Annotated in this window: 223 protein-coding genes and 7 tRNA genes (1 of these 230 only partly in view); 117 read left to right on the forward strand and 113 right to left on the reverse strand. The window is 56.3% G+C overall.

Annotated features, from left to right (window positions below; genetic code table 11):
• Positions 1 to 65 carry the 5' portion of a 5-aminolevulinate synthase gene (gene hemA, locus J9777_RS03555; RefSeq protein ID WP_209348594.1) on the reverse strand. The gene continues 1,156 nt to the left of window position 1, outside the view, so the window shows 65 of its 1,221 coding nt (coding positions 1–65); it begins with the start codon at positions 63 to 65; its stop codon lies off the left edge, out of view.
• A 103-nt stretch (positions 66 to 168) separates the two neighbouring features.
• The gene (gene murI / locus J9777_RS03560; RefSeq protein ID WP_209347392.1) at positions 169 to 963 is read right to left on the reverse strand and encodes a glutamate racemase; all 795 of its coding nucleotides are present in this window, start codon (positions 961 to 963) and stop codon (positions 169 to 171) included.
• Positions 964 to 1,101: 138 nt separating this feature from the next.
• Between murI and plsY the strand changes: the two genes are divergently transcribed.
• From plsY to J9777_RS03590, 6 genes are all read left to right on the forward strand, one after another.
• On the forward strand, positions 1,102 to 1,683 hold the full coding sequence (plsY, locus tag J9777_RS03565; protein WP_209347393.1) for a glycerol-3-phosphate 1-O-acyltransferase PlsY: 582 nt from the start codon (positions 1,102 to 1,104) through the stop codon (positions 1,681 to 1,683).
• A 10-nt stretch (positions 1,684 to 1,693) separates the two neighbouring features.
• Positions 1,694 to 2,794, forward strand: coding sequence for a DNA-processing protein DprA (gene dprA / locus J9777_RS03570; RefSeq protein WP_348631928.1), 1,101 nt, complete (start codon positions 1,694 to 1,696; stop codon positions 2,792 to 2,794).
• On the forward strand, positions 2,791 to 3,513 hold the full coding sequence (locus J9777_RS03575; protein ID WP_209347395.1) for a hypothetical protein: 723 nt from the start codon (positions 2,791 to 2,793) through the stop codon (positions 3,511 to 3,513). The genes dprA and J9777_RS03575 overlap by 4 nt, the downstream gene beginning before the upstream one ends.
• 74 nt (positions 3,514 to 3,587) lie before the next feature.
• Positions 3,588 to 6,131, forward strand: a complete 2,544-nt coding sequence (gene topA / locus J9777_RS03580; RefSeq protein ID WP_209347396.1) for a type I DNA topoisomerase — start codon at positions 3,588 to 3,590, stop codon at positions 6,129 to 6,131.
• Between the two features lie 106 nt (positions 6,132 to 6,237).
• A complete protein-coding gene (locus tag J9777_RS03585) occupies positions 6,238 to 6,420 on the forward strand; it encodes a hypothetical protein (RefSeq protein ID WP_209347397.1) in 183 nt (60 codons plus the stop codon).
• A 167-nt stretch (positions 6,421 to 6,587) separates the two neighbouring features.
• Positions 6,588 to 7,010: a hypothetical protein gene (locus J9777_RS03590; protein WP_209347398.1), complete on the forward strand. Its 423-nt coding sequence runs from the start codon at positions 6,588 to 6,590 to the stop codon at positions 7,008 to 7,010.
• Between the two features lie 8 nt (positions 7,011 to 7,018).
• Here the strand turns inward: J9777_RS03590 and era are convergent, their stop codons facing one another.
• Genes era through lepB form a run of 3 tightly spaced genes read right to left on the reverse strand, consistent with a single transcriptional unit; the run spans position 7,019 to position 9,497 of the window.
• The gene (era, locus tag J9777_RS03595) at positions 7,019 to 7,930 is read right to left on the reverse strand and encodes a GTPase Era (protein WP_209347399.1); all 912 of its coding nucleotides are present in this window, start codon (positions 7,928 to 7,930) and stop codon (positions 7,019 to 7,021) included.
• Positions 7,927 to 8,613, reverse strand: a complete 687-nt coding sequence (gene rnc / locus J9777_RS03600) for a ribonuclease III (protein WP_209347400.1) — start codon at positions 8,611 to 8,613, stop codon at positions 7,927 to 7,929. The genes era and rnc overlap by 4 nt, the downstream gene beginning before the upstream one ends.
• Positions 8,610 to 9,497, reverse strand: a complete 888-nt coding sequence (lepB, locus tag J9777_RS03605; RefSeq protein WP_209347401.1) for a signal peptidase I — start codon at positions 9,495 to 9,497, stop codon at positions 8,610 to 8,612. Before lepB ends, rnc begins: the two co-directional genes overlap by 4 nt.
• Before the next feature lie 125 nt (positions 9,498 to 9,622).
• Between lepB and pgi the strand changes: the two genes are divergently transcribed.
• The 20 genes from pgi (at position 9,623) to J9777_RS03705 (ending at position 28,016) form a co-directional block, all read left to right on the forward strand.
• A complete protein-coding gene (gene pgi / locus J9777_RS03610) occupies positions 9,623 to 11,173 on the forward strand; it encodes a glucose-6-phosphate isomerase (RefSeq protein WP_209347402.1) in 1,551 nt (516 codons plus the stop codon).
• Positions 11,174 to 11,176: 3 nt separating this feature from the next.
• A complete protein-coding gene (locus J9777_RS03615) occupies positions 11,177 to 11,533 on the forward strand; it encodes a hypothetical protein (RefSeq protein WP_209347403.1) in 357 nt (118 codons plus the stop codon).
• Between the two features lie 86 nt (positions 11,534 to 11,619).
• Positions 11,620 to 12,351 carry a CDP-alcohol phosphatidyltransferase family protein gene (locus J9777_RS03620; protein WP_245228500.1) on the forward strand — a complete coding sequence of 244 codons (732 nt, stop codon included), beginning with the start codon at positions 11,620 to 11,622 and terminating at the stop codon, positions 12,349 to 12,351.
• 131 nt (positions 12,352 to 12,482) lie between these two features.
• On the forward strand, positions 12,483 to 13,832 hold the full coding sequence (gene gorA / locus J9777_RS03625) for a glutathione-disulfide reductase (RefSeq protein WP_209347404.1): 1,350 nt from the start codon (positions 12,483 to 12,485) through the stop codon (positions 13,830 to 13,832).
• Between the two features lie 64 nt (positions 13,833 to 13,896).
• Positions 13,897 to 14,919, forward strand: coding sequence for an NAD-dependent epimerase/dehydratase family protein (locus tag J9777_RS03630; RefSeq protein ID WP_209347405.1), 1,023 nt, complete (start codon positions 13,897 to 13,899; stop codon positions 14,917 to 14,919).
• Positions 14,919 to 15,641 (forward strand): SDR family NAD(P)-dependent oxidoreductase, encoded by a 723-nt coding sequence (locus J9777_RS03635; protein ID WP_209347406.1) that lies wholly within the window; start codon positions 14,919 to 14,921, stop codon positions 15,639 to 15,641. Before J9777_RS03630 ends, J9777_RS03635 begins: the two co-directional genes overlap by 1 nt.
• Positions 15,642 to 15,731: 90 nt before the next feature.
• Positions 15,732 to 16,358 carry a DUF2975 domain-containing protein gene (locus tag J9777_RS03640; protein WP_209347407.1) on the forward strand — a complete coding sequence of 209 codons (627 nt, stop codon included), beginning with the start codon at positions 15,732 to 15,734 and terminating at the stop codon, positions 16,356 to 16,358.
• Positions 16,358 to 16,567 (forward strand): helix-turn-helix transcriptional regulator, encoded by a 210-nt coding sequence (locus J9777_RS03645; RefSeq protein WP_209347408.1) that lies wholly within the window; start codon positions 16,358 to 16,360, stop codon positions 16,565 to 16,567. The genes J9777_RS03640 and J9777_RS03645 overlap by 1 nt, the downstream gene beginning before the upstream one ends.
• Before the next feature lie 80 nt (positions 16,568 to 16,647).
• Complete coding sequence (locus tag J9777_RS03650; protein WP_209347409.1) at positions 16,648 to 18,180, forward strand: acyl-CoA carboxylase subunit beta; 1,533 nt, start codon at positions 16,648 to 16,650, stop codon at positions 18,178 to 18,180.
• Positions 18,180 to 18,686 (forward strand): hypothetical protein, encoded by a 507-nt coding sequence (locus J9777_RS03655; protein WP_209347410.1) that lies wholly within the window; start codon positions 18,180 to 18,182, stop codon positions 18,684 to 18,686. Before J9777_RS03650 ends, J9777_RS03655 begins: the two co-directional genes overlap by 1 nt.
• Positions 18,687 to 18,699: 13 nt before the next feature.
• Positions 18,700 to 19,140, forward strand: a complete 441-nt coding sequence (gene mce / locus J9777_RS03660; RefSeq protein WP_209347411.1) for a methylmalonyl-CoA epimerase — start codon at positions 18,700 to 18,702, stop codon at positions 19,138 to 19,140.
• A gap of 216 nt (positions 19,141 to 19,356) precedes the next feature.
• Complete coding sequence (locus J9777_RS03665) at positions 19,357 to 20,130, forward strand: enoyl-CoA hydratase-related protein (RefSeq protein ID WP_209347412.1); 774 nt, start codon at positions 19,357 to 19,359, stop codon at positions 20,128 to 20,130.
• A gap of 122 nt (positions 20,131 to 20,252) precedes the next feature.
• A complete protein-coding gene (scpA, locus tag J9777_RS03670) occupies positions 20,253 to 22,412 on the forward strand; it encodes a methylmalonyl-CoA mutase (RefSeq protein ID WP_209347413.1) in 2,160 nt (719 codons plus the stop codon).
• Positions 22,409 to 22,819 carry a hypothetical protein gene (locus tag J9777_RS03675; protein WP_209347414.1) on the forward strand — a complete coding sequence of 137 codons (411 nt, stop codon included), beginning with the start codon at positions 22,409 to 22,411 and terminating at the stop codon, positions 22,817 to 22,819. The genes scpA and J9777_RS03675 overlap by 4 nt, the downstream gene beginning before the upstream one ends.
• Positions 22,812 to 23,849: a biotin synthase BioB gene (gene bioB / locus J9777_RS03680; RefSeq protein ID WP_209347415.1), complete on the forward strand. Its 1,038-nt coding sequence runs from the start codon at positions 22,812 to 22,814 to the stop codon at positions 23,847 to 23,849. Before J9777_RS03675 ends, bioB begins: the two co-directional genes overlap by 8 nt.
• Positions 23,850 to 23,970: 121 nt before the next feature.
• Positions 23,971 to 24,765 (forward strand): DUF3445 domain-containing protein, encoded by a 795-nt coding sequence (locus tag J9777_RS03685; protein WP_209347416.1) that lies wholly within the window; start codon positions 23,971 to 23,973, stop codon positions 24,763 to 24,765.
• A gap of 2 nt (positions 24,766 to 24,767) precedes the next feature.
• Positions 24,768 to 25,175 carry a lysozyme inhibitor LprI family protein gene (locus J9777_RS03690; RefSeq protein ID WP_209347417.1) on the forward strand — a complete coding sequence of 136 codons (408 nt, stop codon included), beginning with the start codon at positions 24,768 to 24,770 and terminating at the stop codon, positions 25,173 to 25,175.
• A 7-nt stretch (positions 25,176 to 25,182) separates the two neighbouring features.
• Positions 25,183 to 27,204 carry an acetyl/propionyl/methylcrotonyl-CoA carboxylase subunit alpha gene (locus J9777_RS03695; RefSeq protein ID WP_209347418.1) on the forward strand — a complete coding sequence of 674 codons (2,022 nt, stop codon included), beginning with the start codon at positions 25,183 to 25,185 and terminating at the stop codon, positions 27,202 to 27,204.
• Between the two features lie 143 nt (positions 27,205 to 27,347).
• Positions 27,348 to 27,644, forward strand: coding sequence for a hypothetical protein (locus J9777_RS03700; protein ID WP_209347419.1), 297 nt, complete (start codon positions 27,348 to 27,350; stop codon positions 27,642 to 27,644).
• Complete coding sequence (locus J9777_RS03705; protein ID WP_209347420.1) at positions 27,645 to 28,016, forward strand: tRNA-binding protein; 372 nt, start codon at positions 27,645 to 27,647, stop codon at positions 28,014 to 28,016.
• Here the strand turns inward: J9777_RS03705 and J9777_RS03710 are convergent, their stop codons facing one another.
• The 4 genes from J9777_RS03710 to J9777_RS03725 are packed head-to-tail and all read right to left on the reverse strand — an operon-like array spanning position 28,017 to position 31,202.
• Positions 28,017 to 28,703 (reverse strand): FRG domain-containing protein, encoded by a 687-nt coding sequence (locus tag J9777_RS03710; RefSeq protein ID WP_209347421.1) that lies wholly within the window; start codon positions 28,701 to 28,703, stop codon positions 28,017 to 28,019.
• The gene (locus tag J9777_RS03715; RefSeq protein WP_209347422.1) at positions 28,704 to 29,474 is read right to left on the reverse strand and encodes a cyclase family protein; all 771 of its coding nucleotides are present in this window, start codon (positions 29,472 to 29,474) and stop codon (positions 28,704 to 28,706) included.
• 43 nt (positions 29,475 to 29,517) lie between these two features.
• Positions 29,518 to 30,627, reverse strand: coding sequence for a 3-dehydroquinate synthase (gene aroB, locus J9777_RS03720; RefSeq protein ID WP_209347423.1), 1,110 nt, complete (start codon positions 30,625 to 30,627; stop codon positions 29,518 to 29,520).
• Positions 30,618 to 31,202, reverse strand: a complete 585-nt coding sequence (locus tag J9777_RS03725; RefSeq protein ID WP_209347424.1) for a shikimate kinase — start codon at positions 31,200 to 31,202, stop codon at positions 30,618 to 30,620. Before J9777_RS03725 ends, aroB begins: the two co-directional genes overlap by 10 nt.
• A 231-nt stretch (positions 31,203 to 31,433) precedes the next feature.
• Between J9777_RS03725 and J9777_RS03730 the strand changes: the two genes are divergently transcribed.
• The 4 genes from J9777_RS03730 to J9777_RS03745 all read left to right on the forward strand — a co-directional run bounded on the left by J9777_RS03730 (position 31,434) and on the right by J9777_RS03745 (position 36,802).
• Positions 31,434 to 33,302, forward strand: a complete 1,869-nt coding sequence (locus tag J9777_RS03730; RefSeq protein WP_348631929.1) for a hypothetical protein — start codon at positions 31,434 to 31,436, stop codon at positions 33,300 to 33,302.
• A 30-nt stretch (positions 33,303 to 33,332) separates the two neighbouring features.
• On the forward strand, positions 33,333 to 34,205 hold the full coding sequence (locus J9777_RS03735) for a tyrosine recombinase (protein WP_209347425.1): 873 nt from the start codon (positions 33,333 to 33,335) through the stop codon (positions 34,203 to 34,205).
• Positions 34,206 to 34,267: 62 nt separating this feature from the next.
• The gene (locus J9777_RS03740; protein WP_209347426.1) at positions 34,268 to 35,215 is read left to right on the forward strand and encodes an acetyl-CoA carboxylase carboxyltransferase subunit alpha; all 948 of its coding nucleotides are present in this window, start codon (positions 34,268 to 34,270) and stop codon (positions 35,213 to 35,215) included.
• Positions 35,216 to 35,332: 117 nt separating this feature from the next.
• A complete protein-coding gene (locus J9777_RS03745) occupies positions 35,333 to 36,802 on the forward strand; it encodes a M48 family metalloprotease (RefSeq protein WP_209347427.1) in 1,470 nt (489 codons plus the stop codon).
• Positions 36,803 to 36,923: 121 nt separating this feature from the next.
• Here the strand turns inward: J9777_RS03745 and J9777_RS03750 are convergent, their stop codons facing one another.
• Both J9777_RS03750 and J9777_RS03755 read right to left on the reverse strand, forming a co-directional pair.
• Complete coding sequence (locus J9777_RS03750) at positions 36,924 to 37,088, reverse strand: Flp family type IVb pilin (protein ID WP_160613741.1); 165 nt, start codon at positions 37,086 to 37,088, stop codon at positions 36,924 to 36,926.
• A 108-nt stretch (positions 37,089 to 37,196) separates the two neighbouring features.
• Positions 37,197 to 37,400 carry a Flp family type IVb pilin gene (locus tag J9777_RS03755; RefSeq protein ID WP_348631930.1) on the reverse strand — a complete coding sequence of 68 codons (204 nt, stop codon included), beginning with the start codon at positions 37,398 to 37,400 and terminating at the stop codon, positions 37,197 to 37,199.
• A 64-nt stretch (positions 37,401 to 37,464) separates the two neighbouring features.
• Between J9777_RS03755 and J9777_RS03760 the strand changes: the two genes are divergently transcribed.
• The 4 genes from J9777_RS03760 to folE all read left to right on the forward strand — a co-directional run bounded on the left by J9777_RS03760 (position 37,465) and on the right by folE (position 39,537).
• Positions 37,465 to 37,887 carry a (deoxy)nucleoside triphosphate pyrophosphohydrolase gene (locus tag J9777_RS03760; RefSeq protein ID WP_348631931.1) on the forward strand — a complete coding sequence of 141 codons (423 nt, stop codon included), beginning with the start codon at positions 37,465 to 37,467 and terminating at the stop codon, positions 37,885 to 37,887.
• A 58-nt stretch (positions 37,888 to 37,945) separates the two neighbouring features.
• Positions 37,946 to 38,022: transfer RNA gene (locus tag J9777_RS03765), tRNA-Arg, on the forward strand.
• Positions 38,023 to 38,323: 301 nt separating this feature from the next.
• Positions 38,324 to 38,815: a hemerythrin domain-containing protein gene (locus tag J9777_RS03770; protein WP_209347429.1), complete on the forward strand. Its 492-nt coding sequence runs from the start codon at positions 38,324 to 38,326 to the stop codon at positions 38,813 to 38,815.
• A 113-nt stretch (positions 38,816 to 38,928) separates the two neighbouring features.
• Positions 38,929 to 39,537 (forward strand): GTP cyclohydrolase I FolE, encoded by a 609-nt coding sequence (folE, locus tag J9777_RS03775; protein ID WP_209347430.1) that lies wholly within the window; start codon positions 38,929 to 38,931, stop codon positions 39,535 to 39,537.
• A 4-nt stretch (positions 39,538 to 39,541) separates the two neighbouring features.
• Here the strand turns inward: folE and J9777_RS03780 are convergent, their stop codons facing one another.
• A complete protein-coding gene (locus J9777_RS03780) occupies positions 39,542 to 40,504 on the reverse strand; it encodes a phosphatase PAP2 family protein (RefSeq protein WP_209347431.1) in 963 nt (320 codons plus the stop codon).
• Between the two features lie 129 nt (positions 40,505 to 40,633).
• Positions 40,634 to 41,113 carry a peroxiredoxin gene (locus tag J9777_RS03785; protein ID WP_209347432.1) on the reverse strand — a complete coding sequence of 160 codons (480 nt, stop codon included), beginning with the start codon at positions 41,111 to 41,113 and terminating at the stop codon, positions 40,634 to 40,636.
• 180 nt (positions 41,114 to 41,293) lie between these two features.
• On the opposite strand from J9777_RS03785, the gene J9777_RS03790 reads away from it, so the two are divergent.
• From J9777_RS03790 to trxA, 9 genes are all read left to right on the forward strand, one after another.
• Positions 41,294 to 41,917: a hypothetical protein gene (locus tag J9777_RS03790; protein ID WP_209347433.1), complete on the forward strand. Its 624-nt coding sequence runs from the start codon at positions 41,294 to 41,296 to the stop codon at positions 41,915 to 41,917.
• 246 nt (positions 41,918 to 42,163) lie between these two features.
• A complete protein-coding gene (ahcY, locus tag J9777_RS03795; protein ID WP_209347434.1) occupies positions 42,164 to 43,576 on the forward strand; it encodes an adenosylhomocysteinase in 1,413 nt (470 codons plus the stop codon).
• 148 nt (positions 43,577 to 43,724) lie between these two features.
• Positions 43,725 to 46,061 (forward strand): PAS domain-containing sensor histidine kinase, encoded by a 2,337-nt coding sequence (locus J9777_RS03800; RefSeq protein WP_209347435.1) that lies wholly within the window; start codon positions 43,725 to 43,727, stop codon positions 46,059 to 46,061.
• Positions 46,058 to 46,501 (forward strand): tRNA (adenosine(37)-N6)-threonylcarbamoyltransferase complex ATPase subunit type 1 TsaE, encoded by a 444-nt coding sequence (gene tsaE, locus J9777_RS03805; protein WP_209347436.1) that lies wholly within the window; start codon positions 46,058 to 46,060, stop codon positions 46,499 to 46,501. Before J9777_RS03800 ends, tsaE begins: the two co-directional genes overlap by 4 nt.
• A complete protein-coding gene (locus tag J9777_RS03810) occupies positions 46,498 to 47,499 on the forward strand; it encodes a phosphotransferase (protein ID WP_209347437.1) in 1,002 nt (333 codons plus the stop codon). Before tsaE ends, J9777_RS03810 begins: the two co-directional genes overlap by 4 nt.
• Positions 47,496 to 48,227: a nucleotidyltransferase family protein gene (locus J9777_RS03815; RefSeq protein ID WP_209347438.1), complete on the forward strand. Its 732-nt coding sequence runs from the start codon at positions 47,496 to 47,498 to the stop codon at positions 48,225 to 48,227. The genes J9777_RS03810 and J9777_RS03815 overlap by 4 nt, the downstream gene beginning before the upstream one ends.
• The gene (addB, locus tag J9777_RS03820) at positions 48,220 to 51,180 is read left to right on the forward strand and encodes a double-strand break repair protein AddB (RefSeq protein WP_209347439.1); all 2,961 of its coding nucleotides are present in this window, start codon (positions 48,220 to 48,222) and stop codon (positions 51,178 to 51,180) included. Before J9777_RS03815 ends, addB begins: the two co-directional genes overlap by 8 nt.
• Positions 51,177 to 54,650, forward strand: coding sequence for a double-strand break repair helicase AddA (gene addA, locus J9777_RS03825; RefSeq protein WP_209347440.1), 3,474 nt, complete (start codon positions 51,177 to 51,179; stop codon positions 54,648 to 54,650). The genes addB and addA overlap by 4 nt, the downstream gene beginning before the upstream one ends.
• Before the next feature lie 56 nt (positions 54,651 to 54,706).
• Positions 54,707 to 55,027: a thioredoxin gene (trxA, locus tag J9777_RS03830; protein WP_209347441.1), complete on the forward strand. Its 321-nt coding sequence runs from the start codon at positions 54,707 to 54,709 to the stop codon at positions 55,025 to 55,027.
• A 7-nt stretch (positions 55,028 to 55,034) separates the two neighbouring features.
• Here the strand turns inward: trxA and J9777_RS03835 are convergent, their stop codons facing one another.
• A complete protein-coding gene (locus J9777_RS03835; protein WP_209347442.1) occupies positions 55,035 to 55,838 on the reverse strand; it encodes an inositol monophosphatase family protein in 804 nt (267 codons plus the stop codon).
• Positions 55,835 to 57,061, reverse strand: a complete 1,227-nt coding sequence (gene argJ, locus J9777_RS03840) for a bifunctional glutamate N-acetyltransferase/amino-acid acetyltransferase ArgJ (RefSeq protein ID WP_209347443.1) — start codon at positions 57,059 to 57,061, stop codon at positions 55,835 to 55,837. Before argJ ends, J9777_RS03835 begins: the two co-directional genes overlap by 4 nt.
• Positions 57,062 to 57,154: 93 nt before the next feature.
• Between argJ and J9777_RS03845 the strand changes: the two genes are divergently transcribed.
• The 4 genes from J9777_RS03845 (at position 57,155) to J9777_RS03860 (ending at position 61,901) form a co-directional block, all read left to right on the forward strand.
• Positions 57,155 to 58,309, forward strand: a complete 1,155-nt coding sequence (locus J9777_RS03845; RefSeq protein WP_209347444.1) for a TonB family protein — start codon at positions 57,155 to 57,157, stop codon at positions 58,307 to 58,309.
• A 63-nt stretch (positions 58,310 to 58,372) separates the two neighbouring features.
• Positions 58,373 to 58,639, forward strand: a complete 267-nt coding sequence (locus J9777_RS03850; protein ID WP_209347445.1) for a hypothetical protein — start codon at positions 58,373 to 58,375, stop codon at positions 58,637 to 58,639.
• A gap of 103 nt (positions 58,640 to 58,742) precedes the next feature.
• Positions 58,743 to 61,490 (forward strand): preprotein translocase subunit SecA, encoded by a 2,748-nt coding sequence (gene secA / locus J9777_RS03855; RefSeq protein WP_209347446.1) that lies wholly within the window; start codon positions 58,743 to 58,745, stop codon positions 61,488 to 61,490.
• Between the two features lie 84 nt (positions 61,491 to 61,574).
• Positions 61,575 to 61,901, forward strand: coding sequence for a PilZ domain-containing protein (locus tag J9777_RS03860; RefSeq protein WP_209347447.1), 327 nt, complete (start codon positions 61,575 to 61,577; stop codon positions 61,899 to 61,901).
• A gap of 25 nt (positions 61,902 to 61,926) precedes the next feature.
• On the opposite strand, the gene J9777_RS03865 is transcribed toward J9777_RS03860, so the two are convergent.
• Positions 61,927 to 62,001, reverse strand: a tRNA-Asn gene (locus J9777_RS03865).
• Positions 62,002 to 62,084: 83 nt separating this feature from the next.
• Positions 62,085 to 62,873: an NAD kinase gene (locus J9777_RS03870; protein ID WP_209347448.1), complete on the reverse strand. Its 789-nt coding sequence runs from the start codon at positions 62,871 to 62,873 to the stop codon at positions 62,085 to 62,087.
• A 115-nt stretch (positions 62,874 to 62,988) separates the two neighbouring features.
• On the opposite strand from J9777_RS03870, the gene J9777_RS03875 reads away from it, so the two are divergent.
• Positions 62,989 to 64,308, forward strand: coding sequence for a bifunctional diguanylate cyclase/phosphodiesterase (locus J9777_RS03875; protein WP_209347449.1), 1,320 nt, complete (start codon positions 62,989 to 62,991; stop codon positions 64,306 to 64,308).
• Here the strand turns inward: J9777_RS03875 and mfd are convergent.
• Positions 64,305 to 67,787, reverse strand: coding sequence for a transcription-repair coupling factor (gene mfd, locus J9777_RS03880; RefSeq protein ID WP_209347450.1), 3,483 nt, complete (start codon positions 67,785 to 67,787; stop codon positions 64,305 to 64,307). The genes J9777_RS03875 and mfd overlap by 4 nt on opposite strands.
• A 40-nt stretch (positions 67,788 to 67,827) precedes the next feature.
• Complete coding sequence (locus J9777_RS03885) at positions 67,828 to 68,106, reverse strand: succinate dehydrogenase assembly factor 2 (protein WP_209347451.1); 279 nt, start codon at positions 68,104 to 68,106, stop codon at positions 67,828 to 67,830.
• Positions 68,107 to 68,160: 54 nt separating this feature from the next.
• Here J9777_RS03885 and recG point away from each other — a divergent pair, with 54 nt between their 5' ends.
• The gene (gene recG / locus J9777_RS03890) at positions 68,161 to 70,218 is read left to right on the forward strand and encodes an ATP-dependent DNA helicase RecG (RefSeq protein WP_209347452.1); all 2,058 of its coding nucleotides are present in this window, start codon (positions 68,161 to 68,163) and stop codon (positions 70,216 to 70,218) included.
• Between the two features lie 2 nt (positions 70,219 to 70,220).
• On the opposite strand, the gene J9777_RS03895 is transcribed toward recG, so the two are convergent.
• Positions 70,221 to 70,691 (reverse strand): low molecular weight protein-tyrosine-phosphatase, encoded by a 471-nt coding sequence (locus J9777_RS03895; RefSeq protein WP_209347453.1) that lies wholly within the window; start codon positions 70,689 to 70,691, stop codon positions 70,221 to 70,223.
• Between the two features lie 66 nt (positions 70,692 to 70,757).
• Between J9777_RS03895 and J9777_RS03900 the strand changes: the two genes are divergently transcribed.
• Positions 70,758 to 72,515 (forward strand): DUF885 domain-containing protein, encoded by a 1,758-nt coding sequence (locus J9777_RS03900; protein WP_209347454.1) that lies wholly within the window; start codon positions 70,758 to 70,760, stop codon positions 72,513 to 72,515.
• Here J9777_RS03900 and J9777_RS03905 read toward each other — a convergent pair.
• Both J9777_RS03905 and J9777_RS03910 read right to left on the reverse strand, forming a co-directional pair.
• Positions 72,478 to 73,872 carry an AarF/ABC1/UbiB kinase family protein gene (locus J9777_RS03905; RefSeq protein ID WP_209347455.1) on the reverse strand — a complete coding sequence of 465 codons (1,395 nt, stop codon included), beginning with the start codon at positions 73,870 to 73,872 and terminating at the stop codon, positions 72,478 to 72,480. The genes J9777_RS03900 and J9777_RS03905 overlap by 38 nt on opposite strands.
• A 75-nt stretch (positions 73,873 to 73,947) precedes the next feature.
• Entirely contained in the window at positions 73,948 to 74,889 is a 942-nt protein-coding gene (locus tag J9777_RS03910; protein WP_209347456.1) for a hypothetical protein, read from the reverse strand.
• 184 nt (positions 74,890 to 75,073) lie between these two features.
• On the opposite strand from J9777_RS03910, the gene J9777_RS03915 reads away from it, so the two are divergent.
• The 5 genes from J9777_RS03915 to J9777_RS03935 all read left to right on the forward strand — a co-directional run bounded on the left by J9777_RS03915 (position 75,074) and on the right by J9777_RS03935 (position 82,731).
• Positions 75,074 to 77,959: a VIT domain-containing protein gene (locus J9777_RS03915; RefSeq protein ID WP_209347457.1), complete on the forward strand. Its 2,886-nt coding sequence runs from the start codon at positions 75,074 to 75,076 to the stop codon at positions 77,957 to 77,959.
• 70 nt (positions 77,960 to 78,029) lie between these two features.
• The gene (gene thyA, locus J9777_RS03920; RefSeq protein ID WP_209347458.1) at positions 78,030 to 78,983 is read left to right on the forward strand and encodes a thymidylate synthase; all 954 of its coding nucleotides are present in this window, start codon (positions 78,030 to 78,032) and stop codon (positions 78,981 to 78,983) included.
• Between the two features lie 105 nt (positions 78,984 to 79,088).
• Entirely contained in the window at positions 79,089 to 80,393 is a 1,305-nt protein-coding gene (locus tag J9777_RS03925; protein ID WP_209347459.1) for a 3-methyl-2-oxobutanoate dehydrogenase (2-methylpropanoyl-transferring) subunit alpha, read from the forward strand.
• Positions 80,390 to 81,451, forward strand: a complete 1,062-nt coding sequence (locus tag J9777_RS03930; RefSeq protein ID WP_209347460.1) for an alpha-ketoacid dehydrogenase subunit beta — start codon at positions 80,390 to 80,392, stop codon at positions 81,449 to 81,451. The genes J9777_RS03925 and J9777_RS03930 overlap by 4 nt, the downstream gene beginning before the upstream one ends.
• A gap of 2 nt (positions 81,452 to 81,453) precedes the next feature.
• Positions 81,454 to 82,731 (forward strand): dihydrolipoamide acetyltransferase family protein, encoded by a 1,278-nt coding sequence (locus tag J9777_RS03935; RefSeq protein ID WP_209347461.1) that lies wholly within the window; start codon positions 81,454 to 81,456, stop codon positions 82,729 to 82,731.
• A 2-nt stretch (positions 82,732 to 82,733) separates the two neighbouring features.
• Here J9777_RS03935 and J9777_RS03940 read toward each other — a convergent pair whose 3' ends face one another.
• Positions 82,734 to 83,192: a hypothetical protein gene (locus J9777_RS03940; RefSeq protein ID WP_209347462.1), complete on the reverse strand. Its 459-nt coding sequence runs from the start codon at positions 83,190 to 83,192 to the stop codon at positions 82,734 to 82,736.
• Between the two features lie 207 nt (positions 83,193 to 83,399).
• Here J9777_RS03940 and J9777_RS03945 point away from each other — a divergent pair.
• Positions 83,400 to 83,476 (forward strand) — tRNA-Asp (locus tag J9777_RS03945).
• Positions 83,477 to 83,568: 92 nt separating this feature from the next.
• Here the strand turns inward: J9777_RS03945 and J9777_RS03950 are convergent.
• The 6 genes from J9777_RS03950 to J9777_RS03975 all read right to left on the reverse strand — a co-directional run bounded on the left by J9777_RS03950 (position 83,569) and on the right by J9777_RS03975 (position 87,805).
• On the reverse strand, positions 83,569 to 84,429 hold the full coding sequence (locus J9777_RS03950) for a ThuA domain-containing protein (protein WP_209347463.1): 861 nt from the start codon (positions 84,427 to 84,429) through the stop codon (positions 83,569 to 83,571).
• 80 nt (positions 84,430 to 84,509) lie between these two features.
• Positions 84,510 to 85,766 carry a PAN domain-containing protein gene (locus tag J9777_RS03955; RefSeq protein WP_209347464.1) on the reverse strand — a complete coding sequence of 419 codons (1,257 nt, stop codon included), beginning with the start codon at positions 85,764 to 85,766 and terminating at the stop codon, positions 84,510 to 84,512.
• 120 nt (positions 85,767 to 85,886) lie between these two features.
• Positions 85,887 to 86,114 carry a DUF2842 domain-containing protein gene (locus J9777_RS03960; protein WP_209347465.1) on the reverse strand — a complete coding sequence of 76 codons (228 nt, stop codon included), beginning with the start codon at positions 86,112 to 86,114 and terminating at the stop codon, positions 85,887 to 85,889.
• Entirely contained in the window at positions 86,114 to 86,686 is a 573-nt protein-coding gene (locus tag J9777_RS03965) for a 5-formyltetrahydrofolate cyclo-ligase (RefSeq protein ID WP_209347466.1), read from the reverse strand. The genes J9777_RS03960 and J9777_RS03965 overlap by 1 nt, the downstream gene beginning before the upstream one ends.
• 211 nt (positions 86,687 to 86,897) lie before the next feature.
• Positions 86,898 to 87,488, reverse strand: a complete 591-nt coding sequence (locus J9777_RS03970; RefSeq protein ID WP_209347467.1) for a cell division protein ZapA — start codon at positions 87,486 to 87,488, stop codon at positions 86,898 to 86,900.
• Entirely contained in the window at positions 87,485 to 87,805 is a 321-nt protein-coding gene (locus tag J9777_RS03975; RefSeq protein WP_209347468.1) for a hypothetical protein, read from the reverse strand. The genes J9777_RS03970 and J9777_RS03975 overlap by 4 nt, the downstream gene beginning before the upstream one ends.
• A gap of 116 nt (positions 87,806 to 87,921) precedes the next feature.
• Here J9777_RS03975 and tkt point away from each other — a divergent pair, with 116 nt between their 5' ends.
• From tkt to thiE, 7 genes are all read left to right on the forward strand, one after another.
• Positions 87,922 to 89,919 (forward strand): transketolase, encoded by a 1,998-nt coding sequence (tkt, locus tag J9777_RS03980; protein ID WP_209347469.1) that lies wholly within the window; start codon positions 87,922 to 87,924, stop codon positions 89,917 to 89,919.
• A gap of 15 nt (positions 89,920 to 89,934) precedes the next feature.
• Positions 89,935 to 90,939 (forward strand): type I glyceraldehyde-3-phosphate dehydrogenase, encoded by a 1,005-nt coding sequence (gene gap, locus J9777_RS03985; protein WP_209347470.1) that lies wholly within the window; start codon positions 89,935 to 89,937, stop codon positions 90,937 to 90,939.
• Between the two features lie 10 nt (positions 90,940 to 90,949).
• Entirely contained in the window at positions 90,950 to 92,149 is a 1,200-nt protein-coding gene (locus J9777_RS03990) for a phosphoglycerate kinase (RefSeq protein WP_209347471.1), read from the forward strand.
• Positions 92,150 to 92,178: 29 nt separating this feature from the next.
• Complete coding sequence (locus J9777_RS03995) at positions 92,179 to 93,219, forward strand: serine hydrolase domain-containing protein (RefSeq protein ID WP_209347472.1); 1,041 nt, start codon at positions 92,179 to 92,181, stop codon at positions 93,217 to 93,219.
• Entirely contained in the window at positions 93,219 to 93,860 is a 642-nt protein-coding gene (locus tag J9777_RS04000; protein ID WP_209347473.1) for a 2OG-Fe(II) oxygenase family protein, read from the forward strand. The genes J9777_RS03995 and J9777_RS04000 overlap by 1 nt, the downstream gene beginning before the upstream one ends.
• A 93-nt stretch (positions 93,861 to 93,953) precedes the next feature.
• Complete coding sequence (locus tag J9777_RS04005) at positions 93,954 to 94,847, forward strand: fructose bisphosphate aldolase (protein ID WP_209347474.1); 894 nt, start codon at positions 93,954 to 93,956, stop codon at positions 94,845 to 94,847.
• A 43-nt stretch (positions 94,848 to 94,890) separates the two neighbouring features.
• A complete protein-coding gene (thiE, locus tag J9777_RS04010) occupies positions 94,891 to 95,526 on the forward strand; it encodes a thiamine phosphate synthase (protein ID WP_209347475.1) in 636 nt (211 codons plus the stop codon).
• Here the strand turns inward: thiE and J9777_RS04015 are convergent.
• On the reverse strand, positions 95,523 to 95,903 hold the full coding sequence (locus J9777_RS04015) for a hypothetical protein (RefSeq protein WP_245228502.1): 381 nt from the start codon (positions 95,901 to 95,903) through the stop codon (positions 95,523 to 95,525). The two genes, thiE and J9777_RS04015, sit on opposite strands and share 4 nt — an antisense overlap.
• 130 nt (positions 95,904 to 96,033) lie before the next feature.
• On the opposite strand from J9777_RS04015, the gene efp reads away from it, so the two are divergent.
• The 6 genes from efp to J9777_RS04045 all read left to right on the forward strand — a co-directional run bounded on the left by efp (position 96,034) and on the right by J9777_RS04045 (position 101,292).
• The gene (gene efp / locus J9777_RS04020) at positions 96,034 to 96,597 is read left to right on the forward strand and encodes an elongation factor P (RefSeq protein WP_209347476.1); all 564 of its coding nucleotides are present in this window, start codon (positions 96,034 to 96,036) and stop codon (positions 96,595 to 96,597) included.
• A gap of 26 nt (positions 96,598 to 96,623) precedes the next feature.
• Positions 96,624 to 96,974: a hypothetical protein gene (locus J9777_RS04025; RefSeq protein ID WP_209347477.1), complete on the forward strand. Its 351-nt coding sequence runs from the start codon at positions 96,624 to 96,626 to the stop codon at positions 96,972 to 96,974.
• Positions 96,975 to 96,996: 22 nt separating this feature from the next.
• Complete coding sequence (locus J9777_RS04030) at positions 96,997 to 97,818, forward strand: inositol monophosphatase family protein (RefSeq protein WP_209347478.1); 822 nt, start codon at positions 96,997 to 96,999, stop codon at positions 97,816 to 97,818.
• Positions 97,819 to 97,907: 89 nt separating this feature from the next.
• Positions 97,908 to 97,992, forward strand: a tRNA-Leu gene (locus tag J9777_RS04035).
• Positions 97,993 to 98,089: 97 nt separating this feature from the next.
• Positions 98,090 to 99,925: an SLC13 family permease gene (locus tag J9777_RS04040; RefSeq protein ID WP_209347479.1), complete on the forward strand. Its 1,836-nt coding sequence runs from the start codon at positions 98,090 to 98,092 to the stop codon at positions 99,923 to 99,925.
• Positions 99,926 to 99,963: 38 nt separating this feature from the next.
• Entirely contained in the window at positions 99,964 to 101,292 is a 1,329-nt protein-coding gene (locus J9777_RS04045) for an amidohydrolase (protein ID WP_209347480.1), read from the forward strand.
• Between the two features lie 9 nt (positions 101,293 to 101,301).
• On the opposite strand, the gene J9777_RS04050 is transcribed toward J9777_RS04045, so the two are convergent.
• The 3 genes from J9777_RS04050 to J9777_RS04060 form a co-directional block, all read right to left on the reverse strand.
• The gene (locus tag J9777_RS04050) at positions 101,302 to 101,826 is read right to left on the reverse strand and encodes a hypothetical protein (protein ID WP_209347481.1); all 525 of its coding nucleotides are present in this window, start codon (positions 101,824 to 101,826) and stop codon (positions 101,302 to 101,304) included.
• 150 nt (positions 101,827 to 101,976) lie between these two features.
• Positions 101,977 to 102,150: a hypothetical protein gene (locus J9777_RS04055; protein WP_209347482.1), complete on the reverse strand. Its 174-nt coding sequence runs from the start codon at positions 102,148 to 102,150 to the stop codon at positions 101,977 to 101,979.
• 64 nt (positions 102,151 to 102,214) lie between these two features.
• Positions 102,215 to 103,813 (reverse strand): isocitrate lyase, encoded by a 1,599-nt coding sequence (locus J9777_RS04060; protein ID WP_209347483.1) that lies wholly within the window; start codon positions 103,811 to 103,813, stop codon positions 102,215 to 102,217.
• Between the two features lie 146 nt (positions 103,814 to 103,959).
• On the opposite strand from J9777_RS04060, the gene J9777_RS04065 reads away from it, so the two are divergent.
• The 7 genes from J9777_RS04065 to J9777_RS04095 all read left to right on the forward strand — a co-directional run bounded on the left by J9777_RS04065 (position 103,960) and on the right by J9777_RS04095 (position 113,471).
• Positions 103,960 to 105,342 carry a helix-turn-helix transcriptional regulator gene (locus J9777_RS04065; protein ID WP_209347484.1) on the forward strand — a complete coding sequence of 461 codons (1,383 nt, stop codon included), beginning with the start codon at positions 103,960 to 103,962 and terminating at the stop codon, positions 105,340 to 105,342.
• Positions 105,343 to 105,408: 66 nt separating this feature from the next.
• On the forward strand, positions 105,409 to 105,693 hold the full coding sequence (locus tag J9777_RS04070) for a hypothetical protein (protein WP_209347485.1): 285 nt from the start codon (positions 105,409 to 105,411) through the stop codon (positions 105,691 to 105,693).
• A 121-nt stretch (positions 105,694 to 105,814) separates the two neighbouring features.
• Positions 105,815 to 107,200, forward strand: a complete 1,386-nt coding sequence (locus J9777_RS04075; protein ID WP_209347486.1) for a TIGR03013 family XrtA/PEP-CTERM system glycosyltransferase — start codon at positions 105,815 to 105,817, stop codon at positions 107,198 to 107,200.
• A complete protein-coding gene (prsK, locus tag J9777_RS04080) occupies positions 107,200 to 109,320 on the forward strand; it encodes an XrtA/PEP-CTERM system histidine kinase PrsK (RefSeq protein ID WP_209347487.1) in 2,121 nt (706 codons plus the stop codon). The genes J9777_RS04075 and prsK overlap by 1 nt, the downstream gene beginning before the upstream one ends.
• Entirely contained in the window at positions 109,320 to 110,696 is a 1,377-nt protein-coding gene (prsR, locus tag J9777_RS04085; protein ID WP_209347488.1) for a PEP-CTERM-box response regulator transcription factor, read from the forward strand. The genes prsK and prsR overlap by 1 nt, the downstream gene beginning before the upstream one ends.
• Positions 110,680 to 112,458, forward strand: coding sequence for a tetratricopeptide repeat protein (locus J9777_RS04090; protein ID WP_209347489.1), 1,779 nt, complete (start codon positions 110,680 to 110,682; stop codon positions 112,456 to 112,458). The genes prsR and J9777_RS04090 overlap by 17 nt, the downstream gene beginning before the upstream one ends.
• Before the next feature lie 50 nt (positions 112,459 to 112,508).
• The gene (locus tag J9777_RS04095; protein ID WP_209347490.1) at positions 112,509 to 113,471 is read left to right on the forward strand and encodes a bile acid:sodium symporter family protein; all 963 of its coding nucleotides are present in this window, start codon (positions 112,509 to 112,511) and stop codon (positions 113,469 to 113,471) included.
• Here the strand turns inward: J9777_RS04095 and J9777_RS04100 are convergent.
• Positions 113,443 to 114,516, reverse strand: coding sequence for a DUF475 domain-containing protein (locus J9777_RS04100; RefSeq protein ID WP_209347491.1), 1,074 nt, complete (start codon positions 114,514 to 114,516; stop codon positions 113,443 to 113,445). The genes J9777_RS04095 and J9777_RS04100 overlap by 29 nt on opposite strands.
• Positions 114,517 to 114,580: 64 nt before the next feature.
• Positions 114,581 to 115,453 (reverse strand): 3-methyl-2-oxobutanoate hydroxymethyltransferase, encoded by an 873-nt coding sequence (panB, locus tag J9777_RS04105; protein ID WP_209347492.1) that lies wholly within the window; start codon positions 115,451 to 115,453, stop codon positions 114,581 to 114,583.
• A 119-nt stretch (positions 115,454 to 115,572) separates the two neighbouring features.
• Here panB and J9777_RS04110 point away from each other — a divergent pair, with 119 nt between their 5' ends.
• Positions 115,573 to 116,991: a sodium-dependent transporter gene (locus tag J9777_RS04110; RefSeq protein WP_209347493.1), complete on the forward strand. Its 1,419-nt coding sequence runs from the start codon at positions 115,573 to 115,575 to the stop codon at positions 116,989 to 116,991.
• A 79-nt stretch (positions 116,992 to 117,070) separates the two neighbouring features.
• Here the strand turns inward: J9777_RS04110 and phoB are convergent, their stop codons facing one another.
• The 9 genes from phoB to recJ form a co-directional block, all read right to left on the reverse strand.
• Positions 117,071 to 117,757: a phosphate regulon transcriptional regulator PhoB gene (phoB, locus tag J9777_RS04115; protein WP_209347494.1), complete on the reverse strand. Its 687-nt coding sequence runs from the start codon at positions 117,755 to 117,757 to the stop codon at positions 117,071 to 117,073.
• A gap of 102 nt (positions 117,758 to 117,859) precedes the next feature.
• On the reverse strand, positions 117,860 to 118,528 hold the full coding sequence (gene phoU / locus J9777_RS04120) for a phosphate signaling complex protein PhoU (protein ID WP_209347495.1): 669 nt from the start codon (positions 118,526 to 118,528) through the stop codon (positions 117,860 to 117,862).
• Entirely contained in the window at positions 118,528 to 119,319 is a 792-nt protein-coding gene (gene pstB / locus J9777_RS04125; RefSeq protein WP_209347496.1) for a phosphate ABC transporter ATP-binding protein PstB, read from the reverse strand. The genes phoU and pstB overlap by 1 nt, the downstream gene beginning before the upstream one ends.
• Positions 119,313 to 120,584: a phosphate ABC transporter permease PstA gene (gene pstA / locus J9777_RS04130; protein ID WP_209347497.1), complete on the reverse strand. Its 1,272-nt coding sequence runs from the start codon at positions 120,582 to 120,584 to the stop codon at positions 119,313 to 119,315. The genes pstB and pstA overlap by 7 nt, the downstream gene beginning before the upstream one ends.
• Positions 120,577 to 121,962: a phosphate ABC transporter permease subunit PstC gene (gene pstC / locus J9777_RS04135; protein WP_209347498.1), complete on the reverse strand. Its 1,386-nt coding sequence runs from the start codon at positions 121,960 to 121,962 to the stop codon at positions 120,577 to 120,579. Before pstC ends, pstA begins: the two co-directional genes overlap by 8 nt.
• Positions 121,963 to 122,116: 154 nt before the next feature.
• Positions 122,117 to 123,295 carry an ATP-binding protein gene (locus tag J9777_RS04140; protein ID WP_209347499.1) on the reverse strand — a complete coding sequence of 393 codons (1,179 nt, stop codon included), beginning with the start codon at positions 123,293 to 123,295 and terminating at the stop codon, positions 122,117 to 122,119.
• Between the two features lie 73 nt (positions 123,296 to 123,368).
• Positions 123,369 to 123,443 (reverse strand) — tRNA-Glu (locus J9777_RS04145).
• Between the two features lie 55 nt (positions 123,444 to 123,498).
• Positions 123,499 to 123,573, reverse strand: a tRNA-Glu gene (locus tag J9777_RS04150).
• Between the two features lie 104 nt (positions 123,574 to 123,677).
• Complete coding sequence (recJ, locus tag J9777_RS04155; protein WP_209347500.1) at positions 123,678 to 125,465, reverse strand: single-stranded-DNA-specific exonuclease RecJ; 1,788 nt, start codon at positions 125,463 to 125,465, stop codon at positions 123,678 to 123,680.
• Between the two features lie 79 nt (positions 125,466 to 125,544).
• Here recJ and J9777_RS04160 point away from each other — a divergent pair, with 79 nt between their 5' ends.
• Both J9777_RS04160 and J9777_RS04165 read left to right on the forward strand, forming a co-directional pair.
• The gene (locus J9777_RS04160) at positions 125,545 to 126,036 is read left to right on the forward strand and encodes a flavodoxin family protein (RefSeq protein WP_209348599.1); all 492 of its coding nucleotides are present in this window, start codon (positions 125,545 to 125,547) and stop codon (positions 126,034 to 126,036) included.
• A 149-nt stretch (positions 126,037 to 126,185) separates the two neighbouring features.
• The gene (locus J9777_RS04165; RefSeq protein ID WP_209347501.1) at positions 126,186 to 126,902 is read left to right on the forward strand and encodes a hypothetical protein; all 717 of its coding nucleotides are present in this window, start codon (positions 126,186 to 126,188) and stop codon (positions 126,900 to 126,902) included.
• A 15-nt stretch (positions 126,903 to 126,917) separates the two neighbouring features.
• Here the strand turns inward: J9777_RS04165 and J9777_RS04170 are convergent, their stop codons facing one another.
• Entirely contained in the window at positions 126,918 to 127,889 is a 972-nt protein-coding gene (locus J9777_RS04170; RefSeq protein ID WP_209347502.1) for a nitronate monooxygenase family protein, read from the reverse strand.
• Positions 127,890 to 127,996: 107 nt separating this feature from the next.
• Positions 127,997 to 129,052, reverse strand: a complete 1,056-nt coding sequence (locus J9777_RS04175) for an amidohydrolase family protein (protein ID WP_209347503.1) — start codon at positions 129,050 to 129,052, stop codon at positions 127,997 to 127,999.
• Between the two features lie 462 nt (positions 129,053 to 129,514).
• Between J9777_RS04175 and J9777_RS04180 the strand changes: the two genes are divergently transcribed.
• Entirely contained in the window at positions 129,515 to 130,591 is a 1,077-nt protein-coding gene (locus J9777_RS04180; protein ID WP_209347504.1) for a hypothetical protein, read from the forward strand.
• A gap of 15 nt (positions 130,592 to 130,606) precedes the next feature.
• On the opposite strand, the gene leuA is transcribed toward J9777_RS04180, so the two are convergent.
• Complete coding sequence (gene leuA / locus J9777_RS04185; protein WP_209347505.1) at positions 130,607 to 132,283, reverse strand: 2-isopropylmalate synthase; 1,677 nt, start codon at positions 132,281 to 132,283, stop codon at positions 130,607 to 130,609.
• 275 nt (positions 132,284 to 132,558) lie between these two features.
• Here leuA and J9777_RS04190 point away from each other — a divergent pair, with 275 nt between their 5' ends.
• Together J9777_RS04190 and J9777_RS04195 are read left to right on the forward strand one after the other, a co-directional pair.
• Complete coding sequence (locus J9777_RS04190) at positions 132,559 to 132,870, forward strand: hypothetical protein (protein WP_209347506.1); 312 nt, start codon at positions 132,559 to 132,561, stop codon at positions 132,868 to 132,870.
• 90 nt (positions 132,871 to 132,960) lie between these two features.
• Positions 132,961 to 133,590 (forward strand): hypothetical protein, encoded by a 630-nt coding sequence (locus J9777_RS04195; RefSeq protein ID WP_209347507.1) that lies wholly within the window; start codon positions 132,961 to 132,963, stop codon positions 133,588 to 133,590.
• A gap of 54 nt (positions 133,591 to 133,644) precedes the next feature.
• Here the strand turns inward: J9777_RS04195 and J9777_RS04200 are convergent, their stop codons facing one another.
• The 5 genes from J9777_RS04200 to miaA all read right to left on the reverse strand — a co-directional run bounded on the left by J9777_RS04200 (position 133,645) and on the right by miaA (position 138,750).
• A complete protein-coding gene (locus J9777_RS04200; RefSeq protein WP_209347508.1) occupies positions 133,645 to 134,247 on the reverse strand; it encodes a DUF4329 domain-containing protein in 603 nt (200 codons plus the stop codon).
• Between the two features lie 32 nt (positions 134,248 to 134,279).
• On the reverse strand, positions 134,280 to 135,314 hold the full coding sequence (gene ilvC / locus J9777_RS04205) for a ketol-acid reductoisomerase (protein ID WP_209347509.1): 1,035 nt from the start codon (positions 135,312 to 135,314) through the stop codon (positions 134,280 to 134,282).
• An 80-nt stretch (positions 135,315 to 135,394) separates the two neighbouring features.
• Entirely contained in the window at positions 135,395 to 135,907 is a 513-nt protein-coding gene (ilvN, locus tag J9777_RS04210) for an acetolactate synthase small subunit (protein ID WP_209347510.1), read from the reverse strand.
• A gap of 11 nt (positions 135,908 to 135,918) precedes the next feature.
• The gene (gene ilvB, locus J9777_RS04215; protein ID WP_209347511.1) at positions 135,919 to 137,670 is read right to left on the reverse strand and encodes a biosynthetic-type acetolactate synthase large subunit; all 1,752 of its coding nucleotides are present in this window, start codon (positions 137,668 to 137,670) and stop codon (positions 135,919 to 135,921) included.
• 108 nt (positions 137,671 to 137,778) lie between these two features.
• Positions 137,779 to 138,750 (reverse strand): tRNA (adenosine(37)-N6)-dimethylallyltransferase MiaA, encoded by a 972-nt coding sequence (gene miaA / locus J9777_RS04220; protein ID WP_209347512.1) that lies wholly within the window; start codon positions 138,748 to 138,750, stop codon positions 137,779 to 137,781.
• Here miaA and serB point away from each other — a divergent pair.
• Positions 138,743 to 139,630, forward strand: coding sequence for a phosphoserine phosphatase SerB (serB, locus tag J9777_RS04225; protein WP_348631932.1), 888 nt, complete (start codon positions 138,743 to 138,745; stop codon positions 139,628 to 139,630). The genes miaA and serB overlap by 8 nt on opposite strands.
• On the opposite strand, the gene J9777_RS04230 is transcribed toward serB, so the two are convergent.
• Positions 139,631 to 140,317: a nitroreductase family protein gene (locus tag J9777_RS04230; RefSeq protein WP_209347514.1), complete on the reverse strand. Its 687-nt coding sequence runs from the start codon at positions 140,315 to 140,317 to the stop codon at positions 139,631 to 139,633.
• A gap of 115 nt (positions 140,318 to 140,432) precedes the next feature.
• Here J9777_RS04230 and J9777_RS04235 point away from each other — a divergent pair, with 115 nt between their 5' ends.
• Complete coding sequence (locus tag J9777_RS04235; protein ID WP_209347515.1) at positions 140,433 to 141,239, forward strand: Coq4 family protein; 807 nt, start codon at positions 140,433 to 140,435, stop codon at positions 141,237 to 141,239.
• Here the strand turns inward: J9777_RS04235 and J9777_RS04240 are convergent.
• The 5 genes from J9777_RS04240 to J9777_RS04260 all read right to left on the reverse strand — a co-directional run bounded on the left by J9777_RS04240 (position 141,236) and on the right by J9777_RS04260 (position 145,692).
• Complete coding sequence (locus J9777_RS04240) at positions 141,236 to 141,769, reverse strand: hypothetical protein (protein ID WP_209347516.1); 534 nt, start codon at positions 141,767 to 141,769, stop codon at positions 141,236 to 141,238. The two genes, J9777_RS04235 and J9777_RS04240, sit on opposite strands and share 4 nt — an antisense overlap.
• 90 nt (positions 141,770 to 141,859) lie before the next feature.
• A complete protein-coding gene (locus J9777_RS04245; protein ID WP_209347517.1) occupies positions 141,860 to 142,267 on the reverse strand; it encodes a DUF3052 family protein in 408 nt (135 codons plus the stop codon).
• 3 nt (positions 142,268 to 142,270) lie between these two features.
• Positions 142,271 to 144,601 carry a phosphoribosylformylglycinamidine synthase subunit PurL gene (gene purL, locus J9777_RS04250; protein WP_209347518.1) on the reverse strand — a complete coding sequence of 777 codons (2,331 nt, stop codon included), beginning with the start codon at positions 144,599 to 144,601 and terminating at the stop codon, positions 142,271 to 142,273.
• A 9-nt stretch (positions 144,602 to 144,610) separates the two neighbouring features.
• Positions 144,611 to 145,261, reverse strand: a complete 651-nt coding sequence (locus tag J9777_RS04255) for a hypothetical protein (protein ID WP_348631933.1) — start codon at positions 145,259 to 145,261, stop codon at positions 144,611 to 144,613.
• 35 nt (positions 145,262 to 145,296) lie between these two features.
• Positions 145,297 to 145,692, reverse strand: coding sequence for a DUF2177 family protein (locus J9777_RS04260; protein ID WP_209347520.1), 396 nt, complete (start codon positions 145,690 to 145,692; stop codon positions 145,297 to 145,299).
• Positions 145,693 to 145,786: 94 nt separating this feature from the next.
• Here J9777_RS04260 and J9777_RS04265 point away from each other — a divergent pair, with 94 nt between their 5' ends.
• From J9777_RS04265 to tgt, 8 genes are all read left to right on the forward strand, one after another.
• Positions 145,787 to 146,038: an exodeoxyribonuclease VII small subunit gene (locus J9777_RS04265; RefSeq protein WP_209347521.1), complete on the forward strand. Its 252-nt coding sequence runs from the start codon at positions 145,787 to 145,789 to the stop codon at positions 146,036 to 146,038.
• Position 146,039: 1 nt separating this feature from the next.
• Positions 146,040 to 146,948 carry a farnesyl diphosphate synthase gene (locus J9777_RS04270; protein WP_209347522.1) on the forward strand — a complete coding sequence of 303 codons (909 nt, stop codon included), beginning with the start codon at positions 146,040 to 146,042 and terminating at the stop codon, positions 146,946 to 146,948.
• Positions 146,945 to 147,457, forward strand: coding sequence for a pantetheine-phosphate adenylyltransferase (coaD, locus tag J9777_RS04275; RefSeq protein ID WP_209347523.1), 513 nt, complete (start codon positions 146,945 to 146,947; stop codon positions 147,455 to 147,457). The genes J9777_RS04270 and coaD overlap by 4 nt, the downstream gene beginning before the upstream one ends.
• A 97-nt stretch (positions 147,458 to 147,554) precedes the next feature.
• A complete protein-coding gene (locus J9777_RS04280) occupies positions 147,555 to 148,283 on the forward strand; it encodes a peptidylprolyl isomerase (protein ID WP_209347524.1) in 729 nt (242 codons plus the stop codon).
• 51 nt (positions 148,284 to 148,334) lie between these two features.
• Positions 148,335 to 149,405, forward strand: a complete 1,071-nt coding sequence (gene queA, locus J9777_RS04285; RefSeq protein WP_209347525.1) for a tRNA preQ1(34) S-adenosylmethionine ribosyltransferase-isomerase QueA — start codon at positions 148,335 to 148,337, stop codon at positions 149,403 to 149,405.
• A gap of 45 nt (positions 149,406 to 149,450) precedes the next feature.
• On the forward strand, positions 149,451 to 150,395 hold the full coding sequence (locus J9777_RS04290) for an ABC transporter ATP-binding protein (protein WP_209347526.1): 945 nt from the start codon (positions 149,451 to 149,453) through the stop codon (positions 150,393 to 150,395).
• Complete coding sequence (locus J9777_RS04295; RefSeq protein ID WP_209347527.1) at positions 150,392 to 151,162, forward strand: ABC transporter permease; 771 nt, start codon at positions 150,392 to 150,394, stop codon at positions 151,160 to 151,162. The genes J9777_RS04290 and J9777_RS04295 overlap by 4 nt, the downstream gene beginning before the upstream one ends.
• Before the next feature lie 18 nt (positions 151,163 to 151,180).
• On the forward strand, positions 151,181 to 152,317 hold the full coding sequence (tgt, locus tag J9777_RS04300) for a tRNA guanosine(34) transglycosylase Tgt (protein WP_209347528.1): 1,137 nt from the start codon (positions 151,181 to 151,183) through the stop codon (positions 152,315 to 152,317).
• Between the two features lie 11 nt (positions 152,318 to 152,328).
• On the opposite strand, the gene J9777_RS04305 is transcribed toward tgt, so the two are convergent.
• Entirely contained in the window at positions 152,329 to 152,961 is a 633-nt protein-coding gene (locus J9777_RS04305) for an NAD(P)H-dependent oxidoreductase (RefSeq protein ID WP_209347529.1), read from the reverse strand.
• Between the two features lie 92 nt (positions 152,962 to 153,053).
• On the reverse strand, positions 153,054 to 153,668 hold the full coding sequence (rpsD, locus tag J9777_RS04310) for a 30S ribosomal protein S4 (protein ID WP_209347530.1): 615 nt from the start codon (positions 153,666 to 153,668) through the stop codon (positions 153,054 to 153,056).
• A 231-nt stretch (positions 153,669 to 153,899) separates the two neighbouring features.
• On the opposite strand from rpsD, the gene J9777_RS04315 reads away from it, so the two are divergent.
• Positions 153,900 to 154,211 carry a chorismate mutase gene (locus J9777_RS04315; protein ID WP_209347531.1) on the forward strand — a complete coding sequence of 104 codons (312 nt, stop codon included), beginning with the start codon at positions 153,900 to 153,902 and terminating at the stop codon, positions 154,209 to 154,211.
• A gap of 21 nt (positions 154,212 to 154,232) precedes the next feature.
• Here J9777_RS04315 and J9777_RS04320 read toward each other — a convergent pair whose 3' ends face one another.
• The 6 genes from J9777_RS04320 to rpiB all read right to left on the reverse strand — a co-directional run bounded on the left by J9777_RS04320 (position 154,233) and on the right by rpiB (position 157,722).
• Positions 154,233 to 154,454: a hypothetical protein gene (locus J9777_RS04320; protein WP_245228503.1), complete on the reverse strand. Its 222-nt coding sequence runs from the start codon at positions 154,452 to 154,454 to the stop codon at positions 154,233 to 154,235.
• 92 nt (positions 154,455 to 154,546) lie between these two features.
• Positions 154,547 to 155,263: an RNA methyltransferase gene (locus J9777_RS04325; protein ID WP_209347532.1), complete on the reverse strand. Its 717-nt coding sequence runs from the start codon at positions 155,261 to 155,263 to the stop codon at positions 154,547 to 154,549.
• Positions 155,256 to 155,747: a transcriptional regulator NrdR gene (gene nrdR / locus J9777_RS04330; protein ID WP_209347533.1), complete on the reverse strand. Its 492-nt coding sequence runs from the start codon at positions 155,745 to 155,747 to the stop codon at positions 155,256 to 155,258. The genes J9777_RS04325 and nrdR overlap by 8 nt, the downstream gene beginning before the upstream one ends.
• Positions 155,748 to 155,957 (reverse strand): hypothetical protein, encoded by a 210-nt coding sequence (locus J9777_RS04335; RefSeq protein WP_209347534.1) that lies wholly within the window; start codon positions 155,955 to 155,957, stop codon positions 155,748 to 155,750.
• A gap of 12 nt (positions 155,958 to 155,969) precedes the next feature.
• On the reverse strand, positions 155,970 to 157,274 hold the full coding sequence (gene glyA / locus J9777_RS04340; RefSeq protein WP_209347535.1) for a serine hydroxymethyltransferase: 1,305 nt from the start codon (positions 157,272 to 157,274) through the stop codon (positions 155,970 to 155,972).
• Between the two features lie 10 nt (positions 157,275 to 157,284).
• Positions 157,285 to 157,722, reverse strand: coding sequence for a ribose 5-phosphate isomerase B (rpiB, locus tag J9777_RS04345; RefSeq protein WP_209347536.1), 438 nt, complete (start codon positions 157,720 to 157,722; stop codon positions 157,285 to 157,287).
• Positions 157,723 to 157,888: 166 nt separating this feature from the next.
• On the opposite strand from rpiB, the gene J9777_RS04350 reads away from it, so the two are divergent.
• Positions 157,889 to 159,565, forward strand: a complete 1,677-nt coding sequence (locus J9777_RS04350) for a M20/M25/M40 family metallo-hydrolase (protein ID WP_209347537.1) — start codon at positions 157,889 to 157,891, stop codon at positions 159,563 to 159,565.
• Position 159,566: 1 nt separating this feature from the next.
• On the opposite strand, the gene J9777_RS04355 is transcribed toward J9777_RS04350, so the two are convergent.
• The 5 genes from J9777_RS04355 to J9777_RS04375 form a co-directional block, all read right to left on the reverse strand.
• Complete coding sequence (locus J9777_RS04355) at positions 159,567 to 160,067, reverse strand: DUF2059 domain-containing protein (RefSeq protein WP_209347538.1); 501 nt, start codon at positions 160,065 to 160,067, stop codon at positions 159,567 to 159,569.
• A 143-nt stretch (positions 160,068 to 160,210) separates the two neighbouring features.
• Positions 160,211 to 162,223: an RNA polymerase sigma factor RpoD gene (gene rpoD, locus J9777_RS04360; protein WP_209347539.1), complete on the reverse strand. Its 2,013-nt coding sequence runs from the start codon at positions 162,221 to 162,223 to the stop codon at positions 160,211 to 160,213.
• A 9-nt stretch (positions 162,224 to 162,232) separates the two neighbouring features.
• Positions 162,233 to 164,128 carry a DNA primase gene (gene dnaG / locus J9777_RS04365; protein ID WP_209347540.1) on the reverse strand — a complete coding sequence of 632 codons (1,896 nt, stop codon included), beginning with the start codon at positions 164,126 to 164,128 and terminating at the stop codon, positions 162,233 to 162,235.
• A gap of 61 nt (positions 164,129 to 164,189) precedes the next feature.
• Positions 164,190 to 164,930: a hypothetical protein gene (locus tag J9777_RS04370; RefSeq protein WP_209347541.1), complete on the reverse strand. Its 741-nt coding sequence runs from the start codon at positions 164,928 to 164,930 to the stop codon at positions 164,190 to 164,192.
• Positions 164,927 to 165,379, reverse strand: coding sequence for a GatB/YqeY domain-containing protein (locus J9777_RS04375; protein ID WP_209347542.1), 453 nt, complete (start codon positions 165,377 to 165,379; stop codon positions 164,927 to 164,929). The genes J9777_RS04370 and J9777_RS04375 overlap by 4 nt, the downstream gene beginning before the upstream one ends.
• A gap of 163 nt (positions 165,380 to 165,542) precedes the next feature.
• Here J9777_RS04375 and carA point away from each other — a divergent pair, with 163 nt between their 5' ends.
• The 4 genes from carA to greA all read left to right on the forward strand — a co-directional run bounded on the left by carA (position 165,543) and on the right by greA (position 171,027).
• Complete coding sequence (carA, locus tag J9777_RS04380; protein WP_209347543.1) at positions 165,543 to 166,724, forward strand: glutamine-hydrolyzing carbamoyl-phosphate synthase small subunit; 1,182 nt, start codon at positions 165,543 to 165,545, stop codon at positions 166,722 to 166,724.
• A complete protein-coding gene (locus tag J9777_RS04385; RefSeq protein WP_209347544.1) occupies positions 166,721 to 167,125 on the forward strand; it encodes a hypothetical protein in 405 nt (134 codons plus the stop codon). Before carA ends, J9777_RS04385 begins: the two co-directional genes overlap by 4 nt.
• Positions 167,125 to 170,448 (forward strand): carbamoyl-phosphate synthase large subunit, encoded by a 3,324-nt coding sequence (gene carB, locus J9777_RS04390; RefSeq protein WP_209347545.1) that lies wholly within the window; start codon positions 167,125 to 167,127, stop codon positions 170,446 to 170,448. The genes J9777_RS04385 and carB overlap by 1 nt, the downstream gene beginning before the upstream one ends.
• Before the next feature lie 111 nt (positions 170,449 to 170,559).
• Positions 170,560 to 171,027 (forward strand): transcription elongation factor GreA, encoded by a 468-nt coding sequence (gene greA, locus J9777_RS04395; protein WP_209347546.1) that lies wholly within the window; start codon positions 170,560 to 170,562, stop codon positions 171,025 to 171,027.
• Between the two features lie 15 nt (positions 171,028 to 171,042).
• Here the strand turns inward: greA and J9777_RS04400 are convergent, their stop codons facing one another.
• The 6 genes from J9777_RS04400 to J9777_RS04425 form a co-directional block, all read right to left on the reverse strand.
• Entirely contained in the window at positions 171,043 to 171,531 is a 489-nt protein-coding gene (locus J9777_RS04400) for a GNAT family N-acetyltransferase (RefSeq protein ID WP_209347547.1), read from the reverse strand.
• Positions 171,532 to 171,537: 6 nt separating this feature from the next.
• Positions 171,538 to 171,771: a DUF4170 domain-containing protein gene (locus J9777_RS04405; protein ID WP_209347548.1), complete on the reverse strand. Its 234-nt coding sequence runs from the start codon at positions 171,769 to 171,771 to the stop codon at positions 171,538 to 171,540.
• Between the two features lie 102 nt (positions 171,772 to 171,873).
• A complete protein-coding gene (locus J9777_RS04410) occupies positions 171,874 to 172,368 on the reverse strand; it encodes a hypothetical protein (RefSeq protein WP_209347549.1) in 495 nt (164 codons plus the stop codon).
• A 12-nt stretch (positions 172,369 to 172,380) separates the two neighbouring features.
• Positions 172,381 to 172,713 (reverse strand): hypothetical protein, encoded by a 333-nt coding sequence (locus J9777_RS04415; protein WP_209347550.1) that lies wholly within the window; start codon positions 172,711 to 172,713, stop codon positions 172,381 to 172,383.
• Positions 172,710 to 173,126, reverse strand: a complete 417-nt coding sequence (locus tag J9777_RS04420) for a phage holin family protein (protein ID WP_209347551.1) — start codon at positions 173,124 to 173,126, stop codon at positions 172,710 to 172,712. Before J9777_RS04420 ends, J9777_RS04415 begins: the two co-directional genes overlap by 4 nt.
• Positions 173,127 to 173,152: 26 nt before the next feature.
• A complete protein-coding gene (locus J9777_RS04425) occupies positions 173,153 to 173,695 on the reverse strand; it encodes a hypothetical protein (protein WP_209347552.1) in 543 nt (180 codons plus the stop codon).
• A 187-nt stretch (positions 173,696 to 173,882) separates the two neighbouring features.
• Here J9777_RS04425 and eno point away from each other — a divergent pair, with 187 nt between their 5' ends.
• Positions 173,883 to 175,157, forward strand: a complete 1,275-nt coding sequence (gene eno / locus J9777_RS04430; RefSeq protein WP_209347553.1) for a phosphopyruvate hydratase — start codon at positions 173,883 to 173,885, stop codon at positions 175,155 to 175,157.
• 2 nt (positions 175,158 to 175,159) lie between these two features.
• On the opposite strand, the gene ribH is transcribed toward eno, so the two are convergent.
• From ribH to J9777_RS04470, 8 genes are all read right to left on the reverse strand, one after another.
• Positions 175,160 to 175,582 (reverse strand): 6,7-dimethyl-8-ribityllumazine synthase, encoded by a 423-nt coding sequence (ribH, locus tag J9777_RS04435; RefSeq protein ID WP_209347554.1) that lies wholly within the window; start codon positions 175,580 to 175,582, stop codon positions 175,160 to 175,162.
• A gap of 66 nt (positions 175,583 to 175,648) precedes the next feature.
• Positions 175,649 to 175,724, reverse strand: a tRNA-Lys gene (locus J9777_RS04440).
• A 97-nt stretch (positions 175,725 to 175,821) separates the two neighbouring features.
• Entirely contained in the window at positions 175,822 to 176,157 is a 336-nt protein-coding gene (locus tag J9777_RS04445; protein WP_209347555.1) for a hypothetical protein, read from the reverse strand.
• A gap of 200 nt (positions 176,158 to 176,357) precedes the next feature.
• Positions 176,358 to 177,428: a rod shape-determining protein RodA gene (gene rodA / locus J9777_RS04450; RefSeq protein WP_209348601.1), complete on the reverse strand. Its 1,071-nt coding sequence runs from the start codon at positions 177,426 to 177,428 to the stop codon at positions 176,358 to 176,360.
• A gap of 41 nt (positions 177,429 to 177,469) precedes the next feature.
• Positions 177,470 to 179,548, reverse strand: a complete 2,079-nt coding sequence (mrdA, locus tag J9777_RS04455; RefSeq protein WP_209347556.1) for a penicillin-binding protein 2 — start codon at positions 179,546 to 179,548, stop codon at positions 177,470 to 177,472.
• On the reverse strand, positions 179,548 to 180,102 hold the full coding sequence (gene mreD / locus J9777_RS04460; RefSeq protein WP_209347557.1) for a rod shape-determining protein MreD: 555 nt from the start codon (positions 180,100 to 180,102) through the stop codon (positions 179,548 to 179,550). Before mreD ends, mrdA begins: the two co-directional genes overlap by 1 nt.
• Positions 180,102 to 181,001: a rod shape-determining protein MreC gene (gene mreC / locus J9777_RS04465; protein WP_209347558.1), complete on the reverse strand. Its 900-nt coding sequence runs from the start codon at positions 180,999 to 181,001 to the stop codon at positions 180,102 to 180,104. Before mreC ends, mreD begins: the two co-directional genes overlap by 1 nt.
• 20 nt (positions 181,002 to 181,021) lie before the next feature.
• Positions 181,022 to 182,065, reverse strand: coding sequence for a rod shape-determining protein (locus J9777_RS04470; protein WP_209347559.1), 1,044 nt, complete (start codon positions 182,063 to 182,065; stop codon positions 181,022 to 181,024).
• A 200-nt stretch (positions 182,066 to 182,265) separates the two neighbouring features.
• Between J9777_RS04470 and mutL the strand changes: the two genes are divergently transcribed.
• Genes mutL through J9777_RS04485 form a run of 3 tightly spaced genes read left to right on the forward strand, consistent with a single transcriptional unit; the run spans position 182,266 to position 186,701 of the window.
• Positions 182,266 to 184,092, forward strand: coding sequence for a DNA mismatch repair endonuclease MutL (gene mutL, locus J9777_RS04475; protein ID WP_209347560.1), 1,827 nt, complete (start codon positions 182,266 to 182,268; stop codon positions 184,090 to 184,092).
• Between the two features lie 16 nt (positions 184,093 to 184,108).
• Positions 184,109 to 185,029: an MBL fold metallo-hydrolase gene (locus J9777_RS04480; RefSeq protein ID WP_209347561.1), complete on the forward strand. Its 921-nt coding sequence runs from the start codon at positions 184,109 to 184,111 to the stop codon at positions 185,027 to 185,029.
• A gap of 43 nt (positions 185,030 to 185,072) precedes the next feature.
• Entirely contained in the window at positions 185,073 to 186,701 is a 1,629-nt protein-coding gene (locus J9777_RS04485; RefSeq protein WP_209347562.1) for a M20/M25/M40 family metallo-hydrolase, read from the forward strand.
• Positions 186,702 to 186,704: 3 nt separating this feature from the next.
• Here the strand turns inward: J9777_RS04485 and J9777_RS04490 are convergent, their stop codons facing one another.
• The 12 genes from J9777_RS04490 to J9777_RS04545 form a co-directional block, all read right to left on the reverse strand.
• Positions 186,705 to 187,166, reverse strand: coding sequence for a MaoC family dehydratase (locus J9777_RS04490; protein WP_209347563.1), 462 nt, complete (start codon positions 187,164 to 187,166; stop codon positions 186,705 to 186,707).
• A gap of 37 nt (positions 187,167 to 187,203) precedes the next feature.
• Complete coding sequence (locus J9777_RS04495) at positions 187,204 to 188,421, reverse strand: ectonucleotide pyrophosphatase/phosphodiesterase (protein ID WP_209347564.1); 1,218 nt, start codon at positions 188,419 to 188,421, stop codon at positions 187,204 to 187,206.
• 50 nt (positions 188,422 to 188,471) lie between these two features.
• Complete coding sequence (gene ychF, locus J9777_RS04500; protein ID WP_209347565.1) at positions 188,472 to 189,572, reverse strand: redox-regulated ATPase YchF; 1,101 nt, start codon at positions 189,570 to 189,572, stop codon at positions 188,472 to 188,474.
• Positions 189,573 to 189,632: 60 nt separating this feature from the next.
• On the reverse strand, positions 189,633 to 190,628 hold the full coding sequence (locus tag J9777_RS04505; RefSeq protein ID WP_209347566.1) for an SDR family oxidoreductase: 996 nt from the start codon (positions 190,626 to 190,628) through the stop codon (positions 189,633 to 189,635).
• A 36-nt stretch (positions 190,629 to 190,664) separates the two neighbouring features.
• Complete coding sequence (gene pth, locus J9777_RS04510; protein ID WP_209347567.1) at positions 190,665 to 191,234, reverse strand: aminoacyl-tRNA hydrolase; 570 nt, start codon at positions 191,232 to 191,234, stop codon at positions 190,665 to 190,667.
• A 107-nt stretch (positions 191,235 to 191,341) separates the two neighbouring features.
• A complete protein-coding gene (locus J9777_RS04515) occupies positions 191,342 to 192,016 on the reverse strand; it encodes a 50S ribosomal protein L25/general stress protein Ctc (protein WP_209347568.1) in 675 nt (224 codons plus the stop codon).
• A 120-nt stretch (positions 192,017 to 192,136) separates the two neighbouring features.
• Positions 192,137 to 193,024 carry a TraB/GumN family protein gene (locus J9777_RS04520; RefSeq protein ID WP_209347569.1) on the reverse strand — a complete coding sequence of 296 codons (888 nt, stop codon included), beginning with the start codon at positions 193,022 to 193,024 and terminating at the stop codon, positions 192,137 to 192,139.
• Complete coding sequence (locus tag J9777_RS04525) at positions 193,021 to 193,953, reverse strand: TraB/GumN family protein (protein ID WP_209347570.1); 933 nt, start codon at positions 193,951 to 193,953, stop codon at positions 193,021 to 193,023. The genes J9777_RS04520 and J9777_RS04525 overlap by 4 nt, the downstream gene beginning before the upstream one ends.
• A 68-nt stretch (positions 193,954 to 194,021) precedes the next feature.
• On the reverse strand, positions 194,022 to 194,660 hold the full coding sequence (locus J9777_RS04530; protein WP_209347571.1) for a hypothetical protein: 639 nt from the start codon (positions 194,658 to 194,660) through the stop codon (positions 194,022 to 194,024).
• Positions 194,647 to 194,841: a helix-turn-helix transcriptional regulator gene (locus tag J9777_RS04535; RefSeq protein WP_209347572.1), complete on the reverse strand. Its 195-nt coding sequence runs from the start codon at positions 194,839 to 194,841 to the stop codon at positions 194,647 to 194,649. Before J9777_RS04535 ends, J9777_RS04530 begins: the two co-directional genes overlap by 14 nt.
• Positions 194,841 to 195,260 (reverse strand): hypothetical protein, encoded by a 420-nt coding sequence (locus J9777_RS04540; protein WP_209347573.1) that lies wholly within the window; start codon positions 195,258 to 195,260, stop codon positions 194,841 to 194,843. The genes J9777_RS04535 and J9777_RS04540 overlap by 1 nt, the downstream gene beginning before the upstream one ends.
• Before the next feature lie 290 nt (positions 195,261 to 195,550).
• On the reverse strand, positions 195,551 to 196,645 hold the full coding sequence (locus tag J9777_RS04545) for a TraB/GumN family protein (protein WP_209347574.1): 1,095 nt from the start codon (positions 196,643 to 196,645) through the stop codon (positions 195,551 to 195,553).
• Positions 196,646 to 196,814: 169 nt separating this feature from the next.
• Between J9777_RS04545 and J9777_RS04550 the strand changes: the two genes are divergently transcribed.
• The 3 genes from J9777_RS04550 to ppdK all read left to right on the forward strand — a co-directional run bounded on the left by J9777_RS04550 (position 196,815) and on the right by ppdK (position 202,890).
• On the forward strand, positions 196,815 to 197,738 hold the full coding sequence (locus tag J9777_RS04550; protein ID WP_245228504.1) for a glycine--tRNA ligase subunit alpha: 924 nt from the start codon (positions 196,815 to 196,817) through the stop codon (positions 197,736 to 197,738).
• A 121-nt stretch (positions 197,739 to 197,859) separates the two neighbouring features.
• The gene (gene glyS, locus J9777_RS04555; protein WP_209347575.1) at positions 197,860 to 200,166 is read left to right on the forward strand and encodes a glycine--tRNA ligase subunit beta; all 2,307 of its coding nucleotides are present in this window, start codon (positions 197,860 to 197,862) and stop codon (positions 200,164 to 200,166) included.
• A gap of 60 nt (positions 200,167 to 200,226) precedes the next feature.
• Positions 200,227 to 202,890 (forward strand): pyruvate, phosphate dikinase, encoded by a 2,664-nt coding sequence (gene ppdK, locus J9777_RS04560; RefSeq protein ID WP_209348603.1) that lies wholly within the window; start codon positions 200,227 to 200,229, stop codon positions 202,888 to 202,890.
• 1 nt (position 202,891) lies between these two features.
• On the opposite strand, the gene J9777_RS04565 is transcribed toward ppdK, so the two are convergent.
• The gene (locus tag J9777_RS04565) at positions 202,892 to 203,644 is read right to left on the reverse strand and encodes a methyltransferase (protein WP_209347576.1); all 753 of its coding nucleotides are present in this window, start codon (positions 203,642 to 203,644) and stop codon (positions 202,892 to 202,894) included.
• A 53-nt stretch (positions 203,645 to 203,697) separates the two neighbouring features.
• Here J9777_RS04565 and J9777_RS04570 point away from each other — a divergent pair, with 53 nt between their 5' ends.
• From J9777_RS04570 to J9777_RS04585, 4 genes are all read left to right on the forward strand, one after another.
• Positions 203,698 to 204,510 carry a ComF family protein gene (locus tag J9777_RS04570; RefSeq protein WP_209347577.1) on the forward strand — a complete coding sequence of 271 codons (813 nt, stop codon included), beginning with the start codon at positions 203,698 to 203,700 and terminating at the stop codon, positions 204,508 to 204,510.
• A 306-nt stretch (positions 204,511 to 204,816) separates the two neighbouring features.
• Positions 204,817 to 205,200, forward strand: a complete 384-nt coding sequence (hisI, locus tag J9777_RS04575) for a phosphoribosyl-AMP cyclohydrolase (protein WP_209347578.1) — start codon at positions 204,817 to 204,819, stop codon at positions 205,198 to 205,200.
• Between the two features lie 32 nt (positions 205,201 to 205,232).
• Positions 205,233 to 205,700: a MerR family DNA-binding transcriptional regulator gene (locus J9777_RS04580; RefSeq protein ID WP_209347579.1), complete on the forward strand. Its 468-nt coding sequence runs from the start codon at positions 205,233 to 205,235 to the stop codon at positions 205,698 to 205,700.
• A gap of 36 nt (positions 205,701 to 205,736) precedes the next feature.
• Entirely contained in the window at positions 205,737 to 207,542 is a 1,806-nt protein-coding gene (locus tag J9777_RS04585; RefSeq protein WP_209347580.1) for an acyl-CoA dehydrogenase C-terminal domain-containing protein, read from the forward strand.
• Positions 207,543 to 207,647: 105 nt separating this feature from the next.
• Here the strand turns inward: J9777_RS04585 and J9777_RS04590 are convergent, their stop codons facing one another.
• The 5 genes from J9777_RS04590 to tyrS form a co-directional block, all read right to left on the reverse strand.
• Entirely contained in the window at positions 207,648 to 208,331 is a 684-nt protein-coding gene (locus J9777_RS04590; RefSeq protein WP_209347581.1) for a hypothetical protein, read from the reverse strand.
• 69 nt (positions 208,332 to 208,400) lie between these two features.
• Positions 208,401 to 209,321 carry a cysteine synthase A gene (cysK, locus tag J9777_RS04595; RefSeq protein ID WP_209347582.1) on the reverse strand — a complete coding sequence of 307 codons (921 nt, stop codon included), beginning with the start codon at positions 209,319 to 209,321 and terminating at the stop codon, positions 208,401 to 208,403.
• Complete coding sequence (locus tag J9777_RS04600; protein ID WP_209347583.1) at positions 209,318 to 210,625, reverse strand: MFS transporter; 1,308 nt, start codon at positions 210,623 to 210,625, stop codon at positions 209,318 to 209,320. Before J9777_RS04600 ends, cysK begins: the two co-directional genes overlap by 4 nt.
• Positions 210,626 to 210,705: 80 nt before the next feature.
• The gene (locus J9777_RS04605) at positions 210,706 to 211,044 is read right to left on the reverse strand and encodes a PilZ domain-containing protein (RefSeq protein ID WP_209347584.1); all 339 of its coding nucleotides are present in this window, start codon (positions 211,042 to 211,044) and stop codon (positions 210,706 to 210,708) included.
• Positions 211,045 to 211,156: 112 nt separating this feature from the next.
• Positions 211,157 to 212,386 (reverse strand): tyrosine--tRNA ligase, encoded by a 1,230-nt coding sequence (gene tyrS / locus J9777_RS04610; protein WP_209347585.1) that lies wholly within the window; start codon positions 212,384 to 212,386, stop codon positions 211,157 to 211,159.
• A gap of 78 nt (positions 212,387 to 212,464) precedes the next feature.
• On the opposite strand from tyrS, the gene J9777_RS04615 reads away from it, so the two are divergent.
• On the forward strand, positions 212,465 to 212,977 hold the full coding sequence (locus tag J9777_RS04615) for a hypothetical protein (protein WP_209347586.1): 513 nt from the start codon (positions 212,465 to 212,467) through the stop codon (positions 212,975 to 212,977).
• Between the two features lie 9 nt (positions 212,978 to 212,986).
• Here the strand turns inward: J9777_RS04615 and J9777_RS04620 are convergent, their stop codons facing one another.
• The gene (locus J9777_RS04620; RefSeq protein ID WP_348631936.1) at positions 212,987 to 213,535 is read right to left on the reverse strand and encodes a TspO/MBR family protein; all 549 of its coding nucleotides are present in this window, start codon (positions 213,533 to 213,535) and stop codon (positions 212,987 to 212,989) included.
• A gap of 29 nt (positions 213,536 to 213,564) precedes the next feature.
• On the opposite strand from J9777_RS04620, the gene J9777_RS04625 reads away from it, so the two are divergent.
• Positions 213,565 to 214,767 (forward strand): DUF1343 domain-containing protein, encoded by a 1,203-nt coding sequence (locus J9777_RS04625; RefSeq protein WP_209347587.1) that lies wholly within the window; start codon positions 213,565 to 213,567, stop codon positions 214,765 to 214,767.
• Positions 214,768 to 215,026: 259 nt separating this feature from the next.
• Here J9777_RS04625 and J9777_RS04630 read toward each other — a convergent pair whose 3' ends face one another.
• Positions 215,027 to 215,656, reverse strand: a complete 630-nt coding sequence (locus J9777_RS04630; protein ID WP_209347588.1) for a hypothetical protein — start codon at positions 215,654 to 215,656, stop codon at positions 215,027 to 215,029.
• 92 nt (positions 215,657 to 215,748) lie between these two features.
• Positions 215,749 to 216,933, reverse strand: a complete 1,185-nt coding sequence (locus tag J9777_RS04635; protein ID WP_209347589.1) for a VWA domain-containing protein — start codon at positions 216,931 to 216,933, stop codon at positions 215,749 to 215,751.
• A 136-nt stretch (positions 216,934 to 217,069) separates the two neighbouring features.
• Here J9777_RS04635 and J9777_RS04640 point away from each other — a divergent pair, with 136 nt between their 5' ends.
• Both J9777_RS04640 and J9777_RS04645 read left to right on the forward strand, forming a co-directional pair.
• Positions 217,070 to 218,476: a methyl-accepting chemotaxis protein gene (locus J9777_RS04640; protein ID WP_209347590.1), complete on the forward strand. Its 1,407-nt coding sequence runs from the start codon at positions 217,070 to 217,072 to the stop codon at positions 218,474 to 218,476.
• A gap of 33 nt (positions 218,477 to 218,509) precedes the next feature.
• Positions 218,510 to 219,931 (forward strand): methyl-accepting chemotaxis protein, encoded by a 1,422-nt coding sequence (locus J9777_RS04645; protein WP_209347591.1) that lies wholly within the window; start codon positions 218,510 to 218,512, stop codon positions 219,929 to 219,931.
• Between the two features lie 3 nt (positions 219,932 to 219,934).
• Here J9777_RS04645 and J9777_RS04650 read toward each other — a convergent pair whose 3' ends face one another.
• The 4 genes from J9777_RS04650 to J9777_RS04665 form a co-directional block, all read right to left on the reverse strand.
• Positions 219,935 to 220,795 (reverse strand): MoxR family ATPase, encoded by an 861-nt coding sequence (locus tag J9777_RS04650; protein WP_209347592.1) that lies wholly within the window; start codon positions 220,793 to 220,795, stop codon positions 219,935 to 219,937.
• 84 nt (positions 220,796 to 220,879) lie between these two features.
• Positions 220,880 to 222,169: a serine hydrolase gene (locus J9777_RS04655; protein ID WP_209347593.1), complete on the reverse strand. Its 1,290-nt coding sequence runs from the start codon at positions 222,167 to 222,169 to the stop codon at positions 220,880 to 220,882.
• A 48-nt stretch (positions 222,170 to 222,217) separates the two neighbouring features.
• The gene (locus J9777_RS04660) at positions 222,218 to 222,799 is read right to left on the reverse strand and encodes a hypothetical protein (RefSeq protein ID WP_209347594.1); all 582 of its coding nucleotides are present in this window, start codon (positions 222,797 to 222,799) and stop codon (positions 222,218 to 222,220) included.
• On the reverse strand, positions 222,792 to 223,319 hold the full coding sequence (locus tag J9777_RS04665) for a sigma-70 family RNA polymerase sigma factor (protein WP_209347595.1): 528 nt from the start codon (positions 223,317 to 223,319) through the stop codon (positions 222,792 to 222,794). Before J9777_RS04665 ends, J9777_RS04660 begins: the two co-directional genes overlap by 8 nt.
• A gap of 104 nt (positions 223,320 to 223,423) precedes the next feature.
• Between J9777_RS04665 and J9777_RS14645 the strand changes: the two genes are divergently transcribed.
• Positions 223,424 to 223,684, forward strand: a complete 261-nt coding sequence (locus J9777_RS14645) for a hypothetical protein (protein WP_245228505.1) — start codon at positions 223,424 to 223,426, stop codon at positions 223,682 to 223,684.
• The gene (locus J9777_RS04670; protein WP_348631937.1) at positions 223,672 to 224,628 is read left to right on the forward strand and encodes a bifunctional alpha/beta hydrolase/OsmC family protein; all 957 of its coding nucleotides are present in this window, start codon (positions 223,672 to 223,674) and stop codon (positions 224,626 to 224,628) included. The genes J9777_RS14645 and J9777_RS04670 overlap by 13 nt, the downstream gene beginning before the upstream one ends.
• 5 nt (positions 224,629 to 224,633) lie before the next feature.
• On the opposite strand, the gene J9777_RS04675 is transcribed toward J9777_RS04670, so the two are convergent.
• The 3 genes from J9777_RS04675 to J9777_RS04685 form a co-directional block, all read right to left on the reverse strand.
• A complete protein-coding gene (locus J9777_RS04675) occupies positions 224,634 to 225,008 on the reverse strand; it encodes a hypothetical protein (RefSeq protein ID WP_209347596.1) in 375 nt (124 codons plus the stop codon).
• Entirely contained in the window at positions 225,001 to 226,992 is a 1,992-nt protein-coding gene (gene parE / locus J9777_RS04680; protein WP_209347597.1) for a DNA topoisomerase IV subunit B, read from the reverse strand. The genes J9777_RS04675 and parE overlap by 8 nt, the downstream gene beginning before the upstream one ends.
• Positions 226,993 to 227,067: 75 nt before the next feature.
• Complete coding sequence (locus J9777_RS04685; protein ID WP_209347598.1) at positions 227,068 to 228,246, reverse strand: penicillin-binding protein activator; 1,179 nt, start codon at positions 228,244 to 228,246, stop codon at positions 227,068 to 227,070.
• 37 nt (positions 228,247 to 228,283) lie between these two features.
• Here J9777_RS04685 and rsmI point away from each other — a divergent pair, with 37 nt between their 5' ends.
• Together rsmI and J9777_RS04695 are read left to right on the forward strand one after the other, a co-directional pair.
• Positions 228,284 to 229,156, forward strand: coding sequence for a 16S rRNA (cytidine(1402)-2'-O)-methyltransferase (gene rsmI, locus J9777_RS04690; RefSeq protein ID WP_348631938.1), 873 nt, complete (start codon positions 228,284 to 228,286; stop codon positions 229,154 to 229,156).
• Positions 229,153 to 229,503 carry a YraN family protein gene (locus tag J9777_RS04695; RefSeq protein ID WP_209347600.1) on the forward strand — a complete coding sequence of 117 codons (351 nt, stop codon included), beginning with the start codon at positions 229,153 to 229,155 and terminating at the stop codon, positions 229,501 to 229,503. Before rsmI ends, J9777_RS04695 begins: the two co-directional genes overlap by 4 nt.
• The last annotated feature ends 9 nt before the right edge of the window (positions 229,504 to 229,512 follow it).

A 229,512-nucleotide genomic window follows, 5' to 3' on the forward strand; every position in this document is an offset into this window, starting at 1 on the left:
ACGCGGTAGCGCCCTTCGGAATGCAGGCGATCAATCGCGGAATCGAAAATCTGGTCGTAATTCATCGCAAACCTGCGGTCATCGCCAGTCGAATCCGGCATCCATTGCTTGGCGATTTAGTCTGAGATTTCCGCAATTTCCAGCCTGATCTTTGCGAATCGTTCGCGATTAAAACTGGTCAAGCTGATCGATTTTATGATCGGCAAATAGCGGAGCGAGCGGCATAAATCGATCAAGCGGCCCGGTAGTGATCGCGAGGCTCGGTGCGTCGGTGGCGAAGGTCTGGCCATCACACAAGGACGTGATTCTGCGTGCGATACCCTCTGCACCATCGACAAACGTTACTTTGGAACCAAACGCTGAACCCAGCTCTTCCGCCAAGAGGGGGAAGTGCGTACAGGCAAGTACCACCGTGTCGATCTGGTCGCCGCCGGGCTGATCGCGGAGGCCGCTGACGGCATTGGCGATGGCTTCTGCATCGATCGTCTGACCGCGCAATTTGGCCTCTGCTGCTCGTACCAACCCGGGCGCACCGAAACGGAGCAGCGTTTTGTTTTGTGCGAATTTGGCTTCGAGCCGGTCGACATAGCCCTGCCGGATCGTCGCCTCGGTCCCGAGCAATCCGATGCTGCCGGTTTTGGTTAGAGCCGCCGCGGGTTTGATTGCGGGCACGGTGCCGACAATTGGAATCTCCAATACTTCGCGAACCATTTCCAGCGCGATTGTCGAGGCTGTATTGCATGCGATGCAGGCAAGGCGAGGGCGGTAACGCTCGCTCATCCGGCCCAGTAATCCGGCGACGCGAGCAGCGATCTCCGCCTCGGATTTTGCGCCATAGGGAAAGCCAGCCTGATCGGCTGCGAACACCACCGGTGCGGTCGGCAGAATTTTGCGCAACTCGGCCAATACAGTCAGCCCGCCGACACCGGAATCGAAGATCAGGATCGGTGCCTCGGCTCTCATAACTTACTCCAAAACCGTTCGAATTCGCGCAAAACCGCTTTTCCTGAGCTTGTCGGAGTATCGCCTTGCATCTACCAAAAGCTCATGGCGAAAAACCAACTCTTCGACAAGCTCGGCCTTTGCAGATAGGGATTGGGCATGAATTCTCTTTACGCAGCTTTACTGGGCTTTGCCCTTGGTTCGATCCCCTTCGGTCTGGTCCTGACGAAAATGGCCGGTCTAGGCGATGTACGCGACATTGGCTCGGGCAGTATTGGCGCGACCAATGTACTGCGCACCGGCAACAAAGGATTGGCTGCGGCGACTGTCTTGCTGGACGCCGCCAAGGGCGCAGTCCCGGTCTTGATCGCCGAAAACCTCCTTCCCGGGACGGGTGGCGTGGCTGCTGTTGCCGCGGTAGCCGGACATTGCTTCACACCTTGGCTGAAGTTCAAAGGTGGCAAGGGATTTGCCACTGCTGCTGGCGTTTTGCTGGCCATGGCATGGCCGGTGATGCTGGTCTGCGCAGCGATCTGGGCCGCGACATTGGCAATCAGTCGTATTTCGTCGGTTTCGTCGATGACAACGGTTGTTGCGGCGCCAATTGCAGCATGGGCAGTGGGCTATCCGCATGTGATCGTCCCGTTGGTCGCAGTGGCCGCTATCGTGCTGATCCAGCACCGCGCCAATATTGGGCGGCTGATGCGGGGCGAAGAACCCAAGGTTGGTAGCAAGTCTTGAGAGCAAGAGCGTGAGCCTCGATCAAGCAGAGGCTTTTGCGCGCATTCGCTTGTTGCGGTCACCGAACATAGGGCCAGTCACTTACGCGCAACTGCTGGACCGGTTTGGCAATGCTGTGGCTGCACTTGAAGCGCTGCCCGATCTCGGCAAGCGCGGCGGGCGTAGCTATCGCCCGGCGAAGCGAGAGCAGATCGAACGCGAAGTAGCCGCGACCAAACAGGCTGACGCGAAATATCTGTTTCACGACTCACCCGACTATCCGACGCTTCTGCGTGAGTTGGAAAGCGCACCGCCAATCCTGACTTGGCGCGGCGATCTGTCGCTTGCGGCTAAGCCTTGTGTGGCGATGGTTGGCGCGCGCAATGCCTCTGCTGCCGCCGTAAAGTTGTCGCGCGATTTCGCGATGGGGCTTGCGGATGCAGGCTACACGGTCGTTTCAGGCTTGGCGCGGGGTATCGATGGCGCAGCGCATCAAGGCGCCCTAAGCTCTGGGCCCAAGACGATCGGCGTGATCGCCAGCGGCATCGAGATCGCATACCCGCCGCAGCACGCCAAATTGCAGGAACAGATCGCTAGAGAGGGATTGCTGCTAGCGGAGCAGCCACCGGGCACAGAACCAAGAGGTAGCCATTTTCCAAGCCGCAACCGGATAATCGCCGGATTGGCTGCGGGGACGCTTGTGGTGGAGGCTGCGCAGAAGTCAGGTTCGCTCATCACCGCACGGCTTGCCGGAGAATCAGGTCGCGAAGTCATGGCAATCCCCGGAAGCCCGCTCGATGCGCGCTCTCAAGGCTGCAACCATTTGATCCGTGAAGGGGCGGTACTTGTACAGTCGGTGGACGACGTGGTCGAACTGCTCACCGGTTTTGACGGTCAGCCGCGTTCGACCTTCCGCGAAACCGCTGCCCAGCAGTTCGAGTATGGCGAGGAATTGGCCGTTACTGAGCCCGCAGATATCGCCAGTCTGTTGACGACAGCTCCCGTCGCAATCGACGAACTGATCCGCCAATCAGGCACCAGCGCGGCGGCGGTTCAACTTGCATTGATGGAGCTTGAGGTTACGGGGCAGTTGCAACGGCATGCGGCTGGGAAGGTAAGTTTATCTTCGTGAATGAAACCCGACTTTCAATCGGCCAACTGCTGGAAGGTGGGTTGGCTCAATTGCTTGCTTTCAGAAGCAAAGCAATCGCAGGAATCTTAGCGTTTTTTATCATCGAACTGATCTTAGCGTTCGACTATCGCGGTGATATCCCGTTACCACCAGTCTTGTCTCAGGCGATGTCAGAAGATGCTATTTGGTTCATGATAGCTGTGTTAGCAATTTACTATGTCGCCTATGCAGTTTTGAGCGCAATCCTAACGCGGTCCTTAATACCGACTAGTATCGACCGGCACGTCGTCGGGTCTTCAAATGCGTCTCTCATCGGCATGGCTTCGATAGCGTATTACCTCTCAGTTATCGGGATATCATTCGGCCTCGTTTTCTTGGTATTGCCTGGGATCTATCTAATCGCGCGCTGGTACTTAATCGTTCCACTGGTAGTGAGTGGGCGGTCTGGAATTATCGACGCGTTTACGCAGTCTTGGGATGCCACCCATGCAAGTGCCGGCGCACTTATGGGCATTAGTCTGGTTATTGTTATCCCGGCACTTATCTTGGGCGGCGTTGACTACATGTCGGATGATCCAGAGGCCACTTATACGGTTCCTCGCCTCGTTCTTGACTCCGCAGTTTTTGCGCTAAGTACGGTATTCGGAATAGCGGTATCGGTGTTCGCTTACCGCAAGCTCATCGATGATCGCGAGGAATATCGTACGGTTTTCGATTGACCGCTTGACGAACCGCAAACTACGGGGTCACCCTCGCGCGTACACGTACACACGTAAGGACTGCACAAACTTCCATGCAACTTGTCATCGTTGAATCGCCCGCGAAGGCGAAGACTATCGAAAACTATCTGGGCAAGGACTTCAAAGTTCTCGCCTCCTATGGTCACGTCCGCGATTTCCCGAAGAAGGATGACGCGGTTCGTCCCGATGATGACTTCGCGATGAGCTGGGAAGTCTATCAGGACAAACGCAATAAGGATCAGGTGAAGGCGATTGTCGACGCCTCTAAGAAATCCACACGCCTTGTTCTCGCGACCGACCCTGACCGTGAAGGTGAAGCAATCTCGTGGCACGTGCTGGAGCTGCTAAAGAAGCGCAAGGCTCTGCCCGAAGATGTCGACCGCGTGACATTCAACGCGATTACCAAGACCGCTGTCACCGAAGCGATGGGCAAGCCGCGCGGGATCGATATGGATCTGGTCGATGCCTATCTCGGTCGCCGCGCGCTGGACCGTCTGTTCGGCTTTACCCTCAGTCCCGTACTTTGGCGCAAGCTGCCCGGTGCTAAGAGTGCAGGGCGTGTGCAATCGGTTGCGCTGCGAATCATCGTTGACCGCGAGCGTGAGATCGAGGCGTTCAAGGCCGACGAATATTGGTCGATCCTCGCCAAGATGGAGCATGATGGCACCGCCTTCGATGCGCGTCTGGTAAAATATGACGGCAAGAAGCTCGACAAGCTGACGATTGGCAATGAGGGCAGCGCTCTCGAAGCCAAAGCTAAGATCGAGAACGCTCCGTTCAAAGTCGAGGAAGTCGAGACGAAGCCGCAGAAACGGCATCCGTCTCCGCCATTCACAACTTCGACCCTGCAGCAGGAAGCCGCTCGCAAGCTGGGTTACAATGCCAGCCACACGATGCGCTGCGCCCAGAAGCTCTACGAAGCGGGTCTGATCACCTATATGCGGACCGATGGTGTGCAGATGGATGGCAGCGCGATCTCGTCTTGCCGCAAAGCTATCTCGGACCGGTTTGACGGGCACTATTTGCCCGAGAAGCCGCGCCATTATTCGAGCAAAGCCAAGAACGCGCAAGAAGCGCACGAGGCGATCCGCCCTACCAGCTTCCTGAAAGCCAAGGCCAGCATGGGCGACGAAGCCAAGCTGTATGACCTGATCTTCAAACGCGCGATGGCGAGCCAGATGCAGTCTGCCAGCCTTGAGCGGACGACGGTTACCATGCGCGATCCGGCTGGGCTGCACGAGTTGCGCGCAACCGGACAAGTCGTGAAATTCCCCGGCTTTCTCGCTGTTTATGAAGAAAGCTTCGACGACAAGAAGGACGAGGATTCGGGCCTTCTTCCGGTAATGAACAAGGGCGATGCCCCGGCGAAGAAGGCCGTGGAGGCGAACCAGCACTTCACCCAGCCACCGCCGCGCTATTCCGAAGCCAGCCTTGTGAAACGGCTCGAAGAGCTCGGCATTGGCCGCCCGTCGACTTACGCCTCGACCATTCAGGTTCTGCGCGACCGCGATTATGTGCGGATGGAGAAAAACCGTTTCTTTGCAGAGGAATCGGGCAGGCTCCTGACATCGTTCCTCGAACGGTTCTTCGCGCAATACGTCGCCTATGATTACACCGCAGGACTCGAGGACGAGCTTGATGTCGTGTCGGACGGTAAGGCCGAATATAAGGCGCTGCTCGCGAAGTTCTGGAAAGACTTTAAGCCCAAGACCGACGAGGTGATGGAGAAGCAGCCTTCGGAAGTCACCGAAGTGCTTGACGAATATCTCTCAGACTTCCTGTTTCCTGAACGTGAAGACGGCAAAGATGCCCGCTTCTGCCCGTTATGCGACAAAGAAGGCCGCGAAGGTGGCCGCTTGGCACTGCGCGGTGGCCGTTTCGGTGCATTCGTCGCTTGTGCGAATTACCCCGAGTGCAAATTCACTCGTCGCTTCGCCCAACCGGGCGCAGATGGCGATGAAGGCACGCAGGATCAGGTGATGGGCAACCACCCCGAAACCGATCTGCCTATCGAACGCAAATCAGGCCGCTTCGGCCCTTACGTCCAGATGGGCGAGGGCAAAGACGCCAAACGCGCTAGCATTCCCAAAGACCTCGACGATTTCGATCTCGAATGGGCGGTGAAACTGCTCGATCTGCCGCGCATTGTCGGTGAGCATCCCGATACCGGTAAGGAAATTGAGGCTGGCTTGTGGCGTTATGGGCCTGCGGTTCGCTCGGATGGCAAATACGGAAAGCTCCAGAATACTGCGGAGATTTTCGAGATCGGCATGAACCGCGCGGTTGCTCTGATCGCTGAGGCTGCAAACCGCAAAGGCGGGACGCGGGCTAAGGCAGAGCCGATCCAGACGTTTAAGGAACACCCGACGAGCGGCGGCGAGATGAAAGTCCTGCCCGGCCGCTATGGCCCCTACGTCACCGATGGCACCAACAACGCGACCATCCCCAAGGATATCAAACCAGAGGATGTGACCGAGGAACAAGCGATCCAATTGCTCGACGAGCGGATCGCCAAAGGCCCGCCGAAGAAGCGTAAGAAGAAGCCGGCTGCGAAGAAGAAAGCGCCTGCAAAGAAAAAGGCCGCCGCGAAAAAATGACCCTATCCGTCATTCCCGCGAAAGCGGGAATTCAGTGTGGTGCAGCGCTTGGTTACCCTAGATTCCCGCTTTCGCGGGAATGACGAATGATTGGAAGGCGAACCCTATGCCCAAAGAAGTCTTCACCCGCCACAAACAGCCCTGGAATGCTGAGGAAGCAGGCAAGCTGCGCCTGCTGGCGGGCAAAGGGCAGGGCCTCAAACAAATCGCCAAAGCGCTAAACCGCAGCGAGGAATCGACCAAGAAATTCGCGAAACAGAACAAGATCGCGATTGCCAAGAAGCGTTAGTGCTCCCTCGCACCCGCCATGCTGAACTCGTTTCAGCATCTAGGATGACTCATGGCCGGAATCGTGCGGGCGGAGAAATAGACCCTTAAACAAGGCCAGGGTGACGAATTTACTCTTCTGCTGCCTAGAACCAAAGTCAGGGTAGTTGAGATAAAGGAAATGTCCGGATGGATGTCACGCGATTGTTGTTGATTTTCAGTCTCTCCGTATCGCTGGTTGCGTGCGGCAAGGGCGAACCCACGATTTTTGATAACAGCATACTGGATGGTTGTTACACGGCTCACGAATTGCCGGGCCAGACCGTTAGGATCGACGACAGCCAAATGTTCTTCAATGACGAGTTGATCTACACTGATTTCAAGTTCGGCATTTTTGGTCGAAATCCAGCGCCACATATATACGCTTCGCCGAGAGTCTTGCCGCATCTGATCGACGGAAAATTGGTGTTTCAGGACCGACCAACCAAGGAGGGTTCAATAACTCTTTTCGTTGAGCGTTCTGGCGACAATTACGACCTTTTAGTAACAGAGATGGAGCGCGGCAGAGTTTTTGAATTCAGAAAGCAGAGTTGTCGCTCTTCGGGGCTCTAGCTGCACCGTCAAAAATCCAGCCCCATCTCTTCGAAAATTTCTTTGTCTTCAGCCCAGTTTTCATCGACCTTCACGTGAAGGAACAGGTGCACTTTCTGGCCTAGGACTTCGGAGAGTTCTCTCCGCGCAGCCTCGCCGATCGACTTGATCATCGAGCCGCCTTTGCCGAGCACAATCGGCTTCTGGCTCTCGCGGCCGACTACGATTTGCTGGCGGACTTCTACGCTGCCATCTTTTTTCTGAGTGTAGCTTTCGGGGCGTACTGCGCTGTCATAGGGCAGTTCTTCGTGGAGCTGCTTGTAAAGCTGTTCGCGGGTGATTTCGGTCGCGAGCAGGCGTTCGCTGGCATCGCTCACTTGGTCTTCGGGATAATGCCACACGCCTTTGGGCATCAGGCCTGCGAGATGGTCTTTGAGTTCGTCCACGCCATCACCGGTGAGGGCTGATACGAAATACACTTCCTCAAACGGAAGCATATCGTTCAGTTCTTGCGCCAGCTCGAGCAGCGGTTCCTTCACCGCCTTGTCGACCTTGTTGAGCACCAGAATCTTGCGCTCGGGGCGTTTCATCAGCGCCTCGACCAGCGGGATCATTTCATGGCGGCGCTGCTTGATCGGATCGACCAGCAGGACAATCGCATCGGCATCTTCCGCGCCTTCCCAAGCAGATGTGACCATCGCGCGGTCCAGCTTACGGCGGGGTGCGAAAATGCCGGGCGTGTCGACCAGGATGATCTGCGTCTCCTCGTGCAGCGCAATGCCCATCAAACGCGCGCGCGTGGTTTGCGCCTTGGCACTGGTAATCGCGACCTTCTGGCCGACGAGTTGGTTCACTAGCGTCGATTTGCCTGCGTTCGGTGCGCCGATCACGGCCACTACACCGCATTTCGGGTTTTCGTGAGTGTTCTGCCCGTCGCTCATCCGAAGCGCTCCATAAAGTTCTGGGCGGCATTGGTTTCCGCCTCTTGTTTGCTTGATGCGGTGGCTTCTGCCTCACCGACATTGTGGACTTCAACGCGCACGGTGAAGCTTGCCTTGTGATCGGGGCCAGAGCGGTCGATCAAGCTGTAGCGGGGAGGGCGGCGCTGATTGCCGGCCGCCCATTCCTGTAGCGCGCTTTTGGGGTGTTTGCTCTTGCCAGCCGTGCCATCGACTTGCGGTGCCCATAGTTTGCGGATCAGCGCCTCAGTCACATCGAAACCGCTTTCGATGAAAGCTGCGCCGAGCAGCGATTCCATAATGTCACCAAGGACATTCTCGCTTTCCGCCGCACCATCATCTCGGGCCTGTTTGCCAAGGCGGATATGCTTCGAAGCGCTGATTTCGCGGGCAGCCGTTGCACACGCCGTCTTGCTGACCAAAGCATTGAGCCGCTGTGCCAACGCGCCTTCCTGACCGCGATTCTGCTCGAACAACCAATGCGCGATGGTCAGGCCAAGTACGCGGTCACCCAGAAACTCTAGCCGCTGGTAATCGCGATCTTCGCCGGTGCTACCATGCGTCAAAGCCTCTGCCCACAGCGCTTCGTCTTCAATGGCGAAGCCGTGTTTCTGGAGCCAGGACTTCGCGCCTTTCTCTAGCTTGCCGAGCGGTTTGCTACTCATAGCCCGGTACCGATGCGATCACCGCGTGCTGCGCTGAACCATGTCCACGGCTTGATCCATTCGGATGAGCCATCGGTCGACCACATAATCACGCTAGCGCGCGCGACCAGCAGGTCCTGCGGGACAATGCCCACTCCGCCGCCTGGCATGGCGGGGAAGCGGCTGTCTTGCGAATTGTCGCGATTGTCGCCCATCACGAACATGCTGCCTTCAGGCACCGTAAATTCGGGATAGTCGTCCATCGGCATCGGGCCGAAATCGAGCACATTGTAGCTTTCGCCCGATGGCAGCGTTTCGCGGAACTGCGCGTAGCTGCACACGATGGTGCCGTCCGGCTTGGTGACTTGCTCTGCCTGACCGTGGCATTTGGTGTTAGGCGTCACTTCGATCTCGAAATTCTCGATCCGCTCTTTCGGGATCGGGGTTCCGTTCAGGATCACCTGCCCATCGACCATCGCGACCGTATCGCCGGGAAGGGCAATTGCGCGCTTGATATAGTCGGTGCCGTCGACCGGATGTTTGAATATCACGATATCGCCGCGCTCTGGCTCACCTGCGAAAATCCGGCCCGGGATTAGCGGCACTTCGCCGGGCAGCGAGTATTTCGAATAGCCATAGGGCCATTTCGCCGCGAGCAGATAGTCGCCGTTTTGCAGATTTGGCAGCATACTCTCGCTTGGGATGTTGAACGGCGAGAAAATGAAACTGCGGAATACCAGCACAATCACCACCAGCTTGATCAGGAAGACAAAGAAATTGTCTTCCTTTTTCTCCGGCTTACCCTCAGTTTTGGCGGCATTGGTATCAGAGGTGATCGCGGTGTCTTCGGGTGTGTCGGTGGCTTCCGGTGACGTGGTATCCGCAGAGGTGGTCGGTTCAGTCATACAGTAGGCGTGCTTTCCAGCTTAAATCCCCGCGCGCGAAAATTCGTATCCGCGGCTTTTCCATGGGTTCCAAATCAATGCCGTAGCCCCTACTCGGTGGAGCGCCGCATAGGAAGGAATTTTGCATGAGCGACGCCGCAGCTGCGATCTGGACCGAATTGAAAGCAATGCCACAGCGCAGTTTGCTGGAGCTGTTTGACGATGGCGAACGGGTGAGCAAGCTGTCCGACCGGATCGAATGGAGCGGAGAAGATACGCTCGGCGAGGAAGGTGCTCAATGGACCGCCGGCATCCAGTTCGATTGGTCCAAAACCCATTTGGATGACGCGCTGCTGAGCGAATTTGAAAAGCTGGCCGAGGCGATGGATTTCAGCGGCAAGCGCGCGGCGATGTTCGGCGGCGAAGAAATCAACAACACCGAAGGTCGCGCGGCGACGCATACGGCGCAGCGAGGTGTTGGCACTGACGCGGCGGTTGAAGAGGCGATGGCGCTCCACGCCCGGATGAAAATGCTGGTTCAGGCGATCCATGATGGTGCGCTGGGCGATATCAAACACCTGATCCATGTCGGTATTGGCGGTTCTGCGCTTGGTCCTGCGCTGGCGATTGACGCGCTGACGCGAGATTTCGCGAAAGTCGACGTGCACGTGGTGTCGAACATTGATGGCACGGCACTGGAGCAGGCCTTTGCGGCGTGCGATCCGCAAACCACAATGATCGCGGTGGCCTCCAAAACGTTCACCACCATCGAAACCATGACCAACGCCACCAGCGCGCTCAAATGGCTGGAGGACAATGGCGTCGATGATCCATCAGGCCGCGTTGTCGCGCTGACGGCCAGCCCCGACAAAGCGGTCGAGTGGGGCGTCGATGAAACGCGCATTCTGCCATTCGAAGAGACTGTCGGCGGGCGTTACTCGCTCTGGTCCAGTATCGGTTTCCCGGTCGCGCTTGCGATTGGTTGGGACGAGTTCGAGGAATTTCTGGCGGGCGCACAAGCTGTCGATTTGCATTTCCAGAACGCCGATGGCCGAGCGAACCTTCCGCTGCGCGCAGCGTTTGCCGACCTTTATTATGCGCGGGTTCGCGGATGCCAGACACGCGCTGTGTTCGCCTATGACGAGCGACTCGATCTGCTGCCCGATTATCTCCAGCAATTGGAGATGGAGAGCAACGGCAAGAGTGTAACCGCTGGTGGCGATCCAGTAGAGGGCCCGACCGCGCCGATCACATGGGGCGGGGTAGGCACTGACGCGCAACATGCGGTGTTCCAGTTGCTGCATCAGGGCACGCATCTGATCCCGGTGGACTTCATCGCCAGCATCGCACCGGGCGATGATCTGGACCCGGCGCATCACCGTATCTTGCTGACCAATTGCTTCGCCCAAGGCGCTGCGTTGATGGCGGGCAAGGAAAGCGAAGACGGCGCGCGCAACTTCGAAGGCAATCGCCCAAGCGCAACGATGCTATGCGATGATCTGGACGCTGCAACCCTAGGCGCGCTGATCGCGTTCCACGAGCACCGCACCTTTGCCAGCGCTATGCTGATGGGCATCAACCCGTTCGATCAGTTCGGTGTGGAGCTCGGCAAGCAAATGGCGAATGCGATTGAAGGCGGCGGGCAGAGCTTTGATGCGAGTACCGAGGCGCTGTTGGGACAAGCTGGGCTAAGTTGATCCATGGATAACCTGTTAATCATGCGGATTTCAGGAGAGGTAAGAAGAGGCTGGAAAGCCTACGCGGTACTAGCTGCGCTGGTGATTGCAATTGTTGCGGCGTTCCAGTGGCGCGAGCAACAGCGCGCCGGGCATTGGATCGCCGTTGATGCGAAGATTATCGGATTTGGTACGGCTGCGCTTGCTCAAAGCTATCGGCCCAATCAGACGTTGATGTCTTTTGAGACCGCAAATGGCGTTGTTGGGGCAATACACGTTACAAATGACAGAGTTCGCGACTGTGAGGTTGGCGATAGTGTTTTGGTTGAGAAGCAAGGTATCACATTTCGGCTTGCGCAGGCCTCTTGCGGGAAGCGGTAACGATCACGGCCTTGTGAAATAGCTCGAACACGCTACGGCGCTGGCTTGCCGCTTTTATGCGAAATCCGGCAACACCGGAGTTCGTAATGCATAACCCCCTCGATACATCAGAAACCACCACGCCTCCGGTGATGGAGCCGGTCGACCGCATCCAAGAGAATTTCCTCGCCAAGAATGAGCGGCGCTTGCTCAATGTTATCTGCGCGCGGATGCCTGCTTGGGTGACGCCTGATATGCTAACCGGCGTCGGGATGGTTGGTGCGCTGATTATCCTGCTTGGGTACATCGGCAGCAATCAGAATCCGGCGTGGCTGTGGCTGTGTATCGCTGGGTATGTGCTGCATTGGTTTGGCGATTCCACCGATGGCAGTCTGGCGCGGTTCCGCAAGATTGAGCGGCCGCGCTACGGTTATTTCCTCGACCATAGCTGCGATGCTTTGGGCACTACGATGATTGTCGGCGGGATCGGCCTGACACCCTATGTCAGCCTTGATTTGGCGCTGTTTGCGCTGATCGGATATTTGCTGCTTTCGGTGCACGCTTTCTTGGCGGTGCGGGTGCTGGGCGAAATGAAGCTGTCCTACCTCAATGCCGGGCCGACCGAGCTGCGCTTTATGCTCATCGCGCTAACCTTGGCTATGCTCGGCTTCGGCGCCGGCCCGGGCTGGTTCGGTAAGACTTCCGGTTTCGATATTTTCACCGGCGTGATCGGCGCGATATTGCTGCTGTTGTTTATCATTCAGACGCTCAGCACTGTACGGCGGCTTGGCAAGCAGGAGCCTGCGCGCAATGATGATTGGCGCTCTCGTAACCAATAGCCTGCGCCGAGCGAACCATTGGTCAGAGGGGTGATTGCATTCGCTGTATATCACGCCATATCACAGCAATAGAATGAGCGGTCCGCGCGGCGCGATACGTCGTGCACTGAGCCGCAGAATGGGGAATTCCAATGTCCGACTATGATTTCGACCTGTTCACCATCGGTGCCGGTTCCGGTGGCGTTCGCGCCTCCCGCGTGGCTTCAGCGCATGGCGCAAAGGTTGCCGTGGCCGAAGAATACCGCGTTGGCGGCACCTGCGTTATTCGCGGCTGCGTGCCCAAGAAAATGCTCGTCTATGGCGCGCATTTTGCCGAGGATTTGGAGGATGCCAAGCAGTTCGGTTGGGATCTAGAGGGTGAGCCCTCATTTGACTGGATACGCCTACGCGATACAGTCTTGGGCGATGTCGACCGGCTCAATGGCCTCTACACCGAAACGCTAGAGAACCACGACGTCACGATCTTCCACGAGCGCGCGGAGATTACTGGCGAGCACGAAATCACGCTCGCCAGCGGCAAGGTCGTTACCGCGAAATACATTCTGATCGCGACCGGTGCTCAGCCTGCAGTGCTGGACTTCCCGGGTAGCGACCTCGCGATTACTTCTAACGAGGCGTTTCATCTGGACGAGCTGCCCAAGCGCGTCATGATCGCAGGCGGTGGCTATATTGCCAATGAGTTTGCGGGCATTTTCAACGAGTTCGGCAGCAAGGTTTGCATCGTCAATCGCGGCGACAAATTGCTACGGTCCTATGATGAAGGACTGAGCGATCGCTTGCTGAAAATCAGCTTGATGAAAGGCATCCAGTTCCACTTCAACACGACTTTCAAAAGCATCACGAAAAACGACGATGGTTCGCTCCATGTCGAAATGAACGGGTCGGAAGATATGGATGTCGACGTCGTGATGTTTGCGACAGGCCGTAACCCGAATGTCAGCGGCTTGGGCCTCGACACGGTGGGGGTAGAACAAGGCAAGATCGGCGAAATTCTGGTCGACGAATATTCGAAGACCAATGTCGATCACATCTATGCCGTGGGCGATGTGACCAACCGCGTCCAGCTGACGCCCGTTGCCATTCGCGAAGGGCAGGCTTTTGCTGACACCGTGTTTAATGATGACCCGAAAACGGTCAGCTATGATCACATTCCGAGCGCAGTATTCAGCCATCCGCCTATCTCCGCTGTTGGCATGACCGAAGGCGAAGCGCGCAACAAGCTGGGCAACATCAAAGTGTTCCAGTCAGACTTCCGCCCGATGAAAAATGTTGTCGCAGGCCGGAACGAGCGCGGCTTGTATAAAGTGATCGTCGATGCAGCGACGGACAAAGTTGTTGGCATTCATATGATCGGACCCGAGTCTGCGGAGATCATGCAAGGCTTCGCCGTGGCGGTGAAAGCTGGTCTGACCAAGGCTGACTTTGACGCGACCGTGGCGATCCATCCATCGATGGCGGAAGAGCTTGTTCTGCTGAAGTAGGCCCACTATCAGTTGCTGGAAGCAACCGTTCCCGCTAGCCTCTCTGTTCGCAAGGAGAGAGACGATGGCGGGAACGGTACTTGTCACTGGCGGCACGGGTTATATTGGCGGCGAGATTATCAAGCAGTTGCTTGCAAAAGGATGGACCGTCCACACCACTGTGCGCAACAAAGCCAAGAGCGAAGCGATGCTGCAAACGCGCTTTGGCCGGCCGGGTGATGCACTGAAAGTCTTTCAAGCCGATTTGATGAGTGATGATGGTTGGGCTGATGCCAACGCAGGCTGCACCCATGTTTGCCACGTTGCATCACCGATCGCCGCCAGTACACCCAAAGACGAGAACGAGATGATCGTTCCTGCGCGCGAAGGCACTTTGCGGGCGCTGCGTTTTGCCAAAGCGGCGGGTGTGAAGCGGTTCGTACAGACCAGTTCTATGGCCGCGGTCGCCTATGGCCGAAGTGAGAAAGACTACACGGTCGACGAGAGCGATTGGACCGACATCACGCATCCCGACGTCTATCCTTACGTCAAATCCAAAACCATAGCCGAGCGCGCCGCGCGCGACTGGGTGAAGGCTGAAGGCGGCGATATGGAGTTCGTTTCGGTCAATCCGTCTATGGTGCTAGGCCCTGTCGATAGCGGCGACTTCTCGGCCAGTGTGGAAGCGATCAAACAACTACTGGATGGATCAATGCCGATGGCGCCCGACCTCGGCTTTGCCGTGGTGGATACACGCGACGTGGCAGCGTTGCATGTGCAGTGTCTCGAGGAGCCGGGTCTTGCTGGCGAGCGCTTCCTCGCGGCGGGGAGATTTATGAAAATGATCGAAGTGGGCGCGGCATTGCGGGCGGGCTTGCCGCCCGGACATTCCAAGAAAGTGCCGACCAAGATTATGCCGAACTGGATGGTCAGCATCCTATCAATCTTCAACGCCGGTGTTCGCTCAATCAAATCGGAACTCGGCAAAAGCCGCCATGTTGATCGGTCGCACGCAGAAAAACGCCTTGGTTGGAAAACACGGCCTGAGGAAGAAAGTATCGTTGATTGCGGCAAGAGCCTGATCGAACATGGAGTGGTCAAAGTCTGATGGAACTTACTGAAAAAGTCGTCCTCCTGACCGGAGGCAGTGCTGGAATTGGCCGCGAAATGGCGTGGCAGCTAAAAGGCAAGGGCGCTGTGGTCGTTGTCACAGGACGCAATGAAGAGCGACTGGCGGCATTGCGGAAAGACGGCTTTGTTGCTGTTGCTGCCGATCTTTCAAACGCCGCTGGCGTCGATGCATTGCTTGATGCATGGGGTGACCGCGAACTCGACATCCTGATCAATAATGCGGGGCAGGGCGTCGATCACGATTTCCGCGAGCATAAGCCCGATCCCGATGCTGCGGACGATTGCATTTACGCCAATCTCAATGCGCCGATCCGCTTGATCACCGCATTGTTGCCGCGCCTGCACAAAAGACCCGAAGCAGCGATCATCAACGTCACTAGCGGACTAGCGATTGCACCCAATGCGGGCAGTCCCGTCTATTGCGCGACGAAGGCTGGCCTGCGCAGTTACACGCAGGCTCTGCGCGCTCAGGTGGGCGGTGCAAACTTCAATATCATCGAGGCTCTTCCGCCGGTCGTCGACACGCAGATGACTGCCAGCCTCAAGAACAAGAAGATGCCTGCCGACGAATGCGCGCGGCAGATAATTGCGGCGCTGGAGAACGACAAGGACGAGGTAAATATCGGCATGGTGAAGGTCCTGAAACGGATGCACTCGGTGTCACCAGCTGCCGCACGGAAGTTTATGATTCGCTTCTAAAACGACATTTAATTTACGTAAAACGTAAATTATCTATTGCGAATCGTTTTGAGTACGCGCATTAGACCCCCGGAAATTCTGGAGGAAATAATGACCGTTGTTTGGACGAAACGTTTTGTGAATGTGCTTTTGGTGTTGGTCGCGATCGCGGCGCTTGTTGCTGTGCTGCGGGCTGGCGGGGCGATCTCCGAAGGAAAGTTCCACATGGTGAGCTACCCGGCTTCGAGCGAGAATATCCGCATGGAACCGCTTGGCGGAATGGCAGCCTGGTGGCAGATGCAGGAAGGGACCGTGCGGGTCGATGATCACGCTTGGCTCAGGGCGGCCCGCCTTGTTGGTCAGCTCGTCGGATTGGCGCTTCTAGCGGGAATTTTTTGGCAGTTACGCGGACTATTCGTTTGCATTGGTGAAGGGGCGGTCTTCAATGATGCCAACATCTCTTCGTTGCGCCGGATCGGCAAGCTTCTTGTTGCCGCAAGCGTCTTGTCGATATCGATCACCTTCATGACTCAATATGCGATTTTGGAGGCAATTCCGGCGATGGACGACCGCGCCATCCATCCTTCGATCAGTTGGAACCAGAAAGGCGTCGAGAACATCTGGATGGAATATTCGCCGCCGATCATACCGATGCTGCTTGCGTTGATCACCTTTGTCACGGCCAGCGCTTTCCAATCCGGGAAACGGTTTCAGGACGATAGCGAGAGTGTTGTCTAATGCCGATTGTCACCAACCTGGATGTTATGATGGCCAAGCGGAAGGTCAGCTTGAAAGAGCTCGCCGACCGCATTGGCATTTCCAACACCAATCTCTCGCTGCTCAAGACCGGCAAGGTGCAGGGTGTGCGCTACCGAACGCTTGATGCGATTTGTAAGGAACTCGATTGCCAGCCGGGTGACATTCTGGAGTACCGTTCCGACGAATGATATGTTCTTGAACGGGTTTTCTTGACGCTCACGGCGCGCGGTCGCTAGGCGATTGGGATAGATTTTCAGGGGACTTCGATTTGTCAGCCAATATCGCCGAAATGGAAAAACGCCGCGAAGCCGCACGAATGGGTGGCGGTCAAAAGCGGATCGATGCGCAGCATGCCAAGGGCAAACTAACCGCGCGAGAGCGTTTGGATGTGCTGCTAGACGAAGGCAGCTTCGAAGAAGTCGATATGTATGTCGAGCATGACTGCGTCGATTTCGGCATGGCGGAACAGAAAATTCCAGGCGACGGCGTTGTCTGCGGCAGCGGCACCATCAACGGCCGCCTGGTCTATGTTTACTCACAGGACTTCACTGTGTTCGGCGGCTCGCTGTCTAAACGCCATGCGGAGAAAATCTGCAAAGTGATGGAAACCGCCATGAAAAATGGCGCGCCTGTGATCGGGTTGAACGATAGCGGCGGCGCGCGGATTCAGGAAGGCGTGGCCAGCCTTGGCGGCTATGCCGATGTGTTCCAGCGCAATGTGCTGGCGAGCGGTGTTGTGCCGCAGATCAGCCTGATTATGGGCCCGTGTGCGGGCGGGGCGGTGTATTCACCCGCAATGACCGACTTCATCTTTATGGTGAAGGACAGCTCCTACATGTTCGTCACTGGACCCGACGTGGTGAAGACCGTCACCAATGAAGTCGTGACGCAGGAGGAATTGGGCGGCGCGGTGACGCACACCACCAAGACTTCGGTTGCGGATCTGGCGTTTGAGAATGATATCGAAACGCTGCTCGCGACGCGCGATTTCTTTGACTATCTGCCGCTATCGAACCGCGAAGACGTGCCGGAGCGGCCCACTGCCGATCCGTTTGATCGCGAGGAACCCAGCCTCGACACGCTGATCCCCGACAACGCCAACCAGCCTTACGATATGCACGAAGTCATCCGTAAGACGCTGGATGAAGGCGATTTCTTTGAAGTGCAGCCGGCCCATGCGGGCAATATCCTGTGCGGTTTTGGCCGGATCGAGGGACGCACAGTGGGTGTGGTTGCGAACCAGCCAATGGTGCTCGCGGGTGTGCTTGATATCAACGCGTCAAAGAAAGCCGCGCGCTTTGTGCGGTTCTGCGATGCGTTTGAAATTCCGATCCTGACTTTTGTCGATGTCCCCGGCTTCCTGCCCGGCACTGCGCAAGAGCATAACGGCATCATCAAACACGGCGCGAAATTGCTATTCGCCTATGCCGAGGCGACCGTGCCCAAAATCACCGTGATCACTCGCAAAGCCTATGGCGGCGCCTATGATGTGATGGCGAGTAAGCACCTTCGCGGCGACCTCAACTATGCATGGCCCACCGCCGAAATCGCTGTGATGGGCGCAAAGGGCGCAGTGGAGATTATTTTCCGCAAAGACATCGGCGACCCAGACAAAATCGCCGAGCGAACCAAGGAATATGAAGACGCCTTCGCCAACCCGTTTGTAGCGGCGCAGCGCGGCTATATCGACAATGTCATCTACCCGCACTCCACGCGGCGGCGGATTGCTCTGGGGTTACGCAAGTTGCGGAATAAGCAGCTTGAGAACCCGTGGAAGAAGCATGACAATATTCCGTTGTGATGGATAAATATGAGAGTGCGGCTTGGGCATTGGCTGACGTGATCGAATTGGCTTGTAAGGAAGCTGAATCTGGTCGTGTTTACGAACACTGTTACGAAAACTCGCTAGATGCCGTTCCGGATATGATGGCACGTCTAGGAATTATGAAATCGTGTCCGATGGGACATGAATTCGCCGAGAAAGTTAGCGTGTCCGAACGAACTGGCATCAGAAGGCATCCGGGCGAGCCAACGTTCGATGACCTTGGTTTCGGCATCGATTTCTTTCTTGCTTGGTTTGGTGCCCCGAGACCTGTTTCGTCAACGGTCGGACCGCGACATAACCTGCTTAATCTGGCTGTCGAATTGAACAGAGGAATAGTGGTTGACGGAAACTACATTCCTTCGTCTGACATGGGCGTGGCAGCGATCAAAAGTTACTATGGGTCACGTGCAGCAACGATCAATGTTCTAGGGAATGAGGACAAGCTCTATCCGAGCATCGAATTTGCTCCGCTTGCTGAATGACGAAGGAAGAAAAATGAAACTAGGCCGCCTCAATCATATCGGTGTTGCAACGCCCTCCATCGCAGACTCCATCGCGCATTATCGTGAAACGATGGGTGCGACGGATATTGTTGCAGCCTTCGGTCTGCCCGAGCAGGGGGTGAAGGTTTGCTTCGTCAACACACCGACGCCGACAGGAATGGACGGCACGCAGATCGAGTTGATTGAGCCGTATGATGAAAGCTCACCAATCAATGGCTTCCTCGCCAAGAACCCGCTGGGCGGGCAACATCATGTTTGTTTCGAGGTTGAGGATATTGCGGCGGCTCGTGAATGGTTTGAGGGGCAGGGCAAGCGCATCCTCGGCCCCACACGCATCGGTGCGCACGGTACGCCAATCTTCTTCCTGCACCCTAAGGATATGCAGGGCATTCTGACTGAAATCATGGAAACGCCGAAGGGTGAGGGGCATTAGCGTCTCCCGTCATTCCCGCGAAAGCGGGGAGTCGAAGACGTGCGCAGCACAATCCAGAATGGCTTGGTCTGCACTGTTTGGCTCTGGATCCCCGCTTTCGCGGGAATGACGAGGAGTGTTGGACGCAGCGCGCCGTAGCGGACTTGCTAAGCGGCAGCGCGCACGGCAAAGTCAGTCGCAAATGAAAACGCGTAACCGGACGCATGGGAGAGCTTTGTGAGCTACGAAACTATCAAGGTAGAGCGGGACGGCCCGCTGATGATTATCACGCTGAGCCGGCCTGAGCGGCTCAATGCGATGGCCCCGGCAATGGCAGACGAGATTGGCAATGCCTTTTACGATCTCGATGATGCGCGCGCTGTGTTGATCACGGGCGAGGGCAAGGGCTTCTGTTCAGGCGCTGATCTGTCAGCACGGTCAAGCGATTCAAAAGGCGGCAGCCATCAGGCGCTGCAAAACCACTACAACCCTGCGATCAATCAAGTGCTGCGCGCGCCGGTCCCGGTGGTTTGCGCGGTCAATGGCCCGGCGGCGGGTGTGGGTTGCTCGCTTGCACTGGCGGCGGATTTCACCATCGCCAGCAAGTCGGCCTATTTCCTGCAGGCCTTCGTCAATATCGGGCTAGTGCCTGATGGCGGTTCCACATGGCTGCTGTCGCGCGCAATTGGCCGCGCTCGGGCGACCCGGATGATGATGCTGGGTGAAAAAATCGGCGGCGAGCAAGCCGAGGAATGGGGCTTGGTCTACAAAGCGGTGGAAGCCGATGATCTGATGGCAGAGGCGCGTGCGCTTGCGGAGAAACTGGCGAATGGCCCGACATTGGCGCTCCGCACGATGAAAGAGAACATCAACATCGCTCTCGACGGAACTTTGCCGGAAGTGTTCGTAAACGAAGCCGAGGGCCAACGTTTAGCCGGTGCCAGCGCGGATGCGATGGAAGGCGGCATGGCCTTCCTGCAAAAGCGCAGGGCCGAGTTTAAGGGTAAGTAGGCGGGCGCGCCACTTACATCCCCGCGTCACTCCCGCGAAAGCGGGAGCCTAGAGTGGCATTTTCCGAGATTTACTCTGGGTCCCCGCTTTCGCGGGGATGACGAAGTGTGTATCGGGTTCGCATGACCGACACCAATACAACCGGGCCGACCGTTTCTGACTGGCAAGACCTTGCCGACAGAGAGTCCAAGGGCCGCGATCTCACTAAGGAAATGCCAGAGGGTTTTACGGTAAAGCCGCTCTACACTGAAGAAGACTCCGCTGATCCCGGCCTGCCGGGCTTCGCGCCATTTACGCGCGGCGTGAAGGCGACCATGTATGCAGGGCGGCCATGGACGATCCGGCAATATGCGGGCTTCTCCACCGCTGAAGAATCCAACGCATTCTACCGCCGCAATCTGGCCGCGGGGCAAAAGGGTCTATCGGTCGCTTTCGATCTGGCCACCCATCGCGGATATGACAGCGATCACCCACGTGTTGTGGGCGATGTCGGCATGGCGGGCGTGGCGATTGATACGGTCGAGGATATGCAAATCCTGTTCGACCAGATCCCGCTCGAAACGATGTCGGTTTCGATGACGATGAACGGCGCGGTGATTCCGGTGCTGGCGTTTTACATCGTCGCGGGTGAGGAGCAGGGCGTTTCGACCGAGCAGCTCAGCGGCACGATCCAGAACGACATTCTCAAAGAATTTATGGTCCGCAACACTTATATCTATCCGCCTGCGCCGAGCATGCGGATCGTGTCGGATATCATCGGATACACCTCGGCCAATATGCCGAAATTCAACAGCATTTCGATTAGCGGCTATCACATGCACGAAGCCGGTGCGACTGCGGTGCAAGAGCTCGCTTTCACGATTGCTGACGGCAAGGAATATGTGAAAAGCGCGATGGCCACCGGGCTTGATATCGATGCCTTTGCCGGGCGTCTGTCGTTCTTCTTCGGCATCGGCATGAACTTCTTCATGGAGATCGCCAAACTGCGCGCTGCGCGGACGCTGTGGTACAAGGTTATGGACGATCTGGGTGCGCAGTCTGAACGGAGCAAAATGCTGCGGACGCATTGCCAGACATCGGGCGTGTCGTTGCAAGAGCAGGACCCATATAACAACGTTATCCGCACAACGGTTGAGGCTATGGCAGCGACGCTGGGCGGGACGCAGTCGCTGCACACCAATGCGCTCGATGAAGCCATCGCGCTGCCGACCGATTTTAGCGCCCGCATCGCGCGTAATACGCAGCTGGTTTTGCAGGAAGAAACCGGCATCACCAATGTCGTCGATCCGCTGGGCGGCAGTTATTATGTTGAGGCTCTGACCGCAAAGCTGGTCGAGGAAGCCGAAGTGCTGATGGCCGAAGTCGACAGCCTCGGCGGGATGACCAAAGCGGTCGATAGCGGAATGCCCAAGCAGCGGATCGAGCAAGCCGCCGCCGCGAAACAAACGCGCGTCGATAAGGGCGAGGATGTCATCATCGGCGTCAACAAATACCGGCTGTCCGAAGAAGAGCAGATTGAGACGCTGGAAGTCGACAATCACAAGGTTCGCGAGGGCCAGGTCGCACGGCTTAAGAAGAACCGTGAAGGCCGGGACGAGGCTGCGTGCCAGGCTGCGCTCACAGCATTGACCGAAGGCGCGAAGGCCGATGGGAATATGCTGGCGCTGGCAGTCGACGCAGCTCGTGCCCGGGCGACGCTCGGCGAAATCTCCAAAGCGATGGAGGAAGTGTTCGGGCGTTATGACACTACGCCGAAGCCGGTGAAGGGCGTGTACAAAACCGCCTACGAGTTCGACAAGCGCTGGGCGCAGGTTCTCGACGGCGTGCAATCGGTCGAAAACCGTCTTGGCCGCAAGCCCAAGATTATGGTCGCAAAAATGGGGCAGGATGGTCACGATCGCGGCGCAAATGTGATCGCCAGCGCTTTCACCGATATGGGGTTCGAGGTGGTCTCAGGACCGCTGTTCCAGACGCCCGAAGAGACGATGAGAATGGCCATCGAGAACGAAGTCGATGCCATTGGCGCAAGCTCGCTCGCAGCGGGGCATAAGACTTTGATCCCCGAACTAATTGACTTGCTCAAAGGTGTGGGGCGTGCGGATATCAAAGTCGTCGCAGGCGGTGTTATCCCGCCGCAGGACTACGACTTCCTCCGCGAAGCTGGCGTGCAAGGCATCTATGGCCCGGGTTCGAACGTGGTCGAATGCGGCGCCGATATGCTGCGCCTGCTCGGTCACAATATGCCGCCAGCGGGTGAAGAGTTGAGCAAGGCGGCGGAGTGATCGAGTTTTTGCTTCTTGCGCTAACAACGCCCGAACCGCCGAAAGAGGTCCCTATAGGCTGCGAGCAGGATGCACCAATACGCGACCCAAGAGTTTGCGAACCACTTTACGATGATGGTACTTTTACGATTTATAATATGGAAAGCGTAGCCGTTGGCTCGATTGCCGAAATGCGCCACGTTCGGCAACAAACCAGAGATTGCAAAGTTGCCAATCGGATCGATCACCTCGGCGGAGTAGATATTGGAATTTTCGACATCTTCAATGCCAACGAGGAGTCGAGAGCTTGTGTGATTGGCTGGATCAAAGAGAACGCACCCGAGTTGGGATTTTCTGAAGAGAGATTCGCAGAGCAATTTAGAGAAGCATCTCCGCTCGATAAGCAAAAGAGACAAGCTGATGACTAACGTCCGTACCGACTGGACCCGCGAAGAAATTGCGGGCCTCTTCAACCTTCCGTTCACCGAACTGCTCTTCCAAGCTGCCTCGGTCCACCGCCAGAACCATCCACCGGATCAGGTGCAGCTCTGTACTTTGCTCAGCATCAAAACCGGCGGTTGTCCTGAGGATTGCGGCTATTGCTCGCAGTCGGTGAAGGCGGACTCGGGCGTCGAGGCGACCAAGTTGATGGACGTGCAGGCGGTGTTGCAATCGGCGGCGCAGGCGAAGGACCATGGCAGTCAGCGCTTCTGCATGGGCGCGGCGTGGCGCAATCCGAAGGACCGCGACATGCCTGCGATTGTCGAGATAGTGAAGGGCGTGCGCGAAATGGGCATGGAAACCTGCATGACGCTGGGTATGCTGACTGAAAAGCAGGCAGATATGCTCGCCGAGGCGGGGCTCGATTATTACAATCACAATATCGATAGCAGCCCCGAATATTACGAGCGGGTGATCAGCACGCGCAAGTTCGAGGAGCGTATCGAAACGCTCGACCACGTGCGCAATTCGGGCATCAATGTGTGCAGCGGCGGTATCGTGGGCATGGGCGAAACGCGCGACGATCGCGTTGGCTTCGTACATACATTGGCTACCCTTGAGGCGCATCCGGAGAGTGTGCCGGTCAACGCTCTGGTGCCGGTGAAGGGCACAGTGCTCGGCGATATGCTGCACGATACGCCGCTCGCGAAAATCGATGATATCGAATTTGTCCGCACGGTCGCAGTAGCGCGGATCACGATGCCGATGAGCATGGTGCGTCTGTCCGCTGGCCGAGAGAGCATGAGCGATGCGACGCAGGCCCTGTGCTTCATGGCGGGCGCGAATTCGATCTTCACCGGAGACAAATTGCTGACCGCACCCAATGCGGGCGATGACAGCGACGCCGCGTTGTTCGAGCGGCTCGGTATGACCGCCCTGCAGGGTGAGGAACCGATGCGCGCGTGTGGTGGACAGGCTGCGAGTAAGCAGATGGCTGAGGGTGTGCCTGCGGAGTGAGGCAGTCTTGCTTGGAATCCCCTGTTTGTCATTCCCGCGGAAGCGGGAATCTAGAGTGGCTGGGTTTGTTCTGTTCTACTCTGGGTCCCCGCTTTCGCGGGGATGACGTGTAGAGGGAGAAGTGGCCTTAGGTTTTTCTGTCAACGAACTGCTTCCAAAAGCGCGGGGTGGCGAGCAGTTGCGGATGGGGCTGTGCGCTCTATCGGAAGAGGAGTGGTTGCAACCCGATCCTGACTTGGCGGCACGTGCGACTGCGTTTGCAGAGCATCCCGAGGGTGTGCAACGCACGCAGTACTCGGATGAACCCGGGCAAGAGCTAGCCGTGATGCTCGGTGTCGATGGTGGTTTGCTGGCAGCCGCGAAAGCGCATCACGAAGATATGTGCCTGCTCAAGAAATTCGCGGATGAGGATTTCTACCGGCTGATTGGCGCAGCGGTTGCCTATCCCACGGATTGGCACCCCAAGGATAAAATGGGTCTGCCACTTGCCGCTATGCACGCGCCTATCCAAGGCTATGCCGAGCAACTGGCTAGCGGTGTCGATCATTTTATGACGAAGCTCAAACCGGGCAAGATATTCGGACGCTGCAACTGGTTTATTGCACCGACTCCCGACCTGCGTTGGATCGCGGATGCACCGCCCGAGGTCGCATTCGGTAATGTCAACGCGACGAATGCAGGCGATACGCTGTTTGTACGCAGCGAACGCCAGACATTGCGCCGCTTGCCCGCGACGGGTGCGATCCTGTTTACGATTGGCGTATATGTTTCGCCGCTTGGCGCGCTGTCTCCACAGAACGTAACCATGCTAGCGCAATCGGTCAGTTCTTTGCTGGATGGGGAGGGTGAACGTCGTGCTGCACATCACTTTGCAGATGCGCTTATTGCCTATAGTGAGAACAAGGGAGAGATTTGAACATGATTGTTGAACTGCTACTTCTCGCGCGCGTCGTAACAGTGGCTCCACATCCAGATTGGAATTGCAACGACCCGTTGGCGCAACAGGAAATGAACTATTGCGCGCATCAAGATTATCTCGCCGCTGATGCTGAACTGAACGCACAATGGTCCAAAACCTCGGCCATTCTGAAAGAGCGTGATGCGCAATGGATGGACGGCCACGGAAACGTTGAGGATGACAAGCCTGGTTTCTTCCAGACTGCGCTTGATGCGCAGCGAGCTTGGATTATCTTTCGCGACGCGCATTGCCGTAGCGAGGGATACTATGCTCGAGGCGGTTCGCTGGAGCCGTTGTTGGTCTCGACATGTAAGACGAAATTGACCAAAGACCGGACCCAACAGCTTCAATTCCTGATCGAACAATAGGAACTCTATGTTCAAAAAAATCCTGATTGCGAACCGTGGCGAGATTGCGTGCCGGGTCATCAAGACTGCACGGCGCATGGGCATCGAAACGGTTGCGGTCTATTCGGACGCTGATGCGCGCGCGCCGTTTGTGCGGATGGCCGATGAGGCGGTGCATATCGGACCTGCGCCTGCAGCCGAGAGCTATCTGATCGCGGACAAGATTATCGCGGCGTGCAAGCAAACCGGCGCGGAGGCGGTGCATCCCGGTTACGGCTTTCTTTCGGAGCGGACCAGCTTCGCTGAGGCGCTTGCGAAGGAAGGTATCGAATTTATCGGCCCGCCAGTAAACGCCATCGCGGCGATGGGCGACAAGATCGAGTCCAAGAAACTCGCGATGGAAGCGGGCGTGAATGTCGTGCCCGGTTTTGTCGGTGAGATTGAAGATACCGAGCACGCCGTGCGGATTTCGGAAGAGATCGGTTATCCGGTGATGATGAAGGCCAGCGCAGGCGGCGGCGGCAAAGGTATGCGGCTCGCTTATTCTGAAAAGGATGTGCGTGAGGGCTTTGAAGCAACCAAGCGCGAAGGGCTGAACAGCTTCGGCGATGACCGGGTCTTTATCGAGAAATTCATCCTAAACCCGCGCCATATCGAAATCCAGATTCTCGGCGATAAACACGGCAATATTGTCTATTTGAACGAGCGCGAATGCAGCATTCAGCGCCGTCACCAAAAGGTAGTCGAAGAAGCGCCGTCGCCTTTCGTGACACCTAAAATGCGTAAAGCGATGGGTGAGCAATGCGTGGCTCTGTCGCAAGCGGTGAATTACCACAGCGCAGGTACGGTCGAGCTGATTGTAAGCGGTGCGGACCCGAGCGGCGAGAGTTTCTACTTCCTCGAAATGAACACCCGTCTGCAGGTTGAACACCCTGTGACCGAAGCGATTACGGGCGTTGATCTGGTCGAACAGATGATCCGCGTTGCCGCTGGCGAAAAGCTGGAAATGACGCAGGACGATGTGAAAATCGACGGCTGGTCAATCGAGAACCGTGTCTATGCCGAAGACCCATATCGCGGCTTCCTGCCATCCACCGGCCGCCTTGTGCATTACCAACCGCCTGTTGAGCCATGGGCCGATGATGGCGCGGAAAACGGCCGTCGCGGTGTTGAGGGCGTCCGTGTTGATGACGGCGTTTATGAGGGCGGCGAAGTATCGATGTTCTACGACCCGATGATCGCCAAGCTCATCACGTGGGGCGAAACGCGCGATGAAGCGGCTGACTTGCAAATTCAGGCACTCGATGCGTTCCGGATCGAAGGGCTTGGCCACAATATCGATTTTCTGAGTGCGATTATGCAGCATGAGCGGTTCCGCTCGGGCGAATTGACAACAGGCTTTATTGGCGAGGAATATCCCGACGGCTTTGAAGGCGCGGCGACTTCTGATGAGCTGAAGCGTGGGCTGGCAGCCATTGGCGGCGTGCTCGCGACGATTGATGCCGACCGTGCGCGGCGGATCGATCAGCAGCTTGATGGCCCAACCTATCCAACCGGTGATTGGAGCGTGCGGATCGGTGATACTGACTATGATGTTTCGCTCGGTGAGGAGGAAATCACTGTCGATGGCGAGGCAATCGCGATCGATATGGAGTACACCCCCGGCGACCCGATGATCCATCTCGAACTGGCAGGTAATGATCTAACCGTCCAACTCGCAAGAACGCGGACCGGTTATGACATCACTACCCGTGGCGCAACGCATTCACTGCGTATTCTGCCATCGCATATTGCTCCGCTCGCCGAGCATATGATTGAGAAAATTCCGCCCGATCTCAGCAAATTCCTGATCTGTCCGATGCCCGGACTGTTGGTCAAATTGCATGTGGGTGAGGGTGAGGAAGTTCAGCCCGGTCAACCGCTTGCAACGGTCGAGGCGATGAAGATGGAAAACATCCTACGCGCTGAAAAGGCAGGCACAATTGCCAAGATCAACGCTGAACAGGGTGAAAGTTTAGCAGTGGACGCCATTATACTTGAGCTAGAGTAGCTGCTCAAAAATTACAGAATTGGGAAACTTAGTTTCGCAGACGGCCCTTTTCCACGGATTTGCGCCGTGGATGGCGTGGCGTTTTGCGCCCGCGGTGTCAGTCTATTCCCGTTCGACCGATAATTCGGTCTCAGGAGACGACGATGGCACAAAGAGGCGTTGGCTATTTCGATAGCAAAGGGCATTTCTTTAAGAACCCTGCCGATGCAACAATCAGCGATCTTGCCGCAATGCTCGGACAAATCGGTGAGGGTGACAGCCTCGCTCCCGGTATCGCGCATATGCTCTTGGAAAAACGTGCCGAGGTAGAGGCCATCTTCGCCGAGCATGACTCGATGACCGAGGATATGCCGGAGGGCAAAGTTGCGGAGTTAGTGGGCCATGCAAATGTCGCAGTTCTGGCCGACCGCAAAAGCGCGGACATCGACAAGGCTGTCTAAGTGCATGTTACGCACAGTGCGGCCGCACCCGCATCAGATGAGATCAGCTTCGACGAGTTTTTGAAAGTCGATATCCGTGTGGGCACGATTGTCGCGGCAGAGGAATTCCCGCAAGCGCGCAACCCGGCCTACAAACTACAGATAGATTTTGGCGAAACTATCGGCGTGAAGAAAAGCTGCGCCCAGATTGTCACGAATTACCCGATTGATGAATTGCCAGGCAGACAAGTGGCGGCGGTGGTCAATTTCCCGCCGCGCCAGATCGGTCCGGCAATGTCCGAAGTGCTGACGCTCGGCTTTGCTGACAGCGAGGGCGAGGTTGTTATGTTTGCCCCCGATGTGAAAGTGCCGGATGGGGCGCGATTGTTTTAGTCAATTACGTCGAAAAATTGGGTGCTCCAGTAAGCGATCAACCAAGATGGTAATATCGGAATAGACACGCTCGCGATTGATTCCCAATGTGTTCATGGCAGCAAGGACTGCTTTCTTCTCGCTCGAACGAACTTCAAACAAGCTGCTTACGCGGCTATTGGGAAGCTCGCGTTCGTAGAAGGGAGTGTGGAGTGTCATCACGCTATCTTGAGCCAAAGCACGAGCGTTAATCGATGACGCGGCAACTAGGCCTGCTCGCTTTCGCGCGTCGCCAAAGACGTTTACCGACGAGAGGTATATCCAAGGGTTAAAAGCCGTTCGCCTGGCTGAAAGCACCATGCCATTCCTATGTGATTGATCTTCGGCAGCAAAGAAAAGAGCGATTAGAGGACTCACGGTCCAGTCCAGAAAACTAGTAGCAATCCCATAGTGTTGGGCCCAAACCAGCCATTCCACGTCGCTTTGCGGGCGTGGCTGCACAAACCGGTCTGCCGCTATTATCCATTCTCGTAGCTGCTCGCGATTGCGGATGCCGACTTTACCCTTGCGATAGACGGACGGAACCAAGGGCCAGCTCTTGTCGCCGTGACCACGGAAGATAAGGTCATGCTGCGGGAGTTCAGAAAGTTTGTCGAACATCTTAGAGATTACACGGAATCCAGTTCGCTGAAGTTCAGATGCTGACATTTAGTCTTCCACCATAGCAACGGCTCTGATCCAGCCGGCACTGGCCTTGTCGATCTTCACCGGGAAACAGCTCACACTGAAGCCGTGATCGGGCAGCGCGTCCAGATTCGTCAGTTTTTCGATCTGGTAGTAGGGATTGAGGCGGCCTGCTTTGTGGCCCTCCCAGATGATTTTCGGGTCGCGGGTTTCGGCCCAGCGTTTTGCGGTGTGGCTGAACGGAGCGTCCCAACTCCATGCGTCGGTCCCGACAACCTCGACACCGCGTTCGGTCAGATAGAGCGTGGCTTCTTCGCCTAGGCCGACGCCTTGGTCGGTGAAGTTTTCGGTACCGTAGATTGCGCCTGATTGCACAAGCACGATGTCGAGTGGTTGTAACTCGTAGCCAATCCGTTCGAGTTCCTCTTCGACTTCCGTAGCCGTAACGACATGGCCGTGTTCCATATGCGAGAAGTCGAGCCGCACGCCAGGCCGCAAGAACCGATCCAGCGGCGCCTCGTCGATACTGGGCGCTTTGCGTGCTCCGTTGTCCGTGGTTGAATGGTAATGCCACGGCGCATCCATATGGGTGCCGTTATGCGTGGAAAGCTGCAGCATCTCGACCGCCCATCCTTCACCATCGGGCAAGTCCTCTTTCTTCAGGCCCGGAAAAAACATTGCGATCTGTTCCCAGCTGGTTTCATGCGTCACATATTCGATCTGCGGGCGCATTACCGGTGGGTCGGAAATCACATCATTGGTGATCGGGATCGAGAGGTCGATATAGCGTGTCATGCCGCGCAGCATTCACTGGGCCAGCGCCCGCGTCAACGCCCCATCAACTGGCTTTCAGCTGTTCATCCATAAAGATCGCGACATCGTCTAGCGAGACTTCGTGATCCAAAAATGCTGCACCAATGCTGCGCAGCAAAATGAACGGCAAAGTGCCTGCATCCATCTTTTTATCATGCCGCATATGGTCAACGAGTTTCGCGCCATCGCAAGCAAGTTCGAGGTCGGCGACTTCGCTCGGCAGTCTTGATGCTGCAATTGCTTTGCAGATACGCTCGGCATCTTGGCCTGAAAGCAATCCGCGCCGTGCTGAATAACGGGCCGCCAATACCATGCCGAGGGCAACACCTTCGCCGTGGAGCAAGGTATCGGAATAACCAGTCTCGGCCTCCAGAGCATGTCCGAATGTGTGACCAAGATTGAGCAATGCTCGAACGCCTGTTGTCTCGCGCTCGTCCTCGGCCACGATGCGAGCCTTTGCAGCCACGCTGCGTGCAACCGCTTGCTCGACTGCCTCGGCACCATGTGCGACAACGTCGGTGCCGTTTGCTTCACACCATTCGAAGAACTCAAAGTCTCCGAGGATGCCGTATTTAATGACTTCGGCATAACCGGCGCGCATTTCGCGGGCGGACAGGGTTTTGAGCGTATCGGTATCGGCTAACACCAATGACGGTTGATGGAATGCGCCAATCAAATTCTTGCCCGCATCGGCATTGATCGCCGTTTTTCCGCCGACCGAGGAATCGACTTGTGACAGCAAAGTCGTCGGTAGCTGCACAAAGCCGCAGCCACGTTTCAGGATGGCGCAGGCGAATCCGGTGAGATCACCGACAACGCCGCCGCCCAACGCAAACACATGATCGCCTCGCTCAACGCCGTGTGCGAGTAGCCAGCCGGTCAGCTTCTGAAGTTCGTCCCAGCTCTTTGATCCTTCGCCCGATTCGACAAAGTACCATGTAGCCTGATGTCCTGCTGCCTTGAGCGACGCTTCCAACCGCGCGCCGTGATGCTGATATGCGTTGCGGTCTGCAACAATTGGCACAGCGGCCTTGCGCATAAAGCCTTTTGCCAGGGTGCCCGCTTGGTCGAGCAGGGTCGCGCCAACATGCACATCATAGGGCCGACCGGCCAGTTCGACAGGAATTACAGCCATCGGTCTATCGCCTCTATAATCGCCATTGCGGTTTCGTGATGTGGGCCGTCTTCGCTACCCACCCGGATGGGGGCCTGCGAATAGAACGGTTCGCGCTCTTTATGAAGCCGCGTCAGGATCTCATGCGGATCGCCATTGCGCAGCAGCGGCCGCGTGTTCTTGCGGCTTGTCCGTTCGACCAGAATGTCGATATCGCAATCAATCCAAACGGCGATGGCTTTGTCGAGGATCAACGCGCGGGTTTCATCATTGACGAACGCCCCGCCGCCGGTTGCGATCACACCGTTATGCTCTTCCATCAAACGCGCAATGACCCGCCGTTCACCGTCGCGGAAATACTCCTCACCATATTGCTCGAATATCTCGGCGACAGTTAGCTGAGCGGCGTCTTCGATGGCGTGGTCTGCGTCGACAAAATCCTTGCCCAGCATAGATGCCAGCTTGCGGCCGACTGTGGATTTGCCGGTGCCCATGAGCCCGATCAAAACGATGGGGCGCTTGATCCGGCGCGCAATCGCCTGCAACGCGGCGCTATCCAGGCCGATATCTTTGGGGGCAGGGGCATCATCACGCATTGCCGCATCGCCTATAGATGGGCTAGGCGGGGCGCAACATTGGTTCTTTAGAGGCGCGTAAAGTTTGCTTATGTCCGAAAAGCGGCCAATTGATAGAAAAAGGCTCGGGAAGCGAATTGGTTTGATGGTTGTTGCAGGTGTAATTGCAGTGCTGGGTATAGCGTGGTTCCACGGCGGTGAGGAGCCGCTGCGCCCGATCGTGCAGCCGATTGATATGCCGGAGAATGTCCAGTGACGGGCAGGGCGAAAACCTATCTGCTACTTGGCGGTGCTGCGCTGGCATTGTGCTCTACGTTGGTGACTGCGCAGGATGCGCCGGAGTCGCTTTTGCCACCAGGTTTTGATGATCCTGCGCCTACTCCGACACCCGCACCGCAAGCGACAACACGGCCTGCACCAAGGCCAACAGCTGCTCCTGCTGGCCCTTCACAGCCGACGCCAAGCGTCGGAAGTACGCCGGTAATTCAACCGCTTCCGGGCGTTGGGACCGTATCTGGCGCGCCGACTTCGCTTCCGGACGGCCTGCCCTCCATAGAGGAACTCGAGGAGCTTGATCCGGACGAGCTTGACGAACTGCTTGGCCTAAAGCCCAAATTCGATATTCCGGCGGCGGCTCGCCGTGCAATGTCGCAAGTCGGGGTGCTTTCGCCGGAAGAAGGCGGGCTGCCAATTGCCTCCTTGGAGAAGCAGCCTGCGTCGATTGTCCGCGCTTCTCTTGCTGGTATTCGTGGGCCGATGGTGTCGCGGTGGGGCCACATCATGTTGCGCCGCGCTTTGGCGAGCAGGTTGGCAGCGCCTTCCGGAATGAACCCCGCAGAATTTGCGGCGCTACGTGTGCAGGCTCTCAACCAATTGGGCGAATTTAAAACCGCGCGCGCTTTGGCTCAAGATGTCGATACCGGCAATTGGACCGACGGTTTGGTCGATGGCGCGGTGGAGGCATATGTCGGCACCGCGGATATTGTTGGTGCGTGTCCAGCGGTCCAGCTCAAAGGCGGTGAGCGTGAGGATGCGCAGTGGGAAATGCTGCGGTCGATCTGCTATGCTTTTGCCGGGCAGGGCGCGCGGTCACAATCCAATCTCAACCGAGCATTTCGTGACAAGATCGCGCCCGAAATCGATGTGCTGCTGGCTCAGCGTTACGCTGGTGCAGCAGGACGCGGTCGGCGTGCGATCAATCTCGAATGGGAGGGTGTCGAAGAGCTAACGCCATGGCGCTATTCTCTGGCGACCGCAGTAGGCGCTGAGATTCCAGAGGCACTGCTCAACGACGCCGGTCCCTATTATCGCAAGATTGCAGCAACAGCGCCAATGCTGCCTTTGTCACAACGAATGACCGGAGCGGTCGATGCCGCGCGGCAAGGCATATTGTCCTCTGGCGCAGCAGTTGATCTGTATAGTCAGGTATTTTCTCAAACCGCCGACCTTGGTGAACCTTCACTTACGGCGGCACGTTTGCGCGAAGCTTATGTGGCCAGTGATCCTGCTGCGCGGATGGCGGCGATCCGTGATGTGTGGGGCGGTGAAGATCGTGATTATGGCCGCATCGTGCTGACCGCCTATGCTGCTGCGCGGATGACGCCTAGCGAAGAACTGGCAGATGATGCTGCGGATCTGATCGCGTCAATGTTGTCCGCTGGCCTGGATGCAGATGCGCTCACTTGGGCGCAGTTCGCGCCGCAAGGCAGCGAGGCATGGGCACTGCTTGTTTTGGCGCAGCCAACCCGGCAAAATCCGGTATCGCAGGATCAGATGGACTTATTTGTCGGTTCTGATGAAAGCGCGGATCAGCGCAAATCACAATTCTTGCTTGCTGGACTCGCAGGCCTTCAGCGGATTGATTCGTCGTCGAGCGGTGACCTGGCCTCCGAGCTAGGCGTAGATCTTGGCAATGGTTCGAAGTGGTCGCAACTGATTGCGAAAGCTGCTTCGGTCCGAAATCAGGCACTTGTCGCGTATCTGGCCGGTTTGGGGATGCAAGGAAGCGATTGGGACAGAATGACGCCGCGTCATCTCTATCACATCGTGTCCGCATTAAACCGCGTTGGCCTCTCTGCCGAAGCACGGATGATTGCCGCCGAGGCAGTCGCACGCGGGTGACCGCCCACTTTCCCAAATGCGAGCGGCGCTATGTCCGGCGCGATTGACAATTTTCTGGCGATGCTGGCAGCGGAACGCGGCGCTGCTGCAAACACAATCGCTGCCTATCGTCGGGATTTGGAGGGCGCTTCGGAGATCATCGGTGATCTAGCAGCTGCAACGACGGTCCAGTTGAGCAAGTTGGGGGCGGCATGGTCAGACCTCGCGCCATCATCACTGGCTCGAAAATCGTCCACCCTGCGGCAATTCTATGGTTTCCTGATTGATGAGGGTGCGCGTGAGGACGATCCAAGTTCTGCGCTCCCACGACCTGCAACGCGCAGGCCGTTACCCAAAATTCTGACGCACGAACAAGTGGCTGCGTTGTTTGATCGTGCTGAGCTAGAAGCGCAAACGGGCAAACCTGCTGCCGTGCGCATGCTGACTCTGTTGGAATTGCTCTACGGTTCCGGTCTGCGTGCGACAGAGTTGGTATCACTGCCGCTATCTGCGGTACCACGTGATGCACCGTTTCTTACCGTCACTGGCAAAGGCGGTGTGGCGCGCATGGTTCCGGTTAGCCGGCGTGCGAAAGAGGCCATGTCTGAGTGGCTGACTGTCCGCCCAGATGCACCGAAGTTCCTGTTCCCCTCTCGCGGCAAACATTTAACCCGGATCAGACTGTATCAATTGCTCAAAGAGATTGCAGTCCGGGCCGATATCCCCGCGGATAAAGTCAGCCCACATGTTTTGCGTCATGCATTTGCGACACATCTTTTGGAGGGCGGAGCGGATCTGCGTGTATTGCAGACATTGCTCGGTCATGCGGACATTGCGACCACGCAAATCTACACCCATGTCGATAGCGCTCGGCTGGTGGCGTTGGTCAATGAGCGTCATCCTTTGGCCAAATCGCACCGGTAGTTGGTCAGTAATTGGCCACACAGACCCTTGCCCCAAGCGCAACATAGGACTAGCGCAGCGCAATGATTTCCTACCTCGAATTCGAGAAGCCGGTCGCCCAGCTCGAAGCCCGTATTGCGGAATTGCGCAGCGCGGCAGAGGGCGATGACGTTGATATCACCAAAGAACTGGAGCGGCTTGAGGTCAAAAGCGCTGACCTGCTCGCCAGCACCTATTCCTCGCTGACGCCGTGGCAGAAGACGCAAGTTGCTCGCCATCCGTCACGCCCGCATTTCCGCGATTTCGTCGAGCATATCTTCGATGATTTCATTCCGCTCGGCGGTGATCGGAACTACGGCGATGATGAAGCGATTTTGGGCGGCTTTGCGCGGCTAGATGGTCGCCGGGTTGTCTTGATCGGGCACGAGAAGGGTAATGATACCGAGAGCCGTATCCGCCACAATTTCGGCATGGGTAAGCCTGAGGGGTACCGCAAAGCCATCCGTCTGATGGAGCTGGCAGGGCGTTTTGGTCTGCCGGTTGTGACGCTGGTTGATACATCGGGTGCTTTCCCGGGCATTGAAGCCGAAGAACGCGGCCAAGCTGAAGCTATCGCCAGGTCTACCGAGGCATGCCTTGCGCTGCCAACGCCGATGGTCGCAACCATCGTGGGTGAGGGCGGTTCTGGCGGTGCAGTCGCACTTGCCAGTGCCGAGCGCGTTTTGATGTTTGAACATGCCGTTTATTCGGTGATTTCGCCCGAGGGTTGCGCGTCGATCTTGTGGCGCACGGCTGAAAAAGCTCCTGATGCGGCAGAAGCAATGCGGGTTACTGCGCAACATCTGAAGAAGCTCAAAGTCATCGACCGAATCGTGAAAGAGCCTGTTGGGGGTGCGCACCGCGATCCGGAAGCAGCGTCCAAAACGCTTGGCAAGGCGATTGGACAGGAACTCGACGCATTGGCAAAAATGTCTTCCGATGAAATTCGCCGGATGCGTGAGGAACGCTTCCTCCAGATCGGTACCAACTAAGCCCGCTGACCGGTGGCACATGCCGGATGCGTGGAACTTCTCTGCGCAGCAAAGGTTTGATAGACAACAGTTCAGACGTCCGCAAAGGGCGCGACTGATTATTGGAGGAGTCCGAATATGCCGACCATGAAGAAACTCGCACTGGCATCAACCGCCACGCTCAGCCTGGCTTTGACGGGGTGTATGGGCGGCTCAATTCCCGACTCTTCAGCACCGATTACCCAGCAAGAAGCATCGCAAGGCGCAAAGTTTCACCCACAATTGCTCGAAGAATTTGGCGGTACCTATCAGGGACCTCAAGCAGCCTATGTCGAATCGATCGGCAAGAACGTCGCAGTGCAATCTGGGCTAGGCAATGCGCGCAACTCCTTCACGGTTTCGCTGCTGAACAGCTCGGTCAACAACGCATTCGCGGTACCCGGCGGCTATATTTATTCGACTCGCCAATTGGTCGCTTTGATGAACAATGAAGCGGAACTGGCCGGCGTATTGGGGCATGAAGTCGGCCACGTTGCGGCGCGCCATTCGCAGCGTCGCCAATCGGCTGCACAGCAGAATCAGATTTTGGGCGTGCTTGGGGCTGTGCTGAGCGGCGCGGTGCTGGGCGATAGCCAAGTGGGTAACACGCTTTCTCGTGGTTTCCTGCAGGGTTCGCAGCTATTGACGCTGCGTTTCTCCCGCAAACAAGAATTGCAGGCGGATGACCTTGGCATCGAATATCTGACCAAGGCCGGGTATGATCCGCGTGCGATGAGCACAGTGCTCGCGAGCCTGGCAGCGCAGAACTCTCTCGATGCACGGCTGGCTGGCCGAAATAACGCCACGGTCCCTGAATGGGCCTCGACTCACCCTGATCCGGCAAGCCGTGTTCGCACGGCGGCGGCCAAAGCAGGTCAAGTAACGGGCACGACCAATCGCGACACTTTCCTGACCCGCATCGATGGCATGCTGTATGGCGATGATCCGAAACAAGGTGTCATCGAAGGAAGCCAGTTCATCCACCCGGAATTCCGCTTGGCATTCACCGCACCATCCGGATTCTACATGGTCAACGGATCGCGTGCCGTGTCGATCAATGGTCAAAGCGGCAAAGCGCAGATGAGCACTGGGCCATATAATGGTAATCTCGACACCTATGTCCGTGGTGTATTTACAGCACTTGGTGGAGAACAACAGAAACTCGCGCCCTCAAGTGTCCAACGGACACGAATCAACGGTTTACAGGCCGCCACCGGAAGCGCTCGCGTCAAAAGCGGGAATGGCGAAGTGGATGTGGTGGTTTACGCTTATGAATTCTCGAACAATCGTGCGTTTCACTTCGCCACGATTAGCCAGGCTGGCCGGTCCGGCACTTTCACGCCGATGTTCAATTCGATGCGCCGGATAAGCCAAAGCGAAGCGAATGCGATTGTCCCCCGCCGTATCGATGTGGTGACAGTACGCCGGGGCGATACGATCCAGTCATTGTCGAACCGGATGGCCTATACGAATGGCAAGGTTGAGCGGTTCCGCGTTCTCAATGCGCTTGGCGCGAATGATCAGTTGCGTGCGGGCCAAAAGGTCAAACTGGTGGTGAAAGCGCGCTAGGTCAATCGGCCTCGTCGAAGATCTGAGCCTGGTCCGGCAATCAATCTAGCCGGACACTAAATACAAAAAAGGCGGCAAGTTTGACCTTGCCGCCTTTCTTTTCAAAGAAAATTCTTTGACCTTAGTTCGCCATTTTGGTCGAAACTTCGGTGAAGGTGTTGCTCAGCTGTGTGCCAAGACCCTGCATTGCAGAGATTGCAGCAACAGCGATCAGAGCTGCGATAAGGCCATACTCAATTGCAGTCGCGCCTTGCTCGTCAGCGAGCAGATTTTTGAAAAATTTCATTTGTAGTCTCCTGGTTCAGTCTTCGGTACCCAAAGCCCGGTCTAAAAGGATCGGGCATTCTTGTATTAACCGTGACAGGTTTATAAATTGCTAAGCCTCGCGGCAGTGCTATTCAGTCCCCAACACAGTTCCAACCTCGCTCGAAACTCGACCCCAAAGCCCATTATTTTCATTGGCTACGGAATCGAATGCCCCAATTGAGGCGATTACGATCAAGGATACGATCAGACCGTATTCAACGGCGGTCGCACCAGAGTCGTCTTTTGCGATCCGCTTTAGGATAGGCATCAGTTTCATCTTGGCTTCCATCATTGCTAGTCCGATGAATGGCTTTTCGGTTTGAAAGTTTAACAATTAGTTGAGACGGGGCTTAGAAGTGGAAAATAATCCGACATGGATGCCCGTTGTAGCGGCCGCGATTGGTCCGAAAGACGGGCGCTGGCTGATGCATAAACGGCCAGCAGAAAAGCAGCATGGCGGGTTGTGGGAGTTTCCCGGCGGGAAGGTGGAAACGCACGAAACCCCTGAAATTGCGTTGATTCGTGAGATCGAAGAAGAGCTTGGTTTAATAATTTCTGCGGCAGCATTGAGCCCCGCTGGTTTCGCGCAATCGATTGCAAGCGATGGTCAGAAGCAGATTGTCATCCTGCTTTACAAATTAGAGCGATGGGAAGGGGAGCCGAGCGCTTTGGAAGGCGGTGAGATCGGCTGGTTCACCCCTGAAGTGATTGGCAAACTGGAAAAACCGCCTCTCGATGTCGACTTGGCTAGGCAGCTGTTTGCCGAAACTGGCGAATAAACTCGCCAATAGGGGATTGCCAAGCCAGCGCAGCCCCCTTATGTGCCGCCCTCCAAGCGCGCCCGTAGCTCAGCTGGATAGAGTACCTGACTACGAATCAGGGGGCCGGAGGTTCGAATCCTTCCGGGCGCGCCAACAAAAAGAGCATCCCGTTCGGGGTGCTCTTTTTGTTTGTGGGCCCATGCAGGTTCGAACTCTCGAATTCGGAGCAGCAACGCTGCGGAGAAGACCAGAGCGAAGGTGCGGCTAATCCTTCTCGCTGATCTTTCGTCTAGCCCTAAGACCGCATGCGTGTGATCGCCAGGCACGCCTGACATCACACTAAGCATTCGTCGAACATGGGGCGCAACTCACCGAAACTCTGCATTATTTCGGAACGCCTCAGGGGGTAAATCGTTGCTAAATCAGACACTAATCTGAAAGGAGATGCTTACCCATGGCTCAGGCCGAAGCAATTTTTACCAAACTCAAAAAAGACCATGACACACATCGCGACCTATTGGATCGTATCGCAGACACCAGTGGCGACAGCGACGAACGGCGCAAGTTGTTTGAGATATTTACTAAGGACGTGAAGAGCCACGCGGCGGCGGAAGAGCAGACGGTTTATGCGACAATGCTGCGCAAACCGGAAACCACCGATGAGACGCGTCATTCCGTGGCAGAACACCATGAACTTGATAAAACGCTGGATGATCTCGCCGCAACGGACATGTCGTCCAGCGCGTGGCTGCAGAAGTTCAAGCAAATGAAGCATGATTATCTTCATCACATTGAAGAGGAAGAAGATGATCACTTCCCGGAATTTGAAGATCATCTGACCGCAGACGATGAAAAGCAAATGGGCGAAGTTTTCGAGCGCCGGAAATCGGCAGAGCAAGCCGACGCCGAGATTACACCAAAGAAGATGGTACACGCGAAGGAATAAGGCGCTCCATCGGAACCAACTGGCAATAAACGCATTTGCATTGAAGACGCGCCTGTCCGAAAGGGCGGAGCGCGTTTTCCTTTGCGCGATACTTTGTTGAAAGCGAATACTCGATGAGCAGCCAGATCACTCCCGAAGAAGAAGAAGCGCGGGGCAAAGTCCCGGTGCCTGATCATGTGCAGGACGCTGTTCGCACGCTGCTCGAATGGTCAGGTGATGACCCTGACCGTGAGGGACTGCTTGATACGCCGAAGCGAGTCGCGCGCGCGTGGAAAGAATACTGTGAAGGCTACGCTGAAGATCCGGCGGTCCATCTTAGCCGCGTGTTTGAAGAAGTTGGCGGCTATGAGGAATTGGTCCTGCTCAAGGATATACCGTTCCACTCGCATTGCGAACATCACATGGCTCCTATCATCGGCAAGGCGGCGATTGCCTATCTGCCCACCAACCGCGTTGTCGGGATATCGAAGCTTGCGCGTGTGCTCCACGGATATGCGCGTCGCTTGCAGGTGCAGGAGCGCCTCACTGCCGAAGTCGCAGATTGCATTTGGGAGAATTTGGAACCGCGCGGCGTCGCTGTCGTGATCGAGGCGAGTCATTCCTGCATGACAGCGCGCGGTGTACGCACGCCGGGCGTCGGTATGGTCACGAGCCGGATGATGGGAACATTCTTGGAAGATCAGCGCAGCCGCAAAGAAGTGCTGAGCCTGATGGGCTACTAAGCAATCATTGCGCGGGTTGGCGCTTGTCGAGCGTCCACAGCGCGATTTTGTACGACACGACCCACACTATCACGCCCGCAGCTAGATCAACCGCATAGTGGCCGCCCATTGGCACAGTTGATAGTATAACGGCGGCGCTCCAGATAACTGCGGGCCACCGTGCTTTTGTGTTCCACAGAGCCTGCGTTGCGAGCAAGCCCAATACAGTATGGAACGAGGGAAAGACGACCACACCGTTGAGGTCGGCGAGACCGACTACAGTTTCCGATCCGTGATAGAACCAGTCGAATGTCTCGCCGGCATATACGGCAGCTCCTGCCGGGATCCCATTGCCCTGCAGATGAATCAGATCGTAGAAAAATGCGGTACCCTTGGCAGGGAAGAATACCGATATGATCGCGACCACCTGCATGGCGATGACTGCGGTGAGCACCAGTTCCCATGCGCGCACGCTCTGTTTGAAAGCCAACATGCTTACGACCGCAACAACGACCGCCAGCGCTGACCAATTGTATGCGAAATGGAGCACAAAGGATAACCACGGCGTTTCGGCGCTAAGTCGTACGACATCGGCCATGTTCAAGCCGATTGCCGCGTCTGCCGCGGCCAATGTCCCGTCAGCCACAGGCATGTTTACACGAATGCCTGTATTGGCGATCAACCCGCACAGCATCAGTGCGATAGTCGCTACGCCGATAATATTCGCAGAATCAGCAAACCGCGGATCGATCTTGCGTACGTAGCACCAACCCGAAAGCACAAACATTGCGGCTGCGAGGAGGACAAAGCGACCAAACTCGAAAGTTTTCAGAACCAAGCCTGTTTGTAACAGGATTGCGGTTAGTACGCTGATCGACAGCCCGAATAGTGCGCTTAGAACAAGCACTTTACGAGTAAGGACAGCACGAAATACGTCACCCGTACTGGGAAAATTACCAAAAATGGGGGGTGATGCGCGCGTGCTCATACAAAGCGGCTATCGCAAGATGGTTACTAACACCTAAACGGTGCGGGCTTGGATATTTGCGTGGCCAACCCTTCGACGCCACGGTTATGAGTGCGACCGGGCATCATACCCGGTCGCCTCAATATAATTCTATAGCTGGCCCAGCATGTGCTCGGCTGAGCTAACCGAGAAGTCACCCGGTGCTTCAACATTGAGTTGCTCGACCACGCCGTCATTGACGATCATCGAGAAGCGCTGGCCGCGTTGACCAAGGCCAAAGCCCGATCCGTCCATGCTCAAACCTACAGCCTGTGCAAATTCGCCGTTACCATCTGCCAGCATCGTTACATCAGATGCATCGTTCGCACCCTGCCAAGCGCCGAGCACAAACGCATCGTTCACTGCCGTGCAGGCAATCTCGTCAACGCCTTTGGCTTTGAGCTCTTCAGCCTTCTCGACATATCCGGGCAAGTGACGAGCCGAGCAGGTCGGCGTGTAGGCACCGGGTACTGAGAACAATGCCACTTTCTTGCCAGCGAAATAGTCGCTCGACTGAACCGCCTCTGGGCCTTCAGCGGTCGCCTTGGCCAGTTTTACGTCTGGGAGCTTGTCGCCTACGGATATTGTCATTCCGGAATTTCCTTCGTTTGAGAGATCAGCTTTCTAAATAGTGTTATGCGGCATTTCCGCAACCATTGCGGTCTGCATATATGGTGAATCTCGCTTCACTTTGGCTGTTTAAAAAACCGTAAAGAACTGGACGCAGCTTTATTCCCGGCGGGCAAGGGGGCCTGCGGAGGGAGATTAGATATGCGATATATTTATGGGTCGGCGGCCGTGTTTGCTGCCGCGATAGCGCTCACCACCACTCAACCTGTGGCCGCACAAGAACAATCGTTAAAGCTGGAGCAGGAGGAGCAGGAGGTGCAGGAGGTGCAGGTGCAACTGCCACCAACGCCGCCAGCCGAGAAGTTGAAGAAGCTGAAAATTATGTTGATGGTCAGTTCGTTGCGCTGCCGACGCGGGCCCGATGATTTTCAACTTGCCTATCAGCGTTTTGCAGCTCGGCACCTGCCAACATTACGCAATGCGCATATGACAATGAAAGCTGGGCTAGTGGCGCAGCACGGCGAAACGCATGGGCAAAGGGCGCTTGATCGGGCGATCGTCAGCATGGCCAATGAGTATGGCCAGGGACACCCGTGGCTTGATTGCAAAGAGCTGGGGCAGGCGACGGCTGAATTGGCTGATTTTGGTGGCGATGCCGAGTTACACGCCGCAGTTGACCACTTGCTGGGAACAGGGCCAGCGGCGGCTATTCCGAGCGATCTACAACGGGTACAATCCCGGACGGTCATCGCCCGAACCATCGCGATGCAAACCGTCCAAGTGCCTGCTCCCGAGGGCGGCACATTAGTCGCAGTGCGGCGCTAGGCCAAATCGGCAGGTCCTGATGACACGCAACAGAACTGCACTAGGTCGACGAGCAGTTCTGTTGCGCAATAAATGTGCGGCAAACCGCCCTGATGAGACGTTTTCAAACTTAGTGCCAGAGCAACGCGCTCAGATGATATAAAGATATCTTTATATTTGCATCTCATGCGCCCCGACGCTATGTGGATCGCAGAATTGAAGCGCTCCTGATCGGGGCGCAATTTGTTTGAATTCAGGAGAATTTGCGTGGCTGTCGAAGCACAAGACTACATCATTCAGGATATTTCACTCGCCGAATATGGCCGTGCGGAAATCAACATCGCGGAAACCGAAATGCCGGGCCTGATGGCGCTGCGCGAAGAATTCGGTGACAGCAAGCCGCTCAAGGGTGCGCGCATCACCGGCTCGCTCCACATGACCATCCAGACTGCTGTGCTGATGGAAACGCTGACAGCACTGGGCGCAGACATCCGTTGGGCAACTTGCAACATCTTCTCGACACAGGACCACGCTGCCGCTGCAATGGCTGAAGCGGGCATTCCAATCTACGCGATCAAGGGCGAGAGCCTCGCGGATTATTGGGATTACGTGGGAAAGATCTTCTCATGGGGCACTGATGCTGACCCTGACCAGACTGCTAATATCATCCTCGATGATGGCGGTGATGCGACTGCATTCGCTCTTTGGGGCGCACGGATCGAAGCCGGCGAAGAAATGCCTGCTCCCACCAACCCAGAAGAAATTGAAATGCAGCGTTCGGTAAAGGCGTTTGTGAAGGCAAACCCCGGCTATCTGACCAAAACCGTCAAGAACCTGAAGGGTGTTTCGGAAGAAACCACCACTGGTGTTCACCGCCTCTATCATCTCGCAAAGAACGGCAAGCTGCCTTTCCCTGCGATCAACGTGAACGATTCGGTCACCAAGTCGAAGTTCGACAACCTCTACGGTTGTAAGGAATCGCTGGTTGACGCGATCCGCCGCGCAACTGACGTGATGCTGGCTGGTAAAGTCGCTTGTGTCGCCGGTTTCGGTGACGTGGGTAAAGGCTCTGCCGACAGCCTCCGCAATGGCGGTGCGCGCGTTATGGTTACCGAAATCGACCCGATCTGCGCGCTTCAAGCCGCGATGGAAGGCTATGAAGTTGTGACGATGGAAGAAGCAACCAAGCGTTGCGATATCTTCGTCACCACCACCGGTAACGAAGACGTGATCACGGCTGAGCACATGAAAGCGATGAAGCCGATGAGCATCGTCTGCAACATCGGTCACTTCGATAGCGAAATTCAAATCGGCGCGCTCGACAATTACGATTGGGCCGAAGTGAAGCCAGGCACTGACCTCGTGACGTTCCCCGATGGCAAGCAGATCATGATCCTTGCCAAAGGCCGTCTAGTAAACCTCGGCTGTGCGACCGGTCACCCAAGCTTCGTGATGAGCTGTTCGTTCACCAACCAAGTACTTGCGCAGATCGAACTCTACACCAAAGGCGATGAGTACAACAATGAAGTCTACGTGCTGCCCAAGCATTTGGATGAGAAGGTTGCTGCGCTTCACCTCGAGAAGCTGGGCGTTACGCTGACCAAGATGAGCCAAGAGCAAGCCGACTACATCGGTGTGCCGGTTGAAGGTCCGTTCAAACCGGAACACTATCGCTACTAAGATTTACGCCGCCAGATAGCGGCTTCAGATCGAAACAAACGCCATTCTCGCATTGCGGGGGTGGCGTTTGTCGTTTTTGCGCAAACTTCTGGCGATTTAGCGCGAAAGCACGTTGCAACATGCCCGCGCGGCGCATAGCTGAAATGCAATGCAAATTTCGCCCACTGCCTTGATTGTCATCGGACTGCTGCTTGCGGCATGGATGGTGGCGGCTGCGTGGATGATGATTTCCGCTGGCGGAAAAGCGCGCGGAGCGGAAGGCAGTAAGAAAGCTGCCCGCCGGATGGCGCGGATGATCGACGAGGCACCCGCGATTCCGCTGATCGTGCGCACGGATGGCAGGATCGAAGGATCGGACCGATTGGCCGGATGGCTGGGGCTCGACACTCTGCCCGAATATTTGAGTGAGCTCGACGGTGGGCAAGCCGGTGATCATGGTAAAGGCCTGTCGGCAGATCAACTGAAAGAACTGACAGAGAATGTGCGGCGGTCGCAGAAAACAGCAGCTCCGTTTAGAATGGCGCTAACGCCTCCGGGTTCTCAGCGCAGTCTGGCGGTTCGAGGTGTTTTGGCTGACCCGCAAGTATCACCGGGCGGAGCCGCGCTTGTCTGGATATTTGACTTTAGCGAGAGCGAAAGCGAGCTTTCGCGCCTGCGTGAAGAAGCTGCCCGGGCCAAGGGTGATTTTGGCGCGCTCGTCGGGATTATCGAAGCGGCGCCGATGCCGATGTGGTTTCGTGGCCCTGATGCAAAGCTGCAATTGGTCAACAAAGCCTATGTCGACGCGATTGGCGCGGTCGATGCGGACAAGGCCGTGGTTGAGCAGCAGGAGCTTATCGAGTCGGTCGACGGTTTGACCGCAGCACAGGTGGCGGGTCAGGCCTACGAGAAGAAGATGCCTATCGAGCGGATCGTCACCGCGACAATCCAAGGGCAACGCCGTGCCTTGCGCGTCAGTGACCTGCCGCTCGGTAAAGAGGGGGTCGCTGGATACGCCGTCGATATCGAGGAGATGGAAGAGCAAGGCCGCCAATTCCGTGCGTTCCGTGATGCCCAGCGATCTATGCTTGATCAGTTATCGATTGGCGTCGGCCAGTTCGACGCGGATCGCAAGCTGACCTTCGCCAACCAACCGTTTCGCCGTGTGTTTGCGCTCAATTCAGGCGTTGTGTCGCAAGGTGTCGGTTTCGAGCGGTTGTTACAGAATGCCCGTGAGAACGGCCGCACTCCCGAGGTTCGTGATTTCCCGGAATGGCGCGCTGAACACACTGAATGGTTCAATGCCGGCGAGACACAGGAAGAAGCATGGCCGCTTTCAGACGGCACCCACTTGCGGATCGTCGCGCAGCCAATGCCCGATGGCGGGCTGGTGATCGTAGCGGAAGATCGGACCGAACAACTGGCTCTGTCCGCAACGCGCGATACTTTGCTGCGCACACGCACCGCGACGTTCGACAGTTTGTTTGAAGCGTTGGCCGTTTTTGCGCCCGATGGACATCTGCAGCTTTGGAACCGCAGTTTCGCTGGTACTTGGGGCTTGGAGCCAGAACTTCTCGATGCACATCCATCGGCAGAGGAGCTTCTTGAAGCGATCGCGCCCAATCTCGCCAAATCGAAACAAGCCAAGGGCATTGGCGAAGTTATTCGTGCCGCGACTCTCGATCGGAAAGAGCAGGGCGGGCGGATTGCGCTGGCAGATGGCCGGACATTGGAATTCGCAGGTATTCCGCTGCCCGATGGCAATGGCTTGCTTACAGTGCTGGATGTGACCGCAAACGAACAAGCTGAGTCCGCGCTGCGCGAACGTAACAAGGCTCTTGAAGCGGCCGACGAGGTTAAGACCCAGTTCCTGTCGAACATGTCCTATGAATTCCGCACGCCGCTTACATCGATTGGTGGCTTTGCCGAATTGCTTCAGGCTGGCGTGGCGGGTGATCTGTCCGATCAAGGCAAGGAATATGTCGACGCGATTATCGATTCGGTCGGACGCCTGACCGATCAGGTTGAGAATGTGCTCGATCTTTCGCAAAGCGAAGCCGGTCTGTTGCCGCTCAACAAGAAACGGCTCGATTTGATGCCGTTCGTTACCGACGTGGTCCGCAGCCGCGAGCAGGCGATCAGCGACGGTGAGATCACGCTCGATCTGCGCGGGAATAAAGCGAGCGGCAAGATTGAGGCCGATGAACGGCAATTGGGCCGAGCCATCGGTCAGTTGCTCGACAACGCAATCGCGGCGACGCCGAGCGGCGGCAAGATACTCGTGGATCTGTCCAAACAGAAAGGCGTCGCTCAAATCGTTATCTCCGACAATGGCGCTGGGATGAGCAAAGACGAGCTCAAACGCGCGATGGCCGGGCAGAATGATACCAAAAAGCAGGGCCTAGGCATTCCGCTGGCGCGTCAACTTGTTGAGTCGCATGGGGGCACGCTGGAAATCCATTCGCGGCGGGGCGAGGGTACCGCCGCGGTGATCCTGATCCCGTGACCATAGCGCTACCTGATTTGGCCGCGATGGACGCTTTCGGTGCCAAGATCGCTGGACTTTTGAGGGCGGACGACGTGGTAGCTTTGACCGGCACGCTCGGCACAGGAAAGACCACTTTGGCTCGCGCAATCATTGCCGCCCTGGGTCACGAAGGCGAAGTTCCATCGCCGACATTTACGATCATCGAAACTTACGATCCTCCTGCGGTGTCGCTGCCATTGGTTCATGCTGATTTCTATCGGCTTGATGATCCGGCGGAGGTCGAGGAGATTGGCCTCGATGATTACCGCGAAGGTGCTGCCTTGCTAGCAGAATGGCCCAGCCATGCAGGCGGCTTTGCGCATGAGCCGGGGTGCCTTTCGATCACGTTGGAAACTGCGGATGAAGGCCGGATTGCGATTGTCGAAACTGGAGCAGATTGGGTAGACCGCTGGTCATGAGTGAACTTCCTGCCGGTATTGATTCTTTCCTGAAATCCGCCGGTTGGGGTGGAGCGGATATTGACCCGATCCCGGGTGATGCATCATTTCGCCGGTATTTCCGGATCAAGGACAGCTCCGGTGACGGGGGCCGTAAGGCAATGCTGATGTTCGCTCCTCCGCCAGAGGAAGATCCAAAACCATTCCTGCGTGTTGCGCGCTGGCTCTCGGGCAACCAGCAACGCGCTCCCGAAATCTACGCTGACGATGCTCCGCAGGGCTGGGTTCTTATTGAAGATTTCGGCAATGACCGAATGCGCGACTGGCTCGATGATAATCCTGCTGGTGAAATGAAAGCATATCAAGCTGCTATCGACGCATTGGTCGATCTCCATCAGCAGCCCGCTGGCCCGTTCAATCCTTATGATTTGGCGGTCTATCAGCGCGAGACGGCGCTCCTGACCGAATGGTATTGCCCTGCGATGGGCTTGGAGGTGGACCAAGCCGGGTATATTGCTGCTTGGGAGGAAGCGCTCTCTCCGATGTTTGATCGGCAGAAGCCGGGTGTAACCGTACTTCGTGACTATCATGCAGAGAATATCATGCTGCTGGATCCCGCAACGGATGGTTCGGGTGCGCAGGGCCTGATCGATTTTCAGGACGCTCTTGTCGGGCATCCGGCCTATGATCTCGTTTCGCTTCTGCAAGATGCTCGCCGCGATGTTTCGCCGGCATTGGAGCGTGCGATGCTCGATCACTACATCGCCAGGGCGCAGCCGGATGCCGAGTTCGAGGCTGACTATGCTCGCTTGGGCGCTCAGCGGAATGCCAAGATTGTCGGTATTTTCACGCGACTGAACAAGCGCGATGGCAAACCGCACTACCTGGACCTTATCCCGCGCGTTTGGGAGGCGATGGAACGCGATCTAGCGCATCCGGCACTAGCTCCCGTTGCAGCTTGGTTTGGTGTCAATATTCCGCAAGAATTGCGCGATGCCAAGGGAGGGCGGCCCCAATGAGCAAACCCGTGCCGAGCAAACTCGCATCCGACACTGCGATGATCATGGCGGCAGGTATGGGCAAGCGGATGCGCCCACTTACTGCGTCGCAACCCAAACCCTTGGTTCGCGTTGCGGGAAAACCGCTGATTGATCATGCGCTGGACCGGTTGGAAGCAGGCGGTGTCACGCGCGCAGTGGTCAATGTGCATTATCTCGCGGATGCTCTCGAGGCACATGTCGGTGAGCGGGGTAACCCCAAAGTTGTGATTTCGGACGAGCGTGATGCTCTGCTCGAAACCGGTGGCGGTATGGTGAAAGCGCAAAGCGAACTTCCCGATCCGTTTTTCTGCTTGAATGCTGACAATATCTGGCTCGACGGTCCACGTGATGCTTTCCACGATTTGTCGAAGCGTTGGGATCCGGATACGATGGACGCACTTCTGTTGCTTGTTCCGCACGCGCGCGCGGCAAACTTCCGCGGCAAAGGCGATTTCCATATGGATGCGAATGGGCGCGTATCGCGGCGGCGGTCAGGCAGGATCGCACCCTTTATTTATACCGGCATCCAACTCGTTTCGCATCGGCTGCTGCGCGAGGCGCCCGAGGGTAAATTCTCGACCAACATCCTGTGGAACCGCGCGATTGAGGAGGGCAGGTTGTTCGGGACCAGCTTCACCGGGCACTGGTTCGAAGTCGGCACGCCAGAGGCGATAAAACCGACCGAAGAAGCGCTCCGGCGTGGGTGAGCGGGTAGGGCCTAAAGTATATTCCATCGCCGCACATCGCGGCTTTGCCGATGCGCTGGTTGCAGGATTGGTCCCGCGCTATTCCGATGGTGATTTCGGCCTGGCTAGGCTGACACTGTTGTTGCCGAGCACACGCGCTGTGCGAACTGTGACCGAGGCCTTCATTCGGCACTATGGCGCAGAAGGCGAGCAAGGAATGTTGATGCCGCGCACGGCGGTGGTCGGCGATCTTGATCTGGACGAGGCGCTCGGATCATTGCTCGATCCGCTGGGTGCCACTGACATTCCCGTCGCGATCGATCCAACGCATCGCTGGCTACGGTTGGCACAGCTGCTTTCTGAAGAAATGGGCGAAGATGCGCCCGGTTCAGCCACCAAGTTGCGGCTTGCCAAGGACATCGCAGTCACCATGGATCGGTTGCTGGTCGAAGACGTCGGTCCCGAAAAGCTGCTGACTGAAAAGATCATCAATCTTGACGAAGATTTGTCCAAGCACTGGCAGGATAGCTTGCGGCTGTTTGCAAGGGTGCAGGCGCGCTGGCTAGTTGAGCTTGAAGAACTACAGGCGCTCGATGCCGCATCGCGGCGCAACCGGCTGTTTGACTATGCAGCAAGAAGTTGGAGCGAAAATCCGCCGGAGACACCTATTGTTGCCGTCGGTGTGACGAGCGCTTCCCCGGCGTTGGCGCGTCTATTGAAGACTGTGTCGCAGCTGCCCCAAGGGGGTGTGATCTTACCGGATTTTGATCTTTCCATGGACGAACCTGTTTGGGAGGAGCTTGGCACCGCGGGCGATACTGAAACTGCTGACGATACTCCCTTCCAGCGCGGGGATGCGGTTACGCACCCGCAATATCATCTGAAGTTGTTGCTCAACCGGATGGGGATTGCGCGCGGGGAGGTTCAACCTTGGCACCGCAAAGGAATGACGGCGGCATCGCCCGATCGCACGCACGCCATTTCCAGCTTGTTCCTGCCGCCCGAAGCTAGCAAAGGCTGGGTCGATCTGCCCGCAGACAAGCGCCGCCTCTCGGGCGTGCGGATTATGGAAACCGCCAATCCCGAAGAAGAAGCACAGGCGATTGCTTTGCTTGTCCGGGAAGCGATTGACGAGCCGGAAAAACGCGTGGCCGTCGTGACGCCAGATCGCGGATTGGTACGCCGAGTCGTGCAGCATTTGCGCCGCTGGCATATTGAGGCGGACGATTCTGCTGGGCGCCCACTATCGCAAACGCCCGCTGGCCGTTTGTTCTTGTTACTCGCCGAAGTGATGGCCGAGCGGGCCGCGCCGGTCCCGCTGATGGCTCTGCTCGAACACCCGCTGGTGCACTTCGATCAGGATCGCGGGACATGGCTGACGCAGGCACGTGCATTCGAGTTGAAACTGCGTGGACCACGCCCGGCGGCAGACTTGGGAGAACTAACGGCTAAGGCCGAAAATGCGCAGGTGTCCGACTGGTGGAGCGAGGTTGAAGCAATCCTCTCTCCGATGATGGAAGTACGCGAAGGCCAGCGCTTGGCCGCCGCATTGAGCGCACTTGCAAAGGCTGGCGAACAACTCTGTGGCGATGCCTTATGGTCGCGTGAAGATGGCCGTGCTTTGGCCAGCTTTGTCGAAGAGTTGCGACTCCACGCAACCGACGTTCCAACGCATATAGATAGCGCCGATCTGCATACGGTTCTGCGCGACGCGATGGAGGCAGTGGCAGTCCGCCCTTCTTATGGCGGGCACCCGCGCGTTGCGATCTATGGTTTGCTCGAATCGCGAATGAGCCGCGCGAATCTGGTGATCTGTGCCGGGCTGAATGAGGGCAGTTGGCCCGCATCGCCTACCACCGATCCATTGCTCGCACCGCCGGTATTGCGGGCACTGGGAGTGCCAGGTGCGGATTTCCGTATTGGCTTGGCCGCGCATGATCTTGCTGGAGCATTAGGCGCGCCAGAGGTGGTGCTTAGCAGAGCACAGCGCGATATTTCGGGTCCAACCATTCCCTCGCGGTTCCTTTTAAGGGTTCAGGCACTGCTCGGTGCAGATTTGATCGGCAAGCATAGCGAAACAGATGCTGTTGCTCTCGCCCAAGCGCTTGATCATGCGGAACCCGCGCCGCTGTATCCGATACCGGAACCGATGCCTTCTGCGGAGCAGCGCAAGCAGCGGATCAGCGTAACAGCACTCGATAGGCTGCGATCCGATCCGTATCAGTTCTACGCCAGTTCGATCTTGCGGCTTGGCGAACTCGATGGGTTGGATGCTGAACCGTCTGCTGCATGGCGCGGGATTGCAGCGCATGAAATTCTTGAAGAGTGGCACAAGTCTCAGCGACCTATGACCGAAGTGGCTGGCGAAGTGCTTCAGCAAATGAATGCGCATCCGCTGATGCGAGCATTGTGGCAACCACGTTTGATGAAGGCGCTCGAATGGGTTGAGGACGCAATTGCGTCGATGGATGGCCGAAAGCCTGCACTGTTCGAAGAATGGGGCGATATGGACATCCGCGGCGTCTCCATCTTCGGCAAGGCTGACAGGATTGATGTGCTGGAGGGCGGAGAGCTAGTCATTGTCGATTACAAGACGGGCGGTCCACCAACCGGGAAGCAGGTCGAGAAAGGCTTTGCTTTGCAGCTCGGTACTATCGGCCTGATGGCAGAGGCAGGGGCCTTCAAAAACCTGACCGGAAGCGCGACCAAGTTCGAATATTGGTCGCTCGCCAAAAGCGACAAAAGCGATACCGGTTTTGGCTTTGTAGCGACGCCTATTCTGGAAGGCAGCAAACGCAGCGGCATTCCGCCAGAGGACTTTCTGCCCAAGGCCAAAGAGTATCTTGATGATGCTCTGGACCGTTGGATATTGGGTAATGAGCCGTTCACTGCTCGCCTCAATCCGGATGCGAATGTCTATTCGACTTTCGACCAATTGATGCGGCTCGATGAGTGGATGGGGCGCGAGGCATGAGTGGGAAGGTTTTTCAGCTTAAAGACAACCAGGCCCTGGCGGTCGATCCGGAAGAAAGTGTCTGGCTGTCGGCTTCGGCCGGTACGGGCAAGACGCAGGTCCTTTCGGCACGCGTATTGCGTTTGCTGCTGCGCCGCGATGTCGATCCTTCGCAGATATTGTGCCTGACCTTTACCAAGGCTGGCGCGGCGGAAATGGCGACGCGCGTCAGTGAAGTGCTCGCCAATTGGGTGCGGATGAAGCCTGAGGTGCTCGCGGCTGATTTGCGCGCGATTGGCGCTCCCGTTGACGCTGACACGCAAAGCCGCGCGCGCAGCTTGTTTGCTAGCGTGCTGGACTGTCCGGGTGGCGGTTTGCGGATCGATACTATCCATGCTTTCGCCCAGTGGTTACTGGCTGCATTTCCTGAAGAGGCAGGACTGTCTCCGGGATCGCGAGCCATGGAAGATCGCGACCGCGATGTGCTGGCGCACAAGGTGCTCGCGGACATGCTGGTCGATTGGCAAACTTCCAATGAGACGGAACTGCTCGACGCTTTGGCGATGCTCAGTATCCGAATGGGCGCAGATGGCGCGCGCAGTTGGCTGATGCGTTGTGCTGAGGCACGCGAAGTATGGTTTGGCGAGTCCGGTTGGCAGGATGATCTGGCTGGGCGGGTGCGGCAGTTGATTGGCCTGGACCAAGATGCTGGGCCGGATGATGTCGCGGCTCTGTGTGCAGACGGTGAATTTGCGATATCGGCGTTGCAACAATGCACGGCGGTGAACGCAGAATGGGGCACCAAGACCGGACTGAAATCAGCCGATGCAATTGCCGCTTGGTTGGCGGCCAAACCAGCACAGCGCGTCGAACTGTCAGAGGAGATGGCGGCGGCATTGTTCACACAAAAGGGAGATCCGCGCTCCGTCAAATCGCTCGAGAAGATTGATCCACTTTATGCCGACGCGGCAGCGGAGGTGATGGCATCACTTTCAGCAGTGCGTGAATTGCAAATGCTACTGACCTTGGCGGAGTGGCTCGCGCCGGCATTGCGTATCGGACGGCGCTTCGCATTGCGCTGGGATGAAGCCAAGAAGCGCGAAGGGCTGATAGACTTTGATGATCAAATTCGCCGGGCTGCAGCTTTACTATCCCGCGCAGATATTGCCGACTGGATACGCTACAAATTGGACCGGCAGTTCGATCATATTTTGATCGATGAGGCGCAGGACACCAATGAAGCGCAATGGTCGATCATTCGCGCCCTGGCAGAGGATTACTTTGTCGGCAAAGGGCAGCGTGACGGCAAGCTGCGCACGATCTTTGTGGTCGGGGATTACAAGCAGGCGATTTTCCGTTTCCAAGGGACTAGCCCCGAGAACTTTGAAATCTCGCGCAAGCATTTCGCCAAGATCATGGCGGATGCTGCGGGCAATGCGGAAGGATTGCGAGATCGCATCGACGCGCGCCCACTCAGAAGCCTCAACCTAGGTCGGTCCTACCGGACGGCGCAGCCGGTACTCGATTTTGTTGATCAGGCGATTGATCGCATCGGATTCGAGGAATTTGGCCTCGCCGAGCATCCCGGCGAGCATGTCGGCCAAAAGCGCACCGGTGAGGTCGTGCTCTGGAACCCTGTCAGCGCGCAGCCCGACGATGAAGATGACGCGGAAGGCAGTGATACATGGCTGTCTGAGCCCGAGCGGCGGATGGCGGATAAGATCGCTGGCCAAGTAACCGCATGGCTGGATGATGGTTATCCGCTGGTGAAGGGCGACAAACCGCGCAACGCTGGGCCGGGCGACATTATGATTCTGGTACGCAAGCGGAAGGAGCTGGCAGGCCTAATTGTCGCGCGGCTTCACGCTGCGGGAGTGCCCGTTGCCGGCGTTGATCGGCTGCGCTTGGGTGCACCGCTGGCGGTGAAGGACTTGATGGCGGCGTTGCGGTTTGCCGCGCAACCGCTGGACGATTTGAGTTTGGCGAACTTGCTCGTTTCGCCGCTGATCGGCTGGTCGCAGGACGATCTCCTCGAGCATGGATATCGCGACAAGGGAATCCATCTTTGGGATCACATCCGCAAATCCGTTGCGCCTTTGGCAGCGGAGACTGCCGACAGATTGCGTGATCTGTTGCGGTTGGCGGATTACGAACCTCCACAAGCTTTGCTTCATTGGATGTTGATTGGACCATGGAAGGGTCGGTCAAAGCTCGTGTCCCGCTTGGGGCGTGAGGCAAATGATCCGATTGATGAGCTGCTTAATGCGGCACTCGCGTTTGCGTCGGCCCATACGCCGAGCCTACAGGGCTTTATCCAATGGTTCGATGCGGGCGAAAGCGAACTGAAGCGCGAGGCAGGGGCTAGCGAAGGGCTGGTCCGCGTCATGACGGTGCACGGATCGAAAGGCCTACAGGCACCCATCGTCATTTTGGCCGATGCAACCGGCAATCCGGACAGTTCGCCAGTGCGCAGCGTTGCGTTGCCGGAGAATGTGATCGGACAAGATGCCGCACGTTCAGTTCCTATTCCGTCATTGCGCAAAGACGAAAAGGTCGGGCCGGTTCTGGAAGCCGAGGAGACAATTGCGCGGGAAGAACGGCAGGAGCATTGGCGCTTACTATACGTGGCTATGACCCGCGCTGAAGAGGCGTTGTTTATCGGCGGTGCGCTCGGTAAGCGCGAAGAGGTTCCGGCGGATGATAGCTGGTATGCACAGCTTGCACCTCTGTTTCCCGATGACATGCAGGATGATGCCAATTTTGGTGCAAGGCGCGTCGTCGGACAGCGTCCACCTTCTGTGGGGCTCACATCTACTGAAACGCCAGTGTTCCATGCGCCAGAAATCCCAAAGTGGGCGGCCACTCCAATCGGGCCCGAACCGCGCCCGCCGCGCCCTCTCGCCCCGTCATCGGCGGGCGAAGAACAAGCAGCCGACCCACCACTCTCGGGTGATAGCCTGCGCGTTGCCGCGCGCCGCGGTGTGTTGATCCATAGTCTGCTCGAACGTCTGCCGGATGTTCCCTCATCAGAACGGTTTGAGCGTGCACAAAACTGGCTTACCAAGCACGCGAGTGATCTGGACGAGACCGCACGTGAAGAGATTTTGACGGCTGCATTGAAAGTGCTCGAAGAACCCGGTTTCGAAGCAATCTTCGCGCCCGATACATTGGCGGAAGTGCCGCTTGCTGCGACTGTCGATGGTCAGGTTATTGCGGGTATTGCTGACCGTTTGTTGGTTACCGGCGACACAGTCACAGTTGTCGATTTCAAAACTGCACGGCGGCCACCGGATAGTTTGGCATCAGTCCCCACAGCTTCAATCCGGCAGATGTCTGCTTACGCAGCAGCGCTTGCAGCCATATATCCGGCCCGCACGATCAAGGCGGCGCTGCTTTACACGCAAACGCCGAAGCTGATCGAGATTCCAGCTGAGGTCCTCGCAGCCAACAAATCCACTTTGTCCACAAAGCAGGAAAGCTTTCCCGCCTAAGGCGTTGAGTGACCGGATATTGACCCTAAATAGAGGGCAACAACAGGAGATAATTCATGGCGACCATCAACGTCACCGACGACAGTTTCAAAGCCGACGTGCTCGAATCCGATAAGCCAGTTCTGGTGGATTTCTGGGCGGATTGGTGCGGCCCGTGCAAAATGATCGGCCCCTCGCTGGAGGAAATCAGTGACGAGCTGAGCGATCAGATCACCATCGCCAAAATGGATATTGTCGAAAACACCGGCATTCCTACCGAGATGGGTGTTCAGTCAATCCCGCTGATGGTGCTGTTCAAAGACGGCAAGCCCGTTTCGCAAAAACTGGGCGCGGCACCCAAGAATGCACTTAAAGGGTGGATCGAAGGCGAGCTTTAAGCCTGCGCTACTGATCCAACTTAACAATTCGTGCGGCCAGTTCCTCCCACAGGGCGGGGCTGGCCGCTCCTATTAGGCCTGGGCGATCCCACTCATCGACGCGGTAATCCGAACCGTCATTACGGGCGACTTTGCCGCCGGTTTCATTGAGCCACAGCGCACCCGCTGCATGATCCCACGGCAGTGTTCTCTGGAAAATTGTGACATCATTGGTTCCTAGCGCGAGGCGCGGGTACTGCTCGGCAGCACAGCGAGGAATGTCGACTAACGTGTAGTGCGGGGCAATATGCTCCTGCATCTGCTCGCGCAGACCGTCTTGCATGAACAAAGTCGAGATACCTGCGACCGGCGGAATGTGGCCGGTTGTTTTCGAAATAATGCGCTCACCGTTTACAAATGCACCTTCGCCGCGATGTGCGGTGCAGTAGCGCTGCGTCAGCGGATCGTAGATCCATCCCGCCTGCGTTATTCCGCCTTCGGCCAAAGCAATCAGGATGCCGAAAGGCGGATTGCCACTGGCGAAGTTTCCAGTTCCGTCGATAGGGTCGATGATCCAGCATTGCTGTGACAAACCGTCCAGAACCGACGGATCGGTTTCGCTTGCCTCTTCACCAACAATAGCGAGGCCGGGGATCAGTTTCTCCAATCCTTCGGCCAGCATCACTTCGGATTCTTTGTCAGCAATAGTGACAAGCTCGTTCTTGCCCTTGTCGGCAATTTCGCTGGATTCCAGATTGCGAAAGCGCGGTAAGATCGCCGTTTCGCTGACTTGTTGGAGCAGGGCGAGCATTGCATCGTTGAGTGACTTCATGAGCGATAATCCGCGTTGATCGAAATATATCCGTGAGTAAGGTCGCAGGTCCAAACCGTCGAGCGGCCCGATCCGATACCGAGATCAACTTCGACCGTAATGTCCTGGCCTTTCAAATGTTCGGCAACTGGCGCCTCGTCATAGTCGGCAACCGGCTGCCCATCGCGCGCGGCCCAATGTCCACCGAACCCGATCGATAGTTTGTCGCGATCGGCAGGCTCACCCGCTTTGCCAACGGCCATCACCACGCGGCCCCAATTGGCATCCTCACCAGCGATTGCGGTCTTGACCAGCGGCGAGTTCGCAATGGCGAGGCCAACTTTGTGAGCGCTTGCATCGCTTGCAGCTCCGGTCACTGCGATTTCGATAAACTTCTGCGCACCTTCGCCATCGCGGACTACAAGTTGTGCAAGCTGGCGACACATATCGCTGATGGCGGCGGCAAAGGCATCTGCGCCTGCATCATTGAAAGATGTGAGTGGAACATTGCCTGCTTTGCCCGTTGCAAAAGCCAAAACGGTATCACTGGTCGATGTGTCACTGTCGACTGTTATGCAGGAAAATGTCTTGGTGTTCGCAGATTGTAGAACTTCTTGCAGGAAAGCTGGATCAACTGCCGCATCGGTGAAGATATATCCGAGCATTGTGGCCATATCTGGCGCAATCATGCCGCTACCCTTTATTACCGCGCTGATTTCGACACGAGTCTCGCCGATCATGGCAGACGCGGTAGCACCCTTTGCGAAGGTATCGGTGGTCGCAATGGTATTCGCGACATCTTCCCAGTTGCATTCCGTTGCGGTCAAGGCGCTTGCAACACCGTCACGTGCTTTGTCCTTCGGCAAGGGTACACCGATAACGCCAGTGGATGATACAAAGACCTGACTAGGCTCGCAGCTTAGGCCTTCGCTGACCTGTGCCATGATCTGTTCAACCGCTTCGCGACCGCGATAGCCGGTGAATGCGTTGGAATTGCCAGCGTTGACAATCAGCGCCCGCGCCGAGCCTGCTTTCACCTGCTCACGGCCCATTTCTACTTCGGTCGAGGAGCAGGCGCTTTGGGTGAATACTCCCGCCACTGCGGTGCCTTCACACAGTTCGATCAAGGTTAGGTCGCAGCGATCCCATTCTTTGTACTGCGCACGTGCCACGCGCAGCTTCACGCCATCGATGGACGGCATTTCCGGGAAAGGTGTAGCAAGCGGAGAGCGTTCGATATCCATGGTTTCCGCCCTTATGGCGCAACGCTTTACCCTGCAAGCTTGAGAGCCGAGTGATTAGGCGTATAGTTCCCAAAGCCTATCGGAGATAAACCAATGAAAATTTGCCTTTTTGTGGCTCTTTCTGTGCCCCTGGCTTGGTCGGGGCAAGCAATTGCGCAACCGGCTGAAACTACGCAGCCGGTCGCTAGGCCACCTCTAACCGATCCTGTGCCTTTGGCGCCGATCATCGATAACAGGCCCCCCAGACCCGATATGGTCGTTGAGCCTATTGGGAGCGTTCGCTCATGGATCGGATCGCGTGACTATCCCGCTAGCGCGGCGAGTGAAAAACGCTCTGGAAAGACCGAAGTAAGGCTAACTGTCGGCGAGAGTGGTCGGGTTTCGAACTGTGCAGTGACTGTGAGCAGTGGTCACGGCGATTTGGACGAACAGGCTTGTGCTGTATTGGCTCAACGCGCCAGATTTCGTCCGGCAACCGATGGTCAAGCCGTTCCGATTGCGGCGAATTTTGATCATACAGTCGTATGGAAAATGCGTGAGACACTCGATGTTACGATGACACCGACAACAGGTGCACCAGCCCCAGCGGTGGCTCGAGTAGAGGGCCGCAGAGTGAGCAGCTTTCCGCAATCGCCTCGAATTGGCTTCAATAGCTGGAATCATCGCCGCTTGAATGATTACCCGCCAGCGGCCTTAGAGCGCGGATCGGAAGGGCGCGTCAAAGTTATACTGACGATTGGCGCTGACGGCGGACTGGCCGGATGCGAAGTTATCGAGGCCCATGACGATGCGGCTCTTAACAAAGCAAGCTGCGAAGCCGCTGCAGAAATTACCGAAATTGATCCAGCGTTGGATTTTGATGGCAAACCAACCGCAGGGCGGATTGAACGTTATGTGAGTTGGACGCTCCCGGATAAAGAGACTGTGGTGGTCTCACGTAGAGCTTCGCAGCGCAAAGTAAGGCTTCCGTTCTCCGGCAATGGAGCCACCGGCTTTGAGATCGAGACCAAGGCGGATGGAACGGTCATTTCATGCCGGACGATTAGCGAGGGTGAGCTTCCCAAGGCATTGAACTTTGTTGGCGAGATGTGTGCAAACGCGAAGAAGAACGGGGTCCAGAAGTCGACTTTTGGTCCCGTGGCAACTGAAGAGCCGAGTGATCTTGGCGTGAAGCTGAAATTCGAAATGCGGATCGAGACCAGCCGGGTCGACAACGCGGACAAGCCGATAGAGGGAGGCGTGGACTAGAGAGTCTAATTTTCCGCGCGCCTGATAGTGGACGAATGACTATTGGTTTCCTATAGAAGTATCATGCGTCGCTTACTTGCCCTGCTTGCGCTCCTGTCCGGCCTTGTCGCCGCCGGTGCGCCTGCGACCGCGGCACAGGCGAGCGATGTTTGTGACCGGATCACGAGTTCTGAAAGCGCGGAAGCGAGCAAGGTTCAGGCATGCAAATGCCGCGAAGCCCGACGCAACGCATCCGGAAAAGCCGACACGACCAAAGGCTGCAAATCGCGCAAGCCGGTTGTTATCTTTATCCCGACGATCCAGTTCGGAGCTGACCGCGCTTACGAGTAGCGCGTTCCACTACATTTTCAGTTTTTAGCCACGCGGGTCGCCTATTGTAGAGAGCAAGGCGCGTGTTGGTAACCTCCCGATACTGTCTTTCGAAAGACCTCACATGATCAATGCACTTATGAAGACCGTTTTTGGCTCGTCCAATGATCGGTATGTTAAATCTCTTGGCAAAATCGTCAATCAGATCAACGGCTTGGAGCCGCAAATTCAAGCGCTGAGCGATGCTGAACTGCAAGCGCAAACCGCGAAATTTCGCGAGCAGCTTGAAGGTGGCAAGACGTTGGATGACATTTTGCCCGAGGCGTTTGCGACGGTTCGAGAAGCGTCGATCCGCGTGCTGGGTATGCGCCATTTCGATGTCCAGCTTATCGGTGGTATCGTGCTCCACCGCGGTGAAATTGCGGAGATGCGTACGGGTGAAGGTAAGACTCTGGTGGCGACACTGGCGACCTATCTTAACGCTGTAGCTGGCAAGGGCGTGCACGTCGTGACCGTCAACGACTATCTCGCCAGTCGCGATGCAGAATGGATGGGGCAGCTCTACAAATGGCTTGGCCTAACCGTTGGTGTGATTGTTCCGAACCTCGGCGAGTTTGAGCGCCGTGACGCTTATGGTTCCGACATTACCTACGGTACCAATAATGAATTTGGCTTCGATTATCTTCGCGATAACATGAAGCACAGCAAAGATCAGATGGTCCAACGGCCATTCAACTACGCGATTGTCGATGAAGTGGACTCGATCCTGATCGACGAAGCGCGGACTCCGTTAATTATTTCCGGTCCCACTGAGGACAAAACCGACCTCTACGTATCGGTCGATGCCATCGTGAAGGAAATTCCCGAGGACTGGTATGACGCGGATGAGAAGACCAAGAATATCTCCTGGACCGAGGATGGCATTGAAGAGGTGGAGAAGCTGCTAATCGAGGCCGAGCTTCTCCAGACCGATAACCTTTACGACGTCGAGAACACGCAGGTGGTTCATCACCTCGACCAAGCTCTCAAAGCGAACAAGATGTTCAAACGCGATACCGACTACATCGTTAAGGACGAGAAAGTCGTCATCATTGACGAGTTTACCGGTCGGATGATGGATGGTCGCCGCTGGTCTAATGGTCTGCACCAAGCAGTTGAAGCCAAGGAAGGCGTCAAGATCGAGCCCGAGAACCAGACAATGGCCTCGATCACCTTCCAGAACTACTTCCGCATGTATCCCAAGCTTTCAGGCATGACCGGTACTGCCGCAACCGAAGCGGCTGAGTTCTGGGACATCTACAAAATGAACGTTGTCGAGATCCCGACCAACAAACCAGTCAAACGGATCGATGAGGACGACGAATTCTACAAGAACACGCAGGACAAGTTCAAAGCGATTGCCAAGGCGATTGCCGAGAAGAACGCGATTGGCCAGCCAGTTCTGGTAGGTACCGTATCCATCGAGAAATCCGAATTGCTCGCTGAATTTCTTCAGAGGGAAGGCGTGAAACACGAAGTTCTGAACGCTCGCCAGCACGAGCGCGAAGCGCACATCGTGGCGCAGGCTGGCCGCTTGGGTGCTGTAACTATCGCCACTAATATGGCGGGCCGCGGCACCGACATTCAGCTTGGTGGTAATGTCGAATTCCGTATCGGTGATGAGCTTGCCGACATGGATGAGGGGGCAAAGCGCGATGCGGCGATTGCCGATATCGAAGCCGAAGTTGCGGCAGAGCGCCAGAAAGTCATCGAAGCAGGCGGCTTGTTCGTCCTTGCAACCGAGCGTCACGAAAGCCGCCGCATCGATAACCAGTTGCGTGGCCGTTCGGGCCGTCAGGGTGACCCGGGTCTCAGTCGTTTCTACCTGTGTCTGGAAGATGATTTGCTACGCATTTTTGGCCCGGATACACTGTTCAGCCGGATGATGAATTCGAATCTCGAAGACGGCGAAGCAATCGGTTCGAAATGGCTCTCAAAAGCTATCGAAACCGCGCAGAAAAAGGTTGAGGCACGCAACTACGACGTCCGTAAGCAAGTCGTCGAGTATGATGACGTGATGAATGACCAGCGAAAGGTCATTTACGAGCAGCGCGCAGAGATTATGGACACTGCTGAGGTCGGCGATGTCGTAGTCGATATGCGCTACGACACGGTCAATGCGCTTGTAACCGATGCGTGTCCTCCAGGTTCTTATCCGGAACAATGGAATATTGAGGGCCTAAAAGAAAAGATCGAAGACGTGCTTGGCCTACAACCGCCGATTGATGAGTGGCTGGAGGAAGACACCGTTGAGCCAGAGATCATCGAGGAGCGCCTTCGCACGCAAGTCGATGAAATTATGGCACAGAAAGTCGCCAATGCGGATCCTGCAATCTGGACGCGCGTTGAGAAAAGCATCTTGCTTGAACGGCTTGACCACCACTGGAAGGAACACCTTGCGACGCTGGATGCGCTGCGCCAGGTCGTGTTCCTCCGTGCCCACGCGCAGAAGCAACCGATCAATGAATATAAGCAAGAAGCGTTCGGTCTGTTTGAGCAGATGCTCAACACGCTGCGTGAGGACATCACCGGCATTTTGATCAAGAGCGAGCTGCGGATGCAGCCTCCGGTTCAAGAAGAGCTGCCCGATCTGCCGGACTTCCTCACCGGCCACATCGATCCGCTTACTGGACTCGATAATTCCAATGATGGTGATGGTTCAGCGGAGCGTCCAGCAATGTTCGGGTCGCTTGCTGGCAGCCCGCGTGCGGCGGTCGGACCTGGCGGCGCTAACAAAGAGAACCCTTACGCCGATCAGGACGTCAGCCGGAATGCGCCATGCCCTTGTGGTTCCGGCAATAAGTACAAGCATTGCCATGGCGCAGCTGCATAAGGTTGCATGGGGCTGCACTAACTGAATAGTCCGTATTTATTTTGCAGCAATAATAGTATACTACTCCCCCATTGGGGGTAAGAAATGAGTGACGGACGTCGTACTCCGCGCTTTGATATCAGTGTGCAGGGCCGGTATCGAACCGGCTCTGGTGTTGCGCGCGATGTCCCCATTCTCGAAATGTCCGAGACTGGCTGCCGTTTTTACGATCGTTTCGGGCGACTTGCGCCAGGTGCCGAACTCACCTTGAAAATTGGTCCGATTGGCCCAGTCGTGGCCATTGTCCGCTGGTGCAAAGAACAGATTGTCGGTGTCGAGTTCGAATACCCACTCTATGGACCGGTGTTCGAACACATCCGCAGCCAGCTTGATCAAGGCAAGCCGGACGATAGCGGCTACCGGCCGCTCTGAGCGATCAAATTTTTTGAAGAAAGGTTGGCTCCCCGAGTTGGATTCGAACCAACGACCAAGTGATTAACAGTCACCTACTCTACCGCTGAGCTATCGGGGAACAGCCCTATATCCCGCTATGTCTCGCGGGCAGGGGTGCGCCTATATGGGGGCGTGTTTGGTTTGGCAAGCCTATCTTGCCAATCAGACGACGAATTGTTCGGCGACAATGCGTTCGTCAAGCGAATGACCAGGGTCGAACAGCAAAGTCAGCTCTTTATCGGGAGCGATTTCAATGCTGACCTCGGCGATGTCGCGAATCTCTTTCTGGTCGGCCACGGCGGCAACCGGGCGCTTGGCCGGCTCGTTGACCTTGAAGCGAATGGTCGAGCGGTCTGGCAGAATTGCACCGCGCCAGCGGCGAGGGCGGAACGCACTGATCGGGGTTAGCGCGAGCAATTGCGAATCGAGCGGCAGGATCGGGCCGTTGGCTGATAAATTGTAGGCCGTCGAACCGGCAGGCGTGGCCACCAATACACCATCGCCAACCAGTTCTTTGATGCGTACCCGCTCATCTACTGAGACCTCGAGCTTGGCCGTTTGGCGCGTTTCACGAAGCAGAGAGACTTCGTTTATGGCATTCTCGACCACAGTTTCGCCGGTTTGTGTGATCGCTTCCATCCGCAGAGGTGAGATACCGATTGATCGTGACCGGTTGATCTTGTCGAGCAACTTCACCCCGGCGCGGTACTTGTTCATCAGGAAGCCTACGGTACCGCGATTAATACCGTAAGTCGGGATCAGGCGCCCGCTATCGAGCATGGCGTGCAATGTGTGTAGCATAAAGCCGTCGCCACCGAGCACGACAAGCGCATCGGCTTCCTCGACAGGCACCCAGTCGTGCATGCCCTCAAGCTCTTTGGCCGTTTCCGCTGCCTTTGACGTATCTGAAATCGCCAAAGCCAGTCGTTTGAAACCGTGATTGCTACTCAATCTGTCCTCCCGGCCGCATTATTGTGACCCGATATGACCCTATGTAGCACTGTGCCATTTGGCAACGCATTGAAATGCACGGGCGAGCCGCGCATAGTCAGTGGTAAGAAGGGGCATGGGCAGTGCTGCACGTAATCTTGAAACCGATATGCAAGACGATCTGACCGGTCTCGCCGGAATGGCCGCCGCGCGTGAGACGTTGGCAGCATGGCAGCAGGACGCCGTGGAACGCGGCGAAACCGCGCCGGTTCATGCGATGCTTTTGAGCCTTGGCCGGTTTGATGCCGTCAATCTGGCATATGGTGAGACCGTGGGTGATGGCGCATTGGTAACCGTTGCCAAGCGTATTCTGCATTTCGCCGAAGACGAATTTGAAGTGGGCGAGTGGTTGGTCGCACGGCTCGGTGGTGGAAAATTTCTGCTCGCAGCACACGAGGCGTGTAGCCGCGAGCGTTGGCAGTGGCTGGCGGAGGCTCTGGCCGATGCAGTCGCGCATCCGATTGCGGGCTTGGGCGATGCGGGCACTTTGCGGCTATGGCCGCGTATTGCGTTGATGCGGCCAGCACCGGGCGAAGGCCCAGCGATGATTTTCGACCGCCTAGGCGAAACAATCGAAGAAGCGCGCAGCAAACAGGGCAGCAGAGTGATGTGGGCCGATGGCGGGCTAACCGTGCCCGGGCGACGCAGTGCGATGGTGGATGCCGATTTGCTCGCTGCACTTGATCGCGGTGAGATTGAAGTTGTGTATCAGCCGCAGGTTTCGCTGGCCGATGACAGGATTATTGGCGCGGAAGCACTTGCGCGGTGGCAACATCCCGAGCTTGGTCGGATCGGGGCAGGCCAATTATTCGCAATCGCCGAACGGACCGATCATGTTGCGCAACTCTCTCGTAATATCGCCAAGCAGGCGCTTAGTGCGGCGGCGAAATGGCCAAATGGCTTGCGGCTGTCGATCAACGTAACGCCCGCAGATTTGGTATCGCCGAATTTTGCCGACGAGCTAACCGCGCTGGTCGAAGAATGCGGGTTCGACCCGGAGTTTCTAACTCTGGAAATTACCGAGCATGTTCTGCTCAGCAATCTGGAGCAAAGCGCGAAGACATTACTCGCCTTGAAGGCGCATGGAATGCGGATCGCGCTCGATGATTTCGGGGCGGGTTTTTGCAATTTCCGCTATCTCAAAATCCTCCCGCTCGATGCGATCAAGCTCGACCGTGCGATGATAGACGGTATTGCCAGTGACGAGCGCGATCTGGAAGTGTTGCGCGGCATCATCGCAATGGCGAAAGCGCTGAAACTTGGAGTAATCGCCGAGGGCGTAGAAAGCGAAGACCAGCGCGTCATTATCGCGCGCGAAGGCTGCGATTTCTATCAGGGTTTCTTGAGAGCGACACCGATGAGCAATGCGGACTTCATCACCCTAACTGACGACTAAGCAGCGGCTTTCCGCGCTTTCTCGGCAATCCGGCTGAGGCCTTTGGTCAGTTGGAACAGGCCGTTGAGGCGCGATTGCGGATCGCTCCAAGCGCGGTTGATAACCAGCTTCATGTCAGGACGCAGCTTTGCGGTGTCTTTCAGACGGTCAACGTAAGCGATCAGGCCTGGGCCATCGGGGAAATCATCCTTGTGGAATGTCACCAGAGAGCCGCGCGCGCCGACATCGATTTTAGCGACATTTGCGGCAATGGCTTGGTGTTTGATCTCGATCAAGCGCACGAGATTGGAAGTCGCATCGGGTAGTGGGCCGAAGCGATCGATCATTTCGGCAGCCATGGCCTCAATCTCAGCCTTGTCCTTCGCGTCATTCAAGCGGCGATATAGCGCCATGCGAACGGCAAGATCCGGCACATAATCCTCTGGGATCATAATCGGCGCATCGACAGTGATTTGCGGGCTGAAGCTCTCTTGCGCAGCGGATAGCCCCATATCGCCGGCCTTCGCGGCAAGGATCGCGTCCTCGAGCATCGATTGGTAAAGTTCAAACCCGACTTCGCGAATATGGCCCGATTGCTCGTCGCCGAGCAAATTGCCTGCGCCGCGAATGTCGAGGTCGTGACTGGCTAGTTGGAAACCAGCACCAAGACTATCCAGATCACCGAGCACTTTCAGGCGCTTTTCCGCAACTTCGGAAAGCTGCTGATCTTTGGGATAGGTTAGGTAGGCATAGGCGCGCAGTTTTGATCGTCCGACCCGCCCGCGAAGCTGATAGAGTTGGGCCAATCCGAACCGGTCTGCGCGGTGGATAATGATCGTGTTCGCGCTCGGGATATCGAGGCCGCTTTCGACAATCGTAGTCGAAAGCAGCACTTCATATTTGCCCTCGTAGAACGCGCTCATCCGCTGTTCGACTTCGGTCGGTGACATCTGGCCATGCGCAGAGATCGATTTGATCTCGGGTACATGCTCGTTCAGCCATTCCTCTACATCGGCCATGTCCGAAATGCGCGGGACCACGATAAAGCTCTGCCCGCCGCGATGATGCTCGCGAAGAAGTGCCTCGCGCATAACCATCTCGTCCCATTCCATCACGTAAGTGCGGACTGCAAGACGGTCGACGGGCGGCGTCTGGATCGTTGAAAGCTCACGCAGGCCCGTCATAGCCATTTGCAGCGTGCGCGGGATTGGCGTCGCGGTGAGTGTCAGCATATGCACATTGGCGCGCAATTGCTTCAGCTTCTCTTTATGCGTCACACCAAAGCGCTGCTCTTCGTCGACGATAACGAGGCCAAGGTCTTTGAACTGTGTCGACTTGGATAGGATAGCGTGGGTGCCGATTACGATATCCATCGTTCCCGCTTCCAACGCATCGCGTGTTTCGTTCATTTCTTTCGGCGGGACCAGCCGCGAGAGTCGCCCGACTTTGAGCGGGAAGCCCGCGAAACGCTCGGTGAAATTCGTGAAGTGCTGGCGGGCGAGCAGGGTCGTTGGCGCGACAACGGCCACTTGCTGCCCATTCATCGCCGCAACGAATGCTGCGCGCAGAGCAACTTCGGTTTTGCCGAAACCAACATCGCCGCAAACCAGACGATCCATCGGACGACCGCTTTCCAGATCGCGCAGCACATCGGCAATCGCGCGGTCCTGATCGTCGGTCTCTTCCCAAGGGAATTTATCGACGAACTGGTTGTAAGCGGCTTCTTCAGCTTCGAGAATGGGCGCTTTCTTCAGCGCGCGTTCGGCGGCGACTTTCATCAATTCGCCCGCGATTGCGCGGATGCGTTCTTTGAGCTGCGAACGGCGTTTCTGCCACGCCTCGCCGCCCAACCGGTCGAGCATCACGGCTTCTTCGGAAGATCCGTAGCGCGACAGCACATCAATATTTTCAACCGGAATGAACAGCTTATCGCCGCCCCTATATTCCAGCATCACGCAGTCATGCTTGCTCTTGCCAACGCTTACCGGTTCCAGCCCAAGATATTTGCCGATCCCGTGCTCGACGTGAACGACCAGATCACCGCGTGCGAGGGCGGACAGTTCAGCGAGAAATGCATCGGCATCCTTCTTGCGTTTCTTTCGGCGGACCAAGCGGTCACCCAGCACGTCCTGCTCGGTAATCAGCTCCAACTCGTCATTGGCAAAGCCGCTATCTAGCGGGAGCACCATGGCGACGGGCACGCCCTTCGCGGAAAGGCCAAGGGCTTCCTGCCAAGTGTCGGCGAGCTTCGTTTCGGTGCCAGCCTCACTCAGTATCGAAGCGATACGAGCTCGACTGCCTTCGGAGTAGGTCGCGAGCAGGGGCTTCTTACCGGATTTGCCAATCGACCGAAGATGCTTTGCGGCGGCTTCGTAGATATTGTCACCACGAGCGCGCTCGGGCGAGAAATCGCGGGCTGAGCTGAAGCCGAAATCGAGTGATTTTGAATTGTCCGGTTCTGCGAAGATTACCGTCTTGTGGATCGGCCAATCGGTGAGTTGAGTCTCGAATTCATCACGACTGACGTAGAGCGCGCCTTCGCCCAGCGGGCGATAGCTACCGGCGGCTTGGCCAGCAGCTTTCTCGCGTGCTTGGTGGTAGTCGGCGATATCTTTAAGCCGTTCGTCACCCGCTTGGATTGCGCCGTTATCGACGATGATTTGATCTTTGCTGGAAAGATGATCAAACAACGTTGTGAGCTTGTCCTCAAACAGCGGCAGCCAATGCTCCATTCCGGCAAGTCTGCGGCCTTCACTGACTGCCTGATATAGCGGATCGCCAGTCGCCGTCGCGCCGAACATCTCGCGGTATCGCCCACGGAAACGCTTGATACTGTCTTCGTCCAGTAATGCCTCGCTGGCGGGCAGCAACAGGTGCGATTTGAGGATGCCGGTGCTGGTTTGAGTCGAGGGATCAAACAGGCGCAGGCTTTCGAGTTCATCCCCGAAGAAGTCCAGCCGCAAACCTTGGTCCAATCCTGATGGGTAGATGTCGACGATTGAGCCGCGCACGGCATATTCACCGGCGTCTACAACTGTGTCCGCGCGAGAGTAGCCTTGGCGTTGAAGAAGTGCGGATAGGCTCTCACGGCCAATCTCAACCCCTGGCTTGAATTCACGAACGGATTCGCGAATGCGGAACGGTGACAGGACGCGTTGCAGCAGCGCGTTGACGGTGGTGACGAGCAGTTGGGAACCGTCGTTTCCTGCTTGCAGTCGATGCAATGCCGCAAGGCGTTTCGCGCTGACCGATAAGGCCGGACTGGCGCGATCATAGGGAAGGCAATCCCACGCCGGAAACTCGATAACTTCCAGTTCCGGTGCAAAATAATGCGCCGCGTCGGTGACCGACCGCATCGCATTGTCGTCCGCCGCGATATAAACCGCGCGTCCCGACGATGAGCGCGCCAAATCGGCCAACACCAACGGCAAGGCGCCGCGTGCGACCGACGATAGCGTCAGCGGCGCAGTGGCTGAAAGAATGCGGGAAAGATCAGGCATTACCGGTTCAAACTTTTGCGGGCTAAGACGTTCCCGCTGATCAGCGAGGAATGTCCACGTAGTCGAGCTTTTTCATCAATTCCATATGCGGCCCGTCAATTTCATCGGGTGTCGGTTGCGTTTTCAAGGCCCATGCCATGATGTCGACGTCATCCTCGTCAAGTAAACGCTCAAACCATTGCAAATCACTCTCTGCCCAATCTGCGGAATAGCGATCAAAGAAGCCGCCGATCATATAATCCGCCTCACGCGTGCCGCGATGCCAAGAACGGAATTTGGCGCGGGCAAAACGGGCGGTGAGGTCGGTGGCGTCTGACATGAAAGCGCGGGTAGGGCACTCGCCAATTGCGCGCAAGAAGCTATAGACGTGTGCATGCGTCCCGAAGTGCTCAATCCCCTGTTTGTTGAAGTCGATGCGTTGGATGGTGTCGGCCCTAAAATGAAGAAGCCGCTCGACAAGCTGGGCCTGACGCGCGTGCGCGATGTTGCCTACCATTTGCCAGAACGGTTTGTGACGCGACGGGCCATTGAAAATCTGGATGAGGCAAGCGTCGGCGAACATGTCGTTGTGGCTCTGACACCGACCGAGCATAAGAGCCCTTATGGCCGTGGTCCTTATCGGGTTCTCGCGCAGGACAACGTCGGCAATATTTGTACGCTGACCTATTTTGGACGCGCGTCCTATACTGCCAAGAAGCTGCTGCCTGTAGGCGAGAAACGCTGGGTCGCGGGGCGGATCGATCAATATGAACAGATGCTCCAAATTGTACATCCCGATCACGTTGTCGAAGCGAGCGACGATACGCTGACACGCTTGTGCGAGCCGGTTTATGCGCTGTCTGAGGGGCTGACACAGCCGCGCGTGACGGGCCTTGTAGAACAAGCTTTGGAGCGCCTGCCTGAGCTTCCCGAATGGATCGAACCACGGCAATTCGACGCGGAGAAATGGCCCGCGTGGCAAGATGCGCTGAAGCTGGCGCATAAGGGTGAGCATGAAGCCGCGCGTGAACGCCTCGCTTATGATGAGTTGCTGGCGAATTCTCTCGCGCTGATGCTGGTTCGTGCCGACAATCGAAAGCGCAAAGGCAAGCCGTTGCAAGGGAACGGTGCGCTTCGTGACAAACTCCAATTGCCCTATTCTCTAACAGGCGCGCAGGCCCGGTCCGTTTCAGAGATTGAAGGCGATTTGGCACAAGAAACGCCCATGTTGCGTCTGCTGCAGGGTGACGTTGGCGCGGGTAAAACGGTCGTAGCGTTGATGGGAATGCTGGTCGCGGCGGAAGTGGGATCGCAGGCGGCTCTGCTTGCGCCTACCGAAATTCTCGCGCGCCAGCATTATGAGACGCTCCGCACCATGGCAGCGCCCACAGGCGTACAAGTCGCGCTGTTAACAGGCCGCGACAAAGGCAAAGCACGTGAATCAATTCTCATGGGCCTGCTTGACGGCAGCATCGATATCGTCGTCGGCACGCATGCAATTTTTCAGGATAGCGTATCTTACAAGGACCTAGCCCTCGTCGTGATCGATGAGCAGCATCGTTTTGGCGTCGCCCAGCGATTGATGCTTGCGAACAAAGGCAAGAATACGCCGCACACGCTCGCGATGACGGCCACCCCGATCCCGCGCACACTTACGCTGGCGCAATATGGCGAGATGGATGTCTCGCGGCTCGATGAAATGCCGCCGGGAAGGCAGCCGATTGATACACGTGTGGTTGCTCAGGAGCGTCTATCTGATGTCGCGGATGGCGTCGCGCGGCACATCGCGGGGGGACAGCAAGCCTATTGGGTTTGCCCGATGGTTCGTGAAAACGAGATAGAAGACATCGCAGCTGCCGAGGCTCGTTACGCCAGTTTGAAGGAGCGGTTTGGCGACGATGTCGTGCTCGTCCACGGCCAGCTTAAGCCGGAACTCAAAGATGCGGCGATGGAGCGGTTCGCAAGCGGTCAGGCAAGGCTGCTGATCGCAACAACCGTGATCGAAGTTGGCGTGGATGTGCCTGCTGCTACGCTTATGGTGATTGAACAGGCCGAACGGTTCGGACTGGCACAGCTTCATCAATTGCGGGGGCGGGTAGGGCGCGGGTCTGAGAAATCGGTCTGTCTGTTGCTTCGCGGAAGTGCCCTCTCCGAAACGGGTCGTGAGCGGTTGGCGTTGATGCGCGAAACACAGGATGGTTTTCGTTTGGCCGAAGAAGATCTGCGATTGCGCGGCGGCGGGGAACTGCTGGGTACGCGGCAATCCGGTGATACTCCGTTCCGTGTGGCGTCGCTTGAGCAAATCACACGGTTGCTACCTAAAGCTCATGATGATGCGCGCGTGCTGATGGAACGCGATGGCGGCCTCACCGGATCACGAGGAGAGGCCGCGCGCATGTTGCTCTATTTGTTTGAACGTGATTGGGGCGTGCAAATGCTGCGCGGCGGGTAAGTCTATTTGGTTTGTAACTTTCGAATAATCGCCTGCGCAGCCATCCACGCATCTTCCCAAGTATAGGCGAAATTCTCTTCACCATCGTAATAGGGATCGGCGATTTCCGCGCCTTCGCGGCCAGGCACGGCATCCAGCAACAGCGTGATCTTTGCCGTGGCATCGGATGGTGCGACAGTGCGGATATTCTTCAAGTTTGAATGATCCATCGCGAAAATATGCGTGAAGCGCGTGAAGTCTGCGTGCTCGATCTGGCGCCCTTGGCAATGCGCAATATCGACGCCGTTCTTGGCGGCAGTCGCTATGCTGCGCGGATCAGGCGGTGCACCCACATGATAGGCCGCTGTGCCGGCGGAGTCGGCCTCGACATTCAAGTCAGCCTCGTCAGCCGCTTTACGAAAGGCCGCCTCCGCGAGCGGAGAGCGGCAGATATTGCCAAGGCATACGAACAAAACGGCTGGTTTGGTGGTCATGGGCACACCCTACTGGACCGCATGCCTCACTCGCAATAGGTTGCACGCCATAGGGAGACCAATTGCATGAAACATCTGCTCGCCGCTGCGTTGCTCAGCTTCGCGACTGTCACACCAGCATTCGCCACAACGAATGAAGATTACAAGGCGATCCGCGAAGAAATCTGGGAATGGCGGCTTGATAGCAACCCCTACATGGCGATGAGCGTTGGCGACCGGCGCGGCGATGGAAAACTGGGCGATTGGTCGGAGGAAGGGCACGCGCGCAGTATCAAAGATGCGCAGGCGTTTCTGGACCAACTTAACGAAATCGACGAAGAAGAACTGTCGCGCGATCTCAAAGTGGATATCGCGATTGTCAAGCGCAGTCTGGGTGATATTCTTGCTGCCTCAAAGTTTGATCACGACTGGTACATTCTGTTCACCAACCGTGGCGGCTGGTTCAGCGGTGTCGCGTCGCTGCCGCACCGATCGCCGTTTTTCAGAGTGGCCGATTACCGCAGCTATATCGAGCGGCTGGAGGGGTATCGCACAGTCAATCAGGATGCGATGGCGCGCACGCTCACAGCAATCGAGCGCGGGTTGACGCAGGCGTGTGAACCGATGGAGGGCTTTGCCGAACGGATCGATGCACAGGTCTATGATGATGTCGAAAAATCGCCCTATTGGAAGCCGTTTGCGGCGCGCCCGGATGCGATTTCAGAGGCAGATTGGGCCAGTTTGAAAGAGCGCGCGACATCAGCGTTGTCGGATGTAGTATTTCCCGAAATGCGCGCCTTCGCAGAGTTCTATCGCGCCGAGTACGCGCCCAATTGTCGCGCTGACGAACCGGGCATTCTGCGTACGCCAAACGGACAGGGCTATTACGCCCATCTGGTCAAGAGCTTCACCACGACCGAGATGACGGCTGACGAAATCCATGCGCTAGGCCTGACCGAAGTCGCGCGCATTCGTACGGAAATGGTCGAAGTTGCTGCAGAAGCCGGTTTCGACACACGCGAGGAGTTTATCGAGCATCTGCGGACCGATCCGCAATATTACGCCAATACGCCCGAAGAACTGATGATGGCGGCGAGCGCGTTGGCCAAAGATATTGACGGGCATATGCCTAAGCTGTTCGGCAGATTACCGCGCCAGCCCTACACTGTGTTGCCCATCCCGGCGGCTACGGCTCCTGGAAATACGACGGCGTATTACGAGCCTGGGTCGCTCCAGACCGGACAGCCCGGCATATACCGTGTGAACACCACGGAATTGGATCAGCGTCCCCTTTGGGAGTTGCCAGCTCTTGGTGTGCATGAGGCTGTTCCCGGGCATCACCACCAGATCGCTTTGCAGCGGGAACTGGATATCCATCCCTTGCGCCGGAACGGAACATTCTTCACCGCCTTCGTCGAAGGGTGGGGGCTGTATTCAGAACGGCTCGGCATAGAGATGGGCCTGTATGATACGCCCGCCAAAGAGATGGGCCGATTGAGTTATGAGATGTGGCGTGCCACGCGGCTGGTCGTGGATACGGGCATCCATTCGAAGGGCTGGAGCAAGCAGCGGGCCGTTGACTATATGCTCGACAATACGGCGCTGACGCCGGGTAATGTCGATGCGGAGGTCAACCGCTACATTACCAATCCCGGTCAGGCGCTGGCGTATAAAATTGGCGAGCTGAAAATCCGCGAGTTACGGACACGGGCTGAGGAAACGCTTGGTGACGATTTTGACCTTCGCAAGTTTCACGATGCAGTGCTGGAGAACGGGTCGGTTCCGCTCGATGTGCTGGAAATGCATATCAACCGTTGGATCGAAGGGCAGAAACGCGACTGCTAATCCGCACCAGTTTGTCTTTGGTGCTGGCATTCTCGTTTAGCGCCTTGGTGACGATATTGCGCACCGGCACGACTGCCTTTAACCGGGCGCCCAACATGGCTGTACCGCTGATTTTACGTTGGACGAATAGCGTCTCTACCGGGGGCATATGCCATGCGTCGCGATCTTGTGCGATCCGCATGCCTTCGTCTGTGAGCACTTTTACGAAACCCCGATCGCCAAAATCGAATGGCCCGTCGCTGCCGAATTCATCGAGAATGATTTGTGTCATAAACCGGACGCTGTCGTCGTAGCGCTCCACAGCCAGCGGCTTGATAAAGCCGGCAGCGACCGATGCCTCGATGACGCCATCCATATCGTCGGCAAGGCCGGCCTTGAGTAGTTGCCGATACGAGTCCTGGACATCAGCATCGATCTCGCGCGTTGCACCGAAATCAAGCAGGACCACTTTGCCGGTTTCGGGTTGATACAGAAAGTTGGCGAAGTTCGGATCAGTCTGCATGACTCCAAATTCAAACAGTTCGCGCGCAACCAGCGTGACGACCCGATGGGTCACTTCGTTGCGCAAATCCTGGCTTTCGCTTTCAAGGCTCTCGATCGCAACACCGGGGACATAACTCATCGCGATGATCCGGTCGCTGGTCAGCTCTTCGTCCAGTTCAGGAACGATGAACCTGTCATCATCGGCTAGTAACTTGGCGTAGCGCTGCATTTGTGCGCCTTCACGCAGGTAATCTGCCTCTTCGTGCAACTGGGCTTTCGCGGCAGCCAACATCGGCGCGAGATCAAGGTGATCCGGCACCATGCTGGAAATTCGCAATAGTGTCGCGACATTATCGACGTCGGAATCGATACTCTCGCGAACGCCGGGATATTGGACTTTGATTGCCAGTGTGCGTCCATCATGCGTCACCGCTTTATGGACTTGCCCGATAGACGCCGCTGCAATCGGGCGGACTTGAAATTCCGCGAATTGTGAGCGCCAATCGTCGCCCCATTCGGCTTTCAGTACCTGCTGCAATTGCCGCGGTGGCATGAAATTGGCGTTGTCGCGCAGGCTGGCGAGAAGGCTTGATAGCTCAGGAGGGAGTAGATCACCCGCATCCATTGATATCATTTGACCAAGCTTCATCGCCGCGCCGCGCAAATGTGACAACCGGTCGGCCAAGCGCATGGCATTGCCCGGAGTGAGCATCATGTCCTGAAGCTTTGGCAATTCACCTGTTGCCAATCGGCGAGCGCCCTCTGCCATCATTCCTGTAGCAATGCCTCCTGCAAGGCGACCAAAGCCTGATAAGCGACCAAGGCGGGAGGAAGGGACAGCCCGATGGCGTCCAGTCTTTTTGGAATCTGGCATTGCAGTCGCTATGCCTGCAATTGACTACTGGAGGAAGCCTCCAATGGCAGCACAGAAGCCCGCCGGGCGACGTTTTTACTCCACCAGATCGTGCGCACCTTGTGCGATACCGCCATTAGAGTGCGCGACGCCAGGAATGATGCGGTAACTCCAATTGAATTCAGTGCCCATTTCTTCGGCTAGTGCTTTTGCCGAGTTGAAGTAGCTTAGCCCTCGCGCAAATCTGTGTGGGCCCTGCGCCATTGCTTCTGGGGTGCGGCGGAGGCTGTCATGTTTGGTGTTCGTATCCTGATCACCCAGCAATACGACCACATCTTTCGCCAGCATTGCCCTGACCTCGTCATCTGTTACGCCGAGCTCTCCTAGTCCATATGGGAAGGTAATCTCACGGTCAGGCATCGTGTACCAGCCTGCATTGGCGGCAAGATAGCGGCCCACGCGCGCTTTGGGCTTTGCTACGAGGAAGCGGTGTACGAATTGGGAGCCGGCTGAGTGGCCATAGAGAGTGTAGCTCTTCTGGTTGCTACCAATGCTGGCTACGACCTGGTCAAACACCGGTTCGATCGCAGAGAATGACCAAACCCCTTCCGGATTTACCGTCTTGCCTCCCTTGGCCCAAACATTGCCCAAATTGTATGAGAGTGAGTCCGGAAAACTGCTCTTCGCGAATTCCGGCGCGATGATAATGAACCCGTCTTCGTCAGCAAACTGGACCCACTCTTCGAGATATCGGCGTGGATCGCGTTTTGCTCCATGAAGCAAAAACATGATCGGTGCTGTTTTCCGGTCAACACCTTCAGGAACATAGGCCCAAATCGGCAAATCGGGGCCGTCCCATGCATCAAACAGAAAGCGGCTGCGTCCATCCGCTAGTATTTCTGACGCCCAGATGCTCATATCGGGTGCGCTCGTCACACTGGCAGAGTCTTGTCCGGCTGCGGTTGTTGCGTCGCAACCGATGAGAGCGAGAGGCAGTGCTACGGCCAGTATGTGGCGCCGAATTGAATGCAGTGGCATGTTGTCCTCCAGATTGCTTGGCACCTTAAAACGTATAAGCCTGCTTGGCTAATGCTGGACTCCAAATGATCGGCAGTGGTTATCTCTGCGATCGTAAATGCTTGATGCAACGCTGGTTTGCGATCAGTATCCGTCCATCAGTCCAGGCCGCATATGTGGCGCGGACGATGATTTTGGGGGTTATATGCGACTATTGACAGCAATGACGGCGATCTCATTGGTTTTGGCAGTGCCGGGTGGGGCATTGCTTGCTCAGGAACGCGTATCGCCGGAACTCAGCGCACGCATTGACGGTGTGAGCGATGCTGAGAGCGAAGCGCTTCGTCTTGAGCAGCTGAATGTTTCAGTCGTTGTGCACGGTTCGCTCGCATACACGGAAATGACGGCCAAATTTGCCAATCCGAGCAATGAAACGCTGGAAGGAAACTTTGTACTTGCGCTTCCGAAGGGCAGTGTCGTCACGGGCTATGCCCTCGATGTCGAAGGCCGGTTGATTGACGGTGTCCTGCAACCGCGAGACAAAGCGCGGCAAGCCTATGAGGACCGTGTCGCCGGAGCTATTGATCCGGGCCTTGCTGAGGTAGATTTTTCCGACAAGTTCGAAACGCGTGTTTACCCAATCCTACCGCGCAATGGGCGCACGATCAGAGTGCGTTTCGTCAGTCCGCTCGATAGTGATCTGTCTTATTTGTTGCCACTCGAGAACAGTGCAGTTGGGGCTTACTCGATTGAAGTATCGGGTGTTAGACCGGCTGGTCGGACTGGCTTTCGCTGGGAGAATGAAGGCTTAACATGGCGGGCTGAAGGCACTGACCAGATTGATGGCCGCATCTCTTTCAAAGCCGACCGGGATGATACGTTGGTTGTCAGCCAGCACCCGGGAGAGGGCAAGTTCTTCGAGTTGAGTGGCCGTGCTCCTGCACCCGCCGTGCCTGATAAAACAACCGAGCTGACAATCCTGTGGGATCGCTCTGTCTCACGTCTCGATGATGATGTTCGCCGAGAGGCTGAGATCGCCAGCAATCTTGCGGCGCAATTGGGGGTCGATGAGGTTACGATCCATGTGTTCGACAGTATCTCATCCGAGACTGCCACCGTTCCAGCCACGAATCTGCGGCGCGAATTAAGGCGGGTGCGCTATGTCGGCGGCACAAGCTATGCGGGTTTGGCAGAGGCGATCAAAGACACGTCTGGTCTGTGTGTGCTCTTCACCGACGGACGCGTGACGATCGGTGATCGCGAAAGCTTGCCGAGCGCAGGATGCAGAATCGTTACAATGTCATCTGGACCAGAGGTGGATCGGGCATGGCTGAGCGGACAGGCACGCCTGACTGGTAGTGACTTTGTTGATCTGAAGCAGGTGAATAACCGTGAAGCGATTGCCGCGATATTACGCCCTTCATCGATGCCAAAGGCACTGGACAGCACGGGCAATGCTATCGAAATTGTATCGCTGCCCGAAAGCGTCGGCAGGTTCCGCATTGCCGGGCCTGTGCCTGTCGATGGTGTGGTTGTGCTCAATGGCGAACAGTTTTTGGCGCCGCGTGGTACCCCACAAACATTCCGCGGACCGGGCGCGTTGTGGGCGCAGCAGCATCTTGCGTTGAACCGTGACACGCTGGGCACTCAAGGACTCGCGCAGGAAGCACGGCGGTGGTCGATTGCGGTCCCGGGTGTAAGTTTCATCGTCCTTGAAACGCCAGAAGATTACGCACAAAGCGATTTCGTCCCGCCGGACAACTACCCCAAAAATCTTCGCAGCGATTATGATGAGCTGCGCGCGGAAATCGACGGAGATCAAGCAGAACGCGAAGAGGAGCATCTCGCCCGAGTTCGAAGTTCGTGGGAAGATCGAAAGGAATGGTGGGCGAGGAAGATTGATTCGCGCGCGACGTACGCCGAGGGCGCTTCGGAGGAGGCTGAAGCCGCTGCGGAGGAGCCACTTGCAGAGCCACCGCCACCGGCCGAAGTTGGGCCATCTCCGGTTTCGATCCCCGAAGTTTCCGAGGAAGCGATACAAGCAAGCGCTTCGGTTTCACCGGTGGGGGCAGTGTCGGCCGATTCATACGAAGATAGTGGCGATTACATAGTCGTAACCGGTTCAAGGATTGTGGCTCCTGAGCCTGAACCAGGCTTAGGGTCAATCACTGTTAGAGAATGGTCGGCAGATAGGCCTTACATTGCTACTTGGGATGAGGCTGGAGACAATTGGCTGAGCGTGGTTGAAGCAACCGAGAAAGAACAGGGCACTATCCCGTTATTCTATCTCGATCTGGCCGAGTGGCATTTCAAAAATGGTCGTGCATTGGAGGCGCGCAAAGCTGCCTTGGCAGCACTCGAATTGCCGACCCGCGACAACCAGACGGTCGAAATCGTGGCGCAGCGATTATTGCGTTACGGCGATTTCGACGGAGCGATCTGGCTGCTGGAGCGATTGGTTGATCGTGAGGGCGACAGGCCGCAACCCTCGATGGCATTGGCGCAAGCATTCGCCGCTCGCGGAAGGGCGACTGATACCCGCGCCGATGTAGTTCAAGCACAGGAGATCATGGCAGAAGTCGGCTTGAAACTGTGGCCCGAGCGCTACGAACTTGTGAACGAGATCGCGCTTGGCGAAGCGAATGCGCTGGTTACCGAGTTGGGCGGCGCTGATGCGGTAGGAGTCACATTGGCCTCGGAATTTATCGCTGATCTGCCGGTCGATGTGCGGGTTGTCGCGGTGTGGAATACTCCGCGTACAGATTTGGATCTTTGGGTTCGAGAACCATCAGGCACTGACGTTGGTTTCAGCAATCAAAGTTCAACCGCAGGCGGGCGTTATACGCACGATTTGACTCAAGGGCACGGTCCTGAAGAATACATGATCCGAAGGGCTCCTGATGGGACATACCGGATCGAAGTGAACACGTTCTCAGCCGACAGGTTGAATCCTAACGGACCGTCAGTTGTCACCGTGCGTCTGATCCGTGACTTCGGCACGCCAACCCAGCGTGAAGAGACGATTGATGTCGAGATGGTGCCCGATGAAGACGATGATCGCCGCTTTATTGGCGAGATTGTCGTGGAGTGATGGCCCCAACTGCAAACAGCATTGTGCCGCTGGGGTGACAAACGAGCGAATGGGAAGCTAGGACGGTCACATGGCCACCGCAGCTTCCAACACCGATTCTTCCATCCGTCATCCGGAATGGCAATATCTTGATCTGATGCGCGAGATTTGGGAGCAGGGCAGCGAACGGCGCGATCGTACCGGCGTCGGCACCCGCTCGGTATTCGGGACGATGTTGCGCTTTGACTTAGGCGATGGCCGCATGCCGTTGCTGACGACCAAGCGGGTGTATTGGAAGACAGCCACGCGCGAAATGCTGTGGTTCCTAACTGGTGACACCAATATTCGGGAGCTTTGCAAGCAGAACGTCCAGATTTGGACGGATTGGCCGCTCGATAAATATCGCCGTGAAACCGGCGAAGAGATTAGCCGAGAGGATTTTTCCGCGCGTATTGTCGAGGACAAAGCCTTTGCGATCCGTTGGGGTGAGCTTGGCCCCGTTTACGGCAAGCAGTGGGTTGATTGGCCGACCTATCGGTATCAGGCGGATGGTTCCTACAAAAAGGGCCCTGGCATTAACCAGGTTGCCGAAGTGGTGGACTCGCTTCGCAATAACCCAAGCAGTCGCAGGCATATCATCGAGGGGTGGAATGTATCGCAGCTTGACGGAATGGCGCTGCCGCCTTGCCATAAGACGTACCAGTTTCATGTCGCTGATGGGCGGCTCAATTGTGCGCTGTACCAGCGCAGTTGCGATGTTGCGCTCGGGTTGCCGTTTAACTTGTGGTCGGCGGCGCTGTTACAGCGGATGATCGCCCAGCAGACTGACCTTGAGCCAGGCGAGTTTGTGTGGATGGGCGGGGACACGCATCTTTACCTAAACCACACCGAGTTGGTCGAGGAACAGTTGGTGCGTGAGCCCGCTGGTACGCCAACACTGACAATCGCGCGCAAGCCCGACACAATATTCGATTACGTGTTCGAGGATTTTGTGGTTGAAAATTACGAACCGCAGGGCACGCTCAAGGCACCTATTGCGGTTTAGCGTCGGCCGCTCGCTACGCTTGACCGCGATTGCTCTGTGAAATAAAATAACGCAGTCACGTAAGATTGCGTCTCGCTTTGCAGAGGCACATTGGGAGAGCATCATATGGCCGACCGGCCCGAGCAAGCCGCAGGCAAGGGGGCAAACAAACCTTCTTTGTCGCTGCATGTTCCCGAACCCACCTATCGCCCCGGCGATCCCGTTGATTTTGCGCATATCACGGTGCCTGCAGCGGGTAAGCAGGCACGGCCCGATGAGACGTGCGATGCGATTGAAACGTCGGATCTCTGCTATGATTTGGTCCGCGTTCTAGGCGACGATAACAAGGCGCATGGCCCTTGGGATCCCAAGCTTGATCCCGATACGCTGCGCACAATGCTCGGCCATTTTGCGATGGTGCGCGCCTTTGATGAACGTATGTTCCGCGGTCAGCGGCAAGGTAAAACCAGCTTCTACATGAAGTGCACTGGTGAAGAAGCTACCTCGATCTCTGCTGCCATGGCGCTTGCTAGTGACGATATGATTTTCCCGTCCTATCGTCAGCAAGGTATCTTGATTGCGCGCGGTTATCCGATTGTCGAGATGATCAACCAGATTTACTCGAACAAGGGCGACAAGCTCAAAGGTCGCCAACTGCCAATCATGTATTCGAGCCGCGAACATTCATTCTTCTCAATCTCCGGAAACCTTGCCACACAAACACCGCAAGCGGTCGGCTGGGCAATGGCGAGCGCGATCAAAGGCGACAGCCGGATTGCCGCAACATGGGTTGGTGAAGGCTCTACGGCGGAGGGAGATTTCCACAGCGCCTGCACCTTTGCGACGGTCTATAATGCACCGGTTATCCTCAATGTTATCAACAACCAATGGGCGATTTCCAGCTTCTCCGGTTTTGCCGGTGCCGAACGCACTACATTTGCCGCTCGCGCGCTAGGATATGGTCTGGCAGGACTGCGCATTGATGGAAATGATCCGCTCGCTGTTTACGCGGCCGAGAAGTGGGCTGCGGACCGTGCGCGTGCCAATGCTGGTCCGACCTTGATCGAGCACTTCACCTACCGTGCAGAGGGGCACTCGACCTCCGACGATCCAAGCGGCTATCGCTCGGCGCAGGAACGCGAGGAGTGGCCTCTCGGCGATCCGGTGACGCGTCTCAAGAACCACTTGATCGAACTCGGCGAATGGGATGAAGAACGTCAGGCTGCTATGGATCTGAAATGTGCCGAGGAAGTGAAGGCTGCAACCAAAGAAGCCGAGAAGAACGGCATTCTTGGCCACGGCTTGCACCATCCGTTCCGGACGATGTTCCAAGATGTCTACGAAGATTTGCCGTGGCATCTCGAAGAGCAGGCCGCGCAGGCGAAGCGAGAACGTGAGATCAAGTGGCCCGGTGAGGAGCCTTGGTCATGAGTACCGAAACACAAAACGCGCCAGAAGCAGCGGCAGAGAACGGCGAACGCCGCCTCAACATGATCGAAGCTATCAATGAAGCGCTCGATCTCAAGATGTCCGAGGATCCGGACATCATCGTGATGGGTGAAGATGTCGGTTATTTCGGCGGCGTTTTCCGTGCGACGGCCGGGCTGCAAGAGAAGCACGGCAAGAGCCGTGTATTTGATACGCCAATCTCCGAATGTGGCATCATTGGTGCCGCAGTGGGGATGGGGGCCTATGGCCTACGACCGGTGCCGGAAATCCAGTTCGCCGATTACATCTACCCGGGCCTCGATCAACTGATTTCGGAGGCTGCACGCCTGCGTTATCGGTCGGCCAATGACTACATTGCTCCGATGACAGTTCGCTCGCCATTTGGTGGCGGTATATTTGGCGGACAGACACACAGCCAGAGTCCAGAGGCTTTGTTCGCACATGTCGCGGGCCTGAAGACCGTTATCCCAGCGACACCCTACGACGCCAAGGGCTTGTTGATTGCTGCCATCGAAGACAATGATCCGGTGATCTTCTTCGAGCCTAAACGTATCTACAATGCGCCCTTCACAGGGTATTATGACAAGCCGGTTGAGCCGTGGAAGAAGCACCGAGACAGTGTTGTTCCTGAAGGCAAATATTCGATCCCGCTCGGCAAGGCTCGCATCGTACAAGAAGGTGAGGCTCTTACCGTGATTGCCTATGGTACCATGGTTCATGTTGCTGAAGCAGTATGCCGAGAGAAGGGTGTGGACGCGGAAATCATCGATCTGCGGACCATCGTTCCACTCGACATTGAAGCCATTGAAGCATCGGTGAAGAAGACTGGCAAATGCCTGATCGTTCACGAAGCCACTCGAACCGCGGGATTTGGCGCTGAACTTTCTGCTTTGGTAACAGAGCGTTGCTTCTATCACCTCGAAGCTCCGGTTGAACGGGTTACCGGTTTCGACACACCCTATCCGCACAGCCTAGAGTGGGCCTATTTTCCTGGCCCTGTCCGCATTGGCGAGGCCCTCGACCGAATTTTGGAAGCCTGATCATGACGAAATTCACATTTAACATGCCCGACATTGGCGAAGGTATCGCCGAAGCTGAAATCGTGTCGTGGCACGTCAAACTTGGCGATACGGTCGAGGAAGACCAAGAAATCGTCGATATGATGACTGATAAGGCGACCGTTCCGATGGAAAGCCCGGTCAACGGCACGATTGTCGAGATCGCCGGTGAAGAAGGCGATATGGTCTCTATCGGCGCGATGTTGGTGGTGGTCGAAGTCGAGGGTGAAGTGCCCGACGACGTTATTGAAAATGCGGAATCTGCCATTCACGAAGCCGAAGAGGCAATCGCGGAGGCACAGGAAATTATATCTGAGCCTGCGCCTCCACCGCCTGCGCCAGTTCCCGCACCTACACCAGCGCCCACACCAGTCGAAATGAAGGTCGACACGAAAGTTCTCGCCAGCCCCGCTGTGCGCAAACGCGCTACGGATATGGGTATCGACCTTGCCGAAGTGAAACCGGCAGAGGACGGCCGCATCCGCCACGCCGATCTCGACGCATTTTTGTCTTACAATGCCGGCAGTGGTTTCACACCAGCGGGCGGAAAGCGCGACGACGAACCGATAAAAGTCATCGGCCTGCGCAAGCGCATCGCGCAAAATATGGCCGCGTCGAAGCGCAATATTCCGCATTTCTCTTATGTCGAAGAAGTCGATGTTACCGAACTCGAGGAAATGCGCGCCGATCTGAACGCCAATCGCGGTGCCAAACCGAAGCTTACGATGATGCCGCTGGTTATTACAGCCATCTGCAAGCTGATCCCGCAGTTCCCGATGATCAATGCGCGGTATGATGACGAGGCGAATATCGTCACTCGTCATGGCGCAGTGCATCTTGGCATGGCTACACAAACTGATGGCGGACTTATGGTCCCGGTTATCCGTGATGCACAGTCGAAAAATCTGTGGCAGCTTGCCCGCGAGATTGGGCGTTTGGCCAATGCTGCTCGCGATGGTTCGGCGAAATCGGATGAGCTTTCCGGCTCGACGCTCACTTTGACCTCGCTTGGTCCGCTAGGCGGTGTGGCAACGACGCCCGTGATCAATCGTCCGGAAGTGGCCATTATCGGACCTAACCGAATTATCGAGCGTCCGATGTTCGTGCCCGATGGCAAAGGCGGTGAACGGATCGAGAAGCGCAAGCTGATGAATATTTCGATCAGCTGCGACCATCGGGTAGTCGACGGCTATGACGCCGCGAGCTTTATCCAAGAGTTCAAAAAGCTGGTTGAAACTCCAGTGCTTCTGCTGACTGATTGATCTTAGCGCACAATCGCGCTGTAGGTGATCGTGCCTTTGCCACGAGCAGCCATGCCGCGCGTTATTGTCCAGCGCAGATGTGTCACATCTTCGACCGATGCCCTGCGTAATCCGCTGCCATCATCGATGCTCAGATCGCCGATCCGGCCCCAAGTTTGACCGCCATCCACCGAGATGTCCTGTGATCGCAGGCTGCTTCGCTCGAAAGCAAGTTCAGTTGGCACGGCGCTGGAGACGGTAAAGCTGGTATCCGGGCTGTTCGACTTCCACTTGACCAGTAGGATCACTCGGTCGCCCTTTTTAAGAGTTTCGGCACGCTCAATCGAGCGTTCCGTGCCGCTTTCGGAAGTTCGCTCGACAAACATATCTTGCGTCAGTCCGGTGGAGCTTTGTGCTCGCGCTGTAGCGCCAAACGCCACTGAGAGCGCGCCGATGGAAAGCGCAACAGGTCCAAATCGCATAATACCGATCCCAAACGAGCGCAGTATGAGCGCCCGAATGTGCAGTGACAGCGAGAGTGAAAAATATGGTTAACGCGTGCTAAGCTTACGCTGTTTCAAGCGTGACCAAACACCAGTGCAATTTTAGCCCGATTTTGCTCGTTTTGTGCGTTGACAGATTTTGGAACCTGCCCTAGTTGCGCCTCTCCCAAGCGCATGCTTGCATGTGGGGGTGTAGCTCAGTTGGTTAGAGCGTCGGCCTGTCACGCCGAAGGTCGCGAGTTCAAGTCTCGTCACTCTCGCCATTTATTTGGCACCATTTTATGGTTTGAAAAAGCCCTCGATGTCTTCGGATGTCGGGGGCTTTTTCGTAGCTTAGCGTAGGCTCGCAAGGGTCTTAGCAACCTTGTTCAGTCTTTGCGGTGTTGCGGACCCAATCGAACGCGTTGGTCAGCAAAGCACGGTTGTGAGTATTGTCGTAAGCGGTATGCAGATGTCCGATGGCGGAATAGAAGGTGCGCGCGCCGTTCAGGCAGCGCGTCCAGACAATCGGATGATCTTCCGGCTTAGGACCCATGCGCAGATCTTCGCGATCGCCATAGACAAGATTCTGCGGCGAATAGGTACCTTCGTCCAGACCGAATAGTGGCGTTGAACCCTGCAGAAACTCCATGTCTTCAAAGCTGTACCACTCATCGTTCTGTATCCATCGATCTGGCAAGTCCGTTGTAATAGGATGGTTCGTGGCCAGTTTGACGACCTCAGCGTCCTGGAATTGCGGATCAGCGGGGTGACCGATGAATTCGGGGCCGATGATCCCGCGGTCGTACCACTCCCAATCTTTGTGAGAGTTGTCTCCGGAACCGTGTATACCGATCCATCCTTTGCCATCTTTCAGCCAGCTTTGGAACGCGTCTTCTTGCTCAGGTGACAGAGCATCGCCGGTCATATTGTTGAATATAACGACATCGAACAGCGCCAGTTGCTCCGCATTGAACACTGCGCCATTCTCGGTCGTGAACAGGCCCATACCCTTTTCGTGCGCCAGTTCAGTAAAGAATCGGTCCGCACCCGCGATCCCCTCATTATGCCGCCAATCCTCCGTCTTCGAGAACACGAGGATCGCGGGTTGCGGCATATATTCGCTGATCGCGGGCGGGCGGGCGTCGTGGTTCGGTTTTTCAGAGATCGATTGGCCTAGTGCAACCGCTGCAAAGCCAAATCCGGCAATCGCGAGGAGGAGAGAAGCGTTCCGCATAGGCAAAGCCTATACGGGAGTTAGCCCTACTTCTAGAGCGAAACTGACAACGACGTCATTAGCGCGAAAGGGTGTGCGCGTTAATCCGGGCAGAGTCCGAATGGGCAATCGTCGCCGTCTGTCGTTGGTTGCAACACGACTGGGCCGCTGGGCTCGACGGGTTGCGTCGGGGTGATGGCCGGAGCCGTAGACCCTGACTGTGTAATTGACGCAGCTTGCAGCGGGACTCTTGCTTTTTCCATTTCGGTGCGGACCTGTGCTCCCAAACCCATTGGAAAATATGCTAGATCCTCTATCCCTGCCTCCAGATATTGTTCCATTTGCTCCTGAAGCTCCAATATCTCTTCGATAGACTTGCCGTCTGCCCAATCGTCAAACACTCTGGCGATGGCGATGCTTTGTAGGCAAAGACCTATTACATCCGTCGAGGACAAGCCGTCATCGGCGTCTGGATACCCACCAACCAGCGCAGAGCAAACGCCCGGCTCGACATATTTGCCCGCACCAATACGGTTGGTCGATATCAGCGTAAGCGCCTGATCATGTGTCCGGTTGCCTTCAATTAGCTCAAGCAGATCGTAGTCCAAATCGATTGTTGCGAGACCGGCAACCCACATATCCCGCTCTGTCGGGTGCATGTCGCGAATTTTCGCCATGAAACGCGCACGGTCACCCGATATGTGCGTTGTGGTGATGTAGCACTCCATCTGACTGCTAGTCATAAGATCGCTATCGCACGCTCCTGGCGCTGGGAATTCCGTCATTGCAGCAACCCTGCAAAAATATCGATCTTGGGAGCTTCCCAAGTTTTCGCACAGCGACTGCGCGCGGTAAGCTGCTATAACTCGGCAATCGTTCCGCGGTGTTCCCCGTATCGCGTCGCAAACATCGATATTCAATTGTTCCGCCGCCTCTTTTTGGATGCATTGCGCAACCTGCGGGCCCGAGTTGTGCTTGCTATTGCACATTGCCAAAGTATCTGACGCAGCTTGGTTGCTAGGCTGTTCTTCAACATCATCATCGGGCTGGATACGATCCGGGAAAGTACCGGAGACGGCACCTTTTCTATCAAATGCCCGCGGTACGCCGCCTTTCAGCCAGCATTGCGGGGTCTCATAAAGATTGTAACCGGCCGGGGTGTAGGTCCATGCCTTGCACTCGTCCGTTTCGCTGCAGATTTTCTGGCATAATTTGGGGTCATCGACATGCAGAGTTACGCGGTCGATGTCTTGGTCCAGCCGGTCGGAATCGACCTCAAAGGTCTGTGCATGAACGAGACTAAAGGTCAAAAATGCGAAGATAGCTGCGAATGTCGGTATCAAGAACCGGGTTTTCATGGCATTGCCCTCTAGGGCCGAGGGAATAATTGTGCCCACGGACCAACCATGCATAGCAGCCATTCACATTTGACACGAATCGGCTTTAAATGAGGCCTAGCTAGCTACGATCGACTGCTTCTAGTCCTTCTTCGCACGCCATTTGCCGGTTTCCATCCAGACCAGAAACCGCCCGAGTGGCAACAGCCAAACTAGGCCGAAGAAGATGTAGACGATCGTTTGGCCCCAAGTCGGCCAAGTTCCGATCAGATCAGGCAGATATCGCGCCAAGACGATGCCATAGATCATCAGTCCGACGAAAAGGCCAAGGATACCAAGGGGAATTCGTCCGGTAGGTTCTTCGCGCATTAGAAGGGTCCGTATAGTCGAGTTGGCGTTACAACGGCAGAAAGCGGCATATCGTGCGGTTCTGTGGGCAGAGAGGCGACGAGTTGGCCATCCCAGGCCAGTCCGATTGCCAAAGCGTCAGTATGTTTCGCCAACCAACGGTCAAAATGTCCACCACCTTGCCCAAGGCGTTCGCCATCCTCCGTGAAGCCGAGCAAAGGCGTGAACACCACATCGGGCACAAGCACCGCCGCGCTGGTGTCGGGTTGCTGCACGCCAAAGGGGCCGTCGACCAGATCGGTTTCACCAAACGGATCAGTGTGCTCGGCAAAAACCATTTGGGCATTATCTGCCGTGAGCGCGGGAAGGGCGATTGTATGGCCCGCTTCAGAGAAGAACCTTGCGTATCCCGACGCCGGCGCTTCACTTGCGGCCGCGTGATAAAGCCCGATAATCGCATCGGCTGATACAAGCTCCATCAATGGCGCAGGTGGGTGTTTGAACAGCAGTGCTCGAACATTCTCTGGAATCGACGCAGCATGATCGTGCCGCGCCTTGCGGAGCTGCTTCCTCAGGCTGGCTTTATCGGTCATTTTTGGGTGAATACTCGCATTTGGTCGGAAGTGACGGGACCACTATGGGTCGTTCTCTGGGAAATCCGCCGACGCCTAAAACGTCAGGTGGGCGCCGTATGCATCAAGGCCCCGTGCGAAACGTTACCTTGGACAGGGACAGCTCCCTTGGATTGCTTATAGCCTCAGGGATGTTCTGCAGCGCGTGCCGAGCAGTCCCGTCAAATGTCACTTAGGAACTTGCGGTCCCGGCCTCAAGCTTATCTGCACAAGTTTCGAGCAAATCGGCGAAACGTTCGAGTGCCGGAGCAAGGTCAGGATCATCGGTCAGGGTAGCGCTGAAGCCCGCTTGGGTAGGAGCGTTGCGCGCTTCATCCAATTGAACAGTCAGTGCAGATTTTTCTTGCTCCAGTGCGGCAACATGCGCCGTCACTTTCTCCAATTCAGATCGGCACTCCTCGGACTCTTCACGCCGTTGGGTCAGCTCAGTACGGACTTCTTCGACTTCATTTGCATGGTTTTTTTGCGCCAACTTCAATCCATCAAGCTCGGCGGTAAGTGTGCTGATGGTCTGGTTCAACTCCCCCTGCGCAGTAAGCGCAGCATTCCCGGCCTCGGCTGACTTTTTGGTCTCATGCAGTTCGTCGGCTAAAAACAGGGCGCTGAACAGCAGCTTCTGCGTTTCGGCAATGTGTTGCCCATCGCCAAGCTGCCCAATCTTTTCATTGATGACGGCACCCAGCGAGCTGACGTGATTTTCCTCACCTGGACCGCAGGTTACCGTATATTCGCGATCGCCAATCGAGAGTTTGACCTCGCTCATTGGTCGAGCTCCTCGATCAATTTATCCAGATCATTCATGGAGTTAGAAACGGTGTCGCGCAGGCTCTCATGCTTAACGACAAGCGCTGAGACGGACGGTGGAGTGCTTGGCAAGTTGTCGGCGGCCTGTGCGATGCGGGCAAGTGCCGTTTCAATGCGCTGGACAGCGGACTCGATGCGTTCCTGACTCATAGCTGCGAAATTATAGCAATTGCGATGCTTGCGCAAAGGTTTGGCATGACAAGTTGATAGCACCTGTTGATAATTGCGCACCGGCCCGACCTCGATAGAGCCGCTGGTTTTCAGATTTTGGATCATTGGCGGGGATCATCGCGGTGCTGTCCTTGACCTTGCTGGGCAGGTTCGCGAAGGCTTCGGACACGGCGAATCGGTCAGAATTCGCGTCCAGAATACACCCAGCAGGAGCTTCCCGAATGAGCCTCGATCCGTCCCGCATGGCACCTATGGCCAATGCCATCCGTGCCCTTTCGATGGACGCTGTCCAGGCAGCCAATTCTGGGCATCCCGGCATGCCGATGGGCATGGCCGATGTGGCAACCGTTTTGTGGTCGAAATATCTGAAATTTGATCCCTCTGCGCCCGATTGGGCCGACCGAGATCGGTTCGTACTGTCGGCCGGGCACGGGTCGATGCTGATCTACTCGCTGCTGCATCTATCCGGCTACGCCCAGCCGACGATGGATGACATCGCCAATTTCCGCCAGATTGGTCACCCTTGCGCCGGACATCCAGAGAATTTCCTTCTCGACGGTGTCGAGTGCACCACCGGTCCTTTGGGCCAGGGCGTCGCGATGGCAGTTGGGATGGCGATTGCAGAGCGCCAGTTGAACGCTAATTTTGGCGATGATCTGGTTGACCACCGCACATGGGCGATTGCCGGCGATGGTTGCCTGATGGAAGGTATCAACCACGAGGCGATTGGTCTCGCTGGCCACCTCAAGCTCGGTCAGTTGATCGTGCTTTGGGACGATAACAGCATCACCATCGACGGCAGTGCAGATCTTTCGACCAGCGAAGATGTGAAAGCACGCCACGAAAGCGCTGGCTGGCATGTGGTAAGCTGTGACGGCCACGATGTCGCGGATATCAGCCGGGCGATCGAAGAAGCGATGGCGGATGAACGCCCCTCGCTGGTCGCCTGTAAGACAGTGATCGGCAAGGGCGCGCCCAACAAGCAAGGCACCTCGGCAACGCACGGCGCGCCGCTTGGTCCCGATGAGATTACTGCGGCGCGCGAAACACTCGGATGGGAACACGAACCATTCGTGGTTCCGGATGACATCACGGCTGACTGGAAGTCGACCGGTCATCGCGGTGTCGAGGCTCACAGCGCTTGGCGCACTCGCCTCGCTGCTTCGGGCAAGCAAGACGAATTTGAAGCGCGTATGGCGAATGTTGGCGACGCTGCTGGTCGAGCAATCGAGAGCCATATTCGCGGCTTGGCCGCAGAACCCCAGAAAGTTGCGACACGGAAAGCGTCCGAAATGGCGCTTGGCCCGTTGACCGAGACACTGCCGCAAATGATCGGTGGTTCTGCCGATCTCACCGGCTCCAACAACACCAAGACGCCTAGTACGCTGCCATTTAACGCGGACGACTACTCGGGTCGCTATCTGTACTACGGGATTCGCGAATTCGGCATGGCCGCCGCGATGAACGGTATGGCATTGCATGGCGGCGTTGTGCCATATGGCGGCACGTTCCTTATCTTCAGCGACTATTGCCGCAACGCGATCCGTCTGTCGGCATTGCAGGAAATTGGCAGCATTTATGTGATGACCCATGATTCCATCGGTCTTGGCGAAGATGGTCCGACGCACCAGCCTATTGAACAGGTGATGAGCCTGCGCCTGGTGCCTAACCTCAATGTCTACCGCCCGTGCGATACGATCGAGACGGCCGAATGTTGGACGCTTGCATTGCAAACGCCGAACACGCCTTCGATTCTGGCGCTTTCCCGTCAAGGTTTGCCGCAAATGCGCGGCGAGGGTGATACTAACTGGACTTCAGCGACGAACCGCAGTGCCAAGGGCGGCTACCGCCTTCGTGCAGCTGGTGCGGATCGCAAAGTCGTTCTGGTCGCAACAGGCTCTGAGGTCCACCTCTCCGCTGAAGTTGCTGACGCTCTGGAAGAGCAGGGGATCGGTGCTGATGTGGTGTCGATGCCGTGCACTGAATTGTTCGACGCTCAGGACAATGCCTATCGTGCAGACCTATTCCCCGCCGATGCGCTGAAAGTTTCGATAGAAGCCGGGACAAGCTTTGGTTGGGAGCGTTACACGGGAACAGACGGTATCAATATCGGCATTGACCGCTTCGGTGCATCAGCCCCGGCGAGCGATCTCTTTAAGAAATTCGGATTCACTGCGGACGCTATCGTTCCGCAAATTGTCAACAAATTGAACAGTTAAGCAGGAGTAGTTCCTATGACAAAAGTTGCCATCAACGGTTTTGGACGCATCGGACGCCTTGTCGCGCGTGCAATTCTTGAGCGCAGCGACCATGATCTGGAACTGGTCGCGATCAACGACTTGGCAGATGCCAAGGCGAACGCGCTGTTGTTCCAGTTTGACTCGACGCATGGCCGCTTCCCGGGCGAAGTCAGCGCGAGCGATGACAGCATTACGGTCAACGGCAAGAAAATCGCTGTGACGTCGGAGCGCGATCCCGGCAATCTTCCGCATGGCGAAATGGGCGTGGACATCGTGCTGGAATGCACCGGTTTCTTCCAATCACACGAAGCTGCCGAGCCGCATCTCACAGCAGGTGCCAAGCGCGTATTGATCTCAGCTCCGGCTAAGAATGTTAGCGCGACCGTCGTTTACGGCGTCAACCATGACGTCCTGACGTCAAGCGATGTCATTGTTTCTAATGCATCTTGTACCACAAACTGCCTCTCGCCCGTTGCCAAAGTTTTGAACGATCTTGTGGGTATCGAGCGCGGCTTTATGACCACGATCCACAGCTATACCAATGATCAGCGGATGCTTGATCAGATGCACGGCGATATGCGCCGTGCCCGTGGTGGTGCGCAGAACATGATCCCGACGACAACGGGTGCAGCGCGCGCAGTGGGTCTGGTTCTGCCCGAACTCGCTGGCAAGCTGGACGGCAGTTCGGTTCGGGTACCGACACCGAATGTTTCACTGGTCGATCTAGTGTTCCAGCCGGGCCGCGACACGAATGCCGAGGAACTGAACGCTGCGCTTAAAGCTGCTGCGGACGGACCCATGAAGGGCGTTCTCGATTATACCGATCAGCCGCTCGTGAGCTCGGACTTCAACCACTATCCGGCCAGCTCGACCATCGACAGTCTCGAAACCTCGGTCATGGAAGGCAAACTCTGCCGCGTTGTCTCGTGGTATGACAACGAGTGGGGCTTCTCCAACCGTATGATCGACACTGCGGGCGTAATGGCCGGAATGCTCTAAGGAACTCGGGATGAGCAGTTTTCGCACCCTCGATGATCTTGGTGACATCACCGGTAAAGTAGCGCTGGTTCGTGTGGATCTGAATCTGCCAATGAATGGCGGTTCGGTCACCGATACCACGCGTGTGCAAGCGTCGGCGCCGACAATCCTCGAGCTCGCTGAAAAAGGCGCGAAAGTCCTGCTATTGGCCCACTTCGGTAGGCCTAAAGGCCAACGTAACTCGACAATGTCTGTCAGCATGACGCTTGATGCGGTTGAGGATGTGCTGGGCCGAGAAGTCATGTTCATTCCTGAAATTCATGGGCCTGTCGTCGAGCAATCCATCGGTATCTTACGCAATGGTGATATCGGCCTGCTCGAAAACACCCGCTTTTGGACAGGCGAAGAGGCTAATGATACCGATTTTGCCAAAGGCATCGCTGCAAATGGCGATTTCTTCGTCAATGATGCGTTCTCTGCCGCGCATCGCGCACATGCCAGCACGGTGGGTGTTGCCAACATTCTGCCATCGTACGCCGGGCGCGCGATGGAGAAAGAGCTCAAGGCACTTGAAGCTGCACTAGACAAGCCCGAGCAGCCCGTTGCTGCCGTGGTTGGTGGCGCGAAGGTCTCCTCCAAACTTGCCGTGCTCGAAAATCTTGTCAGCAAGGTTCAGCATCTGATCATTGGTGGTGGGATGGCCAACACATTCTTGGCCGCACGCGGGGTCGACGTGGGCAAATCACTATGCGAGCATGATCTGACCGCTACCGCGAATGCAATCATGGATGCTGCTGACGCCGCGGGCTGCACGGTGCATTTGCCTTATGACGTCGTGGTTTCGCAGGAATTTGCTGCCAACCCAACTAGCCTGCGTATTTGCAATGTCCATGAAGTCGCTGAAAATGAAATGATTTTGGATGTCGGCCCGCTCGCAGTGGAGGCATTGGCTGACGTCTTGAAAACCTGTCGGACACTGGTTTGGAACGGACCGATGGGTGCGTTTGAAACCGAGCCGTTCGATGCCGCAACCGTAGCGCTCGCAAAAACTGCCGCCGCGCTGAGCGCCGAAGGATCGCTAGTATCCGTTGCGGGCGGCGGTGATACTGTAGCTGCGCTCAATCATGCCGGTGCTGCTGACGATTTCTCCTATATTTCAACTGCAGGTGGTGCTTTCCTCGAATGGATGGAAGGCAAGGAACTGCCGGGAGTAGCCGCTCTATCTTCGTAAGGGTTCTTCTCACCGTTTGCTTGGGGCTTATGGCGAGTCCGACTTCGGCAAATGATGCAGATTACCAAGCGTTTGAGGAATTCCTTGAGCAGTTCCGGAAGGACAACTCAACTTCCGCGCTAAGCGCTCTCATTGTTCGCGATGGCGAAATAGCTTGGGAAGGCTACTTTGGTACATATGATGATGAGGGCGATCTGCCCACGACGTCAGACACAACCTACAAAATCGCATCGGTTACCAAACCAATCGCTGCAACGGCGGTCTTGGCAGAAGGTCTAGCGGGTGATTTGGAGTTAGGTACACCAATGACTGCGGATGCAGATTGGGCGGAATTTTGCGATTACTTTTCTGGCACGCCGATCCCGTTCATGGGCGGCGGTGCCGATCGTTTGGGCAACTCCATTGCACCAGTCGATTGCGCGAAGCCGACCACTCTGGCCGAAATGTTGGATATGCGGGCGAACGCCGAGACCTTCGTCTATAACCCAATCGCGTTTGCGCGAATTGACCGCGTCATTCGCGGCGCTGGCGGGCGTGCACTGCGTGCAATCGTTCGTGACCGTGTTGCCGAGCCATCGGGGATGCGCGATGCTGCCTTAGGTTGGCGCGATCCGGAAGGCGGCGCGGCGCTCCGCTTTCTGGCTGAGCCATTTCATGTAGTAGATGGACGGCTGACGAAACAGCCGCTGCCGGACGATGATTTTCGCGCTGCTGCGGGCATTATTGCTTCACCTCGATCAATTGCTGCGTTTGATATCGCTTATGATGCAGGACTGTTGATACCGCCTGGACTTCGCAAACGGTTGATAGACGATGTTGAGATCGGTCCGCTCGGTGACTATCGCCAAGGCTGGTTTTTGGAAGAATGGCGCGGTCAAAGATTGATGTGGCACTCGGGTTGGAATGAGAAGCAGTACTCGGCGATTTATCTCAAAGTGCCTAAGAGGCGTCTGACTTTGATTGTACTGGCAAACACCGAGTCGGTTTGGTGGGGCAACTCCGTAGTGAAAGCCGAGATAGCCGAAAGCCCGATAGCGAAAGCATTCCTAACCCAATTCGCGAGCAACTAATGGCAGAAACCCAGCACTTCTTCAGTACTCCATTCTCAGTTGATGGACTCGCGAGCAAAGAAGGAATCACTGCGCTTCGCCAGGCTATCGAGGCAGAACACGCGCGCGACTCGGATGGTGTTCAGATTTCCAACATAAATGGCTGGCATTCCAACACAAATATGATCGATTGGGGTGGGGAAGCTGCCCGTGCGCTTGCTTACAAGGCTATGCAGATGGCCGATGCCCAGACGATTGATACCAAGTCACCGCAGGATAGCCGCTTTGATTGGGTACCCGAAATGTGGGCCAATGTTAGCGGCAAGGGCAGCGCCAACCAATATCACTTCCATCCAGGATCGTTCTGGTCTGCAGTCGCATATATCGATGACGGGTATGAAGGCAGGGACGATCCGGCGCTTGGCGGAGAACTGCAATTGCTCGATCCGCGCATGCCGATGGTGCGCATGACCGCTCCAGACTTGCGGATGGTGGATGCCAATCGACAGCCTCAGCAAAACGAGATCGCGATTCGCCCCAGAACAGGGATGATTGTGCTGTTTCCAAGCTGGCTGCAGCATGCCGTTCGCCCATTTAAGGGCGGGGGCACACGAGTTTCCATAGCGATCAATCTGGTCGCTGCTCTGAAACGCGGACGATAATTTGCGCAGCGGCGTTGCGGATGGAGCAGGGCGAAGTTAAAGGGCGCACGCATTACCGTTGCATTCGTATGCACAGACAACAGGACTGACCACATGAATACCGCTGAAATGACCGCAAAGATCGCTGCCGGCCGAGGCTTTATTGCGGCGCTGGACCAATCGGGCGGCTCCACTCCCAAGGCCCTCAAGGGCTACGGCGTCGAGAAGAGCGAGTACTCTGGCGATGACGAGATGTTCGCCAAGATCCATGCGATGCGTTGCCGCGTTGTCACATCGCCTAGCTTTAATGGCGAGAAAGTTGTCGGTGCCATCCTGTTTGAGAAGACTATGAATGGTTGCACGGATGACGGTACACCAGTTCCGACCCAGCTTTCCAATCGCGGTATTGTGCCTTTTTTGAAGGTAGATGCGGGGATGCACGAAACTGAAAATGGCGTGCAATTGATGAAAGATATGCCGCGTCTCGACGAGATGTGCGCGCGTGGGAGAGAGCTGGGCGTTTTCGGTACAAAGATGCGTTCGGTCATTCACGAAGCCAATGCAGAAGGCATTGCGGCCAATGTCCGGCAGCAGATGGATTTCGGTCTTCGGATTTTGGACAACGGTTTGATGCCGATCCTTGAGCCTGAAGCTTCACTCGCGAGTGACAGTCGTGCCGCAGCTGAGGAGATGCTGCTTGCCAGCATGCTAGATCAACTAGATCGCCTTGGCGACGATCAGAAAGTCATGCTGAAACTGACAATTCCGGCTCAGCCGAACTTGTATCAACCGCTTGTCGATCACCCCAAAGTGCTGCGCGTCGTCGCTCTTTCTGGCGGCTATTCTCGCAACGAAGCAGTGCGTGAGCTCGCCAAGAACAATGGCATGATTGCCAGCTTCAGCCGTGCACTGCTCGAAGAACTGCGCGCGCAAATGGACGATCAGGAATTCGACGCTGCGCTATCGAGCGCTATCGATGAAATTCAGGCAGCCTCGATCGCTGGCTGATCTTAAGCTTGGCGGCGCTGGCGCAAGGCTCTAAGCGGCTCCTATGTCTGATAATAACCGCGTTGAGACCCAGATTTACCTGATTTCACCGCTCGATGTTGGCGGAGATTTTCCCGCTCGCTTGGAGCGTGTATTGTCAGCGGGCGGGCCTGTCACCGCGTTCCAATTCCGAGTGAAGGGGTTGGAACAGCACGCGGCAGCTGAGCTTGCTGCACCGTTGCAGGAGATTTGCGCAGCGCATGATGTGGCATTCATCGTCAACGATAGTATTGCTCTTGCGAAGCGGCTCAATGCAGATGGCGTACATCTCGGCCAATCGGATGGCTCTGTAGCAGACGCGCGTGAAAAATTGGGCCGAGACGCTCAGATTGGCGTGACGTGTCACGGCAGTCGCCACCTCGCTATGGAAGCGGGTGAGCAAGGCGCAGACTATGTCGCTTTCGGTGCCTTCTATCCGACCACCACGAAGGACGTCGAACACACCGCAGAGATCGAATTGCTCGAATTCTGGAGCGGATTGTTCGAGATACCGTGCGTCGCGATCGGCGGAATCACGCCCGCTAATTGCGAACCGATTGTGGACGCAGGAGCGGACTTTATCGCTGTATCAGGTGCCGTTTGGAACGGTGATGAGGTTGCCGCGATTAAGGCTTTCTCTGACAAACTGTCTGGGCGTTAGCCGGAACCGCCGCGCCGGATACAGCGTATGCGCCCGAGTTTTCCCTCTTCGTCGACCCACTGAAGCTTGGACTTGCCGGTGCGTTCAAACCGTATCCCCTTAAGCGGACCTCTGGTGAAGGTCACCCGCTTTCCGGTTAGTAGGTAGGTGCCAGATCCCTCGGTATTGCTGTAGGTCGAGGCATTGCTGATCGTGAAGTTCTTTTCAGGCAATTCGGTCCAAGCCGCTCCACCGGCATCCCCCGGCAATGAGCACTCATAGTAACCGTGCGGTAATGTGCTTAATCGGCCCATGCGATCTTGGGTAGCTGCGGGCGTCGCCGCCAGAGAGAACGCGATCAGTAAAATTGCGCACGGTAGAATTGGCTTCATAGTCATATCGATTATTCAGATAGGGAAGTTGTTGCCATAGCGCCAGCCACCTTGCTCGTAGCGGACTGCTCGGCTAAAGGCGCGGTTCGACGTGGCGTTCGACGGCGCGTGTTCCCATTACAAGGCTCTTTGAACCATGAAAATCAGCGGCGTGGACATTCGTCCCGGCAACATCATCGAATATGAAGGCGGCATCTGGAAAGTCGCTAAGATCCAGCACACGCAGCCCGGCAAGGGCGGCGCGTATATGCAGGTCGAAATGAAGAATCTGCAGGATGGCCGGAAAACCAATGTCCGCTTCCGTAGCGCGGATACGGTCGAGAAGGTTCGTCTGGACACGAAAGAGTTCCAATATCTTTACGAAGATGGCGAGCTGCTGGTGTTCATGGATGGCGACACATACGAGCAAATCAATCTGGAGTCCGACCTGCTTGGCGATGCCAAGGAGTTTTTGCAGGACGGTATGCAGGTGACGCTCGAGCTGTGGGAAGAAAAGCCTATCAGTGTTGCGCTGCCTGATCAGATCGAAGCTGAGATTGTTGAAGCCGATGCGGTGGTGAAGGGGCAGACAGCTTCTTCCAGCTACAAACCCGCCGTTCTCGACAATGGTGTGCGCGTGATGGTTCCGCCGCATATCGAAGCGGGAACACGTGTAATGGTCGACGTGTATGAACGCACTTACGTTGGTAAGGTTAGCTAAACCTACCTCTTTTAGGGGAATTTGCGATGGCAGATGGCAAACATCCAAAACTGGCCGGGATCGAGATCGAGACCAGCTATATCCTCGGAGTGATCTATGACGACGAGTCATTGACGCTAGAGATGGATTTTCATCTGCTTGAGGATCATCCGGCCTACCAGAAGCCTGAAAGCGACGAGGGCTGCTACAAGCAAGGCTTCATTCGGTTCGCTGATATGGACGATCTCCGCCTCAAGAAGGCCAAGCCTGCTGAAGGTGGCGACGTTGATCTCAGTGATATTTATTCAGCACAGTTCGAGGGCGATTACGCCTTTCTGTCGAGCGGTTGGGGCGAAATTGAATTGACTGCGAAATCGATCCAGATCGCTCTGGACTGACGCAGTAACTTAGGAATTAGAAATGGCAGCATTATCGGGCCTGATCCGCGTGATGGAACGCGCCGCGCGCAAAGCGGGCCACCGTTTACGTCGCGACTTCGGCGAGGTCGAGCACCTGCAGGTGAGCCGTAAAGGTCCAGCTGATTTTGTGTCGAAAGCCGATATGCGTTCCGAGCGAACGTTGTATGACGAACTGCTCGAAGTGCGCCCTGACTGGAGCTTTGTACTCGAAGAAGGCGGCATCATCGAAGGCGCACCCGACATGCCGCGATGGATCATCGATCCGCTCGATGGGACCAGTAATTTCCTCCACGGCATTCCCCATTTCGCGATCTCGATTGCTGCGCAGGAACCAAAGCCGGGCGGTCAGGGCTGGGGTGATATCATCGGCGCTGTTGTCTACAATCCTGTAACTGACGAGACATTCTGGGCGGAGAAGAACCGCGGTGCTTGGCTGCAAGATGCCCGCCTGCGCGTTTCCGCTCGACGTAACCTTAGCGACGCACTGATCTCGACCGGCATTCCATTCCAGGGTCACGGCGATTTCGATGAATGGAGCAAAATTTTCAACGCGATTGGCCCGCAAGTGGCCGGTATCCGTCGGAATGGTGCGGCATCGCTAGATCTGGCATGGCTCGCAGCGGGCCGATATGATGGCTTCTGGGAAAGTGGCCTGAAAGATTGGGATACTGCGGCTGGCTGTCTGCTTGTTCGTGAGGCTGGCGGCTTCATCAGCGACTATCGTGGACGTTCCGAACCGATCCATTCAAAGCAGGTGCTCGCCGCGAATGATGCACTCCATTCAAAGATGCATAAACTGCTCGCCGGCGCTCTTAAGAAGTAAGGCAACCGAAGCATGTAAATGCGTGCTTGAAGCGCGGGCAATGCCCCGCTAAGCCGCGCCAGCTTGTGAGAGCAAACGTAGCACAGGATGCCCCTGTGGTGGAATTGGTAGACGCGCTCGACTCAAAATCGAGTTCCTAACGGAGTGTCCGTTCGAGTCGGACCAGGGGCACCATTTTTGTCTTCGGCTGAACTAAATGCGGTTCTCTGACCGATTTTGAACGAAAATCGCTTGTGTTTCTCTGCATCCTTTGGGATTCACTACGCCGACGATGACAGCTCTCCCATCATTCCATGCGATTGCAGCGATGGCAGTCACGATTGCGATGTTTGTCGCTTTTGCGCGTGGACGCCTATCGACTGAGATCGTTTCACTGCTGACTATCGCAGTGATCGCCGTTGGGCTGTATTTCTTCCCGCTTGAGGGAACCAAGCCCACTGATGGGCTGACACTCGCATTCTCGGGCTTTGGACATTACGCGCTGATTACGATTTGTGCGCTTATGATCATGGGGCGCGGACTGGTTGTGACCGGCGCGCTTGAGCCCGCCGCGCGCTTCCTTGAGGGTGTTTTCAAGATCAATCTGCAGCTGGGTCTGCTGGTATCGTTGTTGATAGCATTTTTCCTCTCAATGGCTGTGAATGACACGCCAGTGCTGGTTCTCCTGCTCCCGATATTTGTGGCTTTGGCCAACAAAGGCGCGATGCCCGCATCGAAAACGTTGATCCCGCTCAATGCGGCGGTGCTTATCGGCGGAATGGCAACTACTATTGGTACATCGACCAATATTCTGGTCGTATCGATCGCAGTCGATCTGGGTATGCCGCCGATGAGCGTGTTCCATTACACGCCAATCGTTCTGATCGCGGCACTCGTGGCGCTGCCTTATCTGTGGCTTGTTATGCCGCGCCTGCTCGATGACAACAGGGTCGAGTCCGAAGACACTGTGCGGCGGTTCTATAGTCGTTTGCGGATCGGATCAGACAGCGATTTGATCGGAAATGACATCGCAGCAATTCTACCAAAGCTGCCGAAGGGTATACGCTTCGAGAATGCGCCCGAGGGTGTGATCCAGCAAGAGCAAAGGCTCAACCTTTCTGGCACGCATCAGGATTTGGAAGATGCCATGCGGGTGCTTCAAGGTGAGATGGCACCGACTTGGGTCACTGATCGCATTCGCCGGCGCTCTGTTGAAACCCGTCAGGATATCAACGTTGTCGAGATGACTGTCACAGCGGATTCGCGCCTGATCGGGCGTAGTCTGCCGACATCAGGTATCGCGGATCTTTATGGAGTCGCAGTTCTCGGTATCCACCGGCCGGAACGTTTGCTGGGCGAGAAGCGGCAGTTTAACGAAGGCGGTGACCTGCGCATTACCGAGGGCGACGTTCTTCTTGTCATGGGCTTGCCCGAAGACCTGCGCGATTTCGCGCGTAGTGACAGCTTGTTAGTGCTTGATGGCGCCCGCGAATTGCCGCGGCGGTCGAAGGCCGTACTTGCGGGCGCGATTATGTTTGGTGCAGTAGCAACCGCCTCTGTCGGTATCCCGTTCTACGGCGCCGAGGGATTCTATCTGCTCAAGATGCCGATCGCGATATCGGCGCTCGCCGGGGCGATTCTGATGTTCCTCTCTGGTTGTGTGAAATTTGATCGGGTGGGCCGTGCGCTATCAGCAAAGGTTATTGTGCTGGTGGCTGCCAGCATCGCCATCGGGCGGATTATTCTGGAAAGCGGCGCTGCGGAATGGCTGGGGCAACTTATGTCGATGGGGCTCCAACATCTGCCAGCGGCTGCGGTGTTGGCCGCTATCATGCTGTTCGTGACATTGCTGACCAACTTTGCCTCCAATGCGACGGCAGCAACCGTTGGCACGCCCATCGCATTCAGTATCGCGTCGCAACTGGGTCTACCTCCAGAGCCGCTTATTTTGGCCGTCCTGTTCGGTTGCAACCTGTGTTACGCTACGCCGATTGCGTATCAGACCAATATGCTGATCATGGCAGAGGGTAGCTACGAGTTTAAGGACTATATTCGAACGGGTGTGCCACTAGTGATCCTGATGGTGACAACACTGTCGATCTTGCTGGTGATGTCATACGGAATGTAACGGGATTTTGGCGGTAGATCGCCATTGGGGAGAGTACGATGTTTAAGAAAATCCTGGCAACTGGTGCGGCGCTGGCGGCATTTTCCTCTCCGGTTCAAGCCAACGAACTGCGCGAAGCTGTCACGGGCGATATGCCTGAATTGATGGAATTATATCGTGATCTGCACGCCAATCCCGAACTGAGTTTTCAAGAAGTAGAGACTGCAGCGAAGCTGGCCAAGCGGGTTCGAGCACTCGGCTTTGAAGTAACCGAACAAGTCGGTCAAACAGGCGTGGTGGCTGTTATGCGCAACGGCGAAGGGCCTACGGTCATGCTGCGCGCGGATATGGATGGTTTGCCAGTGATCGAGCAAACTGGACTGCCTTATGCATCGAAACGGACTGCTATCCCTGCATCGGGCGTTGAGACGGGTGTGATGCATGCATGTGGGCACGACACGCATATGACGGCGTGGATCGGTGCAGCGCAATTGCTTAGCGAGCGCAAGGACGAGTGGTCTGGAACCTTGGTAATGATCCTGCAGCCGGCAGAAGAGTTGGGTGAGGGTGCACTGGCGATGCTGGAAGATGGCCTGTTTGAGCGCTTCCCTAAGCCCGACTATGTGTTGGGTTTCCACGATGCCGCGCAATTCCCAGCGGGAATGATTGGCTACTCACCCGGTTTTGCACTCGCTAATGTCGATAGCGTCGACATTACGATCCCTGGTATCGGCGGTCATGGTGCGTACCCGCATACGACAAAAGACCCGGTAGTGCTCGGTAGCGCCATCGTAATGAAGTTGCAGACTCTCGTAAGCCGGGAGAGCAGCCCGCTAGACCCAGCGGTTGTCACTGTCGGTAGTTTCCGCGCAGGCGCAAAGCACAACATCATTTCGGATGAGGCGAAGCTGCAAATCACGGTGCGGTCATACACCGACGAGTCGCGCCAATTGCTGCTTGATGGCATTGCCCGGATTGCCAAAGGCGAAGCGATTGCTGCCGGCATGCCCGACGACAAGATGCCGACAGTGACCGTGCAGGATCCCTATACGCCGGCAACCTACAACTCGCCCGAGTTTACCGAGGACGTCATGGCGGGCTTCCGCGAGCGTTTTGGCGACAAGCGCGTGATGAAGGTGCCATCGGTGATGGGAGGGGAGGATTTCGGTCAGTTCCTGCGCGCTGATCCTGACAACATCAAATCGCTGATCTTCTGGGTGGGCGGCGTTCCGGCTGAGGATTTTGCCAAGGCTCAGGCTGGTGAAGCCGATCTGCCGTCGCTCCACAGTCCGTTTTGGGCGCCCGATGCGGAGAAAATCGTATCGACCGCAACCGAGGCGATGACGGCTGCGACACTGGATATTCTTGCGCCGCAAGCGGGCAGCTAATCTTAGGGATCAGTAGTCGGCGCTTTGGCCTCCACGCCCCGAGCGCCGTAGCGATTCCGCACTGGAATTTTTGACCACACTCTCGCTTACCAGCGGGTTGTTGCCATTGTTCAATTTCGCGAGAATCTCGGCTTTCTCATTGTCGGAGAGCGCCAAGAATTGATCCTTGGTCAAACCCAATCCTGCGAGTTCTTCGTCGGTCACTGCATTGACGACTTTCGCAAACCGCCTGCTTTCATGCGTGGTACTTGAGGCGAAGCCAGTCCCGTAGATGTTTTGCCCCACATCGCTGTAGAAACCGGCCAATCCTGGTGAGTTTCCGCCTGCGTTTGCATTGCGAATCTCAAGTTTCGGGGCTCCGAGGTCAACGTCCTGCACATATTCCTGCGCCGAGGCGGCGACGTTCGACACTGCCACTCGTTTTTCACCATCGGCAAAAAGTGCGATTGCACCGGTCAAAGCAATCGTGACGATCGCGAAGTGACGATACATCTTCGCGTCAAACATGATCAGGGATTGTTGTGGCCGTGCCATAGCTCCGCCTTAGCTAAGAGACATTAACCATGCGCGAGGCGACGTGGTTAGCAAAAGGTTGCGAGTGTGGCGTGGTACAATAATTTACGGCCGCCGAGGCAGGGAACCCCGACGGCCGTATTCTCCTCCCCAGGAGACTGTAAAATGGCTTTAGCTGTAGGTGCCGAGCCGGTGGTGCAGCGCGTTGATTTTCGCGAGCTCTTCACGGTCGTCGGTGGTTTTCGCATGGCTCGCCAGCGCGGTCCGGAGCAGACGGAAATCTGCCGTCGATAGCAGCGCGCGAGCGCGACCGGGTTCGGTTGGTTTTGTGTCTGTATCAGTCATGGATTCTCTCCTTGAAATTATGTTTGGCGCTTGCGCGGCCGAAAATTGCTTCGCGCGAATGCCGTCAGGCAGCCGCAAATTGGTTCATAGTGTTGTTGGCACCGCCAGCTTTCAGAGCCGCTTCACCGGCAAAGGCTTCCTTATGGTCGTCGCCAATGTCGCTGCCAGACATATTCTGGTGCTTCACGCAGGCAATACCTTCGCGGATTTCCTTACGCTGTACGCCTTTGACGTAGCCCAGCATGCCTTCTTCGCCGAAATATTCCTTGGCGAGATTGTCTGTGCTCAGCGCAGCGGTGTGATAAGTCGGCAACGTGATCAGGTGATGGAAAATGCCAGCCTGCGCAGCGGCATCGCGCTGGAAGGTGCGGATTTTCTCATCAGCTTCGGCCGCCAGTTCAGTCGCATCATAATCAACGCTCATCAGGCCATCGCGGTTGTAAGCGGAGACATCCTTGCCCGCTTCTGCCCATGCATCATAGACTTGCTGACGGAAGTTGAGCGTCCAGTTGAAGCTCGGCGAGTTGTTATACACTAGCTTTGCATTGGGGATCACTTCACGAATACGATCAACCATGCCGCCGATCTGGCCGATATGTGGTTTCTCGGTTTCGATCCATAGCAAGTCTGCGCCGTTCTGGAGCGACGTGATGCTGTCGAGGACGCAGCGATCTTCGCCAGTACCAGCCCGGAACTGGAACAGGTTGGATGGCAGGCGCTTTGGACGAAGCAGCTTGCCTTCGCGGCTCAGGAAAACGTCACCGTTCTGGATGTCCGACGGATCAATCTCTTCGCAATCAAGGAAGCTGTTATACTGGTCGCCCAGATCGCCTTCTTCCTTGGTCACAGCGATTTGCTTGGTCAGGCCAGCGCCGAGTGAGTCGGTCCGGGCAACGATAATACCGTCGTCAACGCCCAGCTCGAGGAATGCGTAACGGATCGCGCGGATCTTCTGGAGGAAATCCTCGTGCGGAACGGTGACTTTGCCGTCTTGGTGACCGCATTGCTTCTCGTCCGAAACCTGATTCTCGATTTGCAGAGCGCAAGCGCCCGCTTCAATCATCTTCTTGGCGAGTAGGTAAGTGGCCTCTGCATTACCGAAGCCGGCATCGATATCCGCAATGATCGGCACAACGTGTGTTTCGTAATTGTCGATGGCGTGCTCGATGCGCTTCGCTTCGACCTCGTCACCCGCTTCGCGAGCCGCGTCGAGCTCCTTGAACATGCCGCCGAGTTCACGAGCGTCGGCTTGCTTGAGGAAAGTGTAGAGTTCCTCAATCAGCGCCGGGACACTGGTTTTCTCGTGCATCGACTGGTCGGGCAGGGGGCCAAACTCGCTACGGAGCGCGGCAACCATCCAGCCAGAGAGGTAGAGGTAGCGCTGTTTCGTGCCGCCGAAGTGCTTCTTGATCGAAATCATCTTCTGCTGCGCGATAAATCCGTGCCAGCAACCGAGTGACTGCGTGTAGTTCGCGGGATCGGCGTCATACGCGTCCATATCGTCACGCATGATCTTCGCAGTATATTTCGCGATATCGATGCCGGTGTTGAAGCGGTTCTGCAATTGCATCCGCGCTGCGGTTTCAGCGTTGATTGCATTCCATGGCGAACCTGCACCGTTGATGGTTTGGCCAAGCTCGCTGATCTTCGATTGATACGTCATAGTGATTCTCCAGTGGGGAGGCGGGAAGCCTTGGCCACTCTTGTTGCGCCTCGGCGTGTAAATTTACAGGAAAACTTACAAACTATCTTGTCTCATGGAGCGATATATGGCACTATTGAATGTAATATTGTAAAGAAAGTTACAAAATGTCCGACGGTGCGTTGTTTGCTGGGCCTGCCATGCGGCGGCTCCGAAAAAAGGAAGGCCTCACTCAAGCGGCGATGGCGGCGCGCTTGTCGATCTCTGCCAGCTATCTCAACCTTATCGAGCGCAACCAGCGGCCCCTATCCGCGCGCGTTATCTTCCAAGTTGTCGATCAATTCGACTTTGATCCCCGTAATCTGCGCGAGGACGAGTCTATCGGCGGGATAGATGGTCTCGCCCGACGCTTTGCCGATGAGCGTTTCTCCGACTTCGAGATCGACCGCGATGAAATCGCCGAGTTCCTGGCCTCCGCCCCGCAAGCGGCAGCTGCCTTTGCGCGGCTCTACGACACGGCGGGCGAGGGCGTGGCCGCCGGTGACGACCCGATTGCGCAGGCCCGGTTAGAGATTGAGCGGTGGCGCAATCATTTTGCCGATCTGGATATGCTGGCGGAAAAGATGGCGGATGAGGTGCGGCTTTCACATAGCGATCTGGGCGTAGGGCTGGCCGAACGACTGAGAGAGAAGCACCAGCTCGCCATTCGTATCCTGCCGCGAGAGATCATGCCCGATGCCATCCGGCGCCTCGATCTCCACGCGCGCCAATTGCAATTGTCCGAAATGCTGACTTTGCCATCGCGCAATTTCCAGATTGCCAGCCAGATTGCCCAGTTGGAGTACCAGAAAGAGATCACCAGCGTTGCAGCTGGGGCGCAATTCACCGACGAGGCAGCCCGCAGGCTGTTTGAACGCCACCTAGTCAGTTATTTCGCTGCGGCATTGTTGATGCCCTATTCGCGCTTCCTGAGGGCGTGTGAGGCGACGAATTACGATCTGCCCGTTCTCCGCAGGCGTTTTGGCGTGAGTTTCGAGCAATTGGCACACCGGCTCACGACACTGCAGCGTGTGGGGCAGAGGGGCCTGCCATTCTTCATGGCGCGGCTCGACCGGGCGGGACAATTCTCCAAACGATTTTCCGGAGCGAGTGCAGCAACTCTGCTGGAGAGCGAGACGAGCTGTCCGCTGTGGATCGCCAACCATGCCTTCGAACGTCCCGGTGACCTGTGCACGCAAGTTGTTGTGGCGCAGGGCGTCGATGCGGGGCCGGATCACTGGTTCACCATTGCCCGAACCGTAGAAGGCAGCGGAGCGAGCGGCGAAGCGCGTTTCGTGCTGGTGTTGGGTCTGGAGGCCAAGCTCGCGGCTGATCTGGTGCAGGCAAGAGGCGTGAATTTGACTGTTGAAGATGCCGATCCGATAGGGCTCGGCTGTGCGCGTTGTCACCGGCCCGGCTGTACCCAACGTTCCTTACCACCCCGCGGCGCCCAGCTCAGCTTTGATAGTATCGCGCGCGGCGTCACCCCGTTTCAATTCGGTAGAGACTAAAAATTCACCAAGCTTTTTCGGAACTCGTGCCGCGCACTATCGTTTTTCGCTGCATAGGAGGCACAGATGACCGAAGAACGTACTACAACGACCAGAACGCCCGACGGCAACACGCATACAGAAACAGTGATCCGGACTGACGAAGCCGATGGTGGGTCCAAGGGTTGGGTCTTTTTGGTGATACTGCTGATTGCAGTCGTCGCCGGAATATACTTTCTGACCGAAATGGGCGGCGCGGAAATGGCCAAAGATGGTGCAATTGCCGATGCTGCAGAACAAGTCGGTGATGCTGCGGAGCAAGCCGGTGACGCGGTTGAAGAGGTTGCTGATACAGTGACCGGCAACGAATAAGCCGCGATTAACCGCTAACTCGGGCTGAAACGCTGGATTTGGCGCCACTGTAAAGTTTACCGACATTTCATATCTTTCCCGTACTCCGGTGATCCTTCGAAGGATTGCCGGACCGGGATAGATGATCCGATTATTTAAACATTACATACCGAATGCGGTCATGCTGTTGGCGCTGTTCGACCTTGCCCTGCTGTTGCTGGGCGGTGAACTGGCGTGGTTGCTGCGCGCATCTCAGATCCGGATGGATCCGGGGCCAATGGGAGAGCGCGGGCTCTCTCTGGGTGGATTCGTGGGTGTTGTCTGGCTGGCGATGGTCTCGGTGGGGGTTTATGGCAGCGATGCGTTGCGCTCTATGCGGTTCGCTTGCGCCCGACTGCTCGTGGCGGTCAGCCTCGGTATCATTGCGCTGTCCTTCATTGACTTTCTAACTCCCGGATCGACTTTTTGGCGATCTACTTTGCTCTACGCGATGGGCATATCGGTGACGCTACTGCTGCTCAATCGGCTGCTGCTTGGCGCATTTTTGGGTCGATCGGCGTTTCGCCGCAGGGTGATGGTGCTTGGCGCAGGCAATCGCGCAATGCGGCTCAAAAAACTGGGTGAGAACCCGGGTGCCGGTTTTGCAATTGTCTCCTTTATCGGAATGAATGAAGGCGCGCAGGTTGTTGAGGACGCAATCCCGCGGGCTGCAGTCCGCGACCTTGGCCAATTCGTGGAAAATCTGGATGCCAGCGAGGTTGTCCTCGCGCTGGAAGAACGGCGCAATTCGTTGCCGCTCAAGGATTTGCTGCGAATGAAGACGATGGGCGTCCACATCAATGATTTCAGTAGTTTCGTAGAACGTGAGACTGGCCGGGTCGATCTGGACTCCGTCAATCCGAGCTGGCTGATTTTCTCCGATGGTTTCTCATCGGGGCGGATGTTCTCCAGCGCTGCCAAGCGCGTATTCGATATAGTCGCAAGCTGCCTGCTGCTCGCGCTGACATTCCCGATCATCGCTCTGTTTGCGTTGTTGGTGAAGCTCGACAGCAAGGGACCGGCATTTTTCCGTCAAGAACGCGTCGGGCTGTACGGCCAGAACTTCCATCTAATCAAACTTCGCTCGATGCGCACTGATGCTGAGAAAGACGGTGCGAAATGGGCGGAGAAGAATGATCCGCGCGTAACGCGCCTCGGTAAGTTCATTCGCAAAGTGCGGATTGACGAGCTGCCGCAAACCTGGAGCGTTCTGAAAGGCGAGATGAGCTTTGTCGGGCCGCGTCCCGAAGTTCCTAAATTCGTCGGCGATCTGGAAGAGAAGCTGCCTTACTATGCCGAACGGCATATGGTGAAGCCCGGCATTACCGGATGGGCTCAGATCAATTACCCGTACGGAGCGTCGATAGAGGATTCGCGGCATAAGCTGGAGTACGATCTCTATTACGCGAAGAATTACACACCGTTTCTGGACTTGCTGATCCTGCTGCAAACGCTGCGTGTTGTGTTGTGGCCCGAGGGTGCCCGCTGATGCCCGGCGTTGCGGATCTTTCTAGTCTCGTGGGCTTTGCGCTCTATTTGGTGGGCGGTGCCTTCTGCGCGATTTCGGCTGTCTGGATCGCGACGCGCGGGGACAAGGACCGGCCCGATCATCAGGGTCTGATTGGCGCTCTCGGCCTGACTGCACTGTGGTGCCTTGTAGTTGCGGCTTTGGGACCAGCATCCTTGCCTGCACTGTGTGTGGAGATCGGCCGCAACCTGGCGTGGATATTTGTGCTGTTCCGCCTGTTCGCATTGGATGGCCGACACGAGTCTCTCAAGCCGATGCGGGCGGTCATCCTAGTTTTGACCTTCGTGGAACTGCTGCAAATCGGATTGCTGTTTGTCGGCCAAGAACTGGCGATTACGCTGCAATTGCACGAGTTGGTGTTCCAAATGTCGGCGTTGTTCCACATTATGGTGTCGGTCGGCGCATTGATGCTGGTGCACAACCTGTATGTCGGCGCAACGCCTACAGCTCGCCCGATGCTGCGGTGGAGCGCGGGTGGTCTGGCCGCTCTGTGGGCCTTCGACCTGCACTTCTTCACTGCCGCTTATATTGGCGGAGCGACCCCGCAAGAGCTGGTCATTATTCGCGGGCTGGTTGTTGGCCTGATCGCGATCCCGCTCGCGATAGGCTCGAAGCGCTCTTACGCGATTATGCGGTTGAAGCCGTCGCGCAGCGTGACCTTCCAATCCTTGTCGCTGCTGGCGATCGGCGCGTATCTGCTGCTGATGGCCGGTATTGCACAATCGCTGTCGGTTTTGGTTGGTGACCTGGGTCGTTTGGCGCAGGTCGGGTTTATTTTCATCGCGGTTGTTTGCGCGCTGCTTTGGCTGCCTTCACAGCGGCTGCGCGGGTGGGTCCGCGTCATTGCTATCAAGCATCTGTTCCAGCACCGCTATGACTATCGCGCGGAATGGCTGCGGTTCACGCAAACCATCGGGCATGGCGATCGTGCCAATGAACCACTGCAAGAGCGGATCATCAAGTCGATTGCCGACATCACTGACAGTCCGTCAGGCCTTTTGTTGCTTCCGGCCGAGCATGAGGGTTTTGAACTGGCGGCGCAGTGGGCGTGGAACACTGTCGAAGTGCCGTCTGACCCGCTCTCTGCAGAGCTGATCAAGCTGTTCGAGCAAGAGAGTTTCATCCTCGATGTTGATGATGCGCGCAAAGGCATCGACCAGCATGGCGAAGTGGGCTTGCTGCCCGAATGGATCAGAGACGAAACCAACGCATGGGCTGTCGTCCCGTTGCTGCATTTTGATCGTATCACCGGTGTTGTTGTATTGGCGCGGCCAGCGGATCCTCGCCGTCTCGATTGGGAAGATTTCGATCTTCTAAAAGTCGTCGGTCAACAACTCGCAAGCTATCTCGCCGAGCAATCAGGCCAAGAGGCTCTGATGGAATCGGCTCGGTTCGACGAGTTTAACCGGCGCATCGCCTTTGTGATGCACGATATCAAGAACCTCGCGAGTCAGCTCTCGCTCCTGGCGCGCAACGCTGAACACCATGCCGATAACCCTGAGTTCCGCGCAGATATGCTGGTCACACTCCGTAACAGTGCGGACAAGCTCAATGCGCTGTTGGCACGGCTTGGTCGATACGGAGCGAACGGATCGGAAAATTACCAGGATATCGATTTGTGCACAGTCGCGCAGCGTGTCGTCAGTCAATATGAGGGCGTTCACGCAGTTTCACTGATCCGCAGCGAGAAGACAAAAGTTCGCGCTGATTTAGAAGGGTTGGAGCAAGCGCTGGTTCACCTGGTACAGAACGCTATCGATGCCAGTGAGCCAGGTTCTCCCGTCTATCTTGACGTCAGCGCCGACGGCGTCCGCGCCCGCATCGAAGTGGTCGATTCGGGCGTCGGGATGAGTCCTGAATTTGTCCGCACCGGTCTGTTCAAACCCTTCGTTTCATCAAAGAACGGCGGTTTCGGCATTGGCGCATTCGAAGCACGTGAAATCGTTCGCGCCATGGGTGGCCGGTTGGAAGTCGATTCGCGCGAAGGTTTGGGCACGCGCTTCATTGTCAGTTTCCCGCTCTCCGCGGTTGCCGAATTTCTCAATTCTTCCGACTCCACTCAAACTGCCGAGGTTGCATAATGGCACAGGAAAAACCCGCTCCACTGCCTAAGCTGCTGATCATTGAAGATGATCCGGGGCTCCAAGCGCAACTCAAATGGGCATATGAAGATTTCGATGTGACCATTGTCGGTGATCGCGAAAGCGCGCTGACAGCTTTGCGCGCGGAAGAGCCAGCGGTCGTAACGCTCGATCTTGGGCTGCCGCCAGATCCGGATGGCACGACCGAAGGCTTTGCCGTCCTCGACGCGATTATGGCGCTCAAGCCAGAGACCAAGGTGATTGTTGCGTCGGGTCACGGCGCACGCGAAAGTGCGCTGCGGGCGATCGAGCAGGGGGCGTATGACTTCTACCAGAAGCCGGTCGATATCGAAGCGCTTGGTCTGATCGTTCGCCGCGCGCTCAATCTGACGCAGATAGAGGACGAGAACCGCAGACTTGCCGAGCAGGTTGGTGACGACAAGACCGTTCTAGGCACTCTCATCACTGCCGCTCCCGAAATGGTCAAAGTCGCTCGCACGATTGAGCGAGTGGCGAAAAATAGTGTTTCCGTAATGCTGCTGGGTGCGAGTGGTACGGGTAAGGAATTGCTGGCCAAGGGACTGCATGATGCCAGTGATCGCCGAGAAGGCGCCTTTGTTGCGATCAATTGTGCTGCGATCCCTGAGAACCTGCTCGAGAGCGAGTTGTTCGGGCATGAGAAGGGCGCATTTACCGGCGCTGTGAAAATGACCGAAGGTAAAATTGAGCAGGCGCATGGCGGTACGCTGTTCTTAGACGAGGTCGGTGATATTCCGCTGCCATTACAAGTTAAATTGCTCCGCTTCCTGCAGGAACGCACGATCGAACGGATTGGCGGCCGCAAACAGATTGCCGTGGACACACGAATTGTGTGCGCAACGCATCAGAACCTGGAAGCGATGATAGCCGAGGGGGGGTTCCGCGAAGACTTGTTCTACCGCCTTGCAGAGATTGTCATCAACATCCCTACACTGGCTGAGCGCCCAGGCGATGCGCCACTGCTCGCCAAGGCATTCCTCAACCGTTTCTCCGCTGAAATGAACCCGCAAGTGAAGGGCTTTGGCGCCGATGCGCTAGCGGTGATCGATGGATGGGGCTGGCCCGGTAACGTGCGTGAGCTCGAAAACCGGGTGAAGCGCGCCGTTATTATGGCTGATGGCAAACTGGTTTGTGCTGAAGATCTCGATCTGGATAGTGATGGCGAGGCGGATTCGCAGCTTCTCAATCTGAAGAGCGCGCGCGAGCAGTCTGATCGCAAAGTTATCCGACATGCGTTGGCGCGCAGCGAAGGCAACATCTCCAATACTGCCAAACTGCTGGGGATCAGCCGGCCAACGCTATATGATCTGCTCAAGCAATATGACCTTCACGCGTGATCTCACCAAGCTGAGGCCACTGGCTGCAGCAGCGTTGCTGTTGCTCGCGGCTTGCGGTGACACGGCTGCCGATCTGACGCCGCTTGAAAGCGCAAATGCAGCTCTTGCGTCTGGCGACGGCTTGGCAGCAGAGGTTGTATTACGTGACATGATGGCGAACGGCACCAGTCGCTCCGAAGTGGCAGCGTTTCTTGGTGAAGCGGAACTGCTGCAAGGTGAACTGGTCGAGGCGCGCCAATGGCTGGAAAGCGGCGAGTTTTCCGATGATACAAGCGGGCACGGTTTTCACATGTTGGCGCGTTTGGAAATGCGCGAAGGGAATTTGCCCGCCGCGGGTGATGCCTTCGACAAATCTCTCGCCGTCGAGCGTAAAAATGCCGAACTTTGGGTTGATATCGGCCGCCTGCGTTATCGCGGTGGCGAGCAGTCCCAAGCAGTCGAAGCGAGTATCTACGCAGTTGAACTTGATCCCGAAAACGGCGCTGCATTGCAATTTCGTGCGCAACTGCTTCGCGATTCCGAGGGGATGGCCGCAGCGATTCCGTGGTTTGAGAGAGCGTTGGAACGCAATCCTGACGACGTCGGTCTGCTAGCGGACTATGCGGCGACGCTAGGTGAACTGGGTCGCGCGCGCGATATGCTAGTGACCATTCGCAAGATCGCTCGCATTGACCCGGCGAACCGTCGCATTTTCTATCTTCAAGCAGTTCTGGCGGCACGCGCGGGGATGTTCCAGCTCGCGCAGAGCTTGTTGGCGCGCAGCAGCAAGGCTGATCGCGATATGCCTGCGGCGATGTTGCTTGCGGGCATTATCGATATTGAGAACGGCAATTATGCCAGCGCGGCGCAGGTGCTTGAACGGCTTGCATCTGCGCAGCCCGATAATCGCCGCGTGCGCCAATTGCTCGCGCGGGCGCTGTCGCTTGGAGGCAATGATCGTGAGCTGGTTTATCGCTACGGTGAGATTGCGTCCCGACCCAGTGCGTCGCCATATCTGCGGACACTGGTGGGCCGCTCTCATGAAGCCTTGGATCAGCGAGACCAAGCTGCGCAATATCTCGATACTGCCGCGAAGCGGCGTTCGGGCAATCTGGTGGCGGTACAAAGCGGCACGACATTGGATGTTGCGGAGGCGAGGGGGCCATCGACCGGCTTCGATGCTCTTGCGCTCGTTCGCGCGCGAATTTTCAATGGCAACCCTGAAGCGGCACGAACTGCCGCTGGAGGTTTCTTGGAACGCTTTCCCGGTTCATCCGATGCATTGTCGCTGGCAGGTGACGCAAGTCTGACCGCGCGGCGCTTTGAAGAAGCACTGGACCACTACAACAAGGCTGCTGCTATTCGTGGGCCGTGGGTGCTTACTCGAAAGCGAGTAAAGACCTTGCTGGCATTGGGCAGACAGGATGATGCCTTGGCTGCATTGGCTAGCCACTTGGTGGGTGATCCTGGAAATGCCGAGGCTGCGGGACTGCTGGCGGTGGCTGCCGCGTTGCGTGCAGACTGGCCAAATGCAGCAATTTTTGCGGATCATGCCATCGCGAATGGACGCGCACGCGATCCGCTGATGCTATCCCTCCGCTCTGAAATAGCATTGCGATTGGGGCAGGTCGATCTCGGCATCGGGATGGCCGAACGCGCCTACGCGATTCAACCCATGAGCAAAGATGCGACACGAGCATTGGCCATTGCATATCGCCAGCGCGAGGACGGCGAAGCATTGGCTGCGGTGCTTGAGGCCAAACTGAACCGGATGCCGGACTAGGCTATCAGCTAGCCTCGACTTTTCACGTGCTCGCGGGCAAGGGCGCCGCAATGCGCAAACTGTTCGCCGGAGTAGACCTGATGGTCCGGATGTTAATCCTTGCGATAGCGCTCGCGACAATTCTGCCGGCCACCGGGGCGGCACGCGATACAGCGCAGTTGGTGTCCAATGTTGGCATTTTCGTTCTGTTCTTCCTCAATGGGATTCGGTTGTCGCGCGGCGATGTCGCTACAGGCATTGGGAACTGGCGTTTGTTATTGCCGCTCATTCTCTGGTGCTTTGGCGCAATGGCGATAGCGGGATGGGGGCTGTGGGCCTTGAGTACCGCAATCTTGCCACCGCTGGTTGCCTTGGGCTTCCTCTATCTGGGAGTGCTGCCATCCACCGTACAGTCAGCTACCGCCTATACCTCGCTCGCAGGCGGAAATGTTGCAAGCTCGGTCGTTTCCGCGGCGCTCCTCAACATTTTTGGTGTCTTTATCAGTGCGCCAATCTTTGCCTGGTTTAGCGGCGGGGCAATTGTCGAACTTGGCTCTGACGGGTTGATCAAGATATTCGCGATCTTGCTGCTGCCTTTTGCACTAGGGCAATTCCTTCAATCCCGATTGAAAGGCGTTCTTGCAGACCACCCACTAGCAATCGGTTGGATGGATCGAATCGCCATCGCGATTGCGGTCTATGTCGCTTTCTCCGGCGCGGTAGAACAAGATCTCTGGAGCAGATTGGATATCGTTGCTTGGGGCTGGTTGACGTTGCTCGTCTCGCTAGCGCTGTTGTTCGCATTTTTCGGTGCTTGGTTGGTTTCAAGAGCGACTGCGCTGTCAGATGGCGACAGCATATCGTTCACATTCGCTGGAGCTCACAAAAGCATCGCCATGGGTGCGCCGCTAGCGTTGGTGATGTTTTCGGCCGATGAAGCAGGATTGATATTAGTGCCGCTGCTGATTTACCATCTGCTTCAGTTGGTCGTATCCGCGCCGCTGGCTAATCGCTGGGCTGCCCGTCAGCGCTAGCTGCAGTTTCGCGGCGATTAGACCGGATGGACCACCATAGCGACAGCCCGATCAGGACAGCGCCGATCAAGCCGGTTATCGTCTCTGGGATGTGAATCTTGGCCGAGAGCAGCATGATCACGCCGAGGATAATGATTGCCCAAAACGCGCCGTGCTCAAGATAGCGATATTGGGCGAGAGTGCCCTGACGCACAAGATGGATCGTCATTGACCGGACGAACATCGCACCGACCGACAGACCTAGCGCAATCACTATCATATTGTTCGACAGCGCAAACGCTCCGATCACGCCATCGAAACTGAACGAACTATCGAGCACCTCAAGATACAGAAACCCACCCAAGCCCGACCTTACGATCTCACCGGTTGCTCGTTTGCGTGCTTCTCGCTGCTCGATAATCGCGCCCAAGGCGTGGACGCCGATAAATGTTACGAGACCGAGAATACCAGCGGTCAAGAACGTGATGGCGTCTTCGCCAGTTAGGGTCGTCGAAATCCCGTAAACTAGCAGCAAGACCAGCCCAATCTCGACTGCGGGAACGCTGGAGAACCGATTGATTGCGCGTTCGATACTGGCGATCCAGTGCACGTCTTTCTCGGAATCGAAGAAGAATGTCAGGCCCACCATCGCGAGGAACGCCCCGCCAAATCCGGCAATGCCAAGATGTGCGTCCGATACAATCCGTTCATACTCATCGGGCTGATTGAGCGATAAAGTGACCGCCTCAATCGGACCAATATTCGCGGCGATGGCAACGATGGCGATAGGGAAGATTATCCGCATACCGAACACTGCGATCAAGATGCCCCAAGTGAGGAAGCGCCGCTGCCAAACCTCGTCCATCTCGCGAAGTACGGTCGCGTTGACGACCGCATTGTCGAAGCTGAGCGATACTTCGAGGATCGATAGCACAATTACGATCCACAGCAGCGACAGAGTGCCGCCAATCGTGCCCGTGCTTGCCCAGCCATACCAGGTGGCGAGCGCTAGGCAGATTGCCGTGAATACCAGCGAAAATGTATAATAACGCAGCAGCGTTGCCATGGGATACCCTGTCAGTGCTTGCGCGCGCTGCTAGCGGGCGTTTGGCTGACGCGCAATCAGAGCGTCACTTTTTTGGTTGGTATGTTTGTTCAGGCCCGGGGAAACTGCGATCGCGCACTTCTTCAGCGTAAGTCTCGACCGTTTTTTCGATCATACCTGCAATGTCATCATACTTCTTCACGAAGCGCGGCACACGTTCGAACATGCCGAGCATATCTTCGGTAACCAGCACTTGTCCGTCACATTTGGCCGATGCACCGATGCCGATGGTCGGGCAACCGATCGCCTCGGTAGTGGCGATTGCAATCGGTTCGACAACGCCCTCTATAACCACAGCAAATGCGCCGGCATCATCGAGTGCTTTGGCGTCGCTTACGATCTTATCCGCTTCGCTATCGCTGCGTCCGCGCGCCATATAGCCACCAAGGACGTTTACTGCCTGTGGCGTAAGGCCGACATGACCCATCACGGGGATGCCTCGCTTGTTCAGGAACTCAACAGTCTCCGCCATTGCTTCGCCGCCTTCGAGTTTCACTGCGGCGGCTCCGGTTTCCTTGAGCAGATAGGATGCGCTCTCGAAGGCTTGCTCTTTGGACGCTTCGTAAGATCCAAATGGCATATCGACCACGACGACCGAGTGGTAGCTGCCGCGAACCACCGCTGCACCGTGATTGGCCATCATTTCCAGGGTGACCGGAATGGTCGATGGCAAGCCGTAAATGACCTGTCCCAAAGAGTCGCCGACGAGAAGCATATCGCAATGTGCGTCGAGCAATTGCGCCTGGCGTGCGGTATATGCGGTCAGCATAACCAGCGGCTCTTCAGTGACCCCATCAACTTTGCGCCGCCGGATTTTCGGCACCGTCAGGCGTTTCATGGGTGCCGGCGTGGGGTTGGCGCGGCTGGTCGATGTATCGAGTTGGAAGGTCGTAGACATGCAGATGCTTCTAGCCGAGCGGGGGATTTGCGCAAATCCTGTCTCGACTAAGGCGTAAATTCATTGCACAAGCCCGGCATGACAAGCGCAAACAATGCGTTCTGGGAGGATTTTTAGAGATGGTAGCAGCTACCGGTTCATCGCGTGACGGTTGGTCATCGCGCACAGGCTTTGTTCTTGCAGCGGTGGGGGCCGCTGTTGGACTGGGAAATCTTGTTCGGTTCCCTGCAGAGGCTGCGGCCAATGGCGGCGGCGCATTCGTGCTGTTCTACATCTTCTGCATTTTGCTGATCGGCTTGCCGATTATGCTGGCAGAAACACTGATCGGTCGGCACGGGCAAGCGTCCGCGACTGAGAGCGTCAAGAAGATGGCGGAGGAATCCAAAGCCTCGACGGCTTGGTCGGGCCTTGCCGGCTTGGGCATTCTCTCCGCATTTATGATCCTTGCCTTCTACTGCGTGATCGGTGGGTGGGTGCTCTATTACATTGGTATCTTTGTCGCCGATCTGTTCCAAAGCGGTGTAACAGGCGGTGCGCTTCAGAATATGACACCCGAGGGCATCAAAGAGATATTCCCGACATTGTTGGAGAAGGGCTGGTTGATGGCCCTCCTTGACGCGGTGTTTGTGCTTGTGACGGTATATTTCGTCGCTCGCGGCGTTTCGGGCGGTATCGAAGTTGCCTCGGTTTGGCTGATGCCAGCGTTCTTCATGCTGCTGTTGGGTATTACCATTTACGGAGCATTCGGCGGAGCATTCGGAGAGGCCGTGTCTTACCTGTTCACGGTCGACTTCTCCAAGCTGACCGGCGATGTCATGCTTGCTGCAATCGGACAGGCGTTCTTCTCACTATCGCTGGGTGTTGCCGGTATGATGACCTACGGCTCCTACGTCGGCAAAGAGGTCAATCTGGCCAAGACTTCGACGATGATTTCTTTTGCCGATACTTCGGTCGCGCTGGTTGCTGGCTTGTGCATCTTCCCGATTGTTCTGGCTGCGGGCCTGTCTTCGGATGGCGGTCTTGGCTTGATGTTCGACGTTCTGCCACATGCCTTCCAATCAATGCCTGCGGGTTCTCTGATCGGCCTGGCTTTCTTCGTTATGGTCGGTTTTGCCGCACTGACCAGTTCGGTTTCGCTCATGGAAGGACCGACCGCCTGGACCATGGGCAAGTTCGATATGAGCCGCGCCAAGGCGGCAACGTTGGTTGCATCGATGGCATTGCTGCTCGGGGTTGCGTCGGCTTATTCGTTTAACGCGATTTCGGATTTCCATCCGCTGGGTTTCATACCGCTCTTTGAAGGCGAAGGCGTATTCTCTGTCTTAGACAGCGTGACGGCCAAGTTGTTCATGCCGATTGGCGCGTTGCTAACCGCTATCTTCGTAGGCTGGGTGGCTGATCGCCAACTTGTGGATGCAGAGAACGGGCTCGACGGGGGCTTGCACCAGTTCTGGCGCTTCTTGGTCCGCTGGGTCTGCCCACTTGCGCTGACGGCTATTCTGATTGTGGGTATTTTCCCATCAATCTTGGGTAGCTGAGTTTAATAGCGACAATAATAGGAAGGCCGCTCCAATGGAGCGGCCTTTTTTGTTTGTCCTTCAGAGGTAAAGTGCGGGCTTAGCCCTCCAGCGCATAGCCAGCAGAGCGGACTGTGCGGATCAGATCTTTCTTTCCGTCCAATTCAATCGCTTTACGTAGGCGCCTTATATGGACGTCCACAGTGCGGAGTTCGATATCGCTCTCGGTTCCCCAAACTCCGTCAAGCAGCTGATTGCGCGAGAACACGCGTCCGGGGCTTTCCATAAAAAACTGGAGAAGGCGGTATTCGGTCGGCCCAAGCTTGATTGGCGTACCTGCCCGCTCAACCTTATGTGCCACGGGATCGAGCCGCATGTCCCCGACTTCGATTGCTTCACCCGCGAGCACAGGCCGGATACGGCGCATAACCGCTGCAACACGCGCAAGCAATTCACGGGGAGAGAAGGGTTTGGTCACGTAGTCATCTGCGCCTGTATTAAGCCCGCGAATACGGTCATCTTCATCCTCACGCGCAGTGAGCATAATGATCGGGACGTGGGCTGTTTCTTTAGCGCGGCGTAGCTGGCGACAGACTTCGATCCCACTGGTACCCTCGATCATCCAATCCAGGATAATCAAGTCCGGAGTGTCTTCGGCAGCCAGAACAAGCGCATCATCGCCATCCTTGGTGCAGCGGACCGAATAGCCCTCATTCTCGAAGCGGAATTCCAGCAGCTCCGACAGGGCTGGATCGTCTTCAACGAGCAGTAGCTTGGCAGCGGACATGTCACATTACCTCAACGAGTCTAACCAGACGCGATTCTCACGACACGACTGTTACACGCTACACGGCGCCAAGATTGTTACAATTCGGCGACAATCACCGCTTTATGCGTCTTCGTCAGGCGGGTAATTGCCAGTTGCGGCGAAATGCACCATCTCGGCAACATTGGTCGCGTGATCACCGATCCGTTCGATATTGCGGGCTACGAAGAGCAATTGTGCCGCACTCGAAATAGTCGCAGGATTCTCAACCATATAGCTGACAACATTGCGGAAGATGCTGTTGTAAAAAGCGTCGACTTTCTCATCCGTCGCAATCACTTCGCGGGCCAAAATCGGGTCGCGCGCGGCATAGGCTGTCAAAACATCATGGACCATTTCAGCGGCAATTTCGCCCATGGCGGGTAGCAGCGTGAGCGGCTCAAAATGCTTGCGCTCTTCGACTTCTTTCACGCGTTTTGCGATGTTCTTGGAATAGTCACCGATCCTCTCGACCACGCCAGCGATCTTCAATGCTGCGATAACTTCACGCAGATCGTCGGCCATTGGTGCGCGCAGAGCAATGATCCGGACCGCCAGCTTGTCGACTTCGGATTCCAGCGCATCGATCTTCTTGTCGCGCTTGACCACACCTTTGGCCAGCGCGGCATCGCCTTTGAGCATCGCCTCTAGCGATTCCTGGATCGACAATTCGGCCAATCCGCCCATTTCGGCGATTAAGCCGCGTAGGCGGGTGATGTCTTCATCAAACGCTTTGACTGTATGGTCGTTCATTATCCGTACCGCCCTGTGATGTAATCTTGGGTCTGCTGTTCTAACGGATTGGTGAATATGTCGGAAGTGCGGCCATATTCAACGATATGTCCCAAATGGAAGAACGCCGTCCGCTGCGACACGCGCGCTGCTTGCTGCATAGAGTGCGTCACGATGACAATCGCGTAATTGTCATTCAAATCGGCAATCAGTTCCTCGATTTTTGCAGTCGCAATCGGGTCAAGTGCAGAGCAAGGCTCGTCCATCAGAATTACTTCAGGATCGACCGCGATGGCCCGCGCGATGCAAAGACGTTGCTGCTGGCCGCCTGATAGTGCGGTGCCGCTGTCGGTCAGGCGGTCTTTTACCTCGTTCCACAAGCCCGCGCGAACCAGCGAACGCTCTACAACTTCATCCAATTCTTCTTTGCCTTCGGCAAAGCCGTGAATTTTCGGCCCGTAGGCGATGTTATCATAAATCGACTTGGGGAACGGGTTAGGCTTCTGGAACACCATACCAACGCGCGCGCGCAATTGGACGACATCCATGTTGCTGCCGTAAATATCTTCACCATCCAGCGTAATGTCGCCTTCGACACGGGCGGTCGGGATGGTGTCGTTCATGCGGTTCAGAACGCGCAAGAAAGTCGATTTGCCGCAGCCCGAAGGGCCGATGAACGACGTCACATATTTTGACGGAACCTCTATCGATACGTCGTCGATAGCTTTCTTGTCTCCATAATAAACGGACACGCCCTGCGCGTTCATTTTGGCGTTGGTCGCCTCAAGATTGGGATGGATCTTTGTCACCATTTTTTCTCGAATTTGTTGCGCAGATAGATAGCGAGACCGTTCATCACGAGGAGGAACAGCAGTAGCACGATGATAGCAGCCGATGTGCGTTCCACGAAACCGCGGTCCACTTCATCGGACCACAGGAAGATTTGCATCGGCAATACGGTCGCTGGCGAGGTGAAGCCGTCTGGTGGTGTGGACACGAACAAACGCATGCCAACCATCAGCAGCGGAGCAGTTTCTCCCAGCGCACGTGCCATACCGATAATGGTACCAGTCAAAATACCGGGCAGGGCGAGTGGCAGTACGTGGTGGAACACGACTTGGACCGGAGAAGCACCGACCGCAAGTGCCCCGTCGCGGATAGATGGCGGCACGGCTTTGATCGCGTTTCTGCCCGAGATTACGATGACCGGAAGCGTCATCAGTGCGAGTGTCATACCGCCGATAATTGGCGTTGACCGGACCCCGGGGAACAGCGTTAGGAACACCGCCAGTCCCAACAGGCCAAATATGATCGATGGGACAGCCGCAAGGTTATTGATCGACAGCTCGATAAAGTCGGTCCAGCGATTCTTGGGCGCATATTCTTCAAGGTACAGCGCTGCCATTACCCCGATCGGAAAAGCGAGCAGCAGCGTCACGATCATCGTGAGCATCGAGCCCTTGAGCGCTCCCCAAATGCCGGCTGCCTGCGGGTCGGTTGCGTCGGAGCGTTCGAGGAACCCAAAATCAAAACGCTTATCGAGCTTGTCCTCAGCTCGCAGTCTGTCCGCCAAAGCTCGCATTTCCAGCGCGCCTTCGCCATCATATCCGCCTGCCAGGTCAGCCGACGCTGGCAGCCATAAGGTCGTTTTCTCTCGCAACAGCGCGGGGTTGGCGATGATGTCTTGGCCGACTTCTCGCCATGCATTGCCGCTCAGTTCTGCAGCTGCTTCCTCGCCCAACGATTCCTGAGCGTAGAATTCGAGTATTTCGGGCAAGCCCTGCGTTTCCAATATTCGCAATGCGTCGGGCCGCGCCAAAGCAGCGGGATCGGCAGCAATTCCGCCCTCGGCAAAATCGACCGGAACTGCCAGTTCGGCGCGCTGAAATCCGCCGATCCCGTTCACTGTCATATTAACGAGGAGCAAAGCGAGCACTGCGACTGAGAAAAAGACCGCAAACAGGCCAAGAAACCTGAAACGCTTTTCGGCAGCGTAACGCTTCTGCAAGCGTGCTTCAAAAGCTGCGCTGCGGGTGGCAAGACGCGCGTTGGTATCGGAGGCTACTGCGTCAGTCATAAGCTTCGCGGAACCTCTTCACAACGCGCAAGGCGATAAAGTTCAATCCGAGCGTTACCAAGAACAGCACGAAGCCGAGCGCGAACGCACTAAGCGTCGCCGGGTGATCGAAACTGCCTTCACCGGTTAGCATTTTTACGATCTGCACGGTTACGGTGGTCATTCTGTCGAGCGGATTTGCGCTCAGATTGGCAGCAGTCGATGCGGCCATGACCACGATCATCGTTTCGCCAATCGCTCGGCTGATTGCAAGCATGATCCCGGCTACGATACCGGGTAAGGCAGCAGGAATAAGCACACGCTTGATCGTCTCCGATTCAGTTGCGCCCATAGCCAGACTGCCATCGCGCATTGCTTGCGGGACGGCGGCAATGGAATCATCGGCCATCGATGAAACAAACGGGATAATCATCACGCCCATTACGAGACCGGCTGCCAATGCGCTTTCGCTGGAGGCACCGCTAATCCCAATCATGGCCGCCAAATCGCGAATGAAGGGCGCCACGGTGAGCGCCGCGAAATAGCCATATACGACGGTTGGAACACCTGCGAGGATCTCCAGCGCAGGTTTCAGCCAGCTGCGAACGCGAGGGGCTGCATATTGCGTAAGATAGATCGCGCTCATGAGGCCGAGCGGAATCGCGACAATCATCGCGATAATGGCGCCAATGAAGATAGTGCCCCAAAAAAGGGGGACAGCGCCAAACCGGGTTGGATCTGGATTTTGCGGATTGCCCATCGGGTCCGGGCCCCATTGCGTTCCGAAAAGGAAGTCGATCGGGCTGACCATGCCGAAGAAACGGAACGTCTCGAACACCAGACTGGCGACAATCCCAAGTGTTGTCAGGATCGCCACAAGCGATGCGAGCAACAGCGCCGCCATGACGGTTTTCTCTACCCGAGTGCGCGCAGTGAAATCAGGCTTCAGCCTCAGAAACGCCCACGTGCCGCACAGAAAGCCGATGATCAAAGTACTGAGAATGCCGATCAGATTGTAACGTGACAGTGCTTCGCGGAATGGCTCGATCAGCGGCTTTGCAGCCTCGTTAAACACGCCCGGCGAAGTACCGCTTGCAACGGCCAGCGCCTCGCGGAGCAGAGTGTCACGCTGGAAACCGGCTGCCGGGAGATCTGATGCCGCGGGAGACATCAAAACTGATTGCTCAACCAAATAAGGCGAAGCGACGAGCCACAGTGAAATGAACGCTGCCAGCGGCACGATGACCCACAGCGCTACATACCAACCATGATAAACGGGTAGGGCGGCCAATCGCCCCACATCCTTATCGCGGCGGAAGGCCCAAGCACGCGAACGGGCGGCAATCCAACCGGCAAGGCCAAGGCCAACGGCAAGCAGTAGGAGAATAGCTGGCGACATCGCTCAAGCAGATCCTAAAGTGTTGTGCCTGATTGCGGCGTTTGGGTTGTGCACGAGGAAATCCATTCAGAAACGAAATTCTCGGAGAGAATCATAGCCTGTCGGACCTCACCGATGTTGGACGAATATGACAAGAACATGACAATCACCCCGACTAAGTGTCTTGCGCGGGAATCCGTGCGCTGATTGTTGTCCCTTGGCCAAGCTCGCTGGCAATGTCGAGGCGTCCGAGGTGACGCTCCACAATGTGTTTTACAATTGCCAAGCCTAGCCCGGTGCCGCCTGCGGCGCGGCTGCGTCCAGGATCGGTGCGATAAAAGCGTTTCGTAAGATAGGGAATGTGCTCAGGATCGATGCCGTTGCCCGTATCAGTCACCGATATCTTCGCTTCCGCATTATCTGTTTCTGATAGAGATACAGTGACTTTTCCGTCCGTATCACCATACTTTAGCGCGTTATCGACGAGGTTGCGGACGAGTTGTTCAAGCTGCCGTTCGTCGCCCAATACCGTCATGTCTTTTTCGATGTCGAATTCGAGACGGTCTGCTCTTTCCAATCCAGCAGCATCCTTCGACGCGCGCTCAATCAATTTTGCCAGTGGTAGGTTTTCGCGCGGCTTATCGTGTTTCTCAGCTTCAATTCGCGAAAGCGACATCAGATCACTGACCAGACTTTGCAGTCGGCGGCCTTCTCCGAGAATAACATCAAGAAACTTCTCGGTTTTCTCAGGCGGAAGGTTGCCTTCGCTATCCTTGATCGTCTCTACATAACCAAGGATCGAGGCGAGCGGCGTACGCAATTCGTGACTGGCATTGGCGACAAAATCGGTGTGCGATCGCGCAATATCGGTCTCGGCGGTTTGGTTGAGCAACTCCACAACCGACACCCCATTGCCGAGATTTTGGCGATTGATCCGCCATACATCCCTCCGCCGTACCAGCCCTTGGATATTGGCAGCGCCATTCTTCTTCGATTCGAGCAATTTGATCGCCTTGGGATGGCGCATGGCGACACGCATGTCTTGCCCTATGATATGCTTGCCAAGAAGCTTGCGTGCGGCACGGTTCGCAACCGTAATGCGCGATCCTTCCATCACCAGAATCGGCGTGCCTGAATATTCGACCAACTGCGCCATGTTGTCGCTGCTGAACGGGTCTTCGACCTTGATGATTTCTTCTGCCGGCGGGTTGATTGCGATCAGGAACAGAGATCCTGCCCATACCAGCGCAACGGCCAGTGTCAGCCAAGGGTTCACTCCGTAAGCGACGAGCGCGATGGAGGTCGCTGCTGCGAGAGCGAGTCCAGGCCAGAGGGGAGTGCCGCTGCGGTCCATATATTGATGGCCTTAGCGTTGCACCTTGGCCTGCGCTACCAGTTATGTCGGGTTGTAATATTTGTCACCAGAATGGTGACCCCTACGGGAATCGAACCCGTGTTTCAGCCGTGAAAGGGCCGCGTCCTAACCGCTAGACGAAGGGGCCATTCTGATCCGGTTCGTCACATTTCAGTGAAGCTGGAACAAAAAATCGCCATCACTGGTGACCCCTACGGGAATCGAACCCGTGTTTCAGCCGTGAAAGGGCCGCGTCCTAACCGCTAGACGAAGGGGCCATAGTGATGGCGTGGCGGCGCAATTAGGGGCGAGATTGTTCTGCGTCAAGCCTCGCGCGCGGTTTTGAAGCGGCTTTATCGGCTGTCTTGGACGAATTTTTGTATCAATCTGCCCAAGCTGCATCTTCAAGGTGCAGTTCGGCAGCAGGTCGGCTGCCCCAATCGTCAATCTTCGCACGACCGGCCAGCCACATTTTGCGCCCCTTTGCTCCGTGCAGGATTGCTTGACCCATTTCGGTATCGGCTGCTCGGAAGGCAATTGCTTTGAGCGAGCCGCCATCTTCGCCACCAACGATCAGACGCAAATGGTCGGTGCCGACAATATCCGCCTTGATCAGATGGACTGGGCCGACTGCAACTCTGGGTCCGGGCCAGCCAATCCCGTATGGTCCGGCTTCGTCAAGCCGTTCTACCAAAGACGGTGCAAGACCGCGCGGGGCAACGGCTAGGTCCAACTTCAATTCTTGCGTTGCTTGCGCGTTCGATACCGCCGACCCAAGACGGGCATCGAGCCAATCTGCAAATTTGTCCAGCTTGTCGGCATTGATCGTGAGGCCCGCTGCCATCGCGTGTCCGCCGCCAGCGACAAGCAAACCCTCTTCACGCGCTGCGATGATCGCGGCGCCCAAGTCCACGCCTGAGATCGAACGTCCGGAGCCTTTGCCTTCTCCGTTCTCTTCATCGACGGCGATTACGATTGAAGGCTTGCCGGTCTTTTCTTTGATCCGCCCCGCGACAATGCCGATCACGCCGGGATGCCAACCCTTGCCTGAGAGAACGACAACCGAGCGATTATGCTGGGCGGCGATCTGAGCTTCGGCTGCCTCTTGAACCGCAGCCTCAATAGCGCGGCGCTCCTCATTGAGAGACGATAGCTGCGCAGAAATCTCACGTGCCTCATCATGATCTTCGGTGGTGAGCAAACGTACACCGAGTGTCGACTCGCCAACGCGGCCACCTGCATTAATGCGCGGCCCAAGTGCGAAGCCAAGATCGCTGCAAACTGGCGCGCGCTTGAGCCTGCTGGCATCGATGAGTGCGGACATGCCGATATTTTCGCGCTTCGCCATGACTTTCAGGCCCTGCGCAACAAACGCTCGGTTCAGGCCATGCAGCGCGGCAACGTCGGCTACCGTGCCCAACGCAACCAGATCGAGGAGTGAAAGCAAGTCGGGCTCGGCTCGATTCTCAAAGTACCCCTGCGTCCGCAATGTCCGAACCACGGCAATAGCGAGCAGGAAAGCGACGCCAACTGCAGCAAGGTGACCGTGCGACGCGGCTTCGTCATTCTCGTCCAGCCGGTTCGGGTTCACTAATGCCGCTGCCTTAGGCAATTCATGCGCACATTTGTGGTGGTCGACGACGATCACATCCACGCCGGCATCGCGTGCCATTTCCAGCGCTTCAAATGCCATCGCGCCGCAATCGACAGTGACAATCAGGCTGGAACTTTCTTCTGCCAACTTGACCAATGCAGAACCGCTGGGACCGTATCCTTCCAGCAAACGGTCAGGAATATAGTATCCCGCATCGCATCCAACCATCCGCAGCAAGCGGATCATCAATGCAGAGCTGGTCGCGCCGTCGACATCATAGTCGCCGTAGATGGTGATCGTTTCTTTGCCGAGGATCGCTTGCACGATGCGCTCTGCGGCGTTCTCCATGTCCTGAAACAGCGAAGGATCGGGCAGGAAGCTCCGCAAGGTCGGCGTCTTGTGTCGTGCTATATCGTCGGGTGCGACGCCGCGTGACAGCAACAACTGAGTGACGATATCGTTCTCCAGCCCGTCACCTGAGCCGCCGATATCCATATTACCGCCGCGCCAGTGCCAGGCTTTGCCGGAGAGCGATTGCGTTACGCCGAATACGGGTGAGAGTGTACGGGAAGCCATGGCTGTACCTACCGCATTGGCGGGCGCGCAGCAAAGGCGGGTGATTGACAATCGACAGCTATCCGTGATGTTCGCTCGCATGCCTCCACCAGACAAGACCCTGCTCATCATCTGGCACAGTCGGACCGGCGCAAGCAAAGCGATGGCTGAAGCGGCGGGCGAGGGTGCAGGGCAGAGCGCCAAGTTACTCGGTGCAGCAGACGTGACGCCGCAGCATTTGCTCGACGCGGACGCGTACCTGTTCGTCTGCCCCGAGAATCTCGCGACAATGAGCGGGATGATGAAAGAGATGTTCGACCAGACTTACTACCCGATCCTTGGGCAAATCGAAGGGCGCGGCTTTGCGACGATCATTGCGGCAGGTTCAGACGGCGAGGGCGCGCAGCGTCAAATTGATCGTATTGCGAAGGGATGGCGTTTGCGGCGTGTCGCGGAACCAATGATCGTGAATTTTGATGCGCAAACTCCCGAGGCGATCCTTGCCGAAAAGGCTGTTGACCCCAAAAAGTTGAAGCAATGTCGCGAGCTTGGCGCCGCACTTGGCGAAGGCCTCGCGCTCGGCGTTTTCTAATCAACTGCATCGGTTTCGGAGCTATCCACGCGCTAAGACTCGACGGCAGCATTAATACTCGGCAAGCTACTGATATTGTTTAGGAGGAGCGCCGAGTTATTTCCGGACATTCGGACCAATCAGCGGCCGCAGAGCCGTCAGGACTGTATTTGCTCTTTCCGACGGGCAAACGACCAGCCATTGAGTCCGTGCGAGAGGCGGTGGCGGCAATTGATGGCGTCACAATTAGCCATGATCCTGAGGCGGCTTCGCCCGCGAACGTCGATGGACGACACTGGTTGGAAGTCGTCATTGATGGTCTGACTTTCGACATCACTGGTTTGGCTCCGGGCAGTTCAGCACCGTTGGCTAGTTTTGTTCAAAGCACTCACGCGGGGTCATCTGGTGCAGCAGAAGCGGTCGCGATAGTGCCCGGACCGCATTTGGCTGGCGGTACTTACATCTTGCCCGTGCTTCGCGGATTGCTCTCCTTGGGCGCGCATTTGGGCACGGAATTACATCATGCTCTGGCCGTGGGGTGGCCGCCATCATTGAACACCGCTTCTACCGCGCAGCTCGGGAAGGCCGCGGAAAGTTGGGCGAATGGAGGAGCGTTTCCGAGTGAATTTCTGATCCGCTTCGAACGTTCGCCGGGCGGCGCTTTTCAAAGCCATGGTCTCTCGGTTTTCACCGGGCAAGAATTGAGCCTCACATCGGATATCGTCGAAAGTGACGATCTCGCGATGCGTCTTGGCTGGCGGCTCGCCAACCAACTGGTCCTGCTTGGCCGGATCGAGGTTCTCGAAGAGATTACCGGCCCAGATGGAAGCATGCTTCGCTTGGCGCCATCGTATGATGGCGATATCGTCGAGGTTTCACGCTGTTAATAGCGCTGAGCTGAATCACGCCAGTTTGGCGGCCAGATCATCCTTTGCGGCGTTATACTCGCTCTCAATCTTATCGACCAGATCAGCAACGGTTCCGACTTTGTCGATAGTGCCGACGCCTTGGCCTGAACCCCAAATGTCTTTCCATGCCTTGGCTTTGCTGTTGCCGCCCGAGCCGAAGTTCATCTTGCTCGGATCGCTCTCGGGCAGGTTCTCCGGGTCAAGCCCGGCCTTCTCGATCGAGCCGCGCAGATAGTTGCCATGCACCCCGGTGAACAGGTTGGTGTAAACGATATCGCCTGCTTTGCTGTCGACGATCTCCTGTTTGTAGGCTGCGTCTGCATTGGCTTCCTCGGTGGCGATCCATGCTGACCCGATATAGCCGAAATCAGCACCCATTGCCTGCGCCGCAAGCACCGAGCGGCCATGCGCAATCGATCCCGACAGCGCGACTAACCCGTCGAACCAGCTGCGGATTTCCTGCATCAATGCGAACGGCGACTGTGTGCCCGCATGGCCACCAGCGCCAGCAGCAACAGGGATCAGGCCCGTCGCGCCTTTCTCGATAGCTTTGCGTGCGAACCGGTCATTGATCACATCATGCAGCGTAATTCCGCCCCAGCCTTTGACGGCGGAGAAGATATCTTCGCGCGCGCCGAGCGAGGTGATGACCATCGGCACTTGCCATTTGGCGCATACCTCCATGTCTTCCTCCAGCCGGTCATTGCTGCGGTGGACGATCTGGTTGACCGCATATGGTGCTGCAGGCCGGTCAGGATTGTCGCGATTATGCTGCGCCAACTCTTCGGTGATCCGGTGAAGCCATTCGTCCAAAACGCCAGATGGCCGCGCATTCAATGCCGGGAACGAACCGATGATGCCTGCCTTACACTGCGCGATCACCAATTCCGGACCGGATACGATAAACAGTGGTGAGCCGATAACCGGCAGGCGTAGGCGATCAAAAGGTGCGGGTAGGGCGGCCATGGATGCTCCGTTGCGTTATGAAACTTGCGTTGAGGTGTTCGGGGCGATCTATGGTGCAGCGAGTGCCGTGTCGAGGGTGACGTTACGTAAGCTGCTATGACGCAAGGTCAGGGAAGGATGTGCTCGACCGAATAGAAGCGCGCTGCGTTGCCTGCGTAAAGCGCTGCCTTCTCGTCATCCGAATAGTCCGCTGTGATCCGCTTGAAGGCATTCCACAGTACCGGATAAGTCGCGCCCCAGCGGTCGACCGGATAATTACTCTCGAACATGCCACGTTTCGTTCCGAAGGCCTCAATGCAGGTTTCGATATATGGCCTCCACATCGCCGCGAGTTCTTCCGAACCGTAACCTTTGGCCGGGCCTTCATCGGGCATCATGCAATTGACCATCGCCAATCCGCCCAGTTTGACCGAGACATTGTCACACTCAGCCAACGTGCGGATTGAGGTCGCCCAGCGGTCAAAATTCTCTTCCAGCTTGCCTTTGTACGACGCGATGTTGAGCGGCGTGCCGCAATGGTCGAGGCAGATTGGTTGATCGGGAAATGCTTTCGCCAGATCAATCACATCGCCGATTTGCGGCTCGAGCACCCAGGCATCGAAGCTCAGTTGCATTTCGCGCAAGTTGACGAAACCCATCCGGAAGGCATCGCTTCCATAGAGTCCTTCTGGCGCGTGGAAGGGAGGGCCAAGTACATCGGGATCAGCATCCCAAGCGCCTTGATGGCGGATACCTTTGAACCGGCCCCCAGAACCAGAGGAGCCGGCTGCAACCAGCGCTTCCAATACTTCGCGCGCGCCATCGCCGAGCGTCATATCGGCATGCCCGACAATCCCAGCGCAGGGACGGTAATCGCCGTAGAGCCCGCTCGCGCCTTGCGCTGCGACGCCGTTCACATATTCAACCTCGCCAACCGGCTTCATGGCTTCCGAACGCGCTGCATCGTAGAACGCGCCGCATTCCATAAAGACGGTGCCGACGACGTTGTGACCGCTCTGCGTGTCGGCGAGCAGCTCATCAAACGTGTAATAAGGCGCGCCGACCAAGGTTTCGATAAAAGGATGCCGCGGCTCCGGAAACATCGGCATCATCGGCCGCAAGTCCCACAAATGATGATGCGGATCGATGATCGGCAGATCGGGTTCGAGGATAGTTTCAGTCATGAGCAGTTTTCTCCTCGGTACGTCTTACAGGATGGAACACATGGAACAGGGTCTTGGCAAGGGAAAGTGCGGTGACCGCGAAGAATAGGACTCTAGGGTTACGCTTGTAACCTAACACACCTCCTATAAGTACGGGATTATCTTTGATAATCTCTCCGACGATGGAGTTACACTTTCATAGGGTAAAACACTCTCCGGACTTTTCAAAACGCATGTGGATATGAACAACCGCGAAAAGTTGACCATCATGCTTGTCAAATGACATACACTTATTGCGAGGATGTAGCGTGATCGGATCATGTAGGGAATCCGGTAGCTAATCTTGCATGTGTGATGAAATCTAACATTCTGAGCAGTTCTAATAGGCAGCACGCTGAAACGCGAAACTTTGGTTGGTACAAGGACGGAGTATAGATTCTACGTGACATCGTTCGCATTACTTGGCCATATGATTGCATGTCTATGAAAACGGGTTTTGAAATAGTTCGATCAATTTCGACCCAGTGGACCAGAGCTCAATCTGCAGTATCGCTATGGGGAACAGGCACCTTTGCCCGTTCGAAGTCAGCATTCGCCGGGCGAGGCACAAAGCTTGTTGAGATTTCCGAGGAATTCCGCCGGGCTAAACGGAACCTGGCATGGGCTGCAACGGCGGCCCTTGTGGTCGCTTTTATCACGCCGACGATGACAGATGCGAGTGGCAATTCTGTTGCTGATCGCTGCGGAGACATCGCTCTTTCATTCTTTGCTGAAGCGTCGCTTCCTGTTGCGATGCCTGCAACGTTCATGGTCATCTACCTCCTCTATCTCGCATACGGCTTTTGGTATGAGTCTCGGCGAGACGTTTTGCAGAATAGCAAGGCTGCGCGCGCGCGCGACCCCGACGCTGGCGCGCAAAAGCCTGACGAGGTTCCTGTTCACGAGCAGCTTATTCTCAAATTCCGTGAAGAAGCCGACAAGGCGACCAGCAGTCTGCATGAGGCGGGTCAACTTCTGACCAGCATACCGGCAGATAGCGAGAAGACTGTTGCAATTCGCCAACAAGCCAAGTCCAATCTCGCACAAACGGTGAATGAAATGGTTAGCCAACAAAAGGTACTGGGAGACATCGCTTCTCGCCTCCCAGTTTTCAACCAGTTCCATGACCTAGGTCAGGAAGCCTCAGATCTTGGCCAGACGGTAGAAGGGATCAAAGGGGAGTTGATGGTGATACCGAGCATTCTGGGATCGGCTGCTCAAATGATAGAGAAGAGCGTCGCTGCTATCCCGAGTTACCGGATTCCTACACAAGAAGAACTCGATGAGTTAGCCAGGATGGTCCACGCATTAGAGAGCCAGCTTCAATCTACCCGAGAAGCAGTAACGCTCGCCGCCCAGCAATACACTAGTTTTAGCGAACAGCTTGAACGCTCTGATTTGCGTGATCATTTTTTGCTTGAAAGGGCGTTACCTCCCCTTTTTGCGCTTTCAGCGATGGCCTTTCTCACATTCCGCAAAGGCCCCTGCATGATAAACTGGATGGCATCGCCATTCCTGTAGCAAGACTTGCCGCATTCACCCCACAGCAGAATTCGCCGCGCTCAACACCGCTCTAACACTTGCCGTGGCAACATCTTCATCAATCCCGACGCCCCAGATTGTTTCACCATCTGCACCTTCGCACTCCAGATACGCCGCCGCTCGCGCATCGCGGCCTGAGCCCAGTGCGTGTTCGGTGTAGTCGCGGATTTTGAGTTCGAGGCCGAAGCTGTCTTCGATTGTGCTGAGCACGCTTGAGATCAAGCCGTTGCCGCGTCCGCTGACGCGTTGTTCCTCGCCTTTGACCGCAATGGTACCGGCGAAAATGCGGGTGCCGTCGGTGGCGCGGCTTTCTTCGTAATCGACCAGTTGGAAATGCTTGTTGTCGGTCTGCACATGGTAGGCGCTTTGGAACGCGCTCCAGATGTCGCTGGCATTGAGCTCGCGGCCCAAATCGTCGGCGAGATGCTGCACGTGTTTGGAAAAGTCTGCCTGCATTTTCTTGGGCAGTTTGAGACCTTGATCTTGTTCCAGAACCCACGCAAAGCCGCCTTTGCCACTTTGCGAATTGACGCGGATGACCGCTTCATAATCGCGGCCCAGATCGGCGGGATCGATAGGCAGATAGGGGACGCGCCACAGCTCGTCATTTTGCGTTTCGCTGGCCGAAAAGCCCTTCTTGATCGCGTCTTGGTGACTGCCAGAGAATGCGGTGAACACCAGCTCGCCGCCATAGGGGTGGCGTTGGTGGACGGGGATATCGTTGCAATATTCGACCGTTTCGATGACGCGGTCGATATCGGAGAAATCGAGGCCGGGATCGATCCCCTGCGTGTACATATTGAGCGCGACAGTGACGAGGCAGCAATTGCCTGTCCGCTCGCCATTGCCGAACAGGCAGCCTTCAACGCGGTCGGCGCCTGCCATGATGCCGAGCTCCGCCGCTGCGACACCGGTACCACGATCATTATGCGTGTGCAGACTGATGACCGCGCTCTCGCGATTGGGCAGATTGCGGCAGAAGTACTCGATCTGGTCTGCATAGATGTTGGGCGTTGCCGCCTCTACCGTAGCAGGCAGATTGAGGATGATTGGTTTGTCAGGTGTGGGTTGCAGAACGCCCATGACTTCCTCACAAACCGAAATGCTGAAATCCAGCTCTGCGGTCGAGAATGTCTCGGGGCTGTATTGGAAATGCCAGTCGGTGTCTGGGCGCTTTGCCGCTTCGTCACGCATGATCTGGGCGCCGGTCTTGGCGATATTGCGGACCTCGTCCTTGCTCATCCGGAACACGATATCGCGCCATGCCGGACTGACCGCGTTGTAAAGGTGGACGATGGCGGAATGCGCGCCTTCGAGGCTCTCGAAACTGGTGCGGATCAAATCTTCGCGCGATTGCGTGAGGACTTGCAGATAGACATCATCTGGCACTTTGCCCGAGCGGACAAGGCCTTGGATAAAGTCAAACTCGGTTGCACCCGCGCTGGGAAAACCGACCTCGATTTCCTTTACGCCAATCTCCAGCAGCAAATCGAAGAAGCGGTTCTTCTTCACCGCATCCATCGGATCGATGATCGACTGATTGCCGTCCCGCAGATCGGTGGAGAGCCAGCGGGGCGGGGCAGTGATCGTGCGTGCTGGCCACTGGCGGTCGGGCAGATTTATCTGCGCGAACGCCTGATATTTATTGGAAGGCTGTTTGAGCATGGACATCGGAATAGCAATCTCGAGAAGTTCTAGGTTCTGGCTCTTTTCCCTTGGGCGCTCTGGCGCGCCGGATCAGGCCACGCCGAGTGTCACGCCCAAGGGCGCGTAAGTCGTAGTAGAATGTCGAGACGCTGTGTCATTGCGTTTTGTATGCGAAAGGATCGCACAGATGTCCACCGGCTTTGTGAAATAATTCGCGTGCAGTGTAACCATCTTTTGATTGATGGCGAACTTCCCAGTGTCCGGACCCAATCCCCCATAAAGTTCGAGAGGAAGTATCTATGAAGTCCAAGAATGTTGCAGCCATGCTGATGGTCGCTGGCGGTCTTTCGGTAGTCGCGGCTCTCCCGGTTGCCGCTGGTGCTCCATGCGGTCCGTCCGGTTTTGGTAATTCAAGCAGCTACGGAAATTCAGGTCGTGCAGCTGAACGGCGCCAAGCACGCGCTGAACGCAAGGCGCGCAGAGAAGCGCGTCAGGCTGAAGAAGCAGCGCAAAAGCTTGCCGACGCAGAGGCAAAAGCTGCTGCGGAAGCCAAGGCACAGGTTGCGACGAACGCACCGGCTCAGGCTTCAAATACCGCGACACCGCGGTAATCGCGATACCCCTTCGTCCAGCATCCCGGTTTCACCTTTCCCCCTCCCTGATCGAAACCGGGATCGCTGGACGTGTTAGAACCGTTTTTGATGACATCTGACAAAGCCAAGTCGCTGTTCCTGCAGAGTACGCAAGCGATGTTTGAAAGCGGGCACCCGCTGATGGCGCGCGTACTCGGCAATGATAGGGGGCAAGCGGAAAGCTGGCGGCACTATCCCGATCCAGACGTCGTCAACGGACCATTGGCAGCGCGCTGGTTCTATCACTGCCATCCGCCCGAAGCGCGCGGCAATGGCGAGCACGGGCATTTCCATCTTCTTGTCGGCAAGAGCGCCTTGGCCGATGATGCTGAGCCCTTGATGTCAGCACCGCCTGCTTCGGAGCCACAGCCCGATGTCGTACACATTGCCGCTCTTGCTGTTGATATGAATGGCGTCCCGGCGAACTGGTTCACCACCAATCGCTGGGTAACGGGCGAGTGGCTTTATCCGGCGAAGTGCATTCTACCTCTGGTCGAGCATCTGGATTTCCGTGGCCCCAGTGGAGATCCACTCGTGAATGACTGGTTGACCGGAATCTTTGCACTTCAAACCGGTGCGATCTCCGACATTCTCTCAGAACGTGATGAGAGGATCAGTACGCAAGCCATTCAGAGTGAAGATCGCAGTAGCGGGGTGCTATCTTCCGTTTCGATCAATCTTGAGCGCTTGCTCGGTTAGCGGCTCATCCCGGGTTTGCATACGGGCGCAGGTGACGCTGACGGCTTATGGACTTCAACAGGGACCATTGCCGCGCTCTATCCGACCAACCAATTCCTCTAGCGTATAACGCTGCTTTTGAGGGGCGGCAGCGGCGCAAGATACGTAATTTGGGTCTTTGGCCAGACAGCCCTCGTCGCAAATCAACTCTGCTGCTCGCGCCTGCCCGTCGACGCGCCAGAACCGCCCGCCAGGGGTTGAGACATAGCCGTCAATCTCTCCCGCAATATCCGCCTCGAGATCGGTCGGCGACGGAAACTCGCCAATATACTCCGGATTGTAATTGCCGTGTGTGTGAAAGCTGGCCAGGGTCAGCATTCCGGGGCGCTTGAGGAAAGCGGGCGCGCAGCTGTGACCACCGCCGCCGATAATGCGGGTGACACTGAGTTCGCCCTCGTAGTCTTCATAAATGACGCCGCAGAACTCTCTGCTCTCAGCGAAGGAGCGCAATTGCAGTTCGCTGAGCGTTTCGCGCGCGAGTTGCTGCACCTCGGCTTGCGAGATGGTGGACATGCGCGGATCAGGAGCAGAGAGCCCGAGTGCGCTGCGGAAAAAGATGACAACCCACAAAAGCGCACAGCCAGCGAGGATCAATCCGTTTCTACTAGCGTCACTCATTGGCGCGCTCTAGCTAGCCTTTGCTGCCGGCCCTAGTTCTTTTCCTTGTCCACCAGTTGATTTGCCGAAATCCACGGCATCATACCGCGAAGTTGCGCGCCGACTTGCTCGATCGGATGCGCTTCAGCGGCTTTGCGTGATGCTTTGAGTTCCGGTTGACCCGCACGGTTATCGAGCACGAAGTCCTTTACGAAGCGGCCTGCTTGGATGTCTTCCAATACACGCTTCATTTCAGCTTTGGTTTCGGACGTTATGATCCGCGGACCGGTTTTGATATCGCCATATTCGGCAGTGTTGCTGATCGAATAGCGCATATTGGCGATGCCGCCCTCATAGAGCAGATCGACGATCAGTTTGGTCTCGTGGAGACATTCGAAATAGGCCATCTCAGGCGCGTAACCCGCTTCAACGAGTGTTTCGAAACCGGCTTGGATCAGATGCGTGATGCCGCCGCAGAGGACAGCTTGCTCGCCGAACAGATCGGTCTCGCATTCTTCCTTGAAATTCGTCTCGATCACGCCCGAACGTCCACCCCCCATTGCGCTGGCATAGGAAAGCGCGAGCGATTTGGCGTAACCATTGCCGCCACTTTCGCTGCCTTCTTGGTGGACCGCGATCAAGCATGGCACGCCGCCGCCGCGTTGATATTCGCTGCGCACTGTATGGCCGGGACCTTTGGGGGCGATCATAATGACGTCGATATCTGCAGGCGGTTCGATCAGGCCGAAGTGGATGTTCAGGCCATGCGCAAAGGCGAGGGCAGCGCCGGGCTTCATATGGCCAGCCATATCGTCAGCCCAGATCGCCGCTTGATGCTCATCGGGTGCAAGCACCATGACGAGGTCGGCCCATTCCGCGGCCTCTGTGTTGTTCATCACATTGAAGCCGGCTGCTTCGGCCTTCTTCCGTGTGGCTGAGCCTTCGCGAAGTGCAACCGCGACTTCCTTCACGCCGCTATCGCGCAGGTTTTGTGCGTGGGCATGACCCTGGCTGCCATAGCCAAGGATCGCGACCTTCTTGTTCTGGATCAGATCAAGATCGGCGTCTGAATCGTAATAGACTTTCATGTTCAATCATTCCTACGTGATCCGGTTTAGACCGGCTTGTGGTTCAAATTAGTCCGGTGCGATCACCGGTGAATTGGTTGTTAGGCCTCAGCCCCGCGCATCATGCCCGCGACGCCGGTCCGGCCAACTTCGACCAAGCCAAGCTCGCGCATCAAGGCGATGAAATTGTCGATCTTGTCCGGTGCACCGGTTAGCTCAAAAATGAAGCTGGATGTTGTCACATCGACGACTTGAGCACGGAATACGTCTGCAAGCCGCAGGGCCTCAACGCGGTCATCACCAACACCGGCGACTTTGATCAATGCCAACTCGCGTTCGACATGCGGACCTTCCTCGGTCAGATCGATCACATTGTGAACGGGAACTAGCCGCTCAAGCTGCGCCTGAATCTGGTCGATCACTTCGGGCGGGCCATTGGTCACAATGGTGATCCGGCTCGTAGCGTGATCCTCCGCGATATCGGCCACGGTCAAGCTGTCGATATTGTAACCACGCGCGGTGAACAGACCCGCGATCTTGGCGAGAATACCCGCTTCGTTGTCAACCGTAACCGCGAGGACGTGGCGTTCGGATTTTGCTTCTTTGATATGCATCGCGTGCGCCCTTACACCAAAGCCTTGGCTTCGTCGTCCATCGTGCCTTCGACCTGATCACCATACATCAGCATCTCGGTATGCGCGGCACCGCTAGGGATCATCGGGTAGCAGTTGGCGTCTTTCGAAACCTGACAATCGACTATTACAGGGCCGTCATACGCCATCATTGCTTCGATCCCTGCGTCTAGGCCTGCTTCGTCCTCGATGCGGATGCCTTTCCAGCCATAGGCTTCGGCGAGGGCAACGAAGTCAGGCAGGCTGTCCGAATAAGAGTTTGAATAGCGGCTTTCATAGGTGAGTTCCTGCCATTGGCGGACCATGCCCATATATTCATTGTTCAAGATGAATATTTTGACCGGCAAGCGGTACTGGCTTGCCGTACCAAGTTCCTGAATATTCATCTGGATTGAAGCTTCGCCCGCAATATCGATGACCAGATCATCCGGATTGCCGAGTTGTGCGCCAATGGCCGCAGGCATTCCGTAACCCATTGTGCCAAGGCCGCCGCTGGTCAGCCATTTGTTTGGGTCGGAGAAGTGGAAGTACTGCGCCGCCCACATCTGATGCTGGCCGACTTCGGTCGTGATGATCGGGTTGCGATGTTTGGTTAGCGCATAGAGCCGTTCGATTGCCAATTGCGGCATGATCGAATCTTTCTTGGGTGGATAGGCAAGGCTTTCGCGGGCACGCCAGCCGGTGATGCGGGCTTTCCATTCGCCCAGGTCCTTGGCTTTGCGATCTCCCCAAGCGTCAATCAATTGCTGCAACACGGTGGCGCAATCGCCGACGATGCCGAGATCAACCGGAACTGTCTTGTTGATCGATGCGCGGTCAATATCGATGTGGACTTTCTTGGAATCTGGCGAGAAAGCATCGAGGCGGCCGGTTACCCGGTCATCGAACCGTGCACCGACGCAGATCATCAAGTCGCACTTGTTCATCGCCATATTGGCTTCGAAAGTACCGTGCATGCCCAGCATGCCGAGCCAATCCGGATGATCAGCAGGGAATGCACCTAGACCCATCAGTGTCGAAGTTACCGGCGCTCCGGTAATGTCCTGTAACTGGCGGAGGAGGGCGCTCGCTTCGGGTCCGGAGTTGATAACGCCGCCGCCGGTATAAAAGACTGGAAATTCTGCTTCGGCCATCATGGCTACGGCTTGCGCGATTTTGTCGGTCTTGCCTTCGGTGCGCGGTTGGTAGCGTTCTGATGTGACGAAGCTGCCGGCGTCTGCTTCGCCATTCGATAGCGCGATCTGCACGTCTTTGGGGATGTCGACAACAACAGGGCCAGGGCGACCGGTGGTCGCGATCCGAAATGCTTCTTCGATTGTCGACTTGAGTTCGCTCGGGTCTTTGACGAGGTAATTATGCTTTGTGCAGTGACGCGTGATGCCGATTGTGTCGGCTTCTTGAAATGCGTCAGTACCGATCAGAGCTGTCGGAACCTGTCCGGTAATGACGACCAGCGGGATCGAGTCCAGATAAGCGTCAGCAATGCCGGTTACCGCGTTGGTGGCACCCGGGCCGGATGTGACCAAAACGACGCCCGGCTTGCCGGTCGAGCGCGCATAGCCCTCTGCTGCATGCGCTGCGCCAGCTTCATGCCGCACCAGAATGTGGCGAATGCGTTGATCGTCAAACAGTTCGTCATAAATGGGCAGCACCGCGCCGCCGGGGTAGCCGAAAATGAACTCGACTCCCTGATCAACTAGGCCCTGAACCAAGATGGATGCGCCGCTGCGCTCCTGCTTAGACACTGTTTCCTCCGCCTTTCACCCCTTGAGTTCAAAATTTATGGCCCGGTGCAAGGGTGCACACCGAGCCAATTTCAGGCTGCATAACGCACAAAAATGTTTCGTCAATGGCTATTTACGTAATAATCGTTCAAATATGGTTTCGATATTGGCATTTTCAGGCTCTTGTCGCATCCAACCTTTGGGAGGTTGATTGCGGAACCACGTGAACTGGCGCTTGGCATATTGTCTGGTCGACATCTGTCCAGATTGAATCATTTCATCGCGCGATACTCTGCCTTCTAGCCACGTCGCTATCTCGCGTACGCCGATGGCCCGCATGACCGGCAGTTCAGGATCAAGATCGCGAGCTATCAGAGTCTCAACTTCGGTGATGGCGCCGCGATCAAGCATCCATTCAAAGCGCAAATCGCAGCGTGCATAGAGCCGCTCCCGGTCTGGCACGAGAATGAGCGGGTGGAGATCGACTTGATCGCCGATCCCGCCGACAGGGTTGCCGTGCCAATCGACCATAGGCTTACCAGTCGAGCGTATGACTTCGAGGGCGCGTGCAGTTCTGGTGGTATCGGCGGGGGCTAGGCGTGATGCGGCCTCGGGATCCTCGATCTCTAAAGCGGCGCGTGCATCTACTTGCTCCATCGCCCGGATCTCCGCCCGAATATCCGGATCGATAGGTGGAATGGGAGAAATCCCATCAAGCAATGTCCGCATATAGAGGCCAGTCCCGCCGACCAGAATTGGCACTGCGTCCTGTGCGTGCAAATTCGTGATCACGCGTTTGGCGGCATCGGCCCAATCAGCGGTGGAACACGCAGTCGCGCCGTCCCAATCGCCGAACAGATGATGCGGCACACCCTGCATCTCATCTTCATCGGGACGCGCGCTCAGCACTTGCAAGTCACGATAGACTTGCGCGCTGTCAGTATTGATCACTGCAGCGTCTTTTCCCCGAGCATTCAGCGCCAATGCAAGCTTGACCGCCAAATCGCTCTTGCCGCTGGCGGTTGGCCCTGCAATGAGCGCCAATGGCCTTTTGGGCGGCGGCAATTCACTGCTGGAATTAGGAGAAGTATTCGTGCTCATCACCCGGCTGATAGCAGACCCGGACGGACTTGAAACACGTCTTAAAGACGCTGTGTCTGCATTAAAGGCTGCTGGCATGACCGACATCTCTGGTCTCGGTTCGCGGATCACGGGCAATGGTGACGCGGTCCTGCAGATGATTGTCGGCGACGGCGACAAGCCGAAGCTGCGTCAAATTATTGAAGAGCACTTCTCACCTTCCGCGGCGCTTTTCAGCGATGGCGATATCACCATTCCATCACTGTTTGTATCGGACATGGATTCGACGATGATCGAGCAGGAATGCATCGATGAACTTGCCGATTTTGCGGGTCTGAAGGACAAGGTTTCCGACATCACCGAACGGGCAATGCAGGGCGAACTCGATTTCGAAGATGCGCTCCGAGAACGCGTGGCGTTGCTCAAAGGGCTACCCGAATCCGATATCACCAAATGTCTGAACCTAAAGATCACCGACATGCATGGGGCGCGGACCTTGGTCCAAACTCTGCGGGCTCAGGGCTGTAAAACTGTGCTGGTTACGGGCGGTTTCCACCATTTTGCCGACACCGTGGCGGAGCGGCTTGGCTTTGACCGCGTGGTTGGCAATCGCTTGGGGGTCGCCGGTGGCAAGCTGACGGGTAAGCTTGACGGACCAATCGCCGACAGCGCTACAAAGCTTTCGGTGCTGAACGAAGAGCGCGAGAAAATCGGCAGCGGAGCGGTTTTGGCAACGGGAGATGGCGCCAACGACATCCCGATGATCGAGGCCGCGAGTTATGGTATCGCCTATAAGGCGAAACCTAAAGCCCGCGCCGCGTCCTCGGGGTGGATTGATCGGGGCGACCTGACTGCGATCTTGAGCCTGCTTGGCATCCAGGAATATGATTGGTCTGTTTGATCAGAGCCAGCTGGAGATTTGGCTTAGTGGCTTCTTTTGCAGCGCATGAGTTGGCACGGTAGCGTCCGCCGCAGGCCTACCCACGACGACGATCATCAGCGGCTTCTCTTCTGACGGACGGCCGCAAATATCCCGCAAAAACCCCATGGGTGAGGGTGTGTGGGTTAGCGTAGCACAGCCCGCCTCGTGCAACGTTGTGATCAGCATTCCGCAGGCGATGCCGACGCTTTCATTGACGTAGTAATTTTGCGTTTTGCCGTCTTCCTCGATCCCGCCTTTGCGCTGTGCGAATACGACGATGAGCCATGGAGCTGTTTCCAGGAACGGTTTATCCTGATCAGTGCCGAGCGGTGCCAGAGCCTCTAACCATTGGTCGCTGGCCTTTGCATCACCTTCCTCGGCTCCGTAAAAATCAGCTTCTTCCTGCTCAGCCGCTTCGCGGATCGCTTTTTTCTTATCGGGCGATGCGACAACAGCGAAATGCCAAGGCTGATGGTTCGCACCGTTGGGGGCGCTACCCGCGGCGGTGATGGCGGCCTCTATCACCTCGCGCGGTACTGGCTCCTCTGTGAAGTACCGGCAGGTGCGGCGCTGGATGATGCTGTCCCTGAAAGCGGTCGCCCGCTTGATGCTTTCTGCATCGGTGACTTCTGGGAGCGAGTACGGAACGGAATCATGTGGTTTCATATGAGACTATATTGGCGAGTTTCGTCGCTTTGGAAAGCCTAGAAATGTCCGCATTATTGACATCAGTGTAGGTAAGTTGCATATCCGAACTGAACTTGATGAGAAAGGCAGCCTGATGGCCCCGATCGAACGCCCGTTGCAGCATCCCGACCGTAAGCATGTCGGCTTTCAACCAATCAAGGCAATCCGCCATTTCCGCAAACTCATCGCCGACAAGGAGGACACCGAGCAGGTCTTCCACATTATCGAAGCGCTGAAGGGCAAGAAAACCGCTAAACAAGCCGCAGAATTCGTTCACTCAACCGAAGGTCAGGCGATGTTGCGTGATGACCGTGAACTGGCGCCGATGCTTGATGAGCATTCGAACTGGGCTGAATGTGCTGAGGATAGCGTAGCGCAGAACTATATCCGCTTTATGAAGCGTGAAGGGCTAACGGCTGCGGGGCTAGTGGCGGAATCGCATAGTTGGCAGCCGAAAGATCAGCGGCCGGAAGACCTCTACGAATGGTATTATGACCGTCTGCGCGACACGCATGATCTGTTTCACATCCTGACCGGCTATGGCCGCGATGGGTTGGGGGAGCTTAGCCTGCTCGGCTTCAGCTACGCACAGAATCATAACACCGGCGTGTTGTTTATCGCCTATGCGGGTGCGCGGCAGATGAAGAAGGCCTCAGGCAGTTCGGCCCCGATTTTTGCTGCGGTTCGTGAAGGCCAACGCCTTGGCCGCGAAGCCGCTAAGCTCGCGCATGAAGATGTTGAGAAGTTGATGCACGAGCCGCTCGAAGCCGCGCGCGAGCGGCTCGGGATCGGTAAACCGGAAATATATCGCGAATGCCTGCGGATATTCGAGACCGAGGGTCTGTCGATCCAAGATCCTGGAAATCTACCCTCGCAAGATGACGGATGTTGCGCGGCTTAATTTCCCGCTGCGGAATCAGGCTCTTCTAGGCCACCGGTGTCGTCTGCGGCCTTGGTCATCACTTCATTCGTTGCCGACGCCTCGTTTTGAAACGCAGTCGATGCGGCTTCTAGCGTGGTCTTATACAAATCGATGGCTTCGCTTTTCTCAAGCTCATAATTGCGGCTGAATTCGCACGCGCGGAAGAATATGTCGCGGGAGAACAGCACCGCAGGCGACCGTCCGCCGAGCCCCGTCTCACGGCTTTCCTCGCCTTCGCCGACCCCGCCGGAATCATTGCCGCCGCTAAGTGCGACCAATCCTGAGACTGATGCCTGCGAGCCTTGATTGAATGAAGCGTCGGGGGCTGGGGCGGTGCAGGTCACAAACCGGGTTTTCTTGTCGAGGACCAGCGTGTTGGCGACCGATGATGTGGTTGAAATGATCTGCTCATCACTGATATTGGTCATGACTGGCACAGGCTCATCAGCCATTGTCGCACAGCCGCCCAAAAGGACAGCGCATATAAGCGTTGGTTGACCAAGTTTCATGTTCACCCCCTGCGATCAGGGTGTTTGATTAGCGCGAGCTTGTGCAGAAAAGATTGTATGTCCGCGACATTGGATATGCCCGACGGTAGCTTATCGCAGTTCCTTGCGGATCACGAATTTGAGGCCAGACCACGTCTCGTCCACCGCACATTTCTTGGTATCTACAAAGCCGATAGCAAAGCCTGCCTCTTGAACATCGGCCTGCGCAATGTCGGTTGGTACTTTGGATGCCTTCTTGGGCCAGCTGACCCATACTTGCCCGTCGGGCTCTATCTGGGCACGCAAAGCGCCAAGCTTTGCGGATAATTCACTGGCTGTTGTGACAAAGATATGCGCTGCGTTCAGAGGCGCGTCGCTTGGAGCACATTCGATCAGTTTGAGGCCGTACTCGTCGATTTCGGTACGGATGCTATCAGGCATCGCGTCAAACCACACGCGGAACCCGTCTTTCAAAGTCAGCTTCTTGGCGAGCGGGGTTCCAGAATATCCCGCTGCCATTGATCAGTCTTCCATCCAGTTTTTGAAGAAGCTCTCATTGGCCTCACGAAGCTGCTCGACCGGAATGTCGAACAGGATTGCATCTTCGTCATCTTTCCATGAGAAATTCGTTCCACCGGTAAATCCGACCCAATCGGCGCTCACGCCCGCTTCGCCGCATTCGGCCTCGAATACCTCCCATTCTTCCCGCTCTGTAATCGGCAGGCAGACGATATAACGGGCTTGGTCTTCGCCAAACATGTCCAGCAGGCTGTCGCCCAGCGTGTGTACGGTCGCGCCGATGCCGCTTGCCATCGCCATTTCGGCAATCGCCACCGCTGCGCCGCCATCGGAGATGTCATGCACCGTGTTGCAGCGGTAATTGCCAACAAGCTCGCGGACGAACTCACCGACACGGCGTTCCATTTCCAGATCAACTGACGGTGTTGCGCCATCTTCTTTGCCGCGCACTTCACGCAACCATGTCGATTGGCCGAGATGTGATCCGATAGAACCGATTGCGCCATCCGCGCGCATTGCGGCCAGATCGGGCTCGCCCGATTTTGCGTTCCACAGGACATCGCCATTGTCGGTGAAGCCGCCCAGCACGATAATCGCTTGGCCTTCGTCTTTGAAAGCGATGGTGGCCATTACATCGTGATCGTCCATCAAGCCTACGCCGCCGATAGCCGGTGTCGGCAGAATGGCGCTGCCGCCGCCCGTCGCTTTACTCTCATTATAGAGCGAGACGTTGCCGCTTACGATCGGGAAGTCGAGTTGGCGGCAGGCTTCGCCCATACCCTCAACGCAGCCGACAAATTGCGCCATGATTTCGGGCCGCTGAGGATTGCCGAAGTTCAGGCAGTTTGTGACTGAAAGCGGCGTCGCGCCGACTGCGCAGAGGTTGCGATAGGATTCCGCGACTGCGTGCTTCCCGCCTTCAAACGGATCGGCATAGCAAAAACGCGGGTTGCAGTCGGTGCTGATCGCAAGTGCTTTGTCGGTCCCATGGACGCGCACGACCGAGGCATCACCGCCCGATTTCTGAAGCGTGTCCGCGCCAACTTGGCTGTCATATTGCTCCCAAATCCACCGGCGCGAGGCGAGGGCAGGAGTGCCAAGCAAATGGAGCAATTCCGCGCCGTGATCCTCGCTAGCTTCAATCTTGTCGAGCGGCGCGATACCGGCCCATGCTTTGTATTCATCGCGTGAGATGTAGGGACGCTCATATTCGGGCGCATCGGACGCCAACGGGCCAAGCGGAATGTCACAGACAGTCTCACCATTGAAATCGAGAACCATGTGGCGTGTATCGGTCACTTCGCCGATTACTGCGAAATCCAGTTCCCACTTCTCGAAGATCGCGGCAGCCATCTCCTCTTTGCCGGGCTTAAGCACCATGAGCATCCGCTCCTGGCTCTCGCTCAGCATCATTTCGTACGGCGTCATCGCCTCCTCGCGGCATGGCACCTTGTTCATGTCGAGGCGAATGCCTGTCTTGCCGTTCGTCGCCATTTCGACGCTGGAGGATGTCAGGCCCGCCGCGCCCATATCCTGAATCGCCACAATCGCATCGGTCGCCATCAGTTCGAGGCATGCTTCGATTAGCAGTTTCTCAACGAAGGGATCACCAACCTGCACGGTCGGTCGCTTTTCCTCGATATCGTCACCGAAATCAGCGCTGGCCATTGTTGCGCCATGGATACCGTCGCGGCCGGTTTTGGAGCCGACATAGACGATAGGGTTACCAACGCCCGTCGCCGCACTGTAGAAAATCTTGTCGGTGTCAGCGACGCCAACGGTCATCGCATTGACGAGGATATTGCCATCATAGGCAGGGTGAAAATTGGTTTCACCGCCAACGGTGGGGACACCAACGCAATTGCCGTATCCACCGATGCCCGCAACCACGCCTTTGACGAGATGCTTCATCTTTGGATGATCGGGTGAGCCGAACCGCAGCGCATTCATGTTCGCAACCGGGCGCGCGCCCATTGTGAACACGTCACGCAAAATACCGCCAACACCTGTTGCTGCACCCTGATAAGGCTCGATGTATGACGGGTGGTTATGGCTCTCCATCTTGAAGATCGCCGCCTGATCATCGCCAATATCGATCACGCCAGCATTCTCACCAGGTCCGCAGATCACCCATGGGGCTTCGGTTGGCAATTTCTTCAGGTGGAAACGCGATGATTTATACGAGCAATGCTCTGACCACATCACCGAGAATATGCCGAGCTCGACCATATTCGGCTTGCGGCCCAAGCTCTTGAGCACTTGCTCATATTCTTCAGGGGAGAAGCCGTGTTGCTCGACGACTTCAGGAGTGATCACATCGGATGCGTTAGCCATGCGGCGCGTTTAGCGCCGAGGACCGCCTCCCGCTAGCCCCCGATCATCCATATGTCGACGAGTTGTCCCCACCCAAGATGCAATCCACGCTGCCAGACCGAAACTAAGCAGCGCCATGCCATACAGCATGAAGTTGGCTTCGGTCGGCTGCGGACCAAACCAGTTGATCGATTGAAGCATCAGCAGGAAGGCGAGGAGTATCCACGGCGGCATGATCGGGCCTTTGGTCCTCGCGATGTACCAGAGGAATGCGGCGAGAGTCATGCCCAGTTCGAGAGCGATCGCAGCAGCGGGATTGTTCCACAGGCCAAAGCCGTACCGCGCCTCACCGCCAGCAATGGTCAGATCAGGGCGATGCACTAGCAAGTCGATAAGCCAATGCGACGCCACAACCAGTGCGGCGATTCCGGCAGTCACAAATTGCCGCTTCAGCAGCAGGAGCAAAATCATGAAAGCGAATGCCCATGCCAGCGTGCCCACCAGACTGTGGGTAAAGGGCATGTGATACAAATCGAGCGGGTTCATGGCTGTGATGCCCGGCTCAATCCGCATTTTTTCCACGCCGACGATGGCAAAGAGGAAGAATCCCCAATCGACCAGCTGAGCGGCGATGAATAGTGTGCCCAGCTTGGGTGCATTTTTGGTTGCTGCGGCAGCCACGAAGGCTGGTGCCCAATGTCCGATAAACATCTGTCTTAACCCAGTTTCTGTACCAAGAATGTCGCTGCGGTTGCGGCGACGGAAGTGGCGAATGCGCCCCATGCAATAACTGTGACGGTAATGTAAGTCGGCCAGACTTTTAACGTTGTCTGGTTAGTCAAATCATAGGTGGCATAGCAAACCGCACCAAGCAGCGCGCCGTTGATTGCGGCCTGGCTTAATCCGCCCGACAAGCCGGGTCTTACTGCAAACCATACCATTCCAACCGCATAGATAAGGAAGAACGCAATCGCCGGGGCGCCGCGGGCATTGTCCGCCATCAATTCACCCAGCGCAGGGCGATACAGGTTCGGTCCTGCCCACCGGATCCACAGCACTTCCAAAGCGCCGAACGACACCAAAGCGCCTGCATAAGCAGCAATCCATTTCATCGAATGCGATCCCCCATCGGCCCGCAATCCCCTTCGAGCCATTATGTGGTTCGCAACTTGACCAAGCCTGTGCCTGCGGTCAATGCTTGATCCCATGAATGAGGCAACTTCTGATATCAGTAAAATGACCTTCGAGGACGCGCTACGCGCGCTTGAAGATGTGGTGAAACGGCTTGAGAGCGGGGAAGTCCCGCTCGACGAATCGATCAGTCTATACGAGCAGGGCGAGAAGCTGCGGCAGCATTGCCAGGCAAGGCTCGATTCGGCGCAGGCGCGGATCGAAAAGATTGTCGCCGGTCCAGACGGCAAAGCTACCGGCACCGCACCGTTCGATTCGGACGCCTGAGATGGCTCTGAGCGTCGTTCCCGACAATCTGCTATCTGAAGGTCTCAAGGACATCCAACGCGACGTCGATGCGACGTTTGATATGACGTTACCTGTGCCCGATGATACAAGGGCACGGCTTGTCGAAGCCATGCGTTATGCAGCGATTGGTGGCGGCAAACGCGTGCGCCCGCTACTGCTAACCGCGACGGCCGCAATGTTCGGTGTAGACCGTGATGCGGCTGTCCGCACCGGCTGCGCGGTTGAGGCGATTCACGTCTATTCGCTAATCCATGACGATCTTCCGTGCATGGACGATGATGATTTGCGCCATGGTAAAGCAACTTTGCACAAGCAGTTTGACGAAGCGACCGCAGTTCTGGCGGGTGATTCGCTGCATGATCTGGCTTTCGAAATTCTGTCTGATACAGCCACCAGCGGTGATCCATTCACCCGCGCTGAACTGATTACTACACTTGCTCGTGCCAGCGGTATGAACGGTATGGCTGGCGGCCAAATGATGGATATGGCTGCTGAGGACTCAGATTATGATCTGCAGGCCATCACGCGACTGCAACAGCTAAAGACCGGAGCTTTGCTAGCTGCATCGGTCGAAATGGGTGCAATCCTTGGGAAAGTAGCTCCAGAGGGTAGGGCACCGCTGCGCGCCTATGCTCGCGATATTGGCTTGGCATTCCAGATTGCCGATGACTTGCTCGATGTGACGGGTGATCAGCAGAAAGCCGGCAAGGCCCTCCGCAAGGATGACGAGCAGGGCAAACAGACTTTCGTGACTCTTATGGGCGTAGACGGCGCAAAAGATCAGGCACGGGCGCTGGTGGATCAGGCCGTCGGCCACTTGTCTGGCTATGGTGATGAGGCTGAACTGCTAAGGGCCTTGGCGCGCTATATTGTGGAGAGAGACCGGTGAGCGAACGCGTAGGAATTTATCCCGGAACCTTCGATCCGATTACGCTGGGTCACGCGGACATTATCCGGCGCGGGGCGAAGCTGGTCGACCGGTTGATCATCGGCGTCACTACCAATCCTTCAAAGAATCCGATGTTCTCGACGGAAGAGCGACTGGCAATGGTCGAGCGCGAAGTTGCGAATCTCAAGCTCGACAATGTCGAAGTGATCGGTTTCAATGCGTTGCTGGTGAAATTCGCCGAAAAGACCGGAGCGAATGTGATTGTCCGCGGTCTGCGTGCGGTCGCCGATTTTGAATATGAGTATCAAATGGCGGGTATGAACCAGCAACTCGACGACGATGTGGAGACGGTTTTTCTGATGGCAGATGTCTCGCTACAACCCATTGCTTCGAAGCTGGTGAAGGAAATCGCTCTGTTCGGCGGGGATATTGCTCCATTTGTCAGCGACGCCGTCCGCGAAGATGTAACCGCGCGCGTGGAAAAGATTGGTCGCTTGGGCGATTACTGAATCACCCGATCGCACTCTCTCCGATCATTCATTGAAGTGACAGCCACACGCGGCTAGACGGTCCGCAATACGATTTACCGATATTATTGGGAAACACATGATCAAGACTTTGATGGCTGCCGCAGTAACTGGCGGTGCGTTTGCGACGCTGGCGCTGACTCCGGTCACTGCTTTGGCGCAGGATGAAACCGAAAGCGCAGAAGAGCTTATGGAGGTCGAGGACGAACCTCTCGCCCCGCCTAAGCGCTATGACCCGATCAATTACGATATGCAGGAAGATCGCGAGAATATTCTCGTGCTTGACCTGTCAAACGGCAAGCGAGTCCATCTTCGCTTGATGGAGCAATGGGCTCCGAGCCATATCGAACGTATCAAAACGCTGACCCGCCAAGGGTTCTATGACGGCATCATCTTTCACCGCGTGATTGATGGCTTTATGGCGCAATCGGGTGACCCGACCGGCACTGGCCAAGGTGGTTCTTCGCTCCCTGATCTCAAAGCCGAATTCAATCCGATGCCGCATATTCGCGGTACTTTGGCGATGGCGCGGGCACAGTCGGAGGACAGCGCAAACAGCCAGTTCTTCATCGTGTTTTACCCGCGTTTCTCGCTTGACAAGCGGTACACTAATCTCGGCCGAGTAATCAGCGGAATGGATGGTGTAGATGCTATCGAGCGCGGCGAGCCGCCTGCGAATCCAACGCGAATTCTGCAAGCTTCGATAGCTGCTGATAACAAGCCGGTTCCAGCTCCAGCACCAGAACCAGCCGCAACCGCGATTGAAGACATCACTGCCGATATGTTGAGTGCGCCGATCGAGCAGTAAACGCTGCTTATTGGTCTTCACATCGCAAGCTACGAAGCCTAGCTGGGCGCAATGCGTGTTGATGCATTCGATTTTGAGCTTCCACCAGAGCTGATCGCGCTGCGCCCTGTGTCGCCGCGCCACTCCGCGCGCATGCTATTGGTTGAGGCCGATAAACCTCTTGCTGATCGCACCGTCATTGATCTGCCGGAGATATTGCAACCGGGAGATGTGCTGGTTTTCAACGACACACGGGTCATTCCGGCCCAATTGGAAGGCAGGCGCGGAGGCTCGGGGACCGAGGCCAAGATTGGGGCCAAGATTGGCGCTACACTGCATAAACGGATCGATTTGCGCCGTTGGCAGGCGTTCATCCGTAACGCCAAACGGTTGAAAGAAGGCGACACAGTCGAATTTTCCTCCGGCGTCAGCGCAATTGCTGAGGAGCGACACAAAGATGGCAATTTCACTCTGAACTTTCAGGGCGACGAACCGGTTGAAGTGCTGTTGGAACGGGCCGGGAGGATGCCATTGCCTCCCTATATAGCTGGTAAGCGTCCGACTGATGAGCGCGATAAATCGGACTATCAGACAATCTTCGCGAAAGAGGATGGAGCGGTCGCTGCGCCCACCGCCGCGCTGCACTTCACGCCGGAACTGCTTGATGCACTCGATGCGCGCGGGATTGTTCGCGAGACTTTGACGCTGCATGTCGGGGCGGGGACGTTCCTGCCGGTCAAAGCCGAAGATACCGACGACCACCAGATGCATGCCGAATGGGGCCGGATCGATGGCGTAACGGCTGATCGACTGAATGCAGCCCGGGCAAACGGTAATCGCGTGATCGCCGTGGGCACCACTAGCCTGCGCCTGCTCGAAAGTGCAGCTACGGACGACAATGATATCCAGCCATTTGATGGCGACACATCTATTTTCATTACGCCCGGCTACCGTTTCCGCGCAGTCGATGGGCTGATGACCAACTTTCACTTGCCGAAATCGACGTTGATGATGCTCGTCAGCGCGCTGATGGGGCAAGAGCGCATGATGGCTGTTTACGACCACGCGATTGCGCAAGGATACCGGTTTTACAGCTACGGAGATTCTTCGCTGCTGTTGCCGAGTGCTGGGGCCAGTGCATAAGTAAGGCTTGGCAATTTCGCACGGCTCGGCGATATCGGTCGTCCTATGCAACCGATCTTAGAAGTTCGCGACCTGACCAAGGTCTATCAAGGGGGCCTGAAAGCCCTCGACTCAGTCGATCTGGCAATCAATCGGGGCGAAATTTTCGCGCTGCTTGGCCCCAATGGTGCGGGCAAAACCACACTGATTGCCGCGATCTGCGGACTGGTCCGGCCAACAGGCGGGACGATCAGCGCGTTCGGCGAAGATCTGTCGAAGAACTGGCGTTCGGCACGTTCACGGATTGGGTTGGTACCGCAGGAACTCGCAACCGACATGTTCGAGAAGGTTCAGTACGCGGTGTCATACTCGCGCGGACTGTTTGGCTTGGCTCCCAACCCGGCGCGGATTGAAGAAATCCTCAAATCACTGAGTCTGTGGGACAAGCGTGACGAACAGATACGTGCTCTGTCCGGCGGTATGAAGCGCCGAGTGCTGATTGCCAAGGCGCTTGCGCACGATCCTGATCTTCTGTTCCTGGATGAGCCCACAGCCGGCGTCGATGTCGAATTGCGCCGCGATATGTGGAAGCTGATTGGGGAGATGCGTGAGCGCGGCGTCACGATCATTTTGACCACGCATTACATCGAGGAAGCCGAGGAGATGGCTGACCGAGTCGGGATTATCCGCAAAGGACAGATTCTGATGGTCGACGATAAAGAGGCGATGATGAGTCGTCTTGGCCGGACTGAGGCGATTATCACGTTGCCCTCTGCTGTGGCGGGGCTGCCAGATGATATTGCTACCTATCCCGTTACCTTGTCCGACGATGGCAAAGAGCTTTGCTATCGCGGTGGTGATGGCAGCGGGAAGGGTAAGGAAGAGGTTGCAAACCTGACCAAAGCACTGACCCGCGCGGGCATCGACTATAACGGCATTGATATTCACGAATCCTCGCTGGAAGACATCTTTGTCGATCTGGTTGAAGAGCGCACGGGAGAGAGCAAATGATAGGCTTCAATTTCCGCAGCACGCTGGCGATCTATAACCGTGAATTGATGCGGGCCTTGCGCACGGCGTTTCAATCGATCCTAGCGCCGGTTCTTACTACCTCGCTCTATTTCATCGTGTTCGGCGCAGCTATCGGCAGCCGGATGCCCGATCTTGGCGGCGTGGATTATGGTGCTTTCATCATTCCGGGCTTACTGCTGCTGACTCTGCTGAGCGAAAGCACATCGAACGCTAGCTTCGGTATCTACATGCCGCGATTTACGGGCACGATTTACGAGTTGCTGTCTGCTCCAGTCGGGGTGGCGGAAACATTGGTTGGCTTTGTGGGAGCAGCGGCGACGAAATCGCTGATCCTGGCGGCGATTATCCTCGCCACTGCAACTCTGTTCGTCGATTATTCCATTGCGCATCCAGTGCTGGCGATTGGCTACATCATGCTCGTCGCCGCGAGCTTCTCGCTGTTCGGATTTATCCTTGGCATATGGGCGGATAGTTTTGAGAAGCTTGGGATTATTCCCGCGCTATTCCTGATCCCGCTGACTTTCCTTGGCGGCACATTCTATTCGATTGATATGTTGCCCGATCCGTGGCGGACTATCGCGCTGTTCAACCCAGTTGTATATTTGGTGAATGGACTGCGGTGGACCTTCTATGGCTCTTCAGACATCAATATCTGGGTCTCGCTTGGGCTGACGCTCGGCTTCCTGGCGATCTGCGTGGCAACTATCGCATTCATTTTCAAGACGGGTTGGCGACTGCGCGAGTAGTGCTAAAGGCGCGTGGCAATGACCGAGCCTGCACGACCAAGATTCTCTTTCACGATTGCCGCTACTGACGGGAAAGCGCGCACGGGCGCGATTCAAATGCAACGCGGTGAAATCCGCACGCCTGCCTTTATGCCGGTAGGAACAGCGGCGACGGTGAAGGCGATGAAGACGGGAACAGTGCGCCAGACAGGCGCGGACATCATCCTCGGCAATACCTACCACCTCATGTTGCGGCCGGGCGCAGAGCGGGTTGCCAAGCTGGGCGGCCTCCATAAATTCATGAATTGGGATCGGCCGATTCTGACCGATAGTGGCGGATATCAGGTGATGAGCCTGTCCGATCTGCGCAAGTTGACCGAAAAGGGCGTGGAATTTCGTAGCCACCTCGACGGCTCCAAACATATGCTCACGCCGGAGCGCTCGATGGAAATCCAGCGTCTGCTCGGTTCGGATATCGTCATGGCGTTCGACGAATGCCCGCGTGCCGATCAGCCTCGTGATGTGATTGCCAAGTCGATGGAAATGTCGATGCGCTGGGCACAGCGTAGCCGCGACGGTTTCGACAGTGGTGAGGAGCACGCAGCGCGATCGGCGCTGTTCGGTATCCAGCAAGGTGCACTGGATGAAGAATTGCGCAAACTTAGCGCCGATGCGCTGACAGATATTGGCTTTGATGGATACGCCATTGGTGGTCTCGCCGTGGGCGAGGGACAGGAGGCGATGTTCGCAACGCTAGAGTTTGCGCCGCAGCAGCTACCCGAAAACCGGCCGCGCTATCTGATGGGTGTCGGCAAGCCGGATGATCTGGTCGGCGCGGTTGAGCGCGGGGTTGATATGTTCGACTGCGTCCTCCCAAGCCGGTCAGGCCGCAACGGGCAGGCTTTCACATGGAATGGCCCGATCAATCTGCGCAACGCTCGCTTTGCCGAAGATACCGATCCGATCGATGATCGCTGCGCCTGTGACGCGTGCAGCAACTACAGCCGCGCCTATCTGCATCATCTGGTGAAATCGAAAGAGATCCTCGGCGCGATGTTGATGACCGAGCATAACATCGCGTTCTACCAGCAATTGATGCAGACGATGCGCGATGCGATTAGCGAGGAACGCTTCGCCGCATTTGCAACCGATTTCCGACGCAACTACCAAGCATGATCGAGTGAAAATTAGCCTGCTGGCTTGAGAAATGCCTCAAGCCGCGCAACTTTCTTCGCAGGGTTTGCCTGCGTGATTGACCCTGCAAGAGCACGGATATCGGACTCCCATTTGGCTAGTTTCTTTTCGGTCCCGCCTTTGTTGGTCGGTCCGCATGCAAGAAACCTCACTGGTTTGAAGCCACAAAAGCCCAAAATCTGTTTCCGCCAGCGCTTGATTATTGCGTTCCCGTACATCAAGCGAAGGAAGAACGGCGGCGTATCCATTGTCGCGATCACGTCGGCGGATCGCCCTTCCAACAGCTTGTCCCACCATGGATCGTCATCATGATAGGCAAATGCAAAGCCGGGCAGAAGAACACGGTCGAGCAATCCCTTGAGCTCGGCGGGTTCGCTTCCCCACCACATCGGGAATGCGATCACGACGTGATCACACGCGTCGACAGCTTCGGCGACTTTGGTGATGTCGGGTTCCCATTCAGTGCGTTGTGCATAGCCGTGCCGCAAGATTGGTTCGAAAGTCAGGTCGCGCAACGCGATGTGCGTCACCTGTGCATCGCTTGGTAATGCCCGGCGATAGGTATCGAGCAAATGCGTACCAAGCCGGCCGTTGTCGGGGTGACCGTCAAGCAGAAGGATGTTCATTAAGTTCTCCTTTGCAACCCATCTAGCGTGTTGGCTACAAAAGAAAAGGGCGGCCCTGCAGGACCGCCCTTTGAATTCGGATTTCCGAAAATTTAGCGCGAATAGAATTCGACCACCAGGTTCGGTTCCATCGTTACCGGATAAGGAACTTCGTCCAGCTTCGGTACGCGGTTGTAAGTGACTTTATCGTTGCCGTCTGGGGCAACATAGTCGGGAATTTCACGCTCTGGCAGGCTCTGTGCTTCGATGACCAGCGCCATTTCCTTGGCCTTATCGCCAAGGCTGATGACATCACCGATATCGCAGCGACGGCTTGCAACGTTACACTTCACGCCGTTGACGCGAATGTGACCGTGGGAAACGATTTGACGCGCGGCGAAGATCGTTGGTGCGAATTTCGCACGATACACGATCATGTCGAGACGGCGCTCGAGCAGGCCAATCAGGTTCTGACCGGTATCGCCCTTCATAGCAGCCGCTTCTTTGTAAGTGCGGCGGAATTGCTTCTCGGTCACGTCGCCGTAATAGCCCTTAAGCTTCTGCTTGGCACGCAGCTGCAGACCAAAGTCGCTGACTTTGCTCTTACGACGTTGACCATGCTGGCCGGGGCCGTAGGAACGCTTGTTGACTGGGCTGTTAGGACGACCCCAGATGTTTTCGCCCATCCGGCGGTCAAGTTTATGCTTCGAGGCTTTACGCTTCGACATGAGGCTTCTCCAATTTACAATCGCCGCCTCTCCAACTGTTGGAGCGCTGGCGCTTTAACCCGGTATCGCTCCACCAGACCGAACTGTCTGATGCGGTTTCCGCTTCACCGGGGTGCGGAACCAAATTGCGAAGGCGCGCGGATAGCAGAAATATGCCCCTCGTCAAGCTGTGTTGGGCGTCACTCTTTCCGCACTCGACAAATCATGTCTGGCAGGGCAGTGGGCCGTGACATGAGCGAGCCCGTAAAAACTCCCGAAGATTGCACCACAATGGTGGATGTCCGCGCCGGCGTTGACGAGACCGACCGGCAATTGATGAAACTGCTCGAAACGCGCTTCGGTTACATGCGTGCAGCTGCGCGTATCAAACAGGAACGAAGCGCAGTTCGTGATGAGGGGCGCAAGGCTTCTGTTATCAACGCCGTTGAGCAAGCTGCTGAGAAAGCAGGCCTTCCTGCGGATCAAATTGGCAAAATCTGGAATGACCTTGTCGAAACATCGATCGCATATGAATTGGTAGAGTGGGACAGAATACGCGACTAAAGCGTCGCGTCCCCAGCGGCATCAATTGCCGTTGTTGTACTCTTCCCACTGCTCGCGAGTCATGCATACACGCTCTGACCGGCGACTGCCCATCGAAGTGATCCGGCGGCAGATCTTCTTCTCTTTCTTTGCTTCCTCTTTCCTCTCTTCTGCTTGGGGTGCAGCAGGTTGAGGATCGCCGGCGGCGACTGGTGTCGATACAGATACGGCAAGCAAAATAAGGGCGGGAGCGATAAAACGCATGGGAGACCTCGAAATTTTTAGTGTTGGGGGCGTATTATTGTTTCGCAATTGGATAACCACGCAACAGCCGTTTGTCGAGCCTTTGCCGTGAATTAGGCTCTTGGCTTGCGGGCGAAGCTGGACAGAACGCCCCTGAGCGTGCGTATTTCCAGATGGTTCCAGCGCGGTTTTGTCAGTACATTTCTGAGCGTGCGCTTGGTCGCTTCCGCGCGCGAGTCGGGCAGGAAATAGCCTTTCGGCTCAAGTAACTGCTCGAAATGTTCGATCAATCCGTCGAGATCTTGCTGCGGTGCAGGCGGAAGGTTTTCGTCCAGTGTCGGTTGGACCAAGTCCTGCGATTTTGACCATTCATACGCACATAGAATCACTGCCTGAGCGAGATTGAGTGACCCGAATTCAGGATTGATTGGCACGGTCAGGATCGCGCTGGCCATTGCTACATCCTGCGTGTCGAGCCCTGAGGCTTCACGGCCAAACAGAATGGCGCTTCGTCCCGGCCGTGTCTGCATTTCCGATGCGGCTGCTTCTGGAGTGACGACAGGTTTGGCATCCTCCCGCCTGCGAACTGTGGTAGCGTATATGTGGGAGCAATCCGCAACAGCTTCTGCCGTCGTACCGAAAATCTTCGCTTGATCGAGCACGATATCGGCGCCAGCTGCCGATGGTCCCGCGCTGGGGTTAGGCCAGCCATCGCGCGGCGCAACAATCCGCATTTCGGTCAGCCCGAAATTGAGCATAGCCCGCGCGGCTTTACCAATATTTTCGCCTAGCTGGGGTCGGACTAGGACGATGATCGGCTGTTCAGCCATTTCCTACGCCGCTGCTGTCGCTGTCGCCCTCGGCCACTTCCTGTACCGAGCTTGCGAATTCTTCGAAGTCGCGCGCCTCGCTGAAGTCGCGATAGACGCTGGCGAAGCGGATATAAGCGACGCTGTCGAGCTCGCGTAATCCATCCATCACCATTTCACCGAGGCGAGATGAGGCAAACTCGCTTTCACCCGCTGTTTCGACTTGGCGTTGGATACCGGAGACAAGTTGGTCGATCCGTTCCTGTGACACGTCACGTTTGCGGCATGCTAGGGAAACCGATTGCTCCAGTTTCGACCGATCGAAGGCCTCCCTCCTATCTCCCGACTTTACAATCGTCACTTCGCGCAACTGCACGCGCTCAAATGTAGTAAAGCGCGCACCGCAGCTTGAGCATTGCCGCCGCCTGCGGATAGAGGTGTTATCCTCTGTCGGGCGGCTGTCTTTTACCTGGCTGTCATCATGCGCGCAGAAGGGGCATCGCATTTACTTGCGGATCCGGTTGTAAAACATCACGCCCGCGCCGGCGATCGCGCCGATAGCAATGCTGAGGCCGGGCAGGACAAAACCCGCCGCCGCGCCTACCGCCGCGCCTGTCAAAACCGGCTTGGTCGATGGATGCTGCATGCCTTCCTTGGCCATGCCGGTGAATTCTTCTTTGGCGTCGTCGATCAGGTCGTTGTTCTTTTCAGTCATCTCTAATACCAGTTAGCTTAGGCCGGGGTAAACAGGGAAAGCCGAGCATAGCTGCTCAACGCGGCTGCGAACAGACTCTTCCACTTGTGCGTCACCCTCGGGACCATTTTTCGACAAACCGTCGACGACTTCCGCTATAAGTTTGCCAACTGTGCGGAACTCATCCGGACCAAAGCCGCGCGTCGTGCCCGCCGGCGTACCCAGACGCACACCGCTGGTTACAAACGGGCTGCGCGTATCGAACGGAATGCCATTCTTGTTGCAAGTGAGCCAAGCGCGATCGAGACCTTTCTCGGCTGATTTTCCGGTCACGTCCTTTGCTGTCAGATCGACCAGCATCGAGTGATTGTCGGTTCCGCCTGATACTATCCGAAGACCGTTCTCTTCGAGGCTGGCCGCAAGCGCGCGAGCATTCTCGACGACACGGGCGGCATAGGATTTGAAGTCGGGCCGCAATGCCTCGCGGAACGCAACCGCCTTTGCAGCAACAATGTGCATCAAGGGGCCGCCTTGGAGACCGGGGAATACAGCCATATTGAATGGCTTGGTATATTTCTCGTCATTCCACAGGATCACGCCCGAACGCGGCCCGCGAAGGCTTTTGTGCGTAGTCGTGGTTACAACATCAGCATCCGGGAAAGGTGAAGGGTGCGCATCGCCAGCCACGAGGCCGGAAATGTGGCTCATATCGACCATCAGATAGGCGCCGACTTCATCCGCTACTTTACGGAACGCCGCCCAATCCCAGACGCGTGAATAGGCCGTGCCGCCTGCGATGATCAGCTTCGGCTTGTGTTCTTTTGCCGTGGCCATAACCTCGTCCATATCGATCAATTCGTCTTCCTGACGAACGCCGTATGCGACGGGGTTGAACCATTTTCCGCTCATATTGACCGGCGAGCCATGCGTCAGGTGACCGCCCGAGTTGAGGTCGAGGCCCATGAAGGTGTCGCCGGGTTCTAGTAAAGCTAGGAACACGGCTTGGTTCATTTGCGACCCCGAATTGGGTTGAACATTGGCAAATTCGCAGCCGAACAGTTCTTTTGCGCGGTCAATCGCCAGCGTCTCGACCACGTCGGCATATTCGCAGCCGCCATAATAGCGCTTGCCCGGATATCCCTCTGCATATTTGTTGGTGAAGACTGAACCGGCGGCTTCGAGCACTGCCTTGCTTGCGATGTTTTCGCTTGCGATCAGCTCGATCTTGTCGCGTTGGCGGCCAAGCTCGCTGTCGATTGCTGCGGCGATATCGGGATCGGCTTCAGCCAAGCTGTCTTGCCAGAAACGGTTCATGTCTGGTGCGGATGGTGTGCTCATCAATTGGGTCTCAGCAGCTGGGAGTGGAGAGTTTGTCGGCGCGGCGTTGGTGACGCCCGCCTGCGAATTCGGTATTTAGGAATGCGGTAAGGCAAGCCTTGGCCATTTCGATGCCAGTCAGACGCGCGCCCATGGCGATGCAGTTCGCATTATTGTGTTCGCGAGAAAGTGCGGCCGAGAGCGGCTCCGACACAAGTGCACATCGGACCGCCGGGTTGCGATTGACCGCCATCGAGATGCCAATACCTGATCCACATAGCGCAATGCCGCGCTCGGCAGTGCCGTCGGCGACAACTGCCGCCAATTTGTAACCATAGTCGGGGTAATCGACGCTTTCGCCCGGTTCAGGACCGAGGTCGGCAACCTCGTGGCCTTCCTCTATCAGCCAGTCGCGCAGCTCGGCTTTGAGGTCGGTTGCGGCGTGGTCAGAAGCGATGGCAAGGCGCATGGGATATCCTTCGGTGTCGAGGAATCGATACAAACCAGCCGTATATGCATTTCCCCACCGGCTGACCACCATAAAGAGGCCACTTTCCACGGTGCTGGCGCCGATAAACTTGACCCCAATATCGGTCAGCGTCACCATTCAGAAAAATCGTGAAAAGGACAGCTGTGTGGCGAAATATTCGAACCTGATCTTTGCGTTGTTGATCGCCATTGCGTTGGCGATTTTCGCGACTACTCCGCCTGAGGCGGTAAGTGCTGATGCGCCCGCAGAAGAGTTCTCAGCGGCGCGCGCAATGGAAGATATTCGTGTGATCGCTGCCGAGCCGCATCCGACGGGTAGCGCAGCCAATGCGAAGGTTCGCGAGTATTTGGTCGACCGGCTGCAATCGATGGGGTTGGAAGTCACAACCACGAATGGCCCGATAAACGAGCGTTCTGCAAACCGTCTTTCCAGCTGGTTGCAAGGCGATACTGCTGATGTTCAATTGACCAATGTGATTGGCGTTCTGCCAGGCGCGGATCGCAATGCGAAATCAGTGCTGCTGATGGCGCATTATGACAGTGTTGGCGGATCGCCCGGCGCGCCCGATGATGCATCGGGCGTTGGTTCCATTCTTGAAGTCGTGCGGGCTATCCAAGCGCGCGGCCAACCTAAGCGCGATATCGTCATGTTCTTCACCGATGCCGAGGAAATCGGCTTGGTTGGCGCGCGGCAGTTCTTTGCGTCAAATCCAATGGCGGACAATGTCGGCGCTGTGATCAATCTGGAGGCACGCGGAGGCGGTGGGCGCACCACTTTGTTCCAGACATCCTCCGAGAATGGCGGTGCGGCTAAGCTCTATGCAGATGCCGTCTCGCGGCCAGCGGGCTCATCGCTCTCCACATTCGTCTATGAAGCTTTGCCAAATGATACCGATCTGACGCCAGCACTGGAACGCGAATATATAGCCTACAATTTCGGGTTCATTGGCCGACCTGGTCTATACCATTCACCTGAAGCAACGCCGGAACGGCTCGATCAGGGATCAGTACAGGATATGGGCGCGCAGACGCTGGATCTGACCGCCGCTCTGGCCAATGCCGACGCGCTGCCCGAGAAATCCGAGAACCGGACCTTTTTCGACGTGTTTGGGTTGTTCGTGGTCTCTTACGGCACGGCCATTGGATGGGCTTTGCTGGCGATAGCCGCGATCCTTCAGATACTCTGCTTACGATATAACAGCGGAGAAAATGGGTGGCTAAAGAGCCTTGGCGCTTCCGCGACGGTAATATTCGGAGGTGGAGCATTACTGTTTGGATTGAATTTGCTGTCCGGCGCAGGCCCCGGTGAGCTGGTTTATTATGACAGGCTTGCGGCCATCCCGATGCTGGAAATCCAAGCGCTGTTGATCTGTATCGCTATGTTTGCAGCGTCTGCGCCATTATGGGCTGGAAGGACGGGCAGTATCGTTGGAGTACTGGCGGCGCTCGCTCTGCAGATCTACGCGCCTGTCACGGCTTTTGTGGTGGTCTGGCCTTTGCTGCTCAGCGGTGTGGCCGGTGTGTTATCGCACCGACTTGGCGGTGCTTGGTCATCGACAGCCAAAATCGGACTTGGTGCGGTCGTGTTGGGCTTCCTGCTGCAATACGGTCATCAGCTGATGCAAGGCGTTGGTCCCGATGCGCCCTATGTTGTGGCGTTCTTGGCTGCCTTGATGCTACCGGCGTTGGGAATGCTGGTTCCGTCAGTCAAGCATAGGGTAGTTTTCCCGGTTGCAGGTGTGTCGCTGGTGCTCGCAGCGGTTATTGCGCTGTGGGTCAGACTTGATCCGATTGCCGATACAGTAGCGGTTTACGCGCAATAATTCAGGCGTCGGGAAGGGGCGCTTCAGCCTCTTCGGTCGCCGGTTCACGGTCTACAGACTCACTGCCAACGGGTTCATCTTCTGTCCGATTTTTGAGTGCCCTGACTTCTGTCAAAAACCAATCAAGCTCGCTGCGCTGCAGTTCGCCGATTTCGACGAAATAGGCTTGCATCGGTTCGGTGTAGTAAGGGCTTTTCAGTACATCCACGCTTAGCTGGAAGAACTTTTGACCAGTTTCTGTTTTTACGAAGGCAAGCAGCTCATTCAGCTCTTCCGTAGTGAACATATCCGCATACGCATTTGCCCAGCCTTCCATCAGCGTGGGAATATGACGATCCATAATCGGTTTCGATTTATCAAGAATCCGTCGTCCAAATGCATCAAGGGCTGCTTGCACTTCCGGATTGTCAGGCAGCAAAGACATCGAGTCTTTGACCTGCTCAAACATCGTCTCGCTAATGCTGTTGAACATCGCGCTGCGTGTTTCCACCGGATACGCCAACAGCAATATCTCATTAGCGATTGCAACCGATTCCGGATTAAGTGCAGGCAGCGTGTCAGCCTGTTCCTCCTCCGCTTCCTGCGCGGAGGCAGAAATGACTGGACTCGCCAGCAACGCCGCCGCGACAAGAGAACGGAATAGGATCACTGGTCGAGGAACGAACGCATCTTCCGCGACCGGCTAGGGTGCTTCAGTTTGCGCAGAGCTTTCGCTTCAATCTGCCGAATACGTTCGCGGGTAACCGAGAATTGCTGGCCTACTTCTTCGAGCGTGTGGTCAGTGTTCATACCGATGCCGAAACGCATTCGAAGAACGCGCTCTTCGCGCGGGGTGAGGGAAGCGAGAACGCGGGTCACGGTTTCCTTCAGGTTCGCTTGAATTGCGGCGTCCACCGGAATGATCGCGTTCTTGTCCTCAATGAAGTCGCCGAGGTGCGAATCTTCCTCGTCACCAATTGGCGTCTCAAGGCTAATCGGCTCCTTAGCGATTTTCATCACCTTGCGGACCTTCTCAAGCGGCATGGAAAGACGCTCGGCCATTTCCTCTGGTGTAGGCTCACGGCCTTGCTCGTGCAGGAATTGACGGCTCGTGCGGACAAGCTTGTTGATCGTCTCGATCATGTGGACCGGAATACGGATTGTCCGTGCTTGGTCAGCAATTGAACGGGTAATTGCCTGACGGATCCACCACGTCGCATAGGTGCTGAATTTATAGCCGCGGCGATATTCGAACTTATCAACGGCCTTCATCAAGCCGATGTTACCTTCTTGAATAAGATCAAGGAATTGCAGGCCGCGGTTAGTATATTTTTTGGCGATGGAAATCACCAGGCGAAGATTCGCCTCGACCATTTCCTTCTTTGCTATCCGTGCCTCGCGCTCGCCCTTTTGCACCATGTTCACGATGCGGCGGAATTCGGGCAGGCTCATGCCGGTCTGGCTGGCGATATCGGCGATTTCAGCGCGGATACGGTCAACCGCGTCGGCTTCCTTCTCAGCGAACGCAGCCCATTTCTTATCCTTCTTGACCCGGTCGGCCATCCAATTGTCGTCTAGCTCGTTACCGATATAGGCATCGAGGAAGTCGATCCGCTTGACCTTGTGGCGCTCGGCAAGGCGCAGCATCTGGCCGCCAAGCGCGGTCAGACGGCGGTTGAAGGCGTAGAGATTGTCGACCAAAAATTCGATCTTGGTCGCATGGAATTGCACGCTTTCAACCTGAGCTGTCAGGTCTTCGCGCATTTTCTCGTATTTCTTCTCTTTAGCCGCCGGGAATTCCTGTCCGTTACCGAGCGTTTCCACGCGGTCAGCCTGCATCTTTTCAAACTTCTTGAACATCGATGTGATGCGCGCGAAAGTTTCAATCGCGTCCGGCTTCAGCGTTGCTTCCATCTGCGCGAGTGAAAGAGTGTTATCTTCCTCTTCCTCGTCATCCTTCTTGGAAGAACCCTCTTCGTCGTCATCTTCGGCGTCGATGTCTTTTTCATCATCGCTGCTGTCGTCATCGTCGCGAATGTCTACGCCGGCGGTTTCTTCCGAAATCTCGCCGTCATCATCCTCGTTTTCCTCTTCCATCTTATCGACGGGAGGTTCCTTCGACAGCATAGCGTCGAGATCGAGGATTTCACGAAGCTGCATCTCTTCATTGTTCAGCGCTTCGGACCAGTGAATGATCGCGTGGAAAGTAATCGGGCTTTCGCACAGACCGATGATCATCGTGTCACGGCCAGCTTCAATACGCTTGGCAATCGCGATCTCGCCTTCACGGCTGAGCAGCTCAACGGCGCCCATTTCGCGCAGATACATACGCACCGGATCGTCAGTACGATCGCCAGTGGCGGTTTTCTTCGCCGGAGCAGCAGGTTTTTTGGCTTCTTTGCCATCCTTGCCCACGCTGATTTCTTCAACTTCAGCAGCTTCGGCTTTTTCAGCCTCTGCCTCTTCGTCATTCTCGACGATGTTGACGCCCATTTCCGACAATGCAGTTTGCACGTCTTCGATCTGGTCTGACGTCATGTCACCGGGCAGGGCGGCGTTCATCTCGTCATACGTGACGTAGCCCTTCTTTTTCGCTTTGGTGATGAGCTTCTTCACGGATGACTCTTTGAGGTCGATCAGTGGCGCGTCGTCTTTGTCAGCTTTAGCTTTAGAGGCCATAAAACTTTATCAGTCCGTTTCTATGTCGTCATGGCTGTCGGTTTGAGCAGTTTGACGATCTGAATCACTTTGGGCCGCTTTCGCAGCCCTTTCGCTTACCATTTGCCCGAGTCGCTGCTCAAATTCCAGCTTTCGTTTGAGCAATCGTTGCTGCTCGGTGAAAGCACCTTCGGGGTCGGTCTCGAAACGCGCAGTGGCCGCTGCAAGCGCAGCTTCCAAAGCGGGCCTTTCGACCAGCAGTGACACGGCTTCGGCAAGATCGTCGCAGGCAGCTTTCGGATCGGTTCCTTCACGAAGGAAGGAGAAACGGGTTTCATCCGGCGCCTGACTTATGCCGTCTGGGATCAATATGGGGGATGTGTCGCCGGGTTCAAGCACCTCGGCAGCTTCTATCAACGAATCAATTACGGGGCCGACGCGATTGTCGCTGGCGGCGAAGCGTTCGAGCTGGTCCGCATGGCGTAAAATTTGGTCTGGATGACGCGCAAGACCTGCAACGACAGCATTCGCAAGAATGTCTCTGCTACCCCCGCTGGAACTGCGTTTGAGGCGCGCTGCGGCGTCGGGTGAAAGCGTTGGCGTGGCTTGCTTGAAGCCGCCAGGTTTCCACTCACGCTTGACCCAAGGCTTCTGCTCGCGCGGAGGATAGGCAAAAGCTGAAAACCGCTCGAGCAATTCGCGCCTGTAGAGAGAGCGAATATCGGAATCTTGAATAGCGTCTGTGTGGCTTAACAACCGCGCTTTCAAACCGGCCTTGTCTTCGGGCGTAGTGAGTGGCTGCGCATCACGCTCGAATGTCCACAGCGTGTCGAGCAAAGTCGCCGCGCCTTCCAGCACCTCATCCATGGCCTTGCGGCCTTTCTGCTGGAGCAGATCGTCGGGGTCGAGGCCGGTGGGTAAGCGAACAATACGCAGCGAATGGGAGGGGCGGAGCATCGGCAGGGCGCGTTCTACGGCGCGCATGGCCGCACGCTGACCCGCAGCATCGCCATCAAAACACAGCACGGGTGTTTCGACCATCCGCCACAGCATCTCGATTTGTGTCTCGGTCAATGCCGTGCCCATGGGAGCAACCGCATCCTCAATACCCGCAGCGGCGAGGGCGATGACGTCCATATACCCTTCTACAACCACCACGCGATTGGTTTTGCGCGACGCGGGACCCGCACGATGCAGATTGTAAAGGTTGCGGCCTTTGTCGAACAGCGGCGTGTCCGGTGAGTTCAGATATTTTGGCGCTTTCGTATTCGTCTCCAGAATACGTCCACCAAAGGCGATCACGCGCCCACGTGCATCCTGGATTGGCAGCATCAAACGGGATCGGAACCTGTCATAGGGTTCCTTCGCGTCAACAGCGATCCGCAGACCGCCCTCAATCAGCATCGGTTCTTCAAATTCGGACAGCGCCGCCTTCATCGCCTGCCGGTCAGGCGGGGCGTAACCGAAACCGAAGCGTTCGATCGTATGTTGATCGAACCCGCGCCCTTTCAGATAATCGCGAGCGCCGGATCCGTCATTGCCTTGCAGATTCCGCACGAAATAGTCCTGGGCCGACTGCATGACGTCATGCAATCCAGCGCGTTGCTCGGCGCGGGCGGCGGATTGCGGATCGGCGGCGGGAACTTCCATCCCGGCCTCTGCCGCGAGCTCTTTCACTGCGTCCATAAAAGACATGCCGCGCTGGTCAGTCATCCAGCTGATAACATCGCCATGCGCCTGGCAGCCGAAGCAGTGGTAAAACGCCTTCTGGTCGTTGACCGTAAAGCTGGGCGATTTCTCGTCGTGGAACGGGCAACAGGCCTTCCACTCATGGCCCGCCTTCTGCAGCTTGGTCGTGCGCATAATAACGCTGGAGAGCGTCACACGCGAACGGAGTTCATCCAGCCATTGCGGGGAAAGCGCCATGCATAATCATTGGGACTAGCTGGCCGTGAAAACAAGCCTCACAGCCAGCTTATCCTCGCGGTTACGAACAGGCGTTGGTCACGCCTTCTTTTTCAGCCGGATACGGGCCTGAACCCTTGGCCTCGGTGTAATTCGCGTCGATTGCATAGGCTGGCGCTGGTCCGGCAGGGGGTAGGGTCGATTGCCAATAGAACGTAATCGGTTCTGCCTGCTCCCACTGGTTGCCGCCACCACCGGCTTTGACCGACCAAATCAATGCGCCGTCTTTGCACGTTACAATGACGTCCGCCTTGTCGCCGACGGCAGCGAGTGCCTCTGCCTTGGAGTACCCCACAGAGCCGGTAAATCCGTGCGCGGGCCGCAGCATTTTGAACGCTGATGCACGTTCAATGTCGGAGGAATCATTTCCTGTCCCGCTTCCGGTATCAGGATTGTTGTCCTCACCCGGGTATATCACGTGAACGAATGTATAGACCGTTCCCTCCGGCGCTGTCTTCGGATCGCAAATATCCATCCCGTCGGGACAGGCGACATAGGACCGGATATCGGCAAAGCTGCCCTCGGCCGTGTCGAGTGTTCCTTTGACTTCCGGACCTTGAGGCCCGACGATTTTTGCACCCAGCCTCAAATCCATAAAGTCACCTGCATCGAGGGCAGCGGCAATCGCAGCCGCCTCGCCATCGGTTTGTGCGACGGGCTCCATATCGGCCTTATCCATATCCGGCTCGGCCGAACATGCGGCGAGGGAAATAACGGCGGCGGTGGCGAGAAGTGAGCGGAATGCGGTGGTACTTGGGATCATGTAAGGCTCTCTTTCACAAGTGAACTGGCTTTGCTCATATCCAGTTCAGCGCCGTGGCGCGCCTTTAGTTCCCCCATAACTTTACCCATATCCTTAATGGATTCAGCGCCTTGCTCGGCTTTGATCGCCTCGATTGCAGCGCGGGTTTCTTCTTCGCTCATCTGCGTCGGAAGAAATTCCTCGATTACCGCGAGTTCCGAGCGCTCTTTCGCGGCCAGCTCGTCACGCCCACCGTCAACATACATGGTTATCGATTCTTTTCGTTGCTTCGCCATTTTTAGCAAAACATCGGTCACCAGCGCCTCGTCATCCAATTCCTTGCTCGATGTGCGCAGTTCGATATCGCGGTCTTTGATCTTCGCGCCGATCAGGCGGAGCGTGGCGGTCCGCTCTTTGTTGCCTGCTTTCATGGAAGCGATGGTTACGGCTTTGATGGTGTCGCGAAGCATAATGGGGTGTTCCTGTCGGTAATTTTTCAAAATCGTGGGTAAACTGGTGATGCATTCGTAATAACGCAACTTTCCGTCGCTGGACAGGTTGACGCGCGCGCAGGGGGCCTATAGCCGCCGTGTCTTAGCAACATCGCCGGAAAACCTTACTCGGAGCGTCACTATGGCCCACGCCGCCTCAACTCCTGCGCAGCCTGATGGCGCGACCGGAGTCCTCGTTTTGGCGGATGGAACCGTGATCTGGGGCAAAGGCTTCGGCGCCAGCGGCGATGCCGTGGGTGAAGTGTGCTTCAACACCAGCATGACCGGTTATCAGGAAGTGATGACGGACCCGTCATACGCCGCGCAGATCGTCACCTTCACCTTCCCGCATATCGGCAATGTCGGTGCCAATGGCGAGGATGTTGAGGGCAAGGTCGAAAGCGCCGTTGGCTGCGTGGTCCGCGAAGATGTGACGATGGCTGCCAACTTCCGCTCGGAACAGACCTTTACCGAATGGATGGCCGCGAACAATAAGATCGGTATTTCGGGCATCGATACACGCGCATTGACGCGCCGCATCCGCCAGACTGGCGCGCCCAATGCGGTGATCGCGCATTCACCTGACGGAGAATTCGACATTCCGGCATTGCTGCAGCGCGCTCAGGAATGGGCAGGGCTGGAGGGTATGGACCTCGCTCAGCGGGTTACGCGTGACGAGCAACAGAATTGGGAAGGCGGCTATTGGACGCTTGAGGGTGGCTATGGCCGCGCCGCCCGCGATGCCACGCCCCACGTCGTCGCCATAGATTACGGCGCGAAGGACAATATCTTCCGCAATCTGGTGAAGGCTGGCGCGAAAGTCACCGTGGTTCCCGCAAAGACTGCGTTCGACGATATTATGGCGCTGAAGCCTGACGGTGTGTTCCTGTCCAACGGACCGGGCGATCCGGCGGCGACGGGGTCCTATGCGGTGCTGGTCATCAAAGCGCTGCTCGAGAAGGATGTGCCGCTATTCGGCATTTGCCTCGGCCACCAGATGCTCGCACTGGCGGCAGGCGCAAAGACCACCAAGATGCATCAAGGCCACCGCGGCGCAAACCACCCGGTCCAGCGTGTTGGTGAAGGGTGGGGGGACACCACCGGCCTAGTCGAAATCACCAGCATGAACCACGGTTTCGCAGTCGATGGCGACACTTTGCCCGATGCTGTCGAGGAAACGCATGTCAGCCTGTTTGACGGCTCCAATTGCGGTATCGCGGTGAAGGGCAAAAAGGCGTTCGGCGTCCAATACCACCCCGAGGCCAGCCCCGGCCCGCAGGACAGCTTCTACCTGTTCGAGAAGTTTGTTGGAGGCTTGGGGTGAGTGAGCCAGACATAAATCAAATCCGCGACCGCCTATTGCTCGAACTTGTTCGGCGGAATGCAACGAATCAAAAGCCAATGAACCCCTTGATTGTGAGTGAGGAAATTTGGCCAGATGTTGATTGGAAAAATCAAGCTGCAACTGTTCGAAGTGCGGCATTTTTGCTCACTAAGAACGAGCCGAAGTTTGCTAAACGAGTAATTGATAGTGAAGGACCTGGTTTGGTTCTAATTGCTCAGACTGCAGCAGGAAAGTCTGCGGCTGCGCACCTCGAAGCTTCGCCAGAAACTAATACAAGTCCGTCGAGAGATTGGACTAAAATCGGCGCGATAGCCGCATGGATAATGATCCCACTTACCATTCTTGGGTTAGTCATAATGTATTGCTTGGACAAAACCTAATGCCCAAAAGAACAGACATTTCCTCGATCCTCGTTATTGGCGCTGGTCCTATTATTATCGGGCAGGCGTGCGAGTTTGATTATTCCGGCACCCAGGCGATCAAGGCGCTGAAGGAGGAGGGCTATCGCGTCATCCTCGTCAATTCCAACCCGGCCACGATTATGACCGATCCGGAATTTGCTGATGCGACTTATATCGAGCCAATCACGCCTGAAATCGTCGCCAAGATTATCGAGAAAGAGCGCCCCGATGCGGTGCTGCCGACGATGGGCGGGCAGACGGCGTTGAACTGCGCCTTGTCGCTCGAGTCCATGGGTGTGCTGGAGAAATTCGGCGTTCAGATGATCGGCGCCGATGCCGAAGCCATCGACAAGGCGGAAGACCGCCAGAAATTCCGCGATGCGATGGATAAGATCGGCCTCGAAAGCGCGCGCAGCGGTGTCGCGCATTCGGTCGAAGAAGCGCAGGAAATCGTCAAGCGCACCGGCCTGCCGAGCATTATCCGCCCCAGCTTCACCCTTGGCGGAACCGGCGGCGGCATCGCCTATAACAAGGCCGAGTTCGAGCGGATCGTCCGCGAAGGGCTGGAAGCCAGTCCGACCACCGAGGTTCTGATCGAGGAATCGCTGCTCGGTTGGAAAGAATATGAAATGGAAGTCGTCCGTGACAAGGCGGACAATTGCATCATCATCTGTTCGATTGAAAATGTCGATCCGATGGGCGTGCATACGGGCGACAGCATCACCGTGGCTCCCGCGCTGACGCTGACCGACAAAGAATATCAGATCATGCGCAATGCCAGCATCGCGGTTCTGCGCGAGATCGGCGTCGAAACCGGCGGATCGAATGTACAGTTTGCCGTCAATCCGGCAGATGGCCGCTTGATCGTGATCGAAATGAACCCGCGCGTTTCGCGGTCGTCAGCATTGGCGTCCAAAGCTACCGGCTTCCCGATTGCGCGTGTCGCAGCGAAGCTGGCGGTAGGCTATACGCTCGACGAAATTACCAACGAGATCACCGGCGCTACACCGGCGAGCTTTGAGCCTACTATCGATTACGTGGTTACCAAGATCCCGCGTTTTGCGTTCGAGAAGTTCAAAGGCGCCAAAGACGAGCTCGCCACGGCGATGAAATCGGTCGGCGAAGTCATGGCGATTGGCCGCAACTTTCAGGAATCGATGCAAAAGGCATTGCGCGGTCTGGAAACCGACCTCGACGGCTTTAACCGGGTTACAGAACTCGAAGGCGTGAGCCGCGATGTTCTGACCGGTTCGCTCTCCAAACGCTCCCCCGACCGCATTCTGAAAGTCGCTCAGGCTTTCCGCGAAGGCTTGAGTGTTGAGGATATCAACCAGATCACAGGCTACGACACATGGTTCCTGCGCCAGATCGAAGAGATCATCGCGGCGGAAAAGGACGTTTCCGAGAACGGTCTGCCCAATGATGCCGCGGGTCTGCGCAAGCTGAAATCAATGGGCTTCTCCGATAAACGTCTTGCCACTTTGGCGGTGCGTTCGGTCGGCGTGGCAGGCGGCATGGGCGAAACCCAAGCGCGCCGTTCCGGCTTGCTCCACGATGCATTGCAGGCGATGGCCGGCGCGACGTCTGAAGACGAAGTCCGCGATTTGCGGCGCAAGTTGGGCGTTCTGCCAGTATTCAAACGCATCGATAGCTGCGCGGCGGAGTTCGAGGCGATCACGCCCTACATGTACTCGACTTACGAGGCACCGACTCTCGGCGAGCCCGAGTGCGAAGCGGACACGTCCGACCGCCGCAAGATCGTCATTCTCGGCGGCGGTCCGAACCGGATCGGGCAGGGGATCGAGTTCGACTATTGCTGCGTCCACGCCTGTTTCGCACTCGCCGAAGCTGGCTTCGAAACGATCATGGTCAATTGCAACCCGGAAACAGTCTCGACTGACTATGACACCTCTGACCGACTCTATTTCGAACCGCTAACAGTCGAGGATGTGCTCGAAATTCTGCGCGTTGAACAGCAATCCGGCGAGCTTGTCGGAGTAATTGTGCAATTTGGCGGCATGACACCGCTGAAACTGGCGCAGGCGCTGGAGGATGAGGGCATTCCAATCCTCGGCACTAGCCCCGATGCAATCGACCTCGCCGAGGACCGCGAGCGGTTTGCAAAACTGGTGAACGAGCTGAAGCTTAAACAGCCGGAAAACGGCATTGCATACAGCCGCGATGAAGCTGCGGCTGTCGCATCATCCATCGGCTATCCGGTACTGCTGCGTCCATCCTATGTCCTTGGCGGTCGCGCGATGGAAATTGTCGACAGCGAGGCGCAGCTCGATGATTACATCAAAACCGCGGTGAATGTTTCCGGCGATAGTCCAGTGTTGGTCGACCAATATCTGCGCGACGCAATCGAGTGCGATGTCGACGTGATTTGCGATGGTGATCAGGTCGTCGTCGCGGGCGTGATGCAGCATATCGAAGAAGCAGGTGTCCACTCGGGCGATAGCGCTTGCACGATCCCGCCCTATTCACTGCCCGCCGATATCGTCACTGAAATGGAAGTTCAGGCGGAAGCGCTGGCGAAAAGTCTAGGCGTTCTGGGCCTGATGAATGTCCAGTTCGCGGTGAAAGATGGCGAAGTCTATCTGATCGAAGTCAATCCGCGTGCAAGCCGGACAGTGCCTTTCGTTGCCAAAGCCATTGGACAGCCCGTTGCAAAGGTCGCATCACGCGTAATGGCAGGTGAGAAGATCGACACATTCCCCGCATTCAAGCGCGACCTGGACTATATGGCGGTCAAAGAGGCCGTGTTCCCGTTCGGGCGTTTCCCCGGCGCTGATCCGGTTTTGACTCCAGAAATGAAGTCGACTGGCGAAGTCATGGGCATCGACCACGATTTCCCGACCGCATTCCTGAAATCGCAGCTTGGCGCAGGTGTGACTTTGCCCGAAGCCGGCGTTGTATTTGTCTCGGTGAAAACGGGCGATAAACCGATTATCGTGCCAGCGGTCAAAACGCTGGTTGAATGCGGCTTCACGATCATCGCGACCGGCGGAACACAACGCTATCTCAGCGAGCAGGGCTTGCCAGTCGAGCGCGTGAACAAGGTCGCCGAAGGACAGCCGCATATTGTCGACAAAATGATCGATGGCGAGGTCGATCTGGTAATTAATACGACCGAGGGTTGGCAGAGTATGATCGACAGCAAATCGATCCGTGCAACGGCGCTGGAAATGAAGATTCCATACTATACCACAGCCGCCGCATCACTCGCCACGGCAGAGGCAATTCGTCTGGTAAAGCCCGCTACGCTTGAAGTGCGCTCGCTTCAGGACTATTATAGCTGAGAAACAGACGACTTTTCCCGACATTCAATCCGGTATCAGTCGCTCCTGATGGGGCGGCACGGCGCTGAATTGTCTTTCGGTTCAGGTCTTTAGATAAGATTGAGAGTTACGATGGAAAAGGTTCCAATGCTGGCCGAGGGCTACGAAAAGCTCACGACAGAACTCAAAGAGCTGCGTGCAGAGCGCCCGAAAATTGTCGATGCGATCGAAGAAGCGCGCGCGCATGGTGACCTTTCCGAGAACGCGGAGTATCACGCGGCGAAGGAACGTCAGGGCCAGGTTGAGGCTATGATTGGTGATATCGAGAGCAAGGTAACCCGCGCGCAGATCATCGATCCAAAGACGCTGTCGGGCGACCGCGTTGTCTTTGGTGCGACTGTCACGCTGCTCGATGATGATGACAAACCGGTGAAATACCAGATTGTTGGTGAGACCGAGGCTGAGGCGGCTAAGGGCCGTATCTCTTACAGCTCACCGCTAGGCCGTGCATTGATTGGTAAAGATCTGGGTGATGAAGTCGAAGTGACGGTTCCGTCAGGCGACAAGTTCTACCTGATCGAGAAAATCCAATATATTTGATGGTGTTGAGGGCGCTTAGCTTAGCGTCTTTTCCATCGCGAAATTGTGGATCGGCACAGACTGACCGTCATGGTCGATCGTGAAGTCGCGTCGCTCTGTAACGACATATCCGGCGCGCTCAAATGCCGGACGAGCGAGTTCGCTAGCTTCGGTATAGAGCTTGGCTAAACCCAAACCCCGCGCATGGTATTCAGCGCGTGCCAGGACTTTGTCAGCTAGTCCCTGACGTGTGTGATCGGGGTGGCAATAGAGCATGTCCAGATGCCCGTCCGGTTCCAGCAGCGAATAGGCGACAGCTTTGTCATCTGCATCGACAGTCACAAACACTATATGACCAGAATGCACGCGTTCGCGCAGGCGATCTGCCGAGCTGTGACGAGCAGCCCATGCATCGACTTGCGCTTGTGAATAACCGGCTAGCCCGACCGTCCTGATCGCCGCCAAGGTTAGGTCGTGGATCGTTTCCGCGTCGCTGTCGGCATATTCGCGGACACGATAATTCATCGGAAATTAGATCGCGTCGGGCGTCAGCAGCTTGTGCAGCGGGACGATGACATATTTCATTTCGGCATCGTCGACTGTGCGCTGGGCATTGCCGCGCCATGCTTCAACGGCATTGTCGTAATCGCTGAATACGCCAACAACGTGGACACTTTCAGGGTCCTGAAACTCCATGCTGCGCGGGTCGGTCACTTTGCCGCCCATGACTAGGTGCAGCGTTTGTTTGAATTCTGTCTCTTCCATGATCGGAACCTTTATCAATCGGGGGACTATGGCGCGCGCAATAAAGAAAATGGCGCGGCAGGCAAGCCCGCTGCGCCATTACCTTGGTCAAGAAGCGGTGCTTTAAGCGCGGGCGCGAGAGCGCAGATCGCGGATTGAACGTCCGGCTTTCTTGCCGGCATTCCGCGTCAGTGTTTTCGCCGCCGCCGCCGCGTTGCCGCTAATGAAGGATGCTTTGCGCTTTGCAGCGCCGGCATTGTCATTGATGGCGTCGCCAATGTCTTCGATGGTGTCCTTGCTCGTTTGCGCCGCATCGGTCGCGGCATCGAATAGGCCGGTCGCATAAGCTGCGCCGAGTTCAGCGGCATAGCTTGCAAATTCGTTGACTTTGGAGCCAGCGGCTTTGCCTGCCCTGCGGCCGGGTTTTGTCATGGCGCCAATGGCAAGGCCGAGAACAGCCACGCCCGCAACGGTTGCCAGCGGGTGCAATTTTACGAAATCAGTGGCGGTTTCTGACGCATCACGCGCCAGTTGGCCGAGGGTACGCTCTTCATTGCGCTGCTCGGCGGCTTCGATTTTGGCCTTTAATTCTGCTCGTTTGCCATCACTGCTGGACATGGGGGTCTCCTGCTAGATTTCGTCTATATCTTTCGCTTCCGCGGTTAGTTGCTCGTCGCCGTCTAGGTCTTCGTCGCGGAACAGTTCCATAATCGGATTGCGAGCGAACCAGAGGATCACCGCTGCGACCAACGCGGCGAGGGCGCCCTTGTTGCTGTCCGCGACTTCAACGGCCTCTTCAAAGACATCGGTCGCGCCTTCCGACATCCGGGTTGCAAGCCGTGCGCCTACGCCCTTCACGCCGACATCATTTTTCAAATGACTGACATCTGCTTTGACCAATGCCAGCGCGGCGTCGCGCAAATTGCGGTCCTCGCGCATTTGCTGTTCGAGGCGGCGGCTCATGCGTCATCTTCCTTGAACGCCTGTGCCGCTTTCGAGAACCGTGATTTAGCCATCAAACCGAAGATTACCGTTCCACCCAGCAAAGTGCCAACAACTGCCAGCATTGCCCAAACGGGGCCAATCACGGGTGCCAAGGCAAATATCCCGCCGACCACCAAGCCGATCAGCGCAAGATGAAGAAATCCAAGCGCAGCCAAAACAAGGCCAATCCCGGATTTCCCATTGCCGGCCGCGAACGAAAGCCGCGTTTTCTGGTATGCCAGCTCTGCTTCGACATAGGTCTTGCCATCGTCGATCAGCGCATTGACGTCGTCAGCCAGCGACCGCTCGGGCGGGGGATCGAACTGCTCGATCTCTTCATCAGAGGGATCCTGCCGGCGTTCTGGGTCACCGGGCAGGTCGTCATCGAGCATTGGTTTCAGTCCCCCGCGAGGTATGTTTAGCGGCGACCGCCAAACAGGCGAGCGACCAGAAAGCCGACAACGGCTGCAATGCCGATAGCGGTTCCGGGGCTCTTACGCACGGCTTCGCGCGCATCTTCACCCAATTCTTCAACGCTTTTGTTGTCGAGCTTGGCTGCAGTTTCTTGCAAGCTGCGCGATGTTTTGCGCGCATAGTCGCCATATTTCTCACCGAGCTTCTCGTCGACGACTTCGGCGCTGTCGGAGATCATTTTACCGAGCGAGGCGATACCGTCGCTGGTTTTAGCTTTCGCCTCGACCGCTAGTTCACCAGCGCGCTCTTTGGCTTCACCAGTCCAGTCTTCGGACTTGTCCTTGGCTTGATCACGATAGGCGACTGCGCGAGAAGATGCTTCGTCCTTCAACGCCGCGGCACCTGCCTTTGCCTCTTCAAGCGCTGCGTTAAAGCGTGTTTTCGCTTCTACGGTCGCATCGGCCTTAGGCGTAGCTTTCTTCTTTGCGGCGGGTTTCTTCGTCGCAGGTTTCTTTTTGGCGGTGGTTCCGGTTTTTGTGGTGGCCATGTCGTATTCCCTTAGCTTAGTAATTTGCCGGTTAGCAGCCGTGCATACGGTTTCTAACCCTTCTATGTTGCAACGCAACTTGCGCGGTTTTGTTCCGGCGCATAAGGCCCGCGCAAACACGTCACTCAAAGCCGATATGGTGGTGTGTTAGCGAATTACAACACCTCTCGCCACGGAGCCTGCAAAAATGACCGCAATTCTCGACATTCACGGCCGCGAAGTCCTCGACAGCCGGGGTAACCCCACGGTCGAAGTCGATATTCTTCTGGAAGACGGAAGTTTCGGACGGGCAATGGTGCCTTCGGGGGCCTCGACAGGCAAATATGAAGCGGTTGAACTGCGCGACGGCGACAAAGGTCGCTATCTTGGCAAAGGCGTAACCAAAGCCGTCGAAGCCGTGAATGGCGAGATCTCGGATACGCTGCTTGGATTGGACGCTGAAGATCAGCGCGACCTCGACATGGCGATGATCGATCTGGACGGTACCGAGAATAAGAGCCGCCTTGGTGCGAACTCTATCCTCGGTGTCAGCATGGCGGTGGCGAAGGCGGCTGCCGCGGCGCGCGGCATGCCGCTATGGGCCTATGTTGGCGGTGTGTCGGCGCATGTGTTGCCCGTTCCAATGATGAATATCATCAACGGCGGCGAGCATGCTGATAACCCCATCGATATTCAGGAATTTATGGTGATGCCGGTCGGCGCTGATAGTCTTGCAGAGGCTGTGCGCTGGGGTTCGGAAATATTCCATACGCTGAAGAAGGGGCTGTCTGAGAAGGGCCTTGCGACGGCAGTTGGTGACGAAGGCGGTTTTGCGCCTGATCTTGCCAGCACCCGCGACGCACTCGACTTCATCATGGCTTCGATCGAGAAGGCTGGCTTCAAGCCGGGTGTTGACGTTGCGCTAGCGCTCGATTGTGCGTCGAGCGAGTTCTTCAAAGACGGGAAGTACGAGATTTCAGGCGAGGGCAAGTCGCTATCGCCCGTAGAGATGTCGGATTATCTCATTGCGCTCTGCAATGACTATCCGATCCGCTCAATCGAAGACGGTATGGACGAGGATGATTTTGTAGGTTGGAAAGCCCTGACTGATTCCATCGGTGACAAAGTCCAACTGGTCGGTGACGATCTGTTCGTGACCAACCCGGCGCGCCTAACGATGGGTATCGAAAAAGGTCTCGCTAACTCGCTGTTGGTGAAGGTCAACCAAATCGGCACACTTACGGAGACTCTCGAAGCGGTCGATATCGCGCACCGCGCTGGATACACCTCAGTCATGTCGCATCGCTCGGGTGAGACCGAAGACGCGACAATCGCCGATCTCGCGGTCGCAACCAATTGCGGTCAGATCAAAACAGGCTCGCTTGCACGCTCGGACCGTCTGGCAAAATATAACCAGCTTATCCGGATCGAGGAAGAGCTTGGCGCCAGCGCGAAATATGCTGGAGCTAGCTGCTTCGGTTGAGTTTAGCTCGCGAACTTTGCCTGTAAGTCCAGCATCGCCAAAGCAGCCTTCGCTGCCTCGCCGCCTTTGTTGAGCTGCACTGGATCGGCGCGAACAATGGCTTGCTGCTCGTTCTCAGTGGTCAGGATGCCATTGCCGATGGCCATGCCATCCATGGTCAGCGCCATGATGCCGCGCGCGCTCTCGCCCGCGACAATTTCGAAGTGGTAGGTTTCACCGCGGATTACCACACCAATGGCTACGTAGCCCGCATATTGCTGGCTCTCGATTGCGAGGGAGATAGCCCCTGGTATTTCCAAAGCACCCGGTACGGTCAGGACATCGACTTCATGTCCTGCTTCCTCCAGCGCGGCACGCGCTCCGGCAATCAGCATATCGTTGAGATGGTCATAAAACCGGGCTTCGACAATCAGGAACCGCGCCATTGAATATAACTCCGCAAATGTTGTTGCGAAGCGCGTTAGACGCGGTTGCTGGTCAAGGGAAGGGAATGGTGGACCCTGTTGGGATCGAACCAACGACATTCTGATTAAGAGTCAGACGCTCTACCAACTGAGCTAAGGGTCCATCTGCCTATAGAGAGGCAATTCCGAATCGTCATGGCGAAGCGGAGCGCTGCATATAGCGACTGTTTTCCGCTTGAGAAGGGCTAGCGGAATTTGCCTCAGGCAGCCTTGTCGAATTGTTGCACTTTGTTGGCAAAATCATCGCGAAGAGAAACAAATGCTCCAAGCGGGTCATGCTGGTTGTCGGACACGGTGATAATGCCGGCTACATGAAGGTGGCGCATCGCGCGCAGTGCTCTGGTTTGTGGCAGTTCGACCAACGTGTGCAACTTCCGTACCTCGCACTCGGGCATTTCGGCGCGAACGCGGTGGAGGTTCAGGATGATGGCACATGCCGCATCGAGAGTGACGACATCGTCAATCTCGCCATGCTTGGCAATCCATGCGATGGCGTCTTCGCGCGTGTCGCAAGCATTCACAGTAGCAGTATTCAAAACGCAATTCCCATGGCTTCACCGCCCATCGAGCGGTTCCGTTGTCCTCCCATGTTCGAATGACTAGCCACGGTTTTTAACGAACCGCACCGTCGTTTCCTGTTTGTGAGACAGGGTTGATCGCGTCTCCTTCGCGAAGAGCGGCCAACTATGGAATAAGGTTAATTTTCTCAAGTCCCCCAATTGGGGGACGCGAGCGTTCAGCCAATCCCAACGCGGGTGCGCTCACGGTTCCAGCGATTGACCATCATCAGCGAGCCGATGCAGAGCATGTTGGTCATCATCGATGATCCACCATGGCTCATAAAGGGCAGAGGAATACCAACAACAGGCGCGAAGCCCATCACCATCATAAGGTTGATCGCAATGTAGAAGAATATCGTGGCGACCATTCCGGCAGCGAGTAACTTGGCAAAGCGATCTTTGGCTTTCTTGGCGACGTTCAGGCCCCAACGCAGGATCAGTCCAAACACGATCAAGACGAACAGACCGCCCAGAAAGCCCCATTCTTCGGCCATAGTCGCGAAGACGAAATCGGTATGCGGCTCGGGCAGGTAATTGAGATGGCTTTGGGAGCCTTCATTGAAGCCTTTGCCTGAGAAACCGCCTGACCCGATCGCGATCTTGGACTGGGTGATGTGATACCCGGAGCCGAGCGGATCGCTCTCGGGATCGAGGAATGTTGTGACGCGGCGCTGCTGGTATTCCTTGAGGCCGAAGAAGTAGACAAGCGGCGCGGCCGCAGCGGCTGCTACGCCCGCAGCGACAAACCAGCGCATCGGCAAGCCAGCAAGGAACATGACCACAATACCGCCGAACGCAATCGCTAGCGATGTGCCCAGATCAGGCTGCAACAGCACCAAACCCATCGGCATGGCGATCAACACGCCTGCGGGCACAAGAGCGCGCCAACTTTCTATCATTCCGTCGGGCAGGGTGCCGTAAAACTTGGCCAAAGCCAGCACGATAGCCGGCTTCATAATTTCTGATGGCTGGATACGCATAAAGCCGAGTTCCAGCCACCGCTGGCTGCCGCCACCCATCGCCCCTACTGCTTCGACGCCGACGAGCAAAATCAGAATCAAGCCGTATATCGGATAGGCAAGGAAGCGCGCCATATCACGAGTGAAGAGCACCATGATCGAAGCCATAATCAGGAACACACTGAAGCGGATCAGATGAGAAGCGGCAAACGGTTGGAAATTCCCGCCAGCGGCGGAAAAGAGTACTGCTGCTCCAAACGCAACCAGCAGAAATAGCGGGATCAGCATTGGCCACGGTTGGCGGGCTATCGGTGCAGGGATGATCGAGTTCACGGTGTCGCGTCCGATCCGCTATCGGGTGCTTCAGCGTCTGGCGGAGGGCCGCCTGACTGCGCCGGATTGGGACGAGGGGCAATGGCATCGCTGGCGATTGCTTCGGACTGCGCTGCCGCTATGCGCGCTTCCGCTTCTACTTGCTCAAAAATGTCCTCATCACGGCGTGGTCGCGCGACAACTTGCTCGCCTCTGGTGGAGGCATAGGCGGCGTATTTCGCGTCCAAACGCTCCTGCGCTGTTCCGCCCCACTGGCGCTCCATCGCACGCAACGCGTCCATTCCTTTTGCGGGGTCGAACAGGAACGTCATTACGTCCCGCGCAATTGGATAGGCTGCGGCAGACCCGCCGCCATGCTCGATGACTACAGCACCAGCATAGCGGGGCTGCTCAACCGGTGCGAAGAACACGAACAATCCGTGGTCGCGATATTTCCATGGTCCTGAGCGGCCGTCCGATACGCTCAGCGATACGACTTGAGCAGTTCCGGTTTTTCCTGCCATCTGGATATCGGGGAAAGGCAGACGACCTCGACCCGCAGTACCCGGTCCGTTGACGACATCACTCATAGCTTGGCGGATATAGGCAATCTCGTCGCTGTTGAAATTGTAACTGTTGGGGTCCGGCATCGCACCGTCGAGCACCAAACGCGGGTTGAGCACTTTGCCGGTGGCCAAGCGCGCACTCATAACCGCCAGTTGCAATGGGCTTGTCAGGTAATAACCTTGGCCAATTGATGCGTTGACGGTGTCGAATGACGCCCATTCGCGGCCATATTTTTCAAGCTTCCACGCCGGATCAGGAACAGTACCGAAGAACTGGCTGGTCACGGGCAGCGGATATTGTTTGCCGAGCCCGAGGTCACGGGCCATTCCTGCGACTTTGTCGAAACCAATTTGCTGTGCGAAATGATAGAAGTAGCTGTCGCAACTCTGATAAATCGCCTTGGCCATATCGACGCGGCCATGATTGCTCCAGCAATTGAAAAAGCGGTTGCCGATCCGGCGCCCACCACCGCAGATAATTGTTTCCTGAGGGTCGATGCCTTCCTTCAGGAATGACATGCAATGCATTGGCTTTACAGTCGAACCTGGCGGGTAAAGCCCCTTCAAAACCTTATTGCGCAGCGGAACGCGATCATCCTCACGCAGCATTGCATATTCAATGCTGCCGATCCCGTCTGAAAAGGAATTGGGATCGAAGCTGGGCATAGAGGCCATGCACAGCAAATCACCGGTCTCGCAGTCCATGACGACCACCGATCCGGACTCAAGGCCAATGCGCCGCGCGGCATAATCCTGCAGCGGACCGTCGATAGTGAGCTGGACCGGATCGCCTTGGATATCCTGCCTGGTATCAAGGTCGCGAATGATCCGGCCCGACGCGGTCACTTCAACCCGGCGAGCACCGGGGGTACCGCGCAGTTCTTGTTCGAATTGCTTCTCAAGCCCGTCTTTGCCGATCTTGTACCCTGGAGTGACGAGCAGCGGATTGCGGTCGATCTCGTACTCTTCCGCGGACGCAGGTCCAACATAGCCAATGAGATGACCGACAGAGGCTCCTGTTGGGTAATAGCGGGAGAAACCGCGCTGCGGGACCACACCGGGCAAGTCGGGCAGCCGCACGCTGATCGCAGCGAACTGGTCGAATGTCAGGCCGGTATCGACTTCAACAGGTTGGAACCCGCGCACATCTTCGACGGTCGCTTTCAAATCCTGTACACGCGCTACATTGAGGCCGAGTAGATCGCCGAGCGTATCGATAGTTTTTTCCGGATCGGGCATGCGCTCGGGAATAATATCCACCCGAAAATCGGCGCGATTCGAAGCCAGCGGTGCGCCGTTGCGATCCAGAATCCAGCCTCGACGCGGCGGGATCAAAGTCAAATTGACACGATTGCTCTCGGACTCGGTCGCGTATTTCTCGTTCTCGGCAATCGCTATGTAGCCCATGCGCCCGGCGAGGAGCAGACCAACACCGCCGCCCATGGCGCCAATAACGAAGCTGCGGCGGCTATATCTGTTTTTGAGAGTGGTGGAGTTGATCGGCGCCCGGTTACGCTTCTTGCGGGCCATCAGCGAATGGTCCTAACGCGCATTAATCGCAATCTATCCAGTCGTGCCACCATCCGCGCGACCATGGGGTAGATCAGCACTGACAGCAAGATTTGCGGTATCAAAGCAAATGCTCCCGCCCAGCTGAGATCAGCGCCAGAGAGTATCGCTGCCGCGGCGACATAGCTGGAAATTGCGACGGCAACCGCCATCCAATCCTGCATAAAGCTACGCCATGGGAAACGCACATCCACCGCTTCGATCACCAACATTGCTACTGACCACAGCAAAATAGCCGAACCGAATGGCTGACCGCTGAACAGATCGTCAAACAGGCCGAGCGGGAATCCGATCCAAACTGGAAACAATCCAGGACGGACCAATCGCCAACCGATCAGGAGTAAAAAACCGAGCGGTGGCATGAGCGGGAGTGCCGTAGCAATCGGTATATTGGCGACGATTGAGCCAAGAAGAATTGTAAATGTAGGGATCGAGTAGACTAAAACCGGCGAGTGGGCACGGTTTATCCGGCTCCCATATTCATCATGCCGTGCATGAGGATTGAGTTGATCCATTACTCGGATCCGGTTTCGGTGAGCGCCGTATCATCCGGCGTTTGCGAGGCATCTAAAGCCTCGGGCTGCCAGATCGGCTCGACAGAAACAAAATCGGTTGCGGCGGGGTCACTGATGATCCGCGCAACAGCGCCGTCATCAACAACTTCGGAAATAATCGCGACGGCGATTCCGGGTCGGTAATAGCCGCCGGTTCCACTGGTCACCATGATATCGCCAGCTTCCAGCGGGTTGATGCCCAGATTGATCAGGCGGATTTGCAACAAGCCGTCGCCGCGACCCTCAGCAAAGGCGACAACATCCTCATCTGCCAAGCGAACAGGCAAGACGCTTTGGCTGTCGGTCAGCAGCAATACGCGCGACGTGCTTGATGCGACTTCAAGGATTCGGCCCACGACCCCGCGCTCGCTACGCACGGGCATGCCCACTTCGATACCATCGCTTGCTCCCGCGCCGATATAGCCGAAGCGGCGAGTGCTAGTGGCTGTGGAGCCAATGAATTTGGTCACGGCGAGCGGTTCGACATCCTGCTCTGCCAAACCTAGCAATGCTTTGAGCCGAATGTTTTCCTGTTCGATAGCTTTCGCTTCTTCCAAGCGGATACGTGCAAGTTCTACCTCGCGTTTCAATTCCGCATTCTGGCTACCCGCTTGCAAATAGCCTGCGACTGAATCGATCAATCCTTGGCCGCCTGTACGTGCTTCTGCAGAAACGGTACCAACCGGCTCAACCACATCTTGCGCGACACCGCGCGGCCCATCAAAGCTTGCCGGTCTCCACAACGACAATCCGAGCAACACAGCACCAATCAGCGCGCCAATCCCGGCGAGCACATAGCCTGTAAAAACCCCGTATTGTGCCCGACGCGAATTGCTGGAGCGCCGGTTGGAAGACGCCATGGCGGTTCTCCCCTAGGTGCTTATGCAGTCATCAACACGCCGCGATAAATTGGATCTTCCATTGCGCGGCCGGTGCCGACAGCAACGCAAGATAGCGGATCTTCAGCAATGCTGACCGGCAGACCGGTTTCTTCGCGAAGATGCTCGTCGAGGCCGCGGATCAATGCTCCGCCGCCGGTTAGAACGATACCCTGATCGACAATGTCTGCTGCCAGCTCTGGCGCCGTGTTTTCCAAGGCGATGCGAACGCCTTCTACGATAGCGCCGATAGGCTCGGCCAAAGCTTCAGCCAGATGTGCTTGGTTGATCGTGATTTCTTTGGGTACACCGTTGACCAGATCGCGGCCTTTCAGCGTGATTGTTTCGCCCACGCCGTCATCGGGAACAATCGCTACGCCGTAATCCTTCTTGATCCGCTCAGCCGTGGACTCACCGATCAACAGATTGTGATGACGGCGGACATATGAAACGATCGCCTCGTCCATCTTGTCGCCGCCGGTGCGGACAGATGTGGTGTAAGCGAGGCCGCGCAACGAAAGAACTGCAACCTCAGTTGTGCCTCCGCCAATATCGACAACCATCGAACCCACAGGCTCGGTCACCGGCATATCGGCGCCAATCGCAGCAGCCATCGGCTCAAGGATCAGATACACTTCGCTCGCGCCTGCATTGCTGGCCGCATCGCGGATCGCGCGGCGTTCAACCGATGTCGAACCTGACGGAACACAAATGGTGATCTCGGGATAGCGGAACATCGTATTGCGTCCGTGGACCTTCTTGATGAAGTACTCGATCATCTTCTCGGCGATTTCGATATCGGCGATGACACCATCGCGAAGCGGGCGGATCGCTTCGATGCTGTCGGGCGTCTTGCCCATCATCATCTTTGCTTCGTCGCCCACGGCCTTGACCTTCTTAAAGCCGCCGATGGTTTCCATGGCCACAACCGAAGGCTCGTTCAGGATAATGCCTTGATCCTGAACATAGACCAGCGTGTTGGCAGTGCCGAGGTCGATGGCCATGTTTTGCGAGCCGAATTTGAAGAGGTTCGAGAAGAAGCTCATTGGGTGTCAATTCCGTATAGTTTTGGGGCCTTTACCGCATGAAGCTGCGATAGATATGGCCCATTTATGACAGGGATGCCGTCCCCTTAACGAATGGCGGCGAAAAAGGCCAAAAATTTATGCACTCTTGCGCTAGTTTTTTCCCTAGCTTTTTAACGGTCAAACTCGAATTTAGGCCGCTTCGCCGCTAGGGCAGAAAAATGCCGCAAATTCCCCCAAACATTCGGCGTCTTCCTGAAGCGCTTGTTAACCGTATCGCTGCGGGTGAAGTGGTAGAACGTCCAGCGGCGGCGCTGAAAGAATTGGTTGAGAATGCGATTGATGCCGGGTCGTCCCGGATCGCGATCAAAATCATCGATGGTGGGCTTTCTCGGATCGAAGTGACCGATGATGGTTGCGGCATCTCGCCCGATCAGATGGAACTGGCTCTCGAACGCCATGCAACGTCTAAACTGCCTAACGAAGCTATCGAGCAAGTTGCTACGCTCGGTTTTCGCGGGGAGGCATTGCCCTCTATCGCGAGTGTGGCGCGGTTCTCGCTCGAAAGCAGGCCGCGCGATGCCGAACAAGGCTGGCGCAAAGTGGTCGATCATGGCGATTTGGTGGAAGATGGTCCGGCTGCTCTGCCTCCCGGGACACGTGTTCGGGTAGAGAACTTGTTCGGCAAGGTGCCTGCGCGGCGTAAGTTCCTGCGCACTCCGCGTAGTGAATACGGTGCGTGTCTCGATGTCGTTCGCCGTCTCGCAATGGCGCGTCCTGATATCGCGATATCGTTCGAGCATGGCGATCGCAAAGTACTGTCGCTGCAAGCCGATGAAACCGTACAGACACGCGTTGCCGAGATCATCGCGCGTGAACTCGCTGACAATGCGGTTCTGATCGATCTGGAGCGTCCTACGCCCAGTGGTACGATGCGCCTCACCGGCGTTGCTGGTTTACCAACTTACAATCGCGGTGTTGCGGATCATCAATATCTGTTCGTCAACGGCCGCCCCGTGAAGGACCGGCTGCTGACTGGTGCAGTGCGCGGCGCCTATGCCGATATGTTGGCACGCGATCGCCATGCGGTGCTGGCGCTTTTTCTCGAAATCCCGCCCGAGGATGTCGATGTAAACGTGCACCCGGCAAAGACTGAGGTTCGTTTTCGCGATAGTCAGGCCGTTCGTGGTTTCATTGTGTCCGGCTTGAGGAAAGCGCTAGCAACAGGGGACCGGCGTAGTGCACAATCACCCGATGCCGCCGCTATGGGGCGTTGGCAGAGCGAACCGGCGCGAGAGGAACCATCACCAGCCTTGCGCTCCATATTCGAAGGCCGGGATTGGGGGCAGAGCAAACCTTCCTACGTCGCAGAAACGCCGCAAGCATATCGTGGTAATGACGAGGGTTTGGCCGCTCCGCAGGGCAGGGCAGAAGTCGCCGACGCTTTGCCCGAAGATGCAGAGCAGTACCCGCTAGGGATAGCGCGCGGGCAGGTCGCCAGTACCTATGTCGTGGCCGAGGCTGCCGACGGTCTTGTGATTGTTGATCAACACGCCGCTCACGAACGCTTGGTCCTGGAACGTCTGCGCGCAGCGGGCGCCGAGGAAGCGATCAAACGCAGCCAAGCACTGCTGATGCCCGAAGTTGTCGAGTTGGAAGAGGTCGATTGCGACCGACTGGAAGAGGCCATCGACAAAATGGCGGGTTTCGGCTTGGTCATCGAGCGCTTTGGTCCGAACGCAATGCTCGTTCGCGCAGTTCCGCACGCGCTGGGCAATGCTAACCCGCATAAGCTATTGCAGGATATCGCCGACGATATAGCCAAGCATGGTGACGCAATCCTGTTGGGCGAAAAGCTTGACCTCGTCCTCGCCACAATGGCGTGCCACGGATCAGTCAGGGCGGGGCGCGCACTAAACGTCGCCGAAATGAATGCTCTTCTGCGCGAAATGGAACGCACACCAAGATCAGGTCAGTGCAATCACGGGCGCCCGACTTGGGTGAAGCTCTCGATGGATGATGTCGAGAAGCTGTTTGGGCGGCACTAAGTTTGAAGGATTTGCGATGCTAAAAAAGATACTGTTGGCGATTGGCGCAGTGCTTGCGATTGGAGTTGTCGTACTCGCGTTCATCCTTGTGCCGGCTCACCTGCAGATCCGGGCCGTTGAACCCGAACTACCCACCAAAGCAGAGTTGCTCGCACTTGCCGATGATCCAAATGGTCCGACCAAGATCAGCTATTTCGAGACCTCGACGCAAAAATCTGCGGAGCTTTCGCTAACTCATTCGACCTTTGTTGTGGAATGGGAGGATGGAAGAATTCTGCTTATTGATCTCGGCATGGATGCGGCGGTTGCAGTCGAGTTCGGGGCGTTGTTTGAAACGGTTGCAGGGGCCGATCCGGCGGTCTCTCTTGGAACGGTTCCTGAAATCATGGGCGATGATCTGGATCGTGTCCGAGGCATAGGTTTCACACACCTTCATCAAGATCATGTTCAAGGAATCGAACCAATCTGTGAAGCTCGGGCGGCGTCAATTGCGGCTCTGCACACGCCCGACCAAATATCGAAGCACAACCTGCATACGGAAGAACAATCGGCGATGCTCACGGACAGCGCCTGCGTAAACCAAACGGAGTTGACTGACGGTAGTCGGACAACTGCCGAGTTCCCGGGTATTGGGATTTATCCGCTTGGTGGCCACACTCCCGGAAGCACGATGTTTGCTATTCCTGTCGAGGGTAAACTCTGGCTGCTCAGCGGCGATATATCGAACTCGCAAAATGATCTGTTGAACAACCGCGGCAAGGGCTTCATTTACAGCTATCTGATGGTTCCGGAGGATGTTGATCGCCTGGAAATACTCCGCACATGGCTGATCGATCTGAACAACGACCCCGCGATCACAGCGCTTGTTTCGCATGACGGGAAAGCACTGGCTGACAGCGGGATTAAACAGTGGCAGAGGTCGAGTGAACAAGAATAGCTCGATGCTATCCTGAAGTGATGCGAATTTAAGGGGCAATCTAATGAAAATTCTACGCTTTGCGCTGGCTGGTGCTTCGCTGCTTTTTACCGCCAGTCCTGCTGCCCTTGTCGCTCAGGATACTGACGATACCGCGCGGATCATGGATGAGGGTTTCAATCGCTCTCAGGTCCAGCAAATGGCCCACGAACTGGTGGACGAGATCGGCCCCCGGATCACCAATTCGACCAATATGCGCATTGCCGAGGATTGGGCGGTAGAGAAGCTGCGCGAGCTCGGCATGCAGGACGTTCGCAAGGAAGGTTTCGAATTCGGCCGAGGCTGGGAATTTGGCGGCTCCGACGTGCAGATGCTTGGTCCACGCCCGCTTGAGCTGACGGCAATACCGGTTGCATGGACGCCCGGAACGAACGGACCGATTGAAGCGGAAATTATCGTCGCACCGATATCCAAGCCCGAACATTTCGAGGCCTATCGTGGCAAGCTTGCGGGCAAAATCGTGCTCGTATCGCTGCCGGGTACCGGCGATGAACCGTCGAGAGTACCATTCCGCCGGTTGGACTCATCCGACATCAACAGCCGTGACAAAATTTCTGTGCCGCAGCACGACACCAAAGGCGGCAAAACCGGCCTGCAACGCTTCATCGAGCGGGTCAAAGACTTCCCGTTGGCACTCGACGAGTTTCTGGCGAGCGAGGGCGCGGTCGCTTGGGCCAAAATATCCTACCGCGACGGGAAATTGCTGCACGGAACGGGATACGCTCACGAGGTTGGCAAGAGCCCTAGACTGCCCGGTCTGGAAATCGCTGCTGAGGATTACCGCCGCCTCGCTCGTCTCGCCACAACCGGTCCGGCGCCGCGTTTGATGATCAATACACAGGCCCGTTTCGTCGATGGTGACACCAAATCATACAACATCATTGGCGATATTCCGGGCAGCGATCCGAGCGCCGGATACGTCATGGCGGGCGCACATATCGATAGCTGGCACGGCGCCGACGGCGCGGTCGACAATGCCGCAGGTGTTGTGACTATTATGGAGGCCATCCGGATCCTCAAGAGCATGGGAGTGGAACCGAAGCGGACAATCCGCGTGGCTCTCTGGGGCGCGGAAGAGCAGGGCCTGTACGGTTCGCGCGCCTATGTTCGCAAATATCTTGTCAGCCGCGAAGGTGAGCAAGGTCTGTCGGAAAGCGAGTTGCTTGGCCAATGGGACGGCCTGTTCCCGATCACGCCAAAGTCCGGCTTCAAGGACATGAAGGTCTATTTCAACATGGACAATGGCTCGGGCAAGTTCCGCGGTATCCATGCGGAGGAAAATCTTGGCGCGATCCCGCTTCTACGCAAATGGATGGCACCCTACAGCGCGCTAGGCGCAACCTCGGTGGTGAAGGGCAAAACTGGAGGCACTGATCACATCGTGTTCCAAGCTGTTGGCCTGCCGGGTTTCCAGTTTATTCAGGATCCGCTTGATTACGGTGCACGGCTGCACCATTCCAATGCCGACACGTTGGATCACATGCGGCCCGACGATCTGCGCCAGGCATCAATCGTAATGGCGGGGATGTTGTTGGCGGCGGCGAATGATGAGAAGACCCTGCCGCACGAGCCATTGCCGCAAGCGCCGGTTGATACCAACCCGTTCTCGCATCACTATCCAGACGAGGACTAACTCTTAGTCGAAAAGTGCCTCAGGCTCGCGCACCCGGATCAAACCGTTGGAAATCATTTCTAGTACGACCTCGTCATTCTGATTGAATGTCTTCAGTTGTGACTTGAAGATGCCCATTTCTGGCCGCGACTTGCTACGGCGTTTCTCGAGAATTTCGGATTCCATCCGCAGCGTATCACCGGGATAGACCGGTGTCTTCCAGCGCAACTGGTCGACGCCGGGAGAGCCAAGGCCCGCCTGTTTGCGGCTCTTCATATTCTCTACCATCATCCGCATACTCATCGAGCAGGTATGCCAACCGCTGGCAGAGACACGCCCAAAGTGGGTTTGAGCCGCGGCTTCGTCGTCCAGATGGAAAGGCTGCGGATCATAGGTTTCGGCAAACTGCAGAACTTCTTCACGAGTGACTTCATAGTGACCAAACGCGTGTGTCGAACCGACTGCGATATCTTCGTAGAATAGCATGCTTTCGTGTGATCGAAGGCTCAGGCCCGCGCAAGGATCATTGCGTAAACTTGGGCAAAAAATGTTCGACGCTGCCGTCGCTTGGCCCGGGACGAACCCCGGAAAGATGTGCAACCAGTGCGTAGATATCGACATTGTCGAATATATCTACGCTGCCGCCGGCCGAAATGCCCGGGCCGCTGGCAATGAACAGCGCGGTCATATCGGGGGCGAAATTGTCATAGCCGTGCCCACCGCCAGTACGGGTTAGCCATTCGGGTACATCCTGATAAACGAGCCAGCCCGTTTCGGGCAGGCAGAAGATAGTCGGGACCCTCGGGTTGGTTCCGTAGGCAAAGCGGGCGGGGATGTTCTCCCGCCTCCAACATTGCATGTTGTGGTGCGGCTTCAGGAACGCGGCTTCAATCGCGCTTGTATCGTCTCCGAGTGGTTCAATGCCCGCGTAATTGCCGCTTTCAACTAACCGGTATTGATCACGCGCGTAGATTTCATCCAATCGAATGACTCGCTCGGGACCCACTTCTGCCATCCCGTGATCGGAAACTATGACCAAATTGACTGGTTGGCCCAACGCATCGAGCTCAGATCGGAGAAATCCGATGCCGGTATCCATCGCTTGGATGACGTCGTGCAATTTGTCTGATGGAGCAGGGCCATAAAAATGGCCAGCAGTGTCTACGGTATCGAAATAGAGCGTCACCAATTTCGGCCGGCTCTCTGCTGGACGGCGCATCCAGTCAACGACAGCCCTGATTCGGCGGTCATTGGATAGTGCTTCTGAGAAAGGCCACCAATCGGACGGTCGTACCCCGCCGAACGAAATTTCCGAGCCTGGCCAGAACATCGTTGCGCTGCGGACGCCTTGTTTCTCGGCCGTTATCCAGATCGGCTCGGCTTGATCCCACCAGAATGGATCCTTGCTCGCCATAGTGAACCGCTCACCCGGACGGGCCTTGTCTTCCATTCTGTTGCCGACGACACCGTGGCCATCGGGCGTTTTGCCGGTGACCAGAGTATAGTGATTGGGAAATGTCTTGGTCGGAAAACTGGGGCGCATCGGCCCCTCGATTCCGGCCTTCGCCAAAGCATTCAGATTGGGAGTAATACCGCGGTCGAGATAGTCGGGCCGAAAACCATCAATCGATATAAGGATGGTAACGGGTTCACGCGCTGTGCCTTCGATATTCTCCTGCGCCAGCGCCGGGAGCTCCCCGGAAAGGATCAGGCAGAAAACTGTCAGGATATGTCGGATCATGCGCGGGCTCCATCGTTGAGTTGCGGATGTAGCAGCGAATTGTGACAGGATTACACGTTGAACTTGAAGTTCAGCACGTCACCGTCCTGGACCAGATAATCCTTACCTTCTTGGCGCAGCTTACCCGCTTCACGCGCGCCGCTTTCACCGTTCGATGCGATGTAGTCATCATAACCGATAGTCTCGGCCTTGATGAAGCCGCGCTCAAAATCAGTGTGAATCTCACCAGCAGCTTGCGGAGCTTTCGCACCTTTGGGGAATGTCCACGCGCGCGACTCTTTCGGTCCTGCAGTGAAATAGGTTTGAAGTTGGAGCAATTCGTAACCGGCGCGAACAACCCGGGCGAGGCCGCTTTCCTCAAGGCCCAACTCTGCCAGATACTCTCCGCGATCCTCTTCATCCATGCCAACAAGTTCGGATTCGATGGCGGCGGAAACCACGACTGATTGCGCTCCTTCAGCAGCGGCTTTGGCAGCAACAGCTTCGGATAGAGCGTTACCGGTGGCCGCTTCCTCTTCCGCAACGTTGCAGACATAGAGCACTGGTTTTGCAGTCAGGAGTTGTGCCTGCTGGAAGATACGTTCTTCTTCATCATCCTTTGGTTCAGTCAAGCGAGCGGGTTTGCCGTCGCGGAGCAGTTCCAGCGCCTGGCCGAGAACGCTCGCGAGGATTTTGGCTTCCTTATCGCCTGCATTGGCTTTCTTTTCAGCCGCCGGAACCCGCTTCTCAAGGCTTTCGAGATCGGAAAGCATCAGCTCAGTCTCAACAACATCGGCATCCGTGACCGGATCGACCTTATTGGAAACATGCTGGATATCGTCGTCTTCAAAACAGCGAAGGACATGCACCACCGCATCGACTTCACGGATATTGCCGAGAAACTGATTGCCGAGACCTTCGCCTTGGCTTGCACCTTTCACGAGGCCTGCGATGTCGACAAATGCCAGCTGGGTAGGGATGATCTTCGCACTGTTCGCAATCGCGGCGATCTTGTCCAAACGCTCGTCTGGCACGGAGACCTGACCAACATTCGGCTCAATCGTGCAGAACGGATAGTTCGCAGCCTGCGCGGCCTGCGTCTCTGTCAGTGCATTGAACAAAGTGGACTTGCCGACATTGGGCAGCCCGACGATCCCGCAACGGAAACCCATCGAAAACTCCGGTAAATAGCTAAGGGGCGCCCTTTAGCGAGGCGGCCCTTGCTTGACTAGCTATACGTTGTTGACCGCTTTGATCCATGGACCGTAGCCGGACTCGCCAAGCCATCCGACTTGGACCTTTGCGGACACTTCGTTGATTGCGATTTGCGGTTTCGGTCCGGGGTGCACTTCTTTGCGCAGCGGGCGAGTGCCAGCCGGCATGGAGATGATCTCTGCCATCGCGTTGGGGACATCCATTGGATCAGTTGATCCGCCGCCGCCTGAACCAGAGCGCATTTGTTCGATCAACGCTGTGTATCCGCCAAGATGCTTGGCATCAGCGCGTTCCAGCAGCTTCTGTGTCAGAGCATTGGCGTTGGCCCAGATCTCTGTCGGGTAGCCGCCCGGTTCGATAATCGTGACGTCGATATTGTGCGGGACGAGTTCGTAAGCGATCTGCTCGCTCATCGCTTCCAGCGCGAACTTGGTGGGCGAATATTGGCCGTATGAAGGGACGATGACCCGGCCGAGCTGCGATGTAACGTTGAATATCTGCCCCGATTTTGCCGCCCGCATAGCGGGAAGCACCGCGCGCATTAACCGCTGCGGGCCAAATACGTTGGTATCGAACAGCAGTTTTGTCGCTTCCATATCCTGAATTTCAACAGGGCCAGCGGTGGAGATACCGGCATTGTTGATGAGAACATCGATGGCACCGCCAGCGATTTTCTCTGCCTCTGCAACGCCTGAGGCCACTTGTGCATCATCGGTCACGTCGATCTCGATAACGTACAGGTCTAGGTCTTCGGCAGCCGCGATAGCTTCTAGTTCGGCGGCTTCTGCCCGGGGCAGATTGCGCATAGTGGCGAAGACTTTTGCGCCCTTGCGGGCATAGTCTTCCGCAGCCAAGCGCCCAAAGCCTGACGAGGTGCCGGTAATCAATATGGATTTGCCTTTGAGATCAGGCATAGCCTTCATCATATCGGTTTGAGCATGGGTCGCTGCAGCGGCTAGAACAGTCGTTGCGGCGGCTCCACCCAGCAGGGTGCGGCGATTGATGTTGGGCATGAGTTCTCTCCTAAGTTTTGCACACGCGGTAGCAGTTTATCCCTGCAAGCGAAGCGCAATATCGTTCATAAATCGCGGATAGTCGCCTTTGGCCAGCCAGTCCGCTTCGGATCCAATCGCGCCGAGCATATCGATCAGCATCGGTTGCTCTGCCTTGGCATAATTTCCCAGAACATAGCCATGGACCCGGTCCTTGTGGCCGGGGTGACCAATGCCAATACGCACACGCCGGAAATCCGCGCCTAGATGCTTGTCGATGCTACGCAGGCCATTGTGTCCTGCATGACCACCACCGCGCTTCACTTTGATCTTGAATGGCTCGAGATCGAGCTCGTCATGGAACACGGTGAGGGCATCCAGCTCAAGTTTATAAAAGCGCATCGCTTCACCAACTGACCGCCCGCTTTCGTTCATATAGGTTGCTGGTTTGAGCAGCAATACCTTCTCGCCGCCGATCCGTCCCTCTTGCGTCCAGCCTTGGAACTTCTTCTGGATGGGCGCGAAGCCGTGCATCTCGGCAATGACGTCCATCGCCATAAAGCCGATATTGTGCCGCTGCATCGCATGCTGCGGACCGGGATTTCCAAGGCCTGCCCAAATTTGCATGCTTGCGAGATAGCGGGTGTTCGGATTGGGGCAAGTGGCAGTAGAAACAAAAACGCCGGCCACACTTTCGTGGGCCGGCGCTTCTTTGAATAGCTGTGACGCTTAGATCAATCTTCCGATTTCTCTTCGCCTTCACCTTCGCCCTCAGTGCCTTCAGCTTCTTCGCCTTCTGCACCTTCTTCACCCTCTTCAGTCTCATCATCCTGAGATTTGAGCGCTGATGGAGCAACAAGTGTTGCGATGGTGTAGTCACGATCAGTAATCGCGCTTTCCGACCCTTCAGGCAGCTCGATGCTGCTGATGTGGATCGAATCGCCAACTTCTTTGCCGGTGACGTCGATTTCGATCTCGTCGGGGATCTTGTCCGAAATACAGATAAGGTCGAGCTCGTGACGAACCACATTGAGAACGCCGCCCTTCTTGAGGCCGGGGCTTTCCTCCTGGTTGATAAAGACAACCGGGATGCTGACTTCGATCTTCGCGTCTTTCGACAGGCGCAAGAAGTCGGCGTGTGTTGGTACATCTGATACAGGGTGGAAGGACACATCCTTAGGCAGGACGCGTACGCTCTTACCATCGACTTCGATCATCACAATCGAGTTCATGAAGTGGCCGGTCATTAACTGACGAACCAGTTCTTTTTGCTCGACGTGGATCAGTGCAGGTTCTTCCTTGCCGCCATAAATAACAGCAGGAATCCGGTTCTCGCGACGCAGTGCACGGGAGGCTCCCTTGCCAGCCCGTTCGCGCGTCTCAGCCGGCAGTGTAAGAGCTTCGCTCATGGTATGTGCCTTTCGAAATGCATTAAAAAGATATCATCCGCCCTACGCCTCCAGGGTGACCATAGGGTGCGGAAGCGCGCGCCTCTAAGGCGTAACGGCGTATTTGGCAAGCGAAACCGCCTATTGAATTCGCGTCACGCTGTAGCCTTCTTGCTGGAGCAGGGCGGGGAGGCCTTCTTCGCCGATCATATGGGCCGCCCCCACCGCAATCATCATAGGGCCCTTTTGCGGCATCTCTTGGGTAATTGTCTCGACCCAAGCCAGATTCCGATCAGTTAGTAATGCCGTGCGCAGCTCAGGGTCGGACAAGATGGTGTCCGCACCGCCTTCGAGAAGATCATCGAGATCGCCTTTGAGCCAGCTTTTTGCAAGGTGATAGCGCGGAACTTCGCCGATCTTCTCGCTCTCGCGAATGATGCCTTCAAGCAGGTCGCGTTGATCTTGTTCGGCAAGCGTGTCGAATATGCGGAGTTGGGCTCGCGCACCTTCCAGTTCGATCTTAGCGGCGAATTCCGAGATAAGAACGCGGTCAACGCCGTTCTCAGGTTCACCTTGACTGAAGGTCTGGGCGAGCGTGAGCGCCGCGGCCCATGTCTCTAACTGCGTGAAGTCACCATTTTTGAAGTCGCCTGCAGACATCAGTGCCTTGAGCCGCTCGCGATGCTGCTCGTCGACGCGTTCAACCAAAGGAGGCTGCTCGACCGACATCGCAAGATCGGCGAATATCTGTGATAGCTTGCCGCTATCATCCAGATCACTCACTTCGACGACCAGCCAGTCTGACCGACCAAGCGCCTTGTTCAGCACATCAGTGCGCCAATTCACACCGTCCGGAAGCTCGTGAATGGTGCCAAACAGCCAGCCCTCCTGCGTTCCGTCACTGCCCGTTACTTCCCAAAGAGCGGGCGAGGGTGGAGGGAAATCCTCAGCGGGTGACGAGCATGAGGCCAGCAACGCAAGCGCTGCCAGCCCCATAAGTTTCCGCTTGATTTCAATCAGCAGTATCATTGCACTCGCGTAGAAGTAATCCCGCGCGTTGCCAATGCATCCTGCACGCTTTGCTCGCCGGCAAGGTGGCCGGCCCCGACTGCGACAAAAACCGTTCCAGGTGTATCGAGGCGGGTGTCAATCCACTCGGCCCATGTACGGTTGCGTGCATAGAGCAACGCCTCAGCCAGAGCCGGGTCTGTCAGGCCTCCATTCATCAAACTGGCAAGTCCGGCGGCATCGCCCTCGACCCACTCATCAACCATGGAATCCAGCATTGGCACGATCTCATCGATGCCATTGGCAGCTTCCATCATGAATTTGATTTGCGAGTCCATGGGCAAGCCGTCAAAAACGCCAACTTGGAAATCGACTGTTTCGAGCGCGCCGCGCGGTGTTTCACCAGCTTTCTTTTCGAGCACTTTTTCAACACCCGCGTCTGGTGTGTAACCCGCTTTGAACAGCGGCAGCATGGAGAGGTTGATTCCGGCAAGCCATGGCTCAAACCGGTCAAATGCTGCTGCCGGCATACCAAGCTTAGTCATCGCTGCCTCATAGCTAGCCTTCTGTTCTTCGTTCAGCAGATCGCGGAGGTTCTGACCTTCGGGCAGCATCCCTTCAGTCATGAACGCGGCTTGAGCCTGCGCTTCGGTGCCGGGCTTCATGTAAATCTCGGTAACCAGTTTGTCTGATGAACTCAGCGCGTCAGCGATGCTGCTTTTGTACCAGTCGACATCTTTTGGCAGCGCGTGAACCGTGCCGAACAGATAAATCGTCGTATCCTCATCGGCGACTTTCCAAAGCGCGGGGCCGTCAAGCTCGACCTGTTCGACAGCAACTTGGGTTGGTGCGACGGGTGTTGGTTTCTGTTGCTGCGCACATGCAGTCGACGAAAAGCCTAGAGCGAGCGCGGATGCGACGAGTGTGAGGTTCTTGAGTGTATGTTTCATGGGGCTGTCTTTCTTATCTGGGGCCTGACCGGCCCGTGAACGAATTTGGTGAAGTGATTGGCGTTATCTCAGGCGTATTTTTTGTAGAGCCAAGCGACTGACCACAGGACCATAGTAACCGCCCAGATGATCATCGGGTCTTGCTGCGGGATCCATCCAGCACGGGCCGCCATCCACCAGCTTGGCACGAGGAAAACGTAGAGATGGAAGGCGAGCAGGCCACCTTTGGAATAGGCGGCGATTTCATGTTCGTCGGTAACACGCCACCATATGATTGTAATAAGCGGTGCACCTATCGCCCAAATCATGATTGAGATCACGGCGACCGCTCCCGAGATCGGGTCGTTGGAGAACATCGTGTCGAGATCAGGACCGCCAGCAACCATTATGAATGCGCCGAGGAAACCACCAAGGATTGTCGCGCCGATGTAGATATTGCGCGATTTGCGAGCGCTTGTCGCTTCGGGTTCTGCTGCAACTTTGCGCCATTTCGACCAAGCGAAACTGCCGGCCAACACCATCGCTATGATGAGGCCAAAGACGATCGCGCCATCAATCGCGCGCAGATTTCCATCTTCAACGACTTGAGCGGTATAACCGGTGAGCGCACCGAATATGAAAAGCGCAGCAATGCCAGCCAGAATAGCTAGAAGGCGATCATTGAGCGGTGAATTTTCATCAACGTTCTGTGTTTCATTGTCCGTCATCGAAAATTTCCTCGATTTGCATGTCGAATAGGCGAGCCAGCCGGAAGGCGAGCGGAAGTGAAGGGTCGTGCTTGCCGGTTTCGATTGCGTTGACCGCCTGGCGCGAGACATCGAGCCTCACCGCCAGTTCAGCCTGACTCCAATCGCGCTCAGCACGCAGGACTTTGAGCCGATTGTTCATCAGGCGACGCCCCGAATGCGGTGGAAGTAATATCCGAACGCCCAGCCACCCATCAAAATGGTCAGCAAGTGGTCGGCACTTAGTTCCCCCAGCCATCTGCCGAGGAAAATGTCGAACCACAGCACGTTCATCACAAAGGTTACCATCACACCGACTACGGCGCCTTGGGAAAGCAGTTGGAAGGTGTATTCTTCCGAATGGTCGCGATCGATAGATGCTACCTTCGAAATGATGGCGCCTAGGATCAGGATCAGGCCGACCACAATCCCGGTCATCAAGAGCGGTTGCGCGACTTCAGGTATGGCTTCGGCGCTGCCGGCGAATTCGCCGAATGTACCAGCAATAGAAACGATGCCAAGCAGTGCGAAGCTGATATCGGCTTTGAGCAATTGGCGGTCGCGGTTGATTGCTTTTGCCATGGCTCAGAACACCAGCTTAATCAGCTGAGTAGCGATGTCGCCGATTGCATATCCGGCAAGCAGAAAAGTGGTGCTTGCGAGCATTTGCGGGGCGCGTTCGCGCAACTCGTTTCGGGTCAACATGGAATGCTCCTTGTCAATAGTTCATGACGTTGTGTCAGGTTACCCTTACTTTATGTCGAGAATCGCTTCCAATGTCAACAACACCTGACATTATGTCGCAACAACACGACTTAAGAACGACTAAATCTCTCAATTTAGACGATTAATATTCTGCGGAAATTGTCGGTTTAGTGGAGGCGTTCGGCGTATAGTCCGCGCTCAGTCAACATTTTTTGGACCGAATCATTGCCTTCGAAATGACCGGCACCAACCGCGAGCAAAATCGTGCCGGGCTGACCAAGACGGTTCTCCAACCACTCAGCCCAAGCGCGGTTTCTATCGGTCAGCAACACTTGATATACCTGCCGCCCAAACTCGGATTCTTTCATCTCTTCCATACCGAGATCTTCGAGTATTCCCTGCGCCCAACTATGTTCGGATGAGAACGGATCGCGTGTTTCGGTTTCGGTCACTGCGGTGCCGTCCCCGGCAGCAGCGGTCCCATCCAGATCTTCAAAGAAGTCGGCGAGATTTTTGCCGTCCCATTTGCTGAGTTCTTCGTCGAGTTCCTTGATCAGACCATCTTCGTCGATACCAAGCAATGCAGCCATTACGACGCTGCTATCTTCGATCGATCCAATCGGTTTGTCAGCGGCTTTGAACTCAGCCTCCAGCACCGTCTCGACGCCGTATTCGGATACGGAGCCTTGCGCCTCTCCAAAGCTCAGTCCTGCACCAAGAAGCGAGAGCATGAGCGGCATGCGATCGAAGAATTCTCTTGGCATGTCTACGCCATCGCCAATGGTGAACCACTTCTCGCGATTGGCTTCGGACAGCCGCTCGGAAATCGTGACGCGGTCGTCGCTCATGGTTTTTACCAGCAGATCGGCAACGAACTTGCCGACCGCTGCCTCTCCATCATCGTCGCTGGTTTCGACGACCAACTCGTCTACCTCACCAACGATCGTATTGAACGCATCGCTGCGCCATTCGAAACCTTCGGGCAGCACATGGAACGTGCCGAACATGTAGATTGTCGTATCGCTGTCGGCCAATCGCCAGATTGCGGGATTGGGCTCGTAATTCTGGACAACGGGAACCGGAGTGGGCCGGGCGGCGACTTGCTCGGCTAGTCCGGCGGTTTCGCCTGCTTGGGCCTTCTTCTGCTCTTTCTTGAGCGCGCGCCATTCGCTTTTGCATACCTGATTATCACAATCTTGTGCGATAGCTCCCGGTGCCAGGAGCAGAGCGCTGAGAGTGATGCAGGAAGCAATTAATTTCATAAACACGTCCGTTAACGGGCAAGGACCCGCATAGCGTAACTTTTTGGGTGCTTTGTCAACCGCCGGTCCGCGCTAAATTCAATATTGATGCCCATATCGCGCCCAAATTGTGCCCATATGGTGCAGTGCGGCATTGACGCATTTGGGGGCATCCGCCAAAGCCGCGCGCATGGCGACCACTGCTCCATCTGTGCCGACGCGAAACCCGGCCAAATCGTTTCAGGATATGATCCTTGCACTCCATGATTTCTGGAGCGCGAATGGCTGCCTGATACTGCAGCCGTATGACATGCGGATGGGGGCGGGGACGTTCCACACCGCGACCACTCTGCGCGCGCTTGGTCCTGAGCCTTGGAACGCTGCATTCGTCCAGCCGTGCCGCCGTCCGACTGATGGGCGCTATGGCGAGAATCCGAACCGCCTACAGCATTATTACCAGTATCAGGTGATCCTGAAACCGAGCCCGTCGGACATTCAGGAATTGTACCTCAAAAGCCTCGAAGTGATCGGCATCGATCCGCTCAAACACGATATCCGCTTTGTCGAAGATGATTGGGAAAGCCCGACACTCGGCGCCTGGGGCCTTGGTTGGGAAGTCTGGTGTGACGGGATGGAAGTCACGCAGTTCACTTATTTCCAGCAGATGGGCGGCTTTGACTGCAAGCCTGTCGCGGGCGAGTTGACCTACGGGCTCGAGCGCCTCGCAATGTATATTCAGGGCGTCGACAATGTGTACGACCTCGACTTCAATGGTCACGGGGTTTCGTATGGCGAGGTGTTTCTCGAAAACGAAAAGCAAATGTCGAAATGGAACTTCGAAGTCGCCGACACCGATGCACTGTTCGATTTGTTCAACAAGGCGGAGGCCGAGTGCAAAAATGCACTCGCCAACGAAGTTCCGGTCGCTGCCTATGAGCAAGCGGTCGAGGCGAGCCACATCTTCAACCTTCTTCAAGCGCGCGGCGTAATCAGCGTACAGGAACGCGCCAGTTACATGGCCCGCGTCCGCGACCTCGCGCGCGGATCTTGCGAAGCGCATATGGAGAAGGAAAAAGCCGGTTGGGCGGAGAAATATCCGGAGTGGTCGGCATGAATATGTACAGCGCCACGCCCACTATCGTCATTGCCGCGAAAGCGGGAATCCAGAGTGGACAAGTCAGCACTCCGAAACCCTGGATCCCCGCTTTCGCGGGAATGACGAAGGAGGATAGCTAATGGCTGATTTTCTCCTTGAGTTGAGAAGTGAAGAAATTCCCGCGCGGATGCAAAAGGGCGCGCGGGCCGAGTTGAAAAATCAGTTCTTGCGTCAACTTGAATCTGCTGGAGCAGCATCCATACTTGGCGGCGATATCACTATTTGGTCTACTCCACGCCGTCTCGCCTTGATTGCACGCGATCTACCGACCAAGACTGAGGCGGTTAGCGAAGAAGTCAAAGGGCCGCCGGAGGGCGCTCCCGATCAGGCGGTCGACGGGTTCTGCCGCAAGCTTGGCCTGTCCCGCGATCAGCTTGAAGTTCGCGACATCAAAGGCCGTCCGACATATTTCGCCGTGATCAACACACCAGGCAGGGCGGTTGCCGATGTTCTTGCCGCAGCCATCCCCGCGATCATCCGCGACTTCTCTTGGCCTAAGTCCCAGCGTTGGGGTGCTGCGTCGATCAGCACGGAAAGCCTGCGCTGGGTGCGCCCGCTGTCTGGCATTGTGGCTTTGCTCGGCACTGACGTTGTTGAGTGCGAAGTGCATGGCATCAAGAGTGGCCGCGAGACCAAAGGGCACCGGTTCCACGGGATCAGGAAATCCGACGCGAAGTCGCGGAATTTCGGGCTACCGATCGAGTTTTTCAAGGACAAAAACCCGACTGTGCTCAACGCCAATGGCATGATCGAAATCGACAATGCCGATGACTATCAGCGCAAGCTTGCCAATGCGCATGTGATTGTGAACCACAAGCACCGCGAAGATGAGATCAGGTTAGGTGCAGCGGCTGCTGCTAAAGGCGCCGGCCTCGATCTGGTCGAGGATGAAGGCCTTGTTGTCGAAAATGCGGGCCTGACCGAATGGCCTGTGCCGCTGCTCGGTCGGTTTGAGGATGATTTCCTCGAAGTGCCGCCCGAAACGATCCAGCTTACCGCGCGAGTGAACCAGAAGTATTTCGTGTGTGAGAAGGACGGCAAGCTTGCCAACGCCTTCATCTGCACCGCCAATATCGAAGCCGATGATCCGGCTGTGGTGGTCGAGGGCAACCGCAAAGTCCTCGCCGCGCGTCTGTCTGATGCGAAGTTCTTCTGGGATGTGGACCGGAAGAAGTCGCTTGAGGAACACGCCAAGGGCCTTGAGCGGATTACCTTCCATGAGAAGCTGGGAACGGTTGCTGACAAGGTTGAGCGCGTTGCCAAGCTGGCGCGCTGGTTGGTCGAGGAAGGGATCGTCAAAGGCGCCAACCCGGATCAAGCCGAACAGGCCGCGCGTTTGTGCAAAGCCGACCTCGTCACCGAAATGGTCGGAGAATTCCCCGAACTGCAAGGCCTGATGGGCGGCTACTACGCCCGCGCTGAGGGTCTAGACGATGCCGTCGCCGACGCGATCCGCGATCACTACAAACCAGTCGGGCAGGGTGATGACGTTCCGAACGCTCCGGTTACGGTCGCGGTGAGTTTAGCGGATAAATTGGATACCCTTGCTAGCTTTTTCGTAGTTAATGAGCGTCCCACCGGATCAAAAGATCCATTCGCACTTCGCCGGGCAATGCTGGGAGTAGTGCGAATTGTGCAGTCTGCCAATCTCCGCGTCGGCTGGACGAAGCTTTTCTCGACGGCTTCTGAAGAACTTTATGAAATTCACCTAGCTTACCTTTTGACTAGCATTGGTCCGGCCGCGGAAGGCCTAGAGGCGTATCGTTGGCCCTCCCAACCAGACCAAGATGAGGAATACGGAGTGACAGCCGATGTCGTCTTTGGTTTTAGGCAGTTTGCAAAGAATCTGTCGCTCGACATTGAAGCAGCTAACGATGGGCTGAGTGCATTCCTAGTCGAACGTCTCAAAGTCCAGCAACGCGAAGCGGGCGTCCGCCACGATCTAATCGACGCGGTATTCTCTCTGGGCGGCGAAGACGACCTCGTTCGCCTTCTAGCCCGCGTCCACACTCTCCAAGCCTTCATGGAAACCGAAGACGGCACCAACCTCCTCGCTGGCTACAAACGTGCATCCAACATTCTGAAGAAGGAAGAGTGGACCGAGGCCAAGAACAACTCTGTGTCCTACACTCCCGAAACCGCAGAGAAGGCGCTCATCGACGCGCTTGATGTTGCGCAGCCCAAAGCTGCCGCAGCTATTGAAAGCGAAGATTTCGAAACGGCAATGGTGCAGCTTGCCAGCCTGCGCGCGCCGGTCGATGCGTTTTTTGAGGATGTGACGGTCAATGATGATGATGCGGATAAACGTGCGGCGCGGCTCGATCTGTTGCTCAGGTTCCGCAACGCTGTCCATCAGGTCGCCGATTTCTCTCGTATCGAGGGATAGAATTTTAGCGCATGGACCCTGTTCCATGTGTTCCATCGTGTAGGATTTTCCGAGGTAGATATGGTCCAGACAGTCTATAATTTCGGCGGCGGTGCGATCAACGATGATCCGCGCGCCAAGGATAAGACCATAACCGGAGGGAAGGGATCAAACCTGACCGAAATGGCCGAGATCGGTCTACCGGTTCCTCCCGGCTTCACGATCACCACCGAAGAGTGCGTAAAATACCTCGCAGGCGGATCAGACTTCTCGGCGGAACTGCGTAGTGACGTCGCGGCGGCGCTTCAGTACATCGAAACTGCGGTCGGTAAGTCATTGGGCAACAATGATGATCCGCTGTTAGTGTCCGTCCGTTCGGGGGCGCGGGTGTCGATGCCCGGTATGATGGATACGGTCCTCAATCTGGGACTAAATGACGCCACGGTGCAAGGCCTTGCCAAAGTGTCCGGCGACGAGCGTTTCGCATGGGATAGCTACCGCCGGTTCATCCAAATGTATTCTGACGTCGTTCTCGAAGTCGATCATGGACTGTTCGAGGAAGCCCTCGAAATCGCCAAGGAAGACAAGGGTTTCTACAACGATACCGAGATGGAAGCTGAAGACTGGCAGGCGTTGGTTTCGGAATATAAGGGCATCGTACAGGACGAGCTCGGTCAGCCGTTCCCGCAAGACGTCAATGAGCAGCTGTGGGGCGCAATCTCTGCAGTGTTCGACAGCTGGGATAGCGACCGGGCGAAAGTCTATCGCCGGTTGAATGATATTCCGGCGGATTGGGGCACTGCAGTCAATGTGCAGGCGATGGTATTCGGCAATATGGGCGACACCAGCGCGACCGGCGTGGCGTTCACCCGCGACCCCGCGACGGGCGAGAAAGCCTATTACGGCGAGTGGCTGGTCAATGCCCAGGGTGAGGACGTCGTCGCAGGCATTCGCACACCGCAATATCTGACCAAAGCCGCGCGCGAAAAAGCCAACGCCAAGCCGCTGAGCATGGAAGAGGCAATGCCCGCTGCCTATGGCGAGTTGGCTGCTGTGTTCGAGCTGCTCGAGAAGCATTACCGCGACATGCAGGACATCGAATTTACCGTGCAGGACGGCAAATTGTGGATGTTGCAGACGCGCTCCGGCAAACGCACCGCCAAAGCTGCGCTGAAAATGGCGGTCGATATGGCTGGTGAGGGTTTGATCGACGAGAAGGAAGCTATTCTGCGCGTCGACCCGATGGCGCTCGACCAGTTGCTCCACCCGACGCTCGATCCCAAGGCGCATCGCGATATTCTGACGACCGGTTTGCCTGCGTCGCCAGGCGCGGCGTCTGGCACGATTGTGCTGGACGCAGACAAAGCCGAACAATTGTCCAACGCAGGCGAGAAGGTCATTCTTTGCCGCGTTGAAACCAGCCCTGAAGACATTCACGGCATGCACGCCGCGCAGGGTATTCTGACTGCGCGCGGCGGCATGACGAGCCATGCTGCGGTGGTTGCTCGTGGAATGGGGCGGCCCTGTGTTTCAGGTGCCTCGGCTGTCTCCATCGATATGACGTCAAGAAGTCTTCGTATCGGAAATCGCGAGTTAAATGAAGGTGATACGCTCACGCTAGACGGCGCAACCGGTCAAGTCATGGCTGGCCAAGTCCGCACGATCGAGCCCGAAATGGCGGGTGATTTCGGCGTGCTGATGGAGTGGGCCGACAAATACCGCCGGATGCGTGTCCGTACAAATGCCGAGACACCAAATGATTGCCGGATGGCGCGTCAGTTTGGGGCCGAGGGTATCGGCCTGTGCCGCACAGAGCACATGTTCTTCGACGCGAGCCGGATCAGTGCCGTGCGCGAGATGATCCTTGCCGAAAGCGAGCAGGGGCGCCGCGATGCGCTGGCTAAGCTACTGCCAGAGCAACGCAGCGATTTCCGCGAGATATTCGAAGTTATGGTCGGACTGCCATGCACAATTCGCCTGTTAGATCCGCCACTGCACGAATTCCTGCCGCATGGTGATGCTGAATTTGCCGAATTGGCGAAGGTCACCGGCCATGACGTCGATCATTTGAAGCGTCGCGCAGGGGAATTGCACGAGTTCAACCCGATGTTGGGTCACCGTGGTTGTCGCCTTGGCATAACCTACCCAGAAATTTACGAGATGCAGGCGCGCGCAATCTTCGAAGCGGCGTGTGACGTCGCGAAGGCATCGGGTGAAGCACCTGTGCCCGAAGTGATGGTTCCTTTGGTCGCTACCAAGCGAGAACTCGAGATATTACGCGCACTTATCAACCGAACCGCAAAAGATGTCTTTGCCGAAAAAGGCACCGAAATCAACTATCTTGTCGGCACCATGATAGAATTGCCGCGCGCTGCATTGATGGCAGACAAGATTGCGGAGGAAGCACGCTTCTTCTCGTTCGGCACCAATGATCTTACGCAGACCACACTGGGTGTGTCTCGCGATGATTCCGCTCGCTTCCTTGCGCCGTATACCGACCAAGGGATTTTTGAGCGTGATCCGTTTGTGAGCCTCGATATCGAAGGCGTCGGACAATTGGTTGAATTGGCTGCGGAACGCGGCCGTGCAACGCGCCCGGATATCAAGCTAGGCATATGCGGCGAACATGGCGGCGATCCGGCGAGTATCGAGTTCTGCGATAAGGTTGGCTTGGACTATGTCAGCGCTTCGCCATATCGCGTGCCGATTGCGCGATTGGCAGCGGCGCAATCCTCGTTAAAGTAATCTATTTCCAGGCGGTTAGATTCAGCATCTCGAATGTTTCGGTGACCTTGCCTTCGTCATCGCGCAGGCTTTCAAAGGCGTCTTTGGCCCGTTGAAACGCCTGTTTGGTGAAGGGCGGAGAGCCGCGCTGGAGTGAGCAGGTCAGGCCATGGTCGCGTAGATCACTGACTAACTGTTCCAGCGAGCGATAGCGCACCGAAAGCGTATGGCTGTCAACCACTTGCCGCTTGAACCCGGCGCGTTGCAACAGCGCGGAGGCGGCGGAGGTGTCGATCATTGGATGAATACGCGGGGAAGGGCGGTCGCCATCCGCGGCTAGGGTAATGGTCCGAAGCGCGGAAAGGCTACCTGCACCCGGAAAGGCTGCAATGAATATGCCGTCCTTAGCCAAAGCGTTACGGGCGTGGATCAAGGCCCCGGGAAGATCGTTGACCATGCCAAGGCCCATGAGATGTGCGATCAGATCATAATCGGAGACCGGCGCAGGTAGTTCCTCATTGAAATCGCCGAGCTGTCCTACAGCAATCTTACTGCCTAAACCGCCCAAGAATGTCGGGACCGCGCTCGACCAATCGCCAACCACAAGGGCTTTCTTCGGCTGAAGTTGCATGAAACCAATCCGCTCGATCACGTCATCGGTTAAGTCATCGAGGAGAAAAGACGCCGCAGCGCCGGACTTATATCGGCTAAATGCCCGCCGCCACTTGGCCGCGCTTCGCTGGCGCGAGAAGATAGTGGGGGGCGCTTTATCCATGCACGCTCCGTGCCGCGCTTGCGGAAAAATCGCAAGCGGCTCAGTATGCGAACATGTCCGTAAAACAGCGCCTTGCTGAGATTGTCCAACCTGCGGTTGATCTCGTCTATCCGCCAAGGTGTCCGTTATGCGGCGATGCGATTGCGGAGCAGAAAGGGCTGTGCGCGTCATGTTGGTCCGAGCTGGTGATTCCAGGCGAGCCGAGTTGCGCGACTTGCCAAAGACCTTTGGGTGATAGCATGCTCGGCGGCGAGGTTCAGTGCGCCCCGTGCCTCGCCAATCCCCCTAGACATGACGGGATTGCTGCCGGCACACTCTATAACGACGCATCGCGAAAGTTGATTCTGGCGTTCAAGCACGGCCGCCGCATCGCGTTGGCAGACATGCTAGCAAAATTGATTGAGGCGCGATTGCCAAAACTTGACGGGGATTGGCTGATTGTGCCGGTGCCACTGCATCGGACCCGGCTATGGTCGCGCGGCTTCAATCAAGCAGGATTGCTGGCGCAGAACTTGTCAAAATCTACAGGGCATGGACTGGTAGTCGATGGTTTGATCCGCACGAAGCGCACGGAATCTCTCGGTGGGTTGGGGCAAAAGGCGCGAGAGCGAGCACTTGCCGGCTCGATCACTATCAATCCGGCGTGCAAGGAGCGGCTCAAAGACGCTCAAGTCCTGTTGGTCGATGATGTGCTGACGAGCGGCGCGACCAGCGATATGTGCGTGAGGAAATTGAAACGAGCCAAAGTAAGCAGAGCGGTTGTCGCCTGTTTCGCGCGCGTTTTAGATGAGGCGTTGGAGCATGGACGACATCCAGAAAGCGAAACGCCCGAGGTTCGAAAACCTCGGGCGCCACGTGACGAATAAATTTGGATCCACCTTGCGGCGTAGACAACCTCCCCCTTGATGGTTGCCGGGATCCGATCCCTCATCGTTCATTAGGAGCGCCTGGCAAAAAGCTGGCAGCGTCCTTACCCCCTGAACCTGGCACTCTAACGGTACCGATGTTCCGGTGAGCGGCTCTTGCGAACCACCAAGGCCTAATTCCATTCATGCGCTCTTCAGGAAAGCGTGAACTCCATATTGAATAGATTTTGATCACAATCTGTGGTTATCGTGCAACAAATATTGCGCGGCAGTGTCGCCGACAAACTAGAAAGCCCAACTGACGTCATGACAACCGATCCATCCCAATCAAAAATGCTCGAAACAGGCCACGAGTTTCTGCCAAAATTTGATGATAAGGGGCTGCTCAGCGCAGTGGTCATCGACGATACGACTTCGAATGTGCTGATGGTGGCGTTCATGGATGCTGAGGCTTTGACGGCAACGCGGAGCAGTGGCTTGGCGCACTTCCACTCGCGGTCGCGTGGTAAGCTCTGGCAGAAAGGTGAGACCTCGGGGAATGTGCTGCGCGTTCAGTCGATCTTGGTCGATTGCGATCAGGACGCGATAGTGTTGCGGTGCAAGGCCGCAGGGCCAACCTGTCATACCGGTGCGACCAGCTGTTTCTACCGCGTGCTTGAGAATGATCGTCTCGAGTCAGTTGTTGATTGACGTTTACGTAAAGGGCAGTTATAGAAACTGCCATGTCATCTGCAGCAAACGCAACCCAAAAAACTGCCAGCCGCGAAGCGCATGCTGGCGCACACCTTGACAGGCCGGATAAGCTTGAACGCGAACAGTTCAGTATTTCCGATCTGACCACCGAATTCGATTGCACTGCGCGCGCCCTTCGTTTTTACGAAGATGAGGGCCTCGTCGCACCGCGGCGTATTGGTCTGACTCGGGTATATTCGAAGCGTGATCGTGCGCGGCTCGCATGGATCATGCGAGCGAAGAATGTCGGTTTTAGCCTGACAGAGATCCGCGAGATGATCGACCTCTACGATCTCGACGATGGCCGCGTTGAACAACGCCGTGTAACGGTTGAGAAATGCCGGACTCACGTCGCTAAACTGAAGCGCCAGCGAGCCGATATCGATTCATCGATCAAGGAATTGACCGCCTTCATCGAACAAATTGAAGATATGGACCTGCCCGGTCCAAACTCCTGATACCTCGAAAAGCCAGATACCCTAAAAGGAAATTCCATGCCGACCTACACCGCCCCCACGCGCGATGCGCGCTTCCTTGTCAATGAAGTCCTCGATCTGACCAGTTACAACAACCTGCCGGGTTTCGAGAGCGCGACGCCCGATATGATCGACACGGTGATCAATGAGGCGGGTAAGTTCTGCTCGGAAGTTCTCGCGCCGCTCAATCGGATTGGTGACGAAGAAGGTTGTACCCGCAATGATGATGGTTCGGTAACGACGCCAACAGGCTTCAAGGAAGCATTCGAGCAATACCGCGAATCGGGTTGGGGCACGATTTCGCAACCGGAAGAATTTGGCGGGCAGGGCATGCCGCACGTTCTCGGTATGCTGATCGAGGAATTCGTCGGCACTGCGAACCAGGCATTTGCGATGTATCCCGGGCTTACCGGCGGTGCGATTGCGGCAATTCTTGCGAAGGGTTCGGACGAGCTGAAAGAGAAATACGTCCACAAAATGATTGCCAATGAGTGGACCGGCACGATGAATCTGACCGAGCCGCATTGCGGCACCGATTTGGGTATGATCCGCACTAAGGCAGAGCCGCAAGCCGATGCTTCCTATGCGATCACCGGCACCAAGATTTTCATCTCGGCCGGCGAGCATGATCTTGCTGAGAATATCATTCACTTGGTTCTGGCAAAGACACCGGGTGCGCCGGATAGCTCAAAAGGCATCTCGCTATTCGTCGTGCCTAAGTTCCTAGTGAACGAAGACGGTTCGCTCGGTGAGCGCAACACGCTTGAATGCGGCTCTATCGAAGAGAAGATGGGCATCCACGGCAACTCGACCTGCGTCATGAATTATGACGGTGCCAAAGGCTGGATGGTCGGCGAGGAAAACAAGGGCCTTGCCGCTATGTTCATTATGATGAACGCGGCGCGTCTCGGCGTTGGTATCCAAGGCTATGCGCAAGCAGAAGTCGCCTATCAAAACGCGGTCGCCTATGCTCTCGACCGCCGTCAGGGCCGTGCTCTGACCGGCCCGGCTGAACCAGAAGCACAGGCCGATCCGATCTTTGTCCACGCCGATGTGCGCCGGATGTTGATGGATGCGAAAGCCTATACTGAAGGCATGCGCGCGCTGGCGCTGTGGGGCGCTTTGCAAGTCGATCTCACGCACAAGGGCGCGACAGATGAAGACAAAGCCAAGGCTGACCAAATCATCAGCCTGCTGACACCCGTCATCAAAGGTTACGGCACGGACAAAGGCTTCGACGTTGCAATTAACATGCAGCAAGTCTTCGGTGGCCACGGCTACATCGAAGAATGGGGCATGAGCCAGTACGTCCGCGATAGCCGGATTGCGATGATCTACGAAGGCACCAACGGTGTTCAAGCAATGGATCTTTGCGGGCGGAAGCTCGCACAAAATGGCGGTGCAGCGATCCAGGCATTCTTCGCGGTTGTCGATGAGGAAATTGCGGAAGCTAAGAACAACGAAGCGCTGGCACCATTTGCAGAGAAGCTGGAAAAAGCTCTCGGTGAGCAGAAAGCTGCGACTATGTGGTTCATGCAAAACGCGATGGCAAACCCCGATCATCTGGGAGCTGGTGCGCATCACTACATGCACATCATGGGCATCGTTTCGCTCGGCCTGATGTGGCTGCGCATGGCAACTGTCGCCCATGCCAAATTGGCTGAAGGTACTGAGGACAACGCTTTCTACGAAGCGAAGCTGGCGACTGCCGCTTACTACGGTGATCGCTTCCTGCCTGATGCCGGCGCTCTCCGCCGCAAGCTTGAGGCCGGCGCGGACAGCATGATGGCATTGGATGCAGACGCGTTCCAGACTGCTGCCTAACACTGGGTTGCAGCTTTGTGCTCCAGAAGAAACCCTAGGTAATACAGAAACGGGGAGCGCCCCTTATTGGCCGCTTCCCGCCCCCTTTTCAGGTTCGGACTTCGATCAGGAATCAGGTTTTGCCATTGCCGGCTGCAGTGGCTGTGCCAGCTTTATCTCGGAAATGGCCTTCATGTAATCTTTGCGCTCGCCGGGAGCCATCAACAGCTGGAATTGCGAGAAACGCCCGTGGAGTAGCTTGCACTTCACCGGATCGACTTGCGGACCGATGGGCCCGACCAAGACCAAAGTGGGTTTGGTAATCTCGAAGGTAACAACGCGGTCGACATCTTCCTTCCACGTGAACAGCACGGCCAGATCTTCGCGAACCTCTTCAACGCTGTCGATCTTGTCGAACGTGCCGAATCCGCCGGGATGGTCATCGGCTTGTCCCGGCGAGAACGCCATTTGAAAGCGGCGGCCAGGCTGCAAGCGGGCAACGCTCGGCAACATGTAGCTCGGCCATGGCGGAGTGTTCTTGACCAGATCGACATAGGCGGTCTTGGCCTCGCTCTCAGTCGCATAGCGCCAGCCATACGCATCCATCCATTCCTTGCCAGGGATGGATTCAAGCGACTCAGCACCGCAACGCGCCTTCTGGGCCGCGATCCATTCGTCATGGCGCTTTTTGGCGAGCTTTTCCTCTTCGGTAGGCTCTGTCGCGCTGGCTGACTGCGCGCTTGCGGGCATGCAAAGGGTGACCGCCAATGCAGTCGCCAACGGGCCCGAAAGCAATTTCAAAAACCTCATGCTCAATCTCCTTCCTGAACGCATCTAGTTTGCCCAGAATGAGGGAGATTGAATTGTATAATTCGGCGTTTAGGCTTCCGGTAGGAACTCCGGCACCGAGAGATAGCGCTCGCCAGTGTCGTAGTTAAAGCCGAGAACTGTCGTACCGGCTTCGAGGTCGGGCAGCTTGTTGGCAATCGCGGCGAGCGTCGCGCCGCTGGAAATGCCGACCAAAAGACCTTCGGTCACGGCACATTTGCGCGCCATTTCCTTGGCTTGTTCTGCATCCACCGGGATTGCGCCATCAATGGCTTGAGTGTGGAGGTTCCCCGGAATGAAACCCGCGCCGATACCTTGGATCGGGTGAGGGCCGGGCTGACCGCCGGAGATGACCGGCGAGAGCTCGGGCTCCACTGCATAAGCTTTCATATCGGCCCAGTGGCGCTTCAGTTCCTCGGCGCAGCCGGTGAGGTGACCGCCTGTGCCAACACCAGTGATCATCACATCGACAGGCTTGTCGGCAAAGTCTTTGAGAATTTCCTGAGAGGTGGTCCGCACATGCACCGACACGTTTGCAGGGTTGTCGAACTGAGCGGGCATCCACGCGCCGTCGGTCTGCGCAACCAGCTCGGTCGCGCGTTCAATTGCACCTTTCATGCCTTTGGCTTTGTCCGTCAGATCGAATGTCGCGCCGTAAGCCAGCATCAAGCGGCGACGTTCAAGTGACATGGATTCGGGCATGACTAGAACCAGCTTATAGCCCTTGACCGCAGCAACCATCGCAAGACCGATGCCGGTGTTGCCGCTGGTCGGCTCGATGATTGTACCACCTTCTTTCAGGTCGCCAGCCTCCTCGGCAGCCTCAACCATCGCAAGTGCAATCCGGTCCTTGATCGAACCACCGGGATTCGATCGCTCCGATTTGATCCAGACATCGTGATCGGGGAACAGCCGCGCAAGGCGGATATGCGGTGTGTTGCCAATGGTGGCGAGGACGGAATCGGCTTTCATGTGGTGTCTCCCGATGGTTTCGATGACGATATTTTGGTTTCTGTATCTGTATCTAGTAACTCTTCGGGCGGATCAAAGGTCCGCGTAGTGCGCAAAACCGGAAATAGGCGGCTCCAGATCGCTACGGTAATAATTGCACCGGCACCGCCCGATACCACTGCCAGCACAGGCCCGATCAGATAAGCGAGCGTGCCGGAGAAGAAATCACCGAACTCATTCGATGCCGAGATTGTCAGCAGTGAGACGGATGAGACGCGTCCGCGCTTGTCGTCGGGCGTATGCAATTGGATCAGTGATTGCCGGATGTAGACAGAGAACATATCCGCCGCACCGACAATGAACAGCATCGCTAGCGAGAGCGGCATCCATGTCGAGAAACCAAACGCAATGGTAGCAAAACCGAATATCGCGACCGCGATTAGCATCTTCGGCCCAACATTGGTTTTGAGCGGGCGGAAGGAGAAGAACGCCGCTGTTATCGCTGCGCCGACGGCAGGAGCCATGGCTAGCTGTGCCAAGCCTTCCTCACCGACCATCAGAATATCGCGGGCGTAAACCGGGAACAGTGCGGTCGCTCCGGCTAGGAAAACTGCGAACAGATCCAGCGTGATTGCGCCAAGGACCATCTTGTTGCGCACAACATAGCGTAGGCCGTCGACAATCTGACCGATCGGGCGCTGCGCACCGGCGATGGGGGTGCGAGGGACATTGCCGATGAAACTCAATGCAATGATCGAAACGCCAAATAATCCGCTCGCGACAATGTAGGGCAAGGCGGGCAGAATGGCGTAGAAATACCCGCCAATAGCGGGGCCAACGATCATTCCAACCTGCCATGCGATTGATGACAGCGCGATGGCGTTGGGCAAGATTGCTTTGGGTACCAGGTTGGGGGCGAGGGCGGAAAGAGCCGGTCCAGCGAAGGCTCTCGCTACGCCCAGCACAACTGCTACACAGAACAGGCTGAAAATGCTGATCTGCCCGAACCAAGTGAGATAGGCGAGTGTGCCTGCGCAGACGAGCTGGAGCAGTACCATCACCCGCGCAACATTGCGGCGGTTTAGTCTGTCTGCGGCGAGCCCGACAAAGGGCGTAAGCAAGAACAGCGGTATGAACTGGAGAAGCCCGATCAGCGCGAGCTGCCCAGCGGCTTCGGGAACAGCCATCCCATCATCGCGGGCGATATTGTAGGTCTGCCACCCGATGATGAGTAACATCGCATATTGCGCCAATGTCATTGACAGACGCGACACCCAATAGGCGCGGAAATTCGCTATTTTGAACGGAGAGGTTTGCTCAGACACAGCGGTGCATTGGCACCGCTAGCGGTCAATGTGAAGTCTGCTCGTTTTGGTAGCTGGCAACTAAACCTTGGAAGGCGGCCTTAGCGGTCGCGGCGGAGGCGTGGGTTTGGCTGCAATGCGTCGATCATATCGACAAAATCATCAACACGGATGATTCTTTCGAACTGGAATCCGCTGCGTTCCTCTTTGGTCCAAATGACATAGGCTTCGATGCGGCCAACCACTGGCAAACGAATGATCACGCGGTCACCCCGATTAAGGTCAGTGCCATCATCAATCATGAAGCCATGTGCCGAAAGGTTGCAGATATGCAGCTTGATATCACCGCGATCGTGGTGTTCTGCGATCACTGGATGGTCGACGGGATGACGCGTTGCGCGCCGTAAATCGGTTACTGATAATTGTGCTCCGACACCCATGATAGTGCGACCTCCAAAGTTCGAGTACGAACAACCCTAATGGAGTGGAAAGCCTGATATTTTGTAAAAATTTCTGTCCCAATACGGGACAAAATGTTGTTTTTATTGAAGTTTAGCGCGTCACGATGGCGTGCTTCTTTTTGCCCAGACTCAGTTTTAAGTCTTTGCCTTCAGCAACTTCCACCAGAAAACCGGGTTCTCCGATTGGTTGATCGTCTAACTTAACGGCGCCCTCAACAATTTTGCGCTTCGCCTCGCCATTCGATGCAGTGAAGCCGAGTTCGGTCAACACAGCACCAATACGCATGCCTTCCGCACCCACTGAGAGAGTCGGAAGATCATCGCCTGCACCGCCGCCAGCAAAGGTCTGCTGCGCGGTCGCTGCGGCAGAGACTGCTGCAGCTTCGCCGCGAACCATCTTGGTCACTTCGTTGGCGAGGACGATTTTGGCATCATTGATCTCGCTACCCTCAAGCGCTTCGAGTCGAACGATTTCGTCAAGCGGTACATCGGTGAAGATGCGCAGGAACTTGCCGACATCACGATCGTCAGTGTTCCGCCAGTATTGCCAGAAGTCGTAGGCGGGCAATTGATCTTCATTGAGCCAGATCGCTCCGTCGACCGACTTGCCCATTTTTGCACCATCTGCGCGCGTTATGAGCGGCGCAGTAAAGCCATAGACTTCCTTGCCATCAATCCGGCGGGTCAGTTCGATACCGTTGACAATATTGCCCCATTGATCGCTGCCGCCAAGTTGCAAGCGGCAGCCATGCTCCCGGTTTAAGACCAGATAATCATAGGCCTGCATGATCATGTAGTTGAATTCGATAAAGGTCAGCGGCTGCTCGCGGTCGAGCCGGGTCTTCACCGAATCGAATGTCAGCATCCGGTTGATAGTGAAGTGCTGGCCAACATCGCGCAGCAGTTCGACATAACCAAGCTTGCTCAGCCAATCGTCATTATTGATTAGTAGCGCGCCGCTCTCTCTATCATCAAATCGGAGTATCCGTTCAAAGCTGCCCTTGATGCCCTCAATATTGCTCGCGAGCTTTTCCTCCGTCAGCATCTGGCGTGTTTCGTCTTTACCCGACGGATCGCCGACCTTCGCCGTACCACCACCCATAATCACAATTGGACGATGCCCGGCCTGTTGCAGACGCTTGAGTAGCATGATCGAGGCAAGGTTGCCGATATGCAATGAAGGCGCGGTGGGGTCGAAACCGACATAGCCCGTCACGACTTCTTTCATTGCCAGCGCATCGAGCGCCCCGGCATCGGTGATCTGGTGCATATGGCCACGCTCTTCGAGCAGGCGGAGAAGGTCGGATTGAAATTCGCTCATAGTGGAGTGCCCCTAGCAACGAAAAATGTGGTTCGTAAGTGGGTTGCGACACCTTTTATGGTCGGCAATAGAACGGCGATGCATTCGCTCATTCTCCATCCCGATTGCGCAGAGGGGCCGATTAAGGCCGTCAGCGCGGATATTGAAGCTACGGATGGGGGATGCCGTGCGCGTTTCCGCGTTCAAGGTGATATCGATAAAATCAAAGTTCCGATTCATGCACATAGCGAGCGGACGGACTTCCTGTGGAAGACAACCTGCTTCGAGATATTCTGGCAACCGCATGACGGGACCTATTATCGCGAATTCAATCTGTCTCCGTCCAGCCGTTGGGCCTGCTACGACTTCGATGACTTTCGCAAGAACAGCACCGATGCACCGGTTCACGCCATTTCGATTGCCTGCTCTTACAACGATGGAGAGTTGGTGTTGGAAGCGAGCATCGCGACAGACCTACCACTGCCCGCAGATGTCGCATTGAATGCGATTGTCGAGGATTACGACGGCAATATCCAGTTCTGGGCCTTGGCCTTCGCTGAAGGCAAGCCCGAGTTCCATAGCACCGTCTGCCGCGCAATCACCTTGGACTGAGCTATCTCGTCAGGCAGGGCGACCGCACGGGCCGTTCAACTTAACAATCTGCCAATTCAATATGCTCGCGAAGCTGACCCACACCAAGTACGGCACGATCATCCAACTCGCGGCGACCGAATATTGGCGCAGCAATATGCACAGCGACAGCACCGACAACCACAGAAACACGACTTCAAATAGCGCCCAGTCGGGACGTTTGAATTTGAAAAACAGCGGCGACCAGGCAAGATGGCAGATGAAGTTTACTGCATAGAGGCTACCTATTAGCAGCCGATCTTGCTGAGTTCCTGCAGCGGTCCACGACAAGTAGAATGCCCAAGCCGCAAGTCCGAGGATAATCGTCCAAGCCGGTCCAAATAGCCAGTCAGGCGGTTGCCAACTGGGTTTGTCCAAATCGCGGTACCAAGGACCAATCTCCGTCAGTAGACCGCCAGCTCCGCCGAGGATCACGGCCCAAGCGATTGCGATTATCAAGGGGTATGTTTCCATCGCTGCACTATAGGGACACGTGGCAATGCGGCCAGCACAATCGTGAAGGCACAAAATCCGTTGCATTTGAAGCGTCCTTGCCGCACCGATTGGCAATGAAATTCGGCCTCGAAAAGCTCCTCTCGGACCAGCAACTCCTGAAACGGTTGGACGGTCGTCGCGTATCGCTCGTCGCGCACCCCGCAAGTGTGACGCAGGACATGACCCATTCACTCGATGCGTTGATCGCAGCGGGTGTGAACGTCACCTCTGCCTTCGGTCCGCAGCATGGGCTGAAGGGCGATAAACAGGACAACATGGTCGAGACCGAGGATGAGATGGATCCGGTCCACAATATCCCGGTGTTCAGCCTGTATGGTGAGGTCCGCCGACCAACCGGCCAAATGATGTCGACGGCAGATGTATTCCTGTTTGATCTGCAGGACCTTGGTTGCCGGATATACACTTTCGTCACAACGCTGCTTTATCTGCTCGAAGAGGCCGCAAAGCACGGCAAAGAAGTGTGGGTCCTCGATCGCCCCAATCCAGCAGGGCGCCCGGTCGAGGGCACGCTGCTGATTCCCGGCAATGAGAGCTTTGTCGGCGCCGCACCGATGCCCATGCGGCACGGGCTGACAATGGGCGAGATGGGCCATTGGTTTATCGAGCACGTCAATCTCGATGTGGAATACCGCGTTGTAGAGATGGAAGGTTGGGACCCTGACGGCCCGGGCCATGGCTGGCCGCTGGACAGGGTATGGATCAATCCGAGCCCGAACGCCGCGAGCGTCAACATGGCGCGCGCCTATGCCGGCACGGTGATGATCGAAGGCGCAACCTTGAGTGAGGGCAGGGGGACCACGCGGCCGCTAGAAGTTTTGTTCGGCGCGCCCGATATTGATGCGGCTGCGGTCCACGTTGAAATGCGCCGTTTCGCTCCGCAGTGGATCGAAGGTTGCGTCCTGCGCGAATGCTGGTTCGAACCGACCTTCCATAAGCATGTAGGCAAGCTCTGCAGCGCGCTGATGGTCCATGCTGAGGGTCCGGATTACGATCACGCGAAGTTCAAACCATGGCGGCTGCAAGCGCTGGCGTTCAAAGCGATCCGCAATCTGTATCCCGACTACGAGCTGTGGCGCGGCAAGGACTTCCAGTACGAGTACACAAATGATGTACTAGCGATTGATGTGATCAATGGCGGCCCCGGACTGCGCGAGTGGGTGGATGATACAAGTAGTAGGCCCGATGACCTCGATATAGGCGGTTTGGCTGATGAAACGAAATGGCGCGACGCAACCCGCGATCAGCTGTTGTATTGATCACTTTACCGAAATATCGGGTGAAATGCCGGAAACAGCCGGACAAAGGTTACACCGTGTAACTTTTGTGCGGAAAGATAAAATCCCATGATACTGATAGTTTAAGTGATTTTCTAGGTGTCGGACGGACGGAAACTCGCTCCTTCTTCTAGGCTCGACGATTTCAAAGAACGCCGCAAACGCTAGCAAATTGCAGACCTGTAGGAAAATGGCTGAAAAGGGGGAAAGGCGTAAAGATCGGAAGCAACAATCAGTTGGCTCAAATACCTTCTTTTGCTTTCCTGAGTAAGTAGGGCAGCACAGACTCAGTTTTGAGTGAATCGAAACTCAATTTGTAACGAACGCTGTCATTGCCCCAAATGCAATGTGCTTCGCCGGGCCGGTTCATGCTGCAAAAAATGCCCAGCTCGCGATTTACATACCGTGCGCGAAGCAGTGGCATGTTCAGTAGCGTATCGTATCCGAACTTTTTGCCAGAAGCGTACATGCTGTAGCCGGTCACAGCAGGAAATGACTCAGCCTCTTTCTGATACTTCTTTTTCGCCGTTTTTTCCGCTGCTGGCGCGTATCCAAGTTGCTGAGCGTGATGTTCTAAAGAGCCGTCCAGTGAGATGTAGCCGAGAGCACCTGTTGTTTTGCCAGACGCTCCGTCCGTGATGACCACTGCGAAACGCGCATGCGCTCCACGAGATGAAATTGGAGCCCAATCATCCGGTGTGAGCGCCGCTATCTCCTTGGTGCGATCCACAAGGCCAATTTCCCGCGTTTCAGCAGGAGCGGGAGAATGATTGGCGCGGTTGGAGAAGGCGTCCGAATCCTCTCGTTGACTTTCTGGCGAACAGCCGGTGACCAGAGTGCACAGAGCCAACAAACAGTGATTTGGTTTCAATCAACCTCTCCCAACCGAGGGTCCAAAAGTCGAAGCCTATGGTCCAATATTGTCAAGGATCGCAATCGGGAAGTTGTCCCAACTCTATCCAATCAAGCCCCCTGTTTGCGGCTCAACTCCCGCATCGCGTCATCCAACCCGTCTAGCGTCAGCGGATACATCCGGTCATTGACCAATTGCTTCAGCATCTTGGTGCTCTGCGAGTAGTTCCACTGCTTCTCTGGCACCGGGTTTAGCCATACGGTCGCGGGATAGGTGTTTGCCACGCGCTGCATCCACACTGCGCCGGCTTCTTCATTCATATGCTCAACGCTGCCGCCTTGGTGGGTAATTTCGTACGGGCTCATTGCCGCGTCGCCCACGAAGATCACTTTGTAATCATGGCCGTATTTGTGGAGGATGTCCCAGGTATTGGTCCGTTCCTGCCAGCGGCGGCGATTGTCCTTCCACACACCTTCGTAAAGGCAGTTGTGAAAGTAGAAAAACTCCAGATTTTTGAACTCGCTATTTGCAGCACTGAATAATTCTTCGCAGAGCTTAATGAACGGATCCATCGACCCGCCAACATCGAGAAACAGCAGCAGCTTGACCGCATTGTGCCGCTCTGGGCGCATATGGATATCGAGCCAACCTTGCTTGGCGGTTCCGTCAATCGTTGCATCCAGATCAAGCTCGTCGGCCGATCCTTCGCGTGCGAAACGGCGCAGGCGACGTAGCGCCATTTTTATGTTGCGGGTGCCGAGTTCTTTGGTGTTGTCGAGATTGGCGAATTCGCGCTTCTCCCACACCTTGATCGCTTTCTTGTGCTTACCTTCGCCGCCGATGCGGACGCCTTCAGGGTTGAAGCCCGAATTGCCGAACGGACTGGTGCCGCCAGTCCCGATCCACTTATTACCGCCTTCGTGCTTCTTTTCCTGCTCGGCGAGCCGTTCCTTCAGCGTCTCCATGATCTTGTCCCAGTCGCCAAGCTTCTCGATCTCAGCCATTTCCTCAGGCGAGAGGAATTTCTCGGCAACGGCCTTGAGCCAATCCTCGGGAATATCGACCGCATCCTGCCCGTAATCGGACAAAATGCCCTTGAAGACCTTGTTGAACACTTGATCGAACCGGTCGAGCAGGCCTTCGTCTTTCACAAAGGTCGCTCGGCTGAGATAGTAGAACGCCTCGGGCGATTGCTCGATAACATCACGATCCAGTGCTTCGAGCAGCGTCAAATGCTCCTTGAAGGATGCTTGGATACCGGCCGCGCGGAGCTCATCTATGAAGTCGAAAAACATGCACGGTCCCTAACGCGCCATTTCGGGCAACGCTAGATGCGATTGTGCGACCATCTTCCGCACCAATCGTTAAAACAAAAGTAACCATATGACCCCTATGGCGGCAGCAACAGATTTTTAGGGGGCTCTGCAGCCAATGAAACATGCCGTATTTGATGACGCTAACCAGCAGCAATCGATCGATCTGATCCCGAAGAGCTGCGGTGAGGTAACCGTTGGCTGTTCTGATGTTGCCGGCATCGTTCAATCCGTCATTGAATCGTCGGAGAAGCTGCGCGCAGAACATGGTGCGTTGCAAGGCACAGTTTCGGAGCTCGAAGCCGATCAACAGAAAGTATCCGAAGCGAGCGATGAAGCGCGCTTGCTATCGGAGCGCGCGATTGAGCGCTTGGGGCAGGGCACATCGCTGATTCAATCCTCACTCGGTCAAATCTCGGGCCTGCTGGAACTGGTCGAGACGCTTACTCAGCATGTGACCGGTTTTGCGGCAGCTATGGAGCAAGTGCGCCGCTGTTCTCAGGATATCGACCAGATTGCAGAGACCACCAACATCTTGGCGCTCAATGCCACCATTGAAGCGATGCGTGCAGGTGATGCGGGCCGGACATTCGCGGTCGTGGCAAACGAGGTTAAGAGCCTTGCAGGCGATACGCGCCGTGCGACCGAAGAAATTAGCCGTACCATCGATACTCTCGGCGGTGAGGCAGAGAGCGTTATCGAGCAGATCGAAAGCGGTGCTGAAGCCAGCAAGAATGCCAAAGCATCGGTGGCCCAGATAGAAGACACGATTGGCGGCGTTGCTGAACTGGTTGAAGAGGTGGATCGCCAGAACGACCAAATCGCACGGGCGACGGGCACAATCAGCGATCATGTCCACCGTGTGCAAGACGTTCTCGCGTCATTCGATAGCGCGGCCATTGCCAATGAAAACAAGCTTGAGAACGCCCATCACCGGATGCAAGATCTTGAGTTAACCGCGAGCGAAATGTTCGACGGTATCGTCAAGGCTGGCCTCTCGCCCAAAGACAGCGTGGTTGTTGAGCGGGCGCAGGCGCTGGCCAAAGAAGTCGCAGAGCGCGCCGAGAAGGCGATTGCTGCGGGTGATCTCGGCCTAGATCATCTATTCGACCAGGATTATCAGCAGATCGCGGGCAGTAATCCGCCGCGGTTCAGGACTAGCCTAACCGAATGGGCGGATGCCAATTGGCGGCCTGTCATTGATCGGGTTGTGGCTGAGGGTGCTCCGTTCATCATGTGCTCGCAGGCAGATATGAAGGGCTTCCTACCTACACATACGACAGATGCATCGCGTGAACCAACGGGCGATCTGGCGCATGACACCAAGCATTGCCGCAACGGCCGGATTTTGCTCGAAGCAGTTGATCAAAAAGCCAAGCGTAGCAACGCGCCATATATGATGGCCGTCTACCGCCAGGAAGGCGATGGCAAGAGCTACAACGTCGTGCGCAATGTGTACGTCCCGCTCTACGTGAACGGCCGCCGCTGGGGTGATTTCGAAGTCGCATATAAGTTCGACGACTAAGCGATTTTGACTGCAGCCGGAGGGGACAAGCTCTTGGAAGTTCTTCCGATTAAGGCGGCAACAACCGGTGCTGTTTCCAACATTGCTGACACTTGTGGTGAAGTCGCGCTGGTTTCGTCAGAAGTCGGCGGGATAGTGAATGCGGTGTGCCAATCATCGGAAACGCTGCGTGCCGAACATGAACTGTTGCACGAGACCATCCGGCGTTTGGAAGAAGATCAAAGTAAGGTCGCAGATGCATGCGATGAATCTCAACTGCTTTCCGAAAAAGCAATCAATAAGCTGCAGTCAGGGACTGCTCTTATCAGCTCTTCATTGGGTCAAATCGGACAGCTTGTTGAGCTGGTTGACTCGCTGACGCGCCATGTCACGGGTTTTGCAGCGGCAATGGAGCAAGTGCGCAAAAGTGCCGGCGACATTAACCAGATTGCCGAGACCACCAATATTCTCGCACTAAATGCATCGATCGAGGCCATGCGGGCCGGCGATACAGGCCGGACTTTCGCCGTGGTGGCCAATGAGGTAAAGCAATTGGCCAGTGAGACGAGACGGGCGACTGATGAAATTTACAGGACGGTGGACGATCTCGACCGGAACGCCAGCAATGTGGTTTCACAGATTGGCAACAGCTCCGAAGCCAGTGGAAGCGCCAAATCATCGATCAACAGCATCGCAGATACGATCAATGGCGTCGTTGAACTCGTCGATGAAGTGGGTAAGCAAAACGAGCAGATAGCCGGTGCCGCGGGTACTATCGATACGCACAGTGCCGGTCTTGGGTCAGCCCTGACACAGTTCACCTCTGCCACGCTGGAGAACGAGTCAAAACTGAGCGACGCCAGCCGTTATGTCACTAGCCTCGAAGACACTGCCAGTGGACTATTTGATCGTGTGGTCCATGCAGATCTGGCCGCAGACGATAGCCGGATAGTTGAGATCGCACGTGAGTATGCGTCGCAAATATCGGATGCAGCGCAAGCCGGTTTAGAATCCGGAATCGTGAAGAAATCCGATTTCTTCGATGATGACTACCAACTTGTTGACGGCACCAATCCAGAACAGTTCAGAACCCGCTTATCGGACTGGGCGGATGATCACTGGCGCCCCATTCTTGATGCTTGCCTTGCAATGGGCCGCCCCATCAAGATGCTGGCAGTATCCGACCGTAACGGCTTCTTTCCAACGCACGTCTCGGAGCGCTCGCTCAAACCCACCGGCGATATCAGGCATGATACGCTCTATTGTCGCAACGGCCGAATAATGTTTGGACCGTCCGAAAAGCGTGCGAAAGCGAACAACGCGCCGTACATGATGGCAGCGCATCGACAAGAAGGTGACGGCGTCGATTTCTACATCGTCCGCACGATCTATATGCCACTCTATGTCGATGATACCCGTTGGGGCGATCTCGAACTCGCGTATATTCTTGACGACAGCGCTTGGCCGAAAGCCTAGTTTCTACGTCTGACGGCGTGACATAAAGGCCAGCCGTTCGAACAGCATCACGTCCTGCTCGTTCTTCAGCAGCGCACCGTGGAGCGGCGGGATCGCTTTGCTCGGATCTTTGTCTTGCAACACTTCGAGCGGCATATCTTCGTTGAGAAGCAGTTTCAGCCAATCGAGCAGTTCTGATGTACTCGGCTTTTTCTTCAAGCCGGGCACGTCGCGAATTTCGTAGAACACGTCCATCGCCTTGCTCACGAGCATCTTCTGGATACCGGGATGATGCACTTCGATGATTGAGCGCATTGTGTCGCGGTCAGGAAACTTAATGTAGTGGAAGAAGCAGCGGCGCAGGAATGCGTCTGGCAGCTCTTTCTCGTTGTTCGAGGTAATCACCACAATTGGACGTTCTTTGGCCGAAATGCGTTCCTGTGTTTCGTAGACATCGAAGCTCATCCGGTCGAGTTCTTGCAGCAGATCATTCGGGAACTCGATGTCGGCCTTGTCGATCTCATCAATCAGCAGAACAGGCAGTTGCTCAGAGGTGAAAGCCTCCCACAATTTACCCTTCTTGATGTAGTTGCGAATGTCGTGAACGCGCTCTTCGCCGAGCTGGCCGTCGCGCAAGCGCGCAACCGCATCATATTCATACAAACCTTGCTGCGCTTTCGTGGTCGATTTGACGTTCCACTCGATCAACGGCGCGCCAACGGCTTTGGCGATCTCATGGGCCAGCACGGTTTTACCCGTGCCTGGTTCACCCTTTACCAAAAGCGGACGGCGCAGCGTAACCGCGGCATCAACCGCAACTTTTAGGTCATCGGTTGCGATATAGTCTTGGGTGCCGTCAAAACGCTTTGGAGCCTGATCTGTCATGGGTTTTCCTGTGCAACTGATACTTTACGTGCGCGTTAAGCAAGTCAGCGCGTCAGGGCAAGAGTAAGCTGCGCTTGGAACACATTACCCTGCAAGCGCGATCAGTCGCTGTGCCAGGGCATTTAATGCCGCTTCATCAACGTTAGCCTCGGGATTGTTCCAGCTGAGCGAGAGCATAAGCCATTCGCCCGCCTTGTCCTGCAGCAACCAAGTCAGGTTCAGGACACCGGGTTCTGACCCGCCTTTATAGCCGACATAGTCCCACTTTTGCGTGATCGGGCCAGGAAGTGCAGGGCTGATGCCCATAATGTCGCGAGCAGTCGGATCGGATAGATCGACAATCCGGCCAAGTAATTTTTGCAAGTCCTGTCCGCTGGCAAACCATTCTACTGTATTGATGGCGGTTGGCTCGACGAAACGGGGCGGGGTGATCTTGGTCGGGTCACCGCCGACGTCATCCTCGAAATCTGCAAGGATAAAGCGCTGCGTATCTTCGTCCGCCGCAATGTATTTGGCCAGGTTTCCCGGGCTACCCTTGAGCCCGAACATCTGGAGAGTGCTCAGGAATGGCAATGTACGATCCGGATCAGAATGTCCGCTTGCTCGCAGCTCCGCTTCAACTGCATCGCGCCCGACTTCATACAGGAGCATATCGGTCGCAGTGTTGTCGCTGATCGTGATCATCATCGTCGCGAGCGTCTGCAGCGTCACCGGCGCGCCCTTGGGCCAGTTCTGCATCCTGCCGCTCGGAAAGGACCGACGATCGAGCTCAAGCACATCGCTCCAATTTCGCTCACCGGCCTCTATCGACTTGGCGAGAGCAGACAAAATGTAGAGCTTGAATGTTGATCCGATCGCATATTGCTTGTCTTGGTTGAGAGCCAAAGTCGGCGCAGCGGAACCGTCCAGTTTTGCGAAAAGTACGCCGATATTGCCGGGAAGCGCTTCCAGCTCCGCTCTGACCTTCTCCAATGAGTCATCGAGCGTCTCCACATTGGTGATACGCATTCCGTCGATTAAATGGGGTTCTGCCTGCTCGATACTCAAGGCTATGGTCACCAGCGCTTTCTCGAAGCGCAGCACGGCATTGCCGGTCGACGCGTCGACCGATGCGACACTGTCGACGCCCTGCATCGCGCCATGTTGAGCAATTAGCTGCGCCGAGATCGCCTTAAGTTGTGGCGGTGGAACCGCTGCCAGCAGGACCGGTGCGAAGATGTCTTCCGGCTCTTTAGTGCCCGCGATTACCTCTGCGGCATCGTCAGCGCGCATCTCCAACGGTGATTGTGCCGCTTCTTGTGCCGAAGCTGCGCTAGGCAGTGATACCACAGGAAGGGCAAGAGCGAGGCAGATAGGGGCAAAACGAGAAATCATAGTGAAGTTCCTTATCGAGGAAGGTTCTGTGCGTCGCGCGATCTGGAATCAAGCGCTTACGAGCCGATCCATTTCGGCAATCTTGTCGGAAAGTGTCCTCGCTGCTCGCCGGTTGAGCCAGATCACACCGGCAAGAATTGCGCCTACGAATAGCGCCGGAATGAAAAGACCCACCATTGCGGCCAGCCATCCGGCAGTTTCCGCTGTCATGATCGCCATCGCAACAATTGCCAGCAGCAGGCCTGGAACCAGCGGTCCGACATACCACTTTGCGACTGACTGCAGCGCCTCCCTTTGATGCACCATCTGCGCACGTAAATGGCTGTGACAATCCGTTTCCGGTGAACGCACCAGATTGGATGCCAAGCGGCGCAGATTGACCATCACGACGATGTTGCCTGCGATCAACGTCAACCAACTTGCCGTGACCAGATATTCGCCTGCATTAGCACTGAGCCATGCGACCCATCCGAACACGGCAATGACGAGTAGGCCCGCAGTATATTCGATGATATTCCGGCGGCGGATCTTCCTTTCAAACTGCGTAAGGCGCATGGTGCTCTCCGTTGGCTGCGTGAACGTTGCGTTAGTTTCGAGGGCGCCCCACTGGGCGATTGGGAAATCACTCATGGTCTGCTCCTGTCGGTTCGGGCTGTTCAAATTCCTTTGTCAGCATGGATTTAATCCGGTGAATCCGGACATTGATTGCGTTCAGATTTATGCCGGTTATCTCGGCAATTTCTTTTCCGCTTTGACCCTCGAGCCATAGCAATATAACTTGAGCATCAACCGCTGGCAGCTGTCGGATCAGCGCGTGGATGCGTGCAATGGCGTGATTTTCCGCCGCTTCATCTTCAGCGTCGCCCGCTATCGGTAAATCTTCAATTTCGTCGAGCGCTACGGCATCTGGGCGCCTGGTCGTGCTGCCAATATGGTCGGCGGCAACATTGTGCGCCACGCGGTAAACCCACGTTGATAGTGCGCACTTGCCGTCGAACCGGGCGAAGCTGCGCCAAAGCTCGCAATGGATGTCTTGCTCCAGATCGCGCGCCTTTTCCTGATCACGTTCCATCGCGCGGGCCAAACGGGCAATGGCGGGCGCAAACTCGGCGTCCGCCTGTTTGTAGAGTGTGTTCTGATCCCCGCTCATATTCCTTTAGTGGACGAGCAAGCGATTTTCTTACAGCATGTACGAAACTTTTTTGTCTTCCCGAGCGAAAAACTGATCAAACAACCCTTTTGAAAGTTCCAGAAATGCCCACCGAGACTGTCACCATCACTGCCGCGGCAGGACACATTCTGTCCGGATCGTTGGAGCTACCAACCGGCCTGGTGCGCGGCGGCGCCTTGTTTGCGCATTGCTTCACCTGCACCAAGCAGAGTAGGGCGGCGATAGCTACGGCTCGGGCGCTGGCATCGCATGGGATCGCCACGCTGCGGTTTGATTTCACAGGATTAGGCGGAAGCGAAGGCGATTCGGCCGTGCAGGCTTTGCCACCGACGTGTCTGATTTAGTGGCTGCTGCGCAGAACCTGCTCGATCGGTTTGGATCAAAGATACTTCTGGTCGGGCACAGCCTCGGCGGTGCGGCTGTTCTGGCAGCTGCAGACGATCTGGGGTTCGAGCATGTCGCCGGTATCGCAACCATTGCCGCTCCGTCCGATGTGCCGCATGCGCTGGAACGGATCGACGGCGATATCGCGGCGATTAAGGCGCAAGGGCAGGGTGAAGTCACGATTGGCGGTCGTCCGTTCTCCCTCAGCCGTGATTTTATCGAGCGGACCGAGGAAGCCAACCTGCTCAGCGAAGTCGAGCGACTGCGTGCGCCCATCTTGATCATGCATTCACCAACTGACGCGATTGTCGGTATCGAGCACGCAAGCAAACTGTTCGGCGCGGCCAAGCACCCTAAGAGTTTTGTGAGCCTCGACGGCGCAGATCACCTGCTACTGAAAGAGGATGATGCCCAGTTTGCCGCCGCAATGATCGCAAGCTGGGCAGACCGCTATCTGCCAGAACGCGATGACACTCTGGCGCCAGAAGACGGCGTGATCGTCCGTACCGGCCATGGGAAATTCGGAACTGAAGTCCACACAAGCAGTCATCGTTTCGTAGCCGACGAACCTACATCATATGGCGGCGATAACACCGGACCAACACCTTACGACTTGCTTTTGGCAGCGCTTGGTACCTGCACTGCAATGACCATGAAAATGTATGCCGACCGCAAAGGCATGGCCTTCGAAGGCACCACTATCCACGTGACTCACGAACGCAATCACGAGGAGGATTTAGGTCACGAAATGGAAGAGGACGGCATGGAAGTCCAAGCGCTCCACCGCGCGATCGAAATCCATGGCGATCTAAGCGATGAGGAGCGCGTGAAACTAATCGCTATCGCCGATAAGTGCCCGGTGCATAAAACGCTGGAAGGGCATTTGCATATTCATACGGAATGATCGGGCTAAAGCCGAGGCAATGTCGCCAATAAGACTAGCGCGAAAACCGTCGCAAGCATTGTAGCTGTCGCAATCCGCCAGCCTAGTGCCGCTTCCGACATTCCGCGCTCCCATGTGAGAAATCCGATCACTGCGGATACCAAACCAGCGACTGCAATCGTGAATAGCCCATTGAAGCCGAGCATAAGAAAATAGATCGCGGGCATTGCAATGACTTGCAGGATTAGCGCGCCCGCGAACCATGCTATCGGGATGGGCCGATAGGTGGCGTCGGAGATATACCAGTCAGGCAATGAGGAATCAGGTCGTGATATCCGGCGATCTCCGGCCATGATATCCTCTGTTCTAGGGTCGGGGTACTCGTGGTCTTTGTCAGGCATCGATCAAATCTCGATCCACTTCACCCGCACGGTTTTGGATGAAGTTGAAGCGGTGTTCCGGATTTCGGCCCATCAGTTGGTCGACCAATTCCTTCACCGCCGCGCGGTCTTCAAATTCCGGCGGTAGGGTGATGCGGATCAGGCCCCGCGTTTCCGGGTTCATCGTCGTTTCGCGGAGTTGGGCAGGGTTCATCTCACCGAGGCCTTTAAAGCGACCGACTTCGACCTTTTTGCCTTTGAATACTGTCTCTTCCAACTCGGCGCGGTGCGCGTCATCGCGGGCGTAGCGGCTCTCTTTGCCCGCAGTCAGACGGTAGAGCGGCGGCTGCGCCAAGAACAAATGCCCTTTGCGCACAACATCTGGCATTTCCTGGAAGAAGAATGTCATCAGCAATGTCGCGATATGCGCGCCGTCGACATCGGCATCGGTCATGATGATAATTCGGTCGTAGCGCAGGTTCTCCGCATCACAATCTTTGCGCGTTCCGCAACCCATTGCGAGTGCAAGGTCAGCGATCTCTGAGTTTGCGTTGATCTTCTCTACCGTTGCGCTGGCGACATTAAGGATCTTACCGCGAATAGGCAGGATAGCCTGCGTCTTGCGGTTGCGCGCCTGTTTGGCGCTGCCGCCCGCTGAGTCGCCTTCGACGATGAACAATTCGGTCTCGCCGTCACCTTCTCCCGAACAATCGGTGAGTTTGCCCGGCAGGCGGAGTTTCTTCGCGCTGGTTGCGGTTTTGCGCTTGATCTCACGCTCTTGCTTGCGGCGGAGGCGTTCGTCCATCCGCTCCATAACTTCGCCGAGGAGCGCTTTACCCCGATCCATATTGTCGGTCAGGAAGTGGTCGAAGTGATCGCGTACCGCATTTTCGACTAGCCGCGCCGCCTCGGGCGAGGTGAGCCGGTCCTTGGTCTGCGATTGGAATTGCGGATCACGGATAAAGACGGAGAGCATCACTTCACCGCCGGTCATCACATCATCGGCAGAGATATCTTTTGCTTTTTTGGTGCCAGTCAATTCACCGAACGCGCGCAGGCCTTTGGTCAGCGCTGCCCGCAGGCCTTGCTCGTGCGTACCGCCGTCAGGGGTAGGGACGGTGTTACAATACCAACTGGTCGACCCGTCCGAATAGAGCGGCCAGGCGCAGGCCCATTCGACGCGTCCCTGCGAGGTGCCGCTGTCATCCTCGGGAAAGTCCTGAGTTCCCGCAAAGGGTTCCGCAGTGACGCATTCGCGCGTTCCGACTTGTTCGGCCAGATGGTCGGCTAGACCTCCGGGGAACTTGAAGGTAGCTTCGGTCGGTACATCTTCGGACGACAGGTTCTCAACACATTTCCAGCGGATTTCGACACCTGCGAATAGGTACGCTTTCGAGCGCGCGAGCCTAAACAGCCGGTGCGGTTTGAATTGGCGGTCGCCGAAAATTTCTGTGTCGGGCGTAAAGCTGACCGTAGTCCCGCGCCGGTTGGGCGTTGATCCAAGCTCCTCTATCGGACCAAGCGACAGGCCTTTGGAAAAGCTCTGAGCGTAGAGCTTCTTATCGCGCGCGACCTCAACCCGTGTATCGCTGCTCAGAGCATTGACTACGCTGACGCCAACACCATGCAGACCGCCACTGGTAGCATAGGCTTTACCCGAGAATTTACCGCCTGAATGAAGGGTCGAAAGGATTACTTCGAGCGTTGATTTGCCCGGAAACTTCGGATGCTCATCAACCGGAATACCGCGGCCATTATCGGCAATGCTCAGCCGGTTACCGTCTTCCAGCGAGACTTCGATCCGCGTTGCGTGACCAGCAACGGCCTCATCCATCGCATTGTCGAGAACCTCTGCCGCGAGATGATGCAGCGCGCGATCGTCGGTGCCACCGATATACATACCGGGCCGGCGCCGAACGGGTTCAAGTCCCTCCAGCACCTCGATAGAGGAGGAATCGTAGTCGCCGCTGAACGCGGGGGTACCTTCAAAAAGATCGTCTGACATGCGCCTGCTATAAGCCCGCGATTCACGCGCTTACAAGCAGGAGTATGATCTTATCGTCAGGCCCAAAGCAAAGGGTTAGAACTTCGATGGAGCAGGTGAGACGATAATCACCTTACCATCGCGCACTTCGCGAACTTCCATCGCGCGTTCGATCAAGCCGCTGCGCTGGAACCGGAACACACCGTCCAACCCTAGGAAGCCGTCTTCATTACGCAGGCGGGAAATCGGGAAGGTCCGGCCGATGCGCCAATCCTGAGCAACCCGCAATGTCAGCAGAACACTGTCATAGCCGAGTGTCGAAATCCGATAGGGCTGTCCCCCAAAGCGACCTTTGTAGCTATCGGAGAAACGCTTGAACCGCGAATCCGACACGGAGGAGAACCATGTTCCCTGCAGGGCAGACGCGCGGGTGACCGAAGATTCACCGCTGAGCAACTCTGTGCCCAGAATGCGGGTTGAACTGTTGGCATCGGGCCGCAATTCACCGGCCGCAAGAGCAACCAAGCGCGCTCCGTCAGCGATCAATACAGTATCGAAACCGCCGCGTTGATTTAGGCGCTGTGCTGCACTGACAATCGAAGTATTGCCGCGCGCGAAGCTTTCGGTTGCCACTAAAGTACCGCCACCAGCTTGAATTGCGGCTGACAACGCGTCTTCTGCGCGCTTGCCATATTCACCGTTTGGAATGATCGCCGCAAAGTTGCGCGCGCCATTCCGGCGAGCATAGCCGACTGTACGCGAAATCGACTGGCTTGGAATATGCCCCATCACGAACACATCAGGGCCAGCAACAGTCGTGTCGTTGGAATAAGAGATCAGCGGAATATCCGCTGGGCGGGCTTCAGCCAGCACTTGCGGCACATTGTTCGCGGTCAACGGGCCGAGGATCAGCTTGTTGCCATCCGCAACGGCTTTCCGAGCAGCCGCACGGGCACCCTTGGCGGTATCATAGGTCGTAATCCGCAGATTGCTGGCATTGGTATCGAGCAACGCCATGGTCGTGGCATTGGCAATCGAGTTACCAACAGCGCCGTTATCGCCGGTAAGCGGAACCAGCAAAGCAATCCGGTGGCGTGTCTCGTCAGTTGGCAGCCCGGTGGCAGTCGGCTCCGGCGTGGGGCCGCTGGTCGGTGTCTGAGTCGTTGAGGTTGGGCTCTTGGGCACCAATTGGCAGCCTGCAAGCACAGCGGTCGCGCAAATAACGAACAGCTTGCGCCGATCGATTGCAAAACGGTTCAATTTGATGCGGTTCATCCTTGCGATCCCTATTCCCGTAGTCAATGAAGGCCCTGTGACCCAATCAACCACCCAAACTTCCTCTGAAGAGAACCCCGAAGTGCCTCTTTCTCCGGGTCTCTATATCGTCGCCACGCCGATTGGCAATCTTGGCGATATAACAATGCGGTCGGTTGATGTGCTCAGCCGGTGTGACGGGGTGGCTTGTGAAGACACGCGAGTGACCGGGAAATTGCTCAAACATCTGGGGATTGGCAAGCCGCTGTGGCGATACAATGACCATAGCGAGGAGCGCGATCGGGCGAGACTGGTGCAAACAATGCTGGATCGCGCTGTAGTGCTGGTGAGCGACGCCGGGACACCTCTGATTTCTGACCCGGGCTACCGCTTGGTGCAAGATGCACGCGAGGCTGGCGTGCCGGTTACCAGTTTACCGGGGCCATGTGCGGCAGTTGTTGGTTTGACCTTGTCTGGCCTTCCCAATGACAAATTTCTGTTTGCTGGATTTCTCCCGAGCAAAGAGCAAGCGCGGGTGAGGGCACTGGAAGAAGTTGCGTCGGTTGATGCGACGCTCGTGTTTTATGAAACCGGCCCGAGACTTGCAAAGTCGCTTCAGGCCATTGGAACGACGCTACCGGGCCGAACTGTTTCGGTTGCGCGCGAACTCACCAAAATGTTTGAGGAGTGTCGAACGGATACTCCAAATTCTCTGATCAGGCATTACACGGAAAGCCCGCCGAAGGGAGAGATTGTGCTGATGATCGGACCGCCAGCGAGGCACGTCGCGAGTGAGGTCGAAGTTGACACTCTACTGAGAGAAGCACTCCAGAGTGACAAAGCTTCACAGGCGGCCGGGAAGGTCGCCAAAGCTACCGGGCTTGATCGCAAGACGCTTTACGCCCGAGCAATGGCACTTCGCAGCGAATGAAGCGGCAGCTTGCCGAGAAAAGCGGCCGCGACGGCGAACGCAGAGCCGCGATCTGGTTGAAACTCAAGGGTTGGTCGATCCTTGGCCGGCGGATCAAAACACCGCTCGGTGAAATTGATCTGATTGCAAAGCGAGGCGGCATTGTTGCGTTCATCGAGGTAAAGTGGCGCAAGCAGAAGGCCGATCTCGATCATGCGATTGATGAACACCGCTTGCAACGAGTTGCAGCGGCTGTTGAATGCGTTGCGCATGAGTATGCCAAAGATGGCGAAGATATCCGCGTTGACGTTATGCTCCTTGCACCGGGCGCATTCCCTCGCCACATCGTCAATGCATGGCAGCCATAGGTCTGCCGA

Origin of the sequence: Pontixanthobacter sp. CEM42 (assembly GCF_017812015.1) — a bacterium.
GTDB lineage: Bacteria > Pseudomonadota > Alphaproteobacteria > Sphingomonadales > Sphingomonadaceae > Pontixanthobacter.

Coding starts and splice junctions, on each gene's coding strand:
- pstC (WP_209347498.1), bottom strand. CDS start 121,962: ATGTCGCCAGCTATTCTCCTACTGCTTGCCGTTGGCCTTGGCCTTGCC.
- thiE (WP_209347475.1), top strand. CDS start 94,891: ATGTCTGATAATAACCGCGTTGAGACCCAGATTTACCTGATTTCACCG.
- J9777_RS04405 (WP_209347548.1), bottom strand. CDS start 171,771: ATGGAAGAGACAGAATTCAAACAAACGCTGCACCTAGTCATGGGCGGC.
- J9777_RS04290 (WP_209347526.1), top strand. CDS start 149,451: ATGCAACCGATCTTAGAAGTTCGCGACCTGACCAAGGTCTATCAAGGG.
- pth (WP_209347567.1), bottom strand. CDS start 191,234: ATGCAAATTTGGGCAGGCCTTGGAAATCCCGGTCCGCAGCATGCGATG.
- ilvN (WP_209347510.1), bottom strand. CDS start 135,907: ATGCATATCAAAGAAGCAAAATCCGAACGCCACGTCCTCGCGGTTACG.
- J9777_RS04685 (WP_209347598.1), bottom strand. CDS start 228,246: ATGAACCGCATCAAATTGAACCGTTTTGCAATCGATCGGCGCAAGCTG.
- J9777_RS04570 (WP_209347577.1), top strand. CDS start 203,698: ATGTCCGTAAAACAGCGCCTTGCTGAGATTGTCCAACCTGCGGTTGAT.
- J9777_RS14645 (WP_245228505.1), top strand. CDS start 223,424: ATGCCCACCGAGACTGTCACCATCACTGCCGCGGCAGGACACATTCTG.
- J9777_RS03750 (WP_160613741.1), bottom strand. CDS start 37,088: ATGAAATTTTTCAAAAATCTGCTCGCTGACGAGCAAGGCGCGACTGCA.
- carB (WP_209347545.1), top strand. CDS start 167,125: ATGCCCAAAAGAACAGACATTTCCTCGATCCTCGTTATTGGCGCTGGT.
- J9777_RS03640 (WP_209347407.1), top strand. CDS start 15,732: ATGACCGTTGTTTGGACGAAACGTTTTGTGAATGTGCTTTTGGTGTTG.
- scpA (WP_209347413.1), top strand. CDS start 20,253: ATGACCGACACCAATACAACCGGGCCGACCGTTTCTGACTGGCAAGAC.
- J9777_RS04520 (WP_209347569.1), bottom strand. CDS start 193,024: ATGATACTGCTGATTGAAATCAAGCGGAAACTTATGGGGCTGGCAGCG.
- J9777_RS04160 (WP_209348599.1), top strand. CDS start 125,545: ATGCCTCCACCAGACAAGACCCTGCTCATCATCTGGCACAGTCGGACC.
- queA (WP_209347525.1), top strand. CDS start 148,335: ATGCGTGTTGATGCATTCGATTTTGAGCTTCCACCAGAGCTGATCGCG.
- J9777_RS04580 (WP_209347579.1), top strand. CDS start 205,233: ATGTCATCTGCAGCAAACGCAACCCAAAAAACTGCCAGCCGCGAAGCG.
- prsR (WP_209347488.1), top strand. CDS start 109,320: ATGGCACAGGAAAAACCCGCTCCACTGCCTAAGCTGCTGATCATTGAA.
- J9777_RS03910 (WP_209347456.1), bottom strand. CDS start 74,889: ATGCCACTGCATTCAATTCGGCGCCACATACTGGCCGTAGCACTGCCT.
- J9777_RS03630 (WP_209347405.1), top strand. CDS start 13,897: ATGGCGGGAACGGTACTTGTCACTGGCGGCACGGGTTATATTGGCGGC.
- J9777_RS04400 (WP_209347547.1), bottom strand. CDS start 171,531: ATGAATTATCGTGTCCGCGAATATGCCGACAGCGACGCGGAAACGATC.
- J9777_RS03655 (WP_209347410.1), top strand. CDS start 18,180: ATGGATAAATATGAGAGTGCGGCTTGGGCATTGGCTGACGTGATCGAA.
- tkt (WP_209347469.1), top strand. CDS start 87,922: ATGAGCCTCGATCCGTCCCGCATGGCACCTATGGCCAATGCCATCCGT.
- ppdK (WP_209348603.1), top strand. CDS start 200,227: ATGGTCCAGACAGTCTATAATTTCGGCGGCGGTGCGATCAACGATGAT.
- J9777_RS04470 (WP_209347559.1), bottom strand. CDS start 182,065: ATGAGCTTCTTCTCGAACCTCTTCAAATTCGGCTCGCAAAACATGGCC.
- topA (WP_209347396.1), top strand. CDS start 3,588: ATGCAACTTGTCATCGTTGAATCGCCCGCGAAGGCGAAGACTATCGAA.
- J9777_RS03810 (WP_209347437.1), top strand. CDS start 46,498: ATGAGTGAACTTCCTGCCGGTATTGATTCTTTCCTGAAATCCGCCGGT.
- J9777_RS04640 (WP_209347590.1), top strand. CDS start 217,070: ATGAAACATGCCGTATTTGATGACGCTAACCAGCAGCAATCGATCGAT.
- mutL (WP_209347560.1), top strand. CDS start 182,266: ATGCCGCAAATTCCCCCAAACATTCGGCGTCTTCCTGAAGCGCTTGTT.
- folE (WP_209347430.1), top strand. CDS start 38,929: ATGAGCAGCCAGATCACTCCCGAAGAAGAAGAAGCGCGGGGCAAAGTC.
- J9777_RS03845 (WP_209347444.1), top strand. CDS start 57,155: ATGAAAATTTGCCTTTTTGTGGCTCTTTCTGTGCCCCTGGCTTGGTCG.
- J9777_RS04055 (WP_209347482.1), bottom strand. CDS start 102,150: ATGACTGATACAGACACAAAACCAACCGAACCCGGTCGCGCTCGCGCG.
- purL (WP_209347518.1), bottom strand. CDS start 144,601: ATGGCTAACGCATCCGATGTGATCACTCCTGAAGTCGTCGAGCAACAC.
- J9777_RS04070 (WP_209347485.1), top strand. CDS start 105,409: ATGACCGAAGAACGTACTACAACGACCAGAACGCCCGACGGCAACACG.
- recG (WP_209347452.1), top strand. CDS start 68,161: ATGCGTCCCGAAGTGCTCAATCCCCTGTTTGTTGAAGTCGATGCGTTG.
- phoU (WP_209347495.1), bottom strand. CDS start 118,528: ATGAACGACCATACAGTCAAAGCGTTTGATGAAGACATCACCCGCCTA.
- J9777_RS04260 (WP_209347520.1), bottom strand. CDS start 145,692: ATGAAATGGATTGCTGCTTATGCAGGCGCTTTGGTGTCGTTCGGCGCT.
- nrdR (WP_209347533.1), bottom strand. CDS start 155,747: ATGCGATGCCCCTTCTGCGCGCATGATGACAGCCAGGTAAAAGACAGC.
- J9777_RS03780 (WP_209347431.1), bottom strand. CDS start 40,504: ATGAGCACGCGCGCATCACCCCCCATTTTTGGTAATTTTCCCAGTACG.
- J9777_RS04320 (WP_245228503.1), bottom strand. CDS start 154,454: ATGCGTTTTATCGCTCCCGCCCTTATTTTGCTTGCCGTATCTGTATCG.
- J9777_RS04675 (WP_209347596.1), bottom strand. CDS start 225,008: ATGCCTGACAAAGACCACGAGTACCCCGACCCTAGAACAGAGGATATC.
- J9777_RS04660 (WP_209347594.1), bottom strand. CDS start 222,799: ATGAGTGATTTCCCAATCGCCCAGTGGGGCGCCCTCGAAACTAACGCA.
- J9777_RS03965 (WP_209347466.1), bottom strand. CDS start 86,686: ATGACCGATAAAGCCAGCCTGAGGAAGCAGCTCCGCAAGGCGCGGCAC.
- aroB (WP_209347423.1), bottom strand. CDS start 30,627: ATGGCTGTAATTCCTGTCGAACTGGCCGGTCGGCCCTATGATGTGCAT.
- J9777_RS03715 (WP_209347422.1), bottom strand. CDS start 29,474: ATGACACGCTATATCGACCTCTCGATCCCGATCACCAATGATGTGATT.
- J9777_RS04005 (WP_209347474.1), top strand. CDS start 93,954: ATGAATACCGCTGAAATGACCGCAAAGATCGCTGCCGGCCGAGGCTTT.
- rpiB (WP_209347536.1), bottom strand. CDS start 157,722: ATGCGCCTTGCCATCGCTTCTGACCACGCCGCAACCGACCTCAAAGCC.
- J9777_RS04100 (WP_209347491.1), bottom strand. CDS start 114,516: ATGGCAACGCTGCTGCGTTATTATACATTTTCGCTGGTATTCACGGCA.
- J9777_RS04180 (WP_209347504.1), top strand. CDS start 129,515: ATGAAAACGGGTTTTGAAATAGTTCGATCAATTTCGACCCAGTGGACC.
- J9777_RS04335 (WP_209347534.1), bottom strand. CDS start 155,957: ATGACTGAAAAGAACAACGACCTGATCGACGACGCCAAAGAAGAATTC.
- J9777_RS04425 (WP_209347552.1), bottom strand. CDS start 173,695: ATGGCCACCACAAAAACCGGAACCACCGCCAAAAAGAAACCTGCGACG.
- J9777_RS04615 (WP_209347586.1), top strand. CDS start 212,465: ATGCATTCGCTCATTCTCCATCCCGATTGCGCAGAGGGGCCGATTAAG.
- J9777_RS04625 (WP_209347587.1), top strand. CDS start 213,565: ATGAAATTCGGCCTCGAAAAGCTCCTCTCGGACCAGCAACTCCTGAAA.
- J9777_RS04315 (WP_209347531.1), top strand. CDS start 153,900: ATGAGCGAGCCCGTAAAAACTCCCGAAGATTGCACCACAATGGTGGAT.
- parE (WP_209347597.1), bottom strand. CDS start 226,992: ATGTCAGACGATCTTTTTGAAGGTACCCCCGCGTTCAGCGGCGACTAC.
- J9777_RS03935 (WP_209347461.1), top strand. CDS start 81,454: ATGACGAAATTCACATTTAACATGCCCGACATTGGCGAAGGTATCGCC.
- mce (WP_209347411.1), top strand. CDS start 18,700: ATGAAACTAGGCCGCCTCAATCATATCGGTGTTGCAACGCCCTCCATC.
- J9777_RS03620 (WP_245228500.1), top strand. CDS start 11,620: ATGCATAACCCCCTCGATACATCAGAAACCACCACGCCTCCGGTGATG.
- J9777_RS04030 (WP_209347478.1), top strand. CDS start 96,997: ATGGCAGCATTATCGGGCCTGATCCGCGTGATGGAACGCGCCGCGCGC.
- gorA (WP_209347404.1), top strand. CDS start 12,483: ATGTCCGACTATGATTTCGACCTGTTCACCATCGGTGCCGGTTCCGGT.
- J9777_RS03925 (WP_209347459.1), top strand. CDS start 79,089: ATGGCCGACCGGCCCGAGCAAGCCGCAGGCAAGGGGGCAAACAAACCT.
- J9777_RS03875 (WP_209347449.1), top strand. CDS start 62,989: ATGGGCAGTGCTGCACGTAATCTTGAAACCGATATGCAAGACGATCTG.
- J9777_RS04060 (WP_209347483.1), bottom strand. CDS start 103,813: ATGACGTATCAATCGAAGATCAGCGAGCTTGGCCAAACCATCAACGGT.
- J9777_RS04045 (WP_209347480.1), top strand. CDS start 99,964: ATGTTTAAGAAAATCCTGGCAACTGGTGCGGCGCTGGCGGCATTTTCC.
- J9777_RS04325 (WP_209347532.1), bottom strand. CDS start 155,263: ATGGCTGAACAGCCGATCATCGTCCTAGTCCGACCCCAGCTAGGCGAA.
- J9777_RS04370 (WP_209347541.1), bottom strand. CDS start 164,930: ATGATCCCAAGTACCACCGCATTCCGCTCACTTCTCGCCACCGCCGCC.
- J9777_RS03940 (WP_209347462.1), bottom strand. CDS start 83,192: ATGCGATTTGGACCTGTTGCGCTTTCCATCGGCGCGCTCTCAGTGGCG.
- secA (WP_209347446.1), top strand. CDS start 58,743: ATGATCAATGCACTTATGAAGACCGTTTTTGGCTCGTCCAATGATCGG.
- hisI (WP_209347578.1), top strand. CDS start 204,817: ATGACAACCGATCCATCCCAATCAAAAATGCTCGAAACAGGCCACGAG.
- rodA (WP_209348601.1), bottom strand. CDS start 177,428: ATGCTGATCCCGCTATTTCTGCTGGTTGCGTTTGGAGCAGCAGTACTC.
- J9777_RS04295 (WP_209347527.1), top strand. CDS start 150,392: ATGATAGGCTTCAATTTCCGCAGCACGCTGGCGATCTATAACCGTGAA.
- pgi (WP_209347402.1), top strand. CDS start 9,623: ATGAGCGACGCCGCAGCTGCGATCTGGACCGAATTGAAAGCAATGCCA.
- J9777_RS04025 (WP_209347477.1), top strand. CDS start 96,624: ATGGCAGATGGCAAACATCCAAAACTGGCCGGGATCGAGATCGAGACC.
- J9777_RS03995 (WP_209347472.1), top strand. CDS start 92,179: ATGGCGAGTCCGACTTCGGCAAATGATGCAGATTACCAAGCGTTTGAG.
- J9777_RS04590 (WP_209347581.1), bottom strand. CDS start 208,331: ATGAGGTTTTTGAAATTGCTTTCGGGCCCGTTGGCGACTGCATTGGCG.
- mreC (WP_209347558.1), bottom strand. CDS start 181,001: ATGGCGTCTTCCAACCGGCGCTCCAGCAATTCGCGTCGGGCACAATAC.
- J9777_RS04585 (WP_209347580.1), top strand. CDS start 205,737: ATGCCGACCTACACCGCCCCCACGCGCGATGCGCGCTTCCTTGTCAAT.
- J9777_RS03700 (WP_209347419.1), top strand. CDS start 27,348: ATGGCACAAAGAGGCGTTGGCTATTTCGATAGCAAAGGGCATTTCTTT.
- J9777_RS04490 (WP_209347563.1), bottom strand. CDS start 187,166: ATGCTATTCTACGAAGATATCGCAGTCGGTTCGACACACGCGTTTGGT.
- J9777_RS04530 (WP_209347571.1), bottom strand. CDS start 194,660: ATGACGGACAATGAAACACAGAACGTTGATGAAAATTCACCGCTCAAT.
- J9777_RS03710 (WP_209347421.1), bottom strand. CDS start 28,703: ATGTCAGCATCTGAACTTCAGCGAACTGGATTCCGTGTAATCTCTAAG.
- J9777_RS04540 (WP_209347573.1), bottom strand. CDS start 195,260: ATGGCAAAAGCAATCAACCGCGACCGCCAATTGCTCAAAGCCGATATC.
- tgt (WP_209347528.1), top strand. CDS start 151,181: ATGACCGAGCCTGCACGACCAAGATTCTCTTTCACGATTGCCGCTACT.
- J9777_RS04050 (WP_209347481.1), bottom strand. CDS start 101,826: ATGGCACGGCCACAACAATCCCTGATCATGTTTGACGCGAAGATGTAT.
- J9777_RS03930 (WP_209347460.1), top strand. CDS start 80,390: ATGAGTACCGAAACACAAAACGCGCCAGAAGCAGCGGCAGAGAACGGC.
- ychF (WP_209347565.1), bottom strand. CDS start 189,572: ATGGGTTTCCGTTGCGGGATCGTCGGGCTGCCCAATGTCGGCAAGTCC.
- J9777_RS03905 (WP_209347455.1), bottom strand. CDS start 73,872: ATGCCAGATTCCAAAAAGACTGGACGCCATCGGGCTGTCCCTTCCTCC.
- J9777_RS04095 (WP_209347490.1), top strand. CDS start 112,509: ATGCGCAAACTGTTCGCCGGAGTAGACCTGATGGTCCGGATGTTAATC.
- glyS (WP_209347575.1), top strand. CDS start 197,860: ATGGCTGATTTTCTCCTTGAGTTGAGAAGTGAAGAAATTCCCGCGCGG.
- J9777_RS03725 (WP_209347424.1), bottom strand. CDS start 31,202: ATGCGTGATGATGCCCCTGCCCCCAAAGATATCGGCCTGGATAGCGCC.
- J9777_RS03850 (WP_209347445.1), top strand. CDS start 58,373: ATGCGTCGCTTACTTGCCCTGCTTGCGCTCCTGTCCGGCCTTGTCGCC.
- rpoD (WP_209347539.1), bottom strand. CDS start 162,223: ATGGCCTCTAAAGCTAAAGCTGACAAAGACGACGCGCCACTGATCGAC.
- J9777_RS04270 (WP_209347522.1), top strand. CDS start 146,040: ATGGCTCTGAGCGTCGTTCCCGACAATCTGCTATCTGAAGGTCTCAAG.
- greA (WP_209347546.1), top strand. CDS start 170,560: ATGGAAAAGGTTCCAATGCTGGCCGAGGGCTACGAAAAGCTCACGACA.
- phoB (WP_209347494.1), bottom strand. CDS start 117,757: ATGTCCGCTGCCAAGCTACTGCTCGTTGAAGACGATCCAGCCCTGTCG.
- J9777_RS04505 (WP_209347566.1), bottom strand. CDS start 190,628: ATGCCCAACATCAATCGCCGCACCCTGCTGGGTGGAGCCGCCGCAACG.
- glyA (WP_209347535.1), bottom strand. CDS start 157,274: ATGAGCACACCATCCGCACCAGACATGAACCGTTTCTGGCAAGACAGC.
- rpsD (WP_209347530.1), bottom strand. CDS start 153,668: ATGTCGAAGCGTAAAGCCTCGAAGCATAAACTTGACCGCCGGATGGGC.
- J9777_RS04605 (WP_209347584.1), bottom strand. CDS start 211,044: ATGGGTGTCGGAGCACAATTATCAGTAACCGATTTACGGCGCGCAACG.
- J9777_RS04305 (WP_209347529.1), bottom strand. CDS start 152,961: ATGAACATCCTTCTGCTTGACGGTCACCCCGACAACGGCCGGCTTGGT.
- J9777_RS03885 (WP_209347451.1), bottom strand. CDS start 68,106: ATGTCAGACGCCACCGACCTCACCGCCCGTTTTGCCCGCGCCAAATTC.
- J9777_RS04410 (WP_209347549.1), bottom strand. CDS start 172,368: ATGTCCAGCAGTGATGGCAAACGAGCAGAATTAAAGGCCAAAATCGAA.
- addA (WP_209347440.1), top strand. CDS start 51,177: ATGAGTGGGAAGGTTTTTCAGCTTAAAGACAACCAGGCCCTGGCGGTC.
- J9777_RS04065 (WP_209347484.1), top strand. CDS start 103,960: ATGTCCGACGGTGCGTTGTTTGCTGGGCCTGCCATGCGGCGGCTCCGA.
- J9777_RS04480 (WP_209347561.1), top strand. CDS start 184,109: ATGCTAAAAAAGATACTGTTGGCGATTGGCGCAGTGCTTGCGATTGGA.
- murI (WP_209347392.1), bottom strand. CDS start 963: ATGAGAGCCGAGGCACCGATCCTGATCTTCGATTCCGGTGTCGGCGGG.
- J9777_RS04015 (WP_245228502.1), bottom strand. CDS start 95,903: ATGACTATGAAGCCAATTCTACCGTGCGCAATTTTACTGATCGCGTTC.
- J9777_RS04245 (WP_209347517.1), bottom strand. CDS start 142,267: ATGGCAGCGGGATATTCTGGAACCCCGCTCGCCAAGAAGCTGACTTTG.
- mrdA (WP_209347556.1), bottom strand. CDS start 179,548: ATGGCCCGCAAGAAGCGTAACCGGGCGCCGATCAACTCCACCACTCTC.
- J9777_RS04000 (WP_209347473.1), top strand. CDS start 93,219: ATGGCAGAAACCCAGCACTTCTTCAGTACTCCATTCTCAGTTGATGGA.
- recJ (WP_209347500.1), bottom strand. CDS start 125,465: ATGGCTTCCCGTACACTCTCACCCGTATTCGGCGTAACGCAATCGCTC.
- J9777_RS03645 (WP_209347408.1), top strand. CDS start 16,358: ATGCCGATTGTCACCAACCTGGATGTTATGATGGCCAAGCGGAAGGTC.
- J9777_RS04550 (WP_245228504.1), top strand. CDS start 196,815: ATGGCGACCACTGCTCCATCTGTGCCGACGCGAAACCCGGCCAAATCG.
- thyA (WP_209347458.1), top strand. CDS start 78,030: ATGGCCACCGCAGCTTCCAACACCGATTCTTCCATCCGTCATCCGGAA.
- J9777_RS04375 (WP_209347542.1), bottom strand. CDS start 165,379: ATGCTTCGCGACACCATCAAAGCCGTAACCATCGCTTCCATGAAAGCA.
- J9777_RS04110 (WP_209347493.1), top strand. CDS start 115,573: ATGGTAGCAGCTACCGGTTCATCGCGTGACGGTTGGTCATCGCGCACA.
- J9777_RS03990 (WP_209347471.1), top strand. CDS start 90,950: ATGAGCAGTTTTCGCACCCTCGATGATCTTGGTGACATCACCGGTAAA.
- J9777_RS04515 (WP_209347568.1), bottom strand. CDS start 192,016: ATGAGCGAAGCTCTTACACTGCCGGCTGAGACGCGCGAACGGGCTGGC.
- J9777_RS04620 (WP_348631936.1), bottom strand. CDS start 213,535: ATGCAACGGATTTTGTGCCTTCACGATTGTGCTGGCCGCATTGCCACG.
- J9777_RS03770 (WP_209347429.1), top strand. CDS start 38,324: ATGGCTCAGGCCGAAGCAATTTTTACCAAACTCAAAAAAGACCATGAC.
- pstA (WP_209347497.1), bottom strand. CDS start 120,584: ATGACTGACGCAGTAGCCTCCGATACCAACGCGCGTCTTGCCACCCGC.
- J9777_RS04170 (WP_209347502.1), bottom strand. CDS start 127,889: ATGGCCGCCCTACCCGCACCTTTTGATCGCCTACGCCTGCCGGTTATC.
- argJ (WP_209347443.1), bottom strand. CDS start 57,061: ATGGATATCGAACGCTCTCCGCTTGCTACACCTTTCCCGGAAATGCCG.
- gap (WP_209347470.1), top strand. CDS start 89,935: ATGACAAAAGTTGCCATCAACGGTTTTGGACGCATCGGACGCCTTGTC.
- J9777_RS04665 (WP_209347595.1), bottom strand. CDS start 223,319: ATGAGCGGGGATCAGAACACACTCTACAAACAGGCGGACGCCGAGTTT.
- J9777_RS03955 (WP_209347464.1), bottom strand. CDS start 85,766: ATGAAAACCCGGTTCTTGATACCGACATTCGCAGCTATCTTCGCATTT.
- J9777_RS04235 (WP_209347515.1), top strand. CDS start 140,433: ATGGCCCCGATCGAACGCCCGTTGCAGCATCCCGACCGTAAGCATGTC.
- J9777_RS03970 (WP_209347467.1), bottom strand. CDS start 87,488: ATGAGCGAGGTCAAACTCTCGATTGGCGATCGCGAATATACGGTAACC.
- J9777_RS03735 (WP_209347425.1), top strand. CDS start 33,333: ATGTCCGGCGCGATTGACAATTTTCTGGCGATGCTGGCAGCGGAACGC.
- J9777_RS04200 (WP_209347508.1), bottom strand. CDS start 134,247: ATGAGTGACGCTAGTAGAAACGGATTGATCCTCGCTGGCTGTGCGCTT.
- dnaG (WP_209347540.1), bottom strand. CDS start 164,128: ATGGCGCTTTCCCCGCAATGGCTGGATGAACTCCGTTCGCGTGTGACG.
- plsY (WP_209347393.1), top strand. CDS start 1,102: ATGAATTCTCTTTACGCAGCTTTACTGGGCTTTGCCCTTGGTTCGATC.
- J9777_RS04655 (WP_209347593.1), bottom strand. CDS start 222,169: ATGATTTCTCGTTTTGCCCCTATCTGCCTCGCTCTTGCCCTTCCTGTG.
- J9777_RS04650 (WP_209347592.1), bottom strand. CDS start 220,795: ATGACAGATCAGGCTCCAAAGCGTTTTGACGGCACCCAAGACTATATC.
- J9777_RS04695 (WP_209347600.1), top strand. CDS start 229,153: ATGAAGCGGCAGCTTGCCGAGAAAAGCGGCCGCGACGGCGAACGCAGA.
- J9777_RS03740 (WP_209347426.1), top strand. CDS start 34,268: ATGATTTCCTACCTCGAATTCGAGAAGCCGGTCGCCCAGCTCGAAGCC.
- J9777_RS03745 (WP_209347427.1), top strand. CDS start 35,333: ATGCCGACCATGAAGAAACTCGCACTGGCATCAACCGCCACGCTCAGC.
- J9777_RS04420 (WP_209347551.1), bottom strand. CDS start 173,126: ATGCTCGATGACGACCTGCCCGGTGACCCAGAACGCCGGCAGGATCCC.
- J9777_RS04230 (WP_209347514.1), bottom strand. CDS start 140,317: ATGAAACCACATGATTCCGTTCCGTACTCGCTCCCAGAAGTCACCGAT.
- J9777_RS03915 (WP_209347457.1), top strand. CDS start 75,074: ATGCGACTATTGACAGCAATGACGGCGATCTCATTGGTTTTGGCAGTG.
- J9777_RS03590 (WP_209347398.1), top strand. CDS start 6,588: ATGGATGTCACGCGATTGTTGTTGATTTTCAGTCTCTCCGTATCGCTG.
- J9777_RS04175 (WP_209347503.1), bottom strand. CDS start 129,052: ATGACTGAAACTATCCTCGAACCCGATCTGCCGATCATCGATCCGCAT.
- eno (WP_209347553.1), top strand. CDS start 173,883: ATGACCGCAATTCTCGACATTCACGGCCGCGAAGTCCTCGACAGCCGG.
- lepB (WP_209347401.1), bottom strand. CDS start 9,497: ATGACTGAACCGACCACCTCTGCGGATACCACGTCACCGGAAGCCACC.
- J9777_RS03790 (WP_209347433.1), top strand. CDS start 41,294: ATGCGATATATTTATGGGTCGGCGGCCGTGTTTGCTGCCGCGATAGCG.
- J9777_RS04140 (WP_209347499.1), bottom strand. CDS start 123,295: ATGGACCGCAGCGGCACTCCCCTCTGGCCTGGACTCGCTCTCGCAGCA.
- J9777_RS04265 (WP_209347521.1), top strand. CDS start 145,787: ATGAATGAGGCAACTTCTGATATCAGTAAAATGACCTTCGAGGACGCG.
- J9777_RS04565 (WP_209347576.1), bottom strand. CDS start 203,644: ATGGATAAAGCGCCCCCCACTATCTTCTCGCGCCAGCGAAGCGCGGCC.
- J9777_RS03835 (WP_209347442.1), bottom strand. CDS start 55,838: ATGAAGTCACTCAACGATGCAATGCTCGCCCTGCTCCAACAAGTCAGC.
- J9777_RS04040 (WP_209347479.1), top strand. CDS start 98,090: ATGACAGCTCTCCCATCATTCCATGCGATTGCAGCGATGGCAGTCACG.
- J9777_RS04635 (WP_209347589.1), bottom strand. CDS start 216,933: ATGTTTTTCGACTTCATAGATGAGCTCCGCGCGGCCGGTATCCAAGCA.
- J9777_RS04280 (WP_209347524.1), top strand. CDS start 147,555: ATGATCAAGACTTTGATGGCTGCCGCAGTAACTGGCGGTGCGTTTGCG.
- trxA (WP_209347441.1), top strand. CDS start 54,707: ATGGCGACCATCAACGTCACCGACGACAGTTTCAAAGCCGACGTGCTC.
- J9777_RS04495 (WP_209347564.1), bottom strand. CDS start 188,421: ATGATCCGACATATCCTGACAGTTTTCTGCCTGATCCTTTCCGGGGAG.
- panB (WP_209347492.1), bottom strand. CDS start 115,453: ATGTCTACGACCTTCCAACTCGATACATCGACCAGCCGCGCCAACCCC.
- J9777_RS04545 (WP_209347574.1), bottom strand. CDS start 196,645: ATGAAATTAATTGCTTCCTGCATCACTCTCAGCGCTCTGCTCCTGGCA.
- rnc (WP_209347400.1), bottom strand. CDS start 8,613: ATGAGTAGCAAACCGCTCGGCAAGCTAGAGAAAGGCGCGAAGTCCTGG.
- J9777_RS04075 (WP_209347486.1), top strand. CDS start 105,815: ATGATCCGATTATTTAAACATTACATACCGAATGCGGTCATGCTGTTG.
- J9777_RS03900 (WP_209347454.1), top strand. CDS start 70,758: ATGAAACATCTGCTCGCCGCTGCGTTGCTCAGCTTCGCGACTGTCACA.
- J9777_RS03950 (WP_209347463.1), bottom strand. CDS start 84,429: ATGCGGAACGCTTCTCTCCTCCTCGCGATTGCCGGATTTGGCTTTGCA.
- miaA (WP_209347512.1), bottom strand. CDS start 138,750: ATGAGCACGAATACTTCTCCTAATTCCAGCAGTGAATTGCCGCCGCCC.
- J9777_RS04535 (WP_209347572.1), bottom strand. CDS start 194,841: ATGAACAATCGGCTCAAAGTCCTGCGTGCTGAGCGCGATTGGAGTCAG.
- J9777_RS04240 (WP_209347516.1), bottom strand. CDS start 141,769: ATGAAACTTGGTCAACCAACGCTTATATGCGCTGTCCTTTTGGGCGGC.
- J9777_RS03860 (WP_209347447.1), top strand. CDS start 61,575: ATGAGTGACGGACGTCGTACTCCGCGCTTTGATATCAGTGTGCAGGGC.
- efp (WP_209347476.1), top strand. CDS start 96,034: ATGAAAATCAGCGGCGTGGACATTCGTCCCGGCAACATCATCGAATAT.
- era (WP_209347399.1), bottom strand. CDS start 7,930: ATGAGCGACGGGCAGAACACTCACGAAAACCCGAAATGCGGTGTAGTG.
- ilvC (WP_209347509.1), bottom strand. CDS start 135,314: ATGAAAGTCTATTACGATTCAGACGCCGATCTTGATCTGATCCAGAAC.
- mfd (WP_209347450.1), bottom strand. CDS start 67,787: ATGCCTGATCTTTCCCGCATTCTTTCAGCCACTGCGCCGCTGACGCTA.
- tyrS (WP_209347585.1), bottom strand. CDS start 212,386: ATGAGCGAATTTCAATCCGACCTTCTCCGCCTGCTCGAAGAGCGTGGC.
- J9777_RS03615 (WP_209347403.1), top strand. CDS start 11,177: ATGGATAACCTGTTAATCATGCGGATTTCAGGAGAGGTAAGAAGAGGC.
- J9777_RS04415 (WP_209347550.1), bottom strand. CDS start 172,713: ATGAGCCGCCGCCTCGAACAGCAAATGCGCGAGGACCGCAATTTGCGC.
- J9777_RS04190 (WP_209347506.1), top strand. CDS start 132,559: ATGAAGTCCAAGAATGTTGCAGCCATGCTGATGGTCGCTGGCGGTCTT.
- J9777_RS04195 (WP_209347507.1), top strand. CDS start 132,961: ATGACATCTGACAAAGCCAAGTCGCTGTTCCTGCAGAGTACGCAAGCG.
- pstB (WP_209347496.1), bottom strand. CDS start 119,319: ATGGTGACAAAGATCCATCCCAATCTTGAGGCGACCAACGCCAAAATG.
- J9777_RS03635 (WP_209347406.1), top strand. CDS start 14,919: ATGGAACTTACTGAAAAAGTCGTCCTCCTGACCGGAGGCAGTGCTGGA.
- carA (WP_209347543.1), top strand. CDS start 165,543: ATGGCCCACGCCGCCTCAACTCCTGCGCAGCCTGATGGCGCGACCGGA.
- J9777_RS03755 (WP_348631930.1), bottom strand. CDS start 37,400: ATGATGGAAGCCAAGATGAAACTGATGCCTATCCTAAAGCGGATCGCA.
- leuA (WP_209347505.1), bottom strand. CDS start 132,283: ATGTCCATGCTCAAACAGCCTTCCAATAAATATCAGGCGTTCGCGCAG.
- bioB (WP_209347415.1), top strand. CDS start 22,812: ATGACTAACGTCCGTACCGACTGGACCCGCGAAGAAATTGCGGGCCTC.
- J9777_RS03690 (WP_209347417.1), top strand. CDS start 24,768: ATGATTGTTGAACTGCTACTTCTCGCGCGCGTCGTAACAGTGGCTCCA.
- J9777_RS03785 (WP_209347432.1), bottom strand. CDS start 41,113: ATGACAATATCCGTAGGCGACAAGCTCCCAGACGTAAAACTGGCCAAG.
- J9777_RS03975 (WP_209347468.1), bottom strand. CDS start 87,805: ATGATCCAAAATCTGAAAACCAGCGGCTCTATCGAGGTCGGGCCGGTG.
- prsK (WP_209347487.1), top strand. CDS start 107,200: ATGCCCGGCGTTGCGGATCTTTCTAGTCTCGTGGGCTTTGCGCTCTAT.
- J9777_RS03695 (WP_209347418.1), top strand. CDS start 25,183: ATGTTCAAAAAAATCCTGATTGCGAACCGTGGCGAGATTGCGTGCCGG.
- J9777_RS03815 (WP_209347438.1), top strand. CDS start 47,496: ATGAGCAAACCCGTGCCGAGCAAACTCGCATCCGACACTGCGATGATC.
- J9777_RS03895 (WP_209347453.1), bottom strand. CDS start 70,691: ATGACCACCAAACCAGCCGTTTTGTTCGTATGCCTTGGCAATATCTGC.
- J9777_RS04485 (WP_209347562.1), top strand. CDS start 185,073: ATGAAAATTCTACGCTTTGCGCTGGCTGGTGCTTCGCTGCTTTTTACC.
- J9777_RS03585 (WP_209347397.1), top strand. CDS start 6,238: ATGCCCAAAGAAGTCTTCACCCGCCACAAACAGCCCTGGAATGCTGAG.
- J9777_RS04090 (WP_209347489.1), top strand. CDS start 110,680: ATGACCTTCACGCGTGATCTCACCAAGCTGAGGCCACTGGCTGCAGCA.
- mreD (WP_209347557.1), bottom strand. CDS start 180,102: ATGGATCAACTCAATCCTCATGCACGGCATGATGAATATGGGAGCCGG.
- J9777_RS03960 (WP_209347465.1), bottom strand. CDS start 86,114: ATGCGCGAAGAACCTACCGGACGAATTCCCCTTGGTATCCTTGGCCTT.
- J9777_RS03800 (WP_209347435.1), top strand. CDS start 43,725: ATGCAAATTTCGCCCACTGCCTTGATTGTCATCGGACTGCTGCTTGCG.
- cysK (WP_209347582.1), bottom strand. CDS start 209,321: ATGAAAGCCGATTCCGTCCTCGCCACCATTGGCAACACACCGCATATC.
- J9777_RS04525 (WP_209347570.1), bottom strand. CDS start 193,953: ATGAAACATACACTCAAGAACCTCACACTCGTCGCATCCGCGCTCGCT.
- ribH (WP_209347554.1), bottom strand. CDS start 175,582: ATGGCGCGGTTCCTGATTGTCGAAGCCCGGTTTTATGACCATCTCAAC.